The following is a 230,686-nucleotide window of genomic DNA, read 5'->3' on the forward strand; positions in this document are numbered from 1 at the left end:
GTCGGTCAAGCGCAACCCGGACAGAATATCCAGACGAGGTTTACCCTTTGCTGGCTGACGATAGTGAAAATCGCCGTTAGCCCATAGTGATTTAGCCCGCACATCCAGCCCTTGGGCCCATAGCTCCCAGCCCTGATCATCATCGCGCCAGTTGATGGTGCCACTAGCCTGACCAATTTCCAGCGGAGCACGGAACATATTGGGATAAGGGAGTACACTTTGTTTCAGTGACAGCCCCACTTGCCCACGCGCAATGCTACCGCTAGCTGAACCAGAGAAATGATTCACGCCGGGGATCAGTTGCCAGTTCTGCCAGCTAACATCCTGCCATTTCACCTGAAAACGGGTTTTTTCCGGTTGCAGCAGCGGAATATCCAACGCCAACGCGGTCAACCGTCCCTTTGGCTGTAATGCCAGCCAACGTTGTTCCAGCGTTGGTGTGGCGGTTGCGAGCAGTGGCAATAGAGGAGAAAACCGTTCCAAATCAAGATTACTGGCCCTGATACGCAGTTCCGACTGATGATCAGGCCCCAACATAGCATCGCTCTTCGGTAACCACAGCGCGGAAAGTCGCCCCTTTGACCAAAGTACCCCGTCAGTGGACATCGTCAAGGCAGGGACTTCAACCTGCCAACCGTTTTTACGGCGACTGACATGTACCGTCATATTATCGATACTCAGGCGATGAGCATTTTCCCCCTCTCTCCAACTGGCTGTCCCTTTATTCAGAAGCAGATCTCCAGAATAAATACTCCCTTCCCGCACATTCAACCAGGCTGCCAGGCTGAAGTCCGCGCTTTCCAGACCAGTATTACTGCGTATCCAGCGACCAAGCCAAGGTTTCATATCAATATTGTCGGCTTGCAGATAAACCGTACCGTTATCCAACCACCCTTGATTGTCACGCAGATCCATACGCATCTGCACCACGCCATGCTGCCCATTAAAGCTCGAGAGGCTGATTAACCCCTCTGCGCGGTGGCGGTTGTTACGATTGAGCCAGGTCAATTGAGGAATGCTCAGTTCAGCATGTGTACCGGAAGGCGTCAGGAACGTGATATGGCTGTCGCGCAAATCGAAGTGGTCGAACTGACGGAGGAAAAGATCGCTTAGTCTGCCTGGCTCCAACAGATTGCCCTGATGCTGAGCATTCAGCGGTGTTTTCACATCAAGATGCATGTGATAAAAGGTGAGATCACGAAACTGCCAGCGCAAATGCAACAAGGACTGCCAGACATCCAGTGCCAATGTGATGCGCTCCGACTGCCAGTCAGCATCCGGGCCGTTGGCACTGAAATTCTGAATTTCAAGCGTCGGCCCGAAGGTCTCCCAACTGCCCCGCAACGCCCCCACTTCCAATGGAATACCCGTGACGGACTGCGCCCATGCCACCACCTGTGGTCGGAAATAATCTAACTGTGGCAGTACTACTCTCAGGCCGCTGACGACCAGTGCACACAACACAATTAAAGTAGCACCCGTGGCTAATAATATTCCGGGCAGTCGCCTCACGCATCTCTCCTTGTTTTTCGTCGTGGACAACGAACGAAAACCATATAGTCCAGGCTCCGGCCGTCGTGATGATGACCGCACAGAAGCCATTTCCTCCCACGGACTGACATCCACAGGATAATTCAGTCAGTGTCACATCATGACAACATCAAACTGTTCCTGACTATACAAGGGTTCAATCTGCACTTTGACCTGTTTGCCCACGAAAATTTCCACTTCTGCCAGGGCATGAGATTCTTCGCTTTTCAGTGCATCACAAACCAAGGGTGAGGCATACACCAGGAAGCGGTCAGAGTCATAGGCATGATGGACACGAACAATTTCACGCATGATTTCATAGCAGACGGTTTCCACCGTTTTCACTCTGCCCCGACCATGGCAGGTGGGACATTCATTGCACAATACATGCTCTATACTTTCACGGGTACGTTTGCGTGTCATCTCTACTAATCCTAGTTGAGAGAAACCACTAATACTGGTTTTCACCCGATCTTTACTCAATGCCAGCTCTAATGAATTTAGCACGCGCCGGCGGTGATCCTCATTATTCATGTCAATGAAATCAATAATGATAATCCCACCAAGGTTACGCAACCGTAGCTGGCGGGCAATGGCCTGGGTTGCCTCTATATTGGTATTGAAAATGGTTTCATCCAGATTGCGATGGCCCACAAACGCGCCGGTATTGATATCAATAGTGGTCATTGCTTCCGTTTGGTCAATGATCAGATAACCACCTGACTTCAACTCTACTTTCCGATCCAGCGCTCGCTGAATTTCGTTCTCCACATCGTAGAGGTCAAAGATAGGTTGTTTACCGACATAATGCTCCAGCTTGCTGGTCATTTCCGGAATATACTCTGCGGTGAACACCAGTAGAGAATCATAGGTCAACCTGGAATCGACGCGAATACGATCCAGCGCAGCGCCGGCAAAATCACGCAGAATACGCTGTGCCAGAGCCAGTTCACCATAGAGTCTGTACTTGGTCTGGTTGCGTTTTTTACGCTCCATCACCTTGCTCCACAAACGCTTAAGGAACGCGGCATCCTGCATCAATTCCTCTTCACCAACGCCTTCCGCTGCGGTGCGAATAATAAACCCGCCCTGCTCATCACAATATTCTGCTACTGTTTTTTTCAGACGCTCACGCTCTGTTTCACTTTCAATTCGCTGTGAAACGCCCACATGGGAGGCTCCCGGCATAAAAACCAGATAGCGTGAAGGTAGCGTAATATCCGTCGTTAAGCGGGCTCCTTTGGTACCCAGCGGATCCTTGACCACCTGCACCATCAGATCCTGTCCCTGACGTACCAACTCAGCGATATCCCGGACATGGAAATTTTTCTGTTCATCCCCGGCGACACACTCAGTGTGGGGCATAATATCGGAAGCATGGAGAAACGCCGCTTTATCCAGGCCAATATCCACAAAAGCAGCCTGCATGCCTGGCAATACACGGCTCACGCGCCCTTTATAAATATTGCCGACAATATCGCGCTTGGCTTCTCGTTCAATATGAATTTCCTGCAGAATGCCGCCGTCAATGTAAGCCACTCGCATTTCTGAAGGTGTAATGTTTACCAACAACTCAGCGGTCATGGGTTCCTCTTACTTTACGCAATGCAGAAAAATGATTAAATAATTCAATAGTTTCTACCAATGGCAATCCTACCACGGCGTGGTAGCTCCCGACGATCGATCTGACAAAGCACCCACCTTTCCCCTGGATGCCATAAGCGCCCGCTTTATCCATAGGTTCACCACTGGCAACATAGTGTGCAATATCTTGATCGGATAGCTCACGGAACACAACATCGATGATAACGCACTGGCTTACGATTGCTTGCCGGTCGGCCAGCGCCAGCGCTGTCATCACCTGATGGTGCCGACCAGAGAGTGCCGCCAGCATGTCTGACGCCTGCGCTTCATCACGCGGTTTTTCCAGTATCTGACCATCCAGCACCACAATGGTATCGGCACCCAGCACCGGCAAATCCAGCGGTGCTACAGCAACGCCTGCAATGGCTTTTTCCTGCGCCAGGCGGTTAACATAACTTTCTGCTGTTTCGTTGGGCTGCCGCTGCTCAACAACATCAATGGAGAGTGTTGCAAATGGGATATCCAACATCCCAAGCAGTTCTCGGCGGCGGGGTGACGATGAAGCCAAATACAGTTCGACCATTAAGTTGCCTCACTGCACCGCAAAGTGACGGCGGATTTTCCGCATCAGCAAGAACAACCACGGCCAGAGCACACCGTCCACCACACTATTCCAGAAAATTTCTGGACGAAAAGAGACATTGATCACCAGAAATTCGGCCCAGAACACCAGCAGATCTAGCACAAATGACAACAGCATGACGATTAACGCCTGCTGCCACAGAGCCATATTGCGAAACAGTTGGAATTTAAACGCCACCAGATAAGCGATAATGCTCATCCCCAACGCCCGAACACCCAGCGTGGACCCTAAAATCAGATCCATAATTATCCCTAAAACAAATCCCGTCCCCACATTTACCCGGTGCGGCAACGCCATGACCCAGTAAATAAGGATCAACATCAACCAGGAAGGGCGATAAATATAGATTTCATTCGGCCAAGGCATAATCTGCAACACCATCGCTACTAGAAACGAGGTCCAGATAATCCAGTATCCATGCCGGCGATAGAGATTCATGGATGTTCTCCTGATGAATTCCCTTTCGCTGGGGTATTGTTAGTGGGTGGCGCAGGTGGCCCCATTTCACTGGGTGGGGACAAAACATGTGGCATCATCTGCATTAGACGCTCGTTCGCGATACGGTGCACTTCCTGTGGAGTCATCACGGTCTTGGTACTATTCCTGCCGCCCCACAACAACAACAGATAGCGTAAACGCTGTAATTCTGCAGTAGGGTGCGCCTGAATAATGGTATAAGCACGCTGCGTATCCACCTTGACCGAAGAGACCACCGCAACTGGGTAACCTTCGGGGAAACGCCCCCCCAACCCAGACGTTACCAGCACATCACCAACACGAATATCAGTATTATTGGGCAGATGTTCCAGTTGTAAATCATCGGTGCAGCCATTACCCGCCGCAATCACACGGATGTCATTACGCAACACCTGAATCGGCAAAGCATGGGAAGCATCACAGATTAACAGCACACGACTGGTTAACTGACCAACCGCAACGACCTGTCCCACTACACCTTTATCACTGATTACCGGTTGACCTTCATAAACCCCATTAACCGCGCCTTTATCGATAACCACCTGATCGCTGTATGGGTCTGTACCGGAAGAAATAACCTGCGTCACCATTTTCTGCTCATCCTGACGCAACGGCGACCCCAGCAGTTCACGCAGACGGGCGTTCTCCTGCTTGAGTTGACCCAATAAAAGCAGATCGCTGTTTTTCAGCAATAATTCCTGACGTAACGCAGTGTTTTCCAGTTGATACTGTTTCCGGGTAGTTAAGGTTGCAGACACGTTATCCAGCACTTCGCGTGGCCCATTCGCCAGAAAATAGAAAGGACTAACGGCCGTATCCATGTACGTTCTGATTTTTACAAACATCCCCAACTGACTGTCAGCAATAATGATCGCAATGGCAGTAACGACAGCAAGAAAAAGTCGCAGTTGCAGGGAAGGGCCCCGGCTAAAAATCGGCTTCATAAAATTGCATATTCCTCGACAATAAAAAGGGGGCTACCACGTGGGATGAAAAAAAGACTTCATCCATACGGTCCCCCCCTCTTTTTTCTGGCCGGATTATTCTTCGCTAAACAAATCGCCGCCATGCATGTCGATCATTTCCAACGCTTTACCACCACCACGCGCCACGCAGGTCAGAGGATCTTCAGCCACTACCACCGGAATGCCGGTTTCTTCCATCAGTAACCGATCCAGATTACGCAGCAGCGCACCACCACCGGTCAGCACCATACCGCGCTCTGAAATGTCAGATGCCAGTTCCGGCGGGCATTGCTCCAACGCCACCATCACGGCACTCACGATCCCTGTCAACGGCTCCTGCAAGGCTTCCAGAATCTCATTGGAATTCAGAGTGAACCCTCGAGGTACACCTTCGGCCAGGTTACGACCACGAACTTCAATTTCAAGGACTTCATCACCTGGATAGGCAGAACCGATTTCATGTTTGATACGTTCGGCAGTGGCTTCACCAATCAATGAACCATAATTACGACGGACATAATTAATGATAGCTTCATCGAAACGGTCACCACCAATACGGACTGACGAGGAGTAGACCACACCGTTGAGCGAAATAACGGCGACTTCTGTTGTACCACCACCGATATCCACCACCATAGAACCGGTGGCTTCAGAAACCGGTAAACCCGCACCAATAGCGGCCGCCATCGGCTCTTCAATCAGAAAAACCTCACGGGCGCCAGCGCCTTGAGCGGACTCGCGGATAGCACGACGCTCCACCTGTGTCGCACCCACTGGCACACACACCAGAACGCGGGGACTCGGGCGCATAAAGCTATTGCTATGCACCTGTTTAATAAAGTGTTGAAGCATCTTTTCGGTCACAAAAAAGTCGGCAATGACGCCGTCTTTCATCGGCCGGATAGCAGCGATATTGCCTGGAGTACGGCCTAACATCTGTTTAGCCTCATGCCCAACGGCGGCCACACTTTTTGGAGAGCCGGCACGATCCTGACGAATAGCCACTACAGAAGGCTCATTCAGTACAATGCCCTGTCCTTTTACATAAATAAGGGTATTGGCGGTACCCAAGTCGATGGACAAGTCGTTAGAAAACATGCCACGAAATTTCTTAAACATAACTAAGGGATAATCCTGCAAGCTGGGGGCGGAAATGAAATCCGCCTACTTTACCAACCACACGCAGCAGCGACAAGGCTCGAACACGCTCTGCTACGGTGAAAAAGTGTATATTGCACAAACTGCCATGATCCGGGAAACCCACAGTATGGCATTTCTTCAAATGGCGGAAGGCATTATTACGCACTTCCCCTAAAAACTGCGCTAACAACAGACATAAAACCTAACATTTTAGTGATTCACTACTCACATAAAGCAGATACCACTCACATTAAGGCAGAAGTTATTCTACGCCAATTCGCACAGGACTTTTACATTAAACATAAGCACGAGATGAATATTTTTTCAGCGCGTTACCGACCGGCTCAGATGAAGCAAAAAAATCTCCCTGCCCACCACAAACACCTTTATCCAGCAACGTTTGCCACTCCGATTTGGTTCGAACGCCAACGGCAAAAACTTTGACGTGAGTACCTTTACAAGCCTCGGTCAAGCTCTGAACAAACAGCTGGTTCTCCAGTCTTTTTTCCAGACTGCGCACCAATCCCGGGTGCAATTTGATAATTTCAATCTGTAGCGATTTAATGTATGTCGTGCTAACCAGCGTCAAACCGGCCTGCGTTACCGCCAACCGACACCCCAATCCGGAAATCAGACTGAGTATCGGACGTAAACGGCCGATATATTGACACACATCTGCCTCTGCAAGTTCAAAGAAAATACGTTGGCGTTGCTTTTTCGGACATTGTAGCAACGTTTCCCGCAGCCAATGTAAAAATGGACGCTGTAAAAGTGAGTCCACTGTGATGGGAAGTGCCAGCACAGCCTCCGGCCAGCTTACGGTCAGTGCAATGCTGCGGGTTATCAGTTGACGATCATAACTGGCGGTTAAGCCCAGTTGTCGTACCAACGGCATGTATTCCGCCGCCAACAGCTCTTGCGAACCATCATAAATACGGCTGATTAATTCTCGATGATGCACTTCGCCTTCCCGCGTGATAGCCGGTTTTTGATATAATCGCGGCCCGCCACGCGACAGTGTGTGCTCCAGTAGCGTGCGCCACTTGACGCTCCCACGGCCTTTATCCGGAACCTGGCGGTCATACACACACCAGCCATTCCCTCCTTGTAATACCGCATTACGGGTAGCATCTTCTGCACTCTCCATGACCTGTTCGGCACTCTGGCCGCTATGATAGGCACAGATGCCGATATGCAGAATGTCTTCTCTCTCAATCAACGGCGTCACCGGCAGGATATCAATCGCTTTCACCAGTTGAGCAGCAATCGTATCCGCTTCTTTTAACGTCCGATGTGGTAGCAGTACGGCAAAATCGCTGTGATAATAGCGCGCTAGTAAGGCCGAAGGATAACGTAGTACAAATGTTGAAAGCAGGTTAATCAATGTATAGCGATATTCTTCAATGACACCACCGTAACCATGCGTCTCCTCCAGAGTTTCGAAATCTGGCAGACGAATCATCATCACCACGCCATGTGTGCCCACATCTTCTGCATCTTCCAGTTGAGTAGTGAGCTGACTGTCAAAAAAGAGCCGATTATTGAGCCCGGTTTCCGCATCCTGCGCCGCGAAAGCGCGAATCAATGTATCCACCCGTCCACGCTCCTCCCGCGCTTCCACCAAATCCGCCAGGAGTTGATCCAACGCCCCGCTAGCATTTACTGGCCATTCATGCACAGAACCATGCATGACGGTTTCACGCTCACCATACAGGATAAGTTTGGCCCGTGTTTCCAACTGTTCCTGACCTGCCGTTTGCCTGCGAAGCCAGCGAATAGAGAAAAATACCGCCGTCGCCATGATGGCGATAGCCAATAGAACAGAAAGCATCGACATCAAATAACGAGGTATACCAATCAGTGGATCGATATACGTGACGCTCACCGACATATCAATATGATGCAACAACGGCAGTTGAACATAGCGATAAATAAATGCCGGTCCGCCACTATCATTAACCTGTGTTTCCGGCAATCGCTGAAAATAAATACGCTTATGCCCGTCACGTATTTCCAGCTCAACAACCCCAGCAGTTTTCATTACCGCCGGGAGCCAAAGCTGGATGTTATCAGGAGAGTGCACGAGTAAAGCCTGGTCAATACTGGCCGCGAGAGTACGTAATTGGTACTCCATTCGCTGGTGGCTGTAATTGATAAAACTAAAAACACCACTCGACAACATTAAGAAAATAGCCAATGTTGTTAGCAATGTTATCAGCATGGAAATTTTTGCAGTAAATCCCATCCCTGCGTTTTAACCCCCGCTTTTCGAATATTTCAATAATGCTTAATTGTGTACTCTATCTGTATTCTTTGCGGCTTATCAGTTCTCATATTACCTGTTACAAATATAGTCATTAAATTATTTCGCTCTAATTTTTGTCTCTCTGAAGGAGGATTTTCATGCAGGCCTTGGTTCTCGAACAACAAAATGGGCGTCTCCTGTCCAATATTCAGGATGTCAGCCAGGAACAACTTCCTGACGGTAACGTAACGGTAGATGTGGAATGGTCTGGGATTAACTATAAGGACGCGCTGGCCATTACCGGCAAAGGGAAAATCATTCGCCAATTTCCAATGGTACCCGGCATCGATTTCGCCGGGACAGTGCGCCAGAGCGAAACGCCGGATATTATAGTAGGCCAGTCCGTCATTCTGACGGGCTGGGGGGTGGGTGAAAACCATTGGGGCGGTCTGGCAGAACAAGCCCGGGTGAAAGGAGAGTGGTTGGTCACGCTGCCAGAAGGATTAACATCCCGTCAGGCAATGATTATCGGTACCGCTGGCTTGACGGCAATGTTGTGCGTCATGGCATTGGAAGATGGCGGTATTACGCCAGAATGTGGAGAGGTCGTGGTAACCGGCGCCAGCGGTGGTGTAGGCAGTACGGCGGTGGCGTTACTGGCCGCTCTGGGTTACCGGGTTACAGCGATCAGCGGCCGCGCCGGTAATACCGACTATCTGCACCGATTAGGCGCGAAACAGGTGCTGGTTCGCAACGAATTTACTGGTGATACCCGCCCGCTGGAAAAACAGCGCTGGGCGGGGGCGATTGATACGGTTGGGAATAAAGTTCTGGCCACTCTTCTGGCACAAATGGATTATAACGCTACCATTGCCGCCTGCGGTCTGGCTGGCGGTATAGCCTTACCCACCACGGTGATGCCTTTTATTTTGCGTAACGTCCGTCTACAAGGCGTGGATTCTGTCATGGCTCCTCTACCTCGTCGTCAGCAAGCCTGGCAACGATTGGCCACGCTGTTACCAGCCTCATTCTATGAACAGGTTACGCAGGAAATCACATTAGAACAGGTATCAGAAACCGCATCCGCCTTGTTGGAGAACCGGGTTACAGGCCGAACGGTGGTCCGGATAGGGAAACCGTGATCACTCATGATGACCGTTGACTGCTTTTAGCTAGATCTTTGCTAATATCAGGCTGGTTATTCCGGCCTGATATGTTATTCACAATAGGTAATAACAACGCCAAACCCAGCGCAATATCCAGTAAAAAAGATGATTTTCCCTGCCGCACTTTTTCCCGCATACTCGAAGGGATAATAAGCTGAATTACCCTGCATTAAATGAAAAAATCGGGAGTTCGCCATGCATAAACATCGCAAATTAACAGAAGCCGACGTTACCCCAGAGTCACTTTTTCTTCAGCGTCGTACCGTACTGAAAGCCCTTGGTATTACTGCCGCGACACTGAGTCTTCCACTCAGTGCCAAAGCCGATCTGTTGTCCTGGTTTAAAGGTAAAGATCAACCACCAGCACCGCCCAGGAAACCATTGTCATTCAGCCAACCAGCAAAATGGCATCCTCAATTGACACTTACGCCAGAAGATAAGGTCACCGGCTATAATAACTTTTATGAATTTGGCATGGATAAAGCAGACCCGGCCGCCAAGGCTGGCGGATTAAAAACCGAAGGCTGGAAAGTACAGATTGATGGTGAAGTCGCAAAACCGGTAACACTAGATGTTGACGACATCCTTCGGCGTTTTGCTTTGGAAGAGCGGATTTACCGCTTCCGCTGCGTTGAAGCCTGGTCGATGGTCATCCCCTGGGTCGGTTTTGAACTGTCAAAGTTGATCAAGCTTGCAGAACCGACCAGCAGCGCCCGCTATGTCGCCTTCCAGACACTATATGATCCCGATCAAATGCCCGGACAGAAAGATCGTTTCGTCGGTGGTGGACTGGATTATCCGTATGTGGAAGGGTTACGGCTGGATGAAGCTATGCATCCACTGACGCTACTGTCCGTCGGTGTTTATGGCAAAACACTCCCGCCACAAAACGGAGCACCAATACGATTAGTTACCCCATGGAAATACGGCTTTAAAAACATTAAATCCATTGTGCATATCCGGTTAACGAAGGAACAGCCACCCAATACCTGGAATATGGCTGCACCGAACGAATATGGTTTTTACGCCAATGTGAACCCGAATGTCGACCATCCACGCTGGTCACAGGCAACCGAGCGGGTTATTGGATCAGGCGGACTACTGGATGTACAGCGGCAACCTACACTGTTATTTAACGGCTACGCTGACCAGGTGGCATCTTTATATCAGGGACTAGATCTTCGGAGAAACTTTTAAATGCGCTTAACCGCAAAGCAGATCCGCTTATTAAAAGTTGCACTTCATCTGGCAGCGTTCTTGCCGCTCATATGGCTGATTATCGCTGTCAATCAAGGTGCGTTCAGCGCTGATCCGGCAAAAGATATCCAGCATTTTACGGGCAGGATGGCGCTGAAACTATTGCTGGCTACGTTGGTGGTGACCCCACTGGCCCGTTACGCCAAACAACCGTTACTGATACGCTGCCGTCGCTTACTAGGATTATGGTGTTTTGCCTGGGCAACATTCCATTTACTCAGTTACGCTTTATTCGAATTGGGAATAACTCATCTGAATTTACTGGGAAATGAGATTATTTCGCGACCTTATCTTACCTTGGGCATGGTGAGTTGGCTGGTGCTGTTTGCACTAACGTTGACCTCCACTCAATCATCACAGAGAAAACTGGGTTCGCGCTGGCAAAAATTACACAACTTCATTTATTTGGTCGCCATCCTGGCGCCAATTCACTATCTTTGGTCAGTAAAATCTCTGTCACCGCAGCCAATAATTTATGCCTTCATTGCGGTCATTTTATTGCTTTTTCGCTACAAAAAGCTCCAGAAATGGGGGCGTTAATCATGCATAATGCACCGATTTCCAAACTGATATCCCCGCTTCCTGCTGAGCCGTTGTGTGGTAACAGGTCTGATATCTCCGCAGATAAGACCAGTATTTAGCTGCCAATTGCTACGATATGGCTATAATGTCCACCTTTACTTCGTTAAACCTAACCTTTTACTTCACCAAAAGGTGACAAACGGATAGCTTCGCGTTATTTTGTGCGACACTAAGCTAATCGCGGGAGATAGCAGCACAATGGCAGACAAGTTCCACATTTTGCTTTTGAACGGTCCAAACCTGAACCTGCTGGGCACCCGCGAGCCAGATAAGTACGGGCATACAACGTTAGCGGAAATCGTTAACCAACTAGGAAAGGAAGCACTGGCACTGGACGCTCAGCTTTCTCATCTGCAATCCAATGCAGAACATGAGTTGATTGACCGTATTCATCAGGCCAGAGGGAAAACGGATTTCATTCTGATCAACCCGGCAGCCTTTACTCACACCAGTGTAGCGCTGCGGGATGCATTGTTAGCGGTAGCTATCCCGTTTATTGAAATTCATCTGACCAACGTGCATGCATGTGAATCTTTCCGCCATCACTCCTACCTTTCTGATATTGCTGTAGGCGTGATATGTGGTCTTGGGGCAGATGGTTATAGCTATGCTTTACAGACAGCGGTAAAACGCTTGTCAACTTCCAATTAACAAGAGTACGGAACCACATTCATGGATATTCGTAAAATCAAAAAACTGATCGAACTGGTTGAAGAATCTGGCATCTCCGAGCTGGAAATTTCCGAAGGTGAAGAGTCAGTGCGCATCAGCCGTATCCCAGCAACATCCAGCTTCCCGGTAATGCAACAGGCATATGCTCCCATGCTGCAACAGCAGCCAGCCGCCATTGCAGCACCTGCGCTCGAAGCGGCCGCCGCGGCTCCCGCTACGATTGCCGGACACATCGTACGCTCACCGATGGTAGGCACCTTCTACCGTACACCAAGCCCGGATGCCAAACCGTTTGTAGAAATTGGCCAGCAAGTGAATGTCGGTGACACACTGTGCATCGTTGAAGCCATGAAAATGATGAATCCCATCGAAGCTGATAAAGCAGGTGTGGTGAAAGCCATCCTGATCGATAACGGCCAACCGGTTGAATTTGACGAGCCACTGGTTGTCATCGAATAACGAGGCTTACCATGCTAGATAAAATCGTTATCGCTAACCGCGGAGAGATCGCGTTGCGCATCTTACGCGCCTGTAAAGAGTTGGGCATCAAAACTGTTGCCGTTCACTCCACCGCGGATCGCGACTTGAAACATGTATTACTGGCGGACGAAAGCGTATGTATCGGCCCCGCCCCGTCCAATAAAAGTTACCTGAATATCCCGGCGATCATTTCTGCTGCCGAGATTACCGGCGCGGTGGCAATCCACCCCGGTTACGGATTTTTGTCGGAAAATGCCAATTTTGCCGAACAAGTTGAACGTTCTGGTTTTATTTTCATCGGCCCACGTGCTGATACCATCCGTCTGATGGGGGATAAGGTTTCAGCGATCAGTGCCATGAAGAAAGCAGGCGTACCTTGTGTGCCCGGTTCTGACGGCCCGCTGGGTGACGATATGGACAAAAACCGTGCGGTGGCAAAACGCATTGGCTATCCAGTCATCATCAAAGCCTCTGGCGGCGGTGGCGGCCGTGGGATGCGCGTGGTTCGCAGCGATAAGGACCTGGCTCAGTCCATATCCATGACTCGTGCCGAAGCGAAAGCGGCGTTCAACAACGATATAGTTTATATGGAGAAATATCTGGAAAACCCACGACACGTGGAAATTCAGGTATTGGCTGATGGTCAGGGTAGCGCCATCTATCTGGCAGAGCGCGATTGCTCCATGCAGCGCCGTCACCAGAAAGTGGTGGAAGAAGCACCGGCGCCAGGCATCACCAATGACTTGCGCCGTTACATTGGCGAACGCTGCTCCAAAGCCTGTGTCGATATCAACTACCGTGGTGCAGGTACATTTGAGTTCCTGTATGAAAACGGTGAATTCTACTTTATCGAAATGAACACCCGTATTCAGGTAGAACATCCGGTAACTGAAATGATTACCGGCGTAGACCTGATCAAAGAGCAGTTACGTATCGCCGCAGGTCAGCCCCTCTCTATCAAGCAAGAAGAAGTAACCGTGCGCGGTCATGCGATAGAATGCCGTATCAACGCCGAAGACCCGATAACGTTCCTGCCAAGTCCTGGGCAAATCACTCGTTTCCATGCTCCGGGTGGCTTTGGGGTACGTTGGGAATCGCACATTTATGCCGGTTATACCGTACCGCCGTATTACGATTCCATGATTGGCAAACTGATCACCTACGGTGAGAATCGCGATGTGGCGCTGGCTCGTATGCGTAACGCGCTGGCTGAATTGATCATCGATGGCATTAAAACCAACATCGACCTACAGATGAAAATCATGAGTGACGAAAACTTCCAGCATGGTGGTACCAACATTCACTATCTGGAGAAAAAACTCGGCCTGCAATGATTTTCTGTCTCGAGTCATCAAAACGGCCTTTAACATCGGGGTAATAATCGTCCATGCCGGCGAAAGCCAGGATCCCCAGACAATTAATACCTTAATTCAAAATGGGTTCTCGTATCTGCGAGAGCCCATTTTAATATCGATAACATCTTGTCGATCATCAAAAAACGATGAAATGAACACTCCCTGAAATCAGCCTTTTTATTTTTAGTGCTATTTCTTGCTAGGCAATTGGCCCACATACCGTAAAATCCTCTGTTTTGTGACATCTATACTGCCTACTGGCTTTGGGGAAAAAATGGATAAACGTTTTCTTCAGGCACACCGGGAAGCCCGCTGGGCGCTGGGCCTAACGCTGGCGTATTTGCTCGCCTGGATTTTAACTGCCTACCTGCCTGATAACGCCCCTGGGATCACCGGATTACCCCACTGGTTTGAGCTGGCTTGTCTGTGGTTACCTCTACTTTTTATCGTATTGTGCTGGTTAATGGTTCACTTTGTCTTTCGTGATATAGCATTGGAGGATCATGATGCAGAGTGAAGTCATCCTGCCGCTGATCACTTATTTACTGTTGGTTTTTGGTTTGTCGGTTTACGCCTACCGCCGTCGCCAGCAAGGCAGTTTCCTGACCGAATATTTTCTCGGCAACCGATCCATGGGCGGTTTCGTGCTGGCCATGACACTGACGGCCACTTATGTCAGTGCCAGTTCTTTTATAGGTGGTCCCGGCGCTGCCTATAAATACGGGCTGGGTTGGGTGCTGCTGGCGATGATCCAATTGCCTGCGGTATGGCTGTCATTAGGCATTCTGGGAAAGAAATTCGCTATTCTGGCCCGGCGCTATAATGCGGTTACTCTCAACGACATGTTGTATGCCCGCTATCAGAGCCGATGGCTGGTGTGGATAGCCAGCTTAAGTCTGCTGGTGGCGTTCATCGGTGCCATGACGGTACAGTTTATCGGTGGAGCACGGTTGCTGGAAACGGCTGCCGGGATCCCTTACGACACCGGGTTGTTGATTTTCGGCATCACGATTGCCCTCTACACTGCCTTTGGCGGATTTCGCGCCAGTGTACTAAATGATGCGATGCAAGGGCTGGTAATGCTTGTGGGTACTTTCCTGCTGCTCGCTGCGGTGATTAAAGCTTCCGGAGGACTTGGCCAGGCAGTTGAAACACTCCGGCATATCGATCCAGAACTGGTTACACCTCAAGGGGTGAATCATATTCTGACGCCGACATTCATGACGTCCTTCTGGGTACTGGTCTGCTTTGGTATTATTGGCCTTCCTCATACTGCCGTGCGTTGTATTTCCTATAAGGATAGTAAAGCGGTACACCGTGGTATTGTGCTAGGCACGATTATTGTCGCCATACTGATGCTGGGCATGCATCTGGCAGGCGTGTTGGGCCGGGCAATTCTGCCGGACCTGAAAATTCCGGATCAAGTCATCCCAACACTGATGATTACCGTATTACCCCCGTTTGCAGCCGGGATTTTTCTGGCCGCACCAATGGCGGCAATCATGTCCACCATCAACGCACAGCTTTTGCAATCCTCCGCGACAATCATCAAAGATCTTTATCTGGGCCTGTACCCGCATCAACTCAGCAACGAACGGTTACTCAAGCGGATATCCAGTCTGGTGACGGCAATTCTTGGCCTGCTGCTGCTACTGGCGGCCTGGCATCCACCAGAGATGATTATCTGGCTGAACCTGCTGGCTTTCGGTGGGCTGGAAGCCGTATTCCTGTGGCCGCTGGTACTGGGTTTATACTGGGAGCGCGCCAACTCAGCTGGCGCACTGAGCTCCATGATATGCGGTGCAAGCTGCTACACCTTGCTTGCCAGCCTTGGCATTCAGTTGGCCGGATTCCACCCTATCGTGCCTGCGCTACTGCTAAGCCTGGTGGCATTTCTTATTGGTAACCGGTTTGGGCATGACCATACAGCGCCGGTTATTGCTTCATCATCACTTTAAGGTTATAGAGGCTGCTATGCCGTGGATTCAACTGAAAATTAATACCTCCGGTGCACATGCGGAGCAACTTGGCGATGCATTGGTAGAAAGCGGTGCCGTCTCCGTTACATTCCAGGATACACACGATACCCCCGTGTTCGAACCACTACCGGGCGAAACCCGCCTGTGGGGCGATACTGACGTTACCGGTTTGTATGATGCCGAAACCGATATGAGTGAAGTTATCTCTATCCTGGAACAGGAACCGTTGTTGGGTACGGGATTTCAACATAAAATCGAGCAACTGGAAGACAAGGATTGGGAACGCGAGTGGATGGACAATTTCCACCCGATGCAGTTCGGCAAACGGCTGTGGATTTGCCCCAGCTGGCGGGAAATTCCCGATCCTACCGCCGTTAACGTGATGCTCGATCCCGGGTTGGCATTTGGTACGGGTACGCATCCCACCACGTCACTATGTCTGCAATGGCTCGATGGGTTAGATTTGCAGGGCAAAACCGTTATCGATTTCGGCTGTGGTTCCGGCATTCTGGCTATCGCTGCGCTAAAACTGGGCGCCGCGCGTGCCATCGGCATTGATATCGATCCGCAGGCCATTCAGGCCAGCAGGGATAATGCACAACGTAATGGCGTCTCCGAACGTCTGGAGTTGTACTTACCACAAAATCAACCCACAGATTTATCTGCTGACGTAGTCGTTGCCAACATTCTGGCAGGCCCATTGCGCGAACTGGCCCCGCTGATTAGTGAGTTGCCAAAGACCGGAGGATACCTTGGTCTTTCGGGCATATTGGCCACACAGGCCGTTAATGTCGCAGCGGCCTATCAGGATAAATTTCAACTCGACCCAGTGACAGAAAAAGAAGAATGGTGCCGAATTACCGGGGTTAAAAAAACCGCATAAATCGGGCAACCTGACTGAATTGATAGCTATTCGTGATAGCCTTGCCGATGAATGATTAGCGGCCAAATCGCCTCATGATCGAGTCTCTATCAGGCCTAGGCGCGGATTCATGGCAGATGTTTTATTTACTTTAGTTGTTCAATAAAACAACGATGTATGTATAACTAATTGTAATGGAAAGGGAAATAAAAAATAGCGGAACAAAAAGATTCGTTTCATTGATCTATTCCGCTTAATTGCTCAAAGTTTGGCCTTTCATATCGCGTAAAAAATGCGTAATATACGCGCCCTTGCAGGCACAGTATGGTCACTCTTTTGTCTATGCACATTGGACAATTTCAGCTTCCCAATCGGTTGATAGCCGCCCCAATGGCCGGTATTAGCGATCGCCCATTCAGAGCACTTTGTCACGCGATGGGCGCTGGAATGACAGTCTCCGAAATGCTCTCTTCCAATCCGGAAGTCTGGCGTTCGGACAAGTCACGTTTACGCATGGTACATAGTGATGAACCCGGTATACGGGCTGTGCAGATTGCTGGCTGCGATCCGCAGGAAATGGCATCAGCAGCCAGAATCAATGCAGAAAATGGTGCACAGATTATTGACATCAATATGGGATGTCCGGCCAAGAAGGTAAACCGCAAGATGGCAGGATCTGCATTATTGCAGTATCCGAGTCTGGTTAAACAGATCCTGAATGCGGTAGTGAAAGCGGTAGACGTACCGGTAACACTAAAAATCCGTACCGGCTGGGCGCCAGAGCACCGCAATTGTGTAGAGATTGCCGAATTGGCTGAAGATTGTGGTATCCAGGCCCTCACCATTCATGGACGCACACGAGTATGTCTATTTAATGGCGAGGCGGAATACGACAGTATTCGGACAGTTAAGCAGGCCGTTTCCATTCCCATTATTGCGAATGGCGACATTACTGACCCGCATAAAGCCAGAGCGGTTCTTGATTACACCGGGGCTGACGCCCTGATGATAGGACGGGCTGCTCAGGGAAGACCTTGGATCTTTCGGGAAATCCAGCATTATCTGGACACAGGGGAGCTGCTGCCACCCATGCCATTGGCAGAGGTCAAGCACTTGTTGATCGAGCATATACGGGAATTGCACGACTTTTATGGTCCAGGCAAGGGATTCCGTATAGCACGTAAACACGTATCCTGGTATATCCAGGAGCATGCCCCAAACGACCAGTTTAGGCGCACATTCAACGCCATTGAGGATGCCAGCAAGCAGCTGGAGGCGTTGGAGGCATATTTTGAAAATCTTGCGTAAACAGAAAAAGAGCTGACAGAACTATGTTCGAACAACGCGTGAATTCTGACGTACTGACTGTTTCCACCGTAAACTCTCAGGCTCAGGTAACCCAAAAACCCCTGCGCGACTCGGTTAAACAGGCACTGAAGAACTATTTTGCTCAATTAAACGGTCAGGATGTCAATGACCTGTATGAGCTGGTACTGGCTGAAGTTGAACAGCCACTGTTGGACATGGTGATGCAATACACCCGCGGCAACCAGACCCGCGCGGCCCTGATGATGGGCATCAACCGTGGAACATTGCGTAAGAAATTGAAAAAATACGGCATGAACTGATACTAATCAGTTGAACCAATTTATTAAAAGCGCTTTACCAGAAATGGGAAGCGCTTTTTAATAAGCATTATTCACATCCAAATGTTGAGGATTAAGCCAGCTGAACAAGGCCATTTTCTTGTCAGTCAATATCCACATCCACCCATAACGCAGCATGGTCCGAAGCACCTGTATCCCAGGATGTCACCTCAGGAAACGGTTCAACGGGTTCTGCTCCCTCTTGTGCTGCAATCTTGTCGATGTCATAAATACCACGACGCTCTACGCCCCAGGTAGTCATGGCCTGATACAATGGCGTGGACAAAAAAATGTAATCAAGCTGATTGAGTCTCTCCCCTTTTTTGCCCCCGGCATAATAATAGGTATAACGTTCTGACTCTGGCCATGCAGGATCAATGACCGGATGTAAATCTGGCAGACTAAATAATGCTTCCAGGCTTTTCCAGGAGTTGGAAGAATCTTCATTAAGATCCCCCATGACAGCAACGTAGTCTTGTTTCAAGTCATAGGTCTGTGTGAGTATTTCAACAACTTTTGCCGCCTGATCACGGCGTTTCTCTGCTGATCTCTTCCGTTCTTCTTCCGTTCGCCCATTCTGGCTTTTAAAATGATTACACAGCACCGATATCGGCTGTTTAAGCCCGATGTCAATCATGACTTCCAGACAGTCGCGGCTGAACACCGGATCAAACTGCTTTCCGGCATCAAAGACATGAGTACGCAATTGAATAATATGATGGCGAGTCAGACAGGCGACATCAATACCGCGAGGATCATTCGGGCTATCAATCATCACAAACTGGTTAAACTTTTGTTTGCCAAGAATCTGACTATTGAAATTCTTCAGCACTCCCATATTTTCCACTTCAACGGCACAAAGGATATCAGCATTGAGTGTCGCAATGACTTTCCCGGTATTTTTCCGCTGTTGATCACTAAAATTTTGTGATTTAAAGGTTATTTCGCCGATCCAATCACCACGCCCACGACAGCTTTTGTTAATCCTGAATCCGGTTTTACCCGCGTTTTTCTTCCAGCCCCCTAGTGAGCCAGCATCCTTACGGATATCAATATAAGGTTGAAGAACAACCGTCAGGTTAAAAACACTATCTTTCAGGGTATCGTCATAGGTGGCATTGTCCAACAGCATCTGGAGCTGGCGAACTTTATCCAGTAATTCATTAATTTTTTGTGAATCAGGCAAATTCAGGATGAGAGTACGGTGGAACAGGTTCTCAACGTTATAACTGGCAATTCTAAGCTTCATCGTTTCCCTCTCCTGTTAATTAGCAACCAAGGCAATGACGAGATGCTGTTATAAAAGCAGAGTTGTTACCACGAGGTGGCGTGTTACCGACATCATGATGTACTAATGTTACAAGTGTAGTTCGCCTTATTGATAAGCCAACTTGATACCATGGTAAAAAAGGGGTGAACACTATATTCATTGTTGATATAAACCATTGCTTTATATGATTGGTAAAACCACACCACATCACATAGATTCGTAGTCTTTCCAGCTAACAACGGCAGATGCCATTTTTGTAGGAATTAACATGAAAAAAATAAGCTTTGCGTTACTGACCAGTGCGTTATTTGCCACTAGTTTTCTGGCTCAAGCTCAGGATGATCTCAGTGCCATCAAGGCGGCTGGCGTAATCAAATTTGGCACCGAAGGTACTTACGCACCTTATACCTATCATGATCAGTCAGGAAAACTGGTTGGATTTGATGTAGACATTGGTCGCGCGGTAGCTAAAAAACTGGGTGTCAAAGCAGAATTTATTGAAGGACGTTGGGATGGCTTGATTGCTGGGGTGAATGCCAAACGCTACGATGCGGTCATCAATGAGGTCGGGATCACGAAAGAACGCCAGGCAAAATTTGATTTCTCCAAACCTTATATTGACGCCAAATCCGTATTGATTGTCCGTGGTGACAATACCAGTATCAAGACCTTCTCTGATCTGAAAGGCCACAAATCAGCCCAAAGCCTGACCAGTAACTACTCCAAGCTGGCCAGCAGTTACGGCGCAAACATTGTCCCGACCGATGGTTTTAACCAGTCACTGGAGCTGGTACTCACTGGCCGTGCAGACGCAACTCTGAATGATAATCTGTCATTCCTGGACTTCAAAAAACATAAACCGGATGCCAATGTCAAAGTGGTTGCCACCGCAGAAACGGGCGATCCATCGGCAATTTTGGTACGTAAAAACCAGCCGCAATTAGTAAAAGCGCTGAACAAGGCACTAGATGAAATTAAAGCTGACGGCACTTATAAGATGATTTCTGTGCGATACTTCGGGCAAGACATTTCCAGGTAATTGCATTGATATTGGAGCTATTTTAGATGCCATCATGGCTACAACTCATGGCAAACTCCTTTTGGAGTTTGCTGTCTGCCGGACTTAAATTTACTGTCCCTCTTGCTATTTTCTCTTTCATTTTCGGATTAGCGCTGGGAATTACTCTCGCCCTAGTCCGTTTGTATGGCCCTAAGCCACTGAAGTTAATAGGCGATTTCTACGTATGGGTGATCCGTGGTACACCATTGTTAGTACAGCTATTCCTGATCTTCTATGGATTACCGAGTGCCGGTATCACGCTGGATGCTTTTCCGGCAGCGTTGATTGGATTTAGCCTTAGTGTAGGTGCCTATAGTTCAGAAATTGTGCGCGGGGCAATCTTGTCAGTACCAAAAGGCCAGTGGAATGCAGCGTATTCATTAGGGATGAGTGGTTCACAGGCGGTTCGTTGGGTGATATTTCCACAATCGGTGTTTGTCTCGCTACCGCCGCTGTCCAATACCTTTATCTCCTTGATTAAGGACACGTCCCTCGCGGCTGTCATCACCGTGCCCGAAATGTTTCTGTCCGCACAACGGATTGTCTCAGTTACCTATGAGCCACTGATTCTGTATATCGAAGCGGCGCTGATTTATCTGATGTTCAGTACCGTTTTAAGCCAGTTACAGGTGCGGCTTGAAAAACATTATCAACGTCATATCGTCCACTGAGTTGTTTGGTGATAACCGGCGTCTCTGACATCCCCATTCATGGGGATGTTATTACCATTATCTTCAACCATTCTGTTCAACACATCTCATCGCGACAAACCGATTTTCTTGCTGTAGCATTCTTTTTTACCAGCCGGAGATTGTTATGAAACTCACGATTAAAATCGCGCTGATAGGTGACTATAATGTGGCTGTCACCGCCCATCGAGCTATCCCATCAGCACTCGAACTGGCCGCACGCCATCTCAACCTCACGGTCAAATACCAATGGCTAAGCAGTGAAACCCTTTCATCTACTACGCTGTTAAAGCGATTTGATGCGGTATGGTGTATTCCTGCCAGCCCATATCGTAACGATGACAATATCCTCGCCGCGATCCGCTTTGCTCGGGAATCGCAGATGCCCTTCCTTGGCACCTGTGGCGGCTGCCAATATGCCCTGCTGGAATATGCACGTAATGTGCTCCAATGGCAGGATGCCAATAATGCTGAGGTAACACAGGAAGGCCGCCTGGTGATCACACCATTACAATGCGAACTGGTTGAAAAACAGGGTGATATCCATCTCGATCCCGAGTCACTCATCGGCAGAGCTTATGGGGTAGTTGATATTACAGAAGGCTACCGTTGTCGTTATGGTATTAACGAAGACTTTCGTGCCGAATTTCAGATGGCTACCCTGAACGTTTCCGGCATAGATAACGAAGGCGATATCCGCGCCATTGAGTTATCCGATCATCCATTCTTTGTGGGTACCTTGTTCCAGCCGGAACGTGCCGCACTAAAAGGGATAGCACCGCCTGTAGCAATCGCCCTCGTTGAGGCAGCATTGGTACACTAAAAATCAACATTTATCGTTATAGCACCAGAGCGGGGCATTTATATAACAATGTTCTGTTTTGGTGCATTCCATACCTTTGATTTATCCCTCCATACCTATTATTTATGTCTTCCGAGTGCTGATACGATTTAATTCCCCCGCCCATGAAATAATAATAACGACTTGGCATTATTTTTGCTTTTCTAGTGATGACGGCACAATGTCTATAGAACATAGAGCCGACAGACAGGGTAGGCGAAGTAAAACTGCGCCAAAAAACACAACAACACATAACTATTAACTAGGCTCATACGATGATTATGAAAAAAGTGATTATGTCTACACTGGTTGCCAGTGCTTCACTGTTTGCCTTCATCAATCAGGCACATGCTGGCGCAACGCTGGATGCGATTCATAAAAAGGGGTTCGTACAGTGTGGCATAAGTGATGGACTTCCCGGTTTTTCGTATGCCGATGCCAAAGGCAAATATACCGGTATTGATGTTGATATCTGCCGGGGTGTTGCTGCCGCTATTTTCGGTGATGCCACCAAGGTCAAATACACACCTCTGACAGCAAAAGAACGCTTCACTGCGCTACAATCCGGTGAAGTAGATATCCTTTCCCGTAATACCACCTGGACCTCATCCCGTGACGGTGGAATGGGTTTCCTGTTTGCTGGTGTTAACTACTATGACGGTATCGGCTTCCTTACCCATAGCAAAGCCGACCTGAAAAGCGCTACGGAGCTGGATGGTGCCACTGTTTGTATTCAGGCGGGCACTGACACCGAGTTAAACGTGGCGGATTACTTCAAAGAGCACCACATGAAGTATACGCCAGTTACGTTTGATCGTTCTGACGAGAGTGCTAAAGCGCTGGAGTCCGGCCGTTGCGACACACTTGCTTCCGACCAGTCACAGTTGTATGCCTTGCGTATCAAGCTGAGCAAACCAGCAGAATATGTTGTACTGCCAGAGGTTATCTCCAAAGAGCCTCTGGGACCGGTCGTTCGCCGTGGCGATGATGACTGGTTCTCCATCGTACGCTGGACACTATTTGCCATGCTCGACGCAGAAGAAATGGGCGTAACGTCCAAGAATGTCGACCAATTGGCCGCTAAGCCGACTACCCCAGACATGGCGCACCTGCTGGGTGCAGAAGGTGACTTCGGTAAAGATCTGAAACTCCCGAAAAACTGGGCGTATAACATCGTTAAACAAGTGGGCAACTACGGTGAAGTATTCGAACGTAACGTAGGCCAGGGCAGTCCTCTGAAAATCAAACGTGGCCTGAACAGATTGTGGAACCAAGGTGGCATTCAGTATGCTCCGCCAGTTCGTTAATCCTTCCTGCTAAAAAAACCAGGTACGGCTGCATAGCCAGCCGTACCTCTGTTTTATCGTTACTGAGGCTCCGACATGCTGCAACGCCCAACTGTGAAAGGTGATATTTCACTAACTAATCCAGCGGTGCGCGCCTGGTTGTACCAAATCATTATTGTTATTGCCATTTTGTTTATAGTGATCTACTTGCTGCATAATGCCGTTACCAATCTGGACCGGAGTGGTATTAGATCAGGTTTTGCTTTTCTGCATGACAACGCCGGTTTTGGCATTATTCAGCATCTGATTGACTATCAGGAAGGCGATACCTATGGCCGCGTATTTTTTATCGGCCTGCTCAACACCTTATTGGTATCTGTCATCTGTATCATTTTCGCATCGCTACTGGGATTCGTAGTAGGGTTATCCCGTCTTTCTGACAACTGGCTGCTGCGTAAACTCTCCACTATCTACATCGAGACGTTCCGTAATATTCCACCGCTGTTGCAGATTTTCTTTTGGTATTTTGCGGTACTACGCAATCTGCCAGGGCCGCGTCAGGCATTCAGTGCTATGGACGCATTTTTTCTGAGCAACCGTGGTCTGTATATTCCAGCCCCCGGCCCTGGTCCCGGCGCATTACCGGCAGCCTTGGCGCTTATTATCGTGTTGGTACTGACTATTGTCATAAGCCGCTATAACAACCGCTATCACGCGCTAACAGGGCAACATCGCAGAACCTGGCCAATCCCACTGGTTGTATTGTTCATCCTGCTGGGTTTGTCTCATCTGGCTTTTGGTCATGCGATCCACTGGGATTTCCCGGCATTAAAAGGCTTTAACTATCGGGGAGGAATAGTACTGATTCCAGAACTGGCCGCACTGGCACTGGCGCTTTCGGTATATACCTCATCATTTATTGCCGAGATTATTCGTTCCGGTATTCAGTCTGTCTCTCATGGGCAGCATGAAGCCGCGCTGTCACTGGGTATTCCCAAACCAGTTACATTGCGTAAAGTCATTCTTCCCCAGGCATTACGCGTCATCATTCCACCACTAACCAGCCAATATCTGAATGTGGTGAAAAACTCCTCATTAGCCGCAGCAATTGGCTATCCAGACATGGTGTCTCTGTTTGCTGGTACCGTACTTAACCAGACTGGACAAGCAATTGAAACCATTGCCATGACGATGTCGGTATACCTGATTATCAGCCTGCTGATTTCGTTACTGATGAATATCTACAACCAGAAAATCGCCTTAATTGAGCGCTAGGAATAGGGTGATTATGATTACGAACACACCATCCAATCCAACACCTATCCACAGTGCTATCGCCTGGAGCCGGCGCAATCTGTTTTCCAACGTGACCAACAGCCTGCTGACACTGTTTTGTCTGTGGCTGCTATGGCAACTGATTCCACCGCTGCTGAACTGGACGATCTTCAATGCCAACTGGGTTGGGACATCACGTTCCGACTGTACCCGAGACGGGGCCTGCTGGGTGTTTATTCATGCCCGGTTTGGTCACTTCATGTATGGGTTGTATCCGACAAAAGAGATCTGGCGCATCAATTTCGCACTAACACTCGCACTGATCAGTATTCTGCCAATGTTCTGGAGTAATCTGCCCCGTCGTGGACGCTATATCGTTTGCTGGTGCGTCATTTATCCCGTGCTGGCATGGTGGCTGTTACACGGTGGAGTCGGTGGCCTGCCTCTCGTTGAAACCCGTCAGTGGGGTGGGCTTACACTGACAATAATTATCGCTGCCATAGGGATTGCTGGTGCTTTACCACTGGGAATACTTCTGGCATTGGGACGCCGTTCCCAAATGCCAGTGATACGGATACTCTGTGTTGTCTTCATCGAGTTCTGGCGCGGTGTGCCGTTAATTACCGTGCTGTTCATGTCATCAGTCATGCTGCCATTGTTCTTAACAGAAGGCACCAACATAGACAAACTATTACGTGCGCTGGTTGGTGTCATTCTGTTCCAGTCAGCCTATGTAGCAGAAGTGGTTCGCGGTGGCTTGCAGGCACTCCCCAAAGGCCAATACGAAGCGGCACAATCTTTGGCTCTGGGCTACTGGCGTATGCAGGGGCTGGTTATTCTGCCACAAGCACTGAAAATGGTTATTCCCAGTCTGGTGAATACCATTATTTCATTGTTCAAAGATACCAGTCTGGTCATCATCATCGGGCTGTTTGATTTGTTCAGCAGTATCCAACAGGCGACGGTCGATCCAGCCTGGCTAGGGATGTCAACGGAGGGCTATGTCTTTGCTGCCATGATCTATTGGATCTTCTGTTTCAGTATGTCGCGTTATAGCCAATATTTAGAAAAACGTTTTAATACCGAACACACGTCTCATTGAGGTCATCCATGAACCAGGATTCTTTAACATCGTTTTCCGATTGCATGATCGCACTGGAAAATGTGAATAAGTGGTATGGGCAATTCCACGTACTGAAAGATATTAGCCTGCGGGTAAAACAGGGCGAGCGTATCGTTCTGTGTGGGCCATCCGGCTCTGGAAAATCAACGACAATACGCTGCATCAACCATCTGGAAGATCATCAACAGGGTCGCATCGTTGTTGATGGCATTGAGTTGAACGGCGACAGCCGTAATGTCGAAAAAATCAGAACAGAAGTCGGCATGGTGTTCCAGCATTTCAACCTGTTCCCCCACCTGAGCGTATTACAAAACTGTACATTAGCCCCATGCTGGGTACGCCATATGCCAAAAAAGGAGGCGGAAGAACTGGCAATGCATTATCTGGAACGAGTTCACATTGCAGCACATGCCCATAAATTTCCAGGACAGCTTTCGGGTGGCCAACAGCAGCGCGTGGCGATCGCCCGTTCATTGTGTATGAAACCTAAAATTATGCTATTTGATGAACCCACTTCTGCACTGGATCCAGAAATGGTGAAAGAAGTATTGGATACCATGCTCGGTCTGGCAGAAGATGGCATGACCATGTTGTGTGTAACTCATGAAATGGGCTTTGCTCGCACAGTTGCCAATCGCGTTATCTTTATGGATCAAGGTGAGATTGTCGAACAGGCGCCGCCGGATATTTTCTTCTCTAACCCACGCTCAGAACGGACCCAAATGTTCCTGTCACAGATACTTCATTAAACTACCCGAACCGGCCGGCTATGTCATCACTCATGTCTGCCGGTTCGATTGTCGAACATTATTTCAGCAGAACCTCATATTGAGGATTGAATTCATCGAATATCGGCAGGGCCGCCGCGCCCAACGCTACAGTACCGGTACCGGTCATCCCGATCCTGAGCCGCTGGTCGTCGCGATATTTACTACGCACCGAGCACAATAACGGATGTAACCGGTCGACAATTTTTTTCACCAGCGATTGCGGCATCTGGCCACCGATAATCACCGCTTCCGCGTCAAAGATACATTCAATGATATTGATTCCCTGACGGGCGGCAGGCAATGCCGACTCAACCCAGCGGTCGAAACGGCTCTCGTCCACCCCAGCAGATCCCCAGGCATGGCGGTCATCGGATCGAGTCCACAGGCTTCGCAGGCCGACTGCAACGAAAGATAGCGCTCCAGGCAACCATGATTACCACAGGCGCAGGCGCGACCAGACGGCTGCACCACCATATGGCCGATCTCACCAGCATTGTGGGCATGACCAGTATAAATATGGCCGTCGGTAAAAATGCCGGCACCCAGCCCGGTTCCGATATAAAGATAAATAAAGGAATCCAACTTTTTGGCCACACTGTGAAAACGCTCGCCGATAGCCACCACTGTGGCGTCATTCTCCAGAGTGATCGGTAAACCAGTAGCCGCCGACAATTCCGCTACCTGGTCCCCCGATAAGGTGTGATCATTGAATGACAAATTGCAACAGGCTATCACCCGCAATGCAAAAAACCACCTCCTGGGAGATGGTTTAAGCCGATAATGAAAAAGCCCTCTGCTTTCACAGAGGGCTTCGTCTTGTTGAATGCCTGGCAGTTCCCTACTCTCACATGGGGAGACCCCACACTACCATCGGCGCTACGGCGTTTCACTGCTGAGTTCGGCATGGGGTCAGGTGGGACCACCGCGCTATCGCCGCCAGGCAAATTCTGTTTCATCCCGACCGTCACACTCCCGCGCAACCATCAGAACCAATCTCGGAACATCGCTGAAAATATCTTTGCGTCTCTCTTCCAAAACACCTTCGGTGTTGTAAGGTTAAGCCTCTCGGGTCATTAGTACTGGTCAGCTCAACGCATCGCTGCGCTTACACACCCAGCCTATCAACGTCTTCGTCTTAAACGTCCCTTCAGGGGCCTTTAAGGCCCAGGGAAGACTCATCTCGGGGCAAGTTTCCCGCTTAGATGCTTTCAGCGGTTATCTCTTCCGCACGTAGCTACCGGGCAATGCAATTGGCATCACAACCCGTACACCAGTGGTGCGTTCACTCCGGTCCTCTCGTACTAGGAGCAACCCCCCTCAATCTTCCAACGCCCACGGCAGATAGGGACCGAACTGTCTCACGACGTTCTAAACCCAGCTCGCGTACCACTTTAAATGGCGAACAGCCATACCCTTGGGACCTACTTCAGCCCCAGGATGTGATGAGCCGACATCGAGGTGCCAAACACCGCCGTCGATATGAACTCTTGGGCGGTATCAGCCTGTTATCCCCGGAGTACCTTTTATCCGTTGAGCGATGGCCCTTCCATTCAGAACCACCGGATCACTAAGACCTGCTTTCGCACCTGCTCGAGCCGTCACTCTCGCAGTCAAGCTAGCTTATGCCTTTGCACTAACCTCCTGATGTCCGACCAGGATTAGCTAACCTTCGTACTCCTCCGTTACTCTTTGGGAGGAGACCGCCCCAGTCAAACTACCCACCAGACACTGTCCGCAACCCGGTTCACGGGCCCACGTTAGAACATCAAACATCAAAGGGTGGTATTTCAAGGTTGGCTCCACGCAGACTGGCGTCCACGCTTCAAAGCCTCCCACCTATCCTACACATCAAGGCTCAAGGTTCAGTGTCAAGCTATAGTAAAGGTTCACGGGGTCTTTCCGTCTTGCCGCGGGTACACTGCATCTTCACAGCGAGTTCAATTTCACTGAGTCTCGGGTGGAGACAGCCTGGCCATCATTACGCCATTCGTGCAGGTCGGAACTTACCCGACAAGGAATTTCGCTACCTTAGGACCGTTATAGTTACGGCCGCCGTTTACCGGGGCTTCGATCAAGAGCTTCGCCTTGCGGCTTACCCCATCAATTAACCTTCCGGCACCGGGCAGGCGTCACACCGTATACGTCCACTTTCGTGTTTGCACAGTGCTGTGTTTTTAGTAAACAGTTGCAGCCAGCTGGTATCTGCGACTGCGCAACGCTCCGTCCGCCAGGGACTTCACCTCGCACAGCGTGCCTTCTCCCGAAGTTACGGCACCATTTTGCCTAGTTCCTTCACCCGAGTTCTCTCAAGCGCCTGAGTATTCTCTACCTGACCACCTGTGTCGGTTTGGGGTACGATTCGATGTTACCTGATGCTTAGGGGCTTTTCCTGGAAGCGTGGCATTTGTCACTTCGACACCGTAGTGCCTCGTCATCACGCCTCGGCGTTAATAGCGCTCCGGATTTGCCTGGAGCACCCACCTACACGCTTAAACCGGGACAACCGTCGCCCGGCCAACATAGCCTTCTCCGTCCCCCCTTCGCAGTAACACCCAGTACAGGAATATTAACCTGTTTCCCATCGACTACGCCTTTCGGCCTCGCCTTAGGGGTCGACTCACCCTGCCCCGATTAACGTTGGACAGGAACCCTTGGTCTTCCGGCGTGCGGGTTTTTCACCCGCATTATCGTTACTTATGTCAGCATTCGCACTTCTGATACCTCCAGCAATCCTCACAGACCACCTTCAACGGCTTACAGAACGCTCCCCTACCCAACGGACATATCCTTAAGTCAACTCGACGTAATCAACGCATTGACGTCGCGGCGCTCCGTCAATCGGTTTTCGCATAATTGTCTTAAGTGATATGTCCGCTGCCGCAGCTTCGGTGCATGGTTTAGCCCCGTTACATCTTCCGCGCAGGCCGACTCGACCAGTGAGCTATTACGCTTTCTTTAAATGATGGCTGCTTCTAAGCCAACATCCTGGCTGTCTGGGCCTTCCCACATCGTTTCCCACTTAACCATGACTTTGGGACCTTAGCTGGCGGTCTGGGTTGTTTCCCTCTTCACGACGGACGTTAGCACCCGCCGTGTGTCTCCCGTGATAACATTCTTCGGTATTCGCAGTTTGCATCGAGTTGGTAAGCCGGGATGGCCCCCTAGTCGAAACAGTGCTCTACCCCCGAAGATGACTTCACGAGGCGCTACCTAAATAGCTTTCGGGGAGAACCAGCTATCTCCCGGTTTGATTGGCCTTTCACCCCCAGCCACAAGTCATCCGCTAATTTTTCAACATTAGTCGGTTCGGTCCTCCAGTTAGTGTTACCCAACCTTCAACCTGCCCATGGCTAGATCACCGGGTTTCGGGTCTATACCTTGCAACTTGACGCCCAGTTAAGACTCGGTTTCCCTGCGGCTCCCCTATTCGGTTAACCTTGCTACAAAATATAAGTCGCTGACCCATTATACAAAAGGTACGCAGTCACCCCACCCCAAAGCACTCACCGCTTGTCTTGTGTGTTGGGCGTCGCAAAAGACGCGCCGCCACCGCGATGCTGCTGTTGCGCTGCCTTCATCACCAGAGAATGCTTTGGTGGTGGGGCTCCCACTGCTTGTACGTACACGGTTTCAGGTTCTGTTTCACTCCCCTCGCCGGGGTTCTTTTCGCCTTTCCCTCACGGTACTGGTTCACTATCGGTCAGTCAGGAGTATTTAGCCTTGGAGGATGGTCCCCCCATCTTCAGACAGGATATCTCGTGTCCCGCCCTACTCGTCGAACTCACAGCAAGCGCATCTTTGTGTACGGGACTATCACCCTGTACCGTGCGACTTTCCAGACGCTTCCACTGATGCACAAACTGATTCTGGTTCTGGGCTCTTCCCCGTTCGCTCGCCGCTACTGGGGGAATCTCGGTTGATTTCTTTTCCTCGGGGTACTGAGATGTTTCAGTTCCCCCGGTTCGCCTCATGTCACTATGGATTCATGACATGATAGTGTGTCGAAACACACTGGGTTTCCCCATTCGGGTATCGTCGGGTATAACGGTTCATATCACCTTGCCGACGCTTTTCGCAGATTAGCACGCCCTTCATCGCCTCTGACTGCCTAGGCATCCACCGTGTACGCTTAGTCGCTTAACCTCACAACCCGAAGGTGTCTTTTTCATAAAGAGCAAGACCACCTCGCGCTGCGATTATTTGAGAGACTCTGATACAGCCAACTCCCGCCATCAAGGGCAGGTTTCGCTGTATCGTTTCAATTTTCAGCTTGTTCCAGATTGTTAAAGAGCAAAATACTTCACAGCATACTGTTGCCAATATACTCTGAAGTCTTTTTTTGTATGGTGGAGCTATGCGGGATCGAACCGCAGACCTCCTGCGTGCAAAGCAGGCGCTCTCCCAGCTGAGCTATAGCCCCATCGCATGAAAACCTTTACACAAATTTCCGTCAGGCAAGGCCTCATTCTCGACACAGACTCTCGCCCGTGACAAAAACACAACACAGCATGGAAAGAAATTGGTAGGCCTGAGTGGACTTGAACCACCGACCTCACCCTTATCAGGGGTGCGCTCTAACCACCTGAGCTACAAGCCTATAAAGGTATTTCTGCTCGTACTTCATCAGACAATCTGTGTGAGCACTTCACACAACGGCTATCTTTGGTAAGGAGGTGATCCAACCGCAGGTTCCCCTACGGTTACCTTGTTACGACTTCACCCCAGTCATGAATCACAAAGTGGTAAGCGCCCTCCCGAAGGTTAAGCTACCTACTTCTTTTGCAACCCACTCCCATGGTGTGACGGGCGGTGTGTACAAGGCCCGGGAACGTATTCACCGTAGCATTCTGATCTACGATTACTAGCGATTCCGACTTCATGGAGTCGAGTTGCAGACTCCAATCCGGACTACGACGCACTTTATGAGGTCCGCTTGCCCTCGCGAGTTCGCTTCTCTTTGTATGCGCCATTGTAGCACGTGTGTAGCCCTACTCGTAAGGGCCATGATGACTTGACGTCATCCCCACCTTCCTCCGGTTTATCACCGGCAGTCTCCCTTGAGTTCCCGCCATTACGCGCTGGCAACAAAGGATAAGGGTTGCGCTCGTTGCGGGACTTAACCCAACATTTCACAACACGAGCTGACGACAGCCATGCAGCACCTGTCTCTCAGTTCCCGAAGGCACAAAACTGTCTCCAGTCTCTTCTGAGGATGTCAAGAGTAGGTAAGGTTCTTCGCGTTGCATCGAATTAAACCACATGCTCCACCGCTTGTGCGGGCCCCCGTCAATTCATTTGAGTTTTAACCTTGCGGCCGTACTCCCCAGGCGGTCGACTTAACGCGTTAGCTCCGAAAGCCACGGCTCAAGGCCACAACCTTCAAGTCGACATCGTTTACAGCGTGGACTACCAGGGTATCTAATCCTGTTTGCTCCCCACGCTTTCGCACCTGAGCGTCAGTCTTCGTCCAGGGGGCCGCCTTCGCCACCGGTATTCCTCCAGATCTCTACGCATTTCACCGCTACACCTGGAATTCTACCCCCCTCTACGAGACTCTAGTCTGTCAGTTTTGAATGCAGTTCCCAGGTTAAGCCCGGGGATTTCACATCCAACTTAACAGACCGCCTGCGTGCGCTTTACGCCCAGTCATTCCGATTAACGCTTGCACCCTCCGTATTACCGCGGCTGCTGGCACGGAGTTAGCCGGTGCTTCTTCTGCGGGTAACGTCAATGAAACACTCTGTTAAAGTGCTCCCCTTCCTCCCCGCTGAAAGTACTTTACAACCCGAAGGCCTTCTTCATACACGCGGCATGGCTGCATCAGGGTTTCCCCCATTGTGCAATATTCCCCACTGCTGCCTCCCGTAGGAGTCTGGACCGTGTCTCAGTTCCAGTGTGGCTGGTCATCCTCTCAGACCAGCTAGAGATCGTCGCCTAGGTGAGCCATTACCTCACCTACCAGCTAATCCCATCTGGGTTCATCCAATGGCGTGAGGCCCTAAGGTCCCCCACTTTGGTCTTGCGACGTCATGCGGTATTAGCTACCGTTTCCAGTAGTTATCCCCCTCCATCAGGCAGATCCCCAGACATTACTCACCCGTCCGCCGCTCGCCGGCGGGGAAGCAAGCTTCCCCCCGCTGCCGCTCGACTTGCATGTGTTAGGCCTGCCGCCAGCGTTCAATCTGAGCCATGATCAAACTCTTCAATTTAAGATTTGTTTGATGTGCTTCCGAAGAAGCGATGCTCAAAGAATTTATAACTGTCTATTCGTAATGAATTTACTGTCAGTCACTCTTCAAGTCTTTTCGTATTGATTACGATAGGGTCCTGTGAGTGCCCACACAGATTGTCTGATTATATTGTTAAAGAGCGTTCGTCGCGGCGCTGCCGCCGACGTGAGGTCGCGTATACTACGCCATCCTCTTGCAGAGTCAACGAATAATTCGTTTTTCCCGGCCTGACTCTGCGTTGTGTTGTTCACCAGCGCCGGGTCAGTGGAGGCGCATTATAGGCACTTCTCCTGGCCTGACAAGGGGTAATTGCAAAAAAAATCACAAGTGCGTTTTTTTTCACCGATGCGCGGGAATAAACCACGTTATGCTGATCTTTTCAGTGCTATTTGTCCAAACTCTTGAGCAAATCGCGCGACCTGTTCCCAATCAGTATATTCGATTTCTTTTGTACTATCCGTTTCTCCCCCCGTCATGTGCATGATCAGTTGGATCATCACGCGGTCAAACCAACGGTAGTTCGGATAACGTAATGCACCAGCGAAGACAGCTCCCAAGTCAGGTTGCCAAGGCGAACGTAGCAGAAACTTACGTGTATAAGCATTAGTTTGTAGTGATCTTTTTTCAGGTTTGCGGGCAGTTAAATTTACTGAAAAAAAAGCACTCGGTTTTTGCTGCAATAAGGAGAGATGCTGGTGAATAAACTTTTTCAGTGAAGGATGAAAATGGCCGTACCGTATCGAAGCACCAATCATGATTTGATCATATTTCCCGATATCGACTTCATGGGTATTGAGGATATTAACGACATCGCACTCCAACGTACCTTTTAATATGGTAGCAATATAAGAGGCTATCGATCTCGTTTGCCCATCTCTACTAGAAAACAATATTAACGCTTTCATTGCACCGAGTCCTCTTCCGTTATTCCCGCCAAAAAGTAGGAGTAAATAGTACCAGCAGTGTGAATACTTCCAGACGGCCAAACAACATTGTTACGATCAAAATCCACTTTGCACCGTCATTCATGGAAGTAAAATTATCAGCTACCGCACCCAGCCCAGGCCCGAGGTTATTCAATGTCGCCGCTACAGCAGCAAAAGCGGAAAAATCATCGACGCCAGTCGCAATAATAGCCAGCATACTGACAATAAATACCAGTGCATAAGCTGAAAAAAAGCCCCATACGGCTTCGAGTATACGCTCCGGTAACGCTCGATAACCAAGCTTAATAGTATAAACCGCATTCGGGTGCACTAAGCGCTTCAGCTCTCGGGAGCCTTGCAAAAACAGCAGCAAAATACGAATAACTTTCAAACCACCACCAGTGGAACCGGCACAGCCACCGATGAACGCCGAGCATAGTAACAGAACAGGCAAAAACAGTGGCCAGTTTGAAAAGCTTCCAGTAGTGAAGCCCGCCGTCGTTGCCATCGACACTACCTGGAAAAAAGCCTGATTTAGTGTTTCGATACCGCTTTTATACACATCATGGAACCACAGTATTACAGTACAGATAACCACCAGTGATATCTGTACGCTAATAAACATACGGAACTCGGAATCACGCCAATAGACTTTCAGGCTTCGACCACTGAGTACAGCAAAATGCAAACTGAAATTACAGCCTGAAATCAAAAGGAATATGGCAATGATCGTGTTAATGGTCGGACTATTGAAATACCCGATACTGGCATCATGAGTAGAAAATCCACCAATAGAGATGGTTGAAAAGCTATGGCTGATAGCATCAAACACCGACATTCCGGCCAGCCAGAGTGATATCGCACAGATGATGGTCAACAGGACGTAAATCAGCCACAGTGTTTTAGCCGTTTCAGCAATGCGCGGACGTATCTTGTTGTCTTTCAATGGTCCTGGCATTTCGGCACGATAAAGCTGCATCCCTCCGACACCGAGGATTGGCAGAATAGCCACTGCCAGCACAATGATTCCCATCCCCCCCATCCATTGCAGCATTTGCCGATAAAACAGGATGGCTTTCGGCATCGAATCCAGCCCCACCAATGTGGTTGCACCTGTCGTTGTCAGACCAGAAAAAGACTCAAAGAAAGCATCCGTTACCGTCATACTGGGATGTTCGGCGAAGAGAAAAGGCAATGCGCCTACGCTACCCAACACCGTCCAGATAAGCACCACTATCAAAAATCCCTCGCGGGTTTTGAGTTCATGCTTTTGCTTGCGATTGGGCAACCACAGGATAAGACCGATGATCAGAGCGACGATAAATGTCTGAGTAAAAGCCCGACCGGCACCATCACGATAAATCAGGGCGACCAACCCGGGAATAAACATCGTTCCGGAAAAAAGCATGACCAGCAGGCCAACAATGCGGGTTATGGCACGCAAGTGCATTACAGATGCCTTCCTTATGGTTCAATAAACAACGCTGGGACTATTGTGAAATTGGCAGTAAATGTAACACCCCACGGCTAATATCACGCAACCTCATCTCAGCTTCATCTACAGTATGGACGGGGAGAGCCAGCCGGATCCTAACGTCCGCGCCATACTCGTTTGATACTATTTTTCCCCCCAGATAATGCACTATTGACTCAACCTGGGGTAGTAGTGAATATTTGCACTGCAGGTGATACTCTTGCAGCAATATCTTCTGCTTTAGTACCAGCAGCTTTAATGCCTGCTGGACGCCACCGCCATAAGCCTTTACCAAGCCTCCGGTTCCCAGCTTCACCCCACCATAATAGCGCACGACAACAGCGGTAATTTCACCGACACCGCTGCCCATCAGTTGCGCCAATATAGGTTTACCGGCTGTACCGGCAGGCTCACCATCATCAGAAAATCCAAGCTGCTGGGAATCATTAGGCGCACCCGCGATAAATGCCCAGCAGTGATGAGTGGCTGCCGGATGATGCTTCCTGATGCCTTGAATAAAGGCCTTGGCCGCATCAATACCGTCAGTAGCGCTTAATTCTGTGATAAAACGGCTTTTTTTAACTTCTTCGCTGTAGCTGACCGCAGAGACAGGAACTGGATAAACAAGCATCAGTTCAGATTCAGCGCCCGAGTTATATTCTCAACGCGATTCTCATGCATCACGATATTATCTTCAATGCGAATACCGCCAAATGGCTGCAATGCATCAATTTTCTGCCAATTAAAATACTGGCGGAAATTACCGTGACGCCATGGTTCCAACAGCGAATTGATAAAATAAAGCCCTGGCTCAATTGTCAGAACCATACGGGGTTCAAGAATACGGGTGCAACGCAGGTACGGATGCTGGGTGGGTGCCGCCAGCGATGTACCGGTATCGTCCTGCATAAAACCGGCGACATCATGCACCTGTAATCCTAGCGGATGCCCCAACCCATGTGGCAGGAACGGGCTGGTTATCCCTGCATCAACTATGGCTTCTTCGCTCATATCACTCACCAATTGATGTTTTTTCAACAAACTGGCGATACGGTGATGCATCTGAAGATGGTAATCAGTGTAACGGACACCCACCTTCATGGTTTCAATCAATGCTTGCTGTTCATGGTTTAAATCCTTCACCAAAGCAGCAAACTCATTGTCACTCTGAGCAGAATAAGTGCGGGTGATATCCGCCGCATAACCGTTGTACTCTGCGCCGGCATCAATCAGGAAACCACGGGTTTTCGCAGGTGCCCGATGTTCCAGTTGAGTGTAATGCAATACAGCGGCATGTTCATTTAACGCCACTATATTACTGTAAGGCACATCGGTGTCACGGTGGCCGGTGGCCGCCAGATAGGCCAGATTAATATCGAACTCACTCATACCAGACTGAAAAGCATCATATGCAGCACGATGGCCTGCAACCGCCGTTTTCTGCGCTTCACGCATGCAGGCAAGTTCATAATCGGTTTTATAGGCACGATAGTAATGCAGATAATCCAGCACACCTTGCGGATTAATATTTTCCGGATTAAAACCAAGCGTCAGTGCACGTTGTGGAACATAGCCGATATAGGCGACTCGCTGGAGTGGTGTCGGCAACAATTGACCAATATCATCGACACGATGCAATGCAGTCATATCAATGTCATTAGTCCAGAAACTTTCCGGCATCGGGGCAACGTTATGCCAGTAATCAACCGGAGAGTAAAACCACAGTTTTGGTGGGTTAACACCGTCCACCCATAACCAGCAATTAGGCACTTGTGTCACCGGCAACCAGGCTTTGAACTGTGGGTTAACCTTGAACGGGTACTCATGATCATCCAGAAACACCGTCAACAATTCTCCGGAATGAATCAGTAAAGCATCAAGATTATGACGCGCCAAAACGGCCTGCGTACGTTGCTGCAAGGTCACCAAATGTTGCTGATACAGAGAAGTCATCGTTTCCATCAGAATCTCCATTGATAACAGTGAATTCTTCATTTTAACACAGTGGCACAATGACGGCATTGCCCTGCGCTTTGTGATCTTTTCGGCAAAAAATTAATCACTTATTTGCATTTTATTAACATCAAATCCACAATTTTAGTGTTTGGTCATACCAGCCAACTTGCTTAATCTGGAGACAGAGATGCTTTATCAAGGCGAAAACCTCTACGTTAACTGGCTTGAAGATAGCATTGCTGAGCTGGTGTTTTCTGCGACAGGGTCAGTTAATAAACTGGATATACAGACAGTCAGTAGCCTCGGTGCTGCTCTGGATATACTGGCACTACAGCATGATCTAAAAGGTTTGGTACTGCGTTCGGATAAACCCACATTTATTGTCGGGGCAGATATTACCGAATTCCTCTCTTTATTTGCGGCCCCTAAAGAAAAACTGCATCAATGGCTGACGGATGCAAATGACATTTTCAGCCGTCTGGAAGATTTGCCAGTACCGACGATTTCTGCCATCAAAGGTTATGCTCTGGGTGGCGGCTGCGAATGCGTGCTGGCAACCGATTTCCGCATTGCCACTGCGGATATACGAATCGGCTTACCGGAAGTGAAGTTGGGGATCATGCCCGGCTTTGGCGGTACGGTTCGACTGCCTCGTTTGCTGGGTGCGGATAGCGCACTGGACATTATCGCCGCAGGTAAAGATATCGGTGCTGAAGCGGCACTGAAAGTTGGCCTGGTTGATGCCGTCGTCGCAGACGATAAACTGGTTGCGGCGGCGTTATTCATGTTGCATCAGGCAATTGAAGGAAAGTTGAACTGGCGTGCTTATCGCGCGCCCAAACTGGTACCGCTAAAACTCGGTAAAGTTGAGGCCGCCATGAGTTTTGCTACGACCAAAGCCATGGTGATGCAAACCGCTGGGAAACATTATCCCGCCCCGATCACTGCGGTAAAAACCATTGAAGCGGCAGCGGGTTTGTCCCGTGATGCCGCCCTGCGCATTGAAACAGAGAATTTTGTCGCCCTCACACAAACTGATGCAGCCCGTACTCTGGTGGGAGTATTTCTGAATGATCAGTATGTTAAGGGAAAAGCGAAAAAACAGGTGGGGAGTACTTCCGCCCCCAAAGAGGCCGCCGTCGTAGGTGCAGGGATCATGGGTGGCGGTATCGCCTACCAGTCGGCATTAAAAGGCGTTCCCATCCTGATGAAAGATATTAATGAAACCGCGCTGACACTCGGTATGAACGAGGCGGCCAAACTACTGAATAAGCAACTGGAACGCGGAAAGCTCAATGGCGTAAAAATGGCGGGTATTTTTTCCAGCATTCATCCCACATTAAATTACATCGGTTTTGAACATGCTGATGTGGTCGTCGAAGCCGTGGTAGAAAATCCCAAAGTGAAAGCCAGCGTATTGGCTGAAACTGAATCCCACGTCCATGAAGATACAGTTATCGTGTCCAACACTTCGACCATTCCGATTGTGAAACTGGCCCAGGCACTGAAGCGACCACAGAACTTCTGCGGTATGCATTTTTTTAATCCGGTTCACCGGATGCCGTTGGTAGAAATCATTCGTGGTCCGCAAACTGACGAAAAAACCATTTCCCGTGTTATCGCCTATGCGCTCCACATGGGGAAAACCCCTATCGTGGTAAATGATTGCCCGGGATTTTTCGTTAACCGTGTCCTGTTTCCTTACCTTGCTGCTTTCAGTTTGCTGATGCGTGATGGCGCGGATTTTCGTGAAATTGACAACGTGATGGAACGACAGTTTGGCTGGCCAATGGGGCCGGCATACCTGCTGGATGTCGTGGGAATCGATACGGCCCATCATGCTCAATCTGTTATGGCAGAAGGCTTTCCCTCACGTATGGACAAAAATTACCGCGACGTTATTGACGTGTTATTTGAACATCAGCGGTTTGGTCAAAAAAATGGGGTGGGTTTTTATCGTTATCAGACCGACAACAAGGGTAAACCACATAAAGAATCCGATGAGAACATTGATGAGCTGCTGGCCACAGTTTGTCAGGCACGTCGTCGGTTCAGTGCCGAAGAGATCGTCTCCCGCCTGATGATCCCGATGATTAACGAAGTGGCGCTCTGCCTGGAAGAAAACGTGATCGCCAGTCCGGCTGAAGCGGATATGGCGCTGATCTACGGCCTGGGATTTCCTGCGTTCCACGGTGGAGCCTGCCGCTATTTCGACACCCTGGGCAGCGCGCGTTATCTGGAGATGGCTCAGCCACTGTCACACATGGGGCCGCTCTATCAAATTCCTGAAAGTGTGCGGCAAAAAGCCAGAAATAAAGAAGGTTATTATCCGACTGTCGTGCCTCACGCCGACATCTCCCATCGTCAACCAGCATAAGGTTTATATTTATGGAAAAAGTAGTGATTGTTGACGCTGTGAGAACCCCAATGGGGCGATCCAAAGCGGGAGCATTCCGTCAGGTACGATCTGAGGATCTATCTGCACATCTGATGCGCAGTCTGTTAAGCCGAAATCCTGCGCTGAAAGCGGACAGTATCGACGACATTTACTGGGGCTGCGTGCAACAAACACTGGAGCAGGGATTTAATATCGCCCGTAATGCGGCTCTGCTGGCAGAAATTCCTCATACCGTACCCGCCGTGACGGTTAACCGTTTATGTGGTTCTTCCATGCAGGCGCTACACGACGCAGCGCGGGCCATTATGGTAGGCGATGCCCAGGTTTGCCTGATTGGTGGTGTTGAACATATGGGCCATGTGCCTATGAGCCACGGTGTGGATTTTCATCCTGGTCTGAGCAAAACGGTGGCAAAAGCCGCTGCCATGATGGGGCTGACAGCAGAGATGCTGGCACGAGTGCACCATATCAGCCGTGAAATGCAGGATGCATTTTCCGCCCGCTCCCATCAGCGTGCCTATGCTGCCACACAGTCCGGTGCGTTCCACAAAGAAATCATTCCCACTACCGGTCACAATGCCGATGGGGTTTTACTGTATTTTGAAGATGATGAAGTCATCCGTCCTGATACCGACATTGCCACTCTGGCAGCACTTAAACCCGTATTTGACCCGATAAACGGTACCGTAACTGCAGGTAGTTCATCCGCGCTTTCCGATGGCGCAGCAGCCATATTGATGATGAGTGAATCCCGCGCCAGCGCCCTGGAATTAGCGCCAAGAGCATACATTCGTGCGATGGCCGTTGTGGGTTGCGAACCCTCTATTATGGGATATGGACCCGTGCCAGCCACACAGTTGGCACTGAAACGCGCCGGGCTGAGCATTAGTGATATTGGACTGTTTGAGCTGAATGAAGCCTTTGCTGCACAAACGTTACCGTGCATAAAAGATCTGGGTTTACTGGATGTGATGGACGAAAAGGTAAACCTCAACGGTGGGGCCATCGCGCTTGGTCATCCACTAGGATGCTCTGGAGCGCGTATCTCTACTACACTAATTAATCTGATGGAACGGCATGATGTCCAATTTGGCATAGCCACCATGTGTATTGGTTTCGGCCAAGGTATCGCCACTGTTTTTGAACGTATCTGATGGTGTAAACGCTACACGTTGTAGCCCATTATAAGAAACATGGGGATGAGGTTCACGAAGGACACCTCCCCCGGCGCCAGATATCTCGGTTGAATAACCGACCCACATTACATCAAGATATGTTCCCGCCAGAAAACGGGGATTCAGATAAAAGCAAAGGCATCACTGAACATATGCGCCACCAGCGCTCCGCGCTCATTGCAGAAACGTTCACGAGCAATCTTTGCCATCTCAAATCGACCGGCAATATAGATATCATACTCGGCCAATGAGCCAAAATCCTGTAGTACAGCGCTTAAAACCGTACCCGCTCGGCCATGCCAATGCTCGTCCGGTTGCTCAACAACCGGAATCACCTTCAAATTGGTATGCTGAGATGCCAGCGATTCCAACTCAGCCAAATCATACAGGTACTTGCGTTCACGACCGCCCCAATAAAAAGAGATTGAACGCTCCGGCTGCTGCGCCAGCGCCGTTAACAAAATGGAACGCGTATAAGAAAATCCAGTCCCACCGGCAATCAGTATCAATGGGCGATCGCTCTCCTCACGGAACCAGGCATCCCCATAAGGAATATCAACTATCAGGGATTCCTCTTTCAGGATGCGCTCCATTACCGCCATCGCATACAGATTCAGTTCAGAGGCCCCGATGTGTAGTTCAATAAAATTCTTTTCCATTGGTATGGAAGCCATTGAGAATGGGCGTTTATCCCGTTCATCCATCACTACCATTAAATACTGACCGGCACGGAAGGAAAAAGGGGCTGAAGGCAATAAACGCACCCGGAAAACCGTATCAGTTATTGCTTCGACCGAAGTCACTTTACAGCTCAATGTTGTCATGCGTTCCCTCTATCGGGTCATCAAAGCAAAATGGGGAACAGGGCAATGGCGAATTAACGTCGTTTACCGCTGTCACTAAAAATGGACAAATCATCCCAGATAGCATCAACACGGGCACATACCTGGGGATCTTTTGTAATTGGATGTCCCCATTCACGTTGTGTTTCGCCTGGCCATTTGTTGGTAGCATCCAGCCCCATTTTGGAGCCTAATCCAGAAACCGGTGAAGCAAAATCCAGATAATCAATAGGTGTGTTTTCAACCAGAAGCGTATCACGAGCGGGATCCATACGCGTAGTTATCGCCCAGATAACATCTTTCCAGTCGCGGGCATTAATATCATCGTCACAAACAATAACAAACTTGGTATACATAAATTGCCGCAGGAAAGACCAAACACCCATCATCACCCGTTTAGCATGTCCGGCATACTGCTTCTTCATAGTAACCACCGCCAGACGGTAAGAACAACCCTCTGGAGGAAGATAGAAATCAACAATTTCCGGAAACTGCTTTTGCAGAATCGGGACAAAAACTTCGTTCAATGCCACACCCATCACAGCCGGTTCATCCGGTGGACGCCCAGTATAGGTTGAATGGTAAATCGCGTCCCGCCGTTGGGTGATATGTGTGACGGTAAACACCGGGAAGTTATCCACCTCGTTATAGTAACCGGTATGATCGCCATACGGACCTTCAAGCGCCAACTCTCCGGGTTCAATATAACCTTCAAGCACAATTTCAGCATTGGCGGGAACATCCAAATCATTGGACAGACATTTCACGACTTCAGTTTTGTAGCCACGCAGTAAACCCGCGAAAGCATACTCTGAAAGAGTATCCGGTACAGGTGTCACCGCCGCCAAGATCATCGCCGGGTCAGCACCTAACGCCACGGCAACCGGGAAACGTTTCCCCGGATGTTCCTGACACCACTCCTGATAATCCAGCGCACCGCCACGGTGGGATAACCAGCGCATAATAAGCTTGTTTTTCCCTAATACTTGTTGACGGTAAATAGCCAGATTCAGCCGATCCTTAAACGGACCGCGGGTGACCGTCAATCCCCAGGTGATCAGCGGAGCAGCATCCCCCGGCCAGCAGTGCATCACCGGAATACGGCTCAAGTCCACGTCATCCCCTTGCCATACAATCTCCTGACAAGGTGCTTCAGATAAACGTTTTGTCGGCATATTAAGCACTTGACGAAACGTAGGCAGTTTATCCACCAAATCTCGAAAACCGTGTGGTGGCTCCGGTTCTTTCAAAAAAGCCAGTAACTTGCCAACATCACGTAATGCGCTGACATCTTCCTTCCCCATTCCCATTGCAACACGTTTAGGTGTACCAAACAGGTTGCAAAGCACCGGCATATTATAACCTTTGGGTTTTTCAAACAGCAGCGCAGGGCCTTCAGCCCGCAGGGTACGATCAGCAATTTCAGTCATTTCCAAATAAGGATCAATAGGCTGATTAATGCGTTTTAATTCGCCTTTCTCTTCAAGCAGGGAGAGAAACTCACGTAAGTCACGGTATTTCATGCTGATCATCTGAGTAGTCGAAGGTGCCTCTATTATAAAGTCTCTTCGACATGCTGTCGCTCCTGGTGCCGCTATTTATCCCGGCTTTCTTTTGCTATCCTCCTCAGAATAACGCAACAGAATAGTGAAATTATGGAAGTCTGGTATCTACTTTATTGTAAACGCGGTCAATTGTTACGCGCGAGATCGCACCTGGAGCGCCAGGAAGTAACGTGCCTGAGCCCAATGATTACGCTGGAAAAAATGGTGCGAGGGAAGCGTATTGAAGTCAGCGAACCGCTATTCCCCAACTATCTGTTTGTGGAGTTCGATCCCGAACGGATTCACACCACAACCATCAGCGCGACACGTGGTGTAAGCCATTTTGTTCGTTTTGGTGCATTGCCGGCCACTATTCCGCAGAATGTGATCGACGAACTGTCTCAATATCAAATCCAGATTTTGACTGACCCGAAAACACCGCAACCCGGCGATCAGGTAATGATTATGGAGGGCATATTCAGTGGGCTGCAGGCTATCTATACCGAACCTGATGGAGAAGCACGTTCTATGCTACTGCTTAATCTGCTGAACAAACAGGTCAAGCAGAGCATTGATAACCGGCAATTCAAAAAGATTTAGGCCGCCAGAGGCACGTTGACTCTGACGGTACATCAAACAATTAGCGTTCCAGATGCTGATCACGTAACCACTGTGCCACTCGCTTGGCAAAGTAAGTCAATACACCGTCAGCGCCTGCCCGTTTAAAACACAACAGTGATTCCATTACCAACGGCTGCTCCTGCAGCCACCCATTCTGGATCGCTGCCATCTGCATGGCATATTCCCCTGAAACCTGATAAGCAAATGTGGGAACACCAAACGTATCTTTCACACGGCGGACCACATCCAGATAAGGCATACCCGGTTTTACCATTACCATATCGGCCCCTTCCTGCAGATCCTGGGCGATCTCCTGCAATGCTTCATCACTGTTAGCCGGATCCATCTGGTAGGTTTTTTTATTGCTACCTTTCAGATTACCTGAGGAACCCAATGCATCACGAAAAGGCCCGTAGTAACAGGAAGCATATTTAGCGGAATACGCCATAATCTGGGTGTTAAACAACCCTCGTGTTTCCAGGGTTTCACGAATAGCACCGATACGCCCATCCATCATATCGCTGGGTGCCACAATTTCAGCACCCGCTTCAGCATGGGATAATGCCTGACGAACCAGTATCTCTTTGGTGATGTCATTGACCACATAACCCTGTTCGTCAATGACGCCATCCTGACCGTGAGTGGTGTAAGGATCGAGTGCCACATCAGTCAGTAGACCTAATTCAGGAACCGCATCTTTGAGGGCGCGTACCGTGCGTTGAACCAACCCATCAGGGTTATATGATTCCTCTGCGTGAAGTGATTTTTTATCCGCCTCAATCACTGGAAATAATGACAGGACAGGTATACCCAGTTTGGCGATGATCTCTGCTTCTTTCACTACTTCATCTATTGTCAGCCGATAGACTCCCGGCATGGAAGGGACTTCCTGTCGGTCATGATTTCCCTCCATGACAAACACGGGATAGATCAGATCATTCACGGTTACCTGATGTTCAGCCACCAGGCGACGACTGAAATCATGACGACGAATACGGCGCATCCGCCGTCCGGGAAACGTACCGGGAAAAGCATTGCTCATATATTATTCTCCTGAATCAGGCCAGCCGGAAAACCCGGCGGGCGTTTTCATCTACTCTCTCCCCCAGCAGGCTGGCATCCTGATCGCGCCAGGTCGCCACCTGACGGACAATATGTGGGAGAAAGCAGGGTTCGTTACGGCGGGATGCAGGTTTAGGATGTAAATCCCGGGGTAACAAATACGGTGCATCGGTTTCAAGTAATAGCCGATCATCGGGGATATATTCCAGCAAAGCACGCAATTCCAGGCCACGACGCTCATCACAGACCCAACCCGTGATCCCCACCATCAATCCAGCATTCAGACAATCGTCCAGTTCATGACGAGTACCCGTAAAGCAATGCACAACGGCCGCAGGAAGCTTATCCAACCAGGGAGTCAACAGACTGATAAAGCGTGAATGGGCATCGCGGCAATGTAAAAACACTGGCAATGATCGTTCCGCCGCGATTGCCAGTTGAGCGGTAAAAGCACGCTCCTGCTGTGATGGAGTAGAGAAGTTACGATTAAAGTCCAAACCACTTTCTCCTACTGCCACAACCTTGTCACGCAGTGTCAAACTGTAAATCTGTTCTGCCACCACGTCTGTCCAGGTGCTCGCCTCATGGGGATGAACGCCCGACGTAGACCAGCAATAATCAGGAAAAATAGTCGTCAGCGCGGCGGCATGTTCACTGTCTGATGCATTACTCCCAGTCACTAACAACCCGGTAACTCCAGCCTGCCGAGCCCGAATAATGACCTGTTCTCGGTCCTTGGCAAACTGAGAACTGGTAAGGTTGACACCAATATCAAACATCCTCTCCACCTCGTTTCTGTTCCCAGAACATCAGGGATGATGAAAAAAACGAAACCTCTCATCGAGAGGTATGCTGACGAGAACGATGTTTGCGGTCTTAAAATAGGGCAACATGATTAATCAGTCAGACAAGGCCCGGTAAGATAAATTACCGGGCTGGTAAAATTACTGTGAAGAGTCTTCGGTGGTGGCGTTATCCTGACGGCGTCCCTTACCAACATAAAACCGGGAGCAAAATATACCGACTTCAAACAACAGATACATGGGGATCGCCAATAGTGTCTGGGATAAAACATCTGGTGGAGTCAGCAACATACCGACGACAAAAACCCCTACCAGCACATAAGGACGTTTCTTCTTCAGGTCCTGAGGCGTAATCACACCACTCCAGCACAACAGAACTATCGCCACCGGAACTTCAAATGACACACCAAATGCCATGAACAATGCCATGACAAAATCAAGGTAGTTATTAATGTCGGTTGCGATCATGACCCCTTTCGGTGCCGTATGGGCGAAAAAACTGAACGCCAGCGGGAATACCACAAAGTACGCAAATGCCATACCCAGATAAAACAACAAACTGCTGGAAATCAACAGTGGAACCATCAGACGGCGTTCATGCTTATACAACGCCGGTGCGACAAATGCCCACACTTGATACAACACTAACGGAGCCGCCACGAATACCGAAATAATCATGGTAAGTTTTATCGGCGTAAAGAAAGGCGATGCCACATCAGTAGCAATCATGCTCGCGCCAGCAGGAAGCTGTTTGATCAATGGAGCAGAGACAATCTGATAAATGTCATTAGCAAAATAGATCAACGCCAAGAACACGACCAGCACACAGATAATGCTATTTATTAACCGCTTTCTCAGCTCGATCAGATGGCTAATCAGCGGTTGTGTTTCATCAACGGCCATACACTAATGATCATCACCTAGTTGAGAAGTGGGAACCGCAGCAATTTGCTCAGGTTTTATTTTTTTATCGGACTCAGGTACTACTGTATCTGGCATGTTTTCCAATGGCGGAGTTATCACAGGAGTAACCGGTGTCTCTTCCTGTTCTACAACCCCGTCATAGATGACTTCAGGATCGTTCGGCGACTCCACAGGAACCGTATGCTCAGGTTTGGCAACATAGCTGCGTTTCATGGCTTCGGCGGCTTCTTTCAGTTCATCCATGGAAGCTTTAAGCTCTGGAGATAAATTACTCAGGCTACTGGCCTGCTCTACTTTTTTCAGGCTGTCCTGCAATTCCTGCAACTTCAATTCCTGTGATAACTCATTTTGTACGGTAGAAGCCAATGAGCGCAGTGTTCTGATCCAACCGGCAACCGTTCTTACTGCGATAGGCAATCTCTCCGGCCCCAAGACTACCAGGCCGATTATCATCACCAGCAGCAGTTCACTAAACCCGATATCAAACACAGATTACACCTGTTCTTTATTCTTGCTCTTCTCTTCCTGCTTGGCTTCCGGCTTTTGATCCGCAATGGATTTAGTCGCAAAGTCAGCATCTTGCTGTGTTTTTTCGTCGTCGGCAGATGACGGCTCTTCACTGATAGCTTTTTTAAAGCCCTTAATGGAAGCACCGAGATCTGATCCCAACGTTCTCAGCTTATTGGTGCCAAACAACAACACCACGATGACCGCGATGATCAACAAACTAGGAATACTAATACCGCCCATAACGCTTTACCTCTTTATACAAGGGATAACTATCAAGATCACCACTATTATAAACGGTAATCATGCTACTGATTATGATCTTATTCAACGAGTACAACGCCAACCAATCAACCAGGCAACAACACCTGCGGCTATCAAACCTGCAGGTACAATATCCGCTTCAACATGACTGGCTAACAGCAATGTCCCACTGATTAACAGTGCTGCCCCCACACCTAGCAAATAACGGGATTGACCATGACGAACCCGTTGGACATGTAGTTCATTGGCAAGTTGCTCCATACTCTGCCGCAACATCTTATGTTGCCTTAATCCGTCATAAAACAATTCCGGAATTTCAGGCAATTTTTCCGCCCAAAATGGTGCTTTTTCTTTAAATGCACGCAACATCGCAGGTAATCCGACCTGATCTTTCAGCCAGGTTTCCAGAAAAGGCTTGGCGGTTTTCCATAAATCTAACTGAGGATAAAGCTGGCGTCCTATCCCTTCAATATAAAGTAATGTTTTCTGGAGTAATACCAGTTGCGGCTGCACTTCCATATTGAAGCGACGCGCCGTATTAAAGAGGTTCAATAATACATGGCCGAATGAAATTTCCGCCAACGGCTTTTCAAAAATGGGTTCACAAACAGTACGAATAGCGAACTCAAACTCTTCCACATTGGTATCCGCAGGAACCCAGCCAGAGTCCACATGCAGTTCAGCAACCCGACGGTAGTCTCGGTTGAAAAAGGCAATGAAGTTTTCCGCCAGATACCGCTTATCTTCCTTGTTAAGAGAACCGACGATGCCGCAATCAATACCAATATATTGCGGATCTTCAGGATGTTCATAGCTGATAAAGATATTGCCCGGATGCATATCCGCATGGAAGAAACTGTCCCGAAAAACCTGAGTGAAAAATACTTGCACACCACGTTCAGCCAGCAAAGGCATGTTAACACCGTGCTTCTTGAGCGCATCCACATCAGAAACCGGAATACCGTAAATACGCTCCATAACCAACACGCGTTCGGTGCAGTAATCCGAATAGATCTCCGGTATGTAAAGCATAGGACTATTGATAAAGTTGCGTCGCAGTTGGATGGCGTTTGCTGCTTCACGCAGCAGGTTCAGTTCATCCAAAAGCGTTTTTTCATATTCACGTATGACTTCACGTGGTCGCAGACGACGGCCATCCGATAACAAAATTGGCAACCAGCTAGCCAGCCGATTCATTAGGCGCATATCGGCTTTAATCACTGGCAGGATGTCCGGGCGAATCACTTTAATCACAATATCTTTGCCCGATGTTTTCAGTTTAGCCGTATGCACCTGAGCAATGGATGCCGAAGCCAGTGGGATCGAGTCAAAATCATCAAACCAGGTTTCCAGCGATCCGCCCATTGACGCTTCAATCTGCTTACGAGCCAGAGCACCATCAAAAGGCGCTACCCGATCCTGCAACATTGCCAGTTGATCAGCGATAGCAGGTGGAAACAAATCCCGTCGAGTAGACATCATCTGCCCGAACTTAATCCACACTGGCCCGAGATCCTGTAATGCCAGACGCATACGCTCCCCTAACGGCATATCTTTATGACGGTTAGGCAACCAGAACAGGAAATAACGACCCAAACGAAGAGGGAACGTCAGGCGTATCCGCGGAATCAATTCATCCAGTCCATAACTCAATAGTACACGGATAATTCGGTAAAGGCGGACCAACTCTCCTGGCGTCATTGAGATCTCTCCAGCTTTGCCAACCTTTCGGTTAATGCACTCACAGATTGCTCCAATGCAGTCACTTCATCCTGGAACCAGAGACCTTCCAGCTTGCCTGGTACCAGGCGCCACTCTTCTGTGAGCGTTTCAGATAAATAATGCTGCTGACGGCACAGCGTACGAGTCAATGTCCCTACCGTTTTGTGTGCAGCCTGGCTCAATCCTTCTGCCACAACGTCACCAAGATAAGGCGCTAGCCATTCAGCAGGATCGAACTCTGCCAGATCCAGCAACCCGATAAATTGTTGGATGACCTGAATATCACCTTCTACTATCAGTTCACCACTGCGCATCAACGCGGAAAGGTGTTGGCGATCACGCAATTTCATCAAAGCGGATAGCCGGGTTTGCAAATGGCAATCAGGCACATCATCCCATTGACTCACGATATCCAGGTGATGCTCAGTAAAAACCAGCACCAGCGGTGTGCTTAGCTCGGCGACGTCAATACACAGCGTTTTCCCATGCAAACGTTGACGTGCGGCCTTCATACTCCGGTCACGAAACAATAGCTGATTAAACGCCGTTTCCAGCGCAGCGATCAGTACAGGCATTAACAGCATTGGTATTCCCAAACTCAGAATTTAAAACCGCGATGTAATGCAACAACTCCACCGGTCAGATTAAAATAATTGACGTTGTCAAATCCCGCGTCACTCATCATGTTTTTCAGCGTTTCCTGATCCGGGTGCATCCTGATAGATTCTGCCAGATAACGATAGCTATCGGCATCACTTGCCACCATTTCGCCAATACGAGGCAGTATGTGAAAAGAGTAGGCGTCATAGACCTTACTGAGCATTTTCACTGTCGGCTTGGAAAATTCCAGCACCAGTAAACGGCCACCAGGTTTCAGCACGCGATACATGGAGCGCAACGCCTTCTCTTTGTCAGTGACATTGCGCAGGCCGAAAGCAATGGTAATACAGTCAAAAAAATCATCTGGGAAAGGCAAGGCCTCTGCATTGGCCTGGACATAATCAACATTGCCAATCACGCCGTTGTTACGCAGCTTTTCACGACCAACCTTCAACATTGAAGCATTGATATCCGCCAGTACAACCCCACCGTCATCACCGACCAGACGTGAGAATTTGGCAGTCAAGTCTCCAGTACCGCCGGCAAGATCCAGCACATGCTGACCGCGCCGCACGCCACTGCACTCAATGGTGAATCTTTTCCAGACACGATGAATACCAAAAGACATCAGGTCATTCATCAAATCATACTTTGTAGCCACAGAATGAAAAACGTCGGCGACCATGCCTTCTTTTTCTTCTTTCGCTACAGTGCGAAAACCAAAATGTGTAGTTTTCTCTGAATTGTCTACCATGTTATCCGCCTACCATTCAGTCAAAATTTGGATCTACCTACTAATGGGGAGAGTGTAACAGACCCAAGTTAAAAGCTACCGTCCTTATTTACCGATATACCGAGAGAAGTGAAAGCGCCGTATACCTACCACATAAAGGATGCTGGAACAGTTTATACCAGTACAGCAGCGACTTACGCTGGTTTTTCATCAACGGGCTCGTCGTCCTCGACAATCGGGTGATACTCCACATTGACTGACTCGGCATCGTCAATCAACGATGCGTTAATAGGCCGTTTTATTTCTACGCCCAATGCCCGGAAACCTTCCGCCTGATTAATCAGATTTCCGCGGCCTGAAGAGAGTTTTTTCATGGCCTGACGATAACTTCCCTGTGCTTTTTCCAGGCTTTGCCCCAGTGATGACATATCGTCAACGAACAGGCGTAGCTTGTCGTACAACCGGGAAGCTCGCTCGGCGATCTGTTGTGCATTGCGGCTTTGTTGCTCGTAACGCCATAAATTATTAATCGTCCGCAACGCTACCAGTAAGGTAGTAGGACTGACCAGCATAATATTATGTTTAAGCGCTTCGGTGATAACATCTGGCTGGCGATTAATAGCGACCAGGAATGCGGGTTCCACCGGAATGAACATCAATACATAATCCAGCGAGCGCAATCCCGGTAATTGTTGATAATCTTTGTTACCCAAAAGACGGATATGACTGCGGATTGACACCAAATGCTCATTGAGTGCGGCGGACCGTTCGATCTCATCATCGCTGTTAAAGTAACGTTCATAGGCCACCAACGACATTTTGGCGTCAATGACCACATCTTTACCATGTGGCAGGCGCACGATGACATCCGGCTGTAAACGTGAGTGAGTGTCGGTCTGCACACTGACTTGAATTTGATATTCATGCCCTTCGCGCAGCCCGGAACTTTCCAGCACCCGGCTCAACACCACCTCACCCCAATTTCCCTGTGTTTTGTTGTCACCTTTCAGTGCGTTGGTCAGGTTAACCGCTTCCTGTGTCATTCGGGCATTAAGTTGTTGCAGATTACGGATCTCATGCGCCAGCGTATGGCGTTCCCGGGCTTCGGAACCGAAGCTTTCCTGCACCTGACGACGAAATCCATCCAGTTGTTCCCGCAATGGTGTCAGCAAACGATCCAGACTCTGTTGATTCTGCTGATCGACCTTACGGCCACTGTGCTCAAAAATTCGGTTGGCGAGGTTTTCAAATTGAGTGGAGAGACGCTGCTCACTGTTGGTCAGCAAGCGCTGCTTTTCTTCAGCCGCCAGACGCGTCTCTTCCAGGCGGATAGTCACTTCCCGTAATTCAGCTTCTTGTGCGCCATTGGCCTCCCGAAGCGCCCGCAGTTCCTGATTAAGCTGCTCACATTCCTGGCGCAGTTCCACCAGTTGCTGCAACTTCTCCTGGCTGGCTGCCAGTTGCCCATGCAGTGTTCGCAATTCCATTTCCTGCTGACCAAGTCGCTGCTGATCCTGTTGCCTGGCCTGCTGGCTCTCATTTAAAGACTGACGGGCCTGTTCCAACGCTTGTGCCAACAAACGCTGCTCTGTTTCAGATCGCGCCTGCCGCTGTTGCTGAAGCAAACCCGCAATGAGCCAACCTAGTAGCAAGCCTGCTGCTACGCCACCAATACCATAAAATAGAGAGATATCCACACGGCCTCCGCTTTACCTCGCTGCTGCCCGTCAAGGTAAATTGATACTGTATGGATGTCCAGAAGGAATTGGACAGATACGTCAAGCGGTGGGAGGCGGCTTCAGAAATCCACTGCATTAAAGACGTTCGCGTTGCAGTCAGTCCCCGGTTATTGCACAACACATTATCAGACCACGCTATGCACGGTTAATCATCAGCGCTCGTATCTCACGACTCGACTGCGATTAAGCAGCAACTGTAGTTGATCACCATCCAGATAGAGGCCAAACCGCTTCTCCCACGGGCCATCCTGCGCGATGGCACGTCCCCGGCCTTGACCGAGGGATTTGAGTGTGGCGGTAATCACTGCCGGGCCAATACCCATGACCAATTGGTCGCCATCAATCACCAGTTCACTGCGGGTGTCTGCCAGCCGCCAGCATCCCTGAATGTGAGATAAGCTGTCATCAGCCGTCGCCGGGACAAAACGGCGTGGTGCATGACCAATTTCACCCTCAATCGCCATACCATTTTGTCGAAGACGCATCGGTAAATGGCTGGAAAGGGATATTGCCACTTCGGGCTGCCCACTGTGATACAGCGTTTCTGCGGCCCCCAGCCAACAGGCACTTTTCTCGTTGATCTCCAGCCAATCGCCGCCCTGTTCCGCCACGTAAAGACCGGGAGTCAGCGAATGGCCTTGCTGCGGCAACGGCTGATCCAGCAGCGCCGCCATAACACGCATCGCACTATCGTAGGTCGTGACATCCTCGCGGTTGGCAACCAGTGTGACACCGACTTGTCGCACCGGGTCGAGCAGGAAATAACTTTTGTAACCCGCATGAGAACCACCGTGCCCGACCAGCAATGCATCGCCGACCCGGCTGTGGGTAATGCCCAGCCCATAACCGGTAATCCGGCCATCATTCATCCGGCGTGGTTGCGTCAAGCGGGACAATACGCCGTCGCCGGGACCCGAGTTCATCAGCAGCGATTGCAGCCAGACCGTCAAATCCTGCACGCTGCCAGCGACACAACCGGACGACGACAGATGCAAACCTGCGCTGGCAAGCTGCCAGCCCGTTGCGCCTTGCCAATACCCCGGCATCAGGCCAGGGACAATATCAAACCAGGTTTCTGGCGCATGAAGTTGAATACCCAAGGGTTCACACACTTGCTGGCGTAATAGATCAGCGAAGTAAATACCTTTGGCTTTTAGCGCTTCCTCTACCAATCGATAACCCGTGTTGGAGTAGGAAATCTCGCTGCCCGCTGGGTAGTTGAGTGAGCCCCATTGTGTCAAAAAATCCAGCAGATCTGCCGCCGAGGTCGTGTTGTAAACGGAAAGTCCCAGCAATGACAAGGTTTCCCGCACATCCGGTAGACCGGAGGTCATATCCAGCGCCTGACCTACCGTGACGTTACCGTTATCACCACGCAGTTGTGGCAAATGCTGGTTCAAGGTATCGGTGAGGGAAATAGCATGGCTGGCGGGGCCGGTGACCATGGCGGCAAACAGATGCTTGGTCACGGATGCGAAACGCACCACACTGTGGGGGGTAAACGGCGCCTGCTGCGCCAAATCCGTCAGGCCGCCACAACATACGGACTGAATCTGTTTGCCATCAAACAGAGCGATAGCACCGCCTGGCTGTGCGCCTTGATTCCAGGCGTGGGTCAGCGACTGGGCCACATCGATGGCGCGCTGCCAATGCAGTGTCATACTGGCTCCTCCAGTGTCATACTTAAATCATACAGCTCAGCCGTGTGAGGATGCCGAATACGTCGCGCACGTAAGTCATCGGCACTGAGCTGTTCCACCATTTCGCCGTTCTGCATCACCCCGATACGCTGGCAAAGATGCGAGACTACCGCCAGATTATGACTGACCATAATGTAGGTCAGTTTTCGCTCCGCTCGCAGGTCGGTAAGCAGATTGAGAATTTCCGCCTGCACCGACACATCCAGCGCGGACGTCGGCTCATCCAGCAGTAATACTTCAGGTTCGGCGATTAACGCCCGGGCAATGGCGACACGTTGGCGTTGCCCACCGGACAGCTGATGTGGAAAACGAAAACGTACCGCAGACGGTAATCCTACTTCGTCCAGTGCCTGCGTAATGCGTTGTTCAGCACGATCAACACGATGTATCAACAACGGTTCATGCAAAATACGGTCAATCGTCTGGCGTGGATGCAGAGAACCATACGGGTCCTGAAATACCATCTGCACCTGACGAAAGAACGTCCGGCCGCGATGCGCGGATAACGCCATGCCACCAAAGGTAATGGTGCCGCTCCAGTGGTTATTCAGCCCCGACAACGCCCGCAAAATAGTGGATTTACCGGACCCACTTTCACCAACGATGCCAAAGCTGGCCCCGCTCGCCACCTCAAATGAGACGCCTTTTACCACCGCTATAGACCCAAATGAGATGCGCAAATTCTCTAACTTAATCATGCATCCCTCCAGGCAATATCACGTTTCATCACCGGCAACCGTTCCCGTGGATGCGAGAGCGAGGGCAAGCACTCCAGCAATCCGCGCGTATACGGATGTTGTGCCTGTTGCAGTTGATTGGCGGCCAACATTTCCACGATCCGCCCGGCATACATCACTGCCACCCGATCACAAAAATGCGACACCAATGGCAGATCGTGACTGATCAGGATCAGCCCCATCCCTCGCTGCGACACCAGATCGTCGATCAGCCGCAGGATCTCCGCCTGCACCGTGGCATCCAACGCACTGGTAGGTTCGTCAGCAATCAACAGCTCCGGGTCAGGCGCCAACATCATGGCGATCATCACCCGTTGGCCCATCCCACCGGATACTTCATGCGGGTAACTGCTGGCCACTCGCTCCGGATCACGGATACGCACTTGCGCCAACAGATCCACCGCCGCGTCCATCGCTGCACGCTTGCTGCCGCCTTTGTGTTGCCGCCACGACTCTGCCACCTGCTGGCCAATAGTCATCACCGGATTCAGCGAATATTTCGGGTCCTGCAAAATAAAACCTACACGCCTGCCACGAATCTGGCACAGCGTTTTTTCACTGGCGCCACGCAGATCGATGCCATCAAAGCTGAGCTTATCGGCCTGTATCCGCGCATTACCCGGCAGCAATTGCATCAGACTACGTGCCGTCAGCGATTTACCGGAGCCACTTTCTCCAACGATGGCAAACTTTTCTTTGCCGACATTCAGCGATACGCCGCGTACCGCTTCAAAGGTTTCTGCCCGATGGGTAAAGGCGATACGCAGATTTTCAATTTCCACCAGCATTTAGCGCTCCTTGGGATCCAGCACATCGCGCAGACCGTCGCCCAGAAAATTAAACGCCAGCGAGGTCAGAAAAATAGCGATACAAGGCATCAGCGGCACCCACCATTCGGTGAACAGAAAACGACGGGCGGTAGCAATCATCGTGCCCCATTCCGGCGAGGGCGGCTGCGCGCCCATGCCGAGAAAACCAAGACTGGCGGCGGTGATAATAATGGAACTCATATCCAGCGTGATGCGCACAATCAGGCTCGGCAAACACAACGGCATGATATGGCGCAGAATAATGCGCATCGGTGTTGCCCCAGTCAGGCGGTTGGCAGCGATAAAATCGCTGTAGCGGTACTGCATCGTTTCGGCGCGCGCCAGTCGGGCATAGGGTGGCCAGGCCGTGAGCGCTATCGCCAGAATCGCACTTTCCACACCGGGTTTAAGCGCCGCGACAAATGCCAGCGCCAGCACCAGCCGGGGAAATGACAAAAAGATATCCGTCAAACGCATCAGAATCTTATCCAGCCAACCCCCGATGTAACCAGCGATACACCCCACCAGCAATCCAATAGGCGCGGTGATGGTCACAACGGCGATCACCATCCCCAGAGTGGTGCGACCACCATACAAAATACGGCTGTACACATCGCGTCCCAGTTCGTCCGTACCCAACCAATGTTGGACAGAAGGCGCCGCTAACCTGTTGGACAGGTCCTGAAAGCCGGGGGAATACGGTGTCAGTAACGGCGCAGCCAGCGACAGCAACAACACCGACACGATAATCATCAAACCTACCATCGCCAATGGGTTGGTGCGCAATCCCAGCCATAGCCGATAGCGTTGTCCCCACACCGCCTGACGGCGTGTGGTTGGCGTTTCGTCGAGCAACCAGGCTCGTGAGACAAAAGAAGTCATGTTACGCGGGGATCCAAAAGTCGATAGAGAATATCAGCCAGCAAATTGAGCAGTACGTAGACTGCTCCCACCAACAGCGTGGCACCGACTACCGGATTCATGTCAGCATTCAACAATGCGGTCGTAAGATACTGGCCCAGACCCGGCCAGGAAAAGACGTTCTCGGTCACCACCGCACCTTCCAGCAGACTGGCATAGGTCAACGCCAGCACCGTTACCAATTGCACCGCCACGGTGGGAAACGCGTGTCGCCAAATCACCCGGCGCGACGACAGCCCTTTTGCGCGCGCCGTAGTGATGAACTCACCGCTGAGCGCATTCAACATAAAAGTACGTGTCATACGCGTGATGTACGCCATGCTGAAGTACGCCAGAATCAATACCGGTTGCACCATATGTGCCAGCGCATCTTTAAAGGCGTCGATATCCCCGGCCAGCAGGGAATCCACGGTCAGCAACCCGGTGACCTGCGGTACCATATCTTGAAAAATAATGTCCTGACGACCCGGTCCCGGCGCAATACCCAGTACGGCATAGAAGATAAGCAGACTGAGCAGCGCCAGTATGAAGACAGGTAATGAATGTCCGGCCAGACAGATGACCCGGATAGTCTGATCCAGCCAACTGCCCTGCCGTACTGCCGCCCATACGCCCAGCGGAATGCCCACCAGGGCCGCGATGATAATGGCGGCGGTCGCCAGCTCAAGCGTGGCGGGAAAGTAACGGAAAATGTCATCCGTAACAGAGTTGGACGTAAGAATGGAACGCCCCAGATCGCCGTGCAATAGTTGGTTGATATAGTGGCCGTATTGCATCCAGATTGGTTGATCCAGCCCCAGCTCCTGACGCGCCCGCTCTACCACGGGTTGCGGGGCGTTATCTCCCAGCATTGCCAGTACCGGATCGGTCGGCATCACCCGACCAATACAGAACGTCAGGATGGAAAGCCCCAACAACGTCAGGGCCAGACTACCGAGCGTACTGAAAAAACGCGTCAGTATCCGCATCAGGCTTTCTTCACCAATTGATAAGGGCTTTTACGTAATACAGACATCTGTATACCACTGACGTTTTTACCGCTGGCGATATTCATCTGTTCCTGCATCATCATCACGAACGGGCTGTGCTCACGGTGTTCACGCTGGATGGTTTCATACAGGGCAATACGCTTGGCCGGATCGGTTTCGTGCAATGCCTGTTCCGTCATCTCATTGAATTTTGCATCAGACCAGCCACAACGCCATGCCAACGTACGATTGCGGGCACCATCGCTGTTATCCGTGTTGACACAAAATGCTTCGGTATTGGAATTAGGATCGAAGTAATCCGCTCCCCATACGGTCATCGCCAACTGATGCTGACGGGCGCGCATTTTGGTGAGCACCTGACGGTTTTCCGCCGCAATCAGTTTCACTTTGATGCCAATCGCACCCAGTTGAGTCTGCACCGCCTGCGCAATATCCGGATACGGCTGTGGTGAGTAGTGATCCAGCGTGATTTCAAAACCATCCGGATAACCTGCTTCCGCCAGCAATGCTTTGGCTTTGGTCACATCCAGATGGAATGGCGTATCAGCCAGTGCCGACGGAAAACCGCGTGGCAGGAAGCTTTGATGTACTTTGTGCGTCATCGGCACAATGTTCTGCTGGATACTGTCATAATCCAGCGCCCATTTGATCGCCTGCCACACCTGCGGTTTTTTCAGCAATTCGTTAGTGGTATTGCAGGAAAGAAACATCACGCTGGATACAAGTTGCTGCACCAAATGGTAATGGCTGTCATTGAGGAGCGGGCGGATCTGCTCAGTAGTAAGATTACGGGCGATATCCACATCCCCTTTCTGCAACATCAACAACTGCGCCGAAGGGTCGACGATGTGTTTCATGATGATGCGTTTGATTGGGTTCTTGGACGGGAAATGCGGATTCTTCTTCAAAATCACGCTCTCGCTGGCTTTCCAGCTCACCAGTTCAAAGGGACCGGAACCGGCGCTATTAAGCTTCAGCCACTGGTTACCCAAATCGTTGCCCTGCTGGTTAGCCAGCGCGGCCTTTTTCTGCACAATACTGCCAACTGGCGCGGACAGGCAGTACAGCAGGAAGGATTCCGACGCCGGTTGATCCAGATTAATCACCAGCGTATGTGTGTCAGGAGCCGTAACATGCTGCTCAACGTTGTCTTTGGTGAAACCGAACTGATTGATGATAAATGCCGGGCTTTTATCCAGTTTTACTGCACGTTGCAGTGAAAAGGCAGCATCTTCCGCTGTCACCGGGCTACCATCGGAGAACATCGCTTTGGGATCGATATGAAAGGTAAACGTCTTGCTGTCGTTACTGACTTCCCAATCGGTGGCCAGCTCACCTTGCACCTCCTGCGGATTGCCCGGATTTGGCATCACCAATCGCTGATAGAGATTGCCGCTGATTTCAGAACCCGTCGCTTCAAAGCCCTCTTGTGGGTCGAGGCTGGTCATATTATCAAGCTGCATCGCCATCACCAGAATAGAAGGTGGTGTGGCGGCAAAAGCGGAATTGAGGCTAAGGTAAGAGAGAAAAGGCACAGCGGTACATCCGGCAAGAAAACGTCTTCTGGTAACCATGAATCCCCCAAGTGATTGATATATAAATAAAATTAATATATTTAGTATCAAGCTTCGTCTTGACAGCGGCAAACGGCACTGGCTTAAATGAGCACAGCAAAGAGTGATTTTTTCTTTGCCAGGATTGCCCCATGATGGTGCAAAACAGGCTTCATCAGAGCAAAGAGCGTTTTATTTCAAACAAGTACCGGGACTTTCGCCCATGACCGACAAGCTGATTTGTAATACCGAGCGCATCCCCGTTTTTGACGGTCACAACGACGTGCTGTCACAGTTGTGGCGTCAACACCGAGAGCACCCGGTTGAAGCCTTCATCACCGGTCCGGCACAGGGTCAGATCGACCTGCCTCGTATCCGGCAAGGCGGACTAGCTGGCGGATTGTTTGCCACCTATATCCCCTCCCCACAACCGAAAGCAATAACCGTACCAGACGGTGATCCTCTGTTTACCCCGCATGCCACACCGTCAATGCAAGACGCACGTGATATCGCTTTTTTCATGCTCTCCACACTGTTGCGTATTGAGGCCGACTCCGCCGGTCGAGCAAAAATCTGCCGCAGCGTGGCGGACATCCGCCGCTGTATGGCGGAAGGCGTACTGGCGATGGTGATGCATATTGAAGGTGCGGAAATGCTGGATGCGGACCTGAATCTTCTGGATATTCTTTACGCCGCCGGATTACGCAGCCTGGGGCCGCTGTGGAGTCGCCCGAATATTTTCGGTTCCGGCGTCCCGTTTCGCTTTCCATCTTCGCCAGATACCGGAGATGGCCTGACTAAAGCGGGTATCCGGCTGGTACGTGCCTGTAATGCCAAACGCATCATGGTGGATGTCTCGCATATGGATGAGAAAGGTTTCTGGCAGACCGCCGACATTTCCGACGCTCCGTTGGTCGCCAGCCACTCCAATGCCCATGCATTGTGCGCGCAATCCCGCAATCTGACTGACCGTCAACTCGCCGCGATCCGTGATAGTCAGGGATTTGTCGGGGTAAATTTTGGCACCGCGTTCCTGCGCGAAGATGGCAGAAAAGACCCGAACGCCACCGTGCAGGAAATTGTTCGCCATGTGGAATATCTACTGGAGAAAGTCGGTGAAAATGGCGTGGGATTTGGCTCCGATTTCGATGGCACCACTACGCCACCAGACCTGAAAGATATTGCCGGTCTCCCCATTTTGGTGCAAGCGCTGGCCGCACAGGGTTATGAACGCTCGTTGCTGGAAAAGATCTGTTACGGTAATTGGCTGCGTGTACTCGATTCTACCTGGGGTGAGTAGCATTCCGTCGAAATAATAAGCAAAAAAGGCAGGAATGGCGTAAATATTGCATAAACCTATGGCATGGATAGCTTGGAATGTGAACGCGATCGGTTCATTTGGAGTATCTGTTCATCGGAATAAATAATAGCTATTCGGGGCAAGATAAATGCGGTTACGTCATATCGAGGTATTTCAGGCAATTGTGCAAGCCGGCACCATCAGTGGTGCTGCACGGTTACTTAACGTCTCCCAGCCTAATGTCAGTCGGGTACTGAGCCACGCCGAACAACAACTCGGTTTTGCTCTGTTTGAACGCCGGGCCCAAGGATTGATTGCCACGGTAGAAGGACAGCGTTTGATCCCCGAAGTCCAGGCGCTCTACAATCATTTGCAGGCCATCAATTCCCTGACCGAACAGATTCGCAAAGGTAAGGGACAAACGGTACGACTGGGTGCCGCCCATGCTTTCGGGCAGATGATCGTCGCTCCGGCGATGGTGGAATATCACCAACAGGCGTTACTGGTAAATGTCGAGTTGGTTACCGAGCATTTCAGTACGTTATGTCAGAATATTCTGCAACATCAGCTTGATTTCGCGCTGGTATTTGGTCAACAGGTGCCTTCAGACTTACTGGCGGAACCGTTGTTCCAGTCCACAATGATGGCATTGTTACCCAAAGACAGCCCACAACAAGGCCCGGTAACGCTGGAATGGTTATGTGATAACAACCTGTTGATGATGCAGCAGCAGGATCCCCTCGGTCAGGTGGTTCACCGCGCCCTGCGTGACAAGGGGCTGAAACCGGCCGCGTCGCTGTTTATCAAAACCTATTCGGTGATTGCCGACATGGTGTTGGCAGGCGGTGGTACCGGCATCGTCGATCTCTTTACCGCACGCCGCTATGCCGACCAGTTGAAAATTGTGCCTATCGCCCAGCCATTGCCGTTTGAGGTTATGCTGATCAGTCGCCGGGATACGCCACAGTCACGCGCAGCGTTACAACTCAAACATGTGCTGAAAAACAAATGCTGGGAACTGGCCAGCCAATGCAGTTCCATACTCAACGCCGCGTGATATAGCGCTCATATATCCACCATTTTTCACGTTGCCGACTGTGTTGGCTACGTTCAGTTACTCAGCCCTGCCCCTTTTGGGGCTGCTGCAAACCGCGTTCAAAGCTGCTTCCGAAGATTTGTTACCCGAATCACTCACTTATGTAAGCTCATCGTCATTCATTCGCTTGTCGCCCTCTGCACCTGGAAATCTATTGGATATAGCCACTTGCTCGGGCAATCATCCTCACCGATGGCAAAATTCCCGTTACTGCCGCCGGTCACAACGCTATACTCACGTCATCACTTCTTTAAGGTATGCACCGATGATTCGTAGCATGACTGCTTACGCCCGGCGAGAAATCAAGGGTGACTGGGGCAGTGCAGCCTGGGAGCTGCGCTCCGTAAACCAACGTTATCTGGAAACCTATATTCGTTTACCGGAACAGTTTCGCGGCCTGGAACCGATAATCCGCGAGCGCATCCGTAACCGCCTGACTCGCGGCAAAATTGAATGCAACCTACGTTTTGAACTCGACCCACGCGCACAAGGCTCGTTGATCCTTAATGAAAAATTGGCCAAACAACTGGTGGAAGCCGCCAATTGGGTCAAAATGCAAAGCGATGAAGGTGAGGTCAACCCATTGGAAGTTCTACGCTGGCCCGGCGTGATGGTCGCCCAGGAACAGGATCTGGACGCCATCAGCGTTGAACTATTGCAAACGCTGGAAAGTACCATGGATGATTTTATCGCCGCCCGAGAAAGCGAAGGCAATGCACTGAAAGCATTGATCGAACAACGTTTGGCGGGTGTCAGCGAAGAAGTTGCCAAAGTACGCGCACATATGCCGAATATTCTGCAATGGCAACGTGAGCGGCTGGTGAGCAAGCTGGAAGACGCGAATGTACAGTTGGAAAACAACCGTCTGGAACAGGAACTGGTATTGCTGGCCCAACGCGCCGACGTTGCCGAAGAGCTGGACCGACTGGAAGCGCACGTTAAGGAAACCTACAAAATCCTCGATAAACAGGAAGCCGTCGGTCGCCGTCTGGATTTCATGATGCAGGAATTCAACCGCGAATCCAACACGCTGGCGTCTAAATCCATCAACGCCGACGTAACGACCTCCGCCATCGAACTGAAAGTGCTGATTGAGCAAATGCGGGAACAGATCCAAAACATCGAATAGTTTTTTTACCCGTCCAAGAATGTCTTAAAAGCCCTGTTATTTGCTTGTAAATACAGGGCTTTTTTATTTCTCCCGTCCAAATCGGTTTGCAGAAGTCCGTTACCAACTACCTGTTTAGTGGTGGGCAGCCCCCTCATTTTGGCTCAATAAGCGTTTTGCGGTGAGCAAATTGGTGAGCAGTAAGTTGCCCAATTTTCGCATTTAACTCGCCACCACAACAGGTTAGCTGCTGATTCAATAAGCAAATCGGTGGTGGGCAGCCATTATTGCCCCCTCCATTATTTCAGCAACTATGGAGTAAACATGGGAAAACTCACAGCAAAACAGGTTATTGCATACAGCAAAGCCGACCCCAAAAAATATTCAGACGGTGAAGGGCTATACTTTTGCGTCCGCAAACAGGGCTCACCTTATTGGATGATCCGCTACACCACAGCCAAAGGAAGACGAGAAGCAACCTTGGGACAATTTCCTTTAATGTCGTTGGCAGACGCAAGAATTGCCGCTGCTTATTTTCGAAAAGAAGTGCGCGACGGTATAGATCCTCTTCTGGAAAAACAGAAAATCGAGTTACCTGACATTGAAACCGTGGATCAACTGTTCCATGACTGGTATCGAACCGATCTGAGCCGACGACTTAAGCATCCCAAGATTCCGTATCGGGTTTACACCAAAGACATAAGCCCAGTCATTGGCATTAGGTGTATTGCTGAGGTGACCGCACGCGACGTGCGCGAAGTATTAGAGCGCATTCGAGAAAGTAACCGCCCTACCATTGCCAATGACTCTTTGATGAACATGAAACAGCTGTTTCGACATGCGATTAAGCTGGATTTAACCCTGAACAACCCAGCCGCAGCATTCACAGTGGACGATGCCGGTGGCGTGGAGTCCAGTAAAGACAGGATGCTTAGCAAAGAGGAAATTCATTACGCCTTTAGTGTGTTTCATACCCATATCAATAGCTTCGGCCGCGATAACTACCTCGCTTGCTGTCTGTTTTTGGTGTTGGGTGTGCGCAAAAGCGAACTGTGTGAAGCCATGTGGCGAGAAATGGATTTAACCACAGGCGTGTGGGACCTACCCAAAGAGCGCAGCAAAACCGGAGTACCAATTAGCATCCCCTTACCGCGCCAAGCCATTACCTGGTTTAACGAGCTGCAAATCCGCGTTTGTGGCTCGCCTTATGTTTTCCCTGCCAGACGAGCAAGCCATCGTCCACATATGGGGCCAGATACACTTAACCGTGCCATTTCAAAGTTGTTTGGTCGAGAGCCGGGCCGTAAAAAGCAGCCACCCAATAAAATGGGCAAACTTGAACACTTCACCGTACACGATTTGCGCCGCACCTTTCGCAGTCTTGCCGCCTCATTGGGCATTGCAGGCAACGTGGCCGAACGCTGTCTTAACCATAAGCTAAAGGGCGTTGAGGGTATCTACGACCGACACGATTACTTTGAAGAGCGCCGTATTGCCCATCAAACCGTGGCTGATGTTATCGAACCGCTGGTGAGTTTTGAGCACCCTTCACAACACCACACAGGAGGGCGCTATAGCCAAACTACTGGGAGTTGCAGCTAGGCGGCAAGTGAGTGAATCCCCATGAGCATAGACATACTATGTGATTGGGGTGAGCGAACGCAGCCAACACCGCTGTGGCTTCAAGTAGGAAGGATATAACATGCAATTTATGATGCGACTCGCCCCCATTACCTTTCCAATAGCCATGCTGGCAGGCCTTGGTTGGTGTATTGGCATTGCCTTACTCGAACAGCCTCACGGCGTAGGCTACGCACTTACCCGGTATTGTCTGATGGTATTCGTGGTACTCGCTCCTTGGCTGACGCTAAAGCTTACGTTCTACGTGATTGTCAGCCTTGGACGCAAACTGGGGCTCATCCCGCCTGCACGCCTAACGTATAGCCTGGGTTATGAAGAATCACTCTATTGGTTCAGAGTATTAGCCTTTTTCGATGGCAAACGCAGCCGCATGCCGAAAAAGCCAATCAGGAGAAACTAGCTAGCCACCCATTTGCTCACTTGCTGTGGGCAGTTGGGACATGGGGCAACACTTGATATAGCAAGCTTTAGAGGATGAATAAGAGGAATTTGAGCCGCCCCAAGGATTGGGGCAATAGGGGCTTAGCAAAGTTTATAATTGGGATAAACGCTGTCTTGCAAGCGCCCAAGGTAAGCGACGACCTGCTTTTGCCATTTTATCGTAGGCAGCTTGGGCTTCTTCAACTGACAATACACCATGGGTAACGAGCTGCTCGACAACCCATAGCGTACCTTGAACCAATATCGCTTCTTTTTCAGCTGCTTTTCTAAGCGCCATATCCCCAGTTAGCAGTGGACACTGTTCTTGTTTCGCCAGCGCAAGTGCAAAGCAATCGTTCATGCTGGGGCCAGTATACTTTTGCCTCAGTTCAAATGAGTACATCATAGACTCAGGACTTAACTCACCCAACAACAAGCCTAACTCGATTAAATAGCCATGTTGATCGCTTAGCTCCTCATGGAATAACACATCTGGAACTTTGAACTGGTAAGGCAAATTGAAAAAGACTTTTAATAATTGGCCTTCTTCGAGATCAATGAGAATATTGGCATCACTGATCAACAAATACATTTACACCGCCTCAGCCAACATTTGACGCTGCTTATGCAATGCCATCACTGACATCTGTAACAGCTCAGCGGCTTTCGATTCACTAACAATTCCCTCTGCCAATGCACGATAAACCAACTGCTCAAACAATAATGTCTGTTCTTGTGGATAAGGATTCCCAGGCTCTTGCTTTCGCCAACCGTTTTTTGAGAACTGTATAAAGATTTGCCGTTTTTTCTCTTCGGTGATCACACCAAGGTCGGCACTACGATACAAACAAGCCGCCATGCTTAGGCCATACTCATGCTTCAAAAAATACAGCTCTTTGGGATCTATGTTCGAACGTCGCTCTCCTAGATGCTGAAAAAGCCCTATTTCAGGCAATAAAAATGCAGAAGCAAAGCGGTTGCAGGCCATCTCTTCGTCAATGGATTCATCTATTAAGCCATGTAAAACAAGGTGGCCAAGTTCATGCGCCAAGGTAAACCGCTGGCGGCAACCAGGCCAGTGAGAAGACACTACAACAATTGGCTGCCCTGATATTTTAGCTTGTAACCCATCAAATTTATCGGTTTGGGGTACGTTACTGACAATCACCAAAATACCTTTAGACTCAAGCAAGTCGATTAAGTCTGGTAATGGATTCATACCCAGTTGCCAATCAGTACGGACTTTAGCGGCAACCTGTTCTACCGCGTCTAAAGTGCTTACAACAGGAACGTCGGGGTGGTAGTTAAAACTCGCTATTGGGAAGTTTGGCCACACATTTTTAAGTGCTAACCAGCGCTCAGCTTGGTCAACCACATCGGACTCAATCTTCTTTAGCAACTTAGCTGAAGCTGAGGCTTTCTTACGATACTCCACCTCACCCAAAGTCACCTGTGCTGGGCGAAAGAAGTATTCAGTACGAACCGACAAAGCCGTCGCCAATTTAAGTAAAACCCCCGACGAAGGCATACTCTGGTCATGCTCGTATTTTTTAACCATGTTGGCACTAATACCAACTTGCTCACCCAAGGCCTGCATCGACAGGCCAGCGGCAGCACGGGCTCGTTTTATGCGCTCTCCAATCATACTGACCTCTGGTTTATAAAATATAAAATAATTTTAAAAATATAAACCAAATTGGCGTTTTTGTCGATTGGTTTCACACGGCAATTATTTGTATGTTCGCACACACACTTCCCCATGCCTTTACCCCCATACGCCAAAACCACTATCCGTTTGGCTTTTGGATCGAAACGCCAAACAGGGAAATCAGCCTATTTACTGTTTGGCGTCTCGATTGAAGTCCAAAGCAGGTAGGCCTTGTAGATACTGGCTCAAAATAAGGTTTGGCACTTTTTGCACCCTAAACCAACCTCGAATCCAAACGGCAAACCGTTTGTTTTTTCAAACCCAGAATGCAAACAATCGTTTGGCGTCTCGATTTTTTTGCACTAGTCGAATGCCGCCGAACAGCGCTGTATTTAACTATGAATTTCAAATAGTTAGCCGCGCACAGTCCATAACAAAAATCCGATTTGACTGGTTAGTTTGATGGCCATTTCTTTCATCTAATTCACCAAGGCATAAATGGTACTGCGGCCAAAGCCGGTTTTGGCTTTTACCTCGGGCAAACGCAAAATCCGCTGCTGACGAGCTGGATGTGTTGATGTTACGGGTGTTTGTGTGGTTGGGGTCATCGTTTGTTTCCTCACTGATCTGTTAAGTTCAGTTAGGAGTTTGCCAGTACTAAACGGACGCAGTAGGCAGATAAATGCCCAGATCGTGCAGCTTTCTGAGTGTACAGGCAGCTACCTGCCCCAGAATTTACATAATGCCCCAAAAGCCCAAGGGATGGCGTACTGCTTTGAAGTTTCCTACTCAATACCCTGTTTTGGTGAGTCGTATTGATTGAGTCTTGATATGTCGATTAGATCGACATATCAAAATTTTATGTCGAAAAAATAGCAAAATATCGACACATAAAATTGATATGTCGATCTAATCGACATAAACTGACTCAATAGTTCATTTATGTCGATTTAGACTGGAAATTTAAACATGACCTGGCAAGCAGAGCAGCCTCACAACCAATTACCCACATTGCCGCCAAATCTAGATTCCATAGAAACGAAGGCCGTTCTGAAAGCCTGTATTTCTGCACGCGCCGCTGTAGCAGAGTTAAAAAAGGCTGGGGAACTCATACCTAACCAAAGCATGCTAATTAACTTACTGCCTTTGCTGGAAGCAAAAGACAGTTCAGAAATTGAAAATATTGTCACCACTACCGATAAGCTTTTTCAGTATGCGCTAGAAGATAAAGGCGCTGATCATGCAACAAAGGAAGCTTTACGCTACAGAACAGCGTTATATCAAGGCTATATACAGCTTGAAAGAAAACCGCTTTGCACAGCGACTGCCATTGAAGTATGCAGTACGTTAAAGCACTCCGAAATGGATATTCGTAAAGTGCCGGGGACTTTTATAGGCAACCAGAGGACTGGAGAAATTATCTATACTCCGCCTGCTGGAGAAAACGTTATCCGCGACTTGCTAACTAACTGGGAGCGATTTCTTCATGATGACGATGATCTAGATCCATTGATAAAGATGGCAGTTAGCCATTATCAATTTGAAGCCATACACCCTTTTTATGACGGAAATGGTCGAACAGGACGTATTTTAAACGTTTTGTACCTTATTGAATGTGGTCTTTTAACGCTACCTATTTTGTACTTAAGCCGTTTCATCGTTCATAACAAACAAGACTATTATCGCCTGTTGAACCAAGTGACCAAAGATCAGAATTGGGAAGATTGGCTGTTATTTATGCTAAAAGGTGTCGAGCAAACTGCCATATGGACTAGTGATAAAATCACAGCGATTAGGGCGCTTATGGAAAGTACAACCGATTACATAAAAGCACAGCTACCTAAAATATATAGCTATGAGCTTGTTCAGCTTATTTTTGAACAACCCTACTGCCGTATCAATAATCTAGTTGAACGTGATATTGCAAAACGCCAAACTGCTTCAACGTATTTAAAGCAGTTAGCAGATATTGGTGTGCTGCAAGAAATAGATTCCGGAAAGGAAAAATTATTTGTACACCCGCGATTGATGACGTTGATGACAAAAGACAGCAATAGCATCAACGCTTTTTGAGGTGCAAAATATTCCCCCAGTCCTCCGCTAGGTGGAACAAATGACGCAAGGAATAAAGGTGAAAAGTGAAACTATAACTTCTTTATCCATTGGAAAATGAAAAGATAGTTTCACTTGCTCATTAAACGTTAAACGCTGATGCTTTCATGGCTTGCTCGGCTCGGCTGATCCCCAGGCGCTTAGCAACGGCTTGCCATTGCTTAACTGCAATGAGTACTTCATCGTAAATTTGCGTGGCTTGGGTTTGAGAAAGTCGGAAGAAGTCTTTTACGTCAAAGGCTAATTGGTAGTCTAAAGCGTTGTCTGCATCCGTAATATTCAGATGCAGGCCGTGCTTACCAACTATCGGGTTTAAATCATAAGCTGGTGATAACTTCCAACCATTCTTTGTTAATAAAAACCCATGGTTACGCAGGTGATCATCTGTGTTGGACACCGCAATATTAAACACGATACGACGCCATAGCTGTGCTAAATCAGCTTCTGTTTGTGCACCAGAATTGGAAATAAATTCAGCAATCTCTAAGTAGCTGGCACCTTGAGATTGTTCACCATCATAGTATTGGAGCTGTGTCATGGCCGATGAAAAATGCAGCCGTTGCTCGCCGTCGCGGTCAAACCGTTTTGTTAAAAAGGTATGATGCTGAGAGGAAAGCTGCCTAATCTCACTTGGAAACATGTCAACACCTGCCGCCAAAGCCAATTCATAACAGACCATCTCCCACGCCCCCACGTCAAAGGTATCATTTAGATTGGGAAACTTGGCAATCCACAAGTGGCCTTGTTCATCTGTCACACAAGCCTTGGGCCTTGCACCACCTAATGATGAGCCTGGAGAAATCAGCATCTTCAACCAGCGGTAATACTCGTCACTGTCGATGTTATCGTCTTTTTCAATCTGCATTGCAGCGTGCTCTAACTCTCGCAGAGAAGCCATTGGCGGCGCAGCAAATTCAGCATTGTCATCTAAGAAAGCATCCGAGCCTGCTCGCTTAAATCGAATACCACCCATTCGGTAAGAGTCATGTACACCCAGCAGGTAATCCAACTCGTTTAATCGACTTGTTGCTCGAATGCCCTTGCGAGCTTCAATGGCCGCACGTCGTTGCATTAAAATACGTCCCCATCTATCAGGCGATGAATCGAGAAATGCACGGAAGTTTTTATCGGCTTCATCGTTGTAGAGTTCACCGGAGTGAAGCGTCAGGATTGGATCGATTTGCAAGCGATAGGCTGAGGTTAAAAACGCTTTATCGTAGGCAAAACTAAACACGCCACCTCGGCTTGAGTCGCTATAAGTAAGCCGCCCTATTAGCAGTGGCGCTTCGATTGGCTGCCAGTCGGCATAGACTTCGACGATTTCACGGCTCATCTTGAACGTTCCAGCAATTTTATGTTTTGCAGTTTGATACCGACTTCATCATGAGCGGCCATTTCCGCAAAGTTGCTTTCCATGCCAAGTACGGCCATTACTTTTAAGTAAGTGCCTATGGCAACGCCCGGATCACCTGCAAAGACTTTGTTCACGGTTTTATGATCAAAGCCAGTGCGCTCACACAGCAGCTTTTTTGTAAAACCACGTCGTTTCATCGCCAACAACAAGTCCTCACCAAAATGAGTCAGGATTTTACGCTGCTTTGGAAACAGTACATTGTGTAAATCACGCTTAGCCATATCACCAACCATAGGGACTGTATTCCCATTATTCAATCATTAATGGGAATATAGTCCAACTCTGAAATTCAAACAACTCTAAAGCGCAACAAATAGGACTATATTCCCATTTTAATGACCATAATTGGATTAATATCCTACTTTTAGGTTTTCCTTGCGCGTTGGCCAAGGCGATGATACGAGTCCCTGAACACCACAAGCTGCCAAATCACACTTTTACGCGCATAAAAATGCAAAATAACGCACTTTTATGCGCGTAAAAGTGTGAAATGCAAGTTGAGCAACTTGTCCACTCGTTTTACTGAACGGGGAAATGCAGCAGTCATGGGTCTACAAAAAGTTACTCTATAGGTAACAATCTGTAGACCTTTGTAATCATTTTGTCCATCTAGTTAAACAGGCTTAGTTTATGAAGTTCGAATATTCAGAACTAGCCCATATCAAATGGATTTTTTGGTGTGCAATCATGAAGTAGCTCAAACGCGATGGCTTTTACCTCACCCTGAACGTATGCCCAATACTCTGGGTTATCTAAGGTTCTCTCTTTAATTTGCTTAGGGATAAAACGGCTCATTTCCATATTGAAGTCATTGTGTACTTCCTCTTCCGACATTAGCTTGGCTAACGAAGTAGACAGCGCCTGTCGAAAGTCATCTGTTTGCTTGTGTCGGGCGTTTAGTTTCTTTTCAACCAATATCTTGGATAAATCAATCCCGCGCTGCTTAATCCAAACAATATCCCAGATATCACGAGGCTTGATACGCCTTGCTCGATACGCTAACGCAATAAGCTTATCGGCCAGTGTTTCTTGTAGTGATTGAACAGGAACCAAGATGCCTTCAGTCGGCACAACAATGTCGTAATGATTGATTAACGGACGCTTTTCGATATCGAATGAGGGTATTGCACAGACGTCAATATGCATTTTTTGTCTTGGTAAATCAGGACGATTAGGCTCTTTCACTATACTAATCTTCCACGAAACGGTATCCCCTTGCTGCTCGCCAGAGGGCTTGTTTACCCAAACTTCAGTTTCATACTTATTTTGAATATAAGTCTGTATCTCGGACTCCAGCCCCTCAAACTCGGATGGTTTGAAGTCATGGCCACCGTTGAAATCAAGATCTTCTGACAACCTACTGCTGTTGTAACACATGCGTAATGAGGTGCCGCCAATAAAGGTTAATCGCTGCATAACGCCTTGCTTGATCAGCACGTCCATAATGTCATGATGCAAGATCTCTTTTTCTATCACGGGCGTGACTGCTGCATAGTCAGGGTTTGACTGTACGATTTGGCGAATTTGTTGCTTCAGCATACTTTATCTCCTACACGCTCCCCCATACTTAGCTCTCCAGCATATGTAGATTGCGGCGGCAGTGCTTTAGATCTGCAATCGCTTGCTCTTTGAATGCGCGATACATTTTGATGTCGGGGTCATAATACAAATTAGGGGCGATTTGTTCGACTGGCCTTTTAGTGTGAGTAAATTCGATCACGCCATAAGGCGTATCAAAACAACCACTTCGACCTTTAGTCACCACCGTGATCCTGCCCATCACAATTTGCGAAATATCGCCGGTATAACTGAGCTGGCTTTCTAAGCTGATGTAATTCAATACCCCACTACGTAACTTTTTGATGATTTTATAAATAGCCGTCTCAGGCTCAGGGGGTGTAATCATACTTTCATAGAACCCTTTCACCACCCGTCTTAGCAAGCCCTTCTTTACGCTATCTGCTAGGAGTTTTCTAAAAGCAGGGCCACAGGGCACACCCAACATAAAAGCAAGCTCAGTTGCACTGTGAACGCCTCCACCAGCGCGAACCGCTTTCGCGAATACGTTTAGTAGCTCATCAGATTTTGCCATAGGTCTACACTAAATTACCAAATAAGTCACTTAGTGTAGACCTACCATTAGACTTGTGCAAGGTACTGGTCTACACAACATTACCTCATTGGTAACAATCTGTAGACCTAAGGGTGAGCATACAACCTTTCAGCCAATCAAAACTGAGCGATATTTTTTTGCTAACAGTATTTGACCTGTCTATAACTTCATAGTTTATCGTCATTAGCGTTCTGGCCTGTTCGAACCAGCCGCCCCATTGTAAAAAATCAACGGAAAGGACGTTTTATCTGTGTATCGCATTTCTGAGTTAGCTGAAAAAGTCGGGCTGTCACGTTCAACCTTGCTCTACTACGAGAAGCAAGGTTTGTTGCATGGTGCTCGCCAAACCAACGGCTATCGGCTTTATTTCGATAAAAATGTTCAGCAGTTGTATTTGTTACAACAACTGCAAGCGGGCGGCTTAACACTTAAGGAATGCAAATCCTTTTTAGACAGCAAGGTGCAGCGCGCGGTACTTGAAAAGCGCTTGCAGCAGTTGGACGCAGAAATAGCTCAAAAGCAGCAAGCTCGCGCGTTACTTGCTGCCTTGCTGGGGCAAGGTTCACTGCGCCTTTGGCACCAACAGACCGACAAATTAGCGCCAGACGCTCATCTGGATTGGTTAAAACAGCAAGGTTTTAATGAACAACAAGCCCTGCATTTAAAATGGTTATCGAAAGATATGAACGAACACGATCAATACATGGCCGACTTTATGATGGTATTCCAAACTCTAGAGCGATGGGGGCCGGGCTGTGATGCCGATTCGCTAAAGGCGCTATTAACGCTGCCAACAACACCCACCAAGATTATTGATATTGGCTGTGGCAAAGGCTTTTCAACCCGTTTATTGGCAAAGCACACCCAAGCACAGATTGTGGCGGTGGATAACGAGCAAAGTGCGCTTGATGAACTCGGTGAACGCCTTACTGAGCAGGGGTTAGATACCCGCGTTACCTTAAGCTGTGCCAGCATGACGGATCTGCCTTTTACACCTGAAAGCTTTGATTGCATCTGGTCAGAAGGCTCAGCTTACATAATGGGTGTCGAGCAAGCGTTAACCCAGTGGCGGAAATTGCTGACTGATAGCGGCTTCATGGTAGTCAGTGACTTGGTATGGTTAACCGACACCCCAAACCAAGAAGCTATAGCGTTTTGGGCAGGTGAATACCCAGATATGCAAACCATCGAAAAACGCTTAGCGCAAATGCGCCAAGCTGGCTTTGAAGTAATTGATCATTTCACCCTGAGTGAACAAGCATGGCACGATTACTATCAACCACTCAAAGTACGAGTTGCTAAAGTAAGAGCAAGCATGCCAACGTCAACCGCCCTTGCGGATATTGAGCAAGAAATTGCGATTTATGAACGCTACCTAGGCGAGTTTGGGTATCAGATGTTTGTGCTACAGAAAGGGGCGTAACGGAACGCCCTATTAAAGTAGATCTTTGAGCCGGTTTAACAGCGCTTTACGGCTATTATTCGCCACAACGAAGCACTTAAAACGCTGTTCAAAAGCAGGGCGATCCCCTTTGAACTGATAGGCTTCATTCAGCTGATGCAAATAGCGTGATGCCGCATCGTAACCACTGGCGCAAGTTCGATCCGCTTGCTCTTGTGCTTGCTGCCAGCAGCGCTCGCGCTGATTATAGATATCCATCAACGCTTTTTCTTTTTCCGCTTTTTCGAGCGCCATTTTCTTTGCGAGCGCTGCGGCTTGCTCTTGCTGTAATTGGCTTTGCGCTTGCTCGATGAAAGGAGAAATCACGTCAGGGGTTAACCAATACTGATAGACTTCATCTTTGTTGGCAGCTTCTTTTCTCGTCATCGCTAAGGCTTGGTGACGGGTTAACTGGCCTTGTTCAAAGAGTGTGCGTAACAGAGCATTTTTCTCTGCTTCAGTGATATTTTTGAGCCATGCATCAAATTGAAACTGGGCTTGTTTGGCTTGGTGACTTGGTTGTTCGTTCAGCACCATGGCGAGTGCCTTAACCAATGCTAAGGGAATATCATACAGCGCCGCAAACGCCTGCACCTCTTCACTGAGGTGCTCAAAATCGAATTGAATTAAAGGTATTTCCTCAAGTTCGTCATTACAATCAAACGCTTTGAGCCACATAAAGTACACAAGACGCCAATTCCCTTGCATTAACTCGCTGCGTAAACTGGCTAAATGTTGGAAAAAGTCGTCAGCATTTTCATCGTCAAAATATTCGTCATACTCCTCGAGGGAAAAGATCAGCAACTGCCACTCATCACTTTGACGAACATGAAGCCCATCGCTTGAAAAGCCAAGTAACGCATCAGGGAGCGTTCCGGCAGGTAGCTTGATGTAAGCATCGATTGAGCCCCAATCGGCATAGTAAAAACCGATGTCGAAGTACTTTAACATCAACTCAGATGGTTCCGCCTTTAAGTCACTGTAGGTGTAATACACCTGAAAAGACGTAGCGCTGATCTCAGCGCGGCTTGAAACGGTTCTGAGTGCCTGGCGCGCTTTAGCATCTAAATACCCATCCAAACGCTCGAATTTATAGTATTGATATTCGCTCACGATGACCTTGCTATGCGCTAATGGTGAATTGAAAAGTTTGTTTTAACAAAGGCTGTACCTGAACCACTCTGGCGACGGGTTCAGCATTTATATAACGCCTTGGGTCAATGGTCACAAATCCCCAAAACTGCAAAAATCGCTCCATAAATCGTGATTCGATGAGCATGCTTAAGTTTCTTTCTGGCGAGAAGTAATCATCCGTAGGGAATGCCAGCAGTAAATCGGGGAAAGCTGTTATAACCTCTTCAATCAGCTGATCCACACGTTTGTGGCTCTGAATGCGCCACAGCATAAACAGCCAAAAGGTTCGCAAGTCGACATCGTAATCAAAACCGTCCAAATAGCCCCAGTTATATTTGCTGATGGCGGCCTCTAACATAGGTTTGAAAAATGCCTGTATACCTAACACCTGATACTGTTTTTGCGCTGATTTTTTCACATGGTAGCGGCCGCTACGTCGATAGATAATGCCACTAATTTCGGCTAGCACTCTGGTGTAGTGCAAGGCATTAAATTTATCTTCATTATTGCCCGCAAACTCACTGATACTTCTGTCACGTTCGAATTGAGCAATGGCAAACTCAGGCAATAAATCACTGGCCTGTTTGACTAACTTAGCGGGTAAGTTACCTTTACTTGTGGCTTTGAATGAGCCTTCTTGGGCCATGGCCTCATCAAGAATAAGCGCTAAATAGCGCATCACCGGGCTGGAAGAAAGATCGTCTGGTGTGCTGATTGTCACCCACTGTAATTCATCAAAAGGCGCATAAAGCCAATTGGCCATTTGCGTTGGCGTAACGCCACAAAAATCGGGATGAGGTTGATTATTGCGGTCCTGCACTTTGTGCTGTAAAGCAGCGTTGAGTTCATCAAGGCTCAAATTTGGGTTCATTGCCAGCATGGCTTCAACATCATCGAAGACTTGGGCATGTTGCTTGGAAACGCTGCTCATACAACAACGTTTAAATTTTTTACCACTACCACAATGGCAAGGATCGTTTCGGCCGAGCTTCATTGTTGTCCCTTCTTATTGTTATAGAAAAAGCGCTGCATTTTCCTGTTTGCGCTGATCTAATGTCTTAGCAATCGCAGACACTGTTGTTTTACTGATCCCTTGTTGCTGGGCAAGATAAGTAAATTGGCTGATGGCTTCTGCGACGTCTTCAATGACTAGCCTTGCATCATGCCAACTCCCATAGCCAGCACTTGCTGCAAGTTTTTGCATTACCTTAATCGGTGGCGCTTTACCATAACCGCCAAATGCGGTGGCGTGTTCGTTAAACGGATGCGGACTATAAGTAACATCGTAAAAAGGCGCGGGCTGCCATTGGCCGTCATCCGACTGTAAAAAAGCCCAGTTTTTACTGTGGTCGTCCTGGTTAGACGACAGCAGGTTAAAAATGGCACGGCGAAATTGCAGCTGCCCAGCAGCTGGAGATTTACACAACTGTCGGCTGGCTTTGATCAAGTCAATGTAATCTAAACTTGGCATTCGAAAGTCTGCATCCAGCAACCCGCAGCCGCTGTGCATATGCAAGCGACCTGAACTGCGCGTACTGACTAAATCGGTATGTTCAGCGACATAATCAAAACGCTTGAGCGCCAACCATGCACACGCACCGCTTGTATGCGGCGCTTCAATGAGTTGCCAAATTGGCGGTTGGCACTTTGATTGCTCGGCCATTTGCAAATAGACCGCCTCACACAAGCCTTCTTCATGACCGAGCGCTAGATTTTTCGAGGTAAACTTAATCAGCCACGCTTCATCACCTGGCTGTGCAAAGGTTCGGCATTGCTTAGTTTCTCCGGCAGGCATATAAATCTGCGCCTTTGGTCTTGCCCCACCCGAACTACCACCAGCGACTAATGCGGCCAACACCTGTTGAGTATGCCCGTCTAAATCATCGTGGTTGTTATCCAAATAATCTGACATTGAAGCATCGAACAGCGTTTGCGCTTCTAAACCCAAAGTTCCTAAATCAATGGCAGCGTTCGTCGTGGCTGAAAACTCAGACATCGGAGAAAAAGACAGTGCTCCCATGCCTTTATCACCGACAAAAGCCAGCCGATCCATCGCTGTTAATTGATTAGGCAGAATGCCCTTTTGCCGGAAAATACGATCTTGCAACAGCATACCCCAACCATCGGGCAAACAATCCCCAAATACGCCATGCACACCTTGGTGCGGCTCTTTAGGTGCAGCTTGAACTTGCGTATTCGCTTGCAAAGTAAAAGGCGATAAATTGCCAAACTGCTGCAAATAGCTGTCTGCATACTGAAAAAAAACACCTTGCCGATTCTGCGCCAAGACCCCTACAGCGACCTGATCACCTGAACTTAACGTGCGGGTTACGGTGAGTTTCTGAATCGGTTTAAAACTCATCTTTTAGCACCTCATCAATGCTAGTGGGTGTAGCAACACGCTCTTTGCAAGGTTGTGTAAGTTGATAGAGCCTATCTAACGAGTCAAGTGTCTGCCAAAGCAACAGCAATTGGCGAAATGAAATTTGTCCAGTCAGCTCAAACTTTTTAATGGTGGCCGCAGGTACACAGCTTCGCTCTGCCAATGCCGTTCGTGACAGTTTTGCGCGCTTACGTAACTCACGCAAATAAGCAGCATAGGCTTGGCTCACATCGGTATCATCAAGTAAGGTAAAATTCATCCGTAACGACCAAGTGGATACAGTTATATCCATTATAGCGAAAAAAACAAAAAAATGGATATTATTGTATCCATCAATAGAGAGGGTATTGAAAATTTACTCGATAAAGCCTTTCAAAACTGCTATTTTTTACCTCTAACAGTAGCGTAAAAACGGCACTGTTTTTCCATTGCTCTCCACTAAGATTTAGTAAAAGCCATAGGCAAGTGGTGGGCAGTTTGGTGGGCAAACAGGCATTTTTGAACGGTTTATTTTCGATAACCTATTGAGTTTGTTATGGTCTAGGCCGCTACTCAATGAGCAATCCCCCGAATATCAAGTAATTCCGCCCGCCGCCACCGAATGTCATAATGCCCTGTTTTCAGGGCATTTTTATTTGTATCCGAATAACATGACTACGTTATTCGTAGTATCTAGCTCAAGCAAAAACTACGATTATCGTAGTTATGAAACCAAAACCTAATTATCATGACATTTTCTGTCAACGGCTTAAGCAGGCGCGTAATACCAAAGGACTCTCGCAAAAACAGCTTGGTATTGACGCCGGGATAGATGAGTTTGTCGCCAGTACGCGCATCAATCGCTATGAGAGAGGTATACATCAGGCCAATATTGAGACGATTCAACTGCTGGCAGAGGTGCTGCAAGTGCCATTAGCTTATTTTTATACCGCCGATGATGAACTGGCCGAACTGATACTGGCATTTCAGGCCTTATCGCCAGAGGAAAAACCCGAGATTCTGGCGCTGATAAAAAGCCGGGTTGAACAGCGTCGCTAAGGATGGTTTCCCTGGTAATCCCTCCGAAAAAGCAGCGTATTCATCAGTAGAATTTTCTCGTGCTCCAAACACTGGAGATTCTCTATGGCCCGAAGGGTTGCGAAGCTCATAAATCACGCGTTACCGGCAACCAGATCACAATAAACGGTTATAAAACAACGTCTATCAACCTTCTTCAATATACCGCGATAAAAAGTCATACACCTCGGGGCGATGGCAATAGGAGACGTTGAAGCGCAACCAGGGTTCCTGACAGGGCTCAACGTGAAACAAGTGACCCGGCGCCAGCAGAATGCCATGCTCGGCGGCGGTGCGGGTCATCGCCAGCAGATCAACCTCTCGCGGCAAACGGGCCCAGAGAAAAGGGCCGCCAGTGGGACGATGGAACAGATGAAGGCCAATGGCCTCAAACCGGTCGCATACCGCCTGCTGCGCGTCTGCCAGGCGGGCCGCGAGTCTTCCGAGGTGCGAGCTCAGGCCTTTTTCCGTCAACATTGACCACAGCAGCATCTCGGTGAGTTCCGAGGTGGTGAGCCCGTGTATCATCTTGTAGAGCATCAGTTTTTCATTGAGCGTTTCGTCGCAGGCGATAAACCCAGCGCGCAGTTCCGGCGACAGGGTTTTCGAGAAACTGCCGATATAGCACACCCGCCGCAACTGATCCTGACTGGCCAGCGTGGTTGTACCTAATGGCGCCAACCCGGCCATAATGTCATTTTCCACCAGAGTGAAATCGTAGGTCTGCGCCAGGTGTAGCAGCCGGCTGACCATGGTCGAATTGAGCGAAGTGCCGGTGGGGTTATGGAGCTGACTGGTAGTGAAAAACAGTTTAGGACGATGCCGGCGTAACTGCCGCTCCAGTTCTGACAGATCGTAACCATCAGGCCGTCGTTGTATACCGACCAGGTTCAGGCCAAAAGCGCGCAATTGAATAAAAAAGGTGCTGTTGCCTGGGGAATCCACGAACACGGTATCCCCGGCGCGTGTCAGGCAGTGGACCAGCAGAACCTGTGCCTGAGTGGCACCAGAGGTGGTCATGATTTGACGAGCCGGTACATGGATGTCCCGCCGGGCCAGCACCTGCTCTAACTGTTGACGTAGCGGCAACAGCCCCTGCGGTGAGGCGTACTGCGTCAAACCGTGGGTTTTGTTGCGCGCCAGCCGGGTTAACGCCTGACGCACTCCGTCACCGTACAGCCATTGCGGATGGATCCAGCCGCAACCCGCTTTCAGTAACGCATTATCTTCTTCATATGCACGCTGGATCAGCCAGAGTCGATCCACCTTGACGCCGCTGCCCGGTTCAGCTTCGCCCACCCCGCGCGGTAGCGACGCGCTGACAAAGTATCCCCGCCCCGCCTGCGCCGTAAGAAACCCTTCCGCCACCAACCGACTGTATGCATTGGTCACAGTCATCACACTGACATTGAAAAACCGCGCCTGCTGGCGGATGGAAGGTAGCTTGCTGCCGGGCACCAGCTGTCTTTTGGCAATCTGCCCCGCGATACGGTCAACGATCTGTCTGACCAGTGGCTGTGTCGATGTGGTGTCCAGAAGCCCCATTAACGCCGCCCTCACTTGATTGTTTTTTGTTCTCTATTGGTGCAATAAATGCACTGCGATGATGAGTTTTTAATTAATTGCATATTGAGAGTGCAAGGCTAACACACTGTTATTAAATATTTTATTTCCACTGTATATATGTGCCTAGTGCGTCGACTCTTATACTGGCTCCGAATAAGCATCAATGCAAATAGTGTATTCGTTTACTAGACAACATGAGGACATGGCAATGAAGCATGACAGTGTATTCCCTGCGATTTTCCCTCTCCGTGTCCGGCGCCATTTGCCGTTGATTGGCGCATTTTCTCTCGCCGTCATGCACTGGTTTTCCGCTGCACCCGCCATTGCCAACACCCTGCGCATTGTACCCGCGTCCAATATCACTGTACTGGATCCGATATGGACCACCGCCTACTCCAGTCGCAACTTCGGTTATATGGTGTTTGATACGTTGTTTGGTACCGACGCCAAAGGCAAGATTCAGCCGCAGATGGTGCAAAGCTGGCAAGTGAGCGATGACAAAAAAACCTGGACCTTCACGCTGCGCGATGGGCTGGCGTTTAGCGATGGCGCGCCGGTGACCAGCGCCGATGTTATCGCTTCGCTGAAGCGTTGGATGGCGCGAGATACATTAGGCGGCCTGATGGCTGGGGCGCTGGACCATGCAGAAGCGGTAGATGATAAGACCTTCAAGCTGGTGTTCCGCACTCCGTTTGGGCCGGTGCTGGAAGCACTGGGGAAACCATCATCGAACGTGCCGTTCATCATGCCGAAACGCATTGCTGATACCCCGGCAGATACGCCGATCAAGGAGATTGTCGGCTCTGGCCCCTATGTGTTCGAAGCGGATCGTTTTCGACCGGGCGAAAGCCTGTGGTTCCGCAAGAATACGGCTTACCATCCACGCAGTGAGCCGCCATCCGGTACCGCCGGGGGCAAACGGGTATTTGTCGATGAAGTGGAATGGAAAATCATCCGCGATCCACAAACGCAAATGAATGCGCTGTTGGCCAATGAGGTGGACATACTGGAGCAACCTGCTTTCGAACAACTCTCTACACTCGCCAAAACACCTCATGTGCGGCTGATCAATACGCAGCCTAACGGTTTTCAGTTTATGTTCCGTTTCAACTTCATTCAGCCGCCGTTCAATGACGTAAAGGTGCGTCAGGCAGCGATGTGGGCGCTCGGGCAGGAGCCGATGCTGCGCACCCAGGTGGGGCAGCCTAAATACTATCGCACCTGTGCCAGCCTGTTCCCTTGTGGCACGCCATATGCCTCCGATCCCGGTCCGGTTTTCACGGGTAAAGCTGACCTGGCGAAGGCCAGAGCGCTGCTGAAACAGTCTAGCTACAAAGGCGAACCCATCGTGCTGCTGCGCCCAACCGACAATACAACCATCGGCAAACTGCCGCTGGTCGCCCAGCAAATGCTGCAACAGGCCGGATTCAAAGTGCAGGTGATGAATATGGACTGGCCGAGCCTGGTGTCGCGGCGGGCGAAGAAAGACGCGCCCAACGCCGGTGGATGGAATGCCTTTATCAGTGCCTGGGGCGCGGAAGATGTACAGAACCCACTGAATAACGCCATGCTGAACGCCACTGGCGATAAAGGATGGTTCGGCTGGCAAAACGACCCACATCTGGAGGAACTGAAAGCCCGTTTCGCGGCGGCTACTGACAATGCACAGAAGCAGCAACTCGCCCATGAGATCCAGAGTTACGCCTATCAGATCGTTACTCATGTGCCGTTGGGACAGTACATGATTCCGGCTGCGGTGCGTGATTCCGTCAGCGGCATCGTACCTGCCGGGGCACAGGTGTACTGGAATATCCGCAAGAGCGCCAAATAAGCCGGACGGGAGGTGGCTATGCTAGTGTTTATCGCAAAACGGCTGTTAGGCATGATCCCAGTGCTGATGATAGTAGCAGTGATCGTGTTCATGATCGTGCGACTAACCCCTGGCGACCCGGCGGCCATCATCGGCGGCAACGGCGCCAGCAGTGATGATTTGGCACGCATTCGTACCCAGCTGGGGTTGACCTTGCCGCTCTGGCAGCAGTTTGGCATCTGGTGCCAACATATGCTGAGCGGTGACCTGGGTTACTCCTTTTTCCTCAACACGCCGGTAAGCGAGCTGATCGAACAGCGGTTGGGACCAACGCTATCCCTGACGTTGTTGACGCTGGTGTTGACCGTGGTGATTGCCGTGCCGCTGGGCACACTGGCGGCCAGCCACATGGGAGGCTGGCTGGATCGGGCGGTAATGGCGTTTTCCGTGGCCGGTTTTTCCATTCCGGTGTTCGTTATCGGTTACGTGCTGATCTATTTCCTGTCCGTAAAAACCACTTTGCTACCCGTACAGGGTTACCAACCGCTGTCGGCAGGTTTCTGGGACTGGCTACGTCATCTGATCCTGCCATGTCTGTCTCTGTCCATCACCTACGTGGCGCTGCTCGCGCGGATGACGCGCGCTGCGGTTAGCGAGGCACTCACTGAAGATTATATCCGTACTGCTCGCGCCAAAGGCATCGACGAGTGGCAGGTGGTCACTGCTCATGCCTTGCGCAATGCGGCTGTACCAGTGGCGACGGTTATCGGCATCAGTGCGGCGCTATTGCTGGGTGGCGTGGTGGTCACCGAAACGGTGTTCGCCGTGCCTGGCTTGGGGCAGTTGACCGTGGACGCGGTGCTCAACCGCGATTTTCCGGTGCTGCAAGGGGTAGTGCTGTTTTTTGCGCTGGCCTATATGGTGGTGAATATGGTGGTGGATATCAGTTATCTGGTGCTCGATCCGCGCATTCGCTATTGACGCGTTGATTGATATAGGAGGCTAAGCAATGAATATACTGACAACGCTGTGGCGTAACCTGTCGGTCCGCTGGGGAGGGCTGGTACTGATATTGTTGTTATGCTTTGGCGGATTGGCACCGATGCTTGGCACCTTCGATCCCTCCCTCATGGATTATAACTTTATTTCCGTGGCGGCCGGTACGCGTGGAGACGTGACGTTGGCGGATGGCAGCACTATCCCCCATCTTTTTCTGATGGGCAGCGATAGCATGGGGCGCGATATCTGGAGCCGGGTACTGTTTGGTACGCGCATCTCTCTGCTGGTGGGGGTTTCTACAGCCTTGCTGGCGGTGGTGGGCGGTAGCCTGATAGGGATGCTGGCCGGCTATTACCGTCGGCTGGATATGGTGCTGATGCGCATTGTCGATGGGCTGATGGCGATTCCCTCCGTACTGCTGGCGATTACTCTGGTAGCGATGTTAGGTGCCAGCCTGTCCACCGTGGTGCTGGCAATCGCCGTCCCGGAAGTGCCGCGAGTGGCCCGACTGGTACGTTCACTGGTAGTTAGCCTACGTGACGAACCTTTTGTGGAAGCCGCCAGAATTATGGCTACCCCATCCATCACCATTCTCTGGCGCGACATCCTGCCCAACTCGCTGGCGCCGCTCCTGGTACAGGGCACCTTTATCGCCGCCTCGGCCATTATGACCGAAGCGATCCTGAGTTTCCTCGGGCTGGGGCTACCGGCGAACATTCCTACCTGGGGCAACATCATGTCGGAAGGACGTATCCAATTCGCTCAGGATCCCGGCAATGTACTATTTCCGGCGCTGTTTCTGGTACCAGCGGTACTGGCATTTAATCTATTGGGCGATGGCCTGCGTGACGTATTTGATCCTAAATTCGCCCGGCGTGTCTGATGGCCGGTCATTCGGAGGTAACCATGTCTGCCGTATCCACACTCGATTTTGACCCCCGACTAACGCCAAAAGCTGATCCGGCGCTGCTGACGATCGACAGCTTGCAGGTGGCACTGCCCTCTGGCGGGGATCGCGCTGATGCGATTGAAGATCTGTCTTTAACGCTGCGGTCGGGACAAACCCTGTGCGTAGTGGGGGAGTCAGGTTCCGGCAAATCAGTGCTGGCTATGACGCTGATGGGCCTGCTGGACGCTGAACTGACTGTGCAGCAGGGCACGGTACAGTTGGGGGATACCCTGCTGCTGGATCAAGGGCGTTATGCGGCATCGTCCGTGCTAAAAGCATTACGCGGCGAGCAGATCGGTATGGTGTTTCAGGAACCTATGACCGCACTCAATCCGGTGGTCACCTGTGGCAAACAACTGGATGAGATGTTACGTGCGCACAGCCGGTTATCGCGCAATGAGCGTCTCACCGCCATTCTGGCGATATTTGCCCAGGTGCAATTACCCGATCCTAAACGCATCTACCACAGCTACCCGCATCAGCTCTCCGGTGGACAGCGCCAGCGCATCGTGATCGCGATGGCGGTGATCCTGCGACCGCGTCTGTTGATTTGCGACGAACCCACCACCGCGCTTGACGTCACCACTCAGAAAGAAATTCTCGGACTAATCCACGAACTACAGCAGAAGAACGGCTGTGCAGTGTTATTTATCACCCATGACATGGGCGTGGTGGCGGAGATTGCCGACACGGTGCTGGTAATGCATTTGGGGCGGGTGATCGAGCAGGGAGATGCCATGCAGGTGCTGCGCCAACCGGCCCGCTCCTACACTCGGATGCTGCTCAACTGTGTGCCTGATGGCGTGCCGCGTCGCACAGGCGACAAACAGCGTGGGCAGCCGCTGTTAAGTGCCGAGTTGGTGGCAAAAAGCTACGTCCGCCGCACGCTGTTAGGACGTAGCCAGAGTGTCGCGGCCCTGCACGATGCCAGCCTGGCGGTCCACTATGGGGAAACCGTGGGTGTCGTCGGTGAGTCCGGTTCTGGTAAATCTACCTTTGCACGCTGCCTGATGCGGTTAATTGATCCCTCGGCGGGGGTAATTCGCTGGGGAGAGAAAGAGGTGCAATCTTGCTCGGAACGCCAATTGTGGTCACTGCGTTCCCGGGTGCAGATGGTGTTCCAGGATCCTAACCGTTCCTTCAACCCCCGCCGCACCGTAGGCTCATCAATCTGCGAAGGGGCCATCAATTTCGGTATGAGCCGAGAGAGCGCGTGGGAACTGGCGGAAACCTTGATGGATCGGGTGCGGTTGCCGCGCGATGCGTTATCTCGCTATCCGCGCCAGTTTTCTGGTGGTCAGCGTCAGCGATTGGCCATTGCCCGCGCACTGGCGTGTCAACCACGGGTGCTGATAGCAGACGAAGCGGTATCTGCGTTGGACGTCTCAGTGCAGCAACAGATCCTCGCGTTGCTGGAAGAGATCCAGCGCGATTTGGGGCTGGGGATAGTGTTTGTCACGCATGATCTACGTGTTGCCGCCCGTTTATGCGATCGGCTGATTGTGATGCAACGGGGAGAAATTATCGAACAAGGGCCGACTGCCGAACTGTTTGCTGCGCCACAGCAGGCGTATACGCGCAGTCTGCTGCAAGCCATGCCGCGTTGGGAGGCGGCGTCGACGCCTTAACCCTTATTTCCCACCGTCTTGAGTGAAACGAAAACGTTCAATTTGACATGTACAGGATACTGTAATGATAAAGACCGTAATGAGCTGGGATGAATGGGCCGCATGTGATGCGACCGCAATGGTAGCGTTGGTGAAAAAAGGGGATGTCATGCCGGCGGAGTTGGCGCAGCAGACGGCGCAAGCTACGGCTCACGTCAATTCTCACATTAGTGCTGTTGTAGAGCTGTTCGATGATGCTATCACCGTGCCGGAAACCGGCGGCACCCGGCTTGATGGCCCGTTTCGCGGCGTGCCTTTTTTGATAAAAGATCTCGGACCCGGGGTAAAGGGACGCCTGCAAGAACAGGGCTCAAAATTTCTCAAGGGTAACAGATCGACTGAAGACGCCTTTCTTACAACAAAGATCCGCGATGCCGGGTTGAATATCATCGGGCGCACCACCGCGCCAGAATTCGGCGTCTGTGGTTCAGCGGAAAATCCTGATATTTATGTCACGCATAATCCCTGGAACCCCAACTATACGACCTTTGGTTCTTCCGCTGGCGCAGCTGCATCGGTCGCGTCGGGTATCGTTCCCCTTGCCCATGCCACCGATGGCGGTGGTTCGATTCGTATTCCTGCCGGTTCTCATGGGTTGATTGGCCTTAAAAGCACCCGAGGTGTTTTTTCTATTGCTCCGGGGCTATCTGACATTACCGGCTACGTCTCGACACAAGGCTGTATCAGCCGCACCGTCAGAGATTCGGCCCTGTTTATCGACAGTTGCCGTGGAGGGGCGCCGGGGGAATTTATGCCCTACTGGAAGAGCGACGAACCCTATACCGAAATGATTAAAAAGGATCCGGCCTCACTGCGTATCGCGGTGTCCCACCAATGGGGGCAGTATAGCGCCGATCCGCATTTTGTCAGCGAACTGGAACGTACGGTGGCATTGTTACAGGAACTGGGACATCAGGTGGAATGGGTGACGCCCGATATTGATTTCGACGCGGCGTTCCGGGCACAGACCGCCTGTTATATCAGTAACTTTGCCCAATTTATCCAGCGATTGCTGGAGAAAAAAGGACTTTCCGCACCGCCTGAGGATCTGGTTGAACCGATCAACATCAAGATCTGGCAGAAAGGAATTGATATGTCCTACAGCGAACGCTGGAAAATGCAGGATGTGTTCAATAGCACATCGCGCACGCTGGGTCGCTTCTATGAACAGTGGGATATCATTTTGACGCCGACCTTCTCAAAACCGACGCCGTTGATGGGCGAGACAAAATACCTCACACTGAGCGATAACCCCGATGTGCTTGGCTGGTTCTATGATCTGTGGGATATCTTCTCCTATACACCGCTCGCCAGCCTCACGGGTACGCCCGGCATCTCTATCCCGCTGGCCTGGCAACAGTCAGGTGTACCACTCGGAATGCATTTCCAGACCCGTCAGGCCAATGACGGCGTGTTATTGCAATTGGCGGCACAATTAGAACGTGCGTTGGGGGGATGTTTCCTCAAAAATGCACGGCCTGCTGTGCATGTGACTCAATAACGACGCTAACGATAAAACACCATTTGCACCTTAAAACGAGCACTATCGTCATAATGCCCGTTTTAAGGTGCAGCGTGTCAGTAATTCCCCCCGAAGAAGCAGAGCGTTGATTAAGCTAGCGACGCAACTACTCGCTCGGCTGTGATAGTGTCTGTAATGTTTTCAGCAGCTCTTTATTGGTAAAAGGCTTCGCCAGAAAACCGCAGATAATGCCTTCAACGATAGCATGGCGAATAACCGGATCATCGTAATAGTGATAACCGGAAACCAGCACTACACGCGGTCTTCGCTCTAGCAAGGTACTGGCTCGACGCGCCACTTCCAGACCGTCCATATCCGGTAACTTGGCATCTAAAAACACAAAGGAAAAATTGCCGGTCATCAGCTTAACGCAAGCATCTTCCCCACTGTAAGCGGTAATGACACTCATGCCTTGTGATTGAATAATATGGGAAATGGCCCAACACATGTCAGGTTCATCATCAACTATCAGAATGGGTGCGTTCATCATTTTAGAGTATAGGTAAGGTAACAATAATAGTGGAACCTTCACCCAGACAACTCTCTGCCTGTATGGAACCAAGGTGCTGTTGGATAATGCTGTAACAAATGGACAAACCCAAACCAGTACCTTGGCCTACGGGTGAAGACGTGTGGAACGGATCGAAAATTTTATCCAACTCGCCGGCGGGAATGCCTACGCCAGTATCAGAAATACGCACAATAACCCGGTCTTCAAAGGTCTCTACCGCAATACTTAACACACCGCCTTCCGGCATCGCATTAATGGCATTAAGAAAAATATTCATGAACACCTGTTGCAGTAAGCCCGACACACCTGACACCAATATATTTCCTTTTTGCAACGGCAACAGGATCTGAATTTTCTGCACTTTGGCCTGGTTGGCGATCAGGTCGATAGTTTCTTTCAGCACCGTGATCAGATTGACCTCTACCATTTCGGTATCGAGGGAAGAACGGGCAAAACGGAGTAAATTCTCAATGATGGCCGAGGCTTTTTGAATGTTAGTCTGTATTTTTCTTGAACACTCTTTATGAAATTCAGCCGTAATCTCGTCTTCCAGCAAAAATTGCGCCGCTGAAGAACAAACAGCAAGAGGATTACGAATTTCATGAGCGATACCGCCCGCCATGACGCCCAACGCGGTCAACTTCTGTGATTGACGTAATTGCAGTTCCAATTTCCGACGTTCAGCCAAATCACGACCGACAACTACGGTGCCCACCGTTTGCCCATAGTCATCCTTCATTGGTGAAAATACCCAGGAAATCAATATGCTGCCACCATTGTTAGGCGTTAATAAATGAAATTCAGTCGTATGTGATTCATTGCTGTTCTTCATACGCATGAAAATCAGACGCACCGCCTCCTTTTGGTTGGTATCGCAGAACTCAAAAAAGTATCGCCCATAGACTTCATGCGTGGGTAAACCTGACAGCTTTTCCGCCGCTGAATTCCACGTCAATATGCATCCTTCAATATCGGTCGAAAGAACAATGTCGCTGGCGTTTTCTACAACTGAAGCGAGGTGCCGTTCTACTCGATGGACTTCTTCAGACAGGCGAACCTGCTCGGTGACATCCTCCATGAACAGCATAATCTGGTTAATGGGGATGGGTAGAATAGAATAGTAATAAATCCGAATCGGTACGCCTGGCGCACGGTAGGTCATTTTCTGACCATTAACGGGTAATCCGCTACGGAATACATCCCGGATATGTGCTTCAAGACCCGTATTTTCCAAAATGACGCTCGGAAAGACGTCCGATAACGGGCGACCAATTGTATCCGGGTTGCCGCGATGACCCTTGATTAAAAAATTCTGATTGACTGAAACCACATGCAGTTTCTCATCCACCATTAACACGGAAGAAGGAATTGCATCCAATAGCATGTTGTAAAGAAGTTCAAAGTGGTTTTCTGACTGCTGTTCAAAAGGATTATCTGACATGGTAGCCTGTCGTTAACAAATTAGCTGGCGAAGTTATAGGGAGGCCAAGGCCCACTGATAACCCCTATATCCGTCATGTTGTTGGCCAGAGTATTAAATTGGTCGCGAAACGCCTGTAACCCGGTTCGTGGCACCAGATAGCTCAACAGGTAAGTCCGCTGACCATTAAACATACTGATTTCCGCGCAGTGTCGGCGATACAACCCCGTAAACGCATTATTCAGTAGTGCAGCCTGCCGTTCAGCGTGTTCAGGTACGGCATAAGCGAGTTTTCGACTCCGCAAATAGTCCAGACCACTCGCTTGCGGCGTAGTAACGGCATTATCCTCAGCCGACGCCAGGGATAACCGAATACCCATTTCGTCACAATTTTCCAGCTCAACCAATTGCGTTTGATAATGTGCCTCATGGTTGAGTAAATGCTGTGTTACCGCATCTTCATCTGCCAACACACAACCATAACGAATCGGAATAATCGTGGTCTGTTGATGAACATGCATTATCTGTTGGCCAAAAGCCAACGCTGCCGCGGGCTCGCGACTGACGTCTGCTTCACAAGGCTTGACCAGCGCCGCCAACGTTGCCGCTTTAACAAGCTGCATCGGCTCTTCACCGGCGTGCGGCGAACCGTCTGGTTCAAGCGCCAGTTGAGTATCCTCGGCAACAATGCCGTACAGTAGTAAGCTCATGATTCGTCAGGTTGGCAAAAACTGTAGGCTGCCCACGGGCCTGTCACGCGAAAACTAAAACCGTAAGCTTCATAGCGTTCAACAATGTCAGCAACCTGCTGTTGAAACGCGGCAACGTCCTCCACCGGGAGTAAATACGCCCAATGCAAAATTTTATCGTCCAACAACCGACGTGAACGGAAATCACGTACCAAAGGATGTAATTCGTTCTGCATGGCAGTCAAAGCATGTGCCAACCAGTCACTCAACTCAGTGGTTAACCTGCGGCGTAATTTCTGCTCTTCCAAATGGCGGCGGCCTATGGCTTCGGGTAGGCAAAAGCGACCGGAGTCCAGACCTTCGGTGAATAAAACGTCAACGGCCTGTTTACGATCCAGTGTCGCTTCCAGTGCCCATTCCTGACAGCCGGTTATGCGACGTAGCGACACAAATACGTCAGTAGCGCGGCTTTTCATTTCCTGTTCCAACGCGTTCTGACTGGAAAACAGCGTGCCGAAGGGCAAAGGATAGACCGGACCTTGGGCCATCAGGCTGTCAATAATCTGCGCATGCCGACAAATACGCGGCGTTAGCCAAGTGACATTCTGTACATTGTCTTCACCCTTTTCACCCGTGAAATCGGAGAGTGCCACTGGGCTAATCACCGCATTCAATCCGGCACATTGATGTGTATTAATCGGATGCTGATTATCAACGCCCAAAATTGGCGGTGCGGCTAAATCGGGCAACGTCAGGCCATACAGATAAATGGCCTGCTCAGTCTGTGCTTCTGTGTTCATCGTCATGCATCATCGCCAAACATTTCGGCAATCACTTCAGCAAAATCATGCTGTTCAATGCGTACCGTCAGCGCCACAGGGGTTTCTCCTACCGTTGACGGGCTCAGAACAGCCTCTTCAGACTGCTGGATTGCACGACGCAATGCCGCTAATGCGGCACGATTACACACCGCGGCCAATTCTGCACCGCTGGCACCATCACAACGTTCTGCCAAATCGTCAGCATGAATATTGTCACCCAGCGGTTTATTACGTAAATGCACCGCCAGAATCTGCCGACGGGCGTCCTCGTCGGGCAGGCCCAATTCGATTATTTCATCAAAACGTCCTGGTCGCAGCATCGCGGGATCGATCAAGTCCGCACGATTGGTCGCCCCCATAACGAAAACACCTTTGAGTTCTTCCAGCCCATCCATTTCAGATAAGAATTGGCTCAACACCCGTTCTGCGACATGTGAGTCGATAGCGCCCTCGTTACGGGCAGGAATCACAGAATCGACTTCATCAAGGAAAATAATGCAGGGCGCAGCCTGACGAGCTTTGAGAAACAGCTCTCGGACACCTTTTTCCGAATCACCGACATAACGCGACATCAGCGCCGGACCTTTAACTGAAATGACATTAACGCCACTTTCATTAGCAACGGCTTTGGCGATCAGCGTTTTCCCAACGCCGGGAGGCCCAGCTAACAGCAGACCTTTAGGCGGCTTAACACCCGCTTGTTCATAGAGCTCAGGGTACTTGATAGGCCACTCGACGGATTCGATCAATCGACGGCGTACGTCATCCAAACCGCCGACATCTTCCCAACGCACATCGGGAATATCGACGAACAGCTCACGAATCGCTGACGGTGATACTTCACACAAGGCGGCACGAAAATCATCCATCATCACCGTTAATTCGGCCAGACGATCATAAGGTAGCTCCGCCGAACTGAAATCGATCTCAGGCAGTAAACGGCGTAACGCACTCATCGCGGCTTCACGGCATAACGCTTCCAGATCGGCACCGACAAAACCGTGAGTGATATCGGCAAGCACGTTCAGATCGACATCAGCATTCAGCGGCATTCCCGTGCTATGAATTTCGATAATCTCGCGGCGACCTTCACGGTCTGGAATAGGAATGCTGATTTCACGGTCAAAGCGTCCCGGACGGCGCAACGCGGGATCAATCGCATTAGGTAGATTGGTCGCGGCAATGACAATGACTTTGCCTCGATTCTTGAGACCATCCATTAATGCGAGCAGTTGCGCAACGATACGTTTTTCTACATCACCGACGACCTTGTCGCGGTGTGGTGCAATAGAGTCAATTTCATCCAGAAAAATGATACTTGGCCCTTTGCGTCCGGCTTCCTCAAAAATTTTGCGTAAGTGGGCTTCACTTTCACCATAAAACTTATGCACAATTTCCGGGCCGCTGATGGTAAAAAATTGCGCATCGGTTTCTTGCGCAATAATGCGGGCGATGAGGGTTTTACCACATCCCGGGGGACCAGAGAGCAGTACACCTTTGGGGGCATCTATACCTAAACGTTCAAAGACCTCAGGATAGCGTAATGGTAATTCGATCATTTCTCGAATACGCCGCACCTGGTTTTTAAGGCCGCCAACATCCTCATACGACAAACGTTGTGTGCTATGACTCGAATTCCCGACAGCATTTGATTTGCCAATCACCAGTGTCGTGGTCGGATCAATCAGTACCGCACCATCAGGTATGGTGCTTTCGACTTTAAAATCAGCAGAACGACTGCCAAACAGGTGCGCGCGCAGCAGATCGCCTTTCTGTACGGGCAACCCATCGAGCAGGCTACCGATATAATCCAGGTCACGTTGGTTGGGCGTAATCGTGGTGGGAATGAGGACGATCTGTGTGGCGTGTTTGCAGGAAGCGGGTTCAATCTGCACTTTTTCATCTAAACTCAGGCTGGTATTACGCCGCGTCAAACCATCCAGTTGTACGATGCCTTTATTCCGCATATCGGGATAAGTCGGCATCAATTTAGCAATCCCGGTGCCTTTTTTACTGGTTAACTGCACTATGTCACCGACAGCCAGATTTAACCTGGCCATATCGGCCGGATCTAAGCGAGCATAACCGCGCCCAGCATCCTTTGGCAGAGCCTCGGCGACCTTGAGCTTGAGTTCTTCAGACATGACTGCCTCATTTTCCTAATTTGACTTCCAAAATGCCATTACGGCAAGACCGTTCCATCGCCTTGTCATCGAATGAGCACGGCAACACGATTTCTTTATGATATTTTTTACTGCCTCTTTCCGAGTGTAACGTCAGAATGTCGCCATTCAATTCGACTTGCACATCTTCATCAGCGACCCCCGGCATTTCTGCCAGTACCAGCACATGATCACTTTCTTCGATAACATCAACCAACGGTTCAGACACTTCCTGCACTGTAGCTTCCCCGGTTTGCTCATCCCGGCGTATGTTGCCAAAAGGTTCTACCCGATTTTCCTGGTTTCCATCCAAACCCATCTTGATGGAGAAACCATACACGGCTTTGGCATTCTTACCGTCGTTCGTGTCAATATCGAACGCACCGCTACGCTTTATCTGTTCGCCGGTTTCAACCAATTTTTCCACCAGATCGCCCAAACCGCGCAAAATTCCTTCAACATTCCCTGTCACATCATTTTTTTTTTACTACTCATGATTGTTTACCTCGGCTGCATTGATCTTTTTGAGTTTAGAGTGCAGCGTTTTATAGTCAATATTCAAACGCCGCGCTGCTTCTGCCTTGTTATTGCCTGTTTTCTCTAATGTGTCTTGAATGATAATTCGCTCTATTTGATCAATATTGAGTTGAGTGATCTCTTTAAGAGACGAACCTTCCAGACAGAAATTCTGTATCGTTCTCAGATACGGATTTTTCGTTGATTGCGGAAAGTGATCTTCTTTGATGACCAGGCCTAAATCATCAACCCCTACTCTTTTGTCGGATACCAAAACAGCACGGCGGATGACAGCGCGTAACTCTCGCACGTTACCCGGCCATGGATAACGTAACAGTGTTTCTTTAGCCGCAACGGACAAATCAGGCGGTGTTTTGTTCAATTCGACGCTGGTTTCGGCGATAAACCGATTGGACAAAAACAGAATATCCTCGTGCCGATTGCGTAACGGCGGAATCCGAATGACATACTCATTCAATCGATAATAGAGATCCTCGCGAAATTTCCCTTTAACTACCGCGTCCAGTAGATCATCATTGCTGGCAGCCAGGACTCGCACATTGACAGGAATGGGTTTAGTCGCGCCAATACGATAGACAACGTGCTCTTGTAGCACACGCAGTAGCTTGGCCTGTGCGGATAAAGACATGTTGGCGATTTCATCCAGGAATAACGTACCGCCGTCAGCCGCTTCAAACTTACCCGCATGAACCTGATCAGCCCCGGTGTACGAGCCTTTTTCATGACCAAATAGTTCATTTTCGATCAACGAGTCGGGTATGGAGCCACAATCAATGGGAACAAAAACCCCTGTGGCATGCTGACTGGCTAAATGGATGTTTTTCGCAACCAATTCTTTGCCAGTTCCCGTTTCACCCTGAATAACGACAGAAAAATCCGTATGAGCCACGTTAACGACATCTCTGATCACCGACTGAATCTCGCGGCTATTCCCCATCATGGCAGCGATACGCGTTTTAGTATCCTTGCTGGCTTTGCAGTTTGAATCGTAGTTACCCCAACGCATTTGCATTGCACGATTCACCAGATCTAATACTCGTTTGTTATCAAACGGCTTGGGAATGTAATCCCATGCACCAGCTTTGATAGCACCAACCGCGCTAAGAATGCCGACATTGCCAGTAATAATGATAACGGGGAGTTGCGGATACAGAGCATGGGCATTGGCTAACACCTCCATGCCACTGTGTTTAGGGAGAATACTATCAAGTAACAGTACATCCGGTTCACGCTGAGACAACAACTTTATTGCCATGTCGCCATCGTAACCTTGCTGAGTTTCACAACCAGCCTTTTCCAGCAAGTGTGATAGCAGGTCACAAATATCTTTGTCGTCATCAATTATTAAAACATAGCCAGGATCAATACTTTTCATCGACTACATCCAATTGGTTATTTCATTTTTAATAATAGTTAAAAGATACGGGGAAGAAGAGGATAAATCTCCCTTCTATCACGTATATATTTGACGCAAAAAAAGAATTATTAACACTCTAGTTATTTTTTTAACACAACCGCCTAATCATCGCCTAGACGGTGCCTAATTTTAATGAATAGCATCCTTAATACTTATAGTACAAATTTAAGATAACACAATTTTCTTTTCGATTTTGTGACAATAATTTAGGCAAGTATTTCTATTTATTAACGAATATTTTAACTACCCGGTCAAATAAGCGAGAGACTTTATTCTGGACATGATAAACATCATCCCATCATCTGTCTACTGATGGCTATCAGCCATATCAAGGGCGACACTCCCTTTTTAGCCGATTAGGTCACATTTTTAGTATCAAAAGATCATAGGGCTATCGATAAAACTGGTAATAACTAAGAGACATACATCACATAAATAGCTAATAAACCACCGCCAAAAAACGTTTGCCTATGTCACATCTGGCATCAATTCCACTAGAAGCACCATATATTATCTAACAAAATAATGAATATTGATTTCGATTTCTTTACACAAAAATGAAGGCTGAAACAGACAAACAGGAAGGGTAGTATTAACAAAATCATCCCGTGATGGAAATTCCGACCACGGGTTCCATAATATTTATTTATCACCGTATACGCACTATATTGCTGCTATGCCGATACTTTTACAAACAAACATAGTTGGTTATTATTACGTTTTTCATCAGTCAAAAAAACGCATAAAAATATAAAAAAAGCAACAAAGTCCCATTATTATGTAGTCTATTAAAATGACATATAAATTATATTTATACTACCTCTAATATTCTCGGTGAATAAATCCACTTCTAATGCCAACGATAATGCAGAACAAGGAATGTAGTCACTAAATACTTTCCCCTCCTGGGGGTTTACCTAACGGTTGAATAAAAACAATATCTGCGGGCAGCTTCGCTTCAATATTGTGCATAAGCCCCAGGAAAAGTATCGCCATCTCGCCATCTTGCAGCGTTTCATCAATGCGCTGGGCAATATAATCATCCCGCCGGTTCAATAATGTTTTTGCTGTTTCCAAGGACGCTTCGGTTTGCTCCGTAGATTGTAACAACTGCGTCATCAGATCGCGCTCTTGCAACAATAGTTCAGGGGACTCTGTTCCCATCAGAATTGCGCCTTTATGTTGCAACGTAAGCAAGAGCTTGTAATTCTGGCTACCAGCGTTAGCAACATCGGTCACTATTTCATTTTCTTTTCCACAAACCGGCAGACCATCCTGATAAAGTTTCAGATGTGTATAGTCCAGATCTAAACCCTCAATCGTAGTGGTAATCATTGTCCAGAACCCCTCGACGGCAGCAAGATACGCACGCGTTTGAGTTTCGGTTCGCAAATGACTTGCCGCTTCGCTCAATGTCCCTAAATCTTTAGGGCTATGAATAATGGGAAAATGAATCAGCGCTCGCATAAAAAAGATAATCCTTATAAATGAGTTTCTTCTATGACGGACGGTGCCGCTTCCAAACGAGCCTCTAGCCGCTGCAGACGTTCTTCCAACTCTGGAGCAGGCGCTGATGATGACACTCTGGCTCTGGAATCAAACGCCGGATTGCCACTCCACCAATCCAGCCCCATTTCTACCGCTTTATCTACGGAACAGATAAGCAGGCGAATTTCCAGTGTCAGCAATTCGACTTCAACCAGTCTGATGCGAATGTCACCGCTGATGACAACCCCTTTGTCCAGTAATCGCTCTAACAAATCCGCTACGGTGGTCGAATCGGTTGAATGGGTTAGTTTTTTGTTGCCGCTCATGGTGCAAATCCTTATAGGGTAAACAACCTAAAGACCTCAAATCCTCATCCCCTTCTCTCTAAAATCAAAAGCATATATACCCAATAAATTTCAACACACAGGAAGGCGACAATCGAGTAAATCCCCAAGGCTTACTCCAGTAAGTGACTGGGGTTAGCGTGGGCAGACAACGCACCTGCAACTTGAAAGATGATCTATACCGTACTGATGCTCTTAATTCTTGGATCCAGGGTATCCTGAACATGGATCTCACTGCGTAGAAAACACTGCTGGCGATATCGCTTGCGACTTAATATAGGATTCAAACCTGATAAATAGGCCACGTTAATATCCTGAAACTTATATGGATGTCGGTGTTATTTCCCCAACGCGTTCAAGGATATCAAGTGACAGCCGGAACAAACCATCTCGTTCATAACGTTGTGAAATGGTCAACAGCGCCGTTTGCGCGGTTTTACTCTCCTTGCTGTCAGGATATTGCTCGATTATTTTCAGATAGATATCCACTGCTTGTCGCAGTTCATCTTGTTCAAACCATGCATTACCCATACGCAGTAGAAGACCACGCGTAGCCGCATTTATGTCATTGGTAGTATTAACCATGGTACACACCCTCTGCCGAAAACAGACTGATAACATTTATATGGGAACTAAAAAATAATCGTATGTTGTTGTTCATCATACAATTTCCTTACAGCAATCGGCCTAGCGGGCCTAAATCCAAGTTCAAATCATCATCCTTGAAGCCAAAAACGTCGCACAAATGTGTCAACTCCTCGGCTTGGCGCATTAGCGCCAAACCCAAACGCTCGACTTCTTCATCACTAAGCGAACCCGAATCCATCCGCCTTATGGCTTGACGCTCCAGTAGTTCGTGCAGCAGTTTGACCAGGGTCAGGACGAGTTGCGCCAAACCATCACGGACGCGTTCTCCATCGATGTCTATTTTATGTCGATTAGCTTCAGTAATTGGCCGTTGTATTGCTGGCGATGTCGGGCCGAACACAGGACTATGGTGCGATAACTGATTGGTTGTCATAGTGTTACTCCCTACCGGGTAAACGGTTTTTCGCTTCTACAGAAGAAACCAAAGCCTGTAGGCTTAAATAAATCAAATCAATATTAGCGACTGAAATGGTGATATCAGCGACAATCACCACACCTTTGTTCAGAACGCGGTCCAAGGCCTCACACAGAGAGACCTGTTGCTGTTCATCCTGATACTGTTTGTTCACTGGCATAATGTGTACGCTCACAGTTTATAAAAACAATGCCGAACCCAATGTCTTTAGCTTGCTCAATCCCGTAGGTTCTGTTTGCCGGAAAATCTGCGCGTGTGGTTGGCTGGGGAACATCTCATCTGCGCACTTCAGCTCCAACGACTCTCGACTCGTGATTGCCTGGCACAGTGTGCAATCGCTGGGAGGTGTAATCTGGTTGATAAACAACGCGTTTGCCGTTAAGCCTAATCGCTGCAATGCGCATGTCATTTCATAGGTCTTCTCAAGTGCCAAATGCGTCGGAACAGTAACTGCATACAACCCCGTTTGTTTGGTATCCTGCAGTAGAGCGCGTAGATTTTTTAATTCGCGTGAAAGCTGTACCAAACGTTCCGATAAATGCGGGAAACGCATGACTTTGCGATATTTCAGCAATAACGAGAAAAACTGTTTTAGCCAATCCCGAATCAATTCAGGCAACTCTAATAAACGTAGCAAATGTCCGCTAGGTGCGCCATCCACGATGACCATGTCATAACGACCGCTGTCTAGATGATCCATGATCGCAGTCAATGCCATGATTTCATCTAATCCGGGGGGCGCGAGATCGAGCAAATGCTCCAACACTTCACGATCAAAAGTAATATCCAGATTGGGTAACGTATCCAGCAAGAAAGCTTCTAATTCCGCACGATATCCCTGCCGGATTTTGTCAAAATCAGCTTGTGCATTAATTTCCTGGGCATCAATGTTAACCAACACCGATATAGGCTGCTGCTGTAGGGTTACACCCAGACAATCACTCAGCGAGTGAGCAGGATCGGCTGAGAACAACAGAATACGCAATTCTGGATATTCACTGTTCAGACGCAATGCCGTAGCACAGGCCAGCGTCGTTTTACCTACCCCACCTTTACCTGCAAAAATCAGCAGTCGGAATGTGCTGGCAGGCAGCGAAATGGAACTCTCTACACGTAAAGGCAGTTGATGATGACACGTCGTAGCCATGACTTCGTTTTCATCAAGTAAACGGACCCCGGACCAAAATTCGTGAAGCAACGCACCACGCGGTTCGATGGCAAGCAAAGGCAACGTCCAGAATACGTGCCCAGGCAAACGTTGGTATCCGTTCTGGAGCGCAAGCATTTGTCTGTTACGCTCAACACAACAGGTTGGACAGTCATTTTCAGGAAATAGTCGATTGACCACTAAATCGGACAGAAACACCCGTTGCTGATTCAACGCGCCAGCAAGATCAATGCTTTCTTCCACACTCATCGCTTCCGCCAGCATCACTAACACAAAACAACAACGCGTGGAATCCGTCACCAGCTCGTGCATAGCTTTAAGTGAATCATTCATGTCCAGCAGAAAATGATCCAGATGATCCAATCGATTATCACCGGCAAAACGTTTCCGGATATAACGCTGTTTGGCAAGCAGGGTATCCAGAGCGGTCAACCACCGATAAATCAAATCCGGCATTTCCAAAAGCCGCAATGTATGACCTGTAGGAGCAGTATCAATAATAATACGATAGTAAGTATCTTTTTGAATCCATTCAGCTATTTCAAGATAAGCGGCCAATTCATCCATGCCGGGAAGCGCGGTATCCATCAATCCTTGTACGTCGTTTTGATCGAGAACAGTGCCGCGATACGCTATCTCTTTCAGAACACCTTCATGCTGCGATTTAAATTCATGCAAGGAGGCTGCGGCATTTAATTCACGTACGTCCAGATTTTTTGGCAATACCAGATCGGAGAGAATATTTTGCAGGGAATGTGCTGGATCGGTAGAAACCAGCAAAAAATGGTGCTGCGGCTGTTCCTGCGCCAGCCTTAACGCCGTCGACGTCGCACAGGTACTTTTACCTACTCCTCCCTTACCGCCGAAGAAAACCAGTTTCAGCGGCGACTCCAGTAAGAACTTGGGATAAATAGCAGGTTTCATTTCGTCGTACCCTCGGGCTCATCCTCGTCGTCGTCATCCTCGTCGTCGTCGTCATCCTCTTCGTCGTCGTCATCCTCGTCGTCGTCATCCTCGTCGTCGTCATCCTCTTCGTCGTCGTCCTCTTCGTCGTCGTCCTCTTCGTATTCGTCGTCTTCGTCATCCCCAGGCTCGTCGCCTAGCATGTCATCTTCTTCATCCAGTGCGTCTAATCTATCCAGCAGTACAGCTTCCTGTTGTTCAAATTCATCTTCGGTAATCTGGCCAGTCTCCAGTAACATATAAAGATCAGTCAAACTTTCACGAATACGATCCGCCTCACCAGCCAATTCATCTTCCGCCAGTTCGTGAATTTGCCGAAAAATCCACATGACGCCTTTGACAGGAGAAAACAGGATGTCATCGATCAGCAGCATGGCTTAGCCTCAGTCAGAGAGAGTACCAGCGCGGGTCAACGTTTTCTTCTTCGCTGTAGGAGCATGTAAATCCAGAGTAACGAAATTATGCGGTGCCCATGGGCCGGTATAATCGAACAGATAAACGTTATCGAATAACTTTGATGCCTCAAAAACGCCTTTGGCAAATTCATCCATCCGTTCTCTTGCTACCAAACAGGCTAGATTCATTACGTCTTTTTCTTTTTTAACCGGGTTTTCAATAATCTCTTCGCAATAATCCAACAGAACTTCTTTTACTTTTTCCGTCGATTCTTTTCTGTCTCCACTACGCAATGACTCGTACAAATTACCCAGCCGAATCTTCTCTTCACGGTGATTATTGGCATTGGAATTTCCATTCCAGATTTCATCGCGCGTTTCACTTAAGACTGGATATGTAGCAACAAAATATTCATAAATATTAGTAACATCCCAGGAAACACGTAGCCCCATTTCCACACAGCCATCCAAGCGTTCAAAATGTTCTCTGATCGTATCCTGATTAGCGACCAGCAAATTCTTTACTGCTTCAGCATTACGGGCAATAACCCCAAAGCGCATCGGCAATACGGTACCTTCTTCAGTCAACTTATGTAATACAGCCTGATGCGCCGTGATATTACGTCTTTCTGGACGTAACCGGGTACTGAGCGTATCGCTGACCACAGCTCTTAAGCCATCTTGATCAATAGAATAAACCGGTGCTGCTTCCAATCCGCGTATTTTATAGTTAGGCGTTGAGTCATCGGAAACACAGAGCGCATAAAGCACCTTGGCACGATGATTTCTGGATTTATCAATACTCATCATGCACTCCTCAATGAAATACGTTTACTTTTGGCGCATTGCACACGGTTCAATCGTCGATATTCTTCTAAATAAATACGTCCAAAATCAGCGAGAATTTGTGACTTCCCCGTCATGTTGACGCATGTGCGAAAGCTCTTCACCATACGCGGTGTACGGATATGAGCGAGGGTGCGAATTTTGTTCATAATGACAACCTCAATACTTGATTCGCAAACCAGAAGACTTTTTCTTCTTCTCGGCCGCTTCTGATTTATCATTATTTTCAGCCACAGCACTCGCCGCTGTCGCGTCTGCAAGCAGCGCTGCTTTTTCTTTATCAATATCCGCGATACGCTCATCAATACTGGCAATACGCGATGAGGCAGCCTCACGTTCTCGTGTTCGCCGCCAACGCTCTAATTCCAGCGCACCTATCTGAAAATAATCACGATAGGTTTGATGCTCACCACTCACTCGACCTGAATGAGTTTTTATGTCTGACAGTGTTCTGAGAGGACGAGTACTTATAGCCATGATAATTACTCCACTGCTTTTATTTTTTGTGTGGATGCTTTAACCGTGTCTGAACCTATTGGTGGACAGATTTTACGAATAACGCCATCGACCATTTCACGGTATATAGAACGTCCAGCGTGTTGTATTTTGGCAGCGTCCATACTCAAGACGTCGTAGCAGATAGCATGGAATAATTTGTCACCATAACGTGGTTTTATTCCTTGCTGGTGTAGGATGTGGGCGATGGCAATTCCTGCACGTAACCCATGTTTGGTTTCGTGTTCGTTACCACGCAACTCTCTGATTATATCAACGATATATGCCGCTTCTTTTAATTCCAATTCAGAGCGCGCATGCAGTATCTGTAGTTCAGTATCCCGATCGACAAGACCAATGTTGATAGTAATCATACGATCCATCAGAGCGTCCTGGGTCTTATGCGTACCGGCATACTCTTCTGGATTGGAGGTAAAAATAGCGCGAAATTCTGGGTGTACATCGAGATACCCTTCCCCTACACCACGTAAACCAGGAAGGTTTAAAATCCCTTCGGATAATACGGATAACAGCACATTATTGGTTTCTGCTTTGGAACGATTGAACTCATCATAGATCAGCATGTCGCCGTTACGACACGCGGTGGTCAAACGGTTATCCACCCACATGCGGTTCATCTGTTCTTCAGTTTTAAGCACTGAATGAATGTAGTTATCCACCAGGCTGCTTTTACGATAGCCGATGTCTTTCCCCGTCAAATCGGAGCTCACAAATTCTTCGTTACCTTGCAACATGGTAACGGGACGACCCCATAGTGCTGCGAGATGAAATGCCAGGGTTGTTTTCCCTATCCCAGATGGGCCGGCAAAATGCACGGGATAGCCAGCGCGTAAATAAACCAATGCGCGTTCTATAATGTCGTTCACATAAGAAGTCGCTACAAAATGTTCACTCGCTTCCGGAACGACAAGATCATCGTCTACGGTATACTGCGAAACGGTATTTTGCTTAATCATGGAAATACTCCTGTGCCAAACCGTGTACGCCCTAGCCAACACCAGTTCTACGAAATGGCCAAATCAGTGATCGTCTTAGCCGCTAGAATCGGTCGATTTTAGCGGCTTCTTATATTTCGATTTAACTTAGCGATTAATCGAAACTGTATGCCCAATAATGTCACTCCGTGTTTGTGAGCAGACTGTTCATCCACCTCACCCTCCATGGACGACAGAGGCTAATACCGCTACTTACCTTTTTTCGGACCTAAATACTCACCGAGTTTCTTCTTAGGCTTTTTAGTTTGTTTATCGACTGTATGCTCAGCAACGTTCTTTTTCTCAAAAACCGTCGCTGGTGGCGTGGTTGGCAATGTCGGTGCGGTCGTTTGCACAATTTCGGGTAACGCTGGTTGTTCACTGCTAGGGGCTAATGAACCTTTGCTATCAGGTACTAACGAATCTTCGCTGCCAAGTGCCAACGGATCTTCACTGCGGAGGACTACCGAACTTTCACTGCCAGGCGCCGACAAATCTTCACTACTTACCGCCAGAGTATTATCAAGAGGACGAGTGGCTAGACTGCGAGGCTCGTTTTTTTTTTAGCCAGGGTCATGCCGAAAAATACAGCATGGGCAGCCATTCTGTCCTTCTCAGAAGCACTAAGAAAAGCAGCGACATCGTTTGCCACGTTGGCAATGAAATCAGCTCGTTCTTTAGCACAGCGTTCAGCCATACTTTTACGCTCAGCATTAAAACCGTCTAATAAAGCTAGCGTTTTCTTCGACATATCCGTCACGAAGGTGGCACGTTCTTCACTCTGTTGACGACTCATTACCTCGCGGGTATGACAGAAGTCACTCAACATCCGATTAACGCCTCTGACATTATCGGCAACGAATGTCGCGCGTGCGCGTGCGTCTTGAGCCGCGTTTCTAGCCCGAGTTGTAGAAAAACCGGCAATCTGCGCACTCACACTGGAAACCCGCGCATTTTGCTGTGCTATGCGAGATTCATGACTGTCATCAATATTCTTACGCAGCTGCGCCATACCGTCTGTTAAGCATCCCATAGGATTCTCCTTATGTGATAGAGCACTCTTGAAGCGTTGAAAAGTACTCAAGCAGCTGAATGACTCAGCCACTTGGGCACTTTTATTCTGCTTACTTAATTACGCTGGAGTCGCTGCACTGGCTGTAAGGCCAATCGCTTCTGCGTATTTCAAATAAGTTTCAACAGAAGCAATAACAACACGTGCTTCGATGGATAACAGTTCAATACCAACCAATGAGACTTTGACCCAAGCGTCAATCACAATGCCTTTGTCCAGAATACGGTCTACTACTTCAGCCAAGCTGGAAGAGTCTGTTGATTTTTGTACTTTAGCCATGATGGCGTCTCCTAGAAAATGTTAATAAATTACATATGTAATTAGGTTCTACGTACAGACTTGTTACTGCACGCCCATGTAGAATGCAACTCATGCGCCAACCTATAGGCATCAGCGCTCTATTAATGTTAATAAATCCACCACAATGAATTAACTAACTAAATAATAAGGTTATTTTTTATATAATTTATTTTTAATATGCTCATGAAGGAAAATTTTTTCTATCAAAAATAAGGTTACTGACATTAAACACGGGCCGGAATTACCATATGGCTATGGCGTCAATTCCCTAATTCAGGTAAATCATTCCACATTCCGCCGGTCATAATTTAACACCTCTATAACATAAACATGTTATTCATTAACAATTCGGCGCGCTGTTTTATGTAAACCATAAAGGATCAATTAAAATTCTAGCGTTCAAAAGGAAGCGTAGCGGATTGGTCATGATGTCGCCCTTACACACAATAAATTTCGAGTGACAGGAACGCGAGAAGTGAAAGAATTCCGATAGATTACAATTTAAGTGATAATGATTCGTTTACTTTTCCGACCCGAAAAGATGACACATAGATTGTCAGCGATTATTTCAGCTATTCTACAATTTCAGACAATAATGCATCATGTCGGCCCGGCATAATGCAGATAAGGGAAAGCTTTCGCTTGGATAAGCGGGTGCAAGATTACAGGGATGTACTCAATCGTAAAGTTCAGGTTGATAGGGATATTACCTGAATCTCTAAAACCGGTTAATAAAGTAGCTTACAACCAAGGTGTTAACGTAGCTTGTTCATTGATAATGAACATTTCCCAGTTCACTGGTTGTTGAGATACCGCAGAAGGGAAAATGCAATAGCTGAGTGCCACAGAAGGCGTCCCTTCGAGCCATCGTTCATTGAGCTGGCAGTCCACCGGTTGCATTTCATCAACAACGGTGACACCACCAGACAACCCGGTCAGACAACTAAACGACGTTAGTGACTTAAACAACCCGGTACCCAGTGCCTTGATATAGGCCTCCTTTCTGGTCCATAACCGGGTAAACGCCGTTATGAATTGTGTCTCTTCTTCATACTGCGACAGCCACTGCAACTCATCAGGGTGAAAAAACCGCTTTGCAACATCCCGCTTTCGCAGAGACTGTCCCTGCAAGCCTTCCACATCCACGCCGACCCGGGAACCATTGGCAATAACGAAAGCACAGGCGGCGGCGGTATGAGAAATATTAAACTGAACGGCTGGATGATGCGGTAAAAACGGTTTTCCCCACGGCCCTCGGGCAAACTGAAGCTCAACTGCCGTTTGATGACAGTACGGTGCCAACAATAAACGAGCAATACCCTCCGCCAACTGACGAAACGTCAATACGCTCGGGTTTACCATATTGCAAGCCTGACCAGCTATCGCCTGTAATGCCGGACTATCCAGCGCCGAACGCCCAACCACGACACAACACGGGTCGGAAGAGAAAACATCCGCCAGCTCACCCAAAGAACGGGTATGTATTGACGATGTAGCCTTCAGCATTCTTAACTGTTCTCCAGAATCAGGGACTGGACAGCCTCTCGATGAGAGGCTGTGAGTTTGATGACAAAGTCTATATAGCGGCAATAATGAGAAGATCGTAAAGACGCTGCAAGTCCCTCCCTGTAAGCTCAAGCCGCGCCATCCCTGGCGCGGATGCTTTACTCTTCTCCCTCATTATTACCGTTCTGACGCTATACATAGTCTGTCAGTCCAATGCCACTGCATGATTTTGTTGTAGTGCAAAACGAAAGAGAGATCTCACCAACACGCCACCCACTTTACTACACAGCTCGAATGGGCAGATTTCAAACAACATACCCACGGTATTATAATTATACCGCTGGCCTTAACTGCCCATTCTCACCGTCAGCTACGACCTGCCCATCAAACAGGACAACCATACGCCGGGCACGCCTGGCCGAGTGGGAATCATGCGTCACAATACAAATAGTGGTACCGTCGTTATGTAACGTATCAAGAATATCCATTACCGCTTCAGCATTGGCGGAATCCAGATTCCCGGTAGGTTCATCCGCCAACAGGAGCGACGGACAGCCGACAATGGCCCGGGCTACTGCCACACGCTGCTGCTGACCACCGGATAACTGCGAGGGGTAATGGCGAACGCGATGTGACATGTTCACCATCTCCAAGGCCTGCTGTACTCGTTCTTTCTGTTGTGAACGTGAAATATCCCCACGATAGATCAACGGCAATGCAACATTCTCCTCAATCGTCAAATCACTGATAAGGTTAAATGATTGAAAAATAAACCCAATTTCCTTATTGCGTAGCCAAGCCATTTCTCTTTTGCTGATATCGTCAATCATTACCCCATTTAACCAGTAACGACCTTCTGAGGGAACATCCAGCAAGCCCATAATCGACAATAAGGTTGATTTACCACACCCTGAAGGACCAGCAATTGCTACATATTCGCCAGCATGAATGGAAAGGTTAATCTTGCTAAGGGCACGAGTTTCAATTTCATCAGCAAGGAAAACTTTATGCACATTATCAAGTTGAACCAGCACCGTCATGAGAAATCCTCAGTGTATGAATAGGGTCGAAACGGATGGTATCTTACAACTCCAGCCACGATTCTTTTATCTCTGGTTTTATGCTACCACCTTCCAGGTTACCGGTGTGGGCATCGTGACTCAGCTCTCCACAGGCGGCGCCTATTTGCTGAACCAGCCGAAAAATGACCCACACCAACGTTTCAATATGAAAGTCCCCCAACGGATAATAGCAACTTCTATTACCGTTATTATTTTTCGTCGAGGAATTTAACATTTTCCGCACTAAAAATAGAATAAGAGAATGATATTCGTTGTGAATAATTCAGCGTAAAAATACTATTTCTTAAAATTCACTTACTATGCACAACGTTTATTATCATAGGTTGACTAATACTATTCATTGCCAAAAAATCATCACATAACCACCGCTAGACTTACCTTCCTTTATTCTCAATGAGATAGTCAATATTGAGACAAGGCGTCCCAATATCGCAATGACAAATCCCAGCAATGGGACAATTCATAAAATATCCATTATGTATTCCCATAAAAATCGCCGTTACAAGAATGGCACACTATTTGCGTTAATTTATCTGCAATTACTGTATTGACAATAATTAACAACTGGATTTCACCGCTGTTACTGGTATTTGTGATTAACAGGTCCAGATAAAGGAAATTAATTTTTTTGGGATAATGCCATGAATATACTACACGCTCACACACCCGCACTAGATAATGAAAGCTTCAATAACAACCTCATTCAGGATATGTATCGACGCCACCCTAACTTAAGAAAAGCATTGGAGGTGAATAATAAGGCGACTAATCTAGCCAGTATCATTGACTATATTATCGATAATATTGGCAACAATATCACTCTCGATCAGCTGGAAATGGTCAGTGGCAAATCCAAGTTTGATATCTGTCGGCTATTCAACCAAGTCTATAATATTACTCCTATGCGCTGGATATGGCGTGTGCGCATCACTCTGGCAAAGGAAATCATTCATATTTCGCCGAACTGGTCATTAACAGACATCTGTTATGCTTGTGGTTTTTCATCCCTGCCTCATTTTTCCCGCTGCTTTACCAAAACCTATAAAATACCGCCTCTAAAATATCGTAAGTCTGTGTTTTCAGACAAAGAACGGCCTCGGACAATGAACAACATGAGCTTTGATATTATTTTTGGCAAACAACGTCATATTTTTTCTCGCGCCGTTTTATTGGATAACATTCAAAACCTATGTAATTAATTCGTTATATGCTTAGCCTGTTATCAACGGCCCTTTTCAAGGGCTTTTTTTATCCCGCTGAAGAGTGACGTCACCCGCTATACCCACAGCATGGGGGATATCGCCACTTTTCGTTTATACCTATCATCTTTCACGTTACAGGTGCGAGACCTACCCTCCGTTACCCGGACATCCTTGACTTGCATCAGCCCCTGAGAATTCACCCGGTTGCCACCTTCTCGCCTATTGAAACCTACCGTGTTTAGTAACGATTTCCAGCATGTTCTGATATAAATTTTTCCAGGTACTTTGCCAATAAACAGATTTCCTTTTTTGTCCTGAATTGCTGAAAACAGCATAGTATGAAGTTACTATTGCAGCAATGAACACTCAAAATTAAAAAAACAAATAAAATCAGTAAGATAAAATCCAGTTTAGACCAATAAAAAGGGCATATTGAAATATGCCCTTGATGATTTTTTTCAGTATAACGGCCGGTTATTTCTTCGATTTATCCTGTAGCAGATCGTGATTTTCTACCTGGGGTAAACCTGCGCTACCAGAAGAAATCAGACCGGTTTCCACGTAATTGAGTAGTTTTTCACGCGTATCAGTAATGTCCAGATTACGCATGGTCAATTGGCCGATACGATCATCTGGGGAGAAAACCGACTCACCTTTTTCCATCGTCAGGCGTTCTGGCTGATAAGTCAGATTGTCAGACACGGTATTCAGGATGGAGTAATCGTTGCCGCGACGCAGTTCAACCGTCACTTCACCCGTAATTTCACTGGCGACCCAACGCTGTAAAGCATCACGCAGCATCAATGCCTGCGGGTCAAACCAGCGCCCCTGGTACAATAAACGTCCCAACTGGCGACCATGGGCATGGTACTGCTCAATGGTGTCTTCATTATGGATACCGGTTACCAGACGTTCATAAGCGATGTGTAGCAGCGCCATTCCCGGGGCCTCGTAAATACCGCGGCTCTTCGCTTCAATGATCCGGTTTTCAATCTGATCACTCATACCCAGGCCGTGACGACCACCAATACGGTTGGCTTCCATCATTAACTCAACGTCATCGTTGAACGTTTTACCGTTCAAGGCCACCGGATAGCCACGCTCAAAACGGACCACGACCTCTTCTGCGGACACCTTCACACTCTCGTCCCAGAACTTCACCCCCATAATCGGGTTCACAATCTTCACACTGGAGTTCAGGAATTCCAGATCCTTCGCTTCGTGCGTGGCACCCAGCATGTTGGAATCAGTCGAGTAGGCTTTTTCCGCAGACATCTTGTAATGAAAACCCGCGTTGACCATAAACTCGGACATTTCCTGACGACCACCCAGCTCATCAATAAAATCCGTATCCAGCCATGGTTTGTAGATTTTCAACTCCGCATTGGTCAGCAGACCATAACGGTAGAAGCGCTCAATATCGTTACCTTTATACGTGCTGCCATCACCCCAGATATTCACACCATCTTCTTTCATCGCAGCCACCAGCATGGTACCGGTTACAGCACGCCCCAACGGGGTAGTATTAAAATAGGTGATGCCTGCGGTGGTATTATGAAACGCGCCACACTGGATAGCGGCAATTCCCTCGGCCACCAGTTGTTTACGACAATCGATCAACCGGGCATTTTCTGCGCCATACTCCATCGCCCGGCGGGGAATAGCCTCGTAATCGTCTTCATCTGGTTGTCCCAGATTCGCCGTATAAGCATAAGGTACTGCGCCTTTCTGACGCATCCAGAGCAATGCCGCACTGGTATCCAGACCACCGGAAAAAGCAATACCGATACGTTCACCAATCGGAAGATGTTTCAGAATCGTCGTCATAACTATTAATCCCTGCTCGAAGTTCGATGGTATTAAGCTTAGCCGCTTCACCACCAGGTTACGCAATACATTAGGAGAAGACGGGGCGGGTTGACGACGTTTTCTATGCTGATCGTCACAACAGATGCCGCACCTTCACAATGCATATTTATGCAAAATTTGTGAGTGATAATTTAAGCATCTTTTCTGCTGAACCGGAAGAGAGGAGTCGCATTTTAAGGAAAAAAATTCATTCCCGTCAGCACGGGTTACCGCGACTACATTTATGGCTGGCAGGCGATCAGCGATAATGGTGACGTTTTACACTTATCTGGGTTCGTGAAGGTTGTTTAACCATAAACCCGTCAGCATCACGTCCTCGACCGAAAATGGCGACAACGAAGGTTTCGGCAGAACAATGGCCAAGCGCGTGAGTATAACGCGATTTTTCCGCCAGTCTAAGTAGCAAAAATCGGTTACGAGACGCGCCATACAATAATAAAACCTTGTTTCATTTTATTCGATTTTCTTTGCTATCCTTCGTGTGATGAATTGTTCCCCCCTTGCATATTGCTGGAGATGCTATGTCTAAGAAAGTCGCCGTTCTACTGGCCCCTGGGTTTGAAGAGGCAGAAGCGGTTATGGTGATTGATGTGCTGCATCGCATGAAACTGAAGGTTGAGACACTGTCCTGCCAGGACATGTTGGAACTACGCAGCTATCACAATATCCGTATGTTTGCGGATGCGTTACTGGAAAGAAACATGGACATCCTGTTTGATGCGATAGTCATCCCTGGTGGCCCACAGGGAACCGCCAATCTGGCAGCAAATCCGCTGGTTGTAGAGTTTATTCGCCGCCACGATGCAGCCCAAAAGCTCATCTGCCCGTTATGTTCTGCCGCAGCCCGCGTGCTGGGTGGCAACAACCTGCTGAAAGGACGCCGCTATGTGTGTTCGGGCGACCTGTGGCAGGATGTTACCGATGGTGTCTATGTAGACCAGAAAGTGGTGGAAGACGGTAACCTGATCAGCGGCAAAGGACTCGGTGTGGCGTTTGATTTCGCCTTTACCATTGCCAGTCGTCTCACTGGCGACAACGCCGACGCCAATTTCCAGGTGGAGCATATTGATTATGATTACTGGCGTGCGCCAGCATAATCAATACGTTGCGCGGTCTGAATGACCGCGTATGGCATTATTCTGAGTCAATCACTGTAATCGACTTCCCCGTAACGATCCCGATATTCCTTGGGTGTCACACTGTAGCCTTTTTTAAAAACCGAATAGAAATAAGGTAGGGACGGATAACCGCACATTAGAGAGATCTCATTGATCGAAATAGAGGTCGAGATCAAAAGATTACGAGCACGATCCAGCTTTTCTTCGTGAATTACCCCATGAATGGTCTGTTCCATCTCATCCTTGAAGCGCTTTTCCAAATTAGAGCGGGACAATCCTACCGCATCCAGAACCTGCTCGACCTTAATGCCTTTACAGGCGTGATAACGAATAAAATGCATTGCTTGAATGACCGCCGGATCGTGTACCGAGCGGTAGTCCGTAGAACGACGTTCAACCACCCTGACTGGCCGTACCAGAGTACGTTGCAATGGCAGGTTATGGTTATTCAACAATTGATGCAGCAATTTTGCCGCCTGGTATCCCATCTGTCGGGTTCCCTGAGCGACAGAGGACAATGCGATACGAGACAGGTAGCGGGTCAGTTCTTCATTATCAATACCAATGACACACAACTTTTCCGGCACAGCGATATTCAAATGTTCACAGACCTGCAACAGATGGCGAGCACGAGAATCAGTAACCGCAATGATGCCGGTTTGCAACGGTAATGTTTGTACCCAGTCAGCCAGACGGTTTTGCGCATACTGCCAGTTGTCCGGTGTCGTTTCCATACCCTGATAAACCACCCCCTGATACCGCTCCGAAGCAACCAACTGACGAAAAGCATACTCACGTTCCTGCGCCCATCCTTTCCCCACCGATGCCGGTAAACCATAAAAGGCAAAACGATTTAATCCCTTATTTTTCAGATGCATAAATGCACTTTCAACCAGGGCGTAATTATCGGTGGCAATGTAGTGTACCGACGGGTAATCGGCCAGATTATGATAAGATCCACCTACACCGACCAAGGGGATATTCACTCCCGCTAACAACTCGACGATCTCCTTGTCGTCAAAATCAGCAATAACCCCATCACCAAGCCAATCTTTGATATTGTCTATTCGACAATGAAAATCCTCTTCAATGAAGATATCCCAGTCACATTGAGAGGCCTGGAGGTATTCACCCACACCTTCTACAACCTGCCGGTCATACACTTTATTCGCATTGAACAGCAACGTAATACGATAGCGTTTCTCAAACATGATGATGATTTTCCATCCGGAATTGTGTCATTCTGAATAGCACAGCTACCCGACGACCCCAAATAATTTCCTTATTATTGCGAGTCGCCACGAATTTCCTGCCATTAATACCGTTAAATCAGACAATTCTCTTGGTAGCAGTATCCATCCACACAGCCAGTAATAAAATGCCACCCTTCACGATATACTGCCAGAATGTTGGGACATCCAGCATGCTCATGCCATTATCCAGTGATGCCATGATAAAGGCCCCCATCACCGCACCAGCAACACTACCCACTCCGCCAGCAAGACTGGTTCCACCAATCACACAGGCCGCGATAGCATCCAGCTCGGCAATATTCCCGGCTGACGGGGAACCGGCACCAAGACGAGAACTGAGTACTAACCCGGCGACCGCCACCATCAGGCCATTAATGGCAAATACGGCCATCTTGTTGCGTTCCACGTTGATCCCAGACAGACGAGCCGCATCCAGATTACCGCCAACTGCATAGATACGACGTCCGAAAGCGGTGCGGGTTGCCATAAAAATCCCGGCCAGCATGATCAAGGTTAATAGCAGAACCGGTGTCGGTACTCCCCGATAATCATTCAGGAGATAAACCGCGCCCAGTACAATCACGGCAGTGAATGCCTGACGAGTGACATCACCCGCAGCAGCGACAACCGGTAAACCAAGATGCATGCGGTGACGACGTTGACGCCATTGCCACAAAACAAACAGTATCAGCCCCAGAGCACCCAGTATAAAACCGATACCCGATGGCAGGTAACTTTGACCAATTTGAGACATTGCCGTACTGATAGGGGCAACGGTCGTACCATTGGTAATCCCAATCAGCGCCCCGCGAAACGCCAGCATCCCCGCCAGCGTGACAATAAAAGAGGGCACTTTGCGATAAGCGACCCACCAGCCGTTCCAGGCACCTAACAGCAACCCCAGCAACAGCGTCACGATAATAGTCAAAGGCAACGGCCAGCCAAACCAGACATCAAAGATAGCCGCCACTCCGCCCAATAACCCCATCATCGACCCCACCGACAAATCGATTTCTGCGGAGATAATCACGAATACCATACCCACCGCCAGAATGCCGGTAATTGACGTCTGGCGCAGAAGATTGGAAATATTGCGTGCGCTAAGGTAAGACCCCTCGGTCATAAACGTAAAAAAGAGCATGATCACAATGATAGCGGCGATCATGACGTAAACCTGCAGATTGATATGTTTTAGACGATGTAGTACCGATTCCGGTGCTACGATGGCGTTATGCCGATCAGACAACGACGTTTTCAGCATGATGCTCACTCCTTAATGCAGCTTCCATTACCTGTTCCTGAGTCAAATCATGATTAGGTAAATCAGCTTTGATACGCCCCTGGTGCATAACCAGAACCCGATCACTCAGGCCCAGCACTTCTGGCAGTTCGGAAGATATGACAATGACGGCGATCTGTTGCTTAACCAACTGATTGATAAGTTTATATATTTCGTATTTTGCACCGATATCGATTCCCCGCGTCGGTTCATCGAGAATCAGGATTTTTGGTTCTAACAATAAGCACTTCGCCAATACTGCTTTTTGCTGGTTCCCACCGCTAAGACGGGCAATGGCGAGTTCCGGTGATACCGTTTTGACCTTCAGGTTAGCGATTGACTCCCGTAACGTGTTTTGTTCCTGGGCATCATTCAGTATCGAAAAAGGCCCCGTAAACTGATCAAGCGCCGCCAACGTAATATTCTGCGCTACGCTCATCACCGGAATAATGCCATCTTTTTTACGGTCTTCTGGCACCATGGCGATACCCAGCGCCATTGCTTGACGGCAATGACTGATAGTGACACGTTTCCCCTGAAGATAGATTTCACCCTGCCAATGGCCGGGATAAGAACCGAATAGACACTGGACGGTTTCCGTTCGACCAGAACCCACCAACCCGGCTATCCCCAGAACTTCGCCACGATGCAGGGCAAAAGAGACATCATCAACCCGACGAATATGTCGGTTAACCTGATGCCAGGCAGTTAGATGTTCGACGCGCAGAATTTCCTCGCCAATAGTGTGCGGCTCATTCGGATACAGCTCCGTCAGTTCCCGCCCCACCATCATGGCAATGATTTGATCTTCACTTAGTTCCGCTGCCGGACGAGTACCAATATGTTTGCCATCCCGGATGACACAAATCACATCGGAGATAGCCTTCACTTCATTCAGCTTGTGGGAGATATAAATGCAGGCAATACCGTGGTGACGCAAATCCTGCACAATATCCAGTAAAATAGCGGTTTCCCGCTCAGTCAGAGATGCCGTCGGTTCATCCAGAACCAACAATCGCACCTGCTTATTCAGCGCTTTGGCAATTTCCACCAGTTGCTGCTGGCCTAAGCCCAGTTCTCCAACTTTGGTATGAGGATCGACATCCAGCTTTACCTGTTCCAGCATTTTCTGGCAGCGTAAATACATGTTGTCGTAGTCCATGACGCCATAACGTGACCATTCATTACCCAGGAAAATATTTTCCAGTACGGACATTCCCTTCACCAGCGCCAGCTCCTGATGAATAATGGCAATTCCCTTCTGCTCAGTGTCACGAATATGACTTGCTCGCAGCTCATCACCGGCAAACGTAATACTGCCTTCATAACTGCCATACGGATAAACCGCGCACAGCACTTTCATCAGTGTGGATTTGCCGGAACCGTTTTCACCGCACAGTGACAGTACCTGCCCCGCATCCAATTGCAGGCTGACATTGTCCACCGCCTTCACCACACCGAATGACTTGGTGATATTTTTCATTTCCAACAAACACGGCATAGCAACCTCCATAAAACCAGGTAGGTGCCAAATCTAATGAGAATAGCCCGATCGTTGATAGGACTACGCTACTCCCCTGACTCAGGAAAAACCGGTCAATAACCATCTACTATCAATCAGTTAACGTGTTGATGGCTCGGGGATGAGAGCACTTCAATGAACCCCATCCCCAAACTCACCCTGCGTATCACGCTTAAGTGATTCGCATCAGTTATAGACATCCGATTTTTTTTGGAAGCCATCAGCAATGACGGTGCTGTCAATATTCGATTTATCGACAGGAATAGGTGTCAGCAGGAAGGAAGGGATATCTTTCAGGCCATTGTTGAGTGTGGCATTAGACTTCGGCGTTTTCCCTTGTCCCAGTTCCACGGCAATATCAGCGGCATCTTGTGCCAACTTGCTGATAGGCTTGTAGACCGTCATGGTCTGCGTACCGGCTACAATGCGTTTTATGGCCGCCAAGTCAGCATCCTGGCCCGATATAGCGACCTTGCCCGCCAATCCCTGGGCAGACAGTGCCTGAATCGCACCGCCAGCAGTCGCATCATTGGAGGCGACAACAGCGTCAATTTTATTGTTATTGGCCGTCAGGGCATTTTCCATAATTTTCAAGGCATTTTCCGGTAACCAGGCATCCACCCACTGGTCCCCGACAATATGAATTTTCCCACTATCAATCAGCGGTTTTAAGACTTTCATCTGCCCTTGCCGGAAAAGTTTGGCATTGTTATCAACCGGTGAGCCTCCCATCAGAAAATAATTACCCTGGGGTACTTTGCTTATCAGATATTTCGCTTGTAACTCACCGACCTTTTCATTATCAAAGGAAATATAAAAATCCACGTCGGCATTATTTATCATACGATCATAAGCCAGAACCTTAATACCTTCTCGTTTGGCTTCTGCAATCACATTACTTAATACCTTACCGTTATAAGGAATAATAACCAGGACATCGACGCCTCGATTGATCATATTTTCTATTTGATCCATCTGAGTCTCTTCATTACCGTTTGCCGATTGAACAAAAACCTTGGCCCCCTGTGCTTCCGCTTTTTGTACAAAGATGTCACGGTCTTTTTGCCAACGTTCGAGACGTAAATCATCAATCGCCATACCTATTTTTACTTCTTTGGCAAACCCGGGTTGAGCGATTATGGCAAGTGCGGCACAAACTGACAGTAAAAAGTGTTTAGCTTTCATCGTAGAGTACCTTTTTTATATATACCTTAAATAATTTGAGTAGCAGGAAATCAGCAACCAGGTGAACCACCAGAAGCTTACAGAAGTAAGTGACTGAGGTGAGTAAAGGCAGCTAAGACACCTGCAACGTGCAATATGACGGGTATAGATGCAGGACACAAAACTTCAATAACCAGCAGGATTGTTCACGTTAATCTGTTTTGCATCAATTACAGATTTTTATCCCTTAATTATGTTTTTTGGTTTAATTGTTATTTTTTGATAGCGGTCATGTTTTATTGTCGTTGCCGAGCCTGCTTATTCCAAACTTTGCGAAATGTATTCAGTGTTAATGACGTCCATTTTTGCGACACAGTGCACATTTAATAATTATCTCAATTTCAGTGTGAAATAACGTAATTGAGCAAATCACGGCAAGATCAGAATATGAATCATTGTCCCGAACTGTCATACGGGTGGTTTCTAAGGAGTTCACAATGCACGCTTATTTTGATCAAATTGAAAAAGTCCGTTTTGAGGGTACTAACAGTACCAATCCATTCGCTTTTCGTCATTACAATCCCGATCAGGAAATTCTTGGTAAGCGAATGGCCGACCATCTGCGTTTTGCCGTTTGCTACTGGCATACTTTCTGTTGGAATGGTTCCGACATGTTTGGTGTCGGCGCGTTCGAACGTCCGTGGCAACAGTCAGGTGACGCCCTGGCCCTGGCAAAACGTAAAGCCGATATCGCCTTTGAGTTTCTCAGCAAGCTGGGTGCCCCTTACTACTGTTTTCATGATGTGGATGTTTCACCGGAAGGCAACTCACTGAAAGAGTATCTGAACAATTTCGCTGAAATGGTGGATATTCTGGCAGCCAAGCAGCAGGAAAGTGGCGTGAAACTTCTATGGGGAACTGCAAACTGCTTTACCCATCCACGTTATGGGGCCGGGGCCGCGACCAATCCCGATCCCGAAGTGTTTGCCTGGGCCGCGACACAGGTGTTCACCGCCATGAACGCCACCAAAACGCTGGGTGGCGAGAACTATGTGTTATGGGGTGGCCGTGAAGGCTATGAGACACTGCTGAATACCGACCTGCGTCAGGAACGTGAACAGATTGGTCGCTTTATGCAGATGGTGGTGGAACACAAACATAAAATAGGTTTCCAGGGGACATTGCTTATTGAACCCAAGCCACAGGAGCCCACAAAACATCAGTACGACTATGACGTCGCCACAGTCTATGGTTTCCTGAAACAGTTTGGACTGGAAAAAGAGATTAAGGTTAACGTCGAGGCGAATCATGCGACATTGGCCGGACACACTTTCCACCATGAAATTGCAACGGCCATTGCACTGGGTATTTTCGGTTCTGTCGATGCCAATCGCGGTGACCCGCAATCAGGTTGGGATACCGATCAATTCCCCAATAGTGTCGAAGAGAATGCCTTGGTAATGCATGAAATCCTCAAAGCCGGAGGGTTTACTACCGGGGGGCTTAACTTCGATGCCAAAGTCCGCCGTCAAAGCACTGACAAATATGACCTGTTCTACGGCCACATTGGTGCGATGGATACAATGGCGCTATCGTTGAAGGTTGCCGCTCGCATGATCGAGGATAACCAGCTTAATCAATTGGTTGCCAAACGCTATGCTGGCTGGAACAGTGAGTTGGGGCAACAAATCCTACAAGGTAAAGCATCTCTGGAAATGCTCTCGAAATACGCAGAAAGTCATCAGTTGGCGCCACATCACCAGAGTGGACGTCAGGAACGCCTGGAAAATCTGGTTAATCAGTATCTGTTTGATTAACGCGCTGACTTAACGCTTATATACCCTGAATAATTGGAGTTGCAGGAAGGCGGCAACGCAGCGAATCCCCAGAAGCTTACTCAAGCCAGCCTCTGAGGTGGCAGCGGCCCCAAAGGAACGAGGCCCAGGGATGGGCCGAGTAACCGAAAGAAGCACACGCACCGACAACGCTAAAGATGACGGGTATATATCAGTCAGCAATGAATAAGTAATAAAGGGAATGAACACCATCCCGTTCCCAATGTGAAAGAAAACGGTCTGACCAGGATAGGACAACAACACAGCGAGGCACCGCATGTATATCGGTATTGATCTCGGAACATCAGGCGTTAAAGCCATTTTATTGAGTGAAACCGGCGAGGTTATCGCCAGTCACCATGCCACATTGACCGTTTCCCGCCCGCATCCGTTGTGGTCAGAACAGGAACCAGAGCACTGGTGGCAGGCCACTGATGAAGCGATGCGAGCACTGGCAGCACAGCATGATTTACACACAGTAAAGGCCTTGGGGCTCTCTGGACAGATGCACGGCGCCACCTTGCTGGACAAGCAGCAACGCGTGTTGCGACCTGCCATTTTGTGGAACGACGGACGTAGTGCCGCACAATGCCTGGAACTGGAGCAGTTGGTGCCCCGTTCCCGGCTCATCACCGGTAACCTGATGATGCCGGGCTTTACCGCACCAAAACTGAAGTGGGTACAGGAGTATGAGGCCGATATATTCAATAAAATTGACAAAGTGCTACTCCCAAAAGATTACTTACGCTGGCGGATGACCGGCGACTTCGCCAGTGATATGTCCGATGCCGCGGGTACATTGTGGCTGGATGTCGCCAAACGGGACTGGAGTGATGCGCTACTGCAAGCCTGTTCTCTTACCCGAGACCAGATGCCCACGCTGTATGAAGGCAATCAAATCACGGGTCATTTGCTATCCGATGTCGCAGCACGTTGGGGAATGAAACCCGTTCCGGTCGTCGCTGGCGGAGGAGACAACGCGGCAGGCGCTATCGGTGTGGGATTATACCAACCCGGTCAAGCCATGTTATCACTGGGAACTTCAGGGGTTTATTTTGCCGTCAGTGACGGTTTTCTCAGCAATCCCCAGCGTGCAGTACACAGTTTCTGCCATGCGCTACCTGATACCTGGCACCTGATGTCTGTGATGCTCAGTGCGGCTTCCTGCCTTGACTGGGCCGCCCGGTTGACCCGTGCTGACAGCGTAGCGGCACTACTGGCAGAAGCGGAGCAACACGTGAATGAAAAGGCGACGCCGGTTTGGTTCCTGCCTTATCTATCCGGTGAGCGCACACCCCATAATAATCCTCAGGCAAAGGGGGCATTTTGGGGACTGACACATTCGCATGGCCCGGCAGAATTGGCTCGCGCCGTATTGGAAGGGGTTGGATTCGCGCTGGCGGACGGTATGGATGCCCTGCACATGACGGGCTTACAACCTGAACGAATCACGCTGATTGGTGGTGGTGCCCGCAGCGCGTACTGGCGACAAATGCTGGCAGACATCAGCGGGAAAACGCTGGAATACCGTACTGGTGGTGATGTTGGCCCCGCACTGGGAGCAGCCCGTCTGGCACAAATCGCACTCAACCCACAAATACCGCTGGAACAATTATTACCACAACTCCCGCTGGAACAAACCCATTATCCCGATCCGCAGCGCCATGCCAGCTATGCGCAACAGCGGGAAACGTTCCAGAAACTTTATCAGCAACTCAGTCCGCTGATGGTGTAATTCACCAGGCTTGTATTGTAGCGGCTCGCGCCGCTACATAATTAGTCGTTGTGAATGCAACACATTAGCCACTGTAAATGAAAAAGAAGAACATTTCTGGCAACGTCGTTAAAGCGGGGATCAAGTCGTCCTGATTCAGCCTGGTTATGTCCTGATTTGGCCTTCTTTCCTCTCGATGATTACCGCATTATGGCTGTCACCAACACGATAAGGAGACAGACCATGTCACGCAGTGCGCTATTAATTATTGATGTACAAGAATCTTTTCTTCACCGCCCCTTCTGGCAAGAACAGGATGTACCGGCCTTTCAGAGCGAAATACGGCGACTGATCGATGGCTGTAAACGGCTGGGTGTCTCTCTGGTTGACGTTTTTCATGTTTCCGATACAGGACCGTTTTCTCTGGAATCCGGCTATGTTACCCGGTTGCCATTTTTGACCCATCAACCCGATATCCAGGTGCATAAACACGTGCACAATGCCCTGACTGAATCAGGATTGAATGAATGGTTACAGCAACAAAATATAGATCATCTGATTATTTCAGGCTTACGCACCGAACAATGCTGCGAAACCACCGCGCGGGTTGCGTCTGATTTGGGCTATCAGGTAACGTTTGTCACTGAGGCCACCATGACATTCCCGATGACTCACTGTGGGCAAACCCTTAGTGCCAGCCAACTGAAACACCGGACAGAAACTGTGCTTGTTGACCGTTTTGCCGCTATCTGTACCGTGGATGAGTGCCTGGAAAAACTTAATCACGCGGAGTAATAACATCATGACACGACAAGTCTATTTTCTGCTGTTGCCCGGCGTATTAACCCTGGATGTCACAGGTCCGGCAGAAACCCTGCGACTTGCGGGTCGGTTTGATTTGCATTACATCAGCCCGGAAACCGATATCATCAGCTCAATCGGACTGACGCTGAGCCATTTACAACCCTTACCCCCGACGTTACCACCAGAAAGTATCCTGGTGGTTCCCGGTGTATATGATTCCAGCCGTTATTTCTCGACACCACAGGCCGACGTGGCACGACAGTGGCTGATGCAGCTAAAACCCATGTTGCAGGATCAGACGATAACGCTGGTTTGCATCTGTTCTGGTGCGTTGCTGGCGGCACAAGCTACGCTGCTGGATGGATATCAATGCACCACACACCACGATGTGATTGAAGCTTTATCCCGACAAGCACCGCGGGCGTTGATTAAAGCAAACCGGATTTTTGTCGAAGACCGGGGCGTCTACACCAGTGCCGGTATCACCACCGGGATCGATCTTTCGCTGCATTTGATTAGCCGTTTTCTGGATCCGCAGCAATCGCTCCGCGTTGCCCGCGAGATGGTGATCTATTTCCGACGTTCTGGTAACGATGAACAACTTTCGCCCTGGTTACAGCATCGTAATCACCTTCATCCGGTTATCCACCGAGCACAGGATATATTATCCGCAGAACCTGAAGCAGCGTTGTCACTCACGCAGCTTGCCGACAAAGTCCACGTTAGCAGCCGCCACCTGACCCGGCTTTTCCGCGCGCATTTAGGTATCAGCGTACGTGAATATCATGAGCAGCTACGAGTGGCTGTGGCACAGCAGCGGTTACAGCAGGGACTAAAACTGGAAAAAGCCGCTTTGATGGCCGGTTTTTCATCCGGACGTCAACTACGCCGGGCGCAGCTGCGTATTTTGCAGCAGGAGCCGTGACATCAGCAAATCAGACGACGCTTATCTACTCGCTGTAACAGCATCGAAAACAGTAGACTCACCATTAAGGCGACAGCAAATACATAAACAATATCCAGCACCGGATAATCGGTCAGTTCCAGATCGTGTGTGCGCAAAAAATGAATGACCAGTGCATGAACGCCATAGATCGCCAACGAATGGCGTGAAATCAACGCCAGTCCTGACGAAACATGTACATTCAGATAGTTTTTGAAAACAAGTAACAGACTGGTCGCTGCAATAAACACCAACGGACTACAGTAGGTATAGAAAGTCTGGGCAAAATCACCGTTAACTTCTGTTTGCTGCCGGGTTCCCACGGCGATCAACACCACACACAGTACAAACACCCCAACCGCGGCTCTCGCGACGTTCCGTGGTATATCCACCATCCCTAATGCCCTTCCTGTTATGGCATATAACAGATAGTAAAAAGTGTCACCAGACACATAGAGATTCACCGGAAACCATTTGCGTCCATCGACCAGCCAGTCACCAGCGTTTGGATTCGCGATTACCGCCAGCACTACAATCACCGCCATCAAATAGCTGACTGATGTCAACCGCACACAAATCAAGGGCGACAGCAGGTAAATCACGACGATGGCATAGAAAAACCACAAGTGATAAAACACCGGTTTCTGTAGTATATGGTTGATTGCATGGAGTGGATTCATCGGAGTTAATGTTGACATGTAGAGCAGCGCAACGACGCTGTAAAACAGAATGCATAAGCCAATACGCAGAAAATGTTTCCCTCGCGCCTGACGTTCCCCAAAAAATAGATAGCCTGAAATCATAAAGAACAGCGGTACGCAAACCCGTGAAGCAGAATTCAGTATATTTGCCACTTCCCAATAATTGTCACCCGGCTCACCACCTGTCGTAACATACCAGGAGGTACTGTGGATAAGAACAACCATCATGCAGGCCACTGCCCGCAGATTATCAATCCACCTGATCTTATCTGTCATGCACAACTCCGCGACATGCTGTATTGACTCATCAATACAGAGATGACGCCAATGGGATCAGTGCAGCTTATCGGTTGCATTGCATAACCTCAACGTCGCAACATCAGATTCGAGCTGAGGTAGAGAGGGGAAGAGAAATATCAGGGCCACCGAAGTAGCCCTGAAAAGGAAAAACCGCGTTAGAACAGACCCATCGGCTGCTCGGAGTAACTTACCAGCAGACATTTGGTTTGCTGATAATGATCCAGCATCATCTTGTGGTTTTCACGCCCCATACCTGACTGCTTGTACCCTCCAAACGCCGCATGTGCCGGATAGGCATGATAGCAGTTGGTCCACACACGACCGGCCTGAATACCACGCCCCATACGATAAGCAATGTTGGCATTGCGGCTCCATACCCCAGCACCCAACCCATATACCGTATCATTAGCGATTTCCAGCGCATCATCCATGGTTTTGAAGGTAGTCACGGCCAGTACCGGACCAAATATTTCTTCCTGGAACACTCGCATGCTGTTGTCCCCAAAAAGAATGGTAGGTTCCAGATAGTAACCCTGCGTTAAATCGCCAGGCAGTGTCTTACGATTTCCCCCCGTCAACACTCGCGCGCCTTCTTTCTTGCCAATATCAATATAGTTAAGGATGGTATCCAACTGACCGGCAGAAACCTGCGCCCCCATCATGGTTTTGCTATCGAGCGGGTTGCCAACGCGGATAGCTTCCACTCGCTTGATGGCTCGCTCCATAAAGCGTTCATAAATAGATTCCTGCACCAGCGCACGGCTCGGACAGGTACAGACTTCCCCCTGATTAAAGGCAAACAGGGTAAACCCTTCAAGAACCTTGTCAAAGAAGCTGTCTTCTTTATCCATAACGTCAGCAAAGAAGATATTGGGAGACTTGCCCCCCAGTTCCAACGTTACCGGGATGACATTCTGCGCCGCGTAACCCATGATCTGCTGACCCACTTCTGTCGAGCCGGTAAACGCCACTTTAGCGATACGGGGCGATGTCGCCAGATACTCGCCAATCTCACTACCGGAACCGTTCACCACATTAAGCACACCTGGAGGTAACAGATCCTGAATCAGCTCCATCAGCATCAGCACGGAGAGTGGTGTCAGTTTGGCGGGTTTCAGCACGATACAGTTACCCGCGGCCAGCGCCGGAGCCATTTTCCAGCAGGCCATCAACAGTGGGAAGTTCCAGGGAATAATTTGCCCCACCACCCCCAGCGGCTCATGGAAGTGATAAGCCACCGTGTCTTTGTCGATTTCACTGATGGCACCTTCCTGTGCGCGAATACAGGCGGCAAAGTAGCGGAAATGGTCAATACCGAGCGGAACGTCTGCATTAGTGGTTTCACGAATCGGTTTACCATTATCCCAGGTTTCCGCACTCGCCAGCAGATCGATATTCTGCTCCATACGATCAGCAATGCGATTCAAGATCGTTGCCCGCTCTGCGGCCGACATGGCTCCCCATTCCGCCTTGGCTTTATGCGCAGCATCAAGCGCATAATCCACATCTTTATTACTGGAGCTGGCAACTTCACATAGTGGCTGACCGGTTATCGGAGTCAGATTAACGTAGTATTCTCCGCTAGCCGGTGGAACCCAGGCGCCACCAATAAAATTGTCATAGCGTTTTTTCAGAGTAAGAGCATATCCATATTCGCCGGACATAAGCCGGCTTCCTGACGTGTCATGTGCCATTTCTGTCTCCTTTGGGCTGCACTATTTTTTATTACGCATTTACGCGTTATGCGGCGATGCCGCAGTGAAAATAGAATGGGTACATCATTGGTAAAACAGAAATTACTGAATAAATTGTATGCAATGTTATGCGCTTGTGATAACGACAACACGATGAAAAAGATAACTCTTCGATTCAGCACACAATTTATCTTCACGCTGTTGCATGCTATTGCTGATCATGCGGATACGCTCACTGTTGTGGGATAAAAACTCGCATCCCCATGCAGGCAATGAAATAATGCCACGATGACGTCACGGTTATCAGAAATGGGTAGCACAGGTGAATAACGATAATTTTTCAGCTGAAAGTGGACAAATGGCACCTGCGGGAGCGTGTCAGCAAACAATATGGCATCAGGGCTCGCTAGAGCAGTCACAACAGGATTGGCTGGCAGAAGAAGTGCCGGTAGCACTGGTTTATAACGGCATCTCGCATGTTGTCATGATGGCGTCGCCAAAAGATCTGGAACTGTTTGCTATGGGATTTTCGTTATCTGAAGGCATCATCCAGTCGCCGCAGGATATCTATGGTATTGATGTTGTGCCGGTGTGTAACGGTATTGAAGTGCAAGTTGAACTGTCCAGTCGCCGGTTTGCCGGTTTAAAAGCACAAAGACGGGCAATGGATGGACGTACCGGTTGTGGTGTGTGTGGTGTGGAGCAACTGGCGGAAATCGGCAAACCGGTAGTACCACTCCCGTTTAGCCAGACATTCTCGTTACATCAATTGGATACGGCACTGGGACAGCTGAAGAGTGTACAACAAATAGGGCAGTTGACCGGTTGTACTCACGCCGCCGCCTGGGTTTCACCGGATGGAAACCTGCAAGGCGGCTGTGAAGACGTAGGTCGACACGTCGCGCTGGATAAATTGCTGGGAATGCGTGCCAGAAATCCCTGGCAACAAGGTGCCGTGCTGGTTTCCAGCCGCGCCAGTTATGAAATGGTACAAAAGTCAGCCATGTGCGGCGTTGAAATTCTGTTTGCCGTTTCTGCTGCAACCTCGCTGGCCGTTGAAGTTGCCAATCGTTGTAATCTCACACTGGTGGGCTTCAGTCGACCCGGACGTTCAACCATTTATACCCATCCGCGACGGTTGCGTGAATAGTTGTGCTTTCCCCCTGGCCTTAGACCAATTTGTTGCTAATTAGCACCATTACGGCATAAGAGCTTGTAATACAGGGATAAAAAAGGATAACTCACTAGCCAGAACTGCGAATAATCATTTTCAATATCATTTAATTAACTATAATGAACCTATTACTTACGCGGCGCTAACAAACACAGTGTCGCACCATAATAATTACGTCCGCAACAATTGGAGATGCTAAACATGAGTTATTCCCTGCCATCCCTGCCTTATGCTTATGACGCACTGGAACCTCATTTCGATAAGCAAACGATGGAAATCCATCACAGCAAACATCACCAGGCCTACGTCAATAATACTAATGCAGCGCTGGAGTCCTGCCCTGAATTTGCCAGCTTGTCTGTTGAAGAACTGATCACCAAACTGGACCAGGTGCCAGCTGAGAAGAAAACCGCACTGCGTAACAACGCAGGTGGACATGCCAACCACTGCCTGTTTTGGAAAGGTCTGAAACTTGGCACCACCCTGACGGGTGATCTGAAAGCCGCTATCGAGCGTGACTTCGGCAGTGTTGATGCTTTCAAAGAAAAATTTGAACAGGCTGCGGCTACCCGTTTTGGTTCTGGCTGGGCATGGCTGGTACTGAAAGCTGATGGTAAATTGGCCATTGCTTCTACCGCTAATCAGGATAGTCCGCTGATGGGTGAAGCCATTTCAGGTATCTCTGGCTACCCTATCCTGACACTGGATGTGTGGGAACACGCCTACTATCTGAAGTTCCAGAACCGCCGCCCAGACTACATCAAGTCATTCTGGAACGTGGTGAACTGGGACGAAGCAGCCAAACGCTTCGCTGAAGCCAGCAAATAATCCGGCTATCCTCCGCTAAGGGATTCACTGTTAAAAAGCCCAAAGTAACATTTTTTTACTTTGGGCTTTTTTCTATTTAAATAAAGCTGTGATTTAATCAGAGCACTGATATAAAGTTTTTTCTCAGTGCGCCGATAAGACTTTTGTGCCCTTTCCCAACTAGATTTCGTACAGACTGCATCTATTATGCGGATAATACGACATTTCATAAGACACATCCTGCTGGCGATTCCGGGTATTAAGGCATTTATACTTTACCTTAACGACCCAACTCATTACTTATGGACGAAAATAAATGACGATGAAATTTGAAAATATTAAAGTCGGCAAGAAGTTAGGATTCGGGTTCCTATTAATACTACTGTTAACTATCATCATTGCCAGTGTAAGTATAAAGTATATAGAAACGTTAAGAGATCGTTTCGAAAAAATTACCTTAAACAATCAAATTAATGAAGCGATTAACCAGGCTCGTTATTATCGGGCATTATATATGTCCAATTATAACCCTGATGATATTAAGAAAAATGCTGAAAGCATTGATCATATTGTCAATATTCTGGCGATTATCCAGACAAAATCCTGGAGTAAAGATTACGATGACAGACTTCAGAAAATTTCACAGTTAATTAATGAATATAAAGAGAAACAGAAAGTCTACCTTGCAGCAGTAGCCAAAAAGGATGATGTCAGAAAAAGCTGGAACATTTCTGGTACGACACAACCGCTCAACGAGCTGGAACAACAGATAAAAAGTGAAAATAACCCTGAGTTACTGCTACAACTGACCAGGCTGAATCAGAAACTCATCACTGTTCGTTATTATGTACGCGGACTGCTGCTTTCTCGCAACAGCGAAGCGGAAAAACCGTTAATTGCCGCACTGGTTGATGCCCAAAACAGTCTCAGTCAACTTTATCAGGCGTTAAACAAAGACCAACAAGCATTGATTGATCCTGTTGTTTCGACACTCAGTCACTACAAAACACAAATCCAGGCTTATCTCCCGGCGTATCAGGAAGAGTTAAATCAGGCCAAAAACATAGCGGACACCGCACAAGCGCTATCGGATATAGTCGTTAACATGGTTAATGAAGAGATACAGATCTCAGGGCGCGATATCAAAAATGCGGAGCTACAGATAGCCATTACTGCGCTGATTACATTGATTCTGGGTATCATCATTGCCTTATTTGTATCCCGCCAGATTACCCATCCGCTCAATCAAACCGTCACCATTGCCGAAGGTATTGCTACCGGTGACCTCACCATACCCATTACCACCACCCGTCGCGATGAGCTGGGTATGCTGTTTGGTTCAATGGCAAAAATGAAAGCCAATCTGCATACCATGATTGACGAAATTCGCCTGGGTGTCAGCCAAATCACTACTGCCGCCAGCGAGATTGTTGCTGGTAACAACGACTTGTCAGCACGGACTGAAGCACAGGCTGCCGCCGTAGAGCAAACTGCAGCGAGTATGGAACAACTGACAGCCACCGTGAAACAAAATGCGGATAATGCCCATCACGCCAACAAACTGGTAGTGGATGCCACTCAAACCGCCAAAGAGGGCGGTAAGCTGGTAGAAAATGTGGTGCACACGATGTCCGAAATTGAGGGCAGTTCCAAACGTATCGCGGAAATTACCTCCGTCATTAACGGTATCGCTTTCCAGACCAATATTCTGGCCTTGAACGCTGCGGTGGAAGCCGCCCGTGCCGGTGAGCAGGGACGAGGATTCGCGGTAGTCGCCAATGAAGTGCGTAATCTGGCGCAACGTAGTGCTCAGGCAGCCAAAGAGATTGAGGGTTTAATCGCCACTTCAGTCGAACAAGTCACACACGGTGCCAAATTGGTCAATAATACTGGCAAGACCATGACAGACATCGTCACTGCCGTTACGCACGTTCACGATATTATGAGTGAGATAACGGTGGCGTCTGACGAGCAGAGCCGCGGCATTGCACAAGTGAATCAGGCGATTGTGGATATGGACAGCACGACCCAACAAAACGCCGCCCTGGTTCAAGAGTCTTCCGCTGCCGCCAGCTCGTTGGAAGACCAGGCCATGATGTTGTCCAACGCGGTTTCCGTCTTCCGTTTGTCTTCTTCACAGGAACTGGAACCGATAACTCACGGTATTCCATTTACTCGTACAACACAGCAACTGCCATATAAAAAATAATGCGTTTGCCTTAATTCAGCGTAGCCTTCGGGCTACGCTGTTTTTCTGTCACCAAGTTATATACTAAATAATGAGCGCTACAGGAAGGCACAAGTGAAAGACCCCTACAATGATCTTACTGAGACAAGTAATTCGAGTAACTGAAGCAACTTAAAGCCTGACGAGTGCATCGCCGCCTTACAGCATATTATGCAGGTTTTTTACACATAATAAGTCGTGCTGATAAAATCACTTCGGTATATTCCTTCAAAAAAAACGCTACTGAATAAAATAAATCGTGGGGAATTTTGGTTTATTCCACCGATAATTATTTGTACAGCGCCACTAATTGCATTAAGAAAACAGAGAAATAAAATCTGAAAAGATGATTAAAAGCCCATGGAATAATACTCGAACATAATGATAACTATCAGGATTAATATATTATTACTCACTGATTTTGATAAACCATCAAGATTACTACATTCTATACCCAATAGATTTCAAGGTGCAGAGAGCGTCCCGATGAGCTTACTCAGGTAAATGATTCGGGTGACACATCCGCAGACGGGTATAAATGAGAAGGCTATGGCTGACGCTTGGCCAAGCGTCAGAAGATACATTAATCAATAAAGTTAATACCACCGAAGTGTATATACTTGTCATCCGTCAGTTAAAAAACGGCAACCCATCTCTCATCACAGTGTGAATTATGCCGATACTCCCCCGATTTTCGTGGACGGGCGGAGTGAACAGACACCCAGATCGTCAGTGGCAAACGATTGACCCGATATCAAAACGGTTTCGGCGCATACCCCGTCATTTCTTTCAGACCCATTTCACGGCCCAGGGCGGTCATGGGATGTACCACCACCAATCCACGGACCGTTTTTTTCAACGTCCCCATATCAGCCTGCTCTTTTTTGGTTATTATCCGGCGAAAAGGTAAACCAGTCAGTTTCTGTGCTTCTTTGCTGAGTTTCTGCTCGCAGACATTGCGCAACCGTTCGATCTCCGCTGCCAGTTTCTCACAAGCCGCCTGATTCTCCGTAATCGCGTCTGCTTCACCTTGCTGAATTAAGTGAGCCTGTTTGAGCGTTAACGCATGCAGTTGATCACTCAAGCGTTTAATTTCGGCCTTTTCCTGCTTTTTCATCACTAAACCTGTTTTTTTATCAAAATAATGGTCATAAGCATACACCAAACCCCAGTGTATGCAGAAACGAAGGGAATCATTTAAACATGCCATGGCAAAGAAGACATACACGTTGATGTTAACGCGAGGAAAAGGGTTAGAACGCCTTTTTCAGACTGATTTGCGAGATAAGTTCGGTCAGCGATAGTACCAGTGTAGAACGAACCATTTGCTGATAACGCTGCTGCTGCATGGCAATCAGCATATTGTCGTCAGGATCACCACTTGCTGGCAGCGCGGGCGGCGACGGCAGGCTGACAACACAGTGAAATTCACTGACAGGGCCAAAAATCTCATCGTCAGTGAAACGATAGTCGTGGACATCATGAGTCAGTTCTTCCGCCAGGGCCATCAACAGTTCAGCATCCTCATACTCTTTACGGCTGATCATGCCCAGACCGTAAATCAGCTTCAACCGTACTGACAACTCACCCAACGGCCCGGTACCGGATAACAGCGGTTCGACGGCATATTTCACGGCATAATCATCTTTGCGAAATACCTGTAACATCAGAATACTGACAGCTTCCGCCAGCAACTGAACGGCCGTCAGCATAAAGCTTCGCACCGTTTTACCACTATTTAGCGATTCCAATACCCGGTTTTCAAATGCCTGAGTTTCATCCATCGTCACTTCTCGTACTTTAACCTCGCACACAGCCTTGCCCTTGCTATGCAAAAAGCGTTTTTTCACGGGCACACACTATTCATTATTCAAACGCACCCGATAGAGAAAGCAAGGGCAAAACCTGACTTGAGCCGAGACGCGCCGATCACTGCATGGCGTTATACACACTCACTGCCTGTCCGACAACCTTACTGTCAGCATCCAGACCGGAAATTTGTGCCAATGCGGCCTGTGGTCCCAATTTCTGCAGCAAATCCGCCAGTTCATTTGCTTGTGGATCCTGTTCGCTGCGGTAGTGCATCGCTGCCGCAATACCGATGACCAGATTATCGTGCGGCAACCCATATTCCAGTGTTCCCAACAACGGTTTGATTAGACGATCACCCGCGCTCAGCTTACGTAATGGCTGGCGTCCGACACGCTCCACATCATCATGCAGATACGGGTTTTCAAAACGGCTAAGGATTTTCTGGATGTAAGCCTGATGTTTATCGGCATCAAAACCATAACGGTTGATCAGCACCGCACCACTCTCTTCCATTGCGCCTTGCACTACACGGCGGATTTCTGGGTCGAGAATAGCATCACGGATAGTTTTATGTCCGGTTCGCTGCCCCAGATATGCAGTAATGGCATGACCGGTATTCAGCGTAAACAGCTTGCGCTCCACAAACGCCATCAGATTATTGGTCAGTTCCATACCGGTAATGGCCGGGGGCTGACCGTTAAACTGCGTTTCATCCACAATCCATTCACTGAAAGTTTCCACCGTCACAGCCAGCGGGTCTTCGCTACCGGTTTCTGACGGTGGCACAATCCGGTCCACGGCGGAATCAACAAAACCAACATGTTCTGACACCCATGCCAAAGACGATTCCGGCAGATGCTTTAGCACCTGTTGTTTTAACTGGCTGGTGCCACGCACCATATTTTCACAGGCAATGATGTTCAGCGCTTGCTGGTTGCCGTTGTCATGGCGCTTTACCAGGCCCTGAGCAATGGTGCCAGCAATTTTCTCCAGAATTTGCGGGCCAACCGCCGTCGTCACCATATCAACGTCGGCAATCAGATCGATGGCTTGCTGGCTACCACTGTGCACCGCACTGACATTATTAACGGTGTCCACCTGCATTTGTTCGCCAACGATATGAACTTGGTAGCTTTTTCGCTGATTGATGGCATCCAGCAACGGCTGGTTCACATCAGCAAATATCAGGGTGATACCGGCATCGGCCAGCAGCTTACCAATAAATCCGCGGCCGATATTACCGGCGCCAAAATGTAATGCTTTCATCATGCGTTAACCTTTCAAGACAAAACATAAAAAGAGGCCGCCCGAAGGCGGCGCTGCTCGTCAGGCACTCTTTTTACCGGACAACAGGTCGAGAACATCCTGTACATCATGAGTCTGCGCCAGGCGTTCAATCACTAATTCGTCATCCAGCGCATTGGTCAGGTTGGTGATAACCTGAATATGCTCGTTATTACGGGCGGCGATACCAATCACCAGGCGAGCGACTTCATCCTCTTCGGCGCCAAAACGCACCCCTTGCGGATACTGACAGAACACCACACCGGTTTTGATCACCCGATCTTTCGCTTCAATTGTCCCGTGAGGCACCGCGATAGACTCACCCAGATAGGTGGAGGTCATTTTTTCACGCTCCAGCATGGCATCCACATATTCCGGTTCAACATAACCACGCTTCACCAACTGTTCACCCGCAAAGCGGATCGCCTGCTCTTTATCGCTGGCCTGCTGATTCAGGAACACGTCTGCGGCAGTCAGTTGAAACAACGCCGGCTGACTGGTTTCGCTTTCCGATACCACGTCGATAACGTCTGGAGAACCATGTTGTCCCGGCTGTGCAGCCTGCAAACGGGCGACCAGATCGCTGTACAGCTCGCTATCCAGGAAATTCGTCAGCGAAATATGTTGTGCCTGTGGCGCATGGCGCATGGCGCGCTCCGTTAAATCACGGTGCGTGATAACCAGGTCGACATCGTCCGGCAAACTATTGATGGCATTGTTGGTGACGCTAATATTTTTCAGACCGGCATTTTGTATCTTCTTGCGCAACACACCAGCCCCCATGGCGCTGGAACCCATACCAGCATCACAGGCGACGATGATTTTGCGTACCGTACTCAGGTCACCACTCACACCGGTCGCGGCCTGGCCTTTGGCGCCGGATTTCATTTCCTGCATGCGGCGGGTCGCCAGTTCCAGATCATCGCCTTCCTTGATTTTGGTGCTTTTCAGCAAAATCGAGGAAACCACGAAGGACACGGCAAATGCAGCAGTAACGGCCATAATGTTAGCGAAATAAGCACCTTTGGGCGTCATCGCCAATACGGCCAGAATGGATCCCGGCGACGCCGGAGAAACCAGACCACCATGGAGCACACCCAGCGTGAACACACCCGTCATACCACCCAGAATGACCGCGAGAATCAGACGCGGATTCATCAACACATAAGGGAAGTAGATTTCATGAATCCCCCCCAGGAAGTGGATGATAGCCGCACCCGGTGCTGATTGTTTGGCATTGCCCCGGCCAAAAAACATATAGGCCATGAGTACGCCCATCCCCGGTCCCGGGTTGGCTTCAATCAGGAAGAAAATGGACTTGCCGGTTTCAGCAGCCTGCTGGATGCCCAGCGGTGAGAAAATCCCGTGGTTAATGGCATTGTTGAGGAACAGGATCTTTGCCGGTTCAACGAATATTGATGCCAACGGTAGCAGATTGTGTTGCACCATCAGATGCACACCGGAAGACAGGAACCGCGACAAGATTTCTACCAGCGGTCCAATCGCCAGAAAGGCCAGAATCGCCAACAGCATACCGATAATACCGGCAGAGAAGTTGTTGACCAGCATTTCAAAACCACTTCTGATTTTGCCGTCAACCATCTTGTCAAAGCGCTTGATCGTCCAACCACCCAGCGGACCAACAATCATGGCACCGAGGAACATTGGAATGTCTTCACCGACAATGACCCCCATGGTAGTAATCGCACCGACCACGCCACCACGTTCTCCTCCGATCAAACGACCACCGGTATACCCGATCAGCAACGGCAGCAGGTACTTAATCATCGGGCCGACTAACTTGGCCAATGTCTCGTTGGGAATCCATCCGGTCGGGATAAACAGCGCAGTGATAATACCCCAGGCGATGAAGGCACCAATATTCGGCATCACCATATTGCTCAGAAAGCGGCCAAAATTCTGTATTTTGACCCTAGTATCTGGTGAGAGCATAAAAATACACCCCTATTATATAAAACACGCCGAGGAAAACGCGCGTGAGAATTATCGTGAGACGGCGTGAAATGTCCCGTCAGTATTACTGTATGCAGCGCGACTCTAACACGCTATTTTCATACCGCAACTCCATGGTATAAATGTGACAAAAATCACACATTTACCCCACAGAACCGATACAAATAAGTGATTTACTTCACAAAATTATAATAAAAAGGTCGTTTTGTATGAAATTCATTCAATTAGAGAGAAATGAAAGGTGATGTAAGTCACACTTTTGACTTGATGATTTGTTCTTATTATGTGACTAACATCACAAATAACTTTCTGTTCTGACGGGTTCGGCGGATGACGAAGCGACACACTGGGCCCTTGCAAGCAAGCGGCCTCACATAACACGACCGAGGTAAGTCAATATCAGGAACACCAGAGGAGCACCATACCCTGGGGCTCCTCTGGCATCCCGGTTAGCCAATCGGCATTATTCGTCTAATGGCCCGCTATCAGATGTTGCCCCTTCAAGGCGTTAACCAGATTCTGTTGCTGTGTCGCCAGATCCGACACCATACCGTTGTACTGATCCACTTGCTGCTGTGTGTGAAACTGCACATTGGAATCGTTGAAAACCACTTGATTACCCTGCGATTGTAAATAATCCCCCACCTTAATCAGGCTTTGGATAAACGATACACTGTCCGGCACGATGGATATCATCGCCGTAGCCGGCTTAACGACCACGCGGTTATAGAGTTTGTCATAGACCAGCTTCAGATCTTCAGGCTGCTTCAGTGCCTGTCTGGCATTATCGGCCTGTGTTTTCGCGTTCAGTGACTGTTGCCCCAGCAAATTCAATGCACCAATCAGTTGACGCAGGTTATTGCGCTGAGAAATATAATCCTGTGGCACACGAATATGAGAAACTTGCTCCAGCATGGGTTTCAGGCTGCCAGCGACGACTTGTTGCAGTTGCCGGTTAAACGTGGTCAAGACAGCGTAGTCCTGAACGTAATGTCCGAAAGACTGCTTCTGCTGTTCAGTCAGCACGGGGAGCTGCCGTTCTTCCTGTGGTTGAATACTCTGCAAGAATGCAGTAAACGCCTGACGCTGCTCCTTATCTTTGTCGCCACAGGCTGTAAGTTGTAATGCCATAAAAAACATAATCACTGGCAACAGCCAGCGTGAACGGTAATCCGCCAACATGTCTACTACTCCCGTTTTATTACTCCGCAGTGTTTAAATACGATACTTTTCACTCACTACGCTAAGCATAGACGACCCCACTTACCCGCAGGGCGAAAAACACGTATTTTGAACAGATGTCGCACCTCACCAAAGGTGACGCCTGTTCATTCTACGCTTTATTTGTCAAATTCCATGCACCGAATCATGCACCGAATAGATAGTTTTCTGCACAGTTACAGTGCAGAAACAGCCCCCAACGGACGAGTGACACCACAAAAAACCAGGTTAGCCAGCGCGAGACCGTGTCCATAAAAAATAGGTCGACAAGGCATTCTTGCCCGTGGATAACCAGGACAACACCCGGCCATTCAGACCTTGATTCAATGTTGAACACAGGCTGGCAAGATTATTGCTTACCTTTAATATGGCAGGAGCGATAGCGGGCAACCGGTGTCGCCAGACAATTTGGTAATGGGTTACTAGGGTTCCGGTTTAACGACGCAGGTCCGAGAGTAACCGACCGCCCTCTGGCGGTTACACGGCGGGATAAAAGCCCGGGAGGATACAGCGAGATAGATGCTCGCCGCCCTCCTGCTTTTTATTGCTGCCCAACGTCAGAGGAATCGTCATTATGAAAACAATTCAACGCTTACTGCTTCTTTGTACTTTTGTACTATTCAGTACCACTGCCCTCGCGGCCAAACCCAGCTTTAAACTTTGCTGGTCTATTTATGCCGGCTGGATGCCTTGGGATTACGCCCAGCAACAGGGTATCGTCAAGAAATGGGCCGACAAATATGGCATTAATATCCAGTTTGTTCAGGTCAACGACTACATCGAATCTGTTAACCAATACACTTCCGATGGTTTTGACGGCTGTACCATGACCAACATGGACGCGCTGACGATCCCGGCTGCCGGTGGTGTTGACAGTACCGCGCTGATTGTCGGCGACTATTCCAATGGTAACGACGGCATCCTGATCAAAGGTGCCAACAACCTCCATGCCCTGAAAGGCAAACCCATCAATTTGGTACAGTTCTCCGTGTCGCACTATTTATTGGCTCGGGCGCTGGAAAAAAGCGGCATGACGGAAAAAGACGTCAAGGTGGTGAACACTGCGGATGCCGACCTGGTGGCAGCTTTCGGGACCAAGGACGTACAGTCCATCGTTACCTGGAACCCGCTGCTGGCCGAAGCTGAAAAGCAACCAGACAGTCACCTGGTATTCTCTTCCGCCCAGATTCCCGGTGAAATCCTCGATTTATTGGTCGTGAATACCGAAACCCTGAAAAAACATCCGGAACTGGGTAAGGCACTAACCGGCGCCTGGTATGAAACGCTGCGGACGATGTCCGGCGACTCAGCCAAGGCCCGCCGCGCTCGTACTTTTATGGGGCAGGACTCCGGCACTGATCTGGCCGGTTTCGACGCTCAACTGGCGGCAACGCATCTCTTCACCACACCACAACTGACGTTGGATTTCGTAAGCAGTCCTCAATTGAAAACCACCATGCAATCGGTAGCCGAATTTTCATTCCATCACGGTCTGTTAGGCGATGGTGCACCCAGTGCCGACGTGGTGGGCGTTTCGACACCAGCCGGACTGTGGGGTAATACAGGTAATGTCAAATTGCGCTTCAGCGACGAATTTCTAAAGCTGGCGGTGGCCAACAAGTTGTAATCCGGGAGACGCCAGATGCGCAAACTAATCAACTACCAGCCAGTGCCGCTAACACGCGGGATGATGGGGTTTCTGCCACTGCTGGCGCTGTTACTGATCTATCTGATGGCCTCCGACGCCCGGCTAGCCGTCAACGCGGCCGACAAATTGCTGCCCAGTATCAGCACCATGGCAGACGCTATCCACCGTATGGCGTTTGAACCCAATGATCGCACTGGCCAGTATTTGCTATGGGTGGACACCGCCGCCAGCCTGCTACTCCTGCTCACGGGAGTAGCGCTGAGCGCGATGCTGGCGCTGGTGTTCGGCCTGTTCTGCGGCGCATTGCCATCGGTGCGGGCGGTACTGTCGCCACTGATTACGTTGTTTGCGCTGATCCCACCACTGGCCGTACTACCGATTCTGTTTATCTGCTTCGGACTGGGGGAAGTCTCCAAAGTGGTGTTGATCGTGGTGGGCATTACGCCGTTCATCATCCGCGATTTGCAGTTGCATGTGCAAAGCATCCCACGGGAACAATTGGTGAAAGCGCAAACCCTCGGTGGCAATAGTGCACAGATTTTATGGCGCGTGATCTTGCCGCAACTGATGCCGCGCCTGCTGGATGCAGTGCGCCTGTCATTAAGTTCAGCCTGGTTGTTCCTGATTGCTGCGGAAGCCATCTCCGCCACCGATGGGCTGGGTTACCGCATTTTCCTGATGCGCCGTTATCTGGCAATGGATGTCATCCTGCCATATGTGGCGTGGATCACGCTGTTGGCCTTTGCGCTGGACTACCTGTTGCGGGTCATCAGCCGTCGTGGCTGGCCATGGTATTACGCCAAATAACCCGGAGTCATCATGGCATTGTTAACGCTTAAAAATCTCAGAAAACACTATGACGGACAAGTGGTGCTAGAGCAGCTCAACGTGTCAGTGGAAGAAGGTGAATTTGTCTCCATCGTTGGTGCCTCCGGCTGTGGAAAAACCACATTTCTGAATATGCTGCTGGGAACGGAGAGTCCCAGCAGCGGAGAACTGTTACTGGACGGCGCGCCCATCCCGCAAGAACCAGATGAACACCGCGGCGTGGTATTCCAGCGCTATTCCGTCTTTCCCCATCTCAGTGTGCTGGAAAATGTGATGCTTGGCGCCGAATTCACCGCGGCCCGCTGGTTGGGCCGCGTGTGGGGAAAACGTCGCCTGGTCATCCGCACACAGGCACAGGCTATGCTTAAGCAGGTCGGTCTGGAGCAGGCACAGCACAAGTACCCGCATCAGCTATCCGGTGGAATGCAACAGCGGTTGGCGCTGGCTCAGGCACTGATTAAACATCCGCGGATCCTGTTGCTGGACGAACCGTTTGGTGCCCTGGATCCGGGTATCCGCAATGAAATGCATCAGTTGATCACCCAATTGTGGCGGGAGTACCGCCTGACCATTTTCATGATCACCCACGATCTGAAGGAAGGATTCTCTCTCGGATCGCGGCTATGGGTTTTCGACAAAATCCGCCACGACCCGCAGGCTCCCGAAGCCTGGGGCGCGAGCATTACTTACGATATCCCACTGGATCGCGCCCCAGCTGGCGTGCGCGATTCCGTAGGGGAACTGATGGAAGGGCGACGCGTCGCCTGAACGGAGGAAAAACCATGAACGAACGTTACCAAACCGAATTACCCGCCGGGTCGCACTGGTCGCTGATCATGCGCCGGGGTACCGCGCTGCGGATTACCGATACCGAAGGTGGCGCTAATCTCGGTATGCTGTTTTACAATCCGGAAAACCTGCTGGAACGCTATAACGCGCCGGATACACTGAAGTGCCAGCACACTTTCCGTCTCACGGCCGGGCATTGTCTCTATTCCGACATGGGGCGCATTTTCTGTGGCATTGAAGCTGACAGTTTCGGCTGGCACGAAACCGTGTGCGGTACCGCGAATAGCGCACACATTGCCAAACAGTTCGGCACGCTGGACTATCAGCAGGCCCGCAACGAACGGCATCAAAACGGCTATGACAGCTTTCTGGTGGAACTGGCGAAATATGGTCTTGGCAAACGGGATATGGCCGCCTGTGTCAACTTTTTCGCCCGCGTCAGTGCCGCCGAAGACGGTACACTGCAACTGGAACAGCAAGGCCAGGCCGGAGCCAGCGTAACCCTGCGTTTTGCCATGGATACCCTGGTTATCATGCATACCTGCCCGCATCCGCTCAGTCAGGAAAGCGACTATCCGCACCATCCGGTGGCATTGACCATCGACCATGAACGGGCGCCATTGCCGGCATTGTGTCTCGAACGTGCAGAGAACCGCCGCGGGCTGCGCAATAACACGCTTTATTATCTGGCCGAACTGCCGCAAGGAGTCTGATGATGATCCAGACCAGCAACCGAGATATCCACACCGCCGGTTATCGTCGCACCATTAACGCCGGTGATTATTGGCTGTACCGCGTAATGGAAGGGCAAACGCTGCGTATTACCGATCTGGAAGGTAATCAAGCGGCCGATACGCTGTTTTTTAACGCTGACGATACCGCCGAGCGTTATAGCGTGACTGACACATTACGCAGCCAGCGGAATGTGTTCCTTTCCACCGGCAGCGTACTGCGTTCCAATGAAGAACGCCCGATGCTGGAAATTGTGGCGGATACCTGTGGCCGCCACGACACACTCGGCGGCGCCTGCGCTACCGAAAGCAACACCGTGCGTTACGATCTGGAAAAACGCCATATGCACGCCTGCCGCGACAGTTGGATGTTGGCAGTAGCAGAACATCCGGAGTTCAACCTGACCCGGCGCGACATCACCCACAATATCAATTTCTTTATGAATGTCCCGGTGACCAAAGACGGTGGGCTGACGTTCGCTGACGGTATCTCCGCGCCAGGAAAATATGTGGAAATGGTGGCAAAAATGAATGTTCTGGTGTTGATTTCCAACTGCCCGCAACTCAACAATCCGTGTAACGGTTACAACCCTACTCCGATTGAAGTTGCCATCTGGTAAGACACCACTTCCGGAACATACTGACGCGTGGGACGACCCACTGTATGCGTCTGTACTCCGCAGGACGACCTGCCCGTAAGAGATTCTGTCATGTTTGAGCGCGTACTGATTGCCAACCGTGGCGCCATTGCCGTGCGTATCATCCGTACCCTGAAAAGAATGGGTGTGCAGTCCATCGCCGTATACGCCGAGGCGGACCGCCATTCCCTGCATGTTCGTCAGGCGGACGAAGCCTGGCCACTGGGCGACGGTCCGGTGCGGGATACCTATCTGAATCAGGAAAAATTACTGGCTATCGCCACCAAAAGCGGGGCGCAGGCGATTCATCCCGGTTACGGCTTTTTGAGTGAAAATGCCGGCTTTGTGACCCGATGTGAACAGGCGGGGGTGGTGTTTCTCGGTCCGACAGTGGAACAGATATCGGCCTTTGGCCTCAAACATCGGGCACGTGAACTGGCCCGACAAAACGAGGTTCCATTACTGCCCGGCAGCGAGCTGCTCACCTCACTGGCGAGCGCCGGTGAACAGGCACGGATGATTGGCTATCCGGTAATGTTGAAAAGTACCGCCGGTGGTGGTGGCATCGGCATGCAGCGCTGCAACGATGAAGCTGAGTTGGTTGACGCTTTTACCCGTGTAAAACGGCTGGCGGGTAATAATTTCGCCGATGACGGCGTGTTTCTGGAAAAATTCATCGCCCGCGCCCGTCATATCGAAGTACAGGTATTTGGCGATGGTCACGGCAACGTGATGGCATTAGGGGAACGCGATTGTTCCGCCCAGCGCCGTAACCAAAAAGTCATCGAAGAAACCCCGGCTCCCGGTCTGAGTGACCAGATACGGCAACAATTGCAGACCACCGCTGTCCGGCTGTGCCAAGCGGTCAACTATCGCAGCGCCGGTACCGTGGAATACGTCTACGATGAAACGCAGAAGCAATTCTGGTTTCTGGAGGTGAATACGCGTTTGCAGGTAGAGCATGGCGTCACCGAACAGGTGTTTGGCGTTGATATCGTGCAATGGATGGTGGAGCTCGGCGCCGGTTGCCTGCCGCCGCTGACCAGCCTACACACCACGCCTCGCGGTCATGCCATTCAGGTACGACTGTATGCGGAAGATCCCGCCAAACAGTTTCAGCCCTGCGCCGGTCTGCTGAGTGAAGTGTGTTTCCCGGATAACCTTCCCGACGCAACACTGCGAATTGACCACTGGTTGGACAATGGCAGTGACGTTTCGCCGCTTTATGACCCGATGCTGGCGAAAGTAATTGTCCATGCCGTTGACCGCGCTGCTGCACTGCATGGTATGGCGCAGGCGCTGGATGCCACCTCGCTGTACGGTATCGAAACCAATCTCGCCTGGCTGCGCCATCTGCTGACACTCCCCGAGATCCAACAAGGTAATATCATTACCGCCACGCTGAGCAATGTGCTATGGCAACCCGCCACGCTGGAGGTAATCAGCGGTGGCACCCTCACCACTCTTCAGGATTCGCCTGGCCGTACCGGCTACTGGCATGTCGGTGTGCCGCCTTCCGGTCCCTTCGACAGCCGTTCATTCCGGCTGGGCAATCAATTATTGGGTAACGCGCCTGATGCCGCTGGGCTGGAAATTACCCTGCGCGGCCCGACGCTATGCTTTAACCATGATTGCGCCTTTATCATCACCGGAGCGAACATCAGTGCGCAATTGGACGGTGAACCGATACTTGGCTGGCAGGTGTGCAATGCCCGTCGTGGCCAGACACTGACTCTCGGTGACATTCGTGGCGCGGGCTGTCGTAGTTACCTGCTGCTGGCCGGCGGCCTGACTTGCCCAACGTATCTCGGCAGCCGCAGCACGTTTACTCTCGGCAAATTCGGCGGCCACGCCGGACGCCCACTACGCGCCGGAGACACACTGCATCTGACAGCACCGCAAACCCAGGAACAACCGGCGAGCGCGGCACGGGAGGACTGGAGTAACCGTTGGCAGTTGCGGGTGATTTACGGGCCACACGGGGCACCGGACTATTTCACATCCGAAGATATCGATAATTTCTTCAGCGCTGACTGGCAGGTGCACTACAACTCCAGTCGTACCGGTGTCCGACTGATTGGCCCTAAACCACAATGGGCGCGCCGTGATGGTGGCGAAGCCGGTATGCATCCGTCAAATATTCACGACAATGCCTACGCTTTTGGTACGGTGGATTTTACCGGTGACATGCCAGTAATTCTGGGGCCGGACGGTCCATCGCTGGGCGGGTTTGTCTGTCCGGCCACAGTGATTGCCGCCGATCTGTGGAAACTCGGGCAACTCAAAGCCGGTGACAACATCCGCTTTGTGCCGGTAACACTGGCACAGGCTGACGCACTGGCGCAGCAGGCTGAAACCGCCATCGCCGCCGGACGGTGCCTGGACGATGAGAGTTTATATCTGGCTGATGAGTGTTTAACTGATGAAACACAACCAGGCCGTCCTTCACCGGTATTGTTCAGTCAGCCCGCACAAGGTGAGCGCCCCTGCGTTATGTGTCTGGCCGCGGGTGACCGTTTCGTACTCCTGGAATACGGCGCACAACAACTGGATATTGCCCTGCGTTTTCGGGTACATGCGCTGATGCAGTGGCTGGAGCAGCATCCATTGCCGGGACAACAGGAACTGACGCCGGGCATCCGTTCCCTACAGGTGCATTTCGATAGCCTGCAATGCCCGCGAGATCGCCTGCTGGCACACTTACGGCGTGCTGATGACGCGCTCGGCGACCTGCGTGACGCAACCGTGCCATCCCGCACCGTCTGGCTGCCGCTGAGTTGGAATGACGATGCCTGTCAGCAAGCCATCACCCGTTATACACAATCAGTACGACCCGGTGCGCCCTGGTGTCCGAGTAATATCGAATTCATCCGGCGCATCAATGGGCTGAATTCAGTGGATCAGGTCAAAGATATAGTATTCGACGCCCGCTATCTGGTGATGGGACTGGGTGATGTCTATCTCGGTGCGCCGGTCGCCACGCCGATCGACCCACGCCACCGGCTGGTCACCACCAAATACAACCCGGCACGTACCTGGACGGCAGAAAATTCTGTCGGTATTGGCGGAGCCTATTTGTGTGTATACGGTATGGAAGGCCCTGGCGGCTACCAGTTTGTTGGTCGTACGCTACAAATGTGGAACCGGGATCGCCAAACCGACGCCTTCCGCCAACCGTGGTTGCTGCGTTTCTTCGATCAGATTCGCTTTTATCCGGTGTCGGCGGACGAGCTGCTGACGATCCGTGAACGCTTTCCGTGGGGGGATTATCCGTTACGGACAGAGGAAGGCCGGTTCTGTCTGGCAGATTATCAGCAGAATCTGATCGAACAGCAGGACGGGATTAACGCCTTTCAGCAGCGTCGTCAACAGGCGTTTGATGAAGAGCTGGCGCGCTGGCGCGCCGACGGCCAGTTCACTTTCGACAGCGGCCTGCACGATACTGACAGCACTGACGAGGTGATTCCGGATGACTGCTGCGGCGTGGAAAGTCAGGTGGCAGGCAGCGTCTGGCAATGGCTGGTAAAACCGGGGGAAAGGGTCAACGCGGGGCAAACGGTGGGCATCCTGGAGTCGATGAAAATGGAAATCCCGATTACCGCGCCAGTAACCGGGACGATTCACACGTTACAACACCAACCCGGTCACCCGGTGCAGGCGGGACAATTGCTGATACTGATTACCCCCAGCGCGGCATGATACTGCCAGGCAAGCATTTCGCCACGCATACCGGGTAATCCGCTAATCAAAAACGCCCGGCTGATCAACCATCGGCCGGTCATTTTTGAGCCTGAGCAGACAAAAAATCATAAGGGAGAATCAGCAATACCATGTGGCACAATAAATACAATTTATTGATAAATAGAAATAAACAGCAGATGAAATAATAAAACAGGCTATTACTGTGGAATGCATCACATTTTAAACTTGGTTTTGCTTTTGCTTTTTACACTCTCCTTTGATGAACCTCGCAACTCGCCCCTTATCATTCTGTTAACATTCTATTCCAGTTACCGGAGGCAACCATGTTCGTTGAAGAGCGTAGAAAAAAAATCTTTAACACACTACGTAGTCAGGGTCAGGCAACGGTAACCTCTCTTGCCAGGCAGTATGGCGTCACGAAAGAAACGATTCGTAGTGATCTCACTCAGCTCGAAGCAAGTGGCCTGGTTCAACGCTGCCACGGTGGTGCCATGATTGTCGAACATGTGGTCAAACCCTTGTCATGGCAGACAATGGGGTTGAATGTCAGCGCGTTGATGCAAGAGTTAGTGAGTAAAAATCAGGATTTTCTGTACAAAGACAAGGGTCATCCCGTCTCTGGTAAGGTTTGTGTCTTAGGATCCTTCTCTGTGGATATCATTGCTGTTGTTGACCACTTTCCTTTGGAAGGTGAGCTTCTTATGGCAAAGGAAAATCGATTTGGGCCAGGGGGGAAAGGGGCTAATCAGGCATTGGCTGCCAGCCGGGCTGGAGGAAATGTTCATTTTATTGCGAAAGTCGGGTGTGATCATTTCAGTACTTATGCACATGACCACCTGGTAAGTTCAGGTATTGACTCCTTCACGCTTTACCAGTCGTCAACCGTACCCACGGGCAGCGCCATGACCTATTTTTCGCAAGAAACGCACAGTAATATTACTGCCGTTTATCTTGGCGCAAATATTACGATAACGCAGGAAGAGATAGATGCGGTCCTCCTCTATTTACGCGATACAGATATATTACTCATACAGGGCGAGATAAATGTTGAGGCGCAGCTAAAAGCCGTTAAATTTGCTCATTCAGTAGGGACTCAGATCATTTTCAATCCTGCGCCTTACTCAAATGAAGCAAAAATGATTTATCCCTATGTTGATTATATTATACCCAACAAAATTGAAGCTCAAAAATGGTCAGGTATAGAAATAAGCGATTTAGCTTCGGCTAAGAAAGCCATGAAAAATATAGCCGGACCTGAAAAAAAGAAAGTCATTCTTAATTTAGGGAAAAAAGGGTGCCTGGTTTTTGATGGAAGTATATTCCAACATTTGCCGGCACTACCTTCAGTCATGGTTGATGCGATGGGTGCAGGCGATGCATTTAACGGTTCACTGGCGGCTGAATTGGCGAAAGGTTCTCAACTTATTGACGCGGTAAATTATGCATTAGCATTCACGGCGGTATTTGTTGAACACGAAGGGGTATCTAACATGCCAACTCATGAAAAAGTCACTCGTCGTTTAGAAATGCATCATGGCAATTAAATAATTATATAAAAATAGCACCAGTGGAATTTATTAAAATCGTTACCCTACCTGTATAACGAGGATTAGTATGAAAAAATCAATGATTAAGTTATTAACTCTGGCAACAATATTAACATCCAGCTCCGTATTTGCCGCATGGCCCGATAAACCCATTACGATAATTGTCCCCTGGGGCGCGGGAGGAAATACCGATACTGTCGCAAGGTTGGTTGCTCAGGGATTACAGAAAGAACTGGGCGTCAACGTCAACGTAGTTAATCGTACTGGCGGCAGCGGCGTAGTCGGGCATGATGCCCTGAAACGAGCCGCGCCGGATGGTTATACCCTTGGTGTGGTCACGGCAGAAATTGCCTTGATGCATCATCAGAAAATGACTGATCTTACTTACGCCGATTACACACCAATCAGCCGACTGGCCGTTATCTATGGTGGATTGCAAGTAGCGAAAGACTCGCCTTACAAGAATGCCACCCAACTCATCGACTTTATCAAAAAACATCCAGGTAAGTTGAAAGCATCAGGCAGTGGATTAAATTCCATCTGGCACCTTAATCTACTGGGGATGTTGAAAAGCGCCGGTCTGCCCGCCAGTAGCGTGAAATATATTCCGTCTCAGGGATCAAGCGCCGCATTACAGGAATTGGTTTCCGGGGGAATTGATTTCATCACTTCATCGCCAGGCGAAGCGAAAAGTATGGTTGATGCCGGAATGGTTCGCCATCTGGCAATAATGTCGCCGGAACCGTCAAAACTCTATGCCAATGTTCCAGTGTTTAAAAAAGCAACCGGCTATAACTGGACATTAACTGCCTGGAATGTATTAGCCGCTCCCAAAGCGTTGCCGAGTGATATAGAGAATAAATTGATTGCGGCGATGAAAAAAGTCTACCAGTCAGGAGAATTACAATCTTTTGCCAATAAGCAAGGATTTGAAGTCAGTGCATTATATGGCAATGATGTAACTCAGTTTATGGCTCAGGAAGACCAGAAATTCGGCGAATTGTTAAAAGCAGAGTAATACACCGGAGAGTGCTACGTAGGTAGCACTTGAAGAAAAATGAAAAAAACACTTATCTCACCTGTAATATTTTTTGCTTTCGGCTGTTTCCTACTGGGTTATAGTCAATATGTCTTAAGGGATATTGGTAATTTTGGCGCTGGATTTATGCCAGCATTCGTGGGTGTCGGTATTATTATATTTTCTCTATTAGAGTTTAGTATAAAAGCAGTGAAAAAATCGCGGTCATTACCCAATAAGAGCATGACCATCACTGGCAGTGTTATTGTTATTACACCCATTATTTTCTATCTATTATTTGTCGACTATCTTGGATTTATTATTACCACCAGCATTATATTATTTTCATTGATGTTAAAATTTATCAGAACGCATCGGATATGGATGACAATACTCGCCATTGTATTTTCATCGCTTATCTATCTTTTATTCGCCAAAGTTCTACTGGTAGCATTACCTGCCGGTAAATTATTTTAACCAGGAGCGATGATGGATCTGCTGATTAATGCTTTTTCATATATTAATCTAAGTGCCATACTGGCAATCATTGCTGCCGGATTATTTGGCTTGTTCGTTGGTGCCATTCCCGGACTGACCGCCACAATGGCGGTGGCGCTAATGGTGCCTTTCACCTTCTTTCTTGATCCGATTCCGGCCATTGCATTAATGATCTCCGTCGGCGCGTCATCTATTTATGCTGGCGATATTCCGGGGGCACTATTACATATTCCAGGAACTCCCGCTTCTGCGGCCTATGTTGATGATGCGCATGCGCTGGTTTTACAAGGAAAAACCAACCGGGTATTGGGATTAGGTTTAGTCAGTTCAGTTATCGGCGGGGTTATTGGCTCAATCATTCTGGCGGTTGCCGCGCCTGGATTAGCCAAATTTGCCTTGAATTTCAGTTCGTTTGAATATGTATGGTTGGCGTTGCTCGGTCTTAGTTGCGCCACATTAATTGCCGGTCAGGAAATTGTAAAAAGTATGCTGGCGCTATTTCTCGGTCTGGCACTATCAACCATCGGCTATGATGATTTTACCGGCCAGGCTCGTTTTACCTTTGGACAGGTGGCGCTGCTGGAAGGCATCAGTTTTATTCCCGCCATGATCGGTCTGTTTGCTATTGCCGGAGCCATCGAATACTACGCTAATCGTTTCAAAGAGCGACCACTCAGCATAAGTCAACTGCATGAAAAGAAAGTGTCTCTGAATATATTCAGTGGGTTGGGCAGCCTGTTGCTAAGGCGCAAGTTCAGTATCCTTCGCAGTAGTGTACTTGGCACACTGATTGGCGCACTCCCCGGTGCCGGAGCAGACATAGCGGCCTGGATCTCCTATGCGTTGTCCAAAAAATTATCCGCCACACCAGAGCAGTACGGGAAAGGCTCAGAGGATGCCATTGCCGATGCCTCATCCAGCAATAATGCCAGTCTGGCGGGTAGTTGGATCCCGTCTCTCGTATTTGGTATTCCAGGTGATTCTGCCGCAGCAATCATCATTGGGGTGTTGTACATGAAGGATATGCAGCCAGGCCCATCGCTTTTTCTATTCCAGCCCGAAAAACTGTATGCGGTATTTATCCTGTTCTTTATCGCCAATCTGATGCTCATTCCCCTCGCATTGCTGGTCGTCAGCTTCCTGAAGAAGATTGTGACTGTCAATAAAGACATCGTTTATCCGATCGTGATTGTTTTCAGTATTGTGGGCGCATATGCGATCAATAACTCCATGGCATCCATTGTTGTCATGTTGGTCATGGGCATCATTGGTTATCTGTTACAGCGAGACGGTTACCCTATCGCCCCCATTATTCTCGGAATGATTCTGGGCCCGCTGTTGGAAAAGAACCTTCTCTCTTCCCTGTTGAAATCTGACGGTAATTTACTGGCATTTGTCGAACGCCCGGTCGCCGGTGTTTTAGCCTTCTTATTTCTCATCGTCGTGGTTCTGCAAGCCATGGCCTTGATCAGATCCTTTCGAAAAACAGCCTGATTCTGACTATCGGAATAGCGTTTAAAAGGAGTGTGGTATGAAAAAAATAATGAACCATCCCGAACACTATGTTGATGAAATGCTGGAAGGATTATGCCTCGCACATAGTGAGTATTATCAGCAACCCGTTCCCCGGGTGATTACACGCCGGGCACCCGCGCAGAAAGGGAAAGTGGGTATCGTTACGGGCGGTGGCTCCGGACATTTGCCTATTTTTACCGGCTATGTGGGCAAAGGGTTGCTGGATGCCGCCGCCGTCGGCGACGTTTTTTCCTCTCCGTCCTCGATACAGATGGCGCAGGCCATCGGCTATGCCGACCAGGGTAACGGTGTGTTATTACTTTATGGTAACTACGGTGGCGATATCATGAACTTTGATATGGCAGCCGAAACCGTTGACTTTGAAAAGAATATTACCTGCCGCACCGTACTTCTGAGCGATGATGTTGCCTCCGCTCCGCCGCATGAAAAACACAAACGTCGTGGTGTGGCAGGCATGGTTTATGCGTTTAAATTAGCGGGCGCAATGGCTGAGACGTTGGCATCGCTGGATGAAGTGGCCCGAGTAGCGCAAAAAGCGGCAGACGCCACGCGTTCTATCGGATGCGCTTTGACCCCCTGTACGGTTCCCGCCGTTGGACAGCCAACGTTTTCTCTGGCAGATGATGAGATCGAGATGGGGATCGGCATACATGGGGAGCCAGGCATTTGGCGTGACAAACTGAGATCGGCGGATGAAATCGCCGACGAAATGTTACAACGCCTGCTCGACGATATGCCGCTGGCATCGGGAGATGAAATAACACTGCTCGTCAACTCTCTTGGCGCAACACCGCCAGAAGAGCTCTATATTCTCTATCGCCACTTACACCAACGCTTAAACGCGCTTGGCATCACCCTGGTCATGCCTCTAGTCGGACACTATGCCACCTCGATGGAAATGACCGGCGCCACGCTGACGATATGTAAGTTGGATGCCGAACTTAAGGCGTTGTTACAGCAACCCGCACAATGCGCATTCTGGACGGTATCAGCATGAACACTCTGACAACCGAACACTTAAAACAGGCCATCGCCCGCATTCAACAGGCCGCACTTGAACAACAGGCATTTCTTTGCGCAGCAGATGCTCAACTGGGTGATGGTGATTTAGGGGTAACCTTTTCCCGTGGCTGGACACAAGCACGGGAAGATAGTGTAAACCTCGATGAGGACTGGGGAACGGCACTGTTTACTCTATCAAAATCATTTCAACTGGCATGTTCATCCTCTTTTGGCACGCTCATGGCAACAGCCTTTATGGCCGCGGCGAAATCTTGCAAGGGAAAAAAACAGCTCGCCTGTAATGATATTGCCCCTTTGCTCGCCACCGCAGTTACGGCCATGACACAGCGCGGTAAAGGTGAATTGGGCCAAAAATCAGTCCTGGATATCGTGAACGCCCTGGCTAATGAGCTCACATCGATCAGCACGTTCGATGAAATGAAGCACACCGCCAGGCTCAGTTGCCAGCAAACACTGAACACATTTCGCCCCCGTCCTAATTTACTGGGCCGCGCCCGTATGTTCCCTGAAAAATCACAAGGTCTGGATGACCCCGGAATGTTAGCGATAAAGGTTCTGATCGATGCCTTGTAAACCCCATTTTGATCACATAATTGCACCTAACAGGATAGAAAAATGACAAAATTATTCGGCGTTACAACCGCCATGGTTACCCCGTTTACTTCAGACGATACCCCTGACATAGACGCCTTGGCTCAGCTAACTGAAATGCTGATCAGCCATGGGGTTAACTGTCTGTATCCCTGTGGCACGACCGGTGAAATGCTGAGAATGACACTGGCAGAAAGAAAAGCCATTGCCGAGACGGTCATTAAGACCGCTAAAAACCGAGTTCCCGTTTTTATCCATGTCGGTTGCATGCGCCAGGACGATACTATCGAACTTGCTCAGCACGCGGTGGCGGCAGGAGCGCAAGGTATTGGTGTGGTAACGCCACAGTTTTTTGGTTGTAACGATACGGAGATGGAGGAGTATTTTGTTGCCGTGGCGAACAGCATTCCCACAACCATGCCCGTTTATCTGTACAACATTCCACAGTGTGCGGCAAACGATCTCAAAACCAGTGTTATCAAAAATATTATGGCGCGCACGACAAACGTGGTCGGTGTGAAATACAGTTTTGCCGATATGGCTCGCACAGTGGAGTATCTCAATATAGCAGAGGGATTCTCCGTGTTGCATGGCGCAGACAAACTCTTTGCCAGCATGTTGACCATGGGCTGCGATGGCACCGTTTCTGGCTGTTCATGTGTATTCCCGGAACCTTATGTGAAGGTTTATCAGGCGTTCAAACAGGGCAACCTTGCTGAAGCGCAACGCTGGCAAGCAATTGCGGTACGTTTTGGCGATTTACTGACCAATGGCGCGAATATGGCCGTTTTCAAAGCTGCGCTAAACATCCGCGGGCTCAATGCCGGCCACATGCGTAAACCACAGTTGGATCTGAATGCCGAACAAGTCGCTACCCTGCGTCAGGCATTAACCCAACTTTGCAGTGAAAGTGGCGTCAGTCTGACCCTGAATTAATAATTCAAGTCTGGCGCAACGTAATGGCATTATGCGAGTGTTTTAGCACGCATTGAGGGATAGCACCCTAAATAATTCGAGTTGCAAGAAGGCGGTAACGCAGCGCGTCCCCAGGAGCATACTCCGGTATGTGACTGGGGTGAGAGAGGAAAGCCAGCACACCTGTATCTTGAAAGATGAAGGCTATTATAGATGCCGAGACGATAGCCGCCTGGTATGCATAGATTCAAATAATCATCCAATGTTATACTTTGTCGCAATAAAAAATATATTGTCACTATGATGTAGACATCAAATAATTATTCTTACTGCATCATGAATTAACATGGCGGTAGGCATTTTAAGGATGATGGATTATGCGTTTGCTGTTTATTTGCCCGAACTGGGCAGATCTGGCTACCCCAATCGTCAAGGAGATGCAAAGACAGGGTCATGACGTTATCCATATTGATCATCGTGATTTATCCACGTTTACCTATTTTGACTCACGCCACTGGTTCATCGCCAAAATCTATAAAATAATCACCGGAAAGAATTACAAACGTCTGTCCCTCGATAACCAGATCACATTGGGCCTGCATAATTTCTTTATCGGCAGAGAACCTTTTGACACCATCATCATGACGGAGCCAAAGCTGTTTAACGAACAACATTTTACGATACTGCAACAATATAGCCAAAAACTGGTCGCGGTGTTATGGGACAGCCTGAAGAAAGCCCCCAACAACGCATTATATCTCAGCCAGTTTGATCATGTGCTCAGCTACGATCATGTAGACTGTAATCAATATCACTTCACCAAGATAAACAACTATATTGATCCTGACTGGAAAAGTAATATGCTTTATCAGGACTGTGAATATGATGTCTTTTCCATTATGAGTTTTACTGAAGCAAGGTATAAACAGGCTATCTATTTTCTGGACCAGAACCCTGAACTCACATCAAATATTATTTTCTATGCTGATAATGATAAGAAAAGAAAACAGATAAAGGATACCAGGCTAAAAATAGCCAATAAACCATTGTTGGGTAATGAACTTGCACGTGAAATAGATAACTCTCGTTCTATTCTGGATTTACTACAGGGCCAGCAGGCTGGGTTGTCATTTCGTGTTTATGAGTCCATGGCTTATCAGCGCAAACTGATTACCTCCAATACTCATACTGTGGATTATGATTTTTATAACGATAACAATATTCATATCTTGAATCAGAGTTGGCATATCAATCCCGATTTTATCCACTCACCTTATAAACCGATTCCAGAAGAGATTTACAACCAATATACACTCTCCACCTGGGTGCAGAAGGTGATTCAGGAGATATCAAGCGATACAGGCAGCATTCCCGCCTAACCATGTATACCGTTGACAAACCTATGTAAGACGTTAGAACGGTGACGACGGGAGAGAAGAGGAAAGCCAGCATTCGCACCAAGGATGGCACGGTTTGAGCTTACAGGGAGATACTTGCGGCATCTTTATGATCTCCCCATTATTACCGCTATACCCACTTTGTCATCAAACTCAAACGGGGCCGCAGCCCCGTTTGGTCTTTTCTACTCAATACCGTTACTGCAATACAGAGATATCCGCCACTTTCAGGAACAGGTTACGCAGTTCGTTGAGCAGCGTCAGGCGGTTGATTCGCACCTGCTGATCATCGGCGTTAACCATTACCTTATCGAAGAAGCTATCTATCGGTTCACGCAATTGCGCCAGTTCCACCAGCGCCTCCTGATAACGCCCTTCAGCAAACCACGGTGCCAGCTTACTGGTAAGTGCGGTGACATACGTCGCCAACTGAATTTCTTCTTTCTCTTTCAGTAATGCAGCCTGCACATTGTCGTTCAAGGGTTCTGTGGATTTCGCCAGGATGTTGGATACGCGTTTATTGGCAGCGGCCAACGCGGTCGCCGCATCCAGCGTGCGGAAATGACTCACCGCTTTCACGCGGGCATCAAAGTCCGCCGGACGCGTCGGACGACGCGCCAGCACAGCCTGAATAGTATCCACACTGTGACCTTCTTCCTGATACCAGGCGCGGAAACGGCCTAGCATGAATTCGATCACATCGTCCACCACGTTAATGTTAGTTAACTTGTCGCCATACAGACGTACCGCTTCTTCCGTCAGCGTTTGCAAATCCAGCGGCAGATGCTTTTCCACGATGATACGCAACGCGCCAAGAGCCGCACGGCGTAAGGCAAACGGGTCTTTATCACCTTTCGGATGCTGACCGATACCGAAAATCCCGGCCAGTGTGTCCATCTTATCGGCAATCGCCAGCGCACAAGCTACCGGAGAAGACGGCAGTTCATCACCAGCAAAGCGTGGTTGATACTGTTCGTTGAGCGCGACGGCTACGTTTTCGTCTTCACCGTCATGACGCGCATAGTGCATACCCATCACACCTTGTGTATCGGTGAATTCGAACACCATGTTGGTCATCAGGTCGCATTTGGACAGCAAGCCTGCGCGTTTCGCATGCTCAACATCAGCCCCAATCCGGGCCGCTACCCAGCCAGACAACACCTGAATACGGTCGGTCTTGTCGCGCAACGTACCCAGTTGCTGCTGGAACAGCACGGTTTGCAGACGCGGCAGATGATCTTCCAGACGTTTCTTCCGGTCGGTATTGAAGAAAAACTCGGCATCAGCCAGACGTGGGCGCACCACTTTCTCGTTACCGGCAATAATCTGTTGCGGATCTTTGGACTCAATATTGGCGACGAAAATGAAATTGGGCAGCAACTTGCCGTTATTGTCATACACTGGAAAATATTTCTGGTCGCCCTTCATGGTGTACACCAGCGCTTCTGCCGGTACCGCCAGGAATTTCTCTTCAAATTTCGCCGTCAGCACCACTGGCCACTCCACCAGCGAGGTGACTTCTTCCAGCAAGCTGTCGCTCAGATCGGCGTTACCACCAATCTTGTGGGCCGCAGCTTCGGCATCCGCTTTGATTTTGGCTTTACGAACGTCGTAGTCAGCCATGACCTTACCGCGTTCCAGCAGAATCTGCGGATACTGGTCGGCATTGTCGATAGTGAATTCCGACTCGCCCATAAAGCGATGACCACGAATAGTACGGGCGGAATCAATACCCAGCACCGTACCCGGCACCAATTCGTCACCCAACAGCATGGTCACAGTGTGTACCGGACGTACAAACTGGGTTTCTTTGTCACCCCAACGCATCAGTTTCGGGATCGGCAATTTAGCCAACGCGTTGCTGACCATATCCGGTAACAGGATGTGCGCCGCTGCACCTTTTACCTGCGCACGGAACAGCAACCATTCGCCTTTGTCCGTTTCCAGGCGTTCAGCCTGTTCAACGGTAATACCACAACCGCGTGCCCACCCTTCAGCCGCTTTGGTCGGCTTACCGTCCGTGCCAAAGGCAGCGGCAATCGCCGGACCACGCTTTTCTACTTCACGATCGGGCTGCGCGGCGCTCATGCCGGTCACTTTCAGTGCCAGCCGGCGCGGGGCGGCGAACCAGTTCACGGTTTGATAAACCAGCCCGGCGGCATCCAGTTCAGCCGTAAAGTTGTCGGCAAAAGATTGCGCTAAATTACGGAGAGCCTTCGGCGGCAGCTCTTCCGTGCCAATTTCCACCAGAAAAGTCTTGTCTGTCATGACGGCCTCTTAGCTCTCTTTTTTATTGCACATCGGGAAGCCCAACGCCTCACGGGAGGCATAATAAGCTTCGGCTACCGCTTTGGTCAGGGCGCGTATACGCAGAATGTAGCGCTGACGTTCGGTAACGGAAATGGCTTTGCGAGCATCCAGCAGGTTAAAGCTGTGAGCCGCTTTCAGAATACGTTCGTAAGCCGGTAACGGCAGTGGATTTTCCAGCGCCAGCAACTGCTGGGCTTCTTTTTCATACTGTTCAAAACAGGTGAACAGGAAATCCACGTCGGCATATTCAAAGTTGTAGGTGGACTGTTCCACTTCGTTCTGATGGAACACGTCGCCGTAGGTGGTTGTACCTAGCGGACCGTTGCTCCACACCAGATCATACACACTGTCTACACCCTGAATATACATGGCCAGACGTTCCAGACCGTAGGTGATCTCACCGGTAACCGGCTTACATTCCAGACCGCCCACCTGCTGAAAGTAGGTGAACTGCGTCACTTCCATGCCGTTCAGCCACACTTCCCAACCCAGTCCCCAGGCGCCCAGCGTCGGGTTTTCCCAGTTATCTTCCACAAAACGGATATCGTGAATGGTCGGGTCCAGCCCCAGCTCTTTCAGTGAACCGAGGTACAGTTCCTGAATGTTGTCCGGTGAGGGTTTAATAATCACCTGGAACTGGTAATAGTGTTGTAGCCGGTTTGGGTTTTCGCCGTAGCGGCCATCGGTAGGACGACGGGAAGGCTGCACATAAGCAGCGGCAATCGGCTCCGGGCCGAGCGCCCGCAGGCAAGTCATAGGATGGGAAGTTCCAGCGCCAACTTCCATGTCCAGCGGTTGGACAATGGTGCAGCCCTGACGCGCCCAGTAATCCTGTAACGTCAGGATCAGGCCCTGGAAGGTCTTGGTATCAAACTTTTGCATGTTGGATTCGCACGCGTACAAGTGGATTTATAATGAAGGCGCCAGTATACCCTCTGAATGCAAGATATACAGCCAGAATGCGGCAACAACTTCATCCTGATGAGGATTTTTAAGGAACCTAGCCACTGAATACGGTTTGCAACATTTTCAGACTGAGCAATACCAGCAACCCGGCGAACACTTTTCTCAAGGTAGCTACCGGCAGGCGATGCGCCAGCCTGGCACCCACTGGGGCGGTAAAAAAGCTGACGGCAGAAATCAATACCACCGCCGGCAGAGAGACATAGCCAAGACTATACGCAGGCAGCCCACTTGCCGACCAGCCGTTGATCATATAACCCAGCGCCCCGGACAACGCAATCGGCAGTCCGACCGCCGCCGAAGTACCAATTGCCTGCTGAATACGCACGTTGCACCAGGTAAGAAAAGGAACCGTTAGTGAACCGCCGCCAATCGCCACCAGGGCGGAAATGCCGCCAATACTCAGACCCGCCAATGAAATACCCGCCATACCGGGTAACTGCCGATTGGGTTTGGGTTTTATGTTCAATACCATCTGCAACGCAACGTAAGCCATAAAACAGGAGAAAAAAATAGCCAGCACCCGTGTTGGAAGTAATGCTGCCAGCCAGGTTGCGGTAAAAGTACCGATTAGAATCGCCGGCGTAATCCGCCATACTACCGGCCACAACACAGCCTGATACTGGTGATGGGTGCGCAGGCTGGAAATGGCGGTCACCACGATGGCCGCCATTGAGGTTCCCAGAGCCATATGCACCAGATGCGTTTCCTGCACACCTTGAATGGCAAACAACGCCGTGAGTATCGGCACCATAATGCCACCCCCACCGATCCCGAGTAATCCAGCCATAAACCCGACCACGGCACCCAGTGCCAGATAGGCCAGTATCCACTCCATTCCCATTTGTATCCCCTGTCATTCTTTTAAATCAAAATAAATCAGCATTATTATTGTTGCCGGGGGTATCTGTTGCATCTGCATTCAGTTCAAGTAATCATTAATGTACGACTAACCACTGCGGCTGGCAGAACCCACTCCGGCCATGATCAATAGCAACATCGTCACAGAATGGCAACCGTATAACAGGCTAAACAAGCATAAGGAAATTATCGTGAAACGTTGTGGCTGGGTTACGCAGGATACGTTGTATCAGGATTATCATGATCAAGAATGGGGAAAACCCTGTACCGATAGCCTAAAGCTGTTTGAATTGTTATGTCTGGAGGGGCAACAAGCCGGGTTATCCTGGATAACTGTGCTCAAAAAGCGAGAAAACTATCGTCGCTGCTTCTACCAGTTTACTCCCCAGTTGATCGCCCGGATGACACAAGAAGATGTACAGGAATTGATGCAGAACAGTGGCATTATCCGCAACAGATTGAAAATAGAAGCCATCATCAACAACGCCCGCGCCTGGCTGGCGATGGAAACACAGGGCGAGCCTTTTTCCGACTTTATCTGGTCGTTCGTCAACCATCAGCCGATCATCAACCATTACACTACACTGGCGGAAGTCCCTGCCAAAACCGAGCTTTCCGATACCATGTCGAAAGCGCTGAAAAAGCGCGGTTTTAAGTTTATCGGTTCCACAATCTGTTATGCATTCATGCAAGCCGGAGGATTAGTCAACGACCATATGACAGACTGCGTTTTCCGCTAAGGACAGCACTTATGATCAGAATGTATCAACCACAAGATTTAGCCGCGCTGCTGCCACTTTGGCTGGAAAGCACCACGCTGGCCCATCCGTTTATTTCGCCGCATTATTGGCAGGAAAGCCTTGAGTTAGTACGCAATCACTATATTCCCCGGTCACAAACCTGGGTATATGAAGAACAGGAAGGTATCGGGGGTTTTATCAGCGTAATGGATCAACGTTTCATTGGCGCGCTGTTTGTGCATCACCGCTTTTACGGCCAGGGCGTCGGTGCAGCCTTGATGGAACAGGTTCAACAGCACTTTCCCATTCTCAGTCTGGAAGTTTATCAACAAAACCACCGTGCTTGCGCATTCTACCGCAAACACGGATTTGTGGCCGTACAGGAAAGTTTTCAACGGGAAACCCAGGCAACCTTGCTGATTCTGCAATGGCATAAAAACTGATTATTCCTATTTTTGCCACTGCCTCACAATACCGTCTACTCAGTTTTCCCCCTTGTCTGGCATCGGGAATGCTGCCATGAATAACGCCACCTTCAAACTCACATTCACACGACCAGGGAATCGGTTTGTCCGTGGAATCCGCCTCGTTGTTCCCCGTCAGAAACCCGGCGACTCAAGAGACGAGAAAACAGGATAATAAAAATGGATTGTCACCCGATGCCATTCTCGCCCACAGACCCACTTGCAGTATCTCGCCAGCGCCCCCATCATGCCTGATATGATTTATCTTTCTGAGCCCCACGGGCATTAGCCTCTGCTGGGACGGGTTCTTAACTACCTCAATCTTTCGGAGTGAATGATGAAACCTGGCGTTATCCTCTACAGAAGCATTCCTGATGATTTACGTGCTCGTCTGGAACAGCATTTTACCGTCACCGCCTTTGATGGGTTGCCGTCCACAGATCACCCTGTGTTACAGCAGACTGAAGGTCTGATCGGTTCGAGCGCCAATGTCACGCGGGAATTTCTGGCCCATCTGCCACGCCTGCGGGCAGTCTCCACCATTTCAGTGGGATACGACAATATTGATGTCACGGCACTGAGTGAAAAAGGCGTGGTACTGATGCATACGCCGACCGTATTGACGGAGACCGTCGCTGATGCCGTGATAACACTGATGCTGATGACGGCGCGCCGAACTGTTGAAGTGGCCGAGCGGGTCAAGGCCGGTGAGTGGCAAGACAGTATTGACAGCGGCTGGTTTGGCGTAGATATGCACCATAAAACCATCGGTATTCTGGGAATGGGGCGTATCGGGCTGGCGGTCGCGCAGCGGGCACATTTTGGCTTCAGCATGCCGGTGTTGTATAACGCTCGCCACCACCATCAGGAAGCGGAAACCCGTTTTAGCGCTCGCTATTGCGAGCTGGATACGCTGCTGGCTGAGTCAGATTTTCTGTGTATCACCCTACCGCTAACCGAGCAGACCTATCATCTGATCAACCGTGAAAAACTGGCCAAGATGAAGCCCAGCGCGATACTGATCAATATTGGCCGCGGCCCGGTGGTGGATGAACAGGCGCTGATTGAGGCATTGACCAATGGTACACTTCTCGCCGCCGGTCTGGATGTTTTTGAACAGGAACCCTTGCCGACAGATTCACCGTTGCTGAAACTGTCTAACGTGGTGGCATTGCCGCACATCGGTTCGGCGACCCATGAAACTCGCTATGGTATGGCAGCCTGCGCGGTCGATAACCTGATCGCCGCCCTGAGCGGAAACGTGAAAGAGAACTGCGTCAATCCGCAAGTGCTGAAATAAATTCAGCTTCCTCTTGGGCCAGCGTTGACAACCCGATGAACGCTTTACCATCAAACAAAACCTCCCCTTGAACAGGAGAGGCTCAGACCGTTGACAAACCTACGTATAGCGTCAGAACGGTGATAATGAGAGAAAAGAGTAAAGCATCCGCGTCAGGGATGGCGCGGCTTGAGCTTACAGGGAGGTACTTGCAGCGTCTTTACGATCTTCTCATTATCACCGCTATATAGACTTTGTCATCAAACGAAACCTCCCCCTTGAACGGGGGAGGCTTCGTTTTTGTGTTCCCGATCGAGGGAAATGTGTGTATTCCTTAGCAGAGAGAAGTCAGCGTTAATTGCCCATCACTCCACTGCGATCGGTGTTTCCGTCAGCGTAGTCGTGCGATCACCCTGAATCGATTTCACCTTCTGCTCGGCTTTCTGCACCGCAGCCGGGCTGCTCAGCAAGCTATAGGTCAGTTCAAATACCGTACTCTGACCAGGTTGTAGATGTTTTACGCGACCCTGTTTGCGTTCAATGGTCACCGGATAGGCATAGCTGGTACCCGGCTCAATACCCGTCACATAACCTTGTCTTTTGCCATCCGTGTTTTTCCACAACGTCAACACCGGTAGCTGATGGGTATCAAACGCAATGGATACGCCTTTATCTCCGGCACGATTAACCAGTGCTGCCATGGTTTTACCGTCTTTATCCGCATAAGGCTGGATGTTGAATACCATTTCATCAAAGCCTTTGGTCGGGCCTTTATAAACCTGCCACTCTTTTAGACCCGCTTTGGCATAATCGTTAAATGGCGAAATATCTTTTACTGGTGCCACAAAACGCGCCCCTTGCTCCAGAATCGGCGAGCTAAAGTTGCTGTGATAGATAATCTGGTAGTCACGGGTGTAATCAGATTTGTTGGTCAACACGTCATGAATGGTGAAGGATTCGCTGCCCGGGATATAGCGCAGTTCAGTCCAGGTTTCCAGGTTGGATTTTTTAAAACTGTTTTCTTTCAGCAGACCACGCACCGTAATCTGATGCGGCGCCTTGTCGCTGACGTCCACGATCACGGTAGAAGCCGGCGTGTTCCCCGCGCGGCCATGCAGCGTGTAAATCATGCCATCGCTGGTAACCGGGTGACCCGTCCACTCATAGCCACAACGCACCATCATTTCGTTGAAGCCCTCTAGCCAGCCCAGTCCGTTACGGCTTTCCAGATTGATAGTGTTGGGATTAACCACTTCATCCACCGGTGAATCCCAGCCCAGACGGATTTTTTTGCCAATCACATGCAATATATCCATGCCACGGGTCGGGCTGAGAGTAATCTGCAACCCATTCGGGCTGGTGATGGTAATGATTTTACTGCCTTCCTGACGTCCGCCGTGCAGAACTGTTTGCTCAATGCTGAAGTGCTGATCCTTAATCTTCATGGCATCACTGTTGATATGCCAGTTGCCCTTTTCCACATTGGTTTTAGTATCCGTCAGCACAAAAGTCTGCGCTGAGAGTTGCCAGGAAACCAATGCCAGAGAAATACCCATTGCCAGTAATTTTTTCATCCCATGCGTCCTTTTTGCTGAATTGATTTAGCTTGCGGAAACCAAAGACTACAAATCAGCGCACTTTCAGAATGTGATTGCTATCACCAGACGAGTAACTGCTATTTTTCAAGCTATTATTTCAGATGGCAGTCACAGATTTGTTAGATATATTTAAGTTAATTGCAGCAGAATGGGATATAGATCGGTAAAAGCTGACGCGGATTCAGCTTTTCTATATTCTTCGCCTGATCATGTTTCGCAAGCTATGTAGCTGTTCAGCATTTCATGTCGTTTTTTGTGGCAACTTCAGCAAAATGCGGAAGCAGATTATTTTGCCTTCACATTGCACCAATGTGACACAAGCGTTATGGTTGCGGTTTACTCATGTTTCACATTTTATTGACAATCGATGAACTTCTCTCTTTTTGGCCAAAAATTCACCCGCCATTCCGGCATCACTCAACTGATGGATGATCTGAATGATGGATTACGCACGCCCGGCGCCATCATGCTTGGCGGCGGGAATCCGGCACATATTCCAGCAATGGATGATTACTTTCAACACCTCTGCCGCGACTTGCTGGCGGAAGGAAAATTAACCGAAGCCTTATGTAATTACGATGGACCACAAGGGAAAGATACGCTGCTGAATGCCCTGGCTGACATGCTGCGCGACGAACAAGGTTGGGACATTAGGCCGCAGAACATTGCCCTGACAAATGGCAGTCAAAGTGCATTTTTCTACTTGTTTAATCTGTTTGCCGGACGTGATGAAAATGGCGGTCTGCGCAAAGTGCTGTTTCCGCTGGCGCCGGAATACATCGGTTATGCAGATTCAGGGCTCGACGAAGACATGTTTGTCTCGGTACGTCCGCAGATTGAACGCCTGCCGGAAGGACAATTCAAATACCACGTTGATTTCGAAAAGTTACACATTACCGATGATATTGGCCTGATCTGCGTATCGCGGCCAACCAACCCTACCGGCAACGTGCTGACCGATGACGAATTGCGGCATCTGGATAGCCTGGCCCGGCAGCATCAGATTCCACTGCTGATTGATAACGCTTATGGCGTACCGTTCCCCGGTATTATCTTCAGCGACGCCACACCGCTGTGGAATCCGAATATTATCCTGTGCATGAGCCTGTCCAAACTGGGCTTACCCGGCTCCCGTTGCGGCATTGTGATTGCTGCTGAAGCGGTGATTTCCGCCATTGGCAATATGAATGGCATCATCAGTCTGGCGCCCGGTTCGATTGGCCCGACGATTGCCCATGAAATGATTAAACGCGGCGATCTGCTACGTCTGTCTAAAAATGTTATCCGCCCGTTCTATCAGCAACGCGTTCAGCAGACGATTAGCATCATCCGTCGTTATCTGCCCGCCGAGCGTTGCCTGATTCATAAGCCAGAAGGGGCTATCTTTCTGTGGCTATGGTTTAAGGATCTGCCCATCACCACCGAAGTGTTATACCAGCGACTGAAGCGGCGCGGTGTGTTGATGGTGCCGGGACACTACTTCTTTCCCGGTCTGGAACAGGAGTGGCCGCATGCTCACCAGTGCCTGCGCATGAACTACGTACCGGAACCGGAAAAAATCGAGCAGGGGATTGCCATTCTGGCGGAGGAAGTAGAGCGGGCGCTGCGGGAAACAGCCGGGTAGTGCCCGAAAACGACGCCACCCTCCCGCGTTTCATGCCGACGACAACCCCCACGCTGCCCTGCCAAGGCAGAAACGTGGGGTTGCGCTATAGCGATACTTATCCTCTTCCTGCTACGCCCGCTTTTTCCAGCATCGCGTGCAGCAACACATTGGCGCCAGCCGTGACGTGTTCCGGCGAGGCATACTCGATTTCGTTATGGCTGATACCGTCCTTGCAGGGGATGAAAATCATGCCGGTGGGTGCCAGCATACTCATATACACCGCATCGTGCCCGGCCCCGGAAACAATATCCTGATGGGAATAGCCTAACGCCTGTGCCGCGTTGCGCACGGCGTCCTTACACTCAGCATGAAAGGGTGCTGCCGGATAGTGGGAAACCTGCGTGATGCTGATATCCAGACCGGTTTCTGCTATCAGTTGGCGGGTGAAATGCTTCAATGCCGCATCCATCAGATCAACCTTCTCATCGTTGATATTGCGAAAATCGATAGAGAATTTCACGCTGCCGGGCACCACATTACGGCTGTTGGGGTACACCTGCACCATCCCAACCGTACCGCGGCCGTGTGGCGAAAAACGTTCCGCAATGGCAATCACTTCCTGCATGATGCGGGTAGAAACCTGTAGTGCATCTTTGCGCAACGCCATCGGCGTCGGCCCAGCGTGAGACTCCTGTCCAGTCACCACACAGTCATACCAACGGATGCCCAGCACCGCCTGTACTACGCCGATGGTGATATTTTCATCTTCCAGAATCGGTCCCTGTTCAATGTGCGCTTCAAAATAGGCGCCGATCGGATGATCACCCGGCTCGTTTGGCCCGGCATAGCCAATTTTTTCCAGTTCTTCCCGCACGGTTTTGCCTGCGGTATCTACCGCGGCATAAGCGTGTTCCAGCGAGAAAATCCCGGCGAACACACCAGAACCCATCATCACCGGCACAAAACGGGAGCCTTCTTCATTCGTCCAGAACACCATTTCCACCGGCGCTTCGGTTTCAATCTGCTGGTCATTCAGGGTACGAATCACTTCCAGCGCCGACAGCACGCCAAAGTTACCGTCGAATTTCCCGCCGGTCGGCTGGGTATCAATATGACTGCCGGCCACAATCGGCGACAGCGTATTATTGCGGCCGGGGCGGCGCATAAAGACGTTACCGATTTTGTCTATCTCGACAGAAAGACCGGCCGCCTGGCCCCAACTCACCACCAGATCGCGCCCCTGGCGGTCAAGATCGGTTAACGTCAGGCGGCACACGCCGCCTTTCGGGGTCGCGCCAATCACCGCCAGATCCATCAGTGACTGCCAGAGACGCTCGCCATCAATCCGCAAATCCGAAGTGTTCACCTTGCTTGTTGTTGCTGATAGTACGTCGCTACTCATAACAAATTCCTCATCAGTGAAATGAAGCCTGTCGCTGTTCAAACCATTAACGCGGTACACCTTGCGGCGCGTGAGCGCGCTCCCATACCGCCGTCGCGCTGAAATCTGGCCCGAATGCCGGGCGTTTGATGTAACGTCCGGCACCCTCTTTGGCGCGTAGATCGCCATCAACCCATACCACTACGCCCTGACTGACGGTATAGGCGGGAATGCCTTTCACCGTACGTCCTTCAAACACATTGAAATCGTTTCTGGAGTGCTGAGTTTTAGCAGACAGTGTCTTGCTGCCGTCAGGATCCCACAGCACCAGGTCAGCATCCGCGCCAACCGAAACACTGCCTTTGCGCGGATAGATGTTGAACAGCCGCGCCGTATTGGTGGAGGTAATCGCTACAAATTCGCTGGGCGTCAGGCGACCGCTGTTTACCCCGGCATCCCAAATAACCGCCAGACGTTCTTCCACCCCGCCACAGCCGTTGGGGATCTTGGTGAAGTTGTCGCCGCCCGCCGCTTTCTGGCTGGCGCAGAAGGTACAGTGATCAGTGGCGGTGGTGTGCAACTGACCAGATTGCAGGCCGTGCCACAATGCTTCCTGATGCGCTTTCGGCCGGAACGGCGGGCTCATCACATGCGCCGCCGCCTGGTTGAAATCCGGGTCGCGGTACACACTGTCATCAATCACCAGATGCCCGGCCAATACCTCGCCATACACACGCTGTCCGCGGGAACGGGCGCGGGCGATCGCTTCAGCTGACTCCATACAGGAAACGTGCACCACGTAAATCGGTATGCCCATCACATTGGCGATGGCGATGGCACGGTTGGCGGCTTCGCCTTCCACTTCCGGCGGTCGCGACAGCGGGTGTCCTTCCGGCCCGGTGATGCCGCGCTTGAGGATCTCCTGCTGCAACAGGTAAACCATTTCGCCGTTTTCAGCATGCACTGTCGGCATCGCCCCCAGTTCCAGTGAACGACGAAAGCTGTTCATCAGCGTTTCGTCATCACACATGATGGCGTTTTTGTAAGCCATAAAATGCTTGAAGCTGTTCACCCCTTCTTCCTGAACCAGCGTCCCCATATCCCGATGCACACTGTCGCCCCACCAGGTAATCGCCACATGAAAGCTGTAGTCGGACGCCGCCTTTTCCGCCCAACTGCGCCAGTCACGGTAGGCTTCCATCAGTGGCTGCTGCGGATTGGGAATGACAAAGTCGATGATGGTGGTTGTCCCGCCCGCCAGCGCGGCGGCAGTACCACTGTAAAAATCATCGACGGTGGTGGTGCCCATAAACGGAAAATTCATGTGCGTGTGTGGATCGATACCACCCGGCATCACGTACAGACCGCTGGCATCCACCACCGCTGCACCGCTTGGCGCGTCCCGACCCGCATCCTCGCCTACGGCCACGATAATGCCATCCACACACAGTACGTCGGCCCGGAACTGGCGGTCGGCATTCACGACGATGCCACCTTTAATCAACAGGTTGTGACTCATACTATTCTCCTTCATTTATGCGTGAAGACGAGACTCAAGCGTTGATCGCCGTGGTCGCCATCGGGTTATTGGGATGGGTGGTCCAGTTGGCGTACTCATCGCTCACCACCTTGCCGGTACGCACATCCATTTCACCCGGTGTCAAACTACGCAACGTAATGCAGTTCTCCACCGGGCAGATGGAGACGCACAAATTGCAGCCCACACAATCCTCTTCTCTCACCTCAAAATGGCGCCCGCCGTGTTTCATGCTGGTGATAGCCTGATGCGAAGTGTCTTCACAAGCCAGATGACAACGGCCACACTTGATACACAGCGACTGATCAATCACCGCTTTATCAACATGATTGAGATTGAGATAGCGCCAGTCGGTGACACTGCCGACCGCGCGGCCGCGGAAATCCTCCAGTGTGCGGTAGCCTTTCTCATCCATGTAATTGGACAGGCCGCTTATCATGTCGCGCACAATCGGAAAACCATGCACCATCACGGCGGTACACACCTGCACCGTGCCGCAGCCCAGCGCGATAAACTCCGCCGCGTCGCGCCAGGTCGAAATGCCGCCAATGCCGGATATCGGCAATCCGGCCGTTTCCGCATCCCGGGCAATTTCCGCCACCATGTTGAGCGCAATCGGCTTCACCGCCGGGCCGCAATATCCACCGTGAGAACCTCTTCCGCCGGTATTGGGATGAATACTCATCGAATCGAGATCGACGCCCATCACCGAGTTGATGGTGTTAATCAGCGACACTGCATCCGCACCGCCGTGTCTGGCGGCTCGCGCCGGATAACGGATATCGTTGACATTTGGCGTCAGCTTGACGATCACCGGCAAGTGGCAATACTGCTTGCACCAACGGGTGACCATCTCGATATATTCCGGCACCTGCCCCACCGCTGCGCCCATGCCACGTTCACTCATGCCATGCGGGCAACCGAAGTTCAGCTCTATACCGTCGGCACCGGTGGCTTCCACCAACGGCAGGATGGTTTTCCACGCTACCTCCTCGCACGGCACCATAATCGACACCACAATGGCGCGATCCGGCCAGTTGCGCTTAACGCGGGCAATTTCCTCCAGATTGACGTGCAGCGAACGATCGGTGATCAGCTCAATATTATTCAGGCCCAGCACTCGGCGATCAGCGCCGCGCAAGGTGCTATAACGCGGACCACTAACGTTAACCACATGCGGATCAAGCCCCAGGGTTTTCCACACCACCCCACCCCAGCCAGCTTCAAATGCCCGTACCACGTTGTACTCTTTGTCGGTGGGCGGCGCGGACGCCAGCCAAAAAGGGTTTGGGCTTTTGATACCCAGAAAATTCGTGTTGAGATCAGCCATGAGAACACTCCTGGTTGGCCAGTGAAGGCGTATCATTAGCCGCTACCCGTCCGGCGACGCTCAGCGCCAATGCTATGGATTTGGCGGCAATCTTGCCCTGGCGCACCGCGTCCACGGTAAGATCCAGTCCGTCCGCACAGCAGTCGCCCCCAGCCCAGACACCCGGTAACGAGGTACGTCCCTGATCGTCTACCAGAATGCGTCCACCTTTGAGCGCCATGGTCCTGCCTGCTGGCACTGCGTCATAAGTCTGGCCGATAGCTTTCAACACCATGTCGGCGGGCAATGTGAAGGTTTCACCACTCGCCACCAGCACACCGTTTTGCTGTTGCATCACCATAAAGGAGACGCCGGTAACACAACCCTCTTCGCCATGAATTTCCTGCGGCGCGGACCAGTAACGCAATGTAACACCACACTTTTTCGCCCACGCTTGCTCATAGGGCGAGGCTTTCATCTCGGTCTCACCCCGGCGATACACTATCGTGACCTCGCGGGCACCGAGTTTTTTCGCCTGTACGGCGGCGTCCACCGCAGTCATGCCACCACCAATCACCACCACATTGCGACCAACCGCCACCTGGCTGAAACTGTCGGACTGACGCAGTTCGGCGATAAAATCCACCGCTTCACGCACGCCAGCCAGCGCCGGCTCATCGATCCCCAACGCGTTAACCCCCGCCAACCCCATACCCAGGAACACCGCGTCATAATCAGTACGCAGTTGCTCCAGCGTGAAGTCCTGCCCCAACCGTTGATTGAGCCGCAGTGCAATACCCCCGACTGACAACAGCCAGGCAATCTCTTGCTGGGCAAAATCATGGGGGGTTTTATAGGTCGCCAGACCGTATTCATTCAATCCACCCGGTTTGGGCCTGGCATCGAACACCACCACGTTATGACCGTTCACCGCCAAACGGTGGGCGACGGTTAATCCGGCAGGCCCGGCCCCCACCACCGCCACGGTTTTGCCGCTGTCCGCCGCACGCACAAATAGCGGCTGGCCGGGATTGGCAAAATAGGTATCGGTGGCATGGCGCTGCAACAAGCCTATCTGCACCGGCTTGCCATCCTGCGCATTACGCACACAAGCTTGTTCACACAGGGTGTCTGTCGGACACACACGAGCGCACATTCCGCCCAGCACGTTCTCCTGCAAGATAGCTTCGGCAGCGCCACGCACATTGTCCTGCGCGATACGGTGAATAAAGCTCGGTACATCAATATCGGCGGGACAGGCGCGGGTGCAGGGGGCGTCAAAGCAGTAGTAGCAACGTTCAGCCTCGATCACCGCCTGAATATGTGTCAGCGCTACAGTGCTGTCGCTGAAGCTACTCAGATAATCCGCCGGGGCCAGCCGACCGCTGTGTATGCCTGGCGCGTCCACGCCCACGGGAATCTGACCTTTCATCACTCGGCCTCCTCTGACGAGACAAAACCGGAGTAACGGAAGCGAAGTCGTGCCTTGTGGCGGTTAACATCGTCAATGCTGCCTTGTTTTCGATTGCTCATAGGTATCTCCTGAACAGGGCCGGAGCGAGGCGTCACCCTACCGCTCAAAAATCCTGACCGATTGGTTAAGTTTTCAGAGATAGAGATGCGATTTATGTGCCATTGTTGCCAATGGCCCAGATCACACAAAAAACAAGGGATTAGCTGATCATAATTTTTCATGATGGCTGCAAATTCGTATCTTTTTGGTGCATTTCGCACCACCATTGATGCAAATATGTTCAAAGAAGGTAAAAGAAAGCGGGTGGTCTCTATCAGACTGATTTTTCTTTAGTTCAGGTGTCCTCAATCAGTTTTGGGCGACTTCTCTACCTGTTTTTCTCTTCACTGGCGACCCCAATTTATTTCTCAAACGCTAATTCTTAAACAACTGGTTACCACTATTACCTTGTCGCGCGGCCAGATTATCAATATTGTTATGTTATAACATTTGATTCACTGTTGTTTTTAATGTATTGATCATTAGGGGTTTTAGATGAAAGGCAAGTTTAGCGCAGTATTAACCGTCATCGTTTTAGCTTCCGTTCACACCGGTGAAGCGATGGCGGCATCAACGCCGGTATTGAATGCGGTCGGGGTAGAAAATGAATACGCCGATGTAATTTCACAAATTGGCGGCAAATTTGTTCACGTCACGGCGATTGAAACCGATCCGAACACCGATCCGCATACGTTTGAAGCCAGTCCGAAAATTGCCGCCGAGATAGCCAATGCCGATCTGGTGGTAAAAAATGGGCTCGGTTATGATTCCTGGACGGATAAGTTTCTCTCTGCGGCGCCGAACAAAACGCGTCATGTGATTGACGTGCAACATCTGCTCGGTTTGCCGGATAACACACCAAATCCACACTTGTGGTACAAGCCGATTACCATGCCCGCCGTCGCGCAACAAATCGCTGCTGACCTCAGCACATCAATGCCTGAACAAAAAGCCTACTTTGAGGCCAACGTTAAAAAATTCGATGCGTCTCTGAAACCCTGGTTCGCCGAAATTGCTGATTTCAAAGCCAAATATAAAGGCAGTGACGTCGCGGTAACCGAGCCGGTCGGCGACTATATGTTACAGGCCGCGGGGGCGCATATCGCGACACCATTTAACCTTGAAGCGGCCATCATGAACGGTACCGATCCGGCACCGCAGGATGTCACCGCACAAAATAATCTATTCAGCAGTCATAAACTTAAGGCCTTTGTTTATAACCAACAGGTTACCGATCCGCTAACCGCATCCTTTCTGAGTCTGGCCAAGAAAAATCACATTCCGGTGGTCGGTGTATATGAAACCATGCCAACACCGGGTTATACCTATCAGTCGTGGATGATGGCGGAAACCAAAGCGCTGCGCCGTGCAGTGGCAGACCACGTCTCTACCGAAACCCTGCTGGCAAGTAAATAAGATGATACACGCAGGCGACAGCGTTCTGGCTGTCAATAACATCAGCGTTTCTTTCTCCACCAAAAATGTGCTGCAACAGGTAACCTTTAACCTTAAGGCCGGGGAGTTCTGCGGCCTTATTGGTTCTAATGGCTCAGGTAAAACGACGCTGCTACGTACTATTCTCGGCTTCCAACAAGCCAATGAAGGTAGCGTACACATCGATAATCTGACGGGCAGGCAAGGGATAAACACTGTCGGTTACGTACCGCAGAAGATCTTATTCGATGCCGAAATACCGCTGCGAGCCAGGGATTTAGTGACTTTGGGCCTCAATGGACATCAACTCGGTTTTGGCTTTCCATCCAGAAAGGTCAGGCAAAAAGTCGATGATATGTTGAAAGAGGTGGGTGCCGAGAGCTTTGCTGACCAACGCATCGGAAATCTTTCTGGTGGTCAGCAGCAGCGTGTGTTGATTGCCCACGCCTTGATTCGCTGTCCCCGGCTTTTATTGCTTGATGAACCTCTGGCTAATCTGGACATGCGCAGCGTGTCGGAGATTGTGGCGCTTTTGCGCCATCTTTGCGTCTCACATCAGGTCACGATACTGCTTTCCGCTCATGATATGAACCCGTTACTTTCCGCCATGGATAGCATCGTCTATTTAGCTAATGGTCGTGCGGCCAGCGGCAAAACTGACGATGTGGTACGTACCGATGTGCTCAGTGAGTTGTATGGCCATCATATTGAAGTGGTCCACGTTCTTGACCGGGTACTGGTGATTGCCGCTAACGGCGCGGCCGCGACACAGACGGATCAACACTCGGCCGACTGCCATTCGAATGTTTAAATCCTCATGAATTCTTTAATGATGACCATTTTTGAACCGGGCTTTTTTTCCAGTCAACCGGTGCAAACCGCACTGATTATCGGTGGAGGCGCTGCGGTCGTCTCTGGCGTTGTCGGTGTGTTTACCGTGATACGTGGCCAGTCTTTTGCTGGTCACGCACTGGCAGATGTCAGCAGTGCTGGCGGCGCCCTCTCCTTCCTTCTGGGCATTAATCCGTTGGCCGGCCTGCTGGCTATGACGCTTCTGGCCTCGATGGGGATGGAACTGGTCGATATGCGGCGCGCTCGCGAACGGGATTTAGTCACCGGTATTGTGCTGGGCGCCGGTCTCGGCCTTTCGGCACTGTTTTTATATTTCGATGTCACCACCCATAGCACGACCGGTGCGGCAATCAGCGTGATGTTTGGTTCTATGTTTGCTATTCCCCCTTCGATTATTCCGCTGGCATTACTGGTGGGTCTTGGTGCGTTGGCTGTTACAGCCATTCTCTATCGCCCGTTGTTGCTGAGTTCTCTCGACGTTGAACTGGCTGAAATTCACGGCATAAAAACCCGGGTTATCGGGCTGCTGTACCTGATCGTTCTCGCGCTGTCGGTGGCACTTTCCTCAATGACCGTCGGTGCCGTGTTATCAACCGCGTTACTGATAGGTCCTGCGGCTACGGCACTGCAACTGGCAAAACGCCCGGCTACCGCTATTTTGATGGCGATTATTATCGGACTGGCCGCAACCTGGGGCGGAATTCTGTTGGCTTACGATAGTTACTACTGGACGCCGGGACACGGCTGGCCGGTGAGTTTTTTTATTGTGGCGTTGATATTCATCCTCTATCTGACCTGTACGCACCTTAAAATCACTAAGGGGAATTAGACATGTTCTCCAGTTTTATGATCAATACCTGGATTGTGGTCACGTTGGTCGCCATTGTGGCCGGGTTTGTCGGATTTTTTGTGGTGCTTCGCGGCGCCTCTTTTGCCGCCCATGCCTTACCTCTCGGCACGTTTCCCGGCGCCGCGTTAGCCGGCCTGTTGGGAATCAATTCGTTTTTCGGCCTGGTAACTTTCGCCGGACTCGGCGTGGTCGGCATCAGCCAGTTGTCGAAAAAGGGTCGTCATGAGGTAGCCACCGCGCTGTCCCTGGTGATGCTCTTGAGTCTGGGAACGTTATTTTTAAGTATGAGCAGCCAATATTCCCAACAGGTTTACTCACTACTTTTTGGTGAAGTGCTTGGCGTAAGCACGGCTGAAATCACCCCCATTGCACTGTTAAGTCTGTTGGTGATTGGCGTGACCATAAAATTGTTCTCACCACTAGTGTTAAGCTCAATTTCGCCGGAGCTGGCCGAGGTTAAAGGTGTGTCAGCGCGAAAAATGGAAATTTGGTTTTTGGCTATTCTGGCGCTGGCGACAGCGATGTCACTGCCGGTGGTTGGCGCGCTACTGGTTTTTAGCTTAATGATTGCACCGTCGGCAGTAGCACGATCCCTGACCCACCGTCCGGTTCCAGCGGTCATTCTGTCTGTATCTATTTCGTTAGTGACGGTGTGGTTAGCCATCGCGCTGTCTTACGAAACCAACTGGCCGGTTGGCTTCTTCGTCGGAGGTTTTGGGGCGATTTTTTATGGATTGTCACGAATATGGCGACGGTGGAGGTAATCCCGTTACGCCAGCCCGCAGATCCGAAACACACTGGTCAGCACATGGCGGGTGGCCCGTTCCTGAGCATCAGCCGAACGGGCGGCATCGCCCAGTACAGCGGCAATCTGAATGTCAAAATCGGCGTAGGTCTGGGTCATCGACCAGACTGAAAAAAAGAAATGTGGTGCATCCAACGGTTGCAACCGCCCATCAGCGATCCAACGATCTAACACGGCGGATTTTTCCACCACCAGTCGCCGCAGCTCGGTTTGCAGTAAATGATGCACCATCGGTGCACCTTGCAGGATTTCATTGGCAAACAGTTTGGACGCCTCCGGGCGCTCAAAACTGAAGCGTATTTTCTGCCGTACATAGCGCTCAATCGCGGTTTTCGGATCGGCTTGTGGATGCAGGTCATCCAATGGAGACAACCAGTCATGCAGAATAGTATCCAGCACCGTGAGATAAAGCGTCTGTTTATTACCGAAGTAGTAATGTAGGTTGGCTTTGGGCAATCCGGCGGCTTCGGCAATCAGCGCCATCGTGGCCCCTTTGAAACCGAAACGGGCAAAAATACGCTCGGCCGCCAACCGGATGATCGCCTCATTATCCTGACGAATGCGGCCTTTTTCGACCTCTTCGACACTTTCCGGTAACAACCGGGATGAAACGGGTATCACATCGCGTTCCTCTGGCACCTTGCTTTTCCACATGACGTTTACCTGCCGTTTGTTGATGACTTTCGCCTTCCCTGGCGCTGTAGTTAATGAGGAATCGTGCTCATGCAATAAATTATTTCGCTGCCGCGTCCCACACCACATGACTCATGGCACTGTCGCCTGGGTCTTTCTTGATAACCGGGCTACCGCCGCCGCTGTTCAACAGCACATCCACCGTGCGGCGATAAGCCGCCGGATCAAGATAACCGATTTTAGGTGTGTTGGCATTGGTGATCAATTTAGCGACGTTTTCCATCTGACGTTGCTGCACCGCTACGGTAGCGGAACCGGAAGCATCTTCCGACACCACAATCTTCGCCGCTTCTTCCGGGTGATTCACCGCCTCATTCCAGCCTTTATAGGACGCTTTGAGGAATTTCGCCATTTTGGCCACGAACGCTTTATCTTTCAGATTCGGCCCCAGCACATACAGGCCGTCTTCCAATGTGGAGACACCCTCATCTTCATATGGGAAAGTAACCAAATCCTCTTTCTTCATGCCAGCGTCAATCAACTGCCAGTATTCGTTATAGTTCATGGTGGAAATACAGGCCGCCTGATTCTGCAATAGCGGATCAACGTTAAAGCCCTGTTTCAGCACGTTGATATCGACACCGGGCTTGTAACCCAGCTTGTTCATCCAGTTGAAAAACGGATATTCGTTACCACCAAACCACACCCCGAGTGTTTTACCCTTCAGATCGGCTGGCGTAGTCACACCGCTGGATTTCCTGCACGTCAGCATCATGCCGGAACGGTCAAAAATCTGAGCGATATTCACCAGCGGAACACCCGCTTCTCGCGCCGCCAACGCGTCAGGCATCCAATCGACAATCACATCCGCCGATTTCCCGGCAATCACCTGCACCGGGGAAATATCGGTCCCTCCTGGTTTAATGGTGACATCCAGTCCTTCGTCTTTGTAATAGCCCTTGGCCTGCGCCACGTAATACCCGGCGAACTGGGCCTGCGGCAACCATTTAAGCTGGAGCGTCACCTTCTCGGCAGCCAACGCCTGAACAGTGAAAGTCAGGGACACTGCGGCCAGCAGCAGCCGGCGAAAAACAGAGTGTACTGTCATCTAATGACTCCTCGGGTTAACGTGAACACCATAATTAATTAACATATTGATAATATTGTTTTTTATAGCAAAAACCTCTTACCGTCGTTATGACACGCCTCGTACCGAGGGGTGCCAGAAATTCATTCTCTTTTCCAGACGAACCAATAAGGCATACACCAGAGAACCCACTACCGACGCCACGACAATCGCCGCCCATACTACCGACATATGCATACGTGCGGCTTCAGTAGAAATACGGAACCCCAGCCCGGCGGTGGGAGAACCAAAAAATTCCGCCACAATCGCGCTGATCAGTGCCAGTGTGGCGTTAACCTTTAATGCGCCAAAAATAAACGGCATAGCTGCGGGCAGGCGCAGCATTAACAGGGTTCGGCGCGGACTGGCGGCATAGCAGTACATTAGCTCCCGTTCCAGCTTGCCGCTGGCCTGCAACCCCGCCAGCGTACTAACCAACGCCGGGAAGAACGTCACCAGCACGATCACCGCCGCTTTGGACGGCCAGTCAAAACCGAACCACATCACCGCAATCGGCGCCACGCCCACCAACGGGACCGTACTGGTGAGATTGGCCAACGGCAGCAAACCCCGTTGCAGGAATGGCAATCTATCGATCAACAGACCAACGACAATCCCCAGTCCACTGCCCAGCAGATAGCCCACCAGCACCGCTTTCAGCACCGTCTGCACCACATCGCCAGCCAGCAACGCCGCACTGTCATACAGCGCTTGTATGATATTGAACGGCGTCGGCAACAGTACCTGCGGCACAGCAAACACCGTCACCAGCAATTGCCAGAAATAGACCACCCACAAACCGAACAGGGTTGCCACGACACTGGCGGGCAATCGGAGATTAGCTGTCGCCAGGCGCTGTACACTGACCATCGCCAGCAGTACCTGCGCGGCCAGGACTACCCAGTACGTCGCCCCGGTACTATCGACAGACATCAATAATCCGGCACTACTCAGTACCAGCACCATCAACACCACCAGCCGCCATAACCTCGCAGAGTCAGACAGCGCCACCAGACAGGCCGCCAACAGCAACGACATTACCGCCAACAACGTCAATGAGGCTGGACCCGGCGCGGATCCCCATTGGCTGAACGCCAGCAGAATCATCAACACTGCGCTGACCAGCATGAAGGTGCCGGAAATCTGTTTTGCTTTCATCACGCCTCCTTACGTCGCCGCATCACCAGTCGCTCGGTCAGACTGACCAATGCGGTCAGCCCCAGCCCCAGCAACGACGCCATCACCAGTGCTGACCAAATCTGCACGGTGTTACCATAGTAAGAACCGGTCAGCAAACGAGCGCCCAACCCGGCCTGCGCCCCGGTTGGCAGTTCCGCCACCATCGTGCCCACCAGCCCACTGGCAATCGCCACCCGGAACGCCGGAAACAGGTACGGCAGCGAAGAAGGCAACCGCACCAGCCAGAAAGTATCGATACGGCTGGCCGCATAAGTGTGTACCAGCTCCATTTCCATCTTTTGTGGCGCACGCAATCCCTGCACGGTGGCAATGGTGACCGGGAAAAAACACAGGTACATGGCGATGGTGGCTTTCGGCAATAACCCGGTAATGCCCATACTGCCGAGAATAATCAATACGATCGGAGCGATAGCCAGCACCGGCACCGTTTGTGACGCCACAATCCATGGCATCAGCGCTTTATCCAGCGTGCGGGAATGCACGATACAGATGGCCAGTCCCAACCCCAGCAGTACGCCCATGACAAAACCGGTCAGTGCCGCGCTGGCGGTCACCCAGGTGTGCAACAGTAAATTGCGTGGCGACGTGACCGGCCATTGGGTCGTACTGTTCCAGATATCGCTGATAATCTGGTCCGGTGTAGGCAGTACCGGCCGCGGCATGGAAAACGTAGCCATCACCAGATCACGCCAACTCCAGGCGCCTTTCGGCGCCAGCGTGCGTTCAATGGCCCCGGAGGCATTCAACCCTATCGCCAGCAGATACCAGCACAACAGTACCGCCACCACCACCACGCCGATGGGCAACGCGTGATAACGAAATACTTGCATGCGCAGGGACGTATTAGTGTTCATGATGTCCCTCGACCAGCGCCGCCCTCACCTCTTGCGCCAGCCGGATAAACTCCGGCGTATCGCGCAGCGACAGATCCCGCTCATGCGGCAGCGGCGAATCAATAATTTTGATAACCCGACCAGGGCGCGGGGTCATGATGACAATTTTGGTGGAGAGGTAGACCGCTTCCGCAATCGAGTGGGTGACAAACACGATAGTGCGCTGTTCGGTGTACCACAGTTGTTGCAACTGCTGGTTGAGGTTATCCCGCGTCAGTTCATCCAGCGCGCCAAACGGTTCATCCATCATCAGGATTTTCGGTTCAAATCCCAGAGCACGGGCAATAGAGACTCGCTGCTGCATCCCACCCGAGAGTTGCCATGGATATTTCTTCTCAAAACCGGTCAAACCGACACGCGCCAGTTGTTCACGAGCAATGGCGTCACACAAGCCCGGCGGGCGTCCCTGAATCTGCAACGGCAGCATCACATTGGCCAGTACCGTGCGCCACGGCAGCAACACCGGTGATTGAAAAACATACCCATAAGCACCGGCCTGACGCGCTTCAGACGGCGTCATATCGTTGACCAACAGGTCGCCAGAGGTTATCGGTTCCAGATCGGCGATGGTACGCAGCAGCGTGGTTTTACCGCAACCGGAAGGGCCGATGAAAGAGACAAACTCTCCCTGCCGAACGGTCAGGTTGATATCTTTTAACGCATGTACCGGTTGGTCCGTCGACGGGTAAATCACATTGGCATCGCGCACCACGATCGCGGGTCTGGCCGCCGCTGTTACAGGTTTAAGCGTCACAATGGAGGGTGCATCGGCATACATTAACTGACTCATTACGGTTATCCCCTTCATGTCATTTTTTGACCGAATGGTTAGGTTTCTTGCTATCACGTATGCCATTTCTGTGCCAACGTTCATTTTTCACCCAAATCCATAAAAATAACGGACGTTAGCCACCATATAATTCTTTTTTATGGCTAAATTGGTGCAATTAACGACAAGTTTGCTTTTACATGGGGCAAGAAGGTGAGTGTTATTCCCGTACGAATGGGCTCCATGGATCCGACAGCGTCCAACAGCTGTCGATCCCCGCCTGCCGCGGGGATGACCACGGGGCTTCTGCCGTATCACTCCCGCAGAACAACGCAGACTACTTATCGATCATCAGGTCCGCCAACGCCGCATCAATGATCCCCAGACCCTGTTGAATTTCAGCGATGGTGACAGTACAGGGCGGGACGACATGCAAGCGGTTTTCCGCCACGAAGCCGAGCAAACCACGATCCAGCAGGCCTTTTTTCAGCTCCGCCATCAACGCCGCTGACAGTGGTGTTTTGCTGACAGGATCAGAAACCAGTTCCAGCGCATGGAAGACGCCTTTTCCCCGTAAATCGCCGATGATGGCGTATTTATCAGCCAGCTTGTGCAATCCCTCCGCCAGCACGCCGTCACCTACCAGTGCGGCATTTTCCACCACATGTTCCTCTTCCATCGCGTCAATAGTGGCCACAATCGCCGCCATTGCCAGTGGATGGCCAGAGTAGGTCAGTCCGCCGGGGAACAGCCGATCATCAAAAAAGTGGGCAATGCGTTCAGAAATAATGACCCCACCCGCCGGGACATAACCGGAGTTCACCCCTTTGGCAAAAGTAATCAAATCCGGCACCACGCCGTCATGCTGGAAAGTGAACCAGCGACCGGTGCGGCCAAAACCCGCCATTACCTCATCCATAATCAGCATGATGTTGAATTCCCGCGCCAGCGCCTCCACCCCTTGCAGATAACCAGCGGGCGGCACCAGAATTCCTGCGGTTCCCGGAATGGTTTCCAACAGGATGGCGGCAATGGTGTTTGGTCCTTCACACTCGATAATCCGCCGCAAATAATGTAGCGCCGCCGCACACTCCTGCTGCTCCGTGGTGGCCTGAAACTCACTGCGGTATAAATAAGGGGTAAAGAAATGGACATGGCCGCGGGAGTAGTCGTTTGGCAAACGACGCCAGTCGCCAGTCGCACCAATCGCGCTGCCGGTGTTGCCGTGATAGGAACGGTAGCCAGAGAGAATTTTTTCTTTACCGGTAAACAACCGGGCCATGCGGATAGCATTCTCATTGGCATCAGCCCCGGCGTTGGTGAAAAACACCTTGCTGAAGTTTTCCGGTGCGTGCGACACAATGCGCTGCGCCGCTTCACCACGTGCCAGATTGGCGGTCGCCGGAGAAATAGTAGTCAGAATATCCGCCTGCGCTTTAATCGCCGCCACCACTTTCGGATGCTGGAAACCGATATTCACATTCACCAATTGACTACTGAAATCCAGATAAGAGCGGCCTTCATAATCCCACACTCGGCATCCTTCCCCACCTGCGATCACCAGCGGGTTCAACGCGCCCTGCGCCGACCAGGAGTGGAATACATACTGTCTATCCAGTTGACGCACTTCATCGTTGGATCGTACCTGTTTCAACGCCATCTTCTCGTCCTCCTCGTTATCCCGACACCCATAAATGCAGTGGTTGTCTTGCAGACTAGGAATAAACGCGACAGGAGCGATAGAGCCAGTTAGTGGAGATCGTTGAGCCAGATGGGTGTCACAACAATTTCCGCCAACTGGCCCTGTGCGAACGGTAAACCAGTCCGTAAAGTGAATTTCGCCATGAAAACAGCCACTACCGATAACCGGGCAGAGGCAAAATCAGTATGACGCCTCACAATCGGGGATGTCTGTACAACACCAAGGGATGAGATGACGGCACGGAAAAATAACGACGGCCAGTTAACCGCACACGATGAGGAAGTCCTTTTATGCAGAATATTGTGTTTATTACCGGCGCGACGTCTGGGTTTGGTCGCGCCGCAGCGCGTCACTTTGCCGCACAGGGTTGGTCATTGATCCTGACCGGGCGGCGTGAGGAGCGGCTCAAAGCACTGGCCGATGAACTTTCCACACAGGTGCCGACCCATATTGCCGTACTGGATGTACGCGATGCCCACGCAGTACAGACGCTAGTGGCTGGGCTGCCAGAAACCTTCAAAGCGGTGAAAACACTGGTGAACAACGCCGGGCTGGCACTGTCGCCACAACCCGCGCAGGCGGTGGCGCTGGAAGACTGGCACACCATGATCGATACCAACGTCACCGGGCTGGTCAACGTGACTCACGCGCTGCTGCCAACACTGATTAAAACCGGCAAAGGGGCCAGTATTATTAATATCGGCTCGATTGCCGGACAATGGCCCTATCCTGGCAGCCACGTGTATGGCGCGTCCAAAGCCTTTGTGAAACAGTTCAGCTATAACCTGCGCTGTGATCTGCAAGGCACGGGGGTGCGCGTTACCGACCTGGCCCCCGGCATTGCCGAAACCGAGTTCACGCTGGTTCGCACCAAAGGCGATCAATCCGCATCGGATCGGTTGTACCACGGCACCACGCCACTGACGGCGGACGATATCGCTGAACAGATTTTTTATGTCGCCACACTGCCCGACCATATGAACATCAACCGCATTGAAGTAATGCCGGTGCGTCAGGCGTGGTCAGCATTCGCCATTGACCGCGATCCGGTGTAACTCACGTATTGATGTGTTATTCCCCGTGCAGACGAAGAACCCGTTAACCCGATAACATCCACATGGAGCATTATCCCTATGAAACCAGGGATAATGCTCCATGTGGATATAAACCCAGAACGGCATACGTTCCGGTACATCTTTTGCTTGTTTTCCTGAAGATGATTCAGCACCAGGAGCGGAAGATGATCGATCACTGTCTGCATATTGATTTTGTGGCCAACCGAAGTCTGCAAGAACAGTTGCGTGAAACGCTGATTGCCTCGATTCTGGCTGGCGTATTTCCCGCCGATGAAGCACTGCCGTCGTGTCGTAAGTTGTCCTGTCAGTTGACTATTTCCCGCAATACCGTGGCGCTGGTATATGAAAGCCTGCTCAACGATGGCTATCTGGTCAGCCGCCCCCGCAGCGGTTATTACCTGCATCCGGATTACCACCAACCGGAAAATTCTGCCGAAGCCTATGCACGTCAGGCGGCAACCAACGACACCCGGCAGGCACCAGAATGGGGCAAACGCCTGAATGTCAGCCCCAGTGACTTCCTGGCCATCATGAAACCGGCGCGGTGGATGGAGTATCCGTATCCCTTTATCTACGGTCAGCCCAATACCCAACTGTTTCCTATCGAACAGTGGCGCGACACGACTCGCCGGGTTACCGGCACCCACCGCGATCACCATTGGCTGTACGACAATATCGATCAGGACGTTTCACTGCTGGTCGAACAGATACGCAAACGCATTTTGCCTAAGCGCGGCATTATCGCCCGTGGTGACGAAATTCTGATTACACTCGGTTCGCAGAACGCGCTCTGTCTGTTGTCACAACTGTTGTTTAACCGTAACACCCGCGTCGCGGTAGAAAATCCGGTATTTCGCGAAGCGATAAACACCTTTTCCTTACAGGGCGCGCAGATTATTCCTCATACGCTGGACAGCGAAGGACTCTGCTTACATGAGATGTCCCGCAACTGCGACTATTTTTACGTGACGCCCAGCCATCAGGCGCCCACCGGTATCCGCATGAGCAACGAACGCCGCACTGCGCTGTTGGAACATGCCAGCCGCTACGATCAGATCATTATCGAGGATGATTACGATTCGGAAGCCAACTTTGACCCCTATCCGCGCGCCGCGCTCAAGGCCAGCGATGTGCATAATCGGGTGATTTATGTCAGTAGTCTGTCGAAATCGCTGTCGCCCGGCCTGCGGCTCGGTTATCTGGTGGCGCCATCGGAATTGATTGATGAACTGCGGGCACTGCGACGGCTGATGTATCGCCATCCGCCCACCAACATTCAGCATCAGATGGCGCACTTTCTGGCTCAGGGCTATTACGAAGCCTATCTGCATCGCTACCGGGAAGACTCCGCCCGCCGTTGGGACAGCCTGAATAACGCGCTCAATCACTGGTTACCGGAATGCCGCCGCATTGAAGGCAGTGAACATGCCAACGCCTTCTGGATCCGGGCCCCGGAAGGTATCAACACCCAACAGTTGGCCTGGCGCGCCGCACATGCCGGTGTACTGATTGAACCGGGACAGGCGCATTTTCTTGGCTCACCGATGCCGGGGAACTATTTCCGGCTCGGCTTTCACGCCATCGATATGAAACAAATCGAACCCGGTATCGCCCGGTTGGCACAAGCCTTTCACCAGACGGCATCATCCCGCGGACGATGACAGAAGAGAAACGCTTGCACACACGTTTGTTATCAACCGTGCGTGCAGGATGCGGAAGAACGCCCGTTGCAGGTTATCGCCATTTTACAGCGTATAACCCATCACCTGTCGCAGATAGGCCCCGGCCCCCAACAGTCCCGGCTGCGGATGCGTGATCATAAATACCGGAATAGCCGCCAGATACGCCTTAAAGCGCCCTTTATCTTCAAATGCCACGCGGAAACCGGAGTTCTGAAAGAAGTCCATAAAGCGCGGCACAATACCTCCGGCGATATAAACTCCGCCAAAAGCGCCCAGCATTAAGGCCAGATTGCCGCCAAACCGCCCCAGCAAGACGCAGAATAGTGACAACACGCGACGACAATCCACGCTGCTGTTTTCCAACGCCCGCTCAACAATGATTTTTGGCGTCAGCGCGTCCGGCGTGCGGCCATCGATTTTGACAATAGCGCGATAGAGGTTCACCAGACCCGGCCCGGACAGCACCCGCTCAGCCGAGACATGCCCCAGGTCTTGCCGCAGGATACACAGAATGGCGTCTTCCTCTTCACTATTGGGCGCGAAATCCGTATGCCCACCTTCACCGGGCAAGCTAATCCATTGCCCATTAACCGGCAACAGATGCGCCACCCCCAACCCCGTCCCGGCACCGTACACCGCCACCGGCTTGCCGGGCAGCGCCGCGTCGCCGCCCATTTGCAATACATCACCCTCGCCCAGCATCGGAATCGCCATGCTGACGGCAGTAAAATCATTGATGACATCCAGACAGTCAAAATCCAGATGTTGCTTCATTTCTGCAATGGAAAAAGCCCAGTTGTGATTAGTCATTTCCACCCAATCCCCGACCACCGGGCAGGCGATAGCGATACAACCGCTTTTAACCATGAGATCGCCATACTCATCCAGAAAAAGCCGGATAACCGCCTCCAGGCTATCGTGATCCTGAACCGCATATTGCTTACTGTGAGAAATCTTGCCGTTGGCCAATTCACACAGGGCAAAACGCGCATTGGTTCCACCGACATCACCCACCAGCGCATACTGATACATAAATTACCCTCTCCGATTAAAGTGCCACCCGGCTCATGCGGGAATGAAGACAAAAACCGTGCCTGAATCTCATCATATCGTCAGGATCACTGGTCTACAGTGACTCCCCTTATACGCGTGGATTAACGCTCCGGCATATTTTTGTAGGTATCGGGCCGCACAAATGTCCAGGCATAGTTTTCCCGATTAATCGGTTGATAGCCGACTTTCTGATACAACCAGGGAGCTGTCGAGGTCAGCAACAATTGGCGGCGCAAGCGTTGTAACTCTGGGTGTGCCAGAGTACAGAGCACCAGCCAACGACCTAACCCCTGGCCCTGAAATGCTGGCAGTACAAACACATCACACAGATAACCAAACGTGGCGAAATCCGTCACCATCCGCGCAAATCCAATCTGTTGCTTCTGCTGGTATAACCCAAAACACAGACTGTTTGCTATTGAAAGACAAACCGTATCCCGGTCGATTCCCGCCGCCCAACTGGATGTCGTCAAATAAGCGTGGATCACATCGCTGTCGAGTTGCTGTTTATCGGTTGAGATGTGGTAATTATCCTTCGTCCACAGTGGTGATGACGCCATAATGTTCCTCTGCCTTTTTAAAAAACATTCGTTGATACCGTGCCGCTTGAATGAGAAAAAATCAATGTTCCTTTGCCCTTATCCTGCGTATCTTCATTACAGGATTACAGGATTACAGGATTACAGGATTACAGGATTACAGGCTGGGCGAATGCCGGCCAGAAAGAAAGACAATTCATCTGATTTCAAAAGGAGAAATGCGTGGAGATAACGATACCAGCCGAACTGATTCCTTCCGACCCTCGTTTCGGCTGTGGTCCCTCACTGATTCAGCTTGATGATTTAACCGTGCTGAAAGAAAAGGGCCCGCACCTGCTAGGCACCAGCCATCGTAAAGAGCCGGTTCGGGCGCTATGCCGGGAAATCCAGCAAGGTCTGCGGGATTACCTGTCGGTGCCTGATGATTATAGTGTCGTATTGGGTAACGGTGGCGCGACGATGCTGTTCGATATGGTCGGGTTGGGGCTGGTCAAAACACGCATTATTCACCACGTTTGCGGCGAGTTCTCTGACAAATGGTTCAAAGCTTCCCATCGCATTCCGTGGATTCAGGCGCAAGCACTTCGGGTGGATTACGGTCACGCCCATAGCCAGTTTGCTACTGATGGGGCTGATGTGGTGGCCTGCACGCTGAACGAAACCTCTACCGGCGTGATGAACACCGCACTACCACAAGTAAACGAACAGTGCCTGCTGGCAGTGGACGCCACCAGCGGCGCCGGCCAGATCGCCTGTGATCTGTCGAAGGTCGACGTGTTCTTTTTCTCGCCACAAAAAGTGTTTGCCAGCGAAGGCGGATTGTTTGTTGCCATTCTTTCGCCGAAAGCCAAAGCGCGGATCGCCGAGATCGCCGCCGATCCACAACGCTATATTCCGGTCTTTGCCGACTGGCGTAATGCCCTCAGCAACAGTGAACAGCAACAGACCTACAACACACCGGCGGTAGTGACGCTGTTTCTGTTTGCCGAACAGATGAAGCGTATGAACGCCATCGGTTTTACGGCGGTTCAACGTCAGGCCGCAGAAAAAGCGGAACATCTGTATCAGTGGGCGGCAAGCCGCGATTATTTATCCGCTTACGTCGCAGAGCCGGCTAACCGCTCCACCACCGTCGCCGCGATTGATGTGGCAGACCACATTTCAGTGGATAAACTGACCCGCTATCTCGATGCCCAGGGGTTGGTGCATGGTATTGAAGGCTATCGTGCCTTGGGTCGTAACCAGTTACGCATCGCCCTTTTCCACAACATCACGCTCGACGATGTGAAAAAACTCACCGCGCTGATCGATTTTCTGATTGAGAGCGGAGAGTTTGACCACGTACAACAATAAGCCAACGCCGTCCGGGGGGTTATTTACCATGACCCCCGGTCGGTCCTATCAGTGTTTACCGGTGCTGGCTCTGACGATCAATTGAGCCGGCAATTCATGGTACGGCTCAACGTCATCACCTTGCAGCACCGCCAACAGTTGTTCCCCTGCCAGTTTACCCATCGCTTCATAAGGTAGCGCGATAGTCGTTAACGGCGGCGAACACACCGCGGAAAGATTGCCGCCGCCAATGCTGGCAATCGCCAGTTGACTGGGAATGGCGATACCACCGGCATGGCAGGCCATCATGCTGCCGCAGGCCACTTCATCGGTAGTGCAGATCAACACGTCAAGCTCCGGCCAGGTCATGCGAATCTCTGGCAGCAACTGATGTCCGGTGCTGAACGTTGGCGGATGGGGTGTGGTCACAACCCGGTGCGGTGACTGGTTCATTCCCAACATTCCGTTATGCCAGCCATTCATGATCTGTTTGAAAATAGTGTTACTGATCTGGGTGCATAACAGCCCTATATGACGAAACCCCGTATCAGCCAACATTCGGATTAGCGCTTTGACGGCCTGGGCATAATCCACCCCGACACTGACTCCGATGGTCTCATGGTTGGCACCACCGACTTCCAGCACCGGCAAACCTGAATTGACCAGCAAGCGACGAGAATCCTCGGCGTTATCAAAATTGAAATGCACCATTGCCGCGGGGTTATAAGAGAGCAGCATCTCAATCAGTTGGCTCTCACTCGCGGAAGAGTGGTTAGCTTCCACCACCATCATGTTATAGCCATACGGCTTTAACACCGCCTGCAACGCCCCCGATACTGCGGCACAGCCGGGTATTGCAAACGAGGGAACCACCATAATAATCAACCGAGAGGTTGCTGAAGCCAGTCCGCTTGCCGCAAGATTAGGAACGTATCCCAGCTCTGCGACGGCCGCTTCGATTTTTTCACGTAACGCGGGCGACACTTTTTCCGGTACCCGTAACGCACGAGATGCCGTCATGGCACTCACGCCGACCAGACGGGCAATATCGGCCAGGGTACTTTTCCCCGTACTTCGCCGCCGTTTTTCTCTCATCGGTTCTCCTGTGTAAACACTCTGAATAACAACATGATGAAGCTTAAAGAGATTGCTTACGCGACGCCATGTCAAACGCCACAAAAACCATCGTAAAGGGGCGTGAACGGCCTCTTGGCACGTTCAACGTGCTGAGCCTATTCATCAGTATTGCATTTGTAATGTTAGCGTTAACTTATTTTTTAACACTTTACGATGTTAGCGCTAACTTTGAGAAATGAATCACAGAAAAGAGACTATGTTATCCCCTACATTGAACCCGACAATCAACCGGTTATGAGGTGCTCATGCTTTCCCGCTGGCTTACACCTGAAAAAATCCATGTTGTGGAATCAGTTAACAACTGGCAGGAGGCAATACATCGTGTTGCGGCTCCACTGATAGCAGACAAGTGTATTAACCCCAAATACATCGATGCAATTTTCACGTCTCACCAGCAGCAAGGGCCTTATTACGTTCTGGCTCCCGGTTTGGCAATGCCTCACGCCCGGCCAGAGCAAGGCGTATTAAGAAACGGGCTTTCCCTGTTACATATCAATCAGGGAATCAGTTTTGGAACACCAGACAACGACCCGGTGTATGTTGTAATCATGTTATGTGCCATTTCAGGTAATGAACATATCGCCATGATTACCCAACTCGCTGAATTATTCAGCGATGAAACTCGCCTGCAAACATTAATTACCGCCAATACACCAGAAAGCATTCACACCCTATTGGCAAACTGCGATTGATAATAACGAGGAATAACATGAAAAAAATACTGATTGTCTGTGGCAATGGTCTTGGCAGCAGTTTTATTGTCGAGATGAATGTCAAAAAAATAATTACTGAATTAGGCAAAGAGGCCACCGTCAGCCATACCGATTTAACCTCCGCAAAAACGGAGAATGCCGATATTATTCTGGGTGCAAAAGATATTGTCGAACAAATACACATACCCGGTGCAAAAGTATTTGGTCTGACAAACTTATTGGACAATAACAGAATTAAAGAAATATTGTCTGAGCATCTATAACAACTGTCATTAAAAACAGATACCCGCCATCTTTCAGGTTGCAGGTGCGTTATCTTCGTTACTTGGTTTCCGCCTTCCTGCATCTCAAGATCTATGCGGTATAATGGAGTAACATATGCTGCAATTTATTATGATGGATGTTCTCGGAACACCCGCAATATTAGTCGGTCTTTTTTCATTGCTGGGGTTAATACTCCAAAAGAAAGCACTCTCCGATGTTATTTCCGGCACTCTCAAAACCGTTATGGGTTTTGTTATTCTCATCGCCGGCGCGAAGTTAATTGCAACCACGTTGAATATTTTCAGTCAATTATTTGAACACTCTTTCAATATGCAGGGTGTCGTGCCAAATAATGACGTCATTGCCGCCCTGGCACAGGATAATTTCGGCACAGAAACCGCCATGATCATGGTTTTTGGCATGGCTGTTAATATCATTCTTGCGCGTATTACCCCGCTGAAATACATCTTCCTGACAGGTCACCACACGCTGTATATGGCAGCCTTGCTGGCCGTTATTCTCTCCACCGGAGGCATACATGGCGCGGGGCTGATTATCATTGGGTCACTGATTCTGGGTACCTTAATGGTGGTCAGTCCGGCAATCCTGCAACCGTTTACCCGTAAAATCACCAATTCGGATGATTTGGCACTAGGGCATTTTGGCTCAACCGGATATCTTCTCGCCGCGCTGGTGGGCAAAGTGGTAGGAAAAGGCAGCCCTTCCATTGAGGAGTTGAAAGTCCCGAAGACACTGAACTTTCTGCGTGACTCCTCCGTTGCCATTTCATTGACGATGATGATTTTGTTTATCGTTCTGGTGATCATCGCCGGAAAAGAGTTCACTGAAACGCAGGTAAGCAGTGGACAAAATTACATTGTCTTTGCCATTATCCAGTCCATTACTTTTGCCGCCGGTGTGTATATTATTCTGGCCGGTGTACGGATGGTGATTTCAGAAATTGTTCCGGCATTCAAAGGGATTGCAGATAAACTGGTTAAAGACGCCAAACCGGCACTGGATTGCCCAACGGTATTTCCCTTCGCCCCCAACGCCGTCATTATTGGCTTTCTGTCCAGCTTTCTGGCTGGGTTAATCAGCATGTTTCTCTGCCCGCTATTTGGGCTTAGCGTCATTGTCCCCGGACTAGTGCCCCACTTCTTCTGTGGCGCCACCGCAGGAGTTTACGGCAATATTACCGGTGGCCGACGTGGGGCGGTTATCGGTGCCTTTGCCCAGGGGTTACTGATCTCTTTCCTGCCAGCCATTTTATTACCCCTGATGGGAGAACTGGGATTTGCTTCCACCACCTTTGGTGATGCCGATTTCGGTATTGTCGGCATTATCCTCGGGAAAACCATTGCCTTTTTTCATTAAGCACCTTTCTCCTTCAGACCATCTCCTTGATCCTATCATGCCTGCGCAAGCAGGCATTCATGATCCTTATATGAGTGATAACCGCTGCAAATAGCCACCAATGCATTAGAAACGTCTCATAAAGCGACAAATAAAATCGATCTTTAGTAAAAACTCGCTCTCTGATTGGTGCTAAGGTAAAAGCGCAATTGAATTATTAAGCGATAAAAATGCAAATATATGCATTTCTTATGGCTGAGTTAAGTCACTTTCAATTTAGTGAGGTTATCTATACCGTGCTAAGAATCCTGCGGACAGTGCCTGACATTAAAAAAAAGTCGGCGACGTCCCACACGCTGAAAGATGATATCTACGGTTTGGCGCTGGGTGTGCTATTTATTGCCGTCGGCCTGAATATGCTGAAACTTTCCGGCATGATTACCGGTGGTATCGCTGGTATTGCGTTGTTGATTTCCTATTTTATACCCCTGCCCATTGGTATTATTTTTATTATTGCCAATATTCCGTTCATGATTTTCTGTTATTTTTCGATGGGTAAGGGTTTTACGCTGAAAACCCTGCTCGTCAATATTGCACTCAGTATCCTAACCCAGGCCATTCCTCATCTGATCGTCATCAACTATATCCATCCACTGTTTTCCGCGCTGGTCGGCGGAACATTCATCGGGATGGGGATACTGTCTCTCGCCAGACATAATGCCTCTGTCGGCGGCACAGGCGCGATCACACTCTGGTTATATAAACGCTTCAATATCAATGCCGGTAAAACCCAGATGCTGCTGGATGTGCTGGTATTTCTGGTGTCACTGGCAAAAATGCCCGCGATGCTGCTGTTCTGGTCAGCCATCAGCGCGCTGGCAATGAATGCCATGTTGATGAATTGGCACAAACCGGGACGCTATCAGGGAAGTAGCGAAGCATCGGAACAAGTAGGCAATAACCCGTCAGAAAATCGCAGTCAGCGTAAATAAACGATATCAGGCCATGTTATGGCTGGCACTTGCTCTTTCAGAAAGGCATAAAGCTTATCGATGTTAGATCTGCGAGGCGTATTTTCCGGCCATACCAGATAATAACCATCACCCGTACTAACTGCCTCATTAAAAGGCGCCATCAACACCCCTTGTTTTAGTGCTTGAAGACTAAGCACAAGGTCACCCACCGATACACCATGTCCGCTGATGGCAGCCATATTTCCCTGTTCCAACGTGTCAAACACCATACCGCGATGAATATTGATCTTAAGTTCATCACCTGCTCTTTTTAACCAACGCCGCCAATCTCTACGATCGGGCGAGGGATGAATTAATTCGCACTGATGAAGGTCAGATTTACTATTAAGTGTCAGGGTTGGCGAACATACCGGAATCAGCAACTCTTCAAATAGCCTGGCACTGATCGTGCCTTCGCCAAAATGCCCATTACCCAGCAAAATTGCACAATCATAAGGCTCGTTAGAAAAGTTGATCGTATCGAAATCCATCCAGACACTGGAGATCTGGACGTGAATAGATGAGTTTTCCTCACTAAACGCCGGTAAAATACCCAACAACCAGCGCATTGTCAGTGTGGAAGGCGCCTTTAACCGCAGATCACTGCTGTTACTACGGAAAATCTCACAAGCCTTCTCTAGCGTATGGAATCCTTCCCGCAGTTGTTGTGCCAATATTCTACCTGCTGTGGTTACTTCTACACGGGGCCCGATCCGTATAAAAAGCTGACAGCCAAAATCTTCTTCCAGTGTTTTGATATGTCGGCTGACTGCACTGGGAGTAATTGATAACACCTGCGCTGCCTGGGTAAAGGAAGAGTACCTTGCTGCCTGTTCGAAAGCCCTTAACGCATAAAGTGGAGGAAGCCTCCTGACCATCACAGACTCCAATAATGAGTTTTACTCATAGTAAACGACACTTTTTCCCGTTTTTCAACTTTATCAGTTCCCCTGATAATTACCCTACATTGATGAATGTCTTACTTAAGGAAAAAGAACGATGGAATTAAAAATTACCGCTGGCAAACTGCATCAACAGTCTGATATTCAGATGATCGCAAGAGATTATCTCCCAGGACAAATGCAAGAAGATTGGTCAATTAAGGCTTATAGTGAATTCAACAATATACTGAATAATGGTCATTTCCCTTGCCTGTTTGGCAGACATGCTTTTAAAAACACATCATTAATATTCACCTTTGTAACACAACAGAATCCGCAGTCAGACCTGATAAACAGTATGATGAATTATACGAAATTCGTCAGGGACGTTCCGGTTAAACAGCGTTTATATAGTCCTTTGGTATTATTTTTCGAAAAACAAGATTTTCAGTGTCTGGCTCAAGAACATGCATTTGCATGGTCTCAGCTTCAGATGATTCACGATAACGATCCCGCCAACTGGCCGGACAACATACCATCAGAGCCGGATAATCATCTATGGTCATTTTGTTTTAATGGCATCGAACTCTTTATTAATATAAGTTGTCCACATCATCTAAAACTTAAAAGTCGTAATTTGGGTAGTCATATCGTTTTTATTATTAACCCGAGAAAAAACTTCGATATTCTTGCAAGTAACCAAGATGAAAAGGGTATAAAAGTCAGAGAACGAATCAGAAATCGAGTTTGCAATTATAACAACGGTATTGTGCCTGATGAATTGGGATTCTTTGGTAGTTCCCATAATTATGAATGGAGACAATATCAGTTGAACGAACCCGGTGATACTGTCTTGCAACGTTGCCCTCTCGTCATAAAACCCAAAAAAAATAACGAGGAGATCGCGTAATGAATATTCCACTACTGACACTGTATGTGATATCAATTTTTTTGCTAATCATTACTCCGGGCCCGGTTGTAGCGCTTATAATTAATACAACTTCTCGTTGTGGTCATCGGCGCGCCATTCTCACCAGCATTGGCACAAACTGGGCTTCTCTACTGTTAATCGCCATCGCAGCAATGGTCATTGCTGGCGTATTTTCAATCAGTAGAACATTTCTTAATATTATCAGCCTGACAGGCTGCTTATTTCTAGCCTACATTGCACTGCAATCTTTGTATCAGGATTTCAGAAAAAATAATACAACTGGAAATACAATATCAGATTCAATCCATTCTGAGCAGACCAATACCGGTTTTATTAAAGGATTTTTGGTTGGTATCTCTAATCCCAAAGATATTATTTTTTTCATCTCATTTTTTCCACAGTTCACTGGTATCACTCGCTCTTTCAGTATCAGTATGGTGGTGCTTTCCAGTGTGTGGATAGTTATGGATTTCATGATATTACTTTTTTATATTTTCATCACAAAAGGGACGTTTTTCAGCCGAAATAAAAGGAAGGTTTCTATAACTTCATCCATTTTTTTACTATTGGTGGCGATAGCCGGTTTTACTTATACCAGTCATGAGCTGCTCTGCTAAAATGGACAACATTAATTAGCCTCAATATCTTTTCACGGTATTCCCTGGGGATGACATTTTTAGCTCTGCGAATTTTTTGAGATCTCGCTTTTTGATCCCGGACTCAATTCAGTGTCACCCATAAATCAGGGTGCTTCGTCAGGACTGCAATTTCACCCGTCGTAAAAAAGGTCAGGATACCGAAGTACCTGACCTGATGATTGAAACTTCCAGATTTTGATCGCTAGAAAAGCTGCACAAGTAGCTTTTCTACACACCATCACCTCATAGTAACGAACTCTTCTGATGCCGTCGGGTGAATCGCTACGGTGTTATCGAAATCCTGTTTGGTAGCGCCCATTTTCACCGCCACCGCAAAACCTTGCAGCATTTCATCCATGCCAAAGCCGATACCATGTATGCCGACAATCTTCTCTTCCGGCCCCACACATACCAGTTTCATACGACATGGCTGGCGGTGTTGGGTCACGGCGGTATACATCGCCGTAAACGATGATGTGTACACTTTCACCTGATCGCCATACTGCTGGCGCGCCTGAGGCTCGGTCAGGCCTACGGTACCAATCGGCGGATGACTGAACACCACAGTCGGAACATTGGTGTAATCCAGATGCTCGTCCGGTTTGTTGTTAAACAGACGTTCAGAGAGACGACGACCTGCGGCAACAGCCACTGGCGTCAGTTCCACCGCGCCAGTATTGTCACCTACGGCATAGATGTTCTGCACATTGGTATTCTGGAACTTATCCACCGCGATGTAGCCCTGTTCATCCAGCGCAACACCCGCCGCCGCCAGATTCAGCTTATCGGTAGCTGGCTCACGGCCAATCGCCCAGATCAGGCAATCCACTGTATGTTCTGCGCCATTTTCCAACTGTAGCGTCAGGCTGTCATCCGCGTTTTTCACCACCGCTTTGGGAATCGATTCGGTATACAGCGTCGGGCCTTCGGTGTTCATCACTTCCAGCAATGTATCAACAATCAGCGGATCAAATTGACGCAACGGCGCGTGCTTACGTACAAACAGGTGTGTTTCTGCACCCAGTGCATTCAACACACCGGCAATTTCTACCGCGATATAACCAGCACCCACCACCGCTACGCGTTTCGGCAGCGCTTGTAGCTCAAAGAAACCATCCGAATCGATACCATATTCCACGCCGGGAATATTCGGATGGGTAGGACGTCCACCGGTCGCGATTAAAATATGCTCGGCGGTGATGCGCTCACCATTTACTTCTACGGTGTGTGCATCCACAAAGCGGGCGAACCCCTGAATCACATCAACGCTATTTTTACCCAGCACATTGTCGTAAGACTGATGAATCCGGTCGATATAAGCACTACGATTTTTAAGCAACCTATCCCAGTTGAAATGATTCACCGTCACGTCAAAACCGTAATCCGGGCCATACTGATGAATCGCTTCTGCTATCTGCGCAGCATGCCACATGATTTTCTTCGGCACACACCCGACATTAACGCAGGTGCCGCCCAGATATTTCGCTTCAATCAACGCACATTTCTTCCCATACATGGCCGCACGGTTAATCGAAGCAATACCGCCACTGCCGCCGCCAATGGAAAGGTAGTCGTAATGTTTAGTCATCAAGGGATCCATGCTTATGCAAATAAAAAGTTGCTTAGAGTGTAACGCCAGTGATCGCCTTCTCGCAAAGGCCACTTTTGTTATTGCTGAAATAGGGCAATGCTATCCGCTCCGATATTGAACACTGACAGACGTCGAATTTATGGTCATTTATTCAGGCACTACCCATTCCACTCGCGTATGACCCGTACCGGCCGGTACCAACACCTGATGCAACCACGGCAGCACACTTTTCATTTGCGCTTCCAGTTTCCATGGCGGATTAATCACGATCATACCGGAAGCTGTCATACCGTGCCGATCGCTATCTGGCAGCACCGCCAGTTCAATTTGCAGGATGTTACGGATACCGCTGGCTTCCAGATCTTTCAGTAGCCGTTTGATATGCTGGCGCAGCACCACCGGGTACCATAACGCATATGTGCCAGTGGCGAAGCGTTTGTGCCCTTCTTTGATCCCTTCCACCACAGCCTGGTAATCGGTTTTCAGCTCATATGGCGGATCAATCAGAATAAAACCACGGCGCGACAGCGGCGGCAATTGGGAGCGCAGTTGCTGATAACCATCGGCCTTGATGACACGGGCGCGGGAATCTTTCTGAAACTCATTACGTAACAGCGGAAAATCACTGGAATGCAGCTCGGTGAGATGAATTTTGTCCTGCTCACGCAGTAACTGACGTGCAATCAGTGGTGAACCGGGGTAATAACGCAACTGACCGTTCGGATTATAAGTACGCACCACGTGCATATAGGGATCGAGCTCGGCGGGAATATCGTCACGCTGCCAGATTTTGGCAATCCCTTCCAGATATTCTCCGGTGCGCTCGGCATGTTCGCTTTTCAACTGGTAGCGTCCAGCACCCGCATGCGTATCCAGATACAGAAAGGGTTTTTCTTTTTCCTTCAGCGCAGTGATGATCAGGCTCTGAACGGTATGCTTCACGACATCGGCATGATTGCCAGCGTGAAAACTGTGACGGTAACTTAACATAGTGGTAATGGCTTTCCGATGACTTGATATAAACAAAACAGAGCCTGCGCGGTCCAGACTGCTGACGAACTCACGAACATACGTACACATCATTCTAATAAAACAAAAAATTCATTTTGAATCAATGCATTAACTACTAAGACAGAAAAGCATTATTGGCACAGTATAAACTGTCGGGTGCACAAAATAACCCGCCAATACCGATATACAGCGCTTTTCCTGAAGTTTTGCGCATTTCCCCGCATTCTAAGGTAAAAACCACCAAAAACATGTGCGGTGTTTCGTCACATGATGGAAGATGCTTTCGGGGTGGCTTTTCAGCCATTGATTTTCACAATCTTTGACCTCATCTTAGTGGTTAATCCGCAAGTTATGTCAGCCTTGTCAGTGACAGGACAAGGAATCATCAACGCTATTCAGGACTGCGCCATGACCAATCCATTACTTACCTCGTTTACCCTGCCGCCTTTCTCCCGGATAAAAACGGAAGATATTGTGCCTGCCATACAGGCCGCACTGGATGACTGCCGTCAGGCGGTGGAGCAGGTTGTCGCACAGTCAGGACCTTTTACCTGGGAAACCCTGTGCCAGCCACTGACTGCAAGTGATGACCGACTGGGACGCCTCTTTTCGCCTGTCAGTCACCTGAACTCGGTCAAAAACAGCCCCGAACTGCGCACTGCCTATGAACAGTGTCTGCCGTTACTCTCTGAATACAGTACCTGGGTAGGCCAGCACGCCGGGTTGTACCGTGCTTACCGCGACCTGCGTGACGGTACACACTACGCGGCACTCAGCGTGGCACAGAAAAAAACCGTGGATAACGCGTTACGCGACTTCGAACTGTCCGGTATCGCCCTGCCCGCCGACCAACAAAAGCGCTACGGTGAAATCACAGCACGTCTGTCCGAATTGGGGTCGCTCTACAGCAACAATGTGCTGGACGCCACTATGGGTTGGTCCAAATTGATCACCGATGTCAGCGAGCTGGAAGGATTGCCGGAAAGCGCGCTGGCAGCAGCCAAAGCGCTAGCGGAGAGCAAAGAACAAGATGGCTGGCTGCTGACGTTGGATATCCCCAGCTATCAGCCCATTATGATGTACTGCGCTAATCAGGCATTGCGTGAAGAGATGTACCGCGCTTACGCCACCCGCGCTTCCGATCAGGGGCCGCATGCCGGTAAGTGGGATAACAGTGAAGTCATGGCCGAGGAACTAGCGCTACGCCACGAACTGGCGCAACTGCTGGGTTTCGAGAGTTTTGCGCATAAATCCCTGGCCACCAAAATGGCGGAAACACCACAGCAGGTTATCGACTTCCTGACCGATCTGGCCAAACGTGCCCGTCCCCAGGGGGAACAGGAATTGGCGCAACTGCTCGCTTTCGCCAAAGAACATTATGGTGTGGAAGAATTGCAGGCCTGGGACATCGCCTACTACAGCGAACATCAAAAACAGCACCTTTATTCCATCAGTGACGAACAACTACGCCCTTACTTCCCTGAATCACGCGTACTAAAAGGGTTGTTTGAAGTCGTGAACCGCCTGTATGGCATCCGTGCCGAAGAGCGCATGGACATCGACGTATGGCATCCGGAAGTCCGCTTTTTCGATCTGTTTGATGAAAATGGTGAACTGCGTGGCAGCTTCTATCTCGACCTGTATGCCCGCGAAAACAAACGCGGTGGCGCCTGGATGGATGACTGTGTTGGTCGTCTGCGCAAAGACAACGGCGACATCCAGAAACCAGTGGCATACCTGACCTGCAACTTCAACCGCCCAGTTAACGGTAAACCAGCGCTGTTCACCCATAATGAAGTGACGACGCTGTTCCATGAATTCGGCCACGGGCTGCACCATATGCTGACTCAAATCGATACCGCTGGTGTCGCTGGCATCAACGGTGTGCCATGGGATGCGGTCGAGCTACCGAGTCAGTTTATGGAAAACTGGTGCTGGGAACCTGACGCGCTGGCATTCATCTCTGGTCATTACGAAACCGGAGAACCTCTGCCACAAGCGATGCTGGATAAAATGCTGGCGGCCAAAAACTATCAGGCTGCGCTATTCATCCTGCGTCAGTTGGAATTCGGCCTGTTTGATTTCCGCCTGCATACCGAATACGACCCGGCCAAAGGTGCCCGTATCCTGCCGACACTGGCCGAAATCAAGGCGCAGGTCGCCGTCGTACCCAGCCCAAGCTGGGGCCGTTTCCCGCACGCATTCAGCCACGTGTTTGCCGGTGGTTATGCTGCTGGTTATTACAGCTACCTGTGGGCAGATGTGCTGGCGGCTGATGCCTATTCCCGTTTTGAAGAGGAAGGTATTTTCAACCGCGCTACCGGCCAATCATTCCTGGATAACATCCTGTCTCGTGGTGGTTCGGAAGAACCGATGGAACTGTTTAAACGCTTCCGTGGTCGTGAACCGAAACTGGATGCCATGCTGCACCATTACGGCATTAAAGAGTGAAGATTGGCTTGTTGACCGAAGAGGGTGCCGACAACGGCCCTCTCAACGCATTAGCCGAGCGATGGGGATTAGTTGTCGATCCAAACGCCACAATAGCACTGGTGTTAACGCCACAACGGCTAGAGTTGCGCAAACTGGATGAACCAAAACTTGGGGCAATTTACGTCGATTTTGCCTCAGGAGCCATGACGCACCGCCGTCGCTTTGGCGGTGGCCGCGGCGAAGCGGTTGCCAAGGCGGTAGGGATCAAAAAGAATTACCTGCCGGATGTCGTGGACGCCACCGCCGGACTGGGGCGTGACGCGTTTATATTGGCATCACTGGGTTGTCGTGTGCGCATGGTCGAGCGTAACCCCGTCGTCGCCGCGCTGCTGGATGATGGTTTACAGCGCGGTTATCGGCATCCTGAGATTGGTGGCTGGTTACGTGAACGCCTGACGCTGATCCATGCTTCCAGCGTGACCGCACTGGCCGCCATCACCCCACCGCCTGACGTGGTGTATCTAGACCCAATGTTTCCCCACCGACAAAAAAGCGCGCTGGTGAAAAAAGAGATGCGAGTGTTCCAGACACTGGTCGGCACCGATGACGATGCTGATGCGCTACTGGCGCCGGCGCTGGCGCTGGCGAAAAAACGCGTGGTGGTCAAACGCCCCGACTATGCCCCGCCGCTGGCCGGTATCCCGGCACAATCCGCGCTGGAAACCAAAAGCCACCGCTTTGATTTTTATCTGCCACAACCACCTCACCACGAGTGAGGTGACCACGTTTGATAACAAACATTCTGATGCCAACCCCTCCCCCCTTTTACAAGGGCAGGGGTAACACCATGATCTAAATCGGGTTAACGCCGCCCTTGAAAAAAGGGAGGAGGTCATAAATGGCAAAGCAACTAACTTAGTCAGATATCAGAACGCACGTCGATAGGTCATAGCGGCGAAACCACTGGAATGACACTCAGCACTGGTGAGCCAGGTATCCCAGGCTGAGGCACAACATTATCATCACACTCGTGACGATTATTTGTAGATCCCCACCGTCGGTGTGCCACCCACATAAGCGTAACCGCGGTACATACCTTCACTGTTAAACGGCAAAGCAATATTGCCATAGCGGTCAACGGCAATCAGGCCACCGCTACCACCCAGCGCATGTATTTTTTCCATCACCACCCGCTCTGCTGCCTGCGGCAGTGGCATATTGCCGTATTCCATCAAAGCCGATACGTCATAGGCGGCTACCGTGCGCATAAAGACCTCACCGGTACCAGTACAGGAAACCGCGACAGTCTGGTTGTTAGCATAACAACCCGCGCCGATAATCGGTGAGTCGCCAACACGCCCCACTTGCTTATTGGTCATGCCGCCAGTCGATGTCGCCGCCGCCAGATTGCCCTCAGCATCCAGCGCCACCGCACCCACAGTGCCGAATTTGTGATTGGGATCGATAGGTTCATCACTGCCTGACGCGCTTTGTCCATCATGATCCAGCACGACTTTGCCCGCGCCTTGCTGGGCATTCAGCAGTTGTTGATAGCGCTCTTCGGTAGAAAAGAATGCCGGTTCCACCATCTCCAGCCCTTGCTCACGAGCAAAAGCTTCAGCACCAGCTGCGGTAAACATCACATGCGGGCTGCGCTCCAGCACGGCCCGGGCCGCGAGTATCGGGTTACGAACATGACTGACACCAGTAATGGCACCAGCATCCAGTGTGCGACCATCCATCATGCTGGCATCCAGTTCATGCGTACCCGAATGGGTAAACACTGAACCTTTGCCGGCGTTAAATAACGGACACTCTTCCAGTAGACGAACCGCCTCCGTCACCGCGTCCAGCGCCGTACCACGTTGGGCCAGGATCTCCTGACCACGGCTGATAACCGCCAGCAGAGCCGCACGATAACGTTGTTCTTTATCATCACTCATTGATGAGCGGGTCAGCGCCCCTGCGCCGCCGTGGATCACAATAACCGGTTTCATTGCATTTCTCTTTTTCAACAGATGAGATTATCGCCAAACATTAATTCTGCGTGGTAGCCAGATAAGAAAAAGCACACAACAGGCTGATAATACCGACCATGGTCTGGCTGGTGTAAGTCACCGTAATCGCATCCTGACGCTGCACGCCGGGGATCAGGCAGAACAGATCCGCCAAAACTGGTTTGGCTACCATCATTTCCAGTTGATACGGTGCCTGTATGCGCGATGTTTTTTCCCGGTGCGCCTTCTGTACCGCTTGTGTGGCGGCGATACGGATAGCCTGGCGGGCCGCTTCCGGGCTGAGGGACTCTGCGGCAGTCTGGGAAATAGCCCGTTTCACGCACACATAATCCGCCGCCGGGTAATAATGTGAAATCCAGTGTTGCAGGGTGTCGTCACCGCTCACCAGCCACAGTGGGGTATTCAGCTCGTCCCCGGCAGCGGCATAAATATCGCTTTCGCCCATGACTTCGCCATTGATTTTTACCCGGTAGAAAGCACGGCCATTAATGGTGTGCGCCAACACACCAAATTCGCCGGCGGCACTGTGATAACCGATGAACATCAGGCCATCGAACGGCTGCTGTTGCAGCCCTTCCACCATGGATAATCCACGCGGTTTGCCCTGTACCAACCGGGCACGTGCATCGATATTCTCTGCACGCAGATTGGTCATCGCTCCATGGCTGTCGGCAACCACCACTTCGGTGGCACCACCGGCAAACGCGCCGTCAATGGCAGCGTTCACTTCTTGTTCCATCAGCCCGCGAGCGAGCTGATATTCCGGATTGCCGGGGCTGCATTGCTCCGGACGCATCACACCGGCAATACCTTCAATATCCGCTGAAATAAAGACTCTCATGACTCGTTCCTTAATCGGGAAAAACCTGTACCAGACGATCCAGCACCTGCGTCAGTGTGGGTCGATAATGTCCGCGAAAACCCGTCACCGCTTCTGCCTGTAGCATGGCATCCAGCACGGCATGTTCGGTCGCATCGGCGGCGGCACTCAGTAAGGGTTCAAGCCGGGCATCATCCGGTGGTTGTGGTATCAATCGGGTGGAAAAAGCCACCGCGATATCACCGGAACCGTGGCCCCAATAGCTACCGAGCCGACCCAGTCCGGCCCCGGCGCGTTTGGCAATGCGGCTGAGCTGACGCGCATCGAGTGGTGCGTCAGTTGCCATAATAATGATGATCGATCCAGCATCCCGCTGCGGTGTCAGCTCTGGCAGCAGCGGCGCGATAACATCTCCGGCCTGTACACCGTCCAGTGTCAAGGCGGAGAGCGTGCCGAAGTTCGCCAGAACCAGCACGCCCAGCGTGGCGTCAAGATCCGGAATCAGGCGTGACGCAGTACCGATGCCACCTTTCAAGCCGAAGCAGCTCATACCGCGACCAGCACCGACACTGCCGCGTGCAAACGTTGCAGCAGCATTATTCAATGAGGACTGCGCCATTGATTCCGTCACCGCCAGGGCCTGAATATCATTCAGCCAACCGTCGTTGCACTCCAGCGCCAGTGGATTAACGGTGGGCAGTTCACGGCCCAGTTCCGGGTTTTTATGAATAGCGTCCCGCACCAGCGTGGTAAACAGCGTGCCAACCGACAACGTATTGCCGAGTAGAATGGGAGTTTGCAACTGGCCCAATTCTTCAATCTGTATCAAGCCCACTGGTTTGGCAAAACCGTTGAGTACCGCCGCGCCGCAAGGCAACGGTTGAAGAAACAGATTATCGCCGGACGGAACAATGGCGGTGACACCAGTCTGAATCCCGCCATCCGCCAACGTAACATGACCAACACGCACCCCGGCAACATCGCTGATACTGTTGCCCGGCCCGCTGATACCTCGCGGGGAACCCAGTCGGCGCTCATCGCGCCAGCGTTGCAGCAGTGGGGCCAGTCGTGCCTGTTGGTAGCAAGTCATGTCGATATCTCAGCTTTTCAGTTTTGGATCCAGCGTATCACGCAGCGCATCACCCAGCAGGTTGAACGCCAACACGGTGAAGAAAATCGCCAGACCGGGGAATACGCTGACATGCCACTGTCCGGCCATCATCGAGCTGCGGCTCATGGCCAGAATGTTGCCCCATTCCGGCACATCCGGTTCCGGGCCGAGGCCGATAAAACTCAGGCTGGCCGCCGTGATGATGCTGGTGCCGATACGCATGGTGAAATAGACGATCACATTGGACAACGTACCCGGCAAAATATGACGCAACAGGATAATACGATCCGGCGCACCGGCGCAGCGTACTGCCTCCACATAGGCGGCTTGTTTGAGCGACAATGTGGAAGCGCGCACAATACGGGCAAATACCGGTACGCTGAATACCGCCACCGCAATAATCACGTTATTCAGACCTGGCCCGAGGATGGCGACCACCGCAATCGCCAGCAGCATGCCGGGAAAAGCGAATAGCACGTCCGCACCACGCATGATCAACATATCCGCCCAACGGCCGTAGTAGCCGGCCAGCAGACCGAGCACAATGCCCACCAGCATACCCAGCGTGACAGAGAAAATACCGATATACAGCGAAATCCGTGCGCCATAAATGATACGGCTCAGCACATCGCGCCCCAGATCATCGGTCCCCATCCAGTGGCTGAAAGACGGTGGTGAGGAGAGCGCCATCCAGTCCGAGTCCATCGGGTTATAAGGTGCCAACCAGGGCGCAAAAATCGCCATCAAGACCAACAGCAGAATAAATCCACCGGAAACCAGCGCCGTCGGATTGCGAATAAAGGCGTGAAAAAAATCGCTCCACGGTGAACGGATAGAGCTTTCGTCAAGAGATACCGCCACAGCGGGCTCAGCAGGAAGATTCATCGCAGCTCCTAACGTAAGCGAATTGCCGGATTGACCACCGCATACAGCAGGTCTACCAGCAGATTAATAAAAATGAACTCAAACACAAATAACATCACCAGCGCCTGAATAACCGGCTGGTCTTGTGTTTTGATTGATTCGATCAGTAACCAGCCGAGTCCCGGCCAGTTGAATACGCTTTCCACCACAATCGAACCACCGAGCAGAAAACCAAACTGCAACCCCAGCATGGTGATCACCGGAATCAACGCATTACGCATCACGTGTTTCCAGGTCACCAACCGGTTGCGCAACCCTTTAGCGCGGGCAGTACGCACATAGTCTTCTTGTGTCACTTCCAGAAAGGCGGAGCGGGTGAAACGAGCCATTACAGCCGCCACCGAGGCACCCAGCGTCAACGCAGGCAGAATAATGTCCGACGGGCGGTTGTAACCGCTGACAGAGAACACCCCAAACGGCATGGCAACAAACTGAATCAGCAGCAAGCCGAGCCAGAACGGCGGCATGGAAATCCCGCCTACCGCCATACTCATCAGCGACCAATCCTGCCATTTTCCGCGTTTAAGGGCGGACACCACACCGATCAGCAGACCAAGCACCACCGACCAGGCGAACCCGGCCAGGGCCAGCCACATCGTGGGCATAAAACTCTTCTCGATCACGCTCAGCACCGGTTGCTGGGTACGATAAGTGACACCCAGATCCCCATGCGCCATACCGCTCAGCCAGTGGATATATTGCTCTGGCAGCGGGTCATTCAGCCCCAGATGTACGCGGGCCGCTTCCACCGCTTCAATCGGCGCATCAGGCCCGGCGTAAGTTCGTGCCGGATCGCCCGGCAACAGTTTTATAAAACCGAACACCAACAGGGAGACCACCAGCAACACCGGGATCATTTCCAGCAAACGTCGGACAAAATAAGCAAACATGGCGTTCTCCCTGCGTGATTACTTGAACTCAGCCTGATCGAAGACCAGCGAACCATCTGCCAGCATGTAAACGCCAGACAGGTTTTTCACTTTACCCACCAGATTGTCCGGTACACCCAGGAATACCATAGGGGCATCTTTCCAGATCAACTTCTGAGCATCGGCGTACGCTGCGGCACGTTTGCTATTATCAGCGGTAGCCAGTCCGGCCATGATGTCTTTATCCACTGCCGGATTGCTGTAGTAAGACACATTGTAGGCTTTCGGCACCCAGGACTCGGTGGCAAACAGCGGACGCAACGCCCAGTCAGCATCACCGGTAGAAGGCGACCAGCCACCGTAATACATATCGAACGCCGCATCCTTCGGATCCTTCACGCCCCACAGTTTCTCGTTACGGGAGCCAGAATCCATCGGCGTAACCGTTACCTTGATCCCTACCTGCGCCAGTTGCTGTTTGAAGAACTGTGCGCTACGCACATAGTCGGTACGGTTAGTGGTCCACAGGTTCAGTTCCAGTCCCTTGGCATAACCCGCTTCTTTCAGCAATTCTTTCGCTTTGGCCGGGTTATAGGTGTAGTTGGGAGTATGCTGGCTGCTGAAGAACTGGACTCGCGGAGCCATCACCGAAGACGCTGGCAACCCCATACCGGCAAAACCGACCTTCAACCAGATGTTACGGTTGATAGCGTAGTTTAATGCCTGGCGTACACGGATATCTTTCAGCGGAGTGTGTTGGGTATTAAGCGCCAGATAGTACAGATAGATGCTGGGATCGCGTTGAATCGCCAGTTTACTGTCATCACGTACGGCGCTAACCAGATCAGACGGCAGCGGGTAGATCGCATCCGACTGGCCGGATTTCAATGATGCCACACGGGTAGAGTCTTCCGGGCTGGGATAGAAGGTCACGCTGTCTACTTTCGGCCAGCCTTTCTGCCAGTAGTGATTGTACTTCACCAGCTTCACGTCTTTGCCCTGTTGCCACTCTTCAAACTTGAACGGCCCGGTTCCTACCGGATGCACGCGCAGTTGAGCTTCATCCGGATATTGCTTCAGTGACGCCGGGCTATGCATAACGGCGGACGGATGTGCCAACGTGTTGATAAACGCACCGAATGACTGATTGAGATCGATTTTCACCTCGGTAGGAGAAAGTACCGTCACACTTTTAATCATCTTGAACAGGCTGTTGCGCTTCAGACCTTTGGTCTGATCAGCCAGGCGATCCAGGTTGACTTTCACCGCCTCGGCGTTAAACGGCGTGCCGTCCTGAAAGGTCACATCTTTACGCAGCGTAATGGTGAACTCGGTAGCATCAGCGTTACCGGTATAGCTCGTTGCCAGGCACGGTATCAGTTTCATCTGGCTATCAAACTGGAACAGCCGCTCGAAAATACCACTTTGCACGGAGTAACTCAGGGTATCGGACGTATCATGTGGGTCGAGTCCGGTGATATCAGCGTACATGGAAATACGAAGATCTTGCGCCTGGGATGCGGCCACCAGACACAATGACAGCCCGAGGGCGACGGCGGATCGGCTAAATAGTAGCTTCATGGTGTCTCTCCTGTAATGTTATGATGTTGTGCTGTAATATGTTGTTTTATTTATATAATAACTTGCTTACTTCAACTTACGGTCTCGCTTTCGCTCACCCAGTGGTGCGGGGCGACCTGCCGATAGCGAGTTTTCTCCACCACTTCGCCAATCTTACGCAGCGGTGAGGGAATTTCACTGTCATCCAACTGACGCTCATAACGCCGGGTAGGATCCGCCACTGGCACGGAAGCCAGCAGGCGACGGGTATATGAATGCTGTGGGTTGTTGAATACCGACTGGCGCGGCCCGATTTCCACAATCTGTCCGAGGTACATCACCGCCACCCGGTTGGCGATGCGTTCAACTACTGCCATGTCATGGGAGATAAAAATCCATGACACGCCGGTTTTCTGTTGCAGCTCCATCATCAGATTGACTACCTGGGCTTGAATGGAAACATCCAATGCCGAGACGGCCTCATCAGCGATGATTATCTGTGGTTGTAGCGCCATAGCGCGGGCAATGGCGATGCGCTGACGCTGACCGCCGGAGAATTCATGTGGGTAGCGACGAGCATGTTCCGGTTGCAGACCGACACTTTTCAGCAACGCCTGTACTTGAGGCGTGGCTTCCTCCAGTGATTTCACCAACCCGTGCAACAATAAGGGTTCAGCAATGGTGAAACCCACCGTCAGACGCGGGTTAAGCGAGGCATACGGGTCCTGAAATACCATCTGCATTTTGCGACGCAACGGCTGGAACGCCCGGTCTTTTATGTCGGCAATTTCCTTCCCCTGGAACAACAAACTTTCGCTCTCGCTGTCTACCAACCGCAGCAATGCCCGACCAGTGGTGGATTTGCCACAGCCACTTTCGCCGACAATCGCCAACGTTTCCCCCGGCCAGACGGTAAAATCGATCTGTTCCACCGCGTGCACCCGATGGGTGACCGTGGACAGGATGCCAGTGCTTACCGGGTAGTAAACTTTCAGTCCGTGGACATCCAGTAGCGGTGGGGTGTCATACTGTGCGGTGATATGATCCTGCTCCGGTTCCGGGTTCTCTTGGCCCAGCAGCGGAAAGCGTCGTGGCCACGCATTGTCTTGCATATCCCCCAGGCGAGGCACCGCAGCCAGCAGCGCCTGAGTATAGGCATGCTGTGGGCGCTTAAAAATGGCTTCCACACTTCCCTGCTCGACCACTTCCCCCTGATACATCACCACCACCCGGTCGGCAATTTCTGCCACCACGCCCATATCGTGGGTGATAAACAGCACAGACATGTCGCCCTGCTGTTGTAGATCGCGCAGGATTTGCAGAATACGGGCCTGTACGGTGACATCCAATGCCGTGGTGGGTTCGTCGGCAATCAATAACTGCGGATCGCAAACCAGCGCCTGCGCAATCATCACCCGCTGACGCATACCACCGGAAAGTGAGTGCGGATAGCTGTCCATCACCCGGTCAACATCCGCAATGCGGACTTTGTGCAGCAACTCGCGGGCTTTTTTATCCGCACTGGCGGCATCACATATCTGGTGGTCGAGTAGCGCTTCGGTGATCTGATCGCCCACTTTCAGCACCGGATTGAGCGAGGTCATCGGCTCCTGAAAAATCATCGACATTTCCCGTCCGCGCAACTGGCGACGAGATTCACTACTCAGATTCAGCAGTGCATGCCGCTGGTTGTCGCGGGCGGTAAAGTGAATATCGCCATGCTCAATCTTGGCAGACTCAGCCAGCAGTCCCATCACTGTCAGGGAGGTGACAGATTTGCCCGAGCCGCTTTCACCCACTACCGCGACCACTTCACCTTTGTTAACGGTAAAAGAGACATCTTTTAATGCCAGGTGCTTACCGGAACGGCCACTGAAGCTGACGCTCAGGTTTTTGATTTCCAGCACCGGGCGAGGTGCATTCCCGGATGCTGTGGCGGCTACCGGTTCAGTTTGCGTGATATCCGTCATCGTCACTCCGGTTGTGTTGCTCATAGCCAGATACGGCCAAGGTTATAGGTTAGGTATGGCGAACTGTCGGCCGCCAGCCAGATAGGGCCATCCAGATCCACGTGTTCAGCGCAAATAGCCACGGGTAACGCCGCTTCCATCGCCAGCGATGAACCCAACATGCAGCCCATCATCAAACGCAGACCATGCTGTTTGGCTTCTTCCACCATAGCCAGCGCTTCCGTCAGACCACCGCACTTATCCAGCTTGATGTTGATCATGTCATAGCGGCCACGCAGCCCGGCAATATCGCCCCGGTGATGGCAGCTTTCATCGGCGCATACGGGGATGGCGTGAGCGAAATCCGCCAGTGCGGCATCGTTACCGGCAGGCAGGGGTTGTTCCACCATCGCCACATGGTAAGCCGCCAGCGATTTCAGTAATGAATCGAGATCCAGACCGCTCCAGGCCTCATTGGCATCGACAATCAGCGTGACATTGGGCGCCACCTGCCGAATCGCCGCCACTTTTTCGAGAATCAGATCACGATCAAGTTTGATTTTCAGCAGCAGCGCACCGCGGGATACCGCATCCTGCGCCATACTCGCCATGTTTGATAGCGTATCGAGACTTAAGGTTTCGGCCGTGATCACTGATTGCGGTGGCTGAATGTTCAGGTATTGCCACAGTGTCTGTTTGCTCAGTGCCGCATTCAGTCGCCACAAAGCGCAGTCCAGTGCATTACGTGCCGAGCCTGGCGGTAACAGGCGTTGCAGGTCATCGATCGTGATACCGTTCTCTACCGCCTGGCGTACTGCTTGCAGCTGCTGGCTGACGCTCTCGGCGGTTTCCTGGTAATGCGCAGTCGGTGTACATTCACCACGTCCGATAAAACCACGTTCTTCCAGCGTAACCCGTATTACCGTCACGGCAGTACGAGTACCACGGGAGATGGAAAAAGGTCGGGCCAGCGGCAGTTCTACCGTTTCAATCTGCATCTGTCGCATCAGCTTATCCTCGGTCTCTCAGCAGTGCGGCGATGTCGTCAATACCAAAACGTATCGGGTCAGTGGCCGGGACACCAAACTGCTGGCTGAGTTGGTCACAGTAATCACGCGCATCCTGCTCATTGTGGCCGGACGTATTGATGGCAAAACCAGCCAGTTGGACGTCAGGGTTAGTTACCCGGGCGGCCCGCAGGTTGGCTTCTACGCAATCATCCAGACTGACCATCGGCTGATGCGGCAAATGACGCATATGAGGACGGCCCATTTCATGGCACATCACCAGCCAGTGCGGCTGCGCACCGTGAATCAGACCAGTGCTGACACCCGCATAAGACGGATGAAACAACGAACCCTGTCCTTCGACGATATCCCAGTGATCATCGTCGTTGGCTGGAGACAAAGCTTCGGCGGCACCGGCAATAAAATCGGCGATCACCGCATCAATGGCGATACCGTCACCCGCGACCAGAACACCCGTCTGACCGGTAGCGCGGAAATCCACCTTCATGCCTAACGCACGCATGGCCGCTTCCAGTGCCAGTGAGGTATACATTTTGCCGACGGAGCAATCTGTACCGACCGTCAGTACGCGTTTACCGCTGCGTTTTTTACCGCTACCCACGGTAAGCTCCGGCCGCATGTGGCGAATATCAAACAACTGTACCTGATGCTGATCAGCCAATTCCTGCAAACCCGGTACGTCAGTCAGGCGCTGATGCAGACCATTGGCGACATTCATACCGGCAGTGATAGCTTCACATACAGTGGCGATCCAGTGTTGTGGAAGAAATCCGCCAGCATTAGCCGTACCCAGGACCAGTGTTTTGGCACCGTGGGCGACAGCGGCCTGAATATTCAGATCGTCCAACCCTAGTGACACAGTGCTGCCCGGCAAACGCAATTGCCCGACACACTGTTCAGGGCGCCAGGAATAAATGCCACGTGCCGTTTTTACCGCTAGCGGATCAGTCACGTCACCAAGGAAAAGCAGGTAAGGTTGAGGAATCAGCATAATGTCTTATCCGTGATCAAATGAGATTGATAAGACTATTCCACGATGCATCTATACTGACGAATACTTGTTTATGAGTGGGGTATAACCTTAGGCTATACCGTGGAAACAACTTAACTCATTGTTAAATAATAATTTAGTGGGATTAAATAACACCAAATAAATGATGGTAATGCCATAACCATAGGTTAATGTTATAGCTGTAGAATCGGATTAAAACAGCGATCAAACCAATATACCCACTAGTTTGAAAGATGGCGGGTTTACGCAGCCCTGATGACTGACATCAATAAAAACCGTATTAAGCCATGGTGATAAGGTGGATGATATTTAGCAATGCCACTAGCAGCGCGGTAGCCACAATAGCTAACGTAAAAAAACGCGCCATGTGAATGGTCAGCCCGGAGCAAGGATGGTTGGTATGCAGGATAAAACGCAATCGCAGTGCGGACCAGATGTACATGACAAGAGTAACCAGTAGCAGCAGTATACCGGCGACCAGCATGACCATCTGATTTTTCATTGATCCGGCTTTCAGCAGCAATACGCTATTCACCAGCATCAGGAATGCGGTGCGGGACCATGCCAACCCAGTACGTTCAGGCTGTAGACCCGGATCCCGGTGTGAAGTCAGGTTGTTCACCATTCACCTTGCCTTAAATCAGTAAAATGACCAGTGCCAACATCACCGAAATACCGATAATGCAGCTGGCGATAATGATCAACATCCGGGTATAGGGCAGACTTTTTCCGGTACGCATCGCCAATTCATTGGAAACCCAGCGACGATAGGCCATAAATGCCAGCAGTGCCGAGACAAACGAAAGGAAAATAGCCGCACCTTCCCGTACCATTAACGGTGCCAGATTAAGCGCAAACTGGTCGATAGCCACTGCGCCAGCCAGAAATGCCATCGCAGTACGGATCCATGCCAGAAAGGTACGTTCATTCGCCAGGGAAAAGCGATAATCCGGTGTACTGCCCTGCTGTTGCCAGGGGATTTTCTTGGGCAATATTCTGGTAGTCTGCGGGGAATCACTCATGGTGTTATCGGCAAGCCTGATAGTAGACGATGCGGGCATTCTACACATCATGAACGCGGCGCTCCACAACCGACAGCAATACCCTATGTAACATGGTTGCATAAATTTTCATCTGTCTTGCCGGTAGGCACAGCGCAATGAAGGCCGTATAATGCGCGCCAGTCAATAAACCAGCCGGAGATGAGCCATGCGCCCTGCAGGCCGAAGTGCACAACAAATACGTCCCCTCAAATTAACCCGCAATTACACAAAACATGCCGAAGGTTCGGTGTTGGTGGAATTTGGCGATACCAAAGTCCTGTGTAATGCGACGGTAGAGGAAGGCGTCCCGCGCTTCCTGAAAGGACAGGGACAAGGCTGGGTGACCGCCGAATATGGCATGTTGCCACGCGCAACCCACAGCCGTAATGCCCGTGAAGCGGCAAAAGGCAAACAAGGTGGCCGCACTCTGGAAATCCAGCGTCTGATCGCCCGTTCTCTGCGTGCGGCTATTGATCTCAAACTTCTGGGCGAGTACACCATCACGCTGGATTGTGACGTCCTGCAAGCCGACGGCGGTACCCGCACGGCATCCATTACTGGTGCCTGTGTCGCCTTGGCTGATGCCCTCAATGGTCTGGTTGCCAGCGGTCGGCTTAAGAAAAACCCGCTGAAAGGCATGGTCGCCGCCGTATCGGTGGGGATTGTTAACGGCGAAGCGGTGTGCGATCTGGAATACGTGGAAGATTCAGTCGCTGAAACCGATATGAATGTGGTGATGACAGAAGATGGTCGCATGATTGAAGTACAGGGTACGGCAGAAGGTGAGCCTTTCAGCCACGAGGAGCTGTTGTCATTGCTGGCGCTAGCGCGAGGCGGGATTGAAACCATCGTCAAGGCGCAGAAAGCGGCATTAGCCTAATCATGTTCTTAAAGCGACCTCGACGGTCGCTTGAGTTTGATGACAAAGTCTATATAGCGGCGTAATGAGAAGATCGTAAAGACGCTACAAGTACCTCCCTGTAAGCTCAAGCCGCGCCATCCCTGGCGCGGATGCTTTACTCTTCTTTCTCATTATCACCGTTCTGACGCTATACGTAGGTTTGTCGACGGTCGCTTTTTTATGGCCCTATAATTTTGAACCATCACAAGGAGATGCATTCATGAAAACCTATCAACGCCAGTTTATTGAGTTTGCGCTCAACAAACAGGTATTAAAATTCGGCGAATTTACCCTGAAGTCAGGGCGTACCAGCCCCTATTTCTTTAATGCTGGACTATTCAATACCGGTCGTGATCTGGCATTACTGGGCCGTTTTTATGCTGCTGCGCTGATGGATTCCGGCATTGAGTTCGATGTGCTGTTCGGGCCGGCATACAAAGGTATTCCTATTGCCACCACCACAGCCGTGGCACTGGCTGAACATCATGACCGGGATTTGCCTTACTGCTTTAACCGCAAGGAAGCCAAAGAACACGGCGAAGGGGGCAATTTGGTCGGCAGTCCGTTAGCCGGTCGCATCATGTTGGTAGATGACGTGATTACTGCTGGCACCGCCATTCGTGAATCCATGGAGATCATCGCTGCACAGGGCGCTACATTGGCAGGGGTATTAATTGCGCTGGACCGTCAGGAACGTGGCCGCGGTGACATTTCCGCTATTCAGGAAGTGGAACGCGACTATCACTGCAAAGTGATTTCCATCATTACCCTGAAGGAATTAATTGCCTATCTAACGGAAAAACCGGAAATGGCCGACCATCTAACCGCTGTGCAAGCGTATCGTGATCAATACGGCGTATAGCAAAACGAAAGCACATAAGCGATAGTCATCAACGGCGCGATAATCATTGACGACAAGCGCCCGATTCAAACCATTCCAGACATAAAGCTAACACATCTGAGTGGCCAGCAATGGCCAGCGAAGGTCGAATTCCTGAGTGGGAAGGTAGCGAAATTCAGAACGGGTATAACGAGAAAGCATACCTTCACAGAAGGCCAGCAACTGACTGGCCAACAGAGTTTCGTCATGTTTGAAAGCCTGTCCACCACGCAACTTATGCTCACGCAAGACCTGTTTTATCTGTGATTCGATACGATCAAACAGCTGGTTAATCCGCCCTTGCAAGCGATCTTGTTCAAACATCAGCGCATGACCAGTAAGAATGCGGGTCAATCCCGGATTTTTTTCTGCAAATCCCAAAATAAGCAGCAATATCAAACGCAGACGGTTAAATGTGTCTTTTTCATCCTGCAGAATCAGGTTGATACGGGTAGTCAGACTGTTTTCAATAAATTCAATCAGGCTGTCAAACATCCGTGTTTTGCTGGGAAAATGCCGGTACAGTGCCGCTTCAGAAACCCCTACATTAGCAGCCAACTTCGCAGTGGTAATACGCTGACTCCCATCACTGGATTCCAGCATTTGCGCCAACACCTGCAAAATTTCCTCGCGACGATTCCCTTTCTTATTTTCTTTCTCTGCCATGTATGAAAGACCCTTGATAAAAAAGTTAACTGACAAACATCAAGTAACACCACAGTCGCGAAATACGCTGTGGCTTATATTTTTTGAGAGGTAGAGCGCTAACTACACGTCAGTTTCGGCCAGAATGACCAAAACCACCGTCGCCTCGTTCACTGCTGACAAAATCATTAACCAAGTTAAACTCAGCCTGAACTACCGGTACAAACACCAGTTGTGCAATACGTTCGCCTGGTTCAATGGTGAACAACTGCTTACCACGGTTCCAGACTGATACCATCAGTTGACCCTGATAATCGGAATCTATCAGGCCCACCAGATTACCCAATACCACACCGTGCTTATGGCCCAGCCCGGAACGCGGTAGAACAACCGCCGCCAGCGTCGGATCACCGATATGAATAGCCAAACCGGTTGGCACCAGCGTTGTCTCGCCCGCGCCCAGTTCGATAGCGTTGTCCAGACAGGCGCGCAAATCCAGGCCCGCAGACCCTGGCGTCGCATAAGTAGGCAATGGGAACTGTTGCCCAATACGTGAGTCAAGAATTTTTACGTCGATTTTTTTCATCATAACGGCTGACAATCTCGTCAATTAGCTGTTGACCCAACAGGCGCTTATTGCACTGCGGCAATAGCTTGTCCCCACCGAGCCAGAAAAGATGTAACGCATTGGTTTCCGTATTAAAACCATGACCGGAAAGAGAAACATCGTTTGCACAGATGAGGTCCAGATTCTTACGGACCAGCTTCTGCCGCGCGTATTCTTCCACATTACAGGTTTCAGCAGCAAACCCGACAACATAAGGACGATTTTTATTCATCGCGGCAACATCAGCAATAATATCTGGATTCTTTATCAGGGTAACAGTCATTTCATCACCCTGTTTTTTGATTTTTTCATCCGCCACGGTTTTAGCCCGGTAATCGGCGACCGCCGCGCAACCGATGACAATATGCTGCTGAGGTGCGGCCATCATTACAGCCTGATGCATTTCCAACGCACCGATGACATCAATCCGCCGGACATTGCCGGGGGTTGGTATAGCTACCGGCCCCGCGATCAGCGTAACGTTGGCACCCCGTGCCGCTGCCGCCTGAGCAATGGCAAAACCCATTTTCCCGGAACTGTGGTTGCTGATGAAACGTACCGGGTCAAGCGCTTCACGCGTTGGTCCCGCCGTGATCATAATATTGAGGTGTTGCAGATCGTTGACACAAGAAAAAAACTGCTGCGCCCGCGCCACAATATCCAGCGTGTCGATCATCCTGCCTGGACCGACATCACCACACGCCTGGCTTCCACTGTCAGGTCCCCACTGTTGGACACCGCGTTCTGCCAACTTGCATAGGTTCTCCTGCGTTGGCACAGCACGGTACATCTGTTGATTCATCGCCGGAACCACAACTATCGGTGCTGATGTCGCCAGACACGCGGTGGTTAATAAATCATTAGCCATACCCGCAGCAAGACGTGCAATCAGATCTGCAGAAGCTGGCGCCAGAATCACCAAATCTGCCCATTTTCCCAGCTCGATATGACCCATTGCGGCTTCCGCCCCAGGATCCAGTAAATTATCAGCAACCGGATGACCGGATACAGCTTGCAGGGTTAGCGGTGTAATAAAAGCTTTGGCCGCCGGCGTCATTACCACCCGCACTTCAGCCCCGTTATCACGTAAACGCCGTACCAAATCCGGGCATTTGTAGGCAGCAATTCCCCCACTGATACCCAATACGATATGTTTGCCGGAAAGTCCATGCAGACGGGAAGAATCTGTCATCGTTATATCCGCTTGTCAGCCGAAAGAAGCCGTATTTTACCATAAGCATTCCGGGATCTGACCGTTGTACTGGATTTTCCCATTATGAGTTTATGTTTGATCTGGTGCGAGGCCATATTTACCCCGCACCAATGGATTACCGGCAACGTTCAAAGGCTGGTAAATGGTTATTGTGGGAGGCATCACGCAATTTCTGAAAAACGGCGACGATGTTCTGGTGGGAAGCGACGGCAGGAATTAACGATTTATCATAGAGATCCCGATTAGCACTCTCTGCATCAACCCCCATTTGACAGGCTTCCCGCAACGTAGCCGGTACCGTGTTTTTCAGGCTGGCATCCCCAAGCAGCGTATTGGGCGGGATCGGAAGATCATAGGCTTGCATGAGATTTTTCAGCATACGCTCATGATTGCGCTCCGCCTTGATAATGTTTCTGAAAGGCGTTACCTGACCAAATTTATCGATAACCGCCGCATAAAAGGCTTCAGCGTGATATTCATCGTGCAACGCCGAGAGCAATGCGTCCTGCGCCGGCTTGTCGAGCACGGGTCGTGCCTGAAGTGTTCCGACAGGTAAAGCAGCAGCAAATAACAACATACCGATACAGCAGACTCTTTTCATCATCGCTTTCTCCTGTTGTCAGATCTGAGCCATCATCACCCTAAACACCCGAAGGAGGATGATCTCCATCAAAGCTTAGCCAGCTTTGACATAATCGTAATACAAAACTGCGGGAGGCTTCGCAGCATTGTGATCACGACATCGCCCGGGGCCATCGGGAATGGGATGATAGCGGCGCAATACAGCCAAGGAGAGTGGCAATGGAATGGGATAAAGGAAATGCGCCGCGTGAAAAGCTGGTTAGCTTGGGTGCCGGTGCATTAAGTGATGCTGAGCTGCTGGCGATATTCCTGCGTACCGGCCGACCCGGAATGAACGTGATGCAATTGTCGGAAGGTCTGCTGGTGCAATTTGGCTCGCTGTATCATCTGATGACGGCAGATCGGGAAAGTTTCTGTTCCGTCCGGGGCGTCGGCATTTCAAAATATACTCAGTTGCAGGCAGTGGCTGAGTTGGCTCGGCGGCTATTTTCCTCACACCTGGCCAGGGAAGATGCCATGCTCAGTTCAGAAGTTACACTGCAATATTTGCAATTGCTGCTGGCGCATCAGGAACGGGAAATTTTTCTGGTCATGTTTTTAGACAATCAGCATCGTGTTATTCGCCATCAGGAAATGTTTGCTGGTACTATTAACACCGTAGAGGTGCATCCGAGGGAAATTGTGCGCGAAGCGCTGAAGTCCAACGCTGCCGCGCTGATACTGGCGCATAACCATCCTTCGGGAAAAGCCGAGCCTAGTCAGGCTGACCGCGCGATTACCGAACAGATCATCAAAGCGTGTTTGTTATTGGAGATTCGCGTGCTTGATCATCTGATCATTGGCCGTGGAGAATATATCTCTTTTGCCGAGCGCGGGTGGATTTGAAAGATATTTCCACGATCCGGGGGGATCTTTAGCTGTTCGGGACTTGAGCGCTTACGCTTCAAAGCGTATACTACGCCACCTTTGAGAATCTTGGGTGTGGCGTCAAGAGCCTATGTCAGCAGGTTTACCTGATGACAGAGTCTTTTCAGTGAAGTTTGCTGAGATGGGCTCTAAAGCCTGACGAGGCGGCCAACACCCTCTACGAAGCTCGAGCTGATTTGATTTTTGGAGATATAGACATGTCCCGAGTCTGCCAAGTTACTGGCAAGCGTCCGGTGAGCGGTAATAACCGTTCCCACGCACTGAATGCGACCAAACGCCGTTTTCTGCCAAACCTGCACTCACACCGTTTTTGGGTTGAAGATGAGAAGCGTTTTGTAACGCTCCGTGTATCTGCTAAAGGTATGCGTGTTATTGACAAGAAGGGCATTGAAGCGGTTTTGGCCGATCTTCGTGCCCGTGGTGAAAAGTATTAAGGAACTGAATCATGGCTAAAGGTGTTCGCGAGAAGATCAAGCTGGTTTCTTCTGCTGGTACTGGTCACTACTATACCACTACGAAGAACAAGCGTACCAAGCCGGAAAAACTGGAACTGAAGAAGTTTGATCCGGTTATCCGTCAGCACGTTCTCTACAAAGAAGCTAAAATCAAGTAATTTTAGTGGATTACCAAAAACCCGGCTTCGGCCGGGTTTTTTTATATCCATAGCCGGAACTCTTCACGGGGGAAACATGCCTGAATTGCCAGAGGTTGAAACCAGTCGTCGGGGAATTTCCCCCTATCTTGTCGGTCATACCATTCTCTATGCGGAAGTACGTAATACCCGCCTGCGCTGGCCTGTTTCCCCGGAAATTCTGTCGCTGAGTGATAAACAGGTACTAAGTGTACAGCGCCGTGCCAAATATCTGCTGATTGAACTCGACAGTGGCTGGATGATTGTGCATCTCGGTATGTCCGGCAGCCTGCGAGTCTTACCAGAATATACCGAGCCTGGTAAGCACGACCATGTCGACCTGGTTATGGATAGCGGTAAGGTATTGCGCTATACAGACCCTCGACGTTTTGGCGCCTGGCTGTGGAGCAATGACCCGGAAAACAGTTCAGTGCTGGCACATCTGGGGCCCGAGCCATTAAGCGACGATTTTTCCGGCGATTACCTGCTTACAAAATCCCGCGGGAAGAAAACGCCCGTCAAACTATGGATTATGGATAATAAACAGGTAGTAGGTGTGGGTAATATCTACGCCAGTGAATCCCTGTTCAGCGCGGGTATTTTACCTGACAGACCGGTAGGCTCACTGACAGAAAATGAAGCCCATTTGCTGGTAACGATGATCAAGAATGTATTGCAGCGATCCATTGAGCAAGGTGGCACTACGCTGCGAGACTTTCTTCAATCGGATGGTAAGCCGGGCTATTTTGCTCAGGAATTGCAAGTTTACGGCCGCGCCGGAGAGCCTTGCCGACATTGTGGTACGCCGATAGAAACCACCCGACAAGGACAACGCAGCACCTTCTTCTGTCGTCGTTGTCAGCAATAACACAGTTGGCCGTTATCCCGTGACAGTCTGGAATATGGCTGTGGCACGTTTAAGCCAGCTTCTCACGCAGGGCGTTGTTGATTATATCTGGCAGGAAATGGGAAACATCACCACCGTGCCTGGCGACCTCTTTCACCAAAGAGGAAGAAATAAACGACCACTGTTCTGATGGCATCAGAAAAACGCTTTCCAGGGTTGGCATCAGGTGGGTATTCATCTTGGCCAACTGTAGCTCATATTCAAAATCCGATACCGCCCTCAGACCTCTCACCAAAATGGTAGCTTGTTGCTGTTGTGCGAAGTGCGCCATCAATTCACTGAAACCGATGACCTCGACATTAGGTAAATGCTGTGTCACCGCCTGCGCCAGTACCACACGTTCATCCAGCGTAAACAGCGTATTTTTACTCGGACTGGCGGCGATCGCCAAAATCAGGCGGTCAAACATACGTGACGCTCGTGTCAGTAAATCCAGATGACCGTTAGTAAACGGGTCAAACGTTCCGGGATAAATCGCTTTAATCGTCATGATGTTTGTTATGCTGGTTATTCATAGCCCATAAACCAGTATATTTGTTAAACGTGTACTGCGCATTGATTATTGCCAGCAACAATCCCCGCTTGCCATCGAGAAACCCGGCGCGCAGCAACCAGGTTTTCACAAAAGCGCTCAACGTATGGGTAAAAATAGCCATATAACTGCAACGTTTCCCTTGCTGAAAGCGTTCTTTAGCCCAGCTTTCCGCATAACTAAGCTGTTTTTTCTGGAAGACAAAAAAGTCGCGGCACGTCAGATGCTCCAGATCCCCCTGCAGCGATGTCACCTGGGCTGAACCATAGTCTAGGGATTCATGTACTGTATTATCGTTATAGCGGTAATGGCTGGGATAGAGCCGAATAACCTCATCGGGATACCAGCCACTGTGACGCATGAAACGTCCCAGAAACAGGTTACGCCGGGCACAACGATAAACCGTTTTATCGTCAGCGGTGGCAAGTACCTTTTCAATCGACTGACGTAAATCCGGCGTGACCCGCTCGTCGGTATCAATCATGAGAATATAGTCGCCACTGGCGTAATTCTGAGCATCCTGACGTTGTTTGCCAAATCCCAGCCACGTATCGTGCTGATAAACATTGGCCCCGTACTGGCGGGCAATCTCAATGGTATTGTCGGTGCTGCCTGAATCCAGTACCACAATTTCATCAGCCCATGCTACAGAAGAAAGGCAGTCCGCCAACAAGTCTGCGGCATTGTGGCTGATCAGGACGACAGACAGACGTTTATTGCTCATTATTGGCTCCGCTGAGGCAGGTAAGGCTCAAGAAGCGTAAGGAGACATCGCAACGCCCCCTGATTTTTGTGCAATACATCCGCGGCATGATGGCCGTAATACATCCGATAATCATCATCCGACAGCAGATTGGTGACTTGTTCTATCAGTGAAGCCGTGTCCTTTACCGTAATCAGCCCATCGGACTGCTGTAAACGAGCGCAAATGTCCTTGAAGTTAAAAATATGTGGCCCCATCAGTACAGGAATAGCATGTGCTGCCGGCTCCAGTGGATTATGCCCACCTCGCTCAACCAGACTCCCACCGACAAACGCGACATCGGCAATACCGTAAAGCAACATCAGCTCTCCCATAGAATCACCAATAACGACATGGGTTGTCGCTGGAGGAATAGCGCCGGTACTACGCAAGGTGTATTCCAGCCCGGCTTTTTTCACGATACTTTTCGCATCATCAAAACGCTCAGGGTGGCGAGGGACCAAGATCAGCAACAGTCCAGGGAAGGTTTTCAGTAATTCACAATGAGCCTCAATGATGATTTTTTCTTCGCCTTCATGAGTGCTGGCTGCGATCCATACCGGGCGTTGGGAAGCCCACTGACGGCGTAAGGTAGCGGCTCTGGCTGCCAGTTCTGGTGTGACGGAAATATCAAATTTCAAGCTACCAGTGACATTCATCTGAGATCGTTTCAGACCCAGGTCTATGAAACGTGCGCCATCTTCTGCATTCTGCACGGCAATTAACGTGATACGTCGCAGCAGCACTCGCATGAATTTACCCAGTTTTTTATAACCAGCCGCTGAACGCGCGGATAAACGGGCATTAGCAATGATCAGAGGAATTTTCCGCTGGTGCAGCGCCGTAATCATATTTGGCCACAGCTCGGTTTCCATCACGATAACCAGTCGGGGTTGTACATGTTTGATAAAACGCGCCATGGCGCCAGGCAGATCATAGGGAAGATAAACGTGGTAAACATCTTTACCAAACGCCGACATCGCGCGTTCGGAACCGGTGGGCGTCATGGTGGTTACGGTAATGGGCAAATCAGGATAACGGTAACGTAGTGCGCGCACCAATGGTACCGCAGCCAGGGTTTCCCCCACTGAAACAGAGTGCAGCAGTATACCCGCCGGTTCTACCTTATCTTTGTAGAAACCGTAACGCTCACCCCAGCGTTTACGGTAGGCAGGAATTTTGCGGCCCCGGAGCCAAAGACGTACCCAGATCAACGGCTGGATAAGGTAAAGAAGAAATGTATACAGCGATTGTAACATAATCATCTATATTTATAGTTTGAGATAGCGAATTCTATATATTTACAGCGGCTAAATCTATCATTTTAAACTGTGCTTAAGGTAATAGCGGATTTTACTAAGAAAACAAGTAATTGAAAGCATGGACGATTCAGAATAATAAACATAATTCAGCATGACTGTGGTATGAAGGCATGCCTTTTTACCCCCTAAAAAAGGGTCACATCGATTTCTGAATAAAAGGAAAATATAATCTTCATATTAAAGTTAATAACATTTTAAATCTATTTAAACCAACTCAACATATTAATTACAGACTGATTGTTATTTCATGCGATACAACAGTATTTTCTTATTTCAGCCAGTAAGGCTAGACAGTTCAGATTGCCAGTTATCACGAAAAAATAGGCAAACCATCAATAAACAACTTTCATATTCATTGAATCCGAAATGTCGTTGAAAAGGTGATTTGACAACACTTTGTACAGGATTATTCGATACTGTTCATGTATTATGTGCGCCTTACGATTAAGATTAATCAGATTAAGGTATAAAAGATGTTAGAAACATCTTTAAATATATTACATACCGAGTCCTCATGTGGATGGGGTGGTCAGGAAATCCGTATTCTCACCGAGTCGCAGGGAATGATGAAACGTGGCCATCAAGTCACCATTCTTTGCTGTGTTCATTCCAATATTTACCGCGAAGCACAGAGCCGGGGAATCCCGGTTGTCGGGCTACCGATTGAAAAAAAACGCCTTGTGGCGTTGTTTGCCATACGTCATTGGTTAAAGCGGCACGGTAGTGAATTCGACATCATTAACACCCATAGTTCCACCGATGCCTGGTTGGTGGCGGTAGCGAGCCTGACATTGGGGATGAAGCAGACACCCCCAATGGTAAGAACGCGGCATGTTTCCACCGATATCAATAACTCATTTACTACGCGCTGGCTCTATCTGCGGGCGACCCGTCATATTGTGACGACCGGGGAGCGTTTACGCCAACAGTTGCACACTGATAATCACTATCCACTGGATCATATGACGTCGGTTCCCACCGGTATCGACCTTGCCTACTATCGCCCGACCGACAAACGCGCCGCCTGTCAGACTATCGGGGTACCAAACCAACCTACACTGGGCATTCTGGCTACCATGCGTTCATGGAAAGGACACGCTTACCTGTTGGAAGCATGGGAAAAATTGTCTCAGGACTATCCACAGTGGCAGTTATTGATGGTCGGTGATGGTCCCCAACGTGCGGCACTGGAACAGCAGGTAGCACAGATGGGTATGACCGGACGCATTGTTTTTCTCGGTAATCGTGATGATGTGCCTGATTGTCTAAATTGCATGGATTTATTCGTTTTACCCTCTTATGGCAATGAAGGCGTTCCGCAAAGCATCATGCAGGCCATGGCGTGTGGCCTGCCAGTTGTTTCCACCACGGTAGGTGCAATAGATGAAGCGGTGGTCAATGGAGAAACCGGTTTTCTGATCGAGCCCAAAAACGTTGAGCAACTCTATGAAAAACTGGCGCTCCTGATGGGAGATGATGCGTTGCGCACTCGGTTTAGTGAGGCAGCATTGCAACGTGCTGGCTCTTGTTTTGGTGCAGATATCATGCTTGACAGGATGATGACCATTTTTCACGCCAACCTGAAATCACGTAAACACCAATGAGTAAGTTTTCTGCTCGGTTACGTATTTTCCCTCGAGGACTGCTGCAACTGCTTAAAAAGCCGTGGCGCCGCCCGCCGACACACGTCAGAAGCATTCTAGTTGCTCATAATTTATTGTTGGGCGATACCGTGATGCTGACGCCGCTGCTAAGTAAGCTGCGGCAGAACTATCCCGATGCGCGAATTGTTTTACTGTGTAAACTGCCGTTCATGGAGGTCTATCAGTTGAACCCCTATCGGATTGAGGTTCAAGTTTACGATCCTGCATTGGCAGACTCTGTGAGCAAAATTATACAAAGCGGCCCTTATGATCTGGCGATTATCCCAGGGGACAACCGTTACAGTTGGCTGGCTCTGGCGGCGGGAAGCCGCTGGATTGTTGCCCACTCTCCGGCCAAGCGTAACGCAAAATCCTGGCCGGTAAACGAGGCGCACCCGTATCCGATAACACCGATGGCATGGAGTGATGCCGTAGCCGGACTGACAGAGGGTGTCATGCCCATCCCGTCGTCCTGGCCAATACCTGAGACCGATTTTCCAATACCAACAATCCCTTATGTGGTTTTGCATGTCGGTGCCAGCAACCCTACCCGTTTCTGGCCGCCTGAACGTTGGATGGCATTGGCTGGTTGGCTGGTTGAACAAGGTTATCTTCCGGTGTGGAGCGGTGGTAAAAACGAGCAGCATATTGTCAACACCATCGACCCGGATGATCGCTATACAAATTATGTCGGCCAGCTTTCTCTATCGCAGTTACTGGCATTACTGGCAAACTCGCACGGGTTGATTTGTGCCGATACGGGCGTCGCCCACGTAGCAAAATGGGTAAATACGCCGACACTGACGCTGTATGGCCCCGGTAATCCCATTGCTTTTGGCCCCGGCGTGTTTTGGCAAAGGAACATCATCATTGCCACTGGGTTTAATCCTATTGCCTGCCGTGACCAGAAAACCTTGTTTGCCCGACCGTTACCTTGGTTGGAACGTTGCAACCGAAGTGATAATACCTGCAAGAATTTCCAGGATGGTTATTCTGCATGCATGAAAAATATCAGCCTTAATGATGTTCAAACTGCTTTCATCAATTTGTTGAGAAAAAACTAATGTCCCAGTTATCCTTTCACCCACGAACTAACAGTAATTCAATAATATATTTTTTAATTGCATTCACTATATTCATCAATCCATTACTTGAAGCGCCAAAGAATATTGCCATGGTGCTAACATTACTGGTTGTCATTTATTATGGGATTACTGAGAAAAAGGCCCGTATCTGGTCTGGGTGGGATCTGTTTTTTGCGCTGTATATTATTGCCTATGTGGTTGCGGCTCCTTTTTCGGCCTACCACACTGATCCGACAGCATTAACCGACATTGCACGTTACATGGTTTTCGGCTGGGTTATTTACCGAGCTGATTTTAATGAACGACAAAAATTAGGGTTAGTATCTTGGGCAGTATTTGGGACATTCATCGGACTGATTTACGGTGCCTGGGATCACTACTATCTGGGCAATGGTCAATACTGGACATTAAATTCAGTCGGCCATGTCAACCACGCCGCCATTTATAATGCCATTATTTGTGGGATGGCAATAACGGTATTATTTACCTATTGGTCTAGATTTACCGCGGGTAAACGTACACTCTGGCTGGCAATGCTGGCACTCAGCCTGGTGTACGTGACCTTTGGTGAAAGCCGGGCAACGTTTGGCGCAATTATTGCCGTCGTGCTGGCATTAAGTATCGGGTTTGCCAGGAGAGGAAAACGTTTTCTACTCTTACCAATATTCTTCATTATTGGGTTTGTGGGAATCGCGCTATTAAGTAACGCTCGGGTGATAGTTAAACAGGAAAACAATGCCCATGCAGATAATATTCTGAGCTATCGGGCTACTATCTGGCGTTCAGCAATTAACAGTATTGAACAGCACCCACTATTTGGGGTTGGAAAAGATAATTTTCACTATATTGATATCAAATGGGGCGACAAAACTCCCATATTCAATAATGTTTCTCATGCCCATAATCTCTATATTAATGTCCTTGCTGAAAGCGGTATTTGGGGGTTTTGCTGGGTATTTGGATTATTAGGCGCAATGGGCATAACATTATTACGCTATTTACCCAAAAAGAATGCACCATTGGCAAGCTGGAATTCCTGGGGAATCACGTGCTCAGCATTAGTCATTACACTGGTCGTCGGGCTGGTAAATACGCCATTCCATCATGAAACCGGAAATTTAACGATGTTATGTTTTGCGTTATGGATTAGTCAATATCGTCAGGATAAGCAACGATTTATTTAATAAGCATAAAACTCTGCGGAGTGAACAATGCTTAGCTAAGGAACCATGATATGGAGGAGACGTGGAATGAGGCAGCCCTATGGGGCCTTATCTCCATGTTTCCTCCAATAATCGACTTATGTGAACCGAACTACCCCAGAATGGTTTTTTATATCAACTGCTGATAGAGATTGAGCATATTTTCACTCAGAAAGTCGAGATCATACTTTTCGACTTGCTCTCTGGCACAATTCCCCATCTCGGTAAAATCACCATCGCAGGACTGAATAACCGCCTGCCGGAGTGCCGCATAATCCAGCGCATCACAGACAAATCCATTTTTTCCCGGCTGGATAAACTCTTTGCCACCACACTGCTGAGAGGTTATCACGCCAAGCCCACTGGCCATGGCTTCCAGCACCACATTAGGAAACGGATCGTACAATGTTGGCAGCAGCAACATATCCGCCGCACCATAGTAAGGACGGGTATCTGGTTGCATACCCACGAAATGTACCCGGTCCGCAACCCGTAACTGTCTGGCAAGCTTCTGATAGTGACGACTGTGCTTATCTTTGCCAACCACGATCAGATGTGGTGAATACCGGGAAGGAATATTAATGGCATGAATGGCGCCAGCCAATCCTTTACGCTCAAACCCTGAACCGACAAACAGCATAACGGGCACATGACCCGTAATCCCAAGCTGCTGACGAACGGCACACCGGTAAGTCGCCTTTAATCCTGGTGTAAAGGTCGAGGTATTCACCCCGTTATAAATCAAATGGATTTTTTCAGCCGGGACAGAGAAATAATGGCGAATTTCATCGGCAACCATCTGAGAATTACAGATGACGGCTTTCAGTGCCGGATGCTGGTACATCGCTTGTTCCTGCGCCAGGATGTAACGATGGAAACCAGACCACCACAGAAATTTCCGCTGTACAGGACTAAGTATGCGGGAACGCTGGGTCAGCCAGGATTGATGAACGCCATCCCCTGCACGGTAAATATGGCAACCGGGAATGCGTTCATGGCTTTGTACCAGATCAAACTCGGCAAAATGTTGCTGGGCGGCGTTGGCAAAGGCGCGTTCGCGTTGTATCCGGCCAGTAATCCGCGGATTACAGATGATAATGTTACGATTAGCCTGCTCACTACCTTCCCAACTGCGGGTGATCACGCTGACATCCAGGACGTTATGATTGCTCAGCGCATCCAGTGCTCGGGAAACAAAGCGCTCGGCACCACCGTCAGGACGGTATTTCTGCCGCACAATCGCCAGCTTCATCCTTGCGCCTCCAGCAGTGCGGAATCGATGGCGAGCAATACCTGCTGTACGCCAATTTGCTGTAGACAATCGCTGACCTTACTGCCGCCACAACCGTCTTTCCCGCACGGCCGGCAAGGATGATGGTCGGATACCACTACCCGATTAACGGTCATCCAGGGTGCCCATTCAGTGTCACCGCTGGGGCCAAACAACGCGACAACCGGCGTTTGCATGGCTGACGCGATATGCATCGGCACCGAGTCGACACCCAGCAGCAATTGTGCCTTGCCGATCAGGCTGGCGAGTTGCTTGAGGCTGAGTTGGCCGGAGAGATCCAGCACCGGATAGGTCAGTTGGGACTTGATATCAGCAATCATCGTCATTTCATTATCAGCGGGAGATGCACTGAGTACGATCGTATGTCCTCGTTCACGCAAGGTGTTGATGGTTGCCGCCATCGCACTGCTTTTCCAGCATTTAAACAACCAACGGGAAGTGGGATGCACCACAATGAACGATTGCCCTTGCCACTGCTGCGCCCGGAGCTTTTGTTCCAGTGCCTGGTCGGCTTCGTCGCCAGGTATGAGTTGCAAACGCCGCTCTTCTCCTTCCGGCTGAATCCCCAGTACCCGCAACGTATCAAGATGGGATTCCACTGTATGACGGCGAGCGACACGGGGGACGCGATACTGAAAGGTTTTCTTCCAGAATGACAATTTGTCGCGCCTGGTGTTACAAAATGTGACGCCCAGTGGAATACCCGCCACGCGGGCAATCCAGAAACCACGCATGCTTTCCGTCAGATGAATAATCGCGTCATACCGTTGCTGGCGCAGTGTTTTCAGTAATGCCCATTCTTTGGCTATCTGCTTGAACGGACCTAGTTTCTTCCACTTTTTGTCCACCGTGTACAGGTGATCAATATCTGGATGTAACGCCAGCATTTCTGCGGTTTCGGCAAAAACCAGCGCATCAATCTGGGCATCCGGATAACGCTTGCGCAAAATAGAGAACAGTGGCGATGTCAGCAGCACATCACCATGGTGGCGGAATTTGGTAATAAGGATTCGCTTTAATTCAACCTTATTCGATGACGTCACAATAAAACCGCCTCATTCAGTCAGTAAAGATACGCAGTGCTGATAAACATCGGCTGCGTGGAGATCCGCCAGATTGCAGCTATTTTCCGGGCGGCAGATCTGCTGATTGTTACCATAACCACCAATCAGCCCGGGGTCAGTCGGACCATACAGCGTGATGTTGGGACGATCCAGCGCAGCCGCCAAGTGGCTCAGCCCCGTATCTACAGAGATGACAGCTCGCGCGCCCGCCAGCACCGTCGCCACCTGCTCCAGGTTAAGCCGAGGCAAAACATCCACATACGCGAACCCTTCTGCCAGCCGTCGTGCGCGCTGATGCTCATGTTCCGCGCCCCATGGTAGTTTGATACGCAATCCACTGGGTTGTAGCAACGCTATCAATTCGCGCCAGTGTGACTCCGGCCAGTGTTTTTCGTCACGGGTGGTGGCGTGCAGGAAAACCAGATACTGGCCGGCATCCGTCGGCAGGGAAGAAAGAAACCGCGAAGCGATAGCATAATCACCGGTTTCTGTCGGTCGACGATAATTCAAACTGACAGCAAACAGCTCACGGATACGCTCTACCGCGTGTTGTTGCCGGTCAATAAAGTGACGATATTGGTAAAACCAGCTGGCAAGCGGTTCGCGGGCACTTTTCCAGTCCAGCCCATGCTTATTACCCCGCGCCAGACGGGTGACCAGCCCCGCGCTTTTAATCAGCCCCTGAGCATCAATTACCGTATCGTAACGTTTTTCTCGCAGTTGCTGCTTGAAATCCGCTCGTTCCTGACGGATAGCGGCACTGAACCAGTTCTTGCGCCAGCGCCGCAGCGCCACCGGGATAACCCGATCAACGGCAGGATGCCAGGCAGGGATCTGGGCAAAACCTTCTTCTACCACCCAGTCGAACTGAATGCCGGGAATCACCTGCATCGCATCCGTTAAGGCCGGCAGCGTATGCAGAACATCCCCCATCGAGGAAGTTTTAACAATTAACACCCTCATGCCTTTTCCCCGAGCGAGGGCAGATAACGGGCTAATGCTTCCAGCACCCGTTCTGGCTGAATATCAATCAGGCTCTGATGATAACCCTGTTCGGCATCACCCTTGCGTACCCGGTGATAACCGCTAATCAAGCGAATCACCTCCGCCTGATGCGACAACGGCGGCGTAAAATCAGGGCTACTGGGCCCGTACAACGCCACCAGTGGCCGATTCAGCGCCGCCGCCACATGCATTAATCCGGAATCATTACTGACGACGGCATGACAGGCGGCAATCAACACCACCGCCTGATCCAGCGACGTTTTCCCAGCCAGGTTAATACAATATTCCTGGGCGGTATCCGTCAGTGACTGACAAATATCCTCACCCGCCTGATGGTCATTGGCGGATCCGAACAACGCCACCTGAAATCCCCGGTCAATCAGCGTTTGCGCCAGCGCACCGTAGTGATAATGCGGCCAGCGTTTGGCCGGGCCAAATTCAGCACCAGGGCAAAAACCGACCAACGGACGAATGTCAGGCAGATTAAAGATAGACGTCACCTCCGCAATCTCTTCATCACCAACCCGCAATTGCGGCCACAGTAATGGTTGCGGCACGTCACTGGCAGCGCGGATTCTCTTCCTGTCATAAGCCAACGCCACATAACGTTGAACCATCAGTGGAAAGGCGGCTTTATTCAGCACCCGCAGATCGTTAAGCAGACCATAGCGCATCTCTCCGCGCCAGCCGATTCGCCGGGGAATAGCAGCGAAAAAAGGCACCAGTGCGGATTTTAATGAGTTAGGTAACACATAGGCGCGATCGTAGTGGGTATGGCGCAGTGAGGCACCTAAACGGTAGCGCTCACCCAACGCCAACGCCCCATGTCCCAATGGCATCGACAGTGCCTGGTGAACCTCAGGCATCCGCGCCAGTAATGGACGGCACCAGTCCGGTGCCATCACGTCAATGATGGCATCCGGATGTTCGGCTTTCAGGGTGCGGTAAAGACTGTGCGACATCATCATGTCGCCGACCCAGGAAGGTCCGATAACCAGAATTTTCATACCGTTGACAATTCCTTACGGCAAGCGAGATTACGCGCTGCGGTTCAGCCAGGCCATATAGTCGGCTACACCTTCTGCCACCGTTTTGAACGGTTTATCGTAACCGGCCGCACGTAGTTTGGTTAAATCCGCCTGAGTATAAGCCTGATAACGGCCTTTCAATTTTTCCGGGAAGGGAATGTATTCCACGCTACCTTTTTTGTGGAAATCCAGTACCGCATCAGCCACGGCCTGGAAAGATTCGGCACGACCGGTACCACAGTTGAAAATACCGGAAACGCCGTGCTGCCAAAACCACAGATTGACCGCCGCGACATCGCCCACATAGACGAAATCGCGTTGAAAGTTTTCACTGCCGGAAAACAGCTTCGGGTTCTCACCCTGATTAATCTGGTTGTTCAGATGAAACGCGACACTGGCCATGCTGCCTTTATGCCCTTCACGTGGACCATAAACGTTGAAATAACGGAAACCACAAATCGGGGAATCAGCCTGCGGCAGAATATCACGCACATACTGGTCGAACAGGAACTTGGAATAGCCATAAACATTCAACGGCTGTTCATACTGGCGCTCTTCAACAAAATGGTCATTGCGTCCACCGTAGGTCGCGGCGGAAGAGGCATACAGAAACGGGATGCCACGTTCCATACAGTAATGCAACACGTCTTTGGAATACTGATAGTTGTTATCCATCATGTATTTACCATCCCACTCGGTGGTGGACGAGCAGGCGCCTTCATGGAAGACGGCATCAATATCACCCAGATCATCACCCGCCATGATATTGGCGATAAAATCTTCTTTATCCATATAATCGGTGATATCCAGATCAACCAGATTAACGAATTTGGTGCCATCTTTCAGGTTATCGACCACCAGAATATCCCGATGACCAGCGTCATTCAGGGCCTTAACGATATTGCTGCCAATGAAACCGGCACCGCCAGTAACGATAATCATGGGAATTACCCTTGTTAAACTTGCTGGTAGAGCACCACGCCCTACACTGTCTATGATGGCTATAATAGCATTTCATTTTGCTGCAAGCAGCCCGGCGTTACTTTCTCTTGCTTTACCTCATACAACGCACTATCTCTCTCGTGACCCAGTTTGCATTTTTCCAATCCCTCACCCGTCAGAATAGTGTTTTTCCATTACTTTATGACCTAAATGAAAACGGGCTATTCCTGGGAGAATAATTACTTATGCCATCCTCTTTCTATCAACAAATTACCGCGCAATTAATGGCCGCCCGCACCGAAGGGCTGTTCAAAGAAGAACGCATCATCACCTCCGCCCAGCAGGCAAAAATTACCGTGGCAGACAGCGGTGAAGTCATCAACTTTTGCGCTAACAATTATCTGGGTCTTGCCAATCACCCCGCGTTGATTGAGGCAGCGAAAACCGGGTTGGACAGCCACGGCTTTGGTATGGCGTCAGTGCGTTTTATCTGCGGCACACAGGATATCCACAAAACACTGGAGCATCGTCTGGCGACATTTCTGGGTATGGAGGACGCCATCCTCTATTCTTCCTGCTTTGATGCCAATGGAGGATTATTCGAAACACTGATGGGGCCGGAAGATGCCATTGTTTCCGACGCCCTGAACCACGCCTCCATCATCGATGGGATCCGACTGTCCAAAGCTCGCCGTTACCGCTATGCCAACAACGACATGAACCAGTTGGAAGCCCGACTACAGCAAGCAAGAGCAGATGGTGCCCGGCATATCATGATTGCCACTGATGGCGTGTTTTCCATGGATGGCGTGATCGCTAATCTGCGCGGTATCTGCGATTTGGCGGATCGCTATGATGCGTTAGTGATGGTAGATGATTCTCATGCGGTCGGGTTTGTGGGGGAACGAGGTCGCGGTACCCATGAATACTGCCAGGTTATGGACCGGGTCGACATCATTACCGGTACGCTGGGGAAAGCCCTCGGGGGTGCATCCGGCGGCTATACGGCTGGACGTCGTGAAGTTATCGAATGGCTACGCCAGCGTTCACGGCCTTATCTATTCTCCAATTCGCTGGCGCCGGCTATTGTCGCAGCATCTATCAAGGTATTGGAACTGCTAGAGGAAGGACAGGAATTGCGCCAGCGTTTATGGCAGAACGCCAGCCTGTTTCGCCAGAAGATGACTGCCGCTGGCTTTACATTGGCAGGAGCCGATCACGCCATTATTCCGGTGATGCTGGGTGAGGCCCAGTTAGCGCAGGATTTTGCCGCGGCACTGCAACACGAAGGTATTTATGTTACCGGCTTCTTCTATCCGGTGGTTCCCAATGGACAGGCTCGCATCCGTACCCAGATGTCTGCGGCCCATACGCCACAACAAATTGAGCAGGCAGTGGATGCGTTTATCCGGGTGGGCACACGTCTGGGTGTGATTAACTGAGAGAATAATCATCATGAAAGCATTGGCGAAACTACAGCCGGAACCGGGAATATGGATGACGGACGTCCCTAAACCGGAACCGGGACATAACGATGTGATGATCAAAATCCGCAAAACCGCCATCTGCGGTACGGATGTGCATATTTATAACTGGGATGAATGGTCGCAGAAAACCATCCCGGTCCCGATGGTGGTAGGTCATGAATATGTCGGCGAAATTGTGGCTATCGGGCAGGAAGTGGATGGTTTTCACATTGGCGATCGAGTCTCCGGAGAGGGACATATCACCTGCGGTTACTGCCGTAACTGCCGGGCCGGACGTCGCCATCTGTGTCGTAACACCATCGGTGTGGGCGTTAATCGTCCGGGTGCATTTGCTGAGTATCTGGTCATTCCGGCGTATAACGCTTTTCGTATTCCAGATAATATTCCCGATGATATTGCCGCCATTTTTGATCCTCTGGGTAACGCGGTACATACCGCACTGTCATTCAACCTGGTGGGAGAAGACGTACTGATTTCCGGTGCCGGACCGATTGGTGTCATGGCCGCCGCGATTTGCCGTCATGTCGGTGCTCGTCATGTGGTAATAACTGATGTGAATGACTACCGACTGGGGCTGGCCCGTCAGATGGGTGTCAGCCGGGCAGTGAATGTCGAACGTGAAAAACTGACTGATGTGATGCAGGAACTGGGTATGTCGGAAGGGTTTGACGTCGGTCTGGAAATGTCTGGTGCACCGACAGCGTTTCGCACCATGCTATCGGTAATGAACCATGGTGGTCACATCGCCATGCTGGGCATTCCGCCACAGGCCATGTCGGTAGACTGGAGTGAAATCATTTTCAAAGGGTTGATGATAAAAGGCGTTTATGGCCGTGAGATGTTTGAAACCTGGTACAAGATGTCCGCGCTGATTCAGTCAGGACTGGATCTCTCACCCATCATTACCCACCGTTTTACCATTGATGAGTTCCAACAAGGTTTTGATGTGATGCGCTCCGGCCAGTCCGGGAAGGTTCTCCTTAACTGGGATTAACGTTGATGAACGCCAACCGGGCTGCTGCAAGAAGTAGCCCGGGAAATTTATTCCAGCCAGGTTTGCCAGCGCTGTTTGATATAGGTTCCCACATCACTTTGGCCGATGCCTTCTTCCAGCTGTCTGAAGACTTTTGCCTGCGATACCGGTGATAGCGGCCGTTTGACATAGCATTGTCTCACCGGGTGGAACACCGACTTCGACGCAGTGATAATCGGCATCGGCTCATAATACCGTTCCGATTCGTTCAGCAACTGGCTTGGCCGCACCAGCACGATATCTGCTGGCAATGTTGGCAACATCTGCTGCAAAACACGAATGGTCGCAGGACGCGGATGACCGATGGCAATTGCGGAGCCGCGACGTCGGGCAATATCAATCGCACGCATAAACTGGCGGCGGATATCCGCCTCATTCTGCGTATCATCCAGAAAGACGTTACGTTTAATCACCTTGATGCCCGTACCCTGTGCAGCGCGACTGGCCTGGCTGTTGCCAATGGTCATGCTGTCCAGGAAATAGAGTTGATACGCGGCCATGGCCTGCATCACTTTTTGCATCCCTGACAGGCTGGACGTCATGGCGCTGCCCATATGATTGTTCAAACCAACCGCGTAAGGGACATGGTTAACCGCTTCCCGCAGGATGCGTTGAATCTCTGCACTGCTCATATCGGGACGGAGCGTATCTCGCTCCAGAGGTTGCCGACTTATTGGTTCCATTGGCAGATGAATCAAAACTTCCCGCCCTTGACGGTGAGCTTCAATCGCCATCTTGCGGGCATAAGGCGCATTGGGCAGAATCGCGATAGAAACAGCCGTTGGCATGGCCAGCACCTGGTTTTCGTTATGCGGTCGGTAACCGAAATCATCAATGACGATAGACAGTTTTCCCGCCCAAACGGGCTGAGCCAGCAAACAGATGCAAATAAAAGACACAACGCGTGAGGCTAGCGGATTCAAGGAGTTACCTTCCTAACCATGGGAGTGGGTTTACCGCCCGCCCTTGGCGTCGAATTTCAAAATAAAGCGCAGGCTGACTTTGCCCACCACTGGTACCAACCAGCGCAATCGGCTGACCGGCCTTGACCTGCTCACCCACCTTCACCAACGCACTCTGGTTATAACCGTAAAGGCTCATATCGCCTTTGCCGTGATCAATCACGACAACCAACCCGTATCCCTGCAACCAATCAGCCATCAGCACACTGCCAGCAGCAATAGCTTTTACCTCGGTTCCTTCTGCGGCGGCAATCACCAACCCTTTCCAACGCAGCTCACCCCGGAGTGGTTCGCCGAAATGGTGCAACATACTGCCCCGTACCGGCCATATCGCCTGACCCGCCGGTTTACCCAACCCACCGATACGCGCCATAAGAGAACGTTCGTTTTCAGTGGGTTTGTAGCTGGAGCCACTGCGCTTGGCCTGTTGCTCTTTTTCCCTGACACGGGCAGCTTCTCTGGCCTCCCGCTCCTCGCGTGCCTTTGCTTCCCGCGCTGCACGGGCTATCTGGTCGCGCAGACGGATTTCATTCTGCCGGAGTTCAGTTAGCTGCTGCTGGTCTTTTTTCAGAGAAGTTTCCAGACTACCCAACGTTTTTTGACGCTCACTTCTCGCCTGCTCCAGTGTTTTCTGTTGCTGCTGTTGGTTACCAAGAAGATCTTTTTGCTGCAACTGCTTCTGTTCCAACTCCTGCTTTTCGTCCGCCAGTTTCGTCCGCGTCTGTTGCAGGTCAGTAATGGATTGCTGGCGAGCTTTATTCAGATAGTCAAAGTACGCCAGTATGCGTTCACTTCGTTGACTTTCTGCGCCGCTGAGAATCAGTTGAAAGGCGCTGTGTTGGCCCTGCCGGAATGCGGCGTCCAGTTGTTGCGCCAGGATATGTTCCTGGGTCTTCTGCTGTGCCTGCAGTTTGGTAATAGAAGCATTCAGTGCGCTGATATCTTTATTCAGACCTTCCAGCGTATGGCGGGTTTCACGTAATTGACGAGAGCTGTAAGCAATGGACTGTTCCTGCTTTTTCAACTGTTCCAGCAGGGCGCTACGTTGTTGCTGCTGTTGTTCAACGCTTTTCTCTTTTTCGGCAATGTTTTGCTGAATAGACTTGAGCTGTTGTTGATTATCTTTACTCCAGCCACTGCATGGAAGTAATAATACGCCAACGCAAAGCGCACTGGCGCAATGGATTAGCAACTTATTACACCCTGTTGCTCGCAACTGTACACAGAACGCTTCTTTACTCATGACGAAAGATTATTCCACGATGAACAGCAGCTTACCAGTTGTCTCGCTCTGGATTTCTATTTCCATACGTGACAAGCCTTTTCCGTAGTGAGGTGCATCCACCAGACTTCAGACACATCAATAATAGATAAATGGGAGGGTCTACGCATAAAATGAGCCATCTGGCCGGTTTTATGCCAGTGTTTTATGTCTTGCGCCGCAGATTCAGTATGCGATGTTGGCTTACTGGCTGTAATTGCGGTATCGCGCAGGTATACTCAGAAACCTTATATTTGTTGCTTAACTAAATTTCCGGAGTCGTTACACCCCATGCAAGATATTATGCCATTCATTAGCAAGCACTCAATCCTGGTCCTGGCCTGGGTTGGCCTGCTGGTTGCCGTCATTGTGCTTACTGTGAAAAGTAGCCTTTCCAAGGTAAAAGAGGTGGTTCGTGGTGAAGCGATCCAACTGATTAACAAAGAAG

General features: G+C 50.1%; 210 protein-coding genes, 2 tRNA genes, 3 rRNA genes, 1 pseudogene and 1 riboswitch (2 of these 217 cut by a window edge). Of the genes and pseudogenes, 90 read left to right on the forward strand and 126 right to left on the reverse strand.

Annotated elements, in window-relative coordinates; translation table 11 throughout:
- From yhdP to mreB, 6 genes are all read right to left on the reverse strand, one after another.
- A protein-coding gene (gene yhdP / locus CWC46_RS00785) for an AsmA2 domain-containing protein YhdP (protein WP_021014098.1) crosses the window boundary here: on the reverse strand, positions 1 to 1,512 show its 5' portion. The gene continues 2,325 nt to the left of window position 1, outside the view; the window shows 1,512 of its 3,837 coding nt (coding positions 1–1,512); it begins with the start codon at positions 1,510 to 1,512; its stop codon lies beyond the left edge, outside the window.
- Between the two features lie 132 nt (positions 1,513 to 1,644).
- A complete protein-coding gene (gene rng / locus CWC46_RS00790; RefSeq protein ID WP_021014097.1) occupies positions 1,645 to 3,114 on the reverse strand; it encodes a ribonuclease G in 1,470 nt (489 codons plus the stop codon).
- Positions 3,104 to 3,697 carry a Maf family protein gene (locus CWC46_RS00795; protein WP_021014096.1) on the reverse strand — a complete coding sequence of 198 codons (594 nt, stop codon included), beginning with the start codon at positions 3,695 to 3,697 and terminating at the stop codon, positions 3,104 to 3,106. Before CWC46_RS00795 ends, rng begins: the two co-directional genes overlap by 11 nt.
- Before the next feature lie 9 nt (positions 3,698 to 3,706).
- A complete protein-coding gene (gene mreD / locus CWC46_RS00800) occupies positions 3,707 to 4,195 on the reverse strand; it encodes a rod shape-determining protein MreD (RefSeq protein WP_021014095.1) in 489 nt (162 codons plus the stop codon).
- Positions 4,192 to 5,178, reverse strand: coding sequence for a rod shape-determining protein MreC (gene mreC / locus CWC46_RS00805; protein WP_021014094.1), 987 nt, complete (start codon positions 5,176 to 5,178; stop codon positions 4,192 to 4,194). Before mreC ends, mreD begins: the two co-directional genes overlap by 4 nt.
- Positions 5,179 to 5,274: 96 nt before the next feature.
- Positions 5,275 to 6,318, reverse strand: coding sequence for a rod shape-determining protein MreB (mreB, locus tag CWC46_RS00810; protein WP_021014093.1), 1,044 nt, complete (start codon positions 6,316 to 6,318; stop codon positions 5,275 to 5,277).
- Between the two features lie 34 nt (positions 6,319 to 6,352).
- Between mreB and CWC46_RS22760 the strand changes: the two genes are divergently transcribed.
- Positions 6,353 to 6,514, forward strand: coding sequence for a hypothetical protein (locus CWC46_RS22760; RefSeq protein WP_157831353.1), 162 nt, complete (start codon positions 6,353 to 6,355; stop codon positions 6,512 to 6,514).
- A 120-nt stretch (positions 6,515 to 6,634) separates the two neighbouring features.
- On the opposite strand, the gene csrD is transcribed toward CWC46_RS22760, so the two are convergent.
- A complete protein-coding gene (csrD, locus tag CWC46_RS00815) occupies positions 6,635 to 8,584 on the reverse strand; it encodes an RNase E specificity factor CsrD (RefSeq protein WP_021014092.1) in 1,950 nt (649 codons plus the stop codon).
- A gap of 158 nt (positions 8,585 to 8,742) precedes the next feature.
- On the opposite strand from csrD, the gene acuI reads away from it, so the two are divergent.
- The 11 genes from acuI to fis all read left to right on the forward strand — a co-directional run bounded on the left by acuI (position 8,743) and on the right by fis (position 18,565).
- On the forward strand, positions 8,743 to 9,726 hold the full coding sequence (gene acuI, locus CWC46_RS00820) for an acrylyl-CoA reductase (NADPH) (protein ID WP_021014091.1): 984 nt from the start codon (positions 8,743 to 8,745) through the stop codon (positions 9,724 to 9,726).
- 219 nt (positions 9,727 to 9,945) lie between these two features.
- Positions 9,946 to 10,947: a protein-methionine-sulfoxide reductase catalytic subunit MsrP gene (msrP, locus tag CWC46_RS00825; protein ID WP_021014090.1), complete on the forward strand. Its 1,002-nt coding sequence runs from the start codon at positions 9,946 to 9,948 to the stop codon at positions 10,945 to 10,947.
- Positions 10,948 to 11,547 carry a protein-methionine-sulfoxide reductase heme-binding subunit MsrQ gene (gene msrQ, locus CWC46_RS00830; protein ID WP_021014089.1) on the forward strand — a complete coding sequence of 200 codons (600 nt, stop codon included), beginning with the start codon at positions 10,948 to 10,950 and terminating at the stop codon, positions 11,545 to 11,547. It begins immediately after the preceding gene.
- 240 nt (positions 11,548 to 11,787) lie between these two features.
- The gene (gene aroQ / locus CWC46_RS00835; protein WP_021014088.1) at positions 11,788 to 12,240 is read left to right on the forward strand and encodes a type II 3-dehydroquinate dehydratase; all 453 of its coding nucleotides are present in this window, start codon (positions 11,788 to 11,790) and stop codon (positions 12,238 to 12,240) included.
- A gap of 21 nt (positions 12,241 to 12,261) precedes the next feature.
- Positions 12,262 to 12,720 carry an acetyl-CoA carboxylase biotin carboxyl carrier protein gene (accB, locus tag CWC46_RS00840; RefSeq protein WP_021014087.1) on the forward strand — a complete coding sequence of 153 codons (459 nt, stop codon included), beginning with the start codon at positions 12,262 to 12,264 and terminating at the stop codon, positions 12,718 to 12,720.
- 11 nt (positions 12,721 to 12,731) lie between these two features.
- Entirely contained in the window at positions 12,732 to 14,075 is a 1,344-nt protein-coding gene (gene accC / locus CWC46_RS00845; RefSeq protein ID WP_021014086.1) for an acetyl-CoA carboxylase biotin carboxylase subunit, read from the forward strand.
- A 295-nt stretch (positions 14,076 to 14,370) separates the two neighbouring features.
- On the forward strand, positions 14,371 to 14,613 hold the full coding sequence (locus CWC46_RS00850; RefSeq protein ID WP_037380501.1) for a YhdT family protein: 243 nt from the start codon (positions 14,371 to 14,373) through the stop codon (positions 14,611 to 14,613).
- Positions 14,603 to 16,054, forward strand: coding sequence for a sodium/pantothenate symporter (panF, locus tag CWC46_RS00855; RefSeq protein WP_021014084.1), 1,452 nt, complete (start codon positions 14,603 to 14,605; stop codon positions 16,052 to 16,054). The genes CWC46_RS00850 and panF overlap by 11 nt, the downstream gene beginning before the upstream one ends.
- A 16-nt stretch (positions 16,055 to 16,070) precedes the next feature.
- Entirely contained in the window at positions 16,071 to 16,958 is an 888-nt protein-coding gene (gene prmA / locus CWC46_RS00860) for a 50S ribosomal protein L11 methyltransferase (protein ID WP_021014083.1), read from the forward strand.
- A 321-nt stretch (positions 16,959 to 17,279) separates the two neighbouring features.
- Positions 17,280 to 18,245, forward strand: coding sequence for a tRNA dihydrouridine synthase DusB (gene dusB, locus CWC46_RS00865; protein ID WP_037381080.1), 966 nt, complete (start codon positions 17,280 to 17,282; stop codon positions 18,243 to 18,245).
- A 23-nt stretch (positions 18,246 to 18,268) separates the two neighbouring features.
- The gene (fis, locus tag CWC46_RS00870) at positions 18,269 to 18,565 is read left to right on the forward strand and encodes a DNA-binding transcriptional regulator Fis (RefSeq protein ID WP_012883002.1); all 297 of its coding nucleotides are present in this window, start codon (positions 18,269 to 18,271) and stop codon (positions 18,563 to 18,565) included.
- A 121-nt stretch (positions 18,566 to 18,686) separates the two neighbouring features.
- Here fis and CWC46_RS00875 read toward each other — a convergent pair whose 3' ends face one another.
- The gene (locus CWC46_RS00875) at positions 18,687 to 19,832 is read right to left on the reverse strand and encodes an endonuclease/exonuclease/phosphatase family protein (protein ID WP_021014081.1); all 1,146 of its coding nucleotides are present in this window, start codon (positions 19,830 to 19,832) and stop codon (positions 18,687 to 18,689) included.
- A gap of 289 nt (positions 19,833 to 20,121) precedes the next feature.
- On the opposite strand from CWC46_RS00875, the gene CWC46_RS00880 reads away from it, so the two are divergent.
- The 7 genes from CWC46_RS00880 to CWC46_RS00910 all read left to right on the forward strand — a co-directional run bounded on the left by CWC46_RS00880 (position 20,122) and on the right by CWC46_RS00910 (position 26,876).
- The gene (locus CWC46_RS00880) at positions 20,122 to 20,892 is read left to right on the forward strand and encodes an amino acid ABC transporter substrate-binding protein (protein ID WP_021014080.1); all 771 of its coding nucleotides are present in this window, start codon (positions 20,122 to 20,124) and stop codon (positions 20,890 to 20,892) included.
- Positions 20,893 to 20,918: 26 nt separating this feature from the next.
- Entirely contained in the window at positions 20,919 to 21,584 is a 666-nt protein-coding gene (locus CWC46_RS00885) for an amino acid ABC transporter permease (RefSeq protein WP_021014079.1), read from the forward strand.
- A 145-nt stretch (positions 21,585 to 21,729) separates the two neighbouring features.
- Positions 21,730 to 22,425, forward strand: coding sequence for a CTP synthase C-terminal region-related (seleno)protein (locus CWC46_RS00890; RefSeq protein ID WP_021014078.1), 696 nt, complete (start codon positions 21,730 to 21,732; stop codon positions 22,423 to 22,425).
- Positions 22,426 to 22,724: 299 nt separating this feature from the next.
- The gene (locus CWC46_RS00895) at positions 22,725 to 23,750 is read left to right on the forward strand and encodes an amino acid ABC transporter substrate-binding protein (protein WP_037381078.1); all 1,026 of its coding nucleotides are present in this window, start codon (positions 22,725 to 22,727) and stop codon (positions 23,748 to 23,750) included.
- Positions 23,751 to 23,825: 75 nt separating this feature from the next.
- Positions 23,826 to 25,004 carry an amino acid ABC transporter permease gene (locus CWC46_RS00900; protein WP_021014076.1) on the forward strand — a complete coding sequence of 393 codons (1,179 nt, stop codon included), beginning with the start codon at positions 23,826 to 23,828 and terminating at the stop codon, positions 25,002 to 25,004.
- 13 nt (positions 25,005 to 25,017) lie between these two features.
- Entirely contained in the window at positions 25,018 to 26,106 is a 1,089-nt protein-coding gene (locus CWC46_RS00905) for an amino acid ABC transporter permease (RefSeq protein ID WP_021014075.1), read from the forward strand.
- A gap of 8 nt (positions 26,107 to 26,114) precedes the next feature.
- Positions 26,115 to 26,876: an amino acid ABC transporter ATP-binding protein gene (locus CWC46_RS00910; RefSeq protein ID WP_021014074.1), complete on the forward strand. Its 762-nt coding sequence runs from the start codon at positions 26,115 to 26,117 to the stop codon at positions 26,874 to 26,876.
- A gap of 58 nt (positions 26,877 to 26,934) precedes the next feature.
- On the opposite strand, the pseudogene CWC46_RS00915 reads toward CWC46_RS00910, so the two are convergent.
- From CWC46_RS00915 to pepQ, 10 genes and pseudogenes are all read right to left on the reverse strand, one after another.
- Positions 26,935 to 27,596: pseudogene (locus tag CWC46_RS00915) on the reverse strand (ROK family protein); the annotation flags it as partial.
- 126 nt (positions 27,597 to 27,722) lie between these two features.
- Positions 27,723 to 27,838: ribosomal RNA gene (gene rrf / locus CWC46_RS00920) — 5S ribosomal RNA — on the reverse strand.
- A 111-nt stretch (positions 27,839 to 27,949) separates the two neighbouring features.
- Positions 27,950 to 31,040 (reverse strand): 23S ribosomal RNA (locus tag CWC46_RS00925).
- A 201-nt stretch (positions 31,041 to 31,241) separates the two neighbouring features.
- Positions 31,242 to 31,317: transfer RNA gene (locus tag CWC46_RS00930), tRNA-Ala, on the reverse strand.
- Positions 31,318 to 31,417: 100 nt separating this feature from the next.
- A tRNA-Ile gene (locus tag CWC46_RS00935) sits at positions 31,418 to 31,494 on the reverse strand.
- 69 nt (positions 31,495 to 31,563) lie between these two features.
- Positions 31,564 to 33,106 (reverse strand): 16S ribosomal RNA (locus CWC46_RS00940).
- Together the 16S, 23S and 5S rRNA genes with 2 tRNA genes alongside form the textbook arrangement of a ribosomal RNA operon.
- Before the next feature lie 386 nt (positions 33,107 to 33,492).
- A complete protein-coding gene (gene hemG, locus CWC46_RS00945; RefSeq protein ID WP_021014041.1) occupies positions 33,493 to 34,032 on the reverse strand; it encodes a menaquinone-dependent protoporphyrinogen IX dehydrogenase in 540 nt (179 codons plus the stop codon).
- Between the two features lie 19 nt (positions 34,033 to 34,051).
- The gene (trkH, locus tag CWC46_RS00950) at positions 34,052 to 35,503 is read right to left on the reverse strand and encodes a Trk system potassium transporter TrkH (protein WP_021014040.1); all 1,452 of its coding nucleotides are present in this window, start codon (positions 35,501 to 35,503) and stop codon (positions 34,052 to 34,054) included.
- Positions 35,504 to 35,543: 40 nt separating this feature from the next.
- Positions 35,544 to 36,158: an IMPACT family protein gene (locus tag CWC46_RS00955; RefSeq protein ID WP_021014039.1), complete on the reverse strand. Its 615-nt coding sequence runs from the start codon at positions 36,156 to 36,158 to the stop codon at positions 35,544 to 35,546.
- On the reverse strand, positions 36,158 to 37,489 hold the full coding sequence (gene pepQ / locus CWC46_RS00960) for a Xaa-Pro dipeptidase (RefSeq protein ID WP_021014038.1): 1,332 nt from the start codon (positions 37,487 to 37,489) through the stop codon (positions 36,158 to 36,160). The genes CWC46_RS00955 and pepQ overlap by 1 nt, the downstream gene beginning before the upstream one ends.
- A 181-nt stretch (positions 37,490 to 37,670) precedes the next feature.
- Here pepQ and fadB point away from each other — a divergent pair, with 181 nt between their 5' ends.
- Positions 37,671 to 39,860 carry a fatty acid oxidation complex subunit alpha FadB gene (gene fadB / locus CWC46_RS00965; RefSeq protein ID WP_021014037.1) on the forward strand — a complete coding sequence of 730 codons (2,190 nt, stop codon included), beginning with the start codon at positions 37,671 to 37,673 and terminating at the stop codon, positions 39,858 to 39,860.
- Between the two features lie 11 nt (positions 39,861 to 39,871).
- Positions 39,872 to 41,035 (forward strand): acetyl-CoA C-acyltransferase FadA, encoded by a 1,164-nt coding sequence (gene fadA / locus CWC46_RS00970; protein WP_021014036.1) that lies wholly within the window; start codon positions 39,872 to 39,874, stop codon positions 41,033 to 41,035.
- Positions 41,036 to 41,178: 143 nt separating this feature from the next.
- Here fadA and fre read toward each other — a convergent pair whose 3' ends face one another.
- A complete protein-coding gene (fre, locus tag CWC46_RS00975) occupies positions 41,179 to 41,880 on the reverse strand; it encodes an NAD(P)H-flavin reductase (RefSeq protein ID WP_021014034.1) in 702 nt (233 codons plus the stop codon).
- A gap of 53 nt (positions 41,881 to 41,933) precedes the next feature.
- Positions 41,934 to 43,430: a 4-hydroxy-3-polyprenylbenzoate decarboxylase gene (ubiD, locus tag CWC46_RS00980; RefSeq protein ID WP_021014033.1), complete on the reverse strand. Its 1,497-nt coding sequence runs from the start codon at positions 43,428 to 43,430 to the stop codon at positions 41,934 to 41,936.
- Positions 43,431 to 43,553: 123 nt separating this feature from the next.
- On the opposite strand from ubiD, the gene rfaH reads away from it, so the two are divergent.
- The gene (gene rfaH, locus CWC46_RS00985; protein ID WP_021014032.1) at positions 43,554 to 44,042 is read left to right on the forward strand and encodes a transcription/translation regulatory transformer protein RfaH; all 489 of its coding nucleotides are present in this window, start codon (positions 43,554 to 43,556) and stop codon (positions 44,040 to 44,042) included.
- A 40-nt stretch (positions 44,043 to 44,082) separates the two neighbouring features.
- Here rfaH and hemB read toward each other — a convergent pair whose 3' ends face one another.
- The 15 genes from hemB to CWC46_RS01060 form a co-directional block, all read right to left on the reverse strand.
- The gene (hemB, locus tag CWC46_RS00990) at positions 44,083 to 45,105 is read right to left on the reverse strand and encodes a porphobilinogen synthase (RefSeq protein WP_021014031.1); all 1,023 of its coding nucleotides are present in this window, start codon (positions 45,103 to 45,105) and stop codon (positions 44,083 to 44,085) included.
- Between the two features lie 16 nt (positions 45,106 to 45,121).
- Positions 45,122 to 45,904 carry a 3'-5' ssDNA/RNA exonuclease TatD gene (tatD, locus tag CWC46_RS00995; protein WP_021014030.1) on the reverse strand — a complete coding sequence of 261 codons (783 nt, stop codon included), beginning with the start codon at positions 45,902 to 45,904 and terminating at the stop codon, positions 45,122 to 45,124.
- Positions 45,905 to 46,069: 165 nt separating this feature from the next.
- Positions 46,070 to 46,831, reverse strand: a complete 762-nt coding sequence (gene tatC, locus CWC46_RS01000) for a Sec-independent protein translocase subunit TatC (protein WP_021014029.1) — start codon at positions 46,829 to 46,831, stop codon at positions 46,070 to 46,072.
- A gap of 3 nt (positions 46,832 to 46,834) precedes the next feature.
- Positions 46,835 to 47,341, reverse strand: a complete 507-nt coding sequence (gene tatB, locus CWC46_RS01005) for a Sec-independent protein translocase protein TatB (RefSeq protein ID WP_021014028.1) — start codon at positions 47,339 to 47,341, stop codon at positions 46,835 to 46,837.
- 3 nt (positions 47,342 to 47,344) lie between these two features.
- Entirely contained in the window at positions 47,345 to 47,602 is a 258-nt protein-coding gene (tatA, locus tag CWC46_RS01010; protein ID WP_021014027.1) for a Sec-independent protein translocase subunit TatA, read from the reverse strand.
- Between the two features lie 84 nt (positions 47,603 to 47,686).
- The gene (ubiB, locus tag CWC46_RS01015) at positions 47,687 to 49,324 is read right to left on the reverse strand and encodes a ubiquinone biosynthesis regulatory protein kinase UbiB (RefSeq protein ID WP_021014026.1); all 1,638 of its coding nucleotides are present in this window, start codon (positions 49,322 to 49,324) and stop codon (positions 47,687 to 47,689) included.
- Positions 49,321 to 49,929 (reverse strand): ubiquinone biosynthesis protein UbiJ, encoded by a 609-nt coding sequence (gene ubiJ, locus CWC46_RS01020; protein ID WP_021014025.1) that lies wholly within the window; start codon positions 49,927 to 49,929, stop codon positions 49,321 to 49,323. The genes ubiB and ubiJ overlap by 4 nt, the downstream gene beginning before the upstream one ends.
- 14 nt (positions 49,930 to 49,943) lie before the next feature.
- Entirely contained in the window at positions 49,944 to 50,699 is a 756-nt protein-coding gene (gene ubiE, locus CWC46_RS01025; RefSeq protein ID WP_021014024.1) for a bifunctional demethylmenaquinone methyltransferase/2-methoxy-6-polyprenyl-1,4-benzoquinol methylase UbiE, read from the reverse strand.
- Positions 50,700 to 50,872: 173 nt separating this feature from the next.
- Complete coding sequence (rmuC, locus tag CWC46_RS01030) at positions 50,873 to 52,375, reverse strand: DNA recombination protein RmuC (RefSeq protein ID WP_021014023.1); 1,503 nt, start codon at positions 52,373 to 52,375, stop codon at positions 50,873 to 50,875.
- A 194-nt stretch (positions 52,376 to 52,569) separates the two neighbouring features.
- On the reverse strand, positions 52,570 to 54,078 hold the full coding sequence (locus CWC46_RS01035) for a serine hydrolase domain-containing protein (RefSeq protein ID WP_021014022.1): 1,509 nt from the start codon (positions 54,076 to 54,078) through the stop codon (positions 52,570 to 52,572).
- On the reverse strand, positions 54,075 to 54,815 hold the full coding sequence (locus tag CWC46_RS01040; RefSeq protein ID WP_021014021.1) for an ABC transporter ATP-binding protein: 741 nt from the start codon (positions 54,813 to 54,815) through the stop codon (positions 54,075 to 54,077). Before CWC46_RS01040 ends, CWC46_RS01035 begins: the two co-directional genes overlap by 4 nt.
- Positions 54,812 to 55,642, reverse strand: coding sequence for an ABC transporter ATP-binding protein (locus tag CWC46_RS01045; RefSeq protein WP_021014020.1), 831 nt, complete (start codon positions 55,640 to 55,642; stop codon positions 54,812 to 54,814). Before CWC46_RS01045 ends, CWC46_RS01040 begins: the two co-directional genes overlap by 4 nt.
- Complete coding sequence (locus tag CWC46_RS01050; protein ID WP_021014019.1) at positions 55,643 to 56,545, reverse strand: ABC transporter permease; 903 nt, start codon at positions 56,543 to 56,545, stop codon at positions 55,643 to 55,645. It lies immediately after the preceding gene.
- A complete protein-coding gene (locus CWC46_RS01055) occupies positions 56,542 to 57,552 on the reverse strand; it encodes an ABC transporter permease (RefSeq protein WP_021014018.1) in 1,011 nt (336 codons plus the stop codon). Before CWC46_RS01055 ends, CWC46_RS01050 begins: the two co-directional genes overlap by 4 nt.
- On the reverse strand, positions 57,552 to 59,147 hold the full coding sequence (locus tag CWC46_RS01060; protein ID WP_021014017.1) for an ABC transporter substrate-binding protein: 1,596 nt from the start codon (positions 59,145 to 59,147) through the stop codon (positions 57,552 to 57,554). Before CWC46_RS01060 ends, CWC46_RS01055 begins: the two co-directional genes overlap by 1 nt.
- A gap of 202 nt (positions 59,148 to 59,349) precedes the next feature.
- Between CWC46_RS01060 and CWC46_RS01065 the strand changes: the two genes are divergently transcribed.
- From CWC46_RS01065 to CWC46_RS01085, 5 genes are all read left to right on the forward strand, one after another.
- Entirely contained in the window at positions 59,350 to 60,426 is a 1,077-nt protein-coding gene (locus tag CWC46_RS01065; protein WP_021014016.1) for a dipeptidase, read from the forward strand.
- A gap of 148 nt (positions 60,427 to 60,574) precedes the next feature.
- The gene (locus CWC46_RS01070; RefSeq protein ID WP_021014015.1) at positions 60,575 to 61,483 is read left to right on the forward strand and encodes a LysR family transcriptional regulator; all 909 of its coding nucleotides are present in this window, start codon (positions 60,575 to 60,577) and stop codon (positions 61,481 to 61,483) included.
- Positions 61,484 to 61,787: 304 nt separating this feature from the next.
- Complete coding sequence (locus tag CWC46_RS01075; protein ID WP_021014014.1) at positions 61,788 to 62,651, forward strand: YicC/YloC family endoribonuclease; 864 nt, start codon at positions 61,788 to 61,790, stop codon at positions 62,649 to 62,651.
- Positions 62,652 to 62,954: 303 nt separating this feature from the next.
- Positions 62,955 to 64,232 (forward strand): tyrosine-type recombinase/integrase, encoded by a 1,278-nt coding sequence (locus CWC46_RS01080; RefSeq protein ID WP_021014013.1) that lies wholly within the window; start codon positions 62,955 to 62,957, stop codon positions 64,230 to 64,232.
- Between the two features lie 100 nt (positions 64,233 to 64,332).
- Positions 64,333 to 64,671: a hypothetical protein gene (locus CWC46_RS01085; RefSeq protein WP_021014012.1), complete on the forward strand. Its 339-nt coding sequence runs from the start codon at positions 64,333 to 64,335 to the stop codon at positions 64,669 to 64,671.
- Between the two features lie 132 nt (positions 64,672 to 64,803).
- On the opposite strand, the gene CWC46_RS01090 is transcribed toward CWC46_RS01085, so the two are convergent.
- From CWC46_RS01090 to CWC46_RS01100, 3 genes are all read right to left on the reverse strand, one after another.
- Complete coding sequence (locus CWC46_RS01090; RefSeq protein WP_021014011.1) at positions 64,804 to 65,283, reverse strand: PIN domain-containing protein; 480 nt, start codon at positions 65,281 to 65,283, stop codon at positions 64,804 to 64,806.
- Complete coding sequence (locus CWC46_RS01095) at positions 65,284 to 66,336, reverse strand: helix-turn-helix domain-containing protein (RefSeq protein ID WP_021014010.1); 1,053 nt, start codon at positions 66,334 to 66,336, stop codon at positions 65,284 to 65,286.
- Between the two features lie 482 nt (positions 66,337 to 66,818).
- On the reverse strand, positions 66,819 to 66,947 hold the full coding sequence (locus CWC46_RS01100; protein ID WP_021014009.1) for an AlpA family phage regulatory protein: 129 nt from the start codon (positions 66,945 to 66,947) through the stop codon (positions 66,819 to 66,821).
- Positions 66,948 to 67,308: 361 nt separating this feature from the next.
- Between CWC46_RS01100 and fic the strand changes: the two genes are divergently transcribed.
- Positions 67,309 to 68,412, forward strand: coding sequence for a protein adenylyltransferase Fic (fic, locus tag CWC46_RS01105; protein ID WP_021014008.1), 1,104 nt, complete (start codon positions 67,309 to 67,311; stop codon positions 68,410 to 68,412).
- A 121-nt stretch (positions 68,413 to 68,533) separates the two neighbouring features.
- On the opposite strand, the gene CWC46_RS01110 is transcribed toward fic, so the two are convergent.
- The 4 genes from CWC46_RS01110 to abiEi form a co-directional block, all read right to left on the reverse strand.
- A complete protein-coding gene (locus tag CWC46_RS01110) occupies positions 68,534 to 69,784 on the reverse strand; it encodes a type II toxin-antitoxin system HipA family toxin (RefSeq protein ID WP_021014007.1) in 1,251 nt (416 codons plus the stop codon).
- The gene (locus CWC46_RS01115) at positions 69,781 to 70,086 is read right to left on the reverse strand and encodes a helix-turn-helix domain-containing protein (protein WP_173861213.1); all 306 of its coding nucleotides are present in this window, start codon (positions 70,084 to 70,086) and stop codon (positions 69,781 to 69,783) included. Before CWC46_RS01115 ends, CWC46_RS01110 begins: the two co-directional genes overlap by 4 nt.
- A 430-nt stretch (positions 70,087 to 70,516) precedes the next feature.
- Complete coding sequence (locus CWC46_RS01120; RefSeq protein WP_021014005.1) at positions 70,517 to 71,404, reverse strand: nucleotidyl transferase AbiEii/AbiGii toxin family protein; 888 nt, start codon at positions 71,402 to 71,404, stop codon at positions 70,517 to 70,519.
- A gap of 28 nt (positions 71,405 to 71,432) precedes the next feature.
- Entirely contained in the window at positions 71,433 to 71,957 is a 525-nt protein-coding gene (abiEi, locus tag CWC46_RS01125; protein WP_021014004.1) for a type IV toxin-antitoxin system AbiEi family antitoxin, read from the reverse strand.
- Between the two features lie 271 nt (positions 71,958 to 72,228).
- Here abiEi and CWC46_RS01130 point away from each other — a divergent pair, with 271 nt between their 5' ends.
- Positions 72,229 to 73,401: a MerR family transcriptional regulator gene (locus CWC46_RS01130; RefSeq protein WP_021014003.1), complete on the forward strand. Its 1,173-nt coding sequence runs from the start codon at positions 72,229 to 72,231 to the stop codon at positions 73,399 to 73,401.
- A gap of 12 nt (positions 73,402 to 73,413) precedes the next feature.
- Here CWC46_RS01130 and CWC46_RS01135 read toward each other — a convergent pair whose 3' ends face one another.
- Genes CWC46_RS01135 through CWC46_RS01150 form a run of 4 tightly spaced genes read right to left on the reverse strand, consistent with a single transcriptional unit; the run spans position 73,414 to position 77,165 of the window.
- Positions 73,414 to 74,532: a hypothetical protein gene (locus CWC46_RS01135; RefSeq protein WP_021014002.1), complete on the reverse strand. Its 1,119-nt coding sequence runs from the start codon at positions 74,530 to 74,532 to the stop codon at positions 73,414 to 73,416.
- A gap of 10 nt (positions 74,533 to 74,542) precedes the next feature.
- Positions 74,543 to 75,547, reverse strand: a complete 1,005-nt coding sequence (locus CWC46_RS01140; RefSeq protein WP_021014001.1) for a YecA family protein — start codon at positions 75,545 to 75,547, stop codon at positions 74,543 to 74,545.
- An 18-nt stretch (positions 75,548 to 75,565) separates the two neighbouring features.
- Positions 75,566 to 76,915: a type II toxin-antitoxin system HipA family toxin gene (locus tag CWC46_RS01145; protein WP_021014000.1), complete on the reverse strand. Its 1,350-nt coding sequence runs from the start codon at positions 76,913 to 76,915 to the stop codon at positions 75,566 to 75,568.
- On the reverse strand, positions 76,905 to 77,165 hold the full coding sequence (locus CWC46_RS01150) for a helix-turn-helix domain-containing protein (protein WP_425600135.1): 261 nt from the start codon (positions 77,163 to 77,165) through the stop codon (positions 76,905 to 76,907). Before CWC46_RS01150 ends, CWC46_RS01145 begins: the two co-directional genes overlap by 11 nt.
- Positions 77,166 to 77,641: 476 nt before the next feature.
- Between CWC46_RS01150 and CWC46_RS01155 the strand changes: the two genes are divergently transcribed.
- Positions 77,642 to 77,974, forward strand: a complete 333-nt coding sequence (locus CWC46_RS01155) for a helix-turn-helix domain-containing protein (protein ID WP_021013998.1) — start codon at positions 77,642 to 77,644, stop codon at positions 77,972 to 77,974.
- Positions 77,975 to 78,139: 165 nt separating this feature from the next.
- On the opposite strand, the gene CWC46_RS01160 is transcribed toward CWC46_RS01155, so the two are convergent.
- Complete coding sequence (locus tag CWC46_RS01160; RefSeq protein ID WP_021013997.1) at positions 78,140 to 79,537, reverse strand: aminotransferase-like domain-containing protein; 1,398 nt, start codon at positions 79,535 to 79,537, stop codon at positions 78,140 to 78,142.
- Positions 79,538 to 79,766: 229 nt separating this feature from the next.
- Between CWC46_RS01160 and CWC46_RS01165 the strand changes: the two genes are divergently transcribed.
- The 5 genes from CWC46_RS01165 to CWC46_RS01185 all read left to right on the forward strand — a co-directional run bounded on the left by CWC46_RS01165 (position 79,767) and on the right by CWC46_RS01185 (position 86,484).
- Positions 79,767 to 81,389: an ABC transporter substrate-binding protein gene (locus CWC46_RS01165; protein WP_021013996.1), complete on the forward strand. Its 1,623-nt coding sequence runs from the start codon at positions 79,767 to 79,769 to the stop codon at positions 81,387 to 81,389.
- An 18-nt stretch (positions 81,390 to 81,407) separates the two neighbouring features.
- Positions 81,408 to 82,349, forward strand: a complete 942-nt coding sequence (locus tag CWC46_RS01170) for an ABC transporter permease (RefSeq protein WP_021013995.1) — start codon at positions 81,408 to 81,410, stop codon at positions 82,347 to 82,349.
- A 28-nt stretch (positions 82,350 to 82,377) separates the two neighbouring features.
- Positions 82,378 to 83,250 carry an ABC transporter permease gene (locus CWC46_RS01175; RefSeq protein WP_021013994.1) on the forward strand — a complete coding sequence of 291 codons (873 nt, stop codon included), beginning with the start codon at positions 82,378 to 82,380 and terminating at the stop codon, positions 83,248 to 83,250.
- Between the two features lie 23 nt (positions 83,251 to 83,273).
- The gene (locus CWC46_RS01180; protein WP_021013993.1) at positions 83,274 to 84,944 is read left to right on the forward strand and encodes a dipeptide ABC transporter ATP-binding protein; all 1,671 of its coding nucleotides are present in this window, start codon (positions 83,274 to 83,276) and stop codon (positions 84,942 to 84,944) included.
- 64 nt (positions 84,945 to 85,008) lie between these two features.
- The gene (locus tag CWC46_RS01185) at positions 85,009 to 86,484 is read left to right on the forward strand and encodes an amidase family protein (protein WP_021013992.1); all 1,476 of its coding nucleotides are present in this window, start codon (positions 85,009 to 85,011) and stop codon (positions 86,482 to 86,484) included.
- A gap of 127 nt (positions 86,485 to 86,611) precedes the next feature.
- On the opposite strand, the gene CWC46_RS01190 is transcribed toward CWC46_RS01185, so the two are convergent.
- The 22 genes from CWC46_RS01190 to CWC46_RS01300 all read right to left on the reverse strand — a co-directional run bounded on the left by CWC46_RS01190 (position 86,612) and on the right by CWC46_RS01300 (position 105,737).
- Positions 86,612 to 86,995 carry a response regulator gene (locus CWC46_RS01190; RefSeq protein ID WP_021013991.1) on the reverse strand — a complete coding sequence of 128 codons (384 nt, stop codon included), beginning with the start codon at positions 86,993 to 86,995 and terminating at the stop codon, positions 86,612 to 86,614.
- 1 nt (position 86,996) lies between these two features.
- A complete protein-coding gene (locus tag CWC46_RS01195; RefSeq protein ID WP_021013990.1) occupies positions 86,997 to 88,457 on the reverse strand; it encodes a PAS domain-containing sensor histidine kinase in 1,461 nt (486 codons plus the stop codon).
- Positions 88,458 to 88,477: 20 nt separating this feature from the next.
- Positions 88,478 to 89,146, reverse strand: a complete 669-nt coding sequence (locus CWC46_RS01200; protein ID WP_021013989.1) for a GvpL/GvpF family gas vesicle protein — start codon at positions 89,144 to 89,146, stop codon at positions 88,478 to 88,480.
- The gene (locus CWC46_RS01205; RefSeq protein WP_021013988.1) at positions 89,143 to 89,931 is read right to left on the reverse strand and encodes a GvpL/GvpF family gas vesicle protein; all 789 of its coding nucleotides are present in this window, start codon (positions 89,929 to 89,931) and stop codon (positions 89,143 to 89,145) included. Before CWC46_RS01205 ends, CWC46_RS01200 begins: the two co-directional genes overlap by 4 nt.
- Complete coding sequence (locus CWC46_RS01210) at positions 89,928 to 92,090, reverse strand: CDC48 family AAA ATPase (protein ID WP_021013987.1); 2,163 nt, start codon at positions 92,088 to 92,090, stop codon at positions 89,928 to 89,930. The genes CWC46_RS01205 and CWC46_RS01210 overlap by 4 nt, the downstream gene beginning before the upstream one ends.
- 7 nt (positions 92,091 to 92,097) lie before the next feature.
- Positions 92,098 to 92,580: an Hsp20/alpha crystallin family protein gene (locus tag CWC46_RS01215; protein ID WP_021013986.1), complete on the reverse strand. Its 483-nt coding sequence runs from the start codon at positions 92,578 to 92,580 to the stop codon at positions 92,098 to 92,100.
- Between the two features lie 15 nt (positions 92,581 to 92,595).
- Positions 92,596 to 94,020 carry a sigma-54-dependent transcriptional regulator gene (locus tag CWC46_RS01220; protein WP_021013985.1) on the reverse strand — a complete coding sequence of 475 codons (1,425 nt, stop codon included), beginning with the start codon at positions 94,018 to 94,020 and terminating at the stop codon, positions 92,596 to 92,598.
- Positions 94,021 to 94,950: 930 nt separating this feature from the next.
- Positions 94,951 to 95,529, reverse strand: coding sequence for a hypothetical protein (locus CWC46_RS01225; RefSeq protein ID WP_021013984.1), 579 nt, complete (start codon positions 95,527 to 95,529; stop codon positions 94,951 to 94,953).
- 14 nt (positions 95,530 to 95,543) lie between these two features.
- Complete coding sequence (locus tag CWC46_RS01230; protein WP_021013983.1) at positions 95,544 to 95,876, reverse strand: gas vesicle protein; 333 nt, start codon at positions 95,874 to 95,876, stop codon at positions 95,544 to 95,546.
- A 339-nt stretch (positions 95,877 to 96,215) separates the two neighbouring features.
- Positions 96,216 to 96,479 carry a tetratricopeptide repeat protein gene (locus CWC46_RS01240; protein WP_021013982.1) on the reverse strand — a complete coding sequence of 88 codons (264 nt, stop codon included), beginning with the start codon at positions 96,477 to 96,479 and terminating at the stop codon, positions 96,216 to 96,218.
- Positions 96,480 to 96,567: 88 nt separating this feature from the next.
- Positions 96,568 to 96,915, reverse strand: coding sequence for a gas vesicle protein K (locus CWC46_RS01245; protein WP_021013981.1), 348 nt, complete (start codon positions 96,913 to 96,915; stop codon positions 96,568 to 96,570).
- A 4-nt stretch (positions 96,916 to 96,919) separates the two neighbouring features.
- Positions 96,920 to 97,117, reverse strand: coding sequence for a gas vesicle protein (locus CWC46_RS01250; RefSeq protein WP_021013980.1), 198 nt, complete (start codon positions 97,115 to 97,117; stop codon positions 96,920 to 96,922).
- An 18-nt stretch (positions 97,118 to 97,135) separates the two neighbouring features.
- Positions 97,136 to 99,049: an ArsA family ATPase gene (locus CWC46_RS01255; RefSeq protein WP_021013979.1), complete on the reverse strand. Its 1,914-nt coding sequence runs from the start codon at positions 99,047 to 99,049 to the stop codon at positions 97,136 to 97,138.
- Positions 99,046 to 99,462, reverse strand: coding sequence for a gas vesicle protein GvpG (locus CWC46_RS01260; protein WP_021013978.1), 417 nt, complete (start codon positions 99,460 to 99,462; stop codon positions 99,046 to 99,048). Before CWC46_RS01260 ends, CWC46_RS01255 begins: the two co-directional genes overlap by 4 nt.
- Before the next feature lie 9 nt (positions 99,463 to 99,471).
- Positions 99,472 to 100,293 carry a GvpL/GvpF family gas vesicle protein gene (locus CWC46_RS01265; RefSeq protein WP_084297577.1) on the reverse strand — a complete coding sequence of 274 codons (822 nt, stop codon included), beginning with the start codon at positions 100,291 to 100,293 and terminating at the stop codon, positions 99,472 to 99,474.
- Positions 100,294 to 100,488: 195 nt separating this feature from the next.
- Positions 100,489 to 100,806 (reverse strand): hypothetical protein, encoded by a 318-nt coding sequence (locus tag CWC46_RS01270; protein WP_021013975.1) that lies wholly within the window; start codon positions 100,804 to 100,806, stop codon positions 100,489 to 100,491.
- Positions 100,807 to 100,811: 5 nt separating this feature from the next.
- Positions 100,812 to 101,801, reverse strand: coding sequence for a gas vesicle protein GvpN (gvpN, locus tag CWC46_RS01275; RefSeq protein WP_021013974.1), 990 nt, complete (start codon positions 101,799 to 101,801; stop codon positions 100,812 to 100,814).
- Positions 101,802 to 102,028: 227 nt separating this feature from the next.
- Positions 102,029 to 102,262, reverse strand: a complete 234-nt coding sequence (locus tag CWC46_RS01280) for a hypothetical protein (protein ID WP_157831354.1) — start codon at positions 102,260 to 102,262, stop codon at positions 102,029 to 102,031.
- A gap of 95 nt (positions 102,263 to 102,357) precedes the next feature.
- A complete protein-coding gene (locus CWC46_RS01285; RefSeq protein ID WP_021013973.1) occupies positions 102,358 to 102,852 on the reverse strand; it encodes a hypothetical protein in 495 nt (164 codons plus the stop codon).
- 99 nt (positions 102,853 to 102,951) lie between these two features.
- Positions 102,952 to 103,170, reverse strand: a complete 219-nt coding sequence (gene gvpA, locus CWC46_RS01290) for a gas vesicle structural protein GvpA (protein ID WP_021013972.1) — start codon at positions 103,168 to 103,170, stop codon at positions 102,952 to 102,954.
- 762 nt (positions 103,171 to 103,932) lie between these two features.
- Positions 103,933 to 104,697: a 4'-phosphopantetheinyl transferase family protein gene (locus CWC46_RS01295; RefSeq protein ID WP_021013971.1), complete on the reverse strand. Its 765-nt coding sequence runs from the start codon at positions 104,695 to 104,697 to the stop codon at positions 103,933 to 103,935.
- Between the two features lie 332 nt (positions 104,698 to 105,029).
- The gene (locus CWC46_RS01300) at positions 105,030 to 105,737 is read right to left on the reverse strand and encodes an ABC transporter ATP-binding protein (RefSeq protein WP_021013970.1); all 708 of its coding nucleotides are present in this window, start codon (positions 105,735 to 105,737) and stop codon (positions 105,030 to 105,032) included.
- A 16-nt stretch (positions 105,738 to 105,753) separates the two neighbouring features.
- Between CWC46_RS01300 and CWC46_RS22765 the strand changes: the two genes are divergently transcribed.
- Positions 105,754 to 105,990: a hypothetical protein gene (locus CWC46_RS22765; protein ID WP_157831355.1), complete on the forward strand. Its 237-nt coding sequence runs from the start codon at positions 105,754 to 105,756 to the stop codon at positions 105,988 to 105,990.
- 430 nt (positions 105,991 to 106,420) lie between these two features.
- Positions 106,421 to 106,978, forward strand: a complete 558-nt coding sequence (locus CWC46_RS01310; protein ID WP_021013968.1) for a helix-turn-helix transcriptional regulator — start codon at positions 106,421 to 106,423, stop codon at positions 106,976 to 106,978.
- Positions 106,979 to 107,455: 477 nt separating this feature from the next.
- Here the strand turns inward: CWC46_RS01310 and argG are convergent, their stop codons facing one another.
- Positions 107,456 to 108,808, reverse strand: coding sequence for an argininosuccinate synthase (gene argG / locus CWC46_RS01315; protein ID WP_021013967.1), 1,353 nt, complete (start codon positions 108,806 to 108,808; stop codon positions 107,456 to 107,458).
- A gap of 563 nt (positions 108,809 to 109,371) precedes the next feature.
- Here argG and CWC46_RS01320 point away from each other — a divergent pair.
- Entirely contained in the window at positions 109,372 to 109,947 is a 576-nt protein-coding gene (locus tag CWC46_RS01320; RefSeq protein WP_021013966.1) for a DJ-1/PfpI family protein, read from the forward strand.
- A gap of 47 nt (positions 109,948 to 109,994) precedes the next feature.
- Here the strand turns inward: CWC46_RS01320 and xylR are convergent, their stop codons facing one another.
- The 4 genes from xylR to xylF all read right to left on the reverse strand — a co-directional run bounded on the left by xylR (position 109,995) and on the right by xylF (position 115,207).
- Complete coding sequence (gene xylR, locus CWC46_RS01325) at positions 109,995 to 111,179, reverse strand: D-xylose utilization transcriptional activator XylR (protein WP_021013965.1); 1,185 nt, start codon at positions 111,177 to 111,179, stop codon at positions 109,995 to 109,997.
- Between the two features lie 118 nt (positions 111,180 to 111,297).
- Positions 111,298 to 112,482: a xylose ABC transporter permease XylH gene (xylH, locus tag CWC46_RS01330; RefSeq protein ID WP_021013964.1), complete on the reverse strand. Its 1,185-nt coding sequence runs from the start codon at positions 112,480 to 112,482 to the stop codon at positions 111,298 to 111,300.
- A complete protein-coding gene (locus tag CWC46_RS01335) occupies positions 112,460 to 114,001 on the reverse strand; it encodes a xylose ABC transporter ATP-binding protein (RefSeq protein ID WP_021013963.1) in 1,542 nt (513 codons plus the stop codon). The genes xylH and CWC46_RS01335 overlap by 23 nt, the downstream gene beginning before the upstream one ends.
- 207 nt (positions 114,002 to 114,208) lie before the next feature.
- Positions 114,209 to 115,207 (reverse strand): D-xylose ABC transporter substrate-binding protein, encoded by a 999-nt coding sequence (gene xylF / locus CWC46_RS01340; protein WP_021013962.1) that lies wholly within the window; start codon positions 115,205 to 115,207, stop codon positions 114,209 to 114,211.
- A gap of 476 nt (positions 115,208 to 115,683) precedes the next feature.
- Between xylF and xylA the strand changes: the two genes are divergently transcribed.
- The 4 genes from xylA to CWC46_RS01365 all read left to right on the forward strand — a co-directional run bounded on the left by xylA (position 115,684) and on the right by CWC46_RS01365 (position 120,464).
- Positions 115,684 to 117,003, forward strand: coding sequence for a xylose isomerase (gene xylA / locus CWC46_RS01345; protein WP_021013961.1), 1,320 nt, complete (start codon positions 115,684 to 115,686; stop codon positions 117,001 to 117,003).
- A 295-nt stretch (positions 117,004 to 117,298) separates the two neighbouring features.
- Entirely contained in the window at positions 117,299 to 118,756 is a 1,458-nt protein-coding gene (xylB, locus tag CWC46_RS01355; RefSeq protein WP_021013960.1) for a xylulokinase, read from the forward strand.
- Between the two features lie 222 nt (positions 118,757 to 118,978).
- Complete coding sequence (locus tag CWC46_RS01360; RefSeq protein ID WP_021013959.1) at positions 118,979 to 119,530, forward strand: isochorismatase family protein; 552 nt, start codon at positions 118,979 to 118,981, stop codon at positions 119,528 to 119,530.
- A gap of 7 nt (positions 119,531 to 119,537) precedes the next feature.
- A complete protein-coding gene (locus tag CWC46_RS01365; protein WP_021013958.1) occupies positions 119,538 to 120,464 on the forward strand; it encodes a GlxA family transcriptional regulator in 927 nt (308 codons plus the stop codon).
- 2 nt (positions 120,465 to 120,466) lie between these two features.
- On the opposite strand, the gene CWC46_RS01370 is transcribed toward CWC46_RS01365, so the two are convergent.
- Both CWC46_RS01370 and exaC read right to left on the reverse strand, forming a co-directional pair.
- On the reverse strand, positions 120,467 to 121,459 hold the full coding sequence (locus tag CWC46_RS01370) for an acyltransferase (RefSeq protein ID WP_021013957.1): 993 nt from the start codon (positions 121,457 to 121,459) through the stop codon (positions 120,467 to 120,469).
- 179 nt (positions 121,460 to 121,638) lie between these two features.
- Entirely contained in the window at positions 121,639 to 123,177 is a 1,539-nt protein-coding gene (gene exaC / locus CWC46_RS01375; protein ID WP_021013956.1) for an acetaldehyde dehydrogenase ExaC, read from the reverse strand.
- Positions 123,178 to 123,535: 358 nt separating this feature from the next.
- Here exaC and fdhD point away from each other — a divergent pair, with 358 nt between their 5' ends.
- The 3 genes from fdhD to CWC46_RS01395 all read left to right on the forward strand — a co-directional run bounded on the left by fdhD (position 123,536) and on the right by CWC46_RS01395 (position 127,367).
- Positions 123,536 to 124,327 carry a formate dehydrogenase accessory sulfurtransferase FdhD gene (gene fdhD, locus CWC46_RS01380; RefSeq protein ID WP_021013955.1) on the forward strand — a complete coding sequence of 264 codons (792 nt, stop codon included), beginning with the start codon at positions 123,536 to 123,538 and terminating at the stop codon, positions 124,325 to 124,327.
- A 225-nt stretch (positions 124,328 to 124,552) separates the two neighbouring features.
- Positions 124,553 to 125,179 carry a superoxide dismutase [Mn] gene (sodA, locus tag CWC46_RS01385; protein WP_021013954.1) on the forward strand — a complete coding sequence of 209 codons (627 nt, stop codon included), beginning with the start codon at positions 124,553 to 124,555 and terminating at the stop codon, positions 125,177 to 125,179.
- A gap of 295 nt (positions 125,180 to 125,474) precedes the next feature.
- Complete coding sequence (locus tag CWC46_RS01395; RefSeq protein ID WP_021013952.1) at positions 125,475 to 127,367, forward strand: methyl-accepting chemotaxis protein; 1,893 nt, start codon at positions 125,475 to 125,477, stop codon at positions 127,365 to 127,367.
- 772 nt (positions 127,368 to 128,139) lie between these two features.
- Here the strand turns inward: CWC46_RS01395 and CWC46_RS01400 are convergent.
- The 5 genes from CWC46_RS01400 to CWC46_RS01420 all read right to left on the reverse strand — a co-directional run bounded on the left by CWC46_RS01400 (position 128,140) and on the right by CWC46_RS01420 (position 133,637).
- Positions 128,140 to 128,502, reverse strand: coding sequence for a YibL family ribosome-associated protein (locus CWC46_RS01400; protein WP_021013951.1), 363 nt, complete (start codon positions 128,500 to 128,502; stop codon positions 128,140 to 128,142).
- Between the two features lie 136 nt (positions 128,503 to 128,638).
- The gene (locus CWC46_RS01405) at positions 128,639 to 129,220 is read right to left on the reverse strand and encodes an MltR family transcriptional regulator (RefSeq protein WP_416354391.1); all 582 of its coding nucleotides are present in this window, start codon (positions 129,218 to 129,220) and stop codon (positions 128,639 to 128,641) included.
- A 94-nt stretch (positions 129,221 to 129,314) separates the two neighbouring features.
- Entirely contained in the window at positions 129,315 to 130,463 is a 1,149-nt protein-coding gene (locus tag CWC46_RS01410; protein ID WP_037381046.1) for a mannitol-1-phosphate 5-dehydrogenase, read from the reverse strand.
- Between the two features lie 60 nt (positions 130,464 to 130,523).
- Positions 130,524 to 132,434: a PTS mannitol transporter subunit IICBA gene (locus CWC46_RS01415; RefSeq protein ID WP_021013948.1), complete on the reverse strand. Its 1,911-nt coding sequence runs from the start codon at positions 132,432 to 132,434 to the stop codon at positions 130,524 to 130,526.
- 492 nt (positions 132,435 to 132,926) lie between these two features.
- Entirely contained in the window at positions 132,927 to 133,637 is a 711-nt protein-coding gene (locus tag CWC46_RS01420) for a DUF3053 domain-containing protein (RefSeq protein WP_021013947.1), read from the reverse strand.
- A gap of 450 nt (positions 133,638 to 134,087) precedes the next feature.
- Positions 134,088 to 134,182: riboswitch (guanidine-I (ykkC/yxkD leader) on the forward strand.
- A gap of 68 nt (positions 134,183 to 134,250) precedes the next feature.
- On the opposite strand from CWC46_RS01420, the gene CWC46_RS01425 reads away from it, so the two are divergent.
- The 14 genes from CWC46_RS01425 (at position 134,251) to CWC46_RS01495 (ending at position 150,519) form a co-directional block, all read left to right on the forward strand.
- Complete coding sequence (locus CWC46_RS01425; protein ID WP_021013946.1) at positions 134,251 to 135,303, forward strand: putative urea ABC transporter substrate-binding protein; 1,053 nt, start codon at positions 134,251 to 134,253, stop codon at positions 135,301 to 135,303.
- A gap of 15 nt (positions 135,304 to 135,318) precedes the next feature.
- Positions 135,319 to 136,131, forward strand: a complete 813-nt coding sequence (locus CWC46_RS01430; protein ID WP_021013945.1) for an ABC transporter permease — start codon at positions 135,319 to 135,321, stop codon at positions 136,129 to 136,131.
- Positions 136,132 to 136,143: 12 nt separating this feature from the next.
- Positions 136,144 to 136,920: an ABC transporter ATP-binding protein gene (locus CWC46_RS01435; protein ID WP_021013944.1), complete on the forward strand. Its 777-nt coding sequence runs from the start codon at positions 136,144 to 136,146 to the stop codon at positions 136,918 to 136,920.
- 14 nt (positions 136,921 to 136,934) lie between these two features.
- On the forward strand, positions 136,935 to 137,654 hold the full coding sequence (locus CWC46_RS01440) for an urea amidolyase associated protein UAAP1 (protein WP_021013943.1): 720 nt from the start codon (positions 136,935 to 136,937) through the stop codon (positions 137,652 to 137,654).
- A gap of 2 nt (positions 137,655 to 137,656) precedes the next feature.
- Positions 137,657 to 138,292 (forward strand): urea amidolyase associated protein UAAP2, encoded by a 636-nt coding sequence (locus tag CWC46_RS01445; protein ID WP_021013942.1) that lies wholly within the window; start codon positions 137,657 to 137,659, stop codon positions 138,290 to 138,292.
- 90 nt (positions 138,293 to 138,382) lie between these two features.
- Positions 138,383 to 142,009: an urea carboxylase gene (gene uca / locus CWC46_RS01450; protein WP_021013941.1), complete on the forward strand. Its 3,627-nt coding sequence runs from the start codon at positions 138,383 to 138,385 to the stop codon at positions 142,007 to 142,009.
- 326 nt (positions 142,010 to 142,335) lie between these two features.
- The gene (locus CWC46_RS01455; protein WP_021013939.1) at positions 142,336 to 143,556 is read left to right on the forward strand and encodes a PfkB family carbohydrate kinase; all 1,221 of its coding nucleotides are present in this window, start codon (positions 142,336 to 142,338) and stop codon (positions 143,554 to 143,556) included.
- A gap of 82 nt (positions 143,557 to 143,638) precedes the next feature.
- Positions 143,639 to 144,577, forward strand: coding sequence for a tripartite tricarboxylate transporter substrate binding protein (locus CWC46_RS01460; RefSeq protein WP_237160198.1), 939 nt, complete (start codon positions 143,639 to 143,641; stop codon positions 144,575 to 144,577).
- A 39-nt stretch (positions 144,578 to 144,616) separates the two neighbouring features.
- Complete coding sequence (locus tag CWC46_RS01465; protein WP_021013937.1) at positions 144,617 to 145,054, forward strand: tripartite tricarboxylate transporter TctB family protein; 438 nt, start codon at positions 144,617 to 144,619, stop codon at positions 145,052 to 145,054.
- Between the two features lie 9 nt (positions 145,055 to 145,063).
- Positions 145,064 to 146,569: a tripartite tricarboxylate transporter permease gene (locus CWC46_RS01470; protein WP_237160199.1), complete on the forward strand. Its 1,506-nt coding sequence runs from the start codon at positions 145,064 to 145,066 to the stop codon at positions 146,567 to 146,569.
- A 37-nt stretch (positions 146,570 to 146,606) separates the two neighbouring features.
- On the forward strand, positions 146,607 to 147,608 hold the full coding sequence (locus tag CWC46_RS01475; protein ID WP_021013935.1) for a dihydroxyacetone kinase subunit DhaK: 1,002 nt from the start codon (positions 146,607 to 146,609) through the stop codon (positions 147,606 to 147,608).
- Positions 147,605 to 148,207: a dihydroxyacetone kinase subunit L gene (locus CWC46_RS01480; protein ID WP_021013934.1), complete on the forward strand. Its 603-nt coding sequence runs from the start codon at positions 147,605 to 147,607 to the stop codon at positions 148,205 to 148,207. The genes CWC46_RS01475 and CWC46_RS01480 overlap by 4 nt, the downstream gene beginning before the upstream one ends.
- Before the next feature lie 42 nt (positions 148,208 to 148,249).
- Positions 148,250 to 149,161, forward strand: coding sequence for a dihydrodipicolinate synthase family protein (locus tag CWC46_RS01485; RefSeq protein ID WP_021013933.1), 912 nt, complete (start codon positions 148,250 to 148,252; stop codon positions 149,159 to 149,161).
- Between the two features lie 356 nt (positions 149,162 to 149,517).
- Positions 149,518 to 150,519, forward strand: a complete 1,002-nt coding sequence (locus tag CWC46_RS01495; RefSeq protein WP_021013932.1) for a WaaS/CpsH family glycosyltransferase — start codon at positions 149,518 to 149,520, stop codon at positions 150,517 to 150,519.
- A 216-nt stretch (positions 150,520 to 150,735) separates the two neighbouring features.
- Here CWC46_RS01495 and glyS read toward each other — a convergent pair whose 3' ends face one another.
- The 3 genes from glyS to CWC46_RS01510 all read right to left on the reverse strand — a co-directional run bounded on the left by glyS (position 150,736) and on the right by CWC46_RS01510 (position 154,654).
- On the reverse strand, positions 150,736 to 152,805 hold the full coding sequence (gene glyS, locus CWC46_RS01500; RefSeq protein ID WP_021013931.1) for a glycine--tRNA ligase subunit beta: 2,070 nt from the start codon (positions 152,803 to 152,805) through the stop codon (positions 150,736 to 150,738).
- Positions 152,806 to 152,814: 9 nt separating this feature from the next.
- Positions 152,815 to 153,729: a glycine--tRNA ligase subunit alpha gene (glyQ, locus tag CWC46_RS01505; protein ID WP_021013930.1), complete on the reverse strand. Its 915-nt coding sequence runs from the start codon at positions 153,727 to 153,729 to the stop codon at positions 152,815 to 152,817.
- A gap of 118 nt (positions 153,730 to 153,847) precedes the next feature.
- Positions 153,848 to 154,654, reverse strand: a complete 807-nt coding sequence (locus CWC46_RS01510; protein WP_021013929.1) for a sulfite exporter TauE/SafE family protein — start codon at positions 154,652 to 154,654, stop codon at positions 153,848 to 153,850.
- Positions 154,655 to 154,862: 208 nt separating this feature from the next.
- On the opposite strand from CWC46_RS01510, the gene CWC46_RS01515 reads away from it, so the two are divergent.
- The 3 genes from CWC46_RS01515 to ghrB all read left to right on the forward strand — a co-directional run bounded on the left by CWC46_RS01515 (position 154,863) and on the right by ghrB (position 157,175).
- Positions 154,863 to 155,411, forward strand: a complete 549-nt coding sequence (locus CWC46_RS01515; protein ID WP_021013928.1) for a DNA-3-methyladenine glycosylase I — start codon at positions 154,863 to 154,865, stop codon at positions 155,409 to 155,411.
- 11 nt (positions 155,412 to 155,422) lie between these two features.
- A complete protein-coding gene (locus CWC46_RS01520) occupies positions 155,423 to 155,854 on the forward strand; it encodes an N-acetyltransferase (protein ID WP_021013927.1) in 432 nt (143 codons plus the stop codon).
- 358 nt (positions 155,855 to 156,212) lie between these two features.
- The gene (gene ghrB / locus CWC46_RS01525; RefSeq protein ID WP_021013926.1) at positions 156,213 to 157,175 is read left to right on the forward strand and encodes a glyoxylate/hydroxypyruvate reductase GhrB; all 963 of its coding nucleotides are present in this window, start codon (positions 156,213 to 156,215) and stop codon (positions 157,173 to 157,175) included.
- A gap of 344 nt (positions 157,176 to 157,519) precedes the next feature.
- Here the strand turns inward: ghrB and CWC46_RS01530 are convergent, their stop codons facing one another.
- A complete protein-coding gene (locus CWC46_RS01530) occupies positions 157,520 to 158,728 on the reverse strand; it encodes an aldose 1-epimerase family protein (protein ID WP_021013925.1) in 1,209 nt (402 codons plus the stop codon).
- Between the two features lie 391 nt (positions 158,729 to 159,119).
- On the opposite strand from CWC46_RS01530, the gene CWC46_RS01535 reads away from it, so the two are divergent.
- Positions 159,120 to 160,376 (forward strand): valine--pyruvate transaminase, encoded by a 1,257-nt coding sequence (locus CWC46_RS01535; protein WP_021013924.1) that lies wholly within the window; start codon positions 159,120 to 159,122, stop codon positions 160,374 to 160,376.
- A 97-nt stretch (positions 160,377 to 160,473) separates the two neighbouring features.
- Here CWC46_RS01535 and CWC46_RS01540 read toward each other — a convergent pair whose 3' ends face one another.
- Genes CWC46_RS01540 through CWC46_RS01555 form a run of 4 tightly spaced genes read right to left on the reverse strand, consistent with a single transcriptional unit; the run spans position 160,474 to position 166,017 of the window.
- On the reverse strand, positions 160,474 to 161,760 hold the full coding sequence (locus tag CWC46_RS01540) for a Zn-dependent hydrolase (protein WP_021013923.1): 1,287 nt from the start codon (positions 161,758 to 161,760) through the stop codon (positions 160,474 to 160,476).
- Between the two features lie 46 nt (positions 161,761 to 161,806).
- The gene (hydA, locus tag CWC46_RS01545; RefSeq protein ID WP_021013922.1) at positions 161,807 to 163,258 is read right to left on the reverse strand and encodes a dihydropyrimidinase; all 1,452 of its coding nucleotides are present in this window, start codon (positions 163,256 to 163,258) and stop codon (positions 161,807 to 161,809) included.
- A 34-nt stretch (positions 163,259 to 163,292) separates the two neighbouring features.
- Positions 163,293 to 164,606 carry an NAD-dependent dihydropyrimidine dehydrogenase subunit PreA gene (preA, locus tag CWC46_RS01550; RefSeq protein WP_021013921.1) on the reverse strand — a complete coding sequence of 438 codons (1,314 nt, stop codon included), beginning with the start codon at positions 164,604 to 164,606 and terminating at the stop codon, positions 163,293 to 163,295.
- Positions 164,599 to 166,017, reverse strand: a complete 1,419-nt coding sequence (locus CWC46_RS01555; protein ID WP_021013920.1) for an NAD(P)-dependent oxidoreductase — start codon at positions 166,015 to 166,017, stop codon at positions 164,599 to 164,601. The genes preA and CWC46_RS01555 overlap by 8 nt, the downstream gene beginning before the upstream one ends.
- Positions 166,018 to 166,593: 576 nt before the next feature.
- On the opposite strand from CWC46_RS01555, the gene CWC46_RS01560 reads away from it, so the two are divergent.
- Genes CWC46_RS01560 through CWC46_RS01575 form a run of 4 tightly spaced genes read left to right on the forward strand, consistent with a single transcriptional unit; the run spans position 166,594 to position 169,998 of the window.
- On the forward strand, positions 166,594 to 167,514 hold the full coding sequence (locus tag CWC46_RS01560; protein WP_021013919.1) for a metal ABC transporter solute-binding protein, Zn/Mn family: 921 nt from the start codon (positions 166,594 to 166,596) through the stop codon (positions 167,512 to 167,514).
- A gap of 1 nt (position 167,515) precedes the next feature.
- Complete coding sequence (locus CWC46_RS01565; protein ID WP_021013918.1) at positions 167,516 to 168,343, forward strand: metal ABC transporter ATP-binding protein; 828 nt, start codon at positions 167,516 to 167,518, stop codon at positions 168,341 to 168,343.
- A gap of 18 nt (positions 168,344 to 168,361) precedes the next feature.
- The gene (locus CWC46_RS01570; protein WP_021013917.1) at positions 168,362 to 169,213 is read left to right on the forward strand and encodes a metal ABC transporter permease; all 852 of its coding nucleotides are present in this window, start codon (positions 168,362 to 168,364) and stop codon (positions 169,211 to 169,213) included.
- A 2-nt stretch (positions 169,214 to 169,215) separates the two neighbouring features.
- Entirely contained in the window at positions 169,216 to 169,998 is a 783-nt protein-coding gene (locus CWC46_RS01575) for a metal ABC transporter permease (RefSeq protein ID WP_021013916.1), read from the forward strand.
- Positions 169,999 to 170,003: 5 nt separating this feature from the next.
- Here the strand turns inward: CWC46_RS01575 and CWC46_RS01580 are convergent, their stop codons facing one another.
- From CWC46_RS01580 to CWC46_RS01605, 6 genes are all read right to left on the reverse strand, one after another.
- Positions 170,004 to 170,693: a TetR/AcrR family transcriptional regulator gene (locus CWC46_RS01580; protein WP_021013915.1), complete on the reverse strand. Its 690-nt coding sequence runs from the start codon at positions 170,691 to 170,693 to the stop codon at positions 170,004 to 170,006.
- Between the two features lie 79 nt (positions 170,694 to 170,772).
- Positions 170,773 to 171,780: an ABC transporter substrate-binding protein gene (locus CWC46_RS01585; protein WP_021013914.1), complete on the reverse strand. Its 1,008-nt coding sequence runs from the start codon at positions 171,778 to 171,780 to the stop codon at positions 170,773 to 170,775.
- A gap of 87 nt (positions 171,781 to 171,867) precedes the next feature.
- Positions 171,868 to 172,956, reverse strand: a complete 1,089-nt coding sequence (locus tag CWC46_RS01590; protein ID WP_021013913.1) for an ABC transporter permease — start codon at positions 172,954 to 172,956, stop codon at positions 171,868 to 171,870.
- A complete protein-coding gene (locus CWC46_RS01595; RefSeq protein WP_021013912.1) occupies positions 172,956 to 173,852 on the reverse strand; it encodes an ABC transporter permease in 897 nt (298 codons plus the stop codon). The genes CWC46_RS01590 and CWC46_RS01595 overlap by 1 nt, the downstream gene beginning before the upstream one ends.
- Positions 173,842 to 174,681, reverse strand: coding sequence for an ABC transporter ATP-binding protein (locus tag CWC46_RS01600; protein WP_021013911.1), 840 nt, complete (start codon positions 174,679 to 174,681; stop codon positions 173,842 to 173,844). The genes CWC46_RS01595 and CWC46_RS01600 overlap by 11 nt, the downstream gene beginning before the upstream one ends.
- A gap of 316 nt (positions 174,682 to 174,997) precedes the next feature.
- Positions 174,998 to 176,320, reverse strand: coding sequence for an aspartate aminotransferase family protein (locus CWC46_RS01605; RefSeq protein WP_021013910.1), 1,323 nt, complete (start codon positions 176,318 to 176,320; stop codon positions 174,998 to 175,000).
- A 332-nt stretch (positions 176,321 to 176,652) separates the two neighbouring features.
- Here CWC46_RS01605 and CWC46_RS01610 point away from each other — a divergent pair, with 332 nt between their 5' ends.
- Both CWC46_RS01610 and pdxR read left to right on the forward strand, forming a co-directional pair.
- On the forward strand, positions 176,653 to 177,417 hold the full coding sequence (locus tag CWC46_RS01610; protein WP_021013909.1) for an SDR family NAD(P)-dependent oxidoreductase: 765 nt from the start codon (positions 176,653 to 176,655) through the stop codon (positions 177,415 to 177,417).
- A gap of 185 nt (positions 177,418 to 177,602) precedes the next feature.
- Positions 177,603 to 179,099 carry a MocR-like pyridoxine biosynthesis transcription factor PdxR gene (gene pdxR, locus CWC46_RS01615; RefSeq protein WP_021013908.1) on the forward strand — a complete coding sequence of 499 codons (1,497 nt, stop codon included), beginning with the start codon at positions 177,603 to 177,605 and terminating at the stop codon, positions 179,097 to 179,099.
- Positions 179,100 to 179,183: 84 nt separating this feature from the next.
- Here pdxR and glk read toward each other — a convergent pair whose 3' ends face one another.
- Both glk and CWC46_RS01625 read right to left on the reverse strand, forming a co-directional pair.
- Positions 179,184 to 180,152, reverse strand: a complete 969-nt coding sequence (gene glk, locus CWC46_RS01620) for a glucokinase (RefSeq protein WP_021013907.1) — start codon at positions 180,150 to 180,152, stop codon at positions 179,184 to 179,186.
- A 122-nt stretch (positions 180,153 to 180,274) separates the two neighbouring features.
- Positions 180,275 to 180,733, reverse strand: coding sequence for a GNAT family N-acetyltransferase (locus CWC46_RS01625; protein ID WP_021013906.1), 459 nt, complete (start codon positions 180,731 to 180,733; stop codon positions 180,275 to 180,277).
- A 201-nt stretch (positions 180,734 to 180,934) separates the two neighbouring features.
- Here CWC46_RS01625 and CWC46_RS01630 point away from each other — a divergent pair, with 201 nt between their 5' ends.
- Positions 180,935 to 182,065 carry an aminotransferase class V-fold PLP-dependent enzyme gene (locus CWC46_RS01630; protein WP_021013905.1) on the forward strand — a complete coding sequence of 377 codons (1,131 nt, stop codon included), beginning with the start codon at positions 180,935 to 180,937 and terminating at the stop codon, positions 182,063 to 182,065.
- A 48-nt stretch (positions 182,066 to 182,113) separates the two neighbouring features.
- On the opposite strand, the gene CWC46_RS01635 is transcribed toward CWC46_RS01630, so the two are convergent.
- The gene (locus CWC46_RS01635) at positions 182,114 to 183,139 is read right to left on the reverse strand and encodes a LacI family DNA-binding transcriptional regulator (RefSeq protein ID WP_021013904.1); all 1,026 of its coding nucleotides are present in this window, start codon (positions 183,137 to 183,139) and stop codon (positions 182,114 to 182,116) included.
- 287 nt (positions 183,140 to 183,426) lie between these two features.
- Between CWC46_RS01635 and CWC46_RS01640 the strand changes: the two genes are divergently transcribed.
- The 4 genes from CWC46_RS01640 to CWC46_RS01655 all read left to right on the forward strand — a co-directional run bounded on the left by CWC46_RS01640 (position 183,427) and on the right by CWC46_RS01655 (position 186,506).
- A complete protein-coding gene (locus CWC46_RS01640) occupies positions 183,427 to 183,873 on the forward strand; it encodes a PTS sugar transporter subunit IIA (RefSeq protein ID WP_021013903.1) in 447 nt (148 codons plus the stop codon).
- Positions 183,874 to 183,890: 17 nt separating this feature from the next.
- A complete protein-coding gene (locus CWC46_RS01645; protein WP_021013902.1) occupies positions 183,891 to 184,157 on the forward strand; it encodes a PTS sugar transporter subunit IIB in 267 nt (88 codons plus the stop codon).
- A gap of 115 nt (positions 184,158 to 184,272) precedes the next feature.
- Positions 184,273 to 185,535: a PTS ascorbate transporter subunit IIC gene (locus CWC46_RS01650; protein ID WP_021013901.1), complete on the forward strand. Its 1,263-nt coding sequence runs from the start codon at positions 184,273 to 184,275 to the stop codon at positions 185,533 to 185,535.
- Positions 185,536 to 185,831: 296 nt separating this feature from the next.
- Positions 185,832 to 186,506, forward strand: coding sequence for a YitT family protein (locus CWC46_RS01655; RefSeq protein ID WP_237160200.1), 675 nt, complete (start codon positions 185,832 to 185,834; stop codon positions 186,504 to 186,506).
- On the opposite strand, the gene CWC46_RS01660 is transcribed toward CWC46_RS01655, so the two are convergent.
- Positions 186,494 to 187,405 carry a LysR substrate-binding domain-containing protein gene (locus tag CWC46_RS01660; RefSeq protein ID WP_021013899.1) on the reverse strand — a complete coding sequence of 304 codons (912 nt, stop codon included), beginning with the start codon at positions 187,403 to 187,405 and terminating at the stop codon, positions 186,494 to 186,496. The two genes, CWC46_RS01655 and CWC46_RS01660, sit on opposite strands and share 13 nt — an antisense overlap.
- Positions 187,406 to 187,526: 121 nt before the next feature.
- Here CWC46_RS01660 and CWC46_RS01665 point away from each other — a divergent pair, with 121 nt between their 5' ends.
- Positions 187,527 to 188,318 carry a YqcI/YcgG family protein gene (locus CWC46_RS01665; RefSeq protein WP_021013898.1) on the forward strand — a complete coding sequence of 264 codons (792 nt, stop codon included), beginning with the start codon at positions 187,527 to 187,529 and terminating at the stop codon, positions 188,316 to 188,318.
- Positions 188,318 to 188,956, forward strand: coding sequence for a LysE family translocator (locus CWC46_RS01670; protein WP_021013897.1), 639 nt, complete (start codon positions 188,318 to 188,320; stop codon positions 188,954 to 188,956). Before CWC46_RS01665 ends, CWC46_RS01670 begins: the two co-directional genes overlap by 1 nt.
- Positions 188,957 to 189,215: 259 nt before the next feature.
- Here CWC46_RS01670 and gorA read toward each other — a convergent pair whose 3' ends face one another.
- Entirely contained in the window at positions 189,216 to 190,565 is a 1,350-nt protein-coding gene (gorA, locus tag CWC46_RS01675; RefSeq protein WP_021013896.1) for a glutathione-disulfide reductase, read from the reverse strand.
- Between the two features lie 150 nt (positions 190,566 to 190,715).
- Positions 190,716 to 191,558 (reverse strand): 23S rRNA (adenine(2030)-N(6))-methyltransferase RlmJ, encoded by an 843-nt coding sequence (locus CWC46_RS01680; RefSeq protein WP_037381025.1) that lies wholly within the window; start codon positions 191,556 to 191,558, stop codon positions 190,716 to 190,718.
- Positions 191,559 to 191,987: 429 nt separating this feature from the next.
- Here CWC46_RS01680 and prlC point away from each other — a divergent pair, with 429 nt between their 5' ends.
- Positions 191,988 to 194,030, forward strand: a complete 2,043-nt coding sequence (gene prlC / locus CWC46_RS01685; protein WP_037381022.1) for an oligopeptidase A — start codon at positions 191,988 to 191,990, stop codon at positions 194,028 to 194,030.
- Entirely contained in the window at positions 194,027 to 194,788 is a 762-nt protein-coding gene (rsmJ, locus tag CWC46_RS01690; protein ID WP_021013893.1) for a 16S rRNA (guanine(1516)-N(2))-methyltransferase RsmJ, read from the forward strand. The genes prlC and rsmJ overlap by 4 nt, the downstream gene beginning before the upstream one ends.
- Before the next feature lie 261 nt (positions 194,789 to 195,049).
- Here rsmJ and CWC46_RS01695 read toward each other — a convergent pair whose 3' ends face one another.
- From CWC46_RS01695 to CWC46_RS01745, 11 genes are all read right to left on the reverse strand, one after another.
- Positions 195,050 to 196,009 carry an isoaspartyl peptidase/L-asparaginase family protein gene (locus CWC46_RS01695; RefSeq protein ID WP_021013892.1) on the reverse strand — a complete coding sequence of 320 codons (960 nt, stop codon included), beginning with the start codon at positions 196,007 to 196,009 and terminating at the stop codon, positions 195,050 to 195,052.
- Between the two features lie 40 nt (positions 196,010 to 196,049).
- Positions 196,050 to 196,871: a M55 family metallopeptidase gene (locus CWC46_RS01700; protein ID WP_021013891.1), complete on the reverse strand. Its 822-nt coding sequence runs from the start codon at positions 196,869 to 196,871 to the stop codon at positions 196,050 to 196,052.
- 10 nt (positions 196,872 to 196,881) lie between these two features.
- Positions 196,882 to 197,940 carry a DmpA family aminopeptidase gene (locus CWC46_RS01705; protein WP_021013890.1) on the reverse strand — a complete coding sequence of 353 codons (1,059 nt, stop codon included), beginning with the start codon at positions 197,938 to 197,940 and terminating at the stop codon, positions 196,882 to 196,884.
- A gap of 9 nt (positions 197,941 to 197,949) precedes the next feature.
- Positions 197,950 to 198,846, reverse strand: coding sequence for an ABC transporter permease subunit (locus CWC46_RS01710; RefSeq protein WP_021013889.1), 897 nt, complete (start codon positions 198,844 to 198,846; stop codon positions 197,950 to 197,952).
- A gap of 8 nt (positions 198,847 to 198,854) precedes the next feature.
- Positions 198,855 to 199,775: an ABC transporter permease gene (locus CWC46_RS01715; RefSeq protein ID WP_021013888.1), complete on the reverse strand. Its 921-nt coding sequence runs from the start codon at positions 199,773 to 199,775 to the stop codon at positions 198,855 to 198,857.
- 18 nt (positions 199,776 to 199,793) lie between these two features.
- A complete protein-coding gene (locus CWC46_RS01720; RefSeq protein ID WP_021013887.1) occupies positions 199,794 to 201,335 on the reverse strand; it encodes a glutathione ABC transporter substrate-binding protein in 1,542 nt (513 codons plus the stop codon).
- A 71-nt stretch (positions 201,336 to 201,406) separates the two neighbouring features.
- Positions 201,407 to 203,284, reverse strand: coding sequence for an ABC transporter ATP-binding protein (locus CWC46_RS01725; RefSeq protein WP_021013886.1), 1,878 nt, complete (start codon positions 203,282 to 203,284; stop codon positions 201,407 to 201,409).
- A gap of 20 nt (positions 203,285 to 203,304) precedes the next feature.
- Positions 203,305 to 204,270: an N-acetyl-D-Glu racemase DgcA gene (dgcA, locus tag CWC46_RS01730; protein WP_021013885.1), complete on the reverse strand. Its 966-nt coding sequence runs from the start codon at positions 204,268 to 204,270 to the stop codon at positions 203,305 to 203,307.
- 4 nt (positions 204,271 to 204,274) lie between these two features.
- The gene (dgcN, locus tag CWC46_RS01735) at positions 204,275 to 205,282 is read right to left on the reverse strand and encodes an N-acetyltransferase DgcN (protein ID WP_021013884.1); all 1,008 of its coding nucleotides are present in this window, start codon (positions 205,280 to 205,282) and stop codon (positions 204,275 to 204,277) included.
- Between the two features lie 301 nt (positions 205,283 to 205,583).
- A complete protein-coding gene (locus CWC46_RS01740; RefSeq protein ID WP_021013883.1) occupies positions 205,584 to 205,928 on the reverse strand; it encodes a DUF202 domain-containing protein in 345 nt (114 codons plus the stop codon).
- Between the two features lie 10 nt (positions 205,929 to 205,938).
- On the reverse strand, positions 205,939 to 206,325 hold the full coding sequence (locus tag CWC46_RS01745; RefSeq protein WP_051391476.1) for a YidH family protein: 387 nt from the start codon (positions 206,323 to 206,325) through the stop codon (positions 205,939 to 205,941).
- Positions 206,326 to 206,512: 187 nt separating this feature from the next.
- Here CWC46_RS01745 and rph point away from each other — a divergent pair, with 187 nt between their 5' ends.
- A complete protein-coding gene (gene rph / locus CWC46_RS01750) occupies positions 206,513 to 207,226 on the forward strand; it encodes a ribonuclease PH (protein ID WP_021013881.1) in 714 nt (237 codons plus the stop codon).
- Between the two features lie 241 nt (positions 207,227 to 207,467).
- Positions 207,468 to 208,109 (forward strand): orotate phosphoribosyltransferase, encoded by a 642-nt coding sequence (gene pyrE / locus CWC46_RS01755; RefSeq protein WP_021013880.1) that lies wholly within the window; start codon positions 207,468 to 207,470, stop codon positions 208,107 to 208,109.
- A gap of 87 nt (positions 208,110 to 208,196) precedes the next feature.
- On the opposite strand, the gene slmA is transcribed toward pyrE, so the two are convergent.
- The 4 genes from slmA to CWC46_RS01775 all read right to left on the reverse strand — a co-directional run bounded on the left by slmA (position 208,197) and on the right by CWC46_RS01775 (position 211,196).
- Positions 208,197 to 208,793: a nucleoid occlusion factor SlmA gene (slmA, locus tag CWC46_RS01760; protein WP_021013879.1), complete on the reverse strand. Its 597-nt coding sequence runs from the start codon at positions 208,791 to 208,793 to the stop codon at positions 208,197 to 208,199.
- Between the two features lie 109 nt (positions 208,794 to 208,902).
- Complete coding sequence (gene dut / locus CWC46_RS01765) at positions 208,903 to 209,361, reverse strand: dUTP diphosphatase (RefSeq protein ID WP_021013878.1); 459 nt, start codon at positions 209,359 to 209,361, stop codon at positions 208,903 to 208,905.
- A complete protein-coding gene (gene coaBC, locus CWC46_RS01770) occupies positions 209,330 to 210,571 on the reverse strand; it encodes a bifunctional phosphopantothenoylcysteine decarboxylase/phosphopantothenate--cysteine ligase CoaBC (RefSeq protein ID WP_021013877.1) in 1,242 nt (413 codons plus the stop codon). The genes dut and coaBC overlap by 32 nt, the downstream gene beginning before the upstream one ends.
- A 136-nt stretch (positions 210,572 to 210,707) precedes the next feature.
- Positions 210,708 to 211,196, reverse strand: a complete 489-nt coding sequence (locus CWC46_RS01775) for a ferritin-like domain-containing protein (RefSeq protein WP_237160201.1) — start codon at positions 211,194 to 211,196, stop codon at positions 210,708 to 210,710.
- Positions 211,197 to 211,393: 197 nt separating this feature from the next.
- On the opposite strand from CWC46_RS01775, the gene radC reads away from it, so the two are divergent.
- From radC to mutM, 4 genes are all read left to right on the forward strand, one after another.
- Positions 211,394 to 212,059 carry a RadC family protein gene (gene radC / locus CWC46_RS01780; RefSeq protein ID WP_021013875.1) on the forward strand — a complete coding sequence of 222 codons (666 nt, stop codon included), beginning with the start codon at positions 211,394 to 211,396 and terminating at the stop codon, positions 212,057 to 212,059.
- A 239-nt stretch (positions 212,060 to 212,298) separates the two neighbouring features.
- Complete coding sequence (gene rpmB / locus CWC46_RS01785) at positions 212,299 to 212,535, forward strand: 50S ribosomal protein L28 (RefSeq protein WP_021013874.1); 237 nt, start codon at positions 212,299 to 212,301, stop codon at positions 212,533 to 212,535.
- Positions 212,536 to 212,546: 11 nt separating this feature from the next.
- Positions 212,547 to 212,714, forward strand: coding sequence for a 50S ribosomal protein L33 (rpmG, locus tag CWC46_RS01790; RefSeq protein WP_021013873.1), 168 nt, complete (start codon positions 212,547 to 212,549; stop codon positions 212,712 to 212,714).
- Positions 212,715 to 212,790: 76 nt separating this feature from the next.
- On the forward strand, positions 212,791 to 213,600 hold the full coding sequence (gene mutM / locus CWC46_RS01795) for a bifunctional DNA-formamidopyrimidine glycosylase/DNA-(apurinic or apyrimidinic site) lyase (protein WP_021013872.1): 810 nt from the start codon (positions 212,791 to 212,793) through the stop codon (positions 213,598 to 213,600).
- Positions 213,601 to 213,649: 49 nt separating this feature from the next.
- On the opposite strand, the gene coaD is transcribed toward mutM, so the two are convergent.
- Genes coaD through waaA form a run of 3 tightly spaced genes read right to left on the reverse strand, consistent with a single transcriptional unit; the run spans position 213,650 to position 216,172 of the window.
- Positions 213,650 to 214,129, reverse strand: coding sequence for a pantetheine-phosphate adenylyltransferase (gene coaD, locus CWC46_RS01800; RefSeq protein WP_021013871.1), 480 nt, complete (start codon positions 214,127 to 214,129; stop codon positions 213,650 to 213,652).
- Positions 214,119 to 214,895, reverse strand: coding sequence for a glycosyltransferase family 2 protein (locus CWC46_RS01805; protein ID WP_021013870.1), 777 nt, complete (start codon positions 214,893 to 214,895; stop codon positions 214,119 to 214,121). Before CWC46_RS01805 ends, coaD begins: the two co-directional genes overlap by 11 nt.
- Complete coding sequence (waaA, locus tag CWC46_RS01810; RefSeq protein ID WP_021013869.1) at positions 214,895 to 216,172, reverse strand: lipid IV(A) 3-deoxy-D-manno-octulosonic acid transferase; 1,278 nt, start codon at positions 216,170 to 216,172, stop codon at positions 214,895 to 214,897. The genes CWC46_RS01805 and waaA overlap by 1 nt, the downstream gene beginning before the upstream one ends.
- 536 nt (positions 216,173 to 216,708) lie before the next feature.
- On the opposite strand from waaA, the gene CWC46_RS01815 reads away from it, so the two are divergent.
- The 3 genes from CWC46_RS01815 to CWC46_RS01825 all read left to right on the forward strand — a co-directional run bounded on the left by CWC46_RS01815 (position 216,709) and on the right by CWC46_RS01825 (position 220,147).
- On the forward strand, positions 216,709 to 217,839 hold the full coding sequence (locus CWC46_RS01815; protein ID WP_021013868.1) for a glycosyltransferase family 4 protein: 1,131 nt from the start codon (positions 216,709 to 216,711) through the stop codon (positions 217,837 to 217,839).
- The gene (locus tag CWC46_RS01820) at positions 217,836 to 218,942 is read left to right on the forward strand and encodes a glycosyltransferase family 9 protein (protein WP_021013867.1); all 1,107 of its coding nucleotides are present in this window, start codon (positions 217,836 to 217,838) and stop codon (positions 218,940 to 218,942) included. The genes CWC46_RS01815 and CWC46_RS01820 overlap by 4 nt, the downstream gene beginning before the upstream one ends.
- Positions 218,943 to 219,052: 110 nt before the next feature.
- Positions 219,053 to 220,147, forward strand: a complete 1,095-nt coding sequence (locus CWC46_RS01825; protein ID WP_237160202.1) for an O-antigen ligase family protein — start codon at positions 219,053 to 219,055, stop codon at positions 220,145 to 220,147.
- Positions 220,148 to 220,295: 148 nt separating this feature from the next.
- Here the strand turns inward: CWC46_RS01825 and CWC46_RS01830 are convergent, their stop codons facing one another.
- Genes CWC46_RS01830 through rfaD form a run of 5 tightly spaced genes read right to left on the reverse strand, consistent with a single transcriptional unit; the run spans position 220,296 to position 225,495 of the window.
- Positions 220,296 to 221,417: a glycosyltransferase family 4 protein gene (locus tag CWC46_RS01830; RefSeq protein WP_021013865.1), complete on the reverse strand. Its 1,122-nt coding sequence runs from the start codon at positions 221,415 to 221,417 to the stop codon at positions 220,296 to 220,298.
- Positions 221,414 to 222,499, reverse strand: coding sequence for a putative lipopolysaccharide heptosyltransferase III (rfaQ, locus tag CWC46_RS01835; protein ID WP_021013864.1), 1,086 nt, complete (start codon positions 222,497 to 222,499; stop codon positions 221,414 to 221,416). Before rfaQ ends, CWC46_RS01830 begins: the two co-directional genes overlap by 4 nt.
- 12 nt (positions 222,500 to 222,511) lie before the next feature.
- A complete protein-coding gene (gene rfaC / locus CWC46_RS01840) occupies positions 222,512 to 223,483 on the reverse strand; it encodes a lipopolysaccharide heptosyltransferase RfaC (protein ID WP_021013863.1) in 972 nt (323 codons plus the stop codon).
- Positions 223,480 to 224,532 carry an ADP-heptose--LPS heptosyltransferase RfaF gene (gene rfaF, locus CWC46_RS01845; RefSeq protein ID WP_021013862.1) on the reverse strand — a complete coding sequence of 351 codons (1,053 nt, stop codon included), beginning with the start codon at positions 224,530 to 224,532 and terminating at the stop codon, positions 223,480 to 223,482. The genes rfaC and rfaF overlap by 4 nt, the downstream gene beginning before the upstream one ends.
- Before the next feature lie 30 nt (positions 224,533 to 224,562).
- Complete coding sequence (rfaD, locus tag CWC46_RS01850; protein ID WP_021013861.1) at positions 224,563 to 225,495, reverse strand: ADP-glyceromanno-heptose 6-epimerase; 933 nt, start codon at positions 225,493 to 225,495, stop codon at positions 224,563 to 224,565.
- Positions 225,496 to 225,740: 245 nt separating this feature from the next.
- Here rfaD and CWC46_RS01855 point away from each other — a divergent pair, with 245 nt between their 5' ends.
- Positions 225,741 to 226,937 carry a glycine C-acetyltransferase gene (locus tag CWC46_RS01855; RefSeq protein ID WP_021013860.1) on the forward strand — a complete coding sequence of 399 codons (1,197 nt, stop codon included), beginning with the start codon at positions 225,741 to 225,743 and terminating at the stop codon, positions 226,935 to 226,937.
- 13 nt (positions 226,938 to 226,950) lie between these two features.
- Positions 226,951 to 227,976: an L-threonine 3-dehydrogenase gene (gene tdh, locus CWC46_RS01860; RefSeq protein WP_021013859.1), complete on the forward strand. Its 1,026-nt coding sequence runs from the start codon at positions 226,951 to 226,953 to the stop codon at positions 227,974 to 227,976.
- Between the two features lie 47 nt (positions 227,977 to 228,023).
- Here the strand turns inward: tdh and CWC46_RS01865 are convergent, their stop codons facing one another.
- Positions 228,024 to 228,938 (reverse strand): divergent polysaccharide deacetylase family protein, encoded by a 915-nt coding sequence (locus tag CWC46_RS01865; RefSeq protein WP_021013858.1) that lies wholly within the window; start codon positions 228,936 to 228,938, stop codon positions 228,024 to 228,026.
- Positions 228,939 to 228,942: 4 nt separating this feature from the next.
- The gene (gene envC, locus CWC46_RS01870; protein WP_021013857.1) at positions 228,943 to 230,220 is read right to left on the reverse strand and encodes a murein hydrolase activator EnvC; all 1,278 of its coding nucleotides are present in this window, start codon (positions 230,218 to 230,220) and stop codon (positions 228,943 to 228,945) included.
- 309 nt (positions 230,221 to 230,529) lie between these two features.
- On the opposite strand from envC, the gene CWC46_RS01875 reads away from it, so the two are divergent.
- On the forward strand, positions 230,530 to 230,686 hold the beginning of the coding sequence (locus CWC46_RS01875) for a rhodanese-like domain-containing protein (RefSeq protein ID WP_021013856.1). It continues 278 nt past the right edge of the window; 157 of the gene's 435 nt are visible here — the first part of the coding sequence; its start codon is at positions 230,530 to 230,532; the stop codon falls past the right edge of the window.

Origin of the sequence: Prodigiosinella confusarubida (assembly GCF_002847015.1) — a bacterium.
Taxonomy (GTDB): domain Bacteria; phylum Pseudomonadota; class Gammaproteobacteria; order Enterobacterales; family Enterobacteriaceae; genus Prodigiosinella; species Prodigiosinella aquatilis.

Bases quoted from the DNA above. Each gene is read 5' to 3' on its own strand.
- rng (WP_021014097.1), bottom strand. From the start codon at position 3,114: ATGACCGCTGAGTTGTTGGTAAACATTACACCTTCAGAAATGCGAGTG.
- CWC46_RS00795 (WP_021014096.1), bottom strand. From the start codon at position 3,697: ATGGTCGAACTGTATTTGGCTTCATCGTCACCCCGCCGCCGAGAACTG.
- mreD (WP_021014095.1), bottom strand. From the start codon at position 4,195: ATGAATCTCTATCGCCGGCATGGATACTGGATTATCTGGACCTCGTTT.
- mreC (WP_021014094.1), bottom strand. From the start codon at position 5,178: ATGAAGCCGATTTTTAGCCGGGGCCCTTCCCTGCAACTGCGACTTTTT.
- mreB (WP_021014093.1), bottom strand. From the start codon at position 6,318: ATGTTTAAGAAATTTCGTGGCATGTTTTCTAACGACTTGTCCATCGAC.
- CWC46_RS22760 (WP_157831353.1), top strand. From the start codon at position 6,353: ATGAAATCCGCCTACTTTACCAACCACACGCAGCAGCGACAAGGCTCG.
- csrD (WP_021014092.1), bottom strand. From the start codon at position 8,584: ATGGGATTTACTGCAAAAATTTCCATGCTGATAACATTGCTAACAACA.
- acuI (WP_021014091.1), top strand. From the start codon at position 8,743: ATGCAGGCCTTGGTTCTCGAACAACAAAATGGGCGTCTCCTGTCCAAT.
- msrP (WP_021014090.1), top strand. From the start codon at position 9,946: ATGCATAAACATCGCAAATTAACAGAAGCCGACGTTACCCCAGAGTCA.
- msrQ (WP_021014089.1), top strand. From the start codon at position 10,948: ATGCGCTTAACCGCAAAGCAGATCCGCTTATTAAAAGTTGCACTTCAT.
- aroQ (WP_021014088.1), top strand. From the start codon at position 11,788: ATGGCAGACAAGTTCCACATTTTGCTTTTGAACGGTCCAAACCTGAAC.
- accB (WP_021014087.1), top strand. From the start codon at position 12,262: ATGGATATTCGTAAAATCAAAAAACTGATCGAACTGGTTGAAGAATCT.
- accC (WP_021014086.1), top strand. From the start codon at position 12,732: ATGCTAGATAAAATCGTTATCGCTAACCGCGGAGAGATCGCGTTGCGC.
- CWC46_RS00850 (WP_037380501.1), top strand. From the start codon at position 14,371: ATGGATAAACGTTTTCTTCAGGCACACCGGGAAGCCCGCTGGGCGCTG.
- panF (WP_021014084.1), top strand. From the start codon at position 14,603: ATGCAGAGTGAAGTCATCCTGCCGCTGATCACTTATTTACTGTTGGTT.
- prmA (WP_021014083.1), top strand. From the start codon at position 16,071: ATGCCGTGGATTCAACTGAAAATTAATACCTCCGGTGCACATGCGGAG.
- dusB (WP_037381080.1), top strand. From the start codon at position 17,280: ATGCACATTGGACAATTTCAGCTTCCCAATCGGTTGATAGCCGCCCCA.
- fis (WP_012883002.1), top strand. From the start codon at position 18,269: ATGTTCGAACAACGCGTGAATTCTGACGTACTGACTGTTTCCACCGTA.
- CWC46_RS00875 (WP_021014081.1), bottom strand. From the start codon at position 19,832: ATGAAGCTTAGAATTGCCAGTTATAACGTTGAGAACCTGTTCCACCGT.
- CWC46_RS00880 (WP_021014080.1), top strand. From the start codon at position 20,122: ATGAAAAAAATAAGCTTTGCGTTACTGACCAGTGCGTTATTTGCCACT.
- CWC46_RS00885 (WP_021014079.1), top strand. From the start codon at position 20,919: ATGCCATCATGGCTACAACTCATGGCAAACTCCTTTTGGAGTTTGCTG.
- CWC46_RS00890 (WP_021014078.1), top strand. From the start codon at position 21,730: ATGAAACTCACGATTAAAATCGCGCTGATAGGTGACTATAATGTGGCT.
- CWC46_RS00895 (WP_037381078.1), top strand. From the start codon at position 22,725: ATGAAAAAAGTGATTATGTCTACACTGGTTGCCAGTGCTTCACTGTTT.
- CWC46_RS00900 (WP_021014076.1), top strand. From the start codon at position 23,826: ATGCTGCAACGCCCAACTGTGAAAGGTGATATTTCACTAACTAATCCA.
- CWC46_RS00905 (WP_021014075.1), top strand. From the start codon at position 25,018: ATGATTACGAACACACCATCCAATCCAACACCTATCCACAGTGCTATC.
- CWC46_RS00910 (WP_021014074.1), top strand. From the start codon at position 26,115: ATGAACCAGGATTCTTTAACATCGTTTTCCGATTGCATGATCGCACTG.
- hemG (WP_021014041.1), bottom strand. From the start codon at position 34,032: ATGAAAGCGTTAATATTGTTTTCTAGTAGAGATGGGCAAACGAGATCG.
- trkH (WP_021014040.1), bottom strand. From the start codon at position 35,503: ATGCACTTGCGTGCCATAACCCGCATTGTTGGCCTGCTGGTCATGCTT.
- CWC46_RS00955 (WP_021014039.1), bottom strand. From the start codon at position 36,158: ATGCTTGTTTATCCAGTTCCTGTCTCTGCGGTCAGCTACAGCGAAGAA.
- pepQ (WP_021014038.1), bottom strand. From the start codon at position 37,489: ATGGAAACGATGACTTCTCTGTATCAGCAACATTTGGTGACCTTGCAG.
- fadB (WP_021014037.1), top strand. From the start codon at position 37,671: ATGCTTTATCAAGGCGAAAACCTCTACGTTAACTGGCTTGAAGATAGC.
- fadA (WP_021014036.1), top strand. From the start codon at position 39,872: ATGGAAAAAGTAGTGATTGTTGACGCTGTGAGAACCCCAATGGGGCGA.
- fre (WP_021014034.1), bottom strand. From the start codon at position 41,880: ATGACAACATTGAGCTGTAAAGTGACTTCGGTCGAAGCAATAACTGAT.
- ubiD (WP_021014033.1), bottom strand. From the start codon at position 43,430: ATGATCAGCATGAAATACCGTGACTTACGTGAGTTTCTCTCCCTGCTT.
- rfaH (WP_021014032.1), top strand. From the start codon at position 43,554: ATGGAAGTCTGGTATCTACTTTATTGTAAACGCGGTCAATTGTTACGC.
- hemB (WP_021014031.1), bottom strand. From the start codon at position 45,105: ATGAGCAATGCTTTTCCCGGTACGTTTCCCGGACGGCGGATGCGCCGT.
- tatD (WP_021014030.1), bottom strand. From the start codon at position 45,904: ATGTTTGATATTGGTGTCAACCTTACCAGTTCTCAGTTTGCCAAGGAC.
- tatC (WP_021014029.1), bottom strand. From the start codon at position 46,831: ATGGCCGTTGATGAAACACAACCGCTGATTAGCCATCTGATCGAGCTG.
- tatA (WP_021014027.1), bottom strand. From the start codon at position 47,602: ATGGGCGGTATTAGTATTCCTAGTTTGTTGATCATCGCGGTCATCGTG.
- ubiB (WP_021014026.1), bottom strand. From the start codon at position 49,324: ATGACGCCAGGAGAGTTGGTCCGCCTTTACCGAATTATCCGTGTACTA.
- ubiJ (WP_021014025.1), bottom strand. From the start codon at position 49,929: ATGCTGTTAATGCCTGTACTGATCGCTGCGCTGGAAACGGCGTTTAAT.
- ubiE (WP_021014024.1), bottom strand. From the start codon at position 50,699: ATGGTAGACAATTCAGAGAAAACTACACATTTTGGTTTTCGCACTGTA.
- CWC46_RS01035 (WP_021014022.1), bottom strand. From the start codon at position 54,078: ATGACACTGCATTGGCAGCGCGCCATCGATGTGGCCCAGTCGCTGACC.
- CWC46_RS01040 (WP_021014021.1), bottom strand. From the start codon at position 54,815: ATGATTAAGTTAGAGAATTTGCGCATCTCATTTGGGTCTATAGCGGTG.
- CWC46_RS01045 (WP_021014020.1), bottom strand. From the start codon at position 55,642: ATGCTGGTGGAAATTGAAAATCTGCGTATCGCCTTTACCCATCGGGCA.
- CWC46_RS01050 (WP_021014019.1), bottom strand. From the start codon at position 56,545: ATGACTTCTTTTGTCTCACGAGCCTGGTTGCTCGACGAAACGCCAACC.
- CWC46_RS01055 (WP_021014018.1), bottom strand. From the start codon at position 57,552: ATGCGGATACTGACGCGTTTTTTCAGTACGCTCGGTAGTCTGGCCCTG.
- CWC46_RS01060 (WP_021014017.1), bottom strand. From the start codon at position 59,147: ATGGTTACCAGAAGACGTTTTCTTGCCGGATGTACCGCTGTGCCTTTT.
- CWC46_RS01065 (WP_021014016.1), top strand. From the start codon at position 59,350: ATGACCGACAAGCTGATTTGTAATACCGAGCGCATCCCCGTTTTTGAC.
- CWC46_RS01070 (WP_021014015.1), top strand. From the start codon at position 60,575: ATGCGGTTACGTCATATCGAGGTATTTCAGGCAATTGTGCAAGCCGGC.
- CWC46_RS01075 (WP_021014014.1), top strand. From the start codon at position 61,788: ATGATTCGTAGCATGACTGCTTACGCCCGGCGAGAAATCAAGGGTGAC.
- CWC46_RS01080 (WP_021014013.1), top strand. From the start codon at position 62,955: ATGGGAAAACTCACAGCAAAACAGGTTATTGCATACAGCAAAGCCGAC.
- CWC46_RS01085 (WP_021014012.1), top strand. From the start codon at position 64,333: ATGCAATTTATGATGCGACTCGCCCCCATTACCTTTCCAATAGCCATG.
- CWC46_RS01090 (WP_021014011.1), bottom strand. From the start codon at position 65,283: ATGTATTTGTTGATCAGTGATGCCAATATTCTCATTGATCTCGAAGAA.
- CWC46_RS01095 (WP_021014010.1), bottom strand. From the start codon at position 66,336: ATGATTGGAGAGCGCATAAAACGAGCCCGTGCTGCCGCTGGCCTGTCG.
- CWC46_RS01100 (WP_021014009.1), bottom strand. From the start codon at position 66,947: ATGACCCCAACCACACAAACACCCGTAACATCAACACATCCAGCTCGT.
- fic (WP_021014008.1), top strand. From the start codon at position 67,309: ATGACCTGGCAAGCAGAGCAGCCTCACAACCAATTACCCACATTGCCG.
- CWC46_RS01110 (WP_021014007.1), bottom strand. From the start codon at position 69,784: ATGAGCCGTGAAATCGTCGAAGTCTATGCCGACTGGCAGCCAATCGAA.
- CWC46_RS01115 (WP_173861213.1), bottom strand. From the start codon at position 70,086: ATGGCTAAGCGTGATTTACACAATGTACTGTTTCCAAAGCAGCGTAAA.
- CWC46_RS01120 (WP_021014005.1), bottom strand. From the start codon at position 71,404: ATGCTGAAGCAACAAATTCGCCAAATCGTACAGTCAAACCCTGACTAT.
- abiEi (WP_021014004.1), bottom strand. From the start codon at position 71,957: ATGGCAAAATCTGATGAGCTACTAAACGTATTCGCGAAAGCGGTTCGC.
- CWC46_RS01140 (WP_021014001.1), bottom strand. From the start codon at position 75,547: ATGAAGCTCGGCCGAAACGATCCTTGCCATTGTGGTAGTGGTAAAAAA.
- CWC46_RS01145 (WP_021014000.1), bottom strand. From the start codon at position 76,915: ATGAGTTTTAAACCGATTCAGAAACTCACCGTAACCCGCACGTTAAGT.
- CWC46_RS01155 (WP_021013998.1), top strand. From the start codon at position 77,642: ATGAAACCAAAACCTAATTATCATGACATTTTCTGTCAACGGCTTAAG.
- CWC46_RS01160 (WP_021013997.1), bottom strand. From the start codon at position 79,537: ATGGGGCTTCTGGACACCACATCGACACAGCCACTGGTCAGACAGATC.
- CWC46_RS01165 (WP_021013996.1), top strand. From the start codon at position 79,767: ATGAAGCATGACAGTGTATTCCCTGCGATTTTCCCTCTCCGTGTCCGG.
- CWC46_RS01170 (WP_021013995.1), top strand. From the start codon at position 81,408: ATGCTAGTGTTTATCGCAAAACGGCTGTTAGGCATGATCCCAGTGCTG.
- CWC46_RS01175 (WP_021013994.1), top strand. From the start codon at position 82,378: ATGAATATACTGACAACGCTGTGGCGTAACCTGTCGGTCCGCTGGGGA.
- CWC46_RS01180 (WP_021013993.1), top strand. From the start codon at position 83,274: ATGTCTGCCGTATCCACACTCGATTTTGACCCCCGACTAACGCCAAAA.
- CWC46_RS01185 (WP_021013992.1), top strand. From the start codon at position 85,009: ATGATAAAGACCGTAATGAGCTGGGATGAATGGGCCGCATGTGATGCG.
- CWC46_RS01190 (WP_021013991.1), bottom strand. From the start codon at position 86,995: ATGATGAACGCACCCATTCTGATAGTTGATGATGAACCTGACATGTGT.
- CWC46_RS01195 (WP_021013990.1), bottom strand. From the start codon at position 88,457: ATGTCAGATAATCCTTTTGAACAGCAGTCAGAAAACCACTTTGAACTT.
- CWC46_RS01200 (WP_021013989.1), bottom strand. From the start codon at position 89,146: ATGAGCTTACTACTGTACGGCATTGTTGCCGAGGATACTCAACTGGCG.
- CWC46_RS01205 (WP_021013988.1), bottom strand. From the start codon at position 89,931: ATGACGATGAACACAGAAGCACAGACTGAGCAGGCCATTTATCTGTAT.
- CWC46_RS01210 (WP_021013987.1), bottom strand. From the start codon at position 92,090: ATGTCTGAAGAACTCAAGCTCAAGGTCGCCGAGGCTCTGCCAAAGGAT.
- CWC46_RS01220 (WP_021013985.1), bottom strand. From the start codon at position 94,020: ATGAAAAGTATTGATCCTGGCTATGTTTTAATAATTGATGACGACAAA.
- CWC46_RS01225 (WP_021013984.1), bottom strand. From the start codon at position 95,529: ATGCGAGCGCTGATTCATTTTCCCATTATTCATAGCCCTAAAGATTTA.
- CWC46_RS01230 (WP_021013983.1), bottom strand. From the start codon at position 95,876: ATGAGCGGCAACAAAAAACTAACCCATTCAACCGATTCGACCACCGTA.
- CWC46_RS01240 (WP_021013982.1), bottom strand. From the start codon at position 96,479: ATGGTTAATACTACCAATGACATAAATGCGGCTACGCGTGGTCTTCTA.
- CWC46_RS01245 (WP_021013981.1), bottom strand. From the start codon at position 96,915: ATGACAACCAATCAGTTATCGCACCATAGTCCTGTGTTCGGCCCGACA.
- CWC46_RS01250 (WP_021013980.1), bottom strand. From the start codon at position 97,117: ATGCCAGTGAACAAACAGTATCAGGATGAACAGCAACAGGTCTCTCTG.
- CWC46_RS01255 (WP_021013979.1), bottom strand. From the start codon at position 99,049: ATGAAACCTGCTATTTATCCCAAGTTCTTACTGGAGTCGCCGCTGAAA.
- CWC46_RS01260 (WP_021013978.1), bottom strand. From the start codon at position 99,462: ATGCTGCTGATCGATGACATCCTGTTTTCTCCTGTCAAAGGCGTCATG.
- CWC46_RS01265 (WP_084297577.1), bottom strand. From the start codon at position 100,293: ATGATGAGTATTGATAAATCCAGAAATCATCGTGCCAAGGTGCTTTAT.
- CWC46_RS01270 (WP_021013975.1), bottom strand. From the start codon at position 100,806: ATGGCTATAAGTACTCGTCCTCTCAGAACACTGTCAGACATAAAAACT.
- gvpN (WP_021013974.1), bottom strand. From the start codon at position 101,801: ATGATTAAGCAAAATACCGTTTCGCAGTATACCGTAGACGATGATCTT.
- CWC46_RS01285 (WP_021013973.1), bottom strand. From the start codon at position 102,852: ATGGGATGCTTAACAGACGGTATGGCGCAGCTGCGTAAGAATATTGAT.
- gvpA (WP_021013972.1), bottom strand. From the start codon at position 103,170: ATGGCTAAAGTACAAAAATCAACAGACTCTTCCAGCTTGGCTGAAGTA.
- CWC46_RS01295 (WP_021013971.1), bottom strand. From the start codon at position 104,697: ATGCTGAAGGCTACATCGTCAATACATACCCGTTCTTTGGGTGAGCTG.
- CWC46_RS01300 (WP_021013970.1), bottom strand. From the start codon at position 105,737: ATGACGGTGCTGGTTCAACTTGATAATGTGCATAAAGTTTTCCTTGCT.
- CWC46_RS22765 (WP_157831355.1), top strand. From the start codon at position 105,754: ATGAATAGGGTCGAAACGGATGGTATCTTACAACTCCAGCCACGATTC.
- CWC46_RS01310 (WP_021013968.1), top strand. From the start codon at position 106,421: ATGAATATACTACACGCTCACACACCCGCACTAGATAATGAAAGCTTC.
- argG (WP_021013967.1), bottom strand. From the start codon at position 108,808: ATGACGACGATTCTGAAACATCTTCCGATTGGTGAACGTATCGGTATT.
- CWC46_RS01320 (WP_021013966.1), top strand. From the start codon at position 109,372: ATGTCTAAGAAAGTCGCCGTTCTACTGGCCCCTGGGTTTGAAGAGGCA.
- xylR (WP_021013965.1), bottom strand. From the start codon at position 111,179: ATGTTTGAGAAACGCTATCGTATTACGTTGCTGTTCAATGCGAATAAA.
- xylH (WP_021013964.1), bottom strand. From the start codon at position 112,482: ATGCTGAAAACGTCGTTGTCTGATCGGCATAACGCCATCGTAGCACCG.
- CWC46_RS01335 (WP_021013963.1), bottom strand. From the start codon at position 114,001: ATGCCGTGTTTGTTGGAAATGAAAAATATCACCAAGTCATTCGGTGTG.
- xylF (WP_021013962.1), bottom strand. From the start codon at position 115,207: ATGAAAGCTAAACACTTTTTACTGTCAGTTTGTGCCGCACTTGCCATA.
- xylA (WP_021013961.1), top strand. From the start codon at position 115,684: ATGCACGCTTATTTTGATCAAATTGAAAAAGTCCGTTTTGAGGGTACT.
- xylB (WP_021013960.1), top strand. From the start codon at position 117,299: ATGTATATCGGTATTGATCTCGGAACATCAGGCGTTAAAGCCATTTTA.
- CWC46_RS01360 (WP_021013959.1), top strand. From the start codon at position 118,979: ATGTCACGCAGTGCGCTATTAATTATTGATGTACAAGAATCTTTTCTT.
- CWC46_RS01365 (WP_021013958.1), top strand. From the start codon at position 119,538: ATGACACGACAAGTCTATTTTCTGCTGTTGCCCGGCGTATTAACCCTG.
- CWC46_RS01370 (WP_021013957.1), bottom strand. From the start codon at position 121,459: ATGACAGATAAGATCAGGTGGATTGATAATCTGCGGGCAGTGGCCTGC.
- exaC (WP_021013956.1), bottom strand. From the start codon at position 123,177: ATGGCACATGACACGTCAGGAAGCCGGCTTATGTCCGGCGAATATGGA.
- fdhD (WP_021013955.1), top strand. From the start codon at position 123,536: ATGGCACCTGCGGGAGCGTGTCAGCAAACAATATGGCATCAGGGCTCG.
- sodA (WP_021013954.1), top strand. From the start codon at position 124,553: ATGAGTTATTCCCTGCCATCCCTGCCTTATGCTTATGACGCACTGGAA.
- CWC46_RS01395 (WP_021013952.1), top strand. From the start codon at position 125,475: ATGACGATGAAATTTGAAAATATTAAAGTCGGCAAGAAGTTAGGATTC.
- CWC46_RS01400 (WP_021013951.1), bottom strand. From the start codon at position 128,502: ATGAAAAAGCAGGAAAAGGCCGAAATTAAACGCTTGAGTGATCAACTG.
- CWC46_RS01410 (WP_037381046.1), bottom strand. From the start codon at position 130,463: ATGAAAGCATTACATTTTGGCGCCGGTAATATCGGCCGCGGATTTATT.
- CWC46_RS01415 (WP_021013948.1), bottom strand. From the start codon at position 132,434: ATGCTCTCACCAGATACTAGGGTCAAAATACAGAATTTTGGCCGCTTT.
- CWC46_RS01420 (WP_021013947.1), bottom strand. From the start codon at position 133,637: ATGTTGGCGGATTACCGTTCACGCTGGCTGTTGCCAGTGATTATGTTT.
- CWC46_RS01425 (WP_021013946.1), top strand. From the start codon at position 134,251: ATGAAAACAATTCAACGCTTACTGCTTCTTTGTACTTTTGTACTATTC.
- CWC46_RS01430 (WP_021013945.1), top strand. From the start codon at position 135,319: ATGCGCAAACTAATCAACTACCAGCCAGTGCCGCTAACACGCGGGATG.
- CWC46_RS01435 (WP_021013944.1), top strand. From the start codon at position 136,144: ATGGCATTGTTAACGCTTAAAAATCTCAGAAAACACTATGACGGACAA.
- CWC46_RS01440 (WP_021013943.1), top strand. From the start codon at position 136,935: ATGAACGAACGTTACCAAACCGAATTACCCGCCGGGTCGCACTGGTCG.
- CWC46_RS01445 (WP_021013942.1), top strand. From the start codon at position 137,657: ATGATCCAGACCAGCAACCGAGATATCCACACCGCCGGTTATCGTCGC.
- uca (WP_021013941.1), top strand. From the start codon at position 138,383: ATGTTTGAGCGCGTACTGATTGCCAACCGTGGCGCCATTGCCGTGCGT.
- CWC46_RS01455 (WP_021013939.1), top strand. From the start codon at position 142,336: ATGTTCGTTGAAGAGCGTAGAAAAAAAATCTTTAACACACTACGTAGT.
- CWC46_RS01460 (WP_237160198.1), top strand. From the start codon at position 143,639: ATGATTAAGTTATTAACTCTGGCAACAATATTAACATCCAGCTCCGTA.
- CWC46_RS01465 (WP_021013937.1), top strand. From the start codon at position 144,617: ATGAAAAAAACACTTATCTCACCTGTAATATTTTTTGCTTTCGGCTGT.
- CWC46_RS01470 (WP_237160199.1), top strand. From the start codon at position 145,064: ATGATGGATCTGCTGATTAATGCTTTTTCATATATTAATCTAAGTGCC.
- CWC46_RS01475 (WP_021013935.1), top strand. From the start codon at position 146,607: ATGAAAAAAATAATGAACCATCCCGAACACTATGTTGATGAAATGCTG.
- CWC46_RS01480 (WP_021013934.1), top strand. From the start codon at position 147,605: ATGAACACTCTGACAACCGAACACTTAAAACAGGCCATCGCCCGCATT.
- CWC46_RS01485 (WP_021013933.1), top strand. From the start codon at position 148,250: ATGACAAAATTATTCGGCGTTACAACCGCCATGGTTACCCCGTTTACT.
- CWC46_RS01495 (WP_021013932.1), top strand. From the start codon at position 149,518: ATGCGTTTGCTGTTTATTTGCCCGAACTGGGCAGATCTGGCTACCCCA.
- glyS (WP_021013931.1), bottom strand. From the start codon at position 152,805: ATGACAGACAAGACTTTTCTGGTGGAAATTGGCACGGAAGAGCTGCCG.
- glyQ (WP_021013930.1), bottom strand. From the start codon at position 153,729: ATGCAAAAGTTTGATACCAAGACCTTCCAGGGCCTGATCCTGACGTTA.
- CWC46_RS01510 (WP_021013929.1), bottom strand. From the start codon at position 154,654: ATGGGAATGGAGTGGATACTGGCCTATCTGGCACTGGGTGCCGTGGTC.
- CWC46_RS01520 (WP_021013927.1), top strand. From the start codon at position 155,423: ATGATCAGAATGTATCAACCACAAGATTTAGCCGCGCTGCTGCCACTT.
- ghrB (WP_021013926.1), top strand. From the start codon at position 156,213: ATGAAACCTGGCGTTATCCTCTACAGAAGCATTCCTGATGATTTACGT.
- CWC46_RS01530 (WP_021013925.1), bottom strand. From the start codon at position 158,728: ATGAAAAAATTACTGGCAATGGGTATTTCTCTGGCATTGGTTTCCTGG.
- CWC46_RS01535 (WP_021013924.1), top strand. From the start codon at position 159,120: ATGAACTTCTCTCTTTTTGGCCAAAAATTCACCCGCCATTCCGGCATC.
- CWC46_RS01540 (WP_021013923.1), bottom strand. From the start codon at position 161,760: ATGAGTAGCGACGTACTATCAGCAACAACAAGCAAGGTGAACACTTCG.
- hydA (WP_021013922.1), bottom strand. From the start codon at position 163,258: ATGAGTCACAACCTGTTGATTAAAGGTGGCATCGTCGTGAATGCCGAC.
- preA (WP_021013921.1), bottom strand. From the start codon at position 164,606: ATGGCTGATCTCAACACGAATTTTCTGGGTATCAAAAGCCCAAACCCT.
- CWC46_RS01555 (WP_021013920.1), bottom strand. From the start codon at position 166,017: ATGAAAGGTCAGATTCCCGTGGGCGTGGACGCGCCAGGCATACACAGC.
- CWC46_RS01560 (WP_021013919.1), top strand. From the start codon at position 166,594: ATGAAAGGCAAGTTTAGCGCAGTATTAACCGTCATCGTTTTAGCTTCC.
- CWC46_RS01565 (WP_021013918.1), top strand. From the start codon at position 167,516: ATGATACACGCAGGCGACAGCGTTCTGGCTGTCAATAACATCAGCGTT.
- CWC46_RS01570 (WP_021013917.1), top strand. From the start codon at position 168,362: ATGATGACCATTTTTGAACCGGGCTTTTTTTCCAGTCAACCGGTGCAA.
- CWC46_RS01575 (WP_021013916.1), top strand. From the start codon at position 169,216: ATGTTCTCCAGTTTTATGATCAATACCTGGATTGTGGTCACGTTGGTC.
- CWC46_RS01580 (WP_021013915.1), bottom strand. From the start codon at position 170,693: ATGTGGAAAAGCAAGGTGCCAGAGGAACGCGATGTGATACCCGTTTCA.
- CWC46_RS01585 (WP_021013914.1), bottom strand. From the start codon at position 171,780: ATGACAGTACACTCTGTTTTTCGCCGGCTGCTGCTGGCCGCAGTGTCC.
- CWC46_RS01590 (WP_021013913.1), bottom strand. From the start codon at position 172,956: ATGAAAGCAAAACAGATTTCCGGCACCTTCATGCTGGTCAGCGCAGTG.
- CWC46_RS01595 (WP_021013912.1), bottom strand. From the start codon at position 173,852: ATGAACACTAATACGTCCCTGCGCATGCAAGTATTTCGTTATCACGCG.
- CWC46_RS01600 (WP_021013911.1), bottom strand. From the start codon at position 174,681: ATGAGTCAGTTAATGTATGCCGATGCACCCTCCATTGTGACGCTTAAA.
- CWC46_RS01605 (WP_021013910.1), bottom strand. From the start codon at position 176,320: ATGGCGTTGAAACAGGTACGATCCAACGATGAAGTGCGTCAACTGGAT.
- CWC46_RS01610 (WP_021013909.1), top strand. From the start codon at position 176,653: ATGCAGAATATTGTGTTTATTACCGGCGCGACGTCTGGGTTTGGTCGC.
- pdxR (WP_021013908.1), top strand. From the start codon at position 177,603: ATGATCGATCACTGTCTGCATATTGATTTTGTGGCCAACCGAAGTCTG.
- glk (WP_021013907.1), bottom strand. From the start codon at position 180,152: ATGTATCAGTATGCGCTGGTGGGTGATGTCGGTGGAACCAATGCGCGT.
- CWC46_RS01625 (WP_021013906.1), bottom strand. From the start codon at position 180,733: ATGGCGTCATCACCACTGTGGACGAAGGATAATTACCACATCTCAACC.
- CWC46_RS01635 (WP_021013904.1), bottom strand. From the start codon at position 183,139: ATGAGAGAAAAACGGCGGCGAAGTACGGGGAAAAGTACCCTGGCCGAT.
- CWC46_RS01640 (WP_021013903.1), top strand. From the start codon at position 183,427: ATGCTTTCCCGCTGGCTTACACCTGAAAAAATCCATGTTGTGGAATCA.
- CWC46_RS01645 (WP_021013902.1), top strand. From the start codon at position 183,891: ATGAAAAAAATACTGATTGTCTGTGGCAATGGTCTTGGCAGCAGTTTT.
- CWC46_RS01650 (WP_021013901.1), top strand. From the start codon at position 184,273: ATGCTGCAATTTATTATGATGGATGTTCTCGGAACACCCGCAATATTA.
- CWC46_RS01660 (WP_021013899.1), bottom strand. From the start codon at position 187,405: ATGGTCAGGAGGCTTCCTCCACTTTATGCGTTAAGGGCTTTCGAACAG.
- CWC46_RS01665 (WP_021013898.1), top strand. From the start codon at position 187,527: ATGGAATTAAAAATTACCGCTGGCAAACTGCATCAACAGTCTGATATT.
- CWC46_RS01670 (WP_021013897.1), top strand. From the start codon at position 188,318: ATGAATATTCCACTACTGACACTGTATGTGATATCAATTTTTTTGCTA.
- gorA (WP_021013896.1), bottom strand. From the start codon at position 190,565: ATGACTAAACATTACGACTACCTTTCCATTGGCGGCGGCAGTGGCGGT.
- CWC46_RS01680 (WP_037381025.1), bottom strand. From the start codon at position 191,558: ATGTTAAGTTACCGTCACAGTTTTCACGCTGGCAATCATGCCGATGTC.
- prlC (WP_037381022.1), top strand. From the start codon at position 191,988: ATGACCAATCCATTACTTACCTCGTTTACCCTGCCGCCTTTCTCCCGG.
- CWC46_RS01695 (WP_021013892.1), bottom strand. From the start codon at position 196,009: ATGAAACCGGTTATTGTGATCCACGGCGGCGCAGGGGCGCTGACCCGC.
- CWC46_RS01700 (WP_021013891.1), bottom strand. From the start codon at position 196,871: ATGAGAGTCTTTATTTCAGCGGATATTGAAGGTATTGCCGGTGTGATG.
- CWC46_RS01705 (WP_021013890.1), bottom strand. From the start codon at position 197,940: ATGACTTGCTACCAACAGGCACGACTGGCCCCACTGCTGCAACGCTGG.
- CWC46_RS01710 (WP_021013889.1), bottom strand. From the start codon at position 198,846: ATGAATCTTCCTGCTGAGCCCGCTGTGGCGGTATCTCTTGACGAAAGC.
- CWC46_RS01715 (WP_021013888.1), bottom strand. From the start codon at position 199,775: ATGTTTGCTTATTTTGTCCGACGTTTGCTGGAAATGATCCCGGTGTTG.
- CWC46_RS01720 (WP_021013887.1), bottom strand. From the start codon at position 201,335: ATGAAGCTACTATTTAGCCGATCCGCCGTCGCCCTCGGGCTGTCATTG.
- CWC46_RS01725 (WP_021013886.1), bottom strand. From the start codon at position 203,284: ATGACGGATATCACGCAAACTGAACCGGTAGCCGCCACAGCATCCGGG.
- dgcA (WP_021013885.1), bottom strand. From the start codon at position 204,270: ATGCGACAGATGCAGATTGAAACGGTAGAACTGCCGCTGGCCCGACCT.
- dgcN (WP_021013884.1), bottom strand. From the start codon at position 205,282: ATGCTGATTCCTCAACCTTACCTGCTTTTCCTTGGTGACGTGACTGAT.
- CWC46_RS01740 (WP_021013883.1), bottom strand. From the start codon at position 205,928: ATGGTGAACAACCTGACTTCACACCGGGATCCGGGTCTACAGCCTGAA.
- CWC46_RS01745 (WP_051391476.1), bottom strand. From the start codon at position 206,325: ATGAGTGATTCCCCGCAGACTACCAGAATATTGCCCAAGAAAATCCCC.
- rph (WP_021013881.1), top strand. From the start codon at position 206,513: ATGCGCCCTGCAGGCCGAAGTGCACAACAAATACGTCCCCTCAAATTA.
- pyrE (WP_021013880.1), top strand. From the start codon at position 207,468: ATGAAAACCTATCAACGCCAGTTTATTGAGTTTGCGCTCAACAAACAG.
- slmA (WP_021013879.1), bottom strand. From the start codon at position 208,793: ATGGCAGAGAAAGAAAATAAGAAAGGGAATCGTCGCGAGGAAATTTTG.
- dut (WP_021013878.1), bottom strand. From the start codon at position 209,361: ATGATGAAAAAAATCGACGTAAAAATTCTTGACTCACGTATTGGGCAA.
- coaBC (WP_021013877.1), bottom strand. From the start codon at position 210,571: ATGACAGATTCTTCCCGTCTGCATGGACTTTCCGGCAAACATATCGTA.
- CWC46_RS01775 (WP_237160201.1), bottom strand. From the start codon at position 211,196: ATGATGAAAAGAGTCTGCTGTATCGGTATGTTGTTATTTGCTGCTGCT.
- radC (WP_021013875.1), top strand. From the start codon at position 211,394: ATGGAATGGGATAAAGGAAATGCGCCGCGTGAAAAGCTGGTTAGCTTG.
- rpmB (WP_021013874.1), top strand. From the start codon at position 212,299: ATGTCCCGAGTCTGCCAAGTTACTGGCAAGCGTCCGGTGAGCGGTAAT.
- rpmG (WP_021013873.1), top strand. From the start codon at position 212,547: ATGGCTAAAGGTGTTCGCGAGAAGATCAAGCTGGTTTCTTCTGCTGGT.
- mutM (WP_021013872.1), top strand. From the start codon at position 212,791: ATGCCTGAATTGCCAGAGGTTGAAACCAGTCGTCGGGGAATTTCCCCC.
- coaD (WP_021013871.1), bottom strand. From the start codon at position 214,129: ATGACGATTAAAGCGATTTATCCCGGAACGTTTGACCCGTTTACTAAC.
- CWC46_RS01805 (WP_021013870.1), bottom strand. From the start codon at position 214,895: ATGAGCAATAAACGTCTGTCTGTCGTCCTGATCAGCCACAATGCCGCA.
- waaA (WP_021013869.1), bottom strand. From the start codon at position 216,172: ATGTTACAATCGCTGTATACATTTCTTCTTTACCTTATCCAGCCGTTG.
- CWC46_RS01815 (WP_021013868.1), top strand. From the start codon at position 216,709: ATGTTAGAAACATCTTTAAATATATTACATACCGAGTCCTCATGTGGA.
- CWC46_RS01820 (WP_021013867.1), top strand. From the start codon at position 217,836: ATGAGTAAGTTTTCTGCTCGGTTACGTATTTTCCCTCGAGGACTGCTG.
- CWC46_RS01825 (WP_237160202.1), top strand. From the start codon at position 219,053: ATGGTGCTAACATTACTGGTTGTCATTTATTATGGGATTACTGAGAAA.
- CWC46_RS01830 (WP_021013865.1), bottom strand. From the start codon at position 221,417: ATGAAGCTGGCGATTGTGCGGCAGAAATACCGTCCTGACGGTGGTGCC.
- rfaC (WP_021013863.1), bottom strand. From the start codon at position 223,483: ATGAGGGTGTTAATTGTTAAAACTTCCTCGATGGGGGATGTTCTGCAT.
- rfaF (WP_021013862.1), bottom strand. From the start codon at position 224,532: ATGAAAATTCTGGTTATCGGACCTTCCTGGGTCGGCGACATGATGATG.
- rfaD (WP_021013861.1), bottom strand. From the start codon at position 225,495: ATGATTATCGTTACTGGCGGTGCCGGTTTCATTGGCAGCAATATCGTT.
- CWC46_RS01855 (WP_021013860.1), top strand. From the start codon at position 225,741: ATGCCATCCTCTTTCTATCAACAAATTACCGCGCAATTAATGGCCGCC.
- tdh (WP_021013859.1), top strand. From the start codon at position 226,951: ATGAAAGCATTGGCGAAACTACAGCCGGAACCGGGAATATGGATGACG.
- envC (WP_021013857.1), bottom strand. From the start codon at position 230,220: ATGAGTAAAGAAGCGTTCTGTGTACAGTTGCGAGCAACAGGGTGTAAT.